The sequence below is a fragment of the Bradyrhizobium sp. 186 genome (genome assembly GCF_023101685.1).
Lineage (GTDB): Bacteria > Pseudomonadota > Alphaproteobacteria > Rhizobiales > Xanthobacteraceae > Bradyrhizobium.
This window is the reverse complement of record NZ_CP082164.1, coordinates 8,299,058-8,529,743: the sequence shown is the minus strand read 5'-3', so window position 1 is coordinate 8,529,743 and position 230,686 is coordinate 8,299,058. Positions and strand designations below refer to the sequence as shown.

Genomic DNA, 230,686 nt, shown 5'->3' with positions numbered 1-230,686 from the left:
GCACGCATGTGCCGCGGCCACGAGCCGCATCGAAAACACTCCAGATCCTTGTTGACTCGCAAAGGGCTCACCGCGCACCACCGGACAGATGCGCGTCAAGCGCGGCCATCCGGGATCAGCCTGCCAGAGCGCTGCACCCAGCGACGCTAGATCGCCCTTGTCGCTATTGGCTTGGGCTGCGCCGTTCTCGCTAAGGCTGGCCAGAGATCTGAGGGCGAGCTGCCCATGCTGCCTCATGGCTGATGTTCGGGCCAGATCGATGCATCCAAGCAGCTCCCGCGCGCCAGTGGCTCGCTGATGCAATAGAACACGTTGCACTGCGCCCTAGTCCGATAGCGCGACCAAGACGGGCCTCGATCTGGGCGCAAGAGGTGATCACGTGCTGGCGCTTGCACGTCATCCGCCAATTGCATTGAAAATAGCGAATACGTCATGACGCGCCTTTTCCTCAATCATCCTTGATAGCCGGCGGTTAGCTATGTGGATTTGGAGAATATTGGTAAAATCTATTGTTTTGATGGGAGGTATCCATGCTGCGGATGGGCCAAGAGGGATCCATCAACATTGAGTGCGTGAGCCGATCCTCTTGATTCAATTGATCAGGCGCATGCCGAAGAATGGCTCAGCATGCGACCGTCCATTCGGTGAAGGTCCTAGTCAGGCATCGAAGCCATCTCGGGAACGCGAATCACGACGCTTGAGCTGGATCAACTCAAGCGCTGCTTCCCCCGAGCAGAGTCGAGCCTACGCCGCTGCCTAATGACGACACCTGGCCGGTCCTTTCGATGATCAAGTTACAGAGCTGAGGGGGACTCGCACATTGGCTCGACGCAGCGGACCGCTAAAGACGGCCAGAGAAGCCTGGTTCGGGATGCTCGAGAAAAACAGAGCCTGCAGCATTTCGGCAGGTGCCCACCCAAGCCTGCGGGCCGCCAGGACAGATTAGATTGATCAACTAGCGAGGTGCTGTCGCTCCATTCCCATCAGCTTCATAGTTGCTCAGGAGCTCAATCGAAGCCCCTCGGCTAACATCAACCCTGCACAGCCAAGTGTCCGGGCAAGCGATCAATCGCTGGAGCGGGGCATGGATCAATGCATCTTGGGATGAGCGCTGCAGGTACCGACTTCGTTAAAAAGGATCCTGAGGGCGGCGCGGTTCGCTGGTCATGAACATTTTCATTGCAAAGTCGAGCGACCTGTATGCTCGATCGCGGACCGCCTGCGGCAAATCAGGAGTTGCGTCAATCGCAGCGCGCGCGTCGCTCATAATCTTATCTTTTGCGGAAAGAAGCTTTGCATCTAACATTACATGAAGCGTCTCTCGAACTTCAGGTGAGATCGCGCTATCGCCATCGATCAATTCTCGAAGTTTCCAAAACATACGCTCGACTGCTACCATCGACCCGAGGACTGACATCAGTCTTGGTGACATCATTGGCCACCTCCTTCTCCAGCCAGAATCTGGCGACCATCCCAGCAAAATCAGACCTGTCCCCGTTTGACACCGGCGCGCGAGGCGGCCCTGAACAGGCGAATGACTGGGATACATGTCCGCTGCTACGCCTCATCGGGCGTTTGAGACGGACGTTCAAGATATGCTCAGGGGAACTCGCAAAGTGTGCGATTTGCGAGCAAGGCATTTATCTTTCCTGTGCTCCAGGCCGTAACCCGGTAGCGTGCGGTGGCTCACGTGCAAAACTGACATGGAGGGTGTGCGCCGCTTTCCATTTGCCACAATACATGCAGCGGCATAGGAATTGGACTTCTGCCACGCGTCCGTGCTCTTCCGCTTTCTCGCTCGGATCGCTCTGTTGACGAGGCCGAATCGACTGAGTGATCCCGGTCACGCAAAGGTGGTCCATCCGATATCCCGGTGCTCCGGGCGCCAACCGTTTTGTGATTGCGTGGGTGGATCGACATCGAGTCTCCCGATCTGGCGATGGTGTGTTGGTCGTGCGCCACGTCGACCTCGATCGATCTCTTGATTCTCCATTGGCCGTCCGGTCGAGCTCAGAAAAGCTAGCAACTTAAACGCGCAGATCATTTCCATGTGCTGGATTTCGTATCTCGGATTGGTTCATTTCGTCTGTCTTACTGTCCTCGCCACTGCACGGCTATGCTGTGCAAACCGTGCATTTCACCCACCAGCGGCCACCGCGCTTCTCCGCGCGCAACTTGCCGCGGCGGATCCGAGAGAGCACGCCTTCGGGGCTTATGTGGTTCATCGCTGCGAATCGCTGAACAGTGAGGTAGTCCTCATGCAGAGGTGGAGGGGTGCTAATTCCGTGCGCAGCCAGCAGAATGCGCAGCGAAGCCAACTCCGCCAGCACGATCTCGAGCTTACGCGCGATCTCCTCCGTCTGGTCGGAGCGCTGCCGGGACCGCGTCACGACAGGCCCGCCCGTGCGATAAACCACATCTTGGATTCGTGTGGAATGCGATCGACGAACTGGCGCGCCAAAGCGGGATGAGCGTGAGCCAACTCACCTGTCCAAGCAAACCACTGCTCGGGCAATGTCAACGCACGCAAAATGGGAGACAGGGCATTTATTGCCGTTGAGACTACTGTTTGGTGATGTAGTCGAAAGGGTCTCATGCGCGTAAGAGCCATTTGAACCATAAGAGCGGCCTGACAAATGCATCCGGCTGCGGTGCTCATGGGCCTCGGTGTTGCCATTTATTGCCTGGTCAAGGGTGAACTTATTGGAATCGCTGTTGGCTCACCGTCAGTGCTCTGCCGCTATGAGCTCGGAGTGAATCGCAGTTGCTGTGTTGAGGCAGGCATCCAGTGACAGAGATCCAAAGGCGAGCTGACAAAGGAGATAGTTGGCGCCTGCCTCTTCCACGTGATCGAGAAGAGTTTGGCGCACCGAAGCGCGCGTTCCGACAACGCACAGTTCACTCTCAATTGCGGCATCCAAGGTTAGGGGCAAGTTGGATGGAGGCGGGATGTCATTGAGCTCGTACAGGAACTTAAAGCTCTTGAGCCATGTTTCGTAGGCTGGCGCGGCGAGGGAGCGCGCGGCTGCTTCAGAGCTGGCAATTACGACCATGCGGAGTAATGCGAGAAATGGTGCTGAACCGTTGGCGTCATGCTTGGCGTTTCGATGAGCGCGATAGCGATCTGTTACCTTGCGAACGGCAGGAGAGGGCCCCATGCACGCCAGATTAGCGCCATTCGCCGCCGCCCAATGCGCGGACTCTGGCCGATTTGTAGCAATCCATGTCGGGGGACAAGGACGCTGGTGAGGTGAAAGCGTCAAAGGAACGTCGCTCAGCGCAAAATGTTTCCCTTGGTACGAGAGGGGGCCGCCATTCATCGCGTTAACGAAGATTTGGGAAGCTTCCTCGTAACGGCTTGAGGCAACATCGGCTCCAACCCCAAAATAACTCAGTTCGATCGGTAGGGAGCCGCGACCAAGACCGACCTCGACCCTGCCGCTGCTCAGGTGATCCAACATGCAGATCTCCTCGAATGCCCGCAACGGGTGGTAGAGGTTGAGCAGCATGACCAATGGACCAACGCGAAGTCGCCGTGTGCGTTGTATGACGCTTGACAGAAACAAGTTCGGCGATGGACCGCGTCCATGCGGGGTGCAATGATGCTCCGCCAGATGATAGGCATAGAAACCGAGCCGGTCGTAGGCCTCCGCCAGCGCGAGGCGGTCCGCGTATTGCCGGGCGATATCGGGGCCGTCCTCGTCAAGATGATCAAAGATGCCGCAGGTGAGGTTTGAGGGAAGAACGTTTCTCACTCAGTTATCTCCTATAGAGAGGACCGGAGTCCGCCGGGTTTTGGGGGGCAAGAGGCTCTCGCTGGCACTGCGGTGCATATGCTGCGAAGCCGTTCTTAACAGCTCGTAATGCGCCGACCGGACAAAAACTGACTCCGGCTGCGTCGCGAAGCTGCATCATGTGTGGGTCCGGATCGATTGCGAACGGGGATCTGTGACCTGAGTGGAAGGGGTCACTAGCCACGGCATCCCACTTTTTTGAGAATGCTGCCGACAGCCGCAAGAAACGCATCCATCTGGCGCTTTGTACCGATGCTAACCCGAATGCACTCTTGCAGGCCGGCATCCGGAAAGAAGGCAACAAGGACGCTCTGGTCTTGCAACGCCGCCTGCCACCATCTGCCACCCTGGCCTACCGGCACACGGGCGAGGAGGAAGTTCGCGTGGGAAGGCGTTACGGAGAACCCAAATTCCGAGAGGGCGGCCGCTACGCGCTGACGCTCAAGCCTGACGTGGCGATGGTTCTCCTCGTAGGCGTCGCGATGCGCAAGGACGCTCATGCCCACGGCATGAGCGACCACATTCATGTTGAAAACATTCTGGATGTTGCGAAGCCGCCCAATCAGCTCGGGATGGCCGAAACCGAAGCCGACGCGAATGCCAGCGGCGGCATAACTCTTGGAAAACGTGCGCAGGACCAGAAGATTCGAATGGCGCTCAACGAGGCGTAGGCCGTCCTCAGGTGCGAAATCGACATAAGCTTCGTCCAATACGATCAATCGGTCAGATCGTATAACGAGGCGCTCGATCTCAGCGAGCGGAACAAAGGTTCCGGTCGGATTGTTCGGATTGGCCAGCAGAATGAACTTGGCATGTTTAGCCGGACCGAAAAGCAGCTCGTCCATCGGCAAGCAGTCGGGTTCAGACCAGGGAATTTCAATGAACCGGGCCCCTTGCAACATGGCAAGCTTGCGATTGAATGAGAAGCCGGGCGACATCATTGCGATGCCGTCGCCCGGGGCAAGAAAGGCTCTGTAAATGAGACTGAGGAGTTCAGACGATCCATTGCCAGCCATCACGCGATCAGTGGCAATCCCATAGGCCGCTGCGGCCGCTTGTCTCAAGCTGACATTGTCGTCTTCTGGATAGCGGTATTGCACCTCAAGAGCTGCAATTGCGCTTCGCATCACGATGGCTGGCAAAGGAAATGGGTTCTCATTCGTGTTCAGTTTCACGCAAGTATTGTCCGGGGTGGGCCGCCCGGACGGCAGAGCATCCAATTCGCGAGCCACCGGCGAGAGCGAGGAAAGCATAGTTTGCAGTTTTGCATCCAATTGGTGTTCTCCCTTTTGTCGACGAGAGCAGTTGACGGCCTTCATCGAGCCTACGTGATGCGCGCGCTGTGTTCGGAGCCGGGAAGCGCAAGGCGTGCATGAATGTGAGGGGTGGGGTGCCATAGGCGGGCTCAGATCTAAGCGCCGCACCGGATCAGAGCCCGTCTCAAAGTCCGGCAGCGATCAGCACGGATCAGGCGGCGCACGGCGTTATCCCAGCGAATACCTGTTTCACGAGGGGAGGGAACGCCACGTCCACTCGGCCGAACAGCGCTGCTAACGCTTGGCTTGAACTCGCGTAATCCGCAGACAGACGGCGCACGACTGACATCTTGCCACAAGCTACGTTCCTTCTAAAGAGGTCCTGGCAGCTCACTCCCGAGAGCGAGGTGCGCATCAGTTTCACTAGCTGGAAGAAGCCACCGATGTTCGTCGGCCTTACGAATGTGGAAGTGATGCTCACTCGAGTGGCACCAGGCGAATGGGAACGTACTCTTCGGGCGGCCGTTCGGGCGTGCACGACAGCTGTGATAGTATTGCCGCGAGCGCGAGAAATGCTGCGACTGCGGCGACTGCGACGCACGTGAGCAGCGCGTAATCGCTAGGTCGAGGATGGTTCATCATTCGAACGCTCCGTGCGGTGTTGGTGCGGGCGGTCAGGTCTGCGCGACCGCTTCGACGGTATTGTCGCGCCAGCGGTAAACGATGAACCCAGGAGCGGCATTGTCTCCCTTGGAGTCGAATCGAACCGTGGCAATGGCCGTTTCGATTGAGCCCGAGGTAGGGCCACAGCGACCCGCGTGGCATGGAAGGTGCCCGCCCGTTTGACCAAGCCTGCCCATGCTTGAACTGCGGCATAAGCGTAGAGCGTACAACCTGCGGCAGATAGGCTCGAACCCTTGAGCTTGGCGACAGCGGCTGCCCCTGCAGCATTCGTCGTCGAGTCCGGCATAAAGGTAAAGAGCGTGCCGTTTGCGGAGTCGCCGGCAATGGCCAAAGACGATCATCCACCGACTTGTTCTCGCCCAGCGCTCTCACCGGGAATTTCCGAAAGTGATGCCGATCATTGGAGTCTCCGTCGGCCTAGCCGGCGCTCTGTCCGTCGCCCCGCCGCTGCGTCGATGCTTTTAGAAGGTACAATTTGACGCTACGTACGAATCAAGTACTTCGAAGCGTGCTCGTCGAGGTTGATTGCCAAGATCCACAGAGCGAAGGACCCCAAAGAGTGCCGACAACGCAGATTCGGAGGCGAATTGCTACGGGCCAACGATCCTCAGTCAGACAAGGATCAGCATCAGCTCATTGGGTTTAGAGACATTCCAGTAACCGAGTCGCGGGCAACCGGGTGCGTCAACTCTTTCCCAGCTGGTCCTCCAGCGCGGCGAGGGCGAGATCCAGGTATCGCATGAGGCTCGCATCCCAGCCGGCGAGATTGTGTGGTTCGGTCAATCGCGTCAGCACCTTAAGTATCATCGAGACAGTCGAGTCAACTCCTGCGATCTCAGTCAGCAGCGAACGGGCCTGACGCGCGACCGCATTTGCCCGCTCACTGCTTGGAGGCTCGCCCCGATCCATGCAGCTTCGTAGCTCGTCTCGAATCTTCCGCCACCGATCTTCGCGGCTAGCGTTAGAGGCGCACGTGCAGATGGCCGAGGGGGTACGCTCCTCAATCCGCGACATTGCATCTAACGTGGCCGGCAGCTCGTCGACACTAACTTCTGTCTCACCTTGCGTCGTCATATTGCGCAATCGATCCCGTAATAATGTCGCCCGCGCGACTTGAACTTCAATTCGCTCCAGATGGTTGCGCAATAGGTCCGTGAGAGACGTCCGTCCCTCGATGGCTTTGCGGATCTCAGGAAGCGAGAAGCCGAGCTCACGTAGCGCCCGAATCTGAGAGACGCGTTGTAGGCTTTCACGATCGTACATGCGGTGACCGCCATCGGTACGTTCCGCGACCGTCAACAACCCGGTATGTTCGTAGTGATGCAGAGTGCGTACCGTTACGCCGGTCGCCTCTGCAAGTTCTCCAATGCGCCATCGGCGCCGTCGTGGTGTGGCGTTTGTCATGGTCCTCAATTTGCAAGCCTACAACCTGACGTCACGTGAGAATCAAGTTATTTCAATGATCTAGATGATGGTCTCTTGCTGCGAACCCCCAGGAGGACTGAGCGCCTGCTGTTGATCAAGCGGCCGAGACAAGTGCAAGCATCAAGTTCGCCAGCGACGCCAATTCGTCCCTCGCTGCGCGTTGCATCACAAGTCTGGCGATCGCCACGCGATTCTCGTTGGTTCGCATGCATGTCGGTAAAGACGCGATTGCTCGATCAAAAAGGTTTCCCAAGCTCGCGAGATCCTCCGGATCGTAGACTCCGCTCGGCTTCTCCAAGAGTAAGCTCCTTTGATTGTCGCACCCGCGCCGCACGTGACGAAGCCGTTTGGCTGTGGTGGGGCAAAAAGGAGACGGAGCGGCGACGTGCGCGAAAGAATGTGACAGGTGCGTTCGTGTGGTGCCGTTGTGCAACACGGCGTTTGCTTCCCCTTTTGTCCAACACTGCCCTAACCGAAACTGTGCAATTTCTGCTGGATGCTGCCGCCGCAGTGGCCATCTGCTGTCTGATCGCCACGCGAAGCGAAAGCAGGTACATGCAGCCCCGCTTGATCTTGAGACACAGCTTCACGAACGGCGGCCCAGACACAGTACTGATCTGATCAGATGAGCCTCTTTCGGTCGCAATCCTTGCTGTGATGTCTATCGTCGAGCCGGGCGTTGATTGGTCAATCATCGCAGATTAGTCCTACCACCACATCGTGGCGTGGCCGCCCGCTCGGCGCCTAACAGCGTTTTCGACACGCTGCTAGTCCTGTTGAGATGGCTTTGTGGGCGCGAAGGCGTTGTTCGCGCATGGCAACATCGGGTTTTGGAATGCCACAAGATGATGGCTGCTCTTCAACGGCGCAAGTCTGCGACGCAAAGCGTCGGTAGAATGAGAGAAGGCGGGCCGCAAAACCATTCCCGGCATGTATCTCAACGCAAGCGCACCTCGCGCGGCTGGCGAAACGTTACTCGCGATTGAGGACCGAGCCTCGAAGGATCGCTCCAGTATCCGTTGGACGTGGAGGCGCTCAAAACGGGTCAACGGGCCCCCGGCGCCGCGCGGCCACGCCCGGGAAAACAACGACGTGCCATAGCTCCCAGCAATAACTCGCATATCCAGACGTGAGCCGGATCAGTGTTGCGCAGCGCAGTCCAGCTGTCGCGGGTAATGGCTTGCTCGTCCAGAAGCTCACTCACTTTCATCCTCGAACAGTGTCGCTTTGGTGTGCGAGCGCTGGACATAGATGCTTTGGGTAAGATAGGCAAATCATGTTACCGCACCGAAGTAGCTCTTCGGGGTCAGCGGTAAGGGGTCGTAACTCGGGACTGACGACGGCGGCATCCCGTGCGCCCCCGCCACGACACTTTTGAAAATAACACGACTGTCGCGAGATCCGAAAGGATGTCCCACGATCCGATGTGGCTGGATTGACCATGTCGCCCGAAATGATCAAAAGCTGGAGGTGGAGCAGGGCTTGGCGAATGGGAGCGGCGAGCCCTTCCGTGCGCCGGACATTGGCACAGTTGCCGTCCTCTCATCATAAACACTCATCACCTAAGCGCGCGCGCAGCGGGACAATGCCGCAAGCTCATGGCGGGTGGATCCAGGTTGATCCTGCGGTCAGCGAGTTTGCGGTTGCGCTCCGTCATGCGGGATCGAGTACAATAAGAGTAAGACAAGCGCCGTTGAGATGACGTGTCCCAACCTCCATGCCAGCCTTGCGCAGACCTTTCACTTGCAGGTTCCGCTCTCCCGAGTTACGTCAGCTCGCGTTGCGCTTTCCGGGCGCGACGTGGACAGCGTTGGCGTTCGGCAGAACAAGTTGGTTCGACGCGAACGAGCCGGCATCGACCTGTGGGTCGGCCCGCCAAGAGACGTCTAGCTACTGGCTTCGGCATTACTGCAATCGCCGGGACAGTAGACGGCAAGGAGAATGCCCACCGGCAGGCGAAGAGCGGTGCGGGTGCGCTACCAGTGTCCACGTTTGCAGCCTCGATCGCAGGTCTTGGTCTACAACCTGACGCGGTGTACGATTCAAGGGATTTTAGTGCCGAGGCCGGATATCGTTCACCTGACTGGCCGGATCATTTCGCGTGCTCTGAGCTCAGCTCATGTAGAACAGTGCGATGCAGCCCGTCGGATCAGCGGAAAGTCATTGCGGAGCGCCGCCGAACGAGCTGTATGACGCGCAAGATCGTCACGCCAGCGCGAGATCAATAGCGCCGCCGACGCGATCAAACTACGCTCAAGCGCGCCAATGTCGACAGGCCGAACACCAGCGAGGACCGGAGCTTCGAGCCTGGCGTAGATCTGGTCAACGAAGAGTAGGTCGCAAACGGCCGAACAATCCTAGAACGGGCCGTGACATTGGTTGGTATCGGACGGAGAGACCATCATGGATGCCTGTTGCAAGAACATGTTGCGCATCCAAATGCTTGCAGGATCAGTATTATGAATGGCCGGCCATTGGACGGCCTCGGTGAATGTGAGAAGTCGCAGCGGAGGTTCGATGACCCGCAGGGGCGTCGTGTTTGCGAAATGGCTGACCAGTCTTGAGGGCATGCTCGCTATACGGTTGGTGCCCAATAACATAGGCGGAATCATACCAAAACCCTGCACAGCGACCTCGGTGCGTATCTTGAAACCATGCTCGAGCAAGAGCCATTCGTGGAAGGAGGGCCTCAGGGAGCGCCCGAACTGGGCTTCCACGTGCCCGATCGACGTGTACATCTCGAACGTAAGTCGCGGCGCCAGCTGCTTGTTCATGGGGCAGCCCACGCAAACGAAAGTGTCCTCGAACAGCGCCGCCTTGGGATGCGCACTCGACATGAACATCTCCGGATACATGAGAAAATCGACTTCACCGCGCCGGAGAAGTTCATCGGGTTCCTCTACGGGCGGCAACAACTCGAAATTGATTGTCGGAGCTTCCCGCGCGACGCGGTCCACGATTCGTCGAAGAAACACGACAGTCATGAAGTCGGACAGGATGATCCTGAATCGCCGATTCGATTGAGACGGAGTGAAGCCGTCCGGAGAAATGATGGAAAGCTGAATGTGAGCGAGAGCCTCGCGAATCGGGACTGCGAGCGCTTGAGCCCGCGGCGTTGGGACAAGCTTCCGGCCCCTCATCGTGAATAGCTCATCGCGAAAGTAAGTGCGAAGCCGCGCGACGGCAGCACTCATGGCAGGTTGACTGAGGTTGATGCTTCTTGCCGCCGCAGTGAGATTGCCTTGCGTCACCAGGGCGTCGAACGCGACGAGGAGATTCAGATCGAGGCCCTTGAAACGCATAATCTTGAGTGATCCACGGTATGAATGTGTTCTATCGATACAATCGATTTTACCATTTGTACCGAATGAGGATAGCAAAGGATAGTTTAGCGAGATGTCAGATCTATCAGAATGGTTACAAATCGTAGCGCGTCTCAGCCCAGCGCCAAGGATCGATCAAGACATCTGGACCGTGCGGTCGCAGTTTCGCGCGTGTTGCGCAAGTCATATCTCGGCGAGCTAGCACGGCGGGGATCCGCAAATGTGCGTGGGCGTATAGGACGAGCAAACCATCGTATGGCTTCGCCAACCCATTCTATACCGGCCGTGTACCGCCGTAGAATTGAGCGAACGCTCAACCTGGCCGTAGATTTCCCTCCAGTTGGACCCCTTCGGTTGCGGGTACCAAATGTGTTTTGGTCGCATCCGATTGCGTCCTTGCTGCGGAGAAATCGTGCGGAACATGCAAGCGAAGGCGTCCTTGGCGAATCTGATGCGAGTTGCGCACACGCTCGACGTCGTATCCATTGTGAATGCACATCGGTCAGTGCGTGAAGCTCTGACAGATATGGTGTTTTCCGCGGGTTACGTACCCGAACCCTTCGAGAGCGCAGACGAGTTCTTGAAATCGGGCCGCCGTTTGATCACGTCGTGCTTGATCGCGGACATGCAATCGAGCGTGATGAGTGGCTTTGAGCTTTTCCATCATCTGGCTGCATCCGGAGGCGCGATTCCCACCGTTCTGCTCACAGACAACTCCGAAGACGATATGAGTCGAGTCCTGCAAGCTGGACTCCAGTTCTTGAGCAAGCCTTTCGAGCGTAGCGAACTGCTGGCCTGCGTCAGGAGCCAGATAATGAATAGGAATTACTCTCTATGAAAATGATCGCGCCCGGATCCACACGAGGTGTTTCGGCGCGCCCTCCAGTTCGTTGGAGGCTGTGCTGGGAGAATGAGCTTCAACTTGCTGACCATATTGAATTGTCCGACTTCTTCCGGAAGACCTATGGTCCGACCGGGGCATTCAATGCAAAGCCCTTTGAAGGTCATCGAAGCTGGGCCGGCGCAAGGCCTGAGATTCGGGCAATCGGCTACGATGATCGTGGCGTCGCGATTCACATCGGCGCACTGCGCCGCTTCATAAAAGTGGGTGAGGTCGATCTGCTTGTGGCTGAACTCGGATTGTACGGGGTACGCCCGGATCTCGAGGGGCTCGGCATCAGCCACTCCATCCGCGTGATGTATCCCGTGTTGCGAGATCTTGGGGTGCCGTTCGGCTTTGGCACGGTCCGATCCGCCCTGCAGAAACATATTACCAGGCTGCTCGGGCGACAGGGATTGGCGACTGTTCTGCCAGGGCTCCGTGTCCGGTCCGCTCGCCCGGATATCTATCTCACTGTGCCTCCGACGCGCGTGGAGGACGTGGTCGTCCTCGTTCTGCCGATTGCGAGACCAATGAGCGAATGGCCGGACGGTGAGATGATTGAACGGAACGGGCCAGAACTGTGACGTCCGCAGACGACGAGACTGAAGCGCGGAGCGACTACGCCGACGCCGGCGGAGAGCACTCCGTCTATCTGACATTTGATGATGGTCCCAATCCGCATTGCACGCCGGCTATCCTGGATGTGCTGGCGCAGCATCGGGCCCCCGCCACCTTCTGCGTGATCGGTGCATATGCAGCGGGTCAGCCGGAGCTGATCCAGCGCATCATTGCAGAAGGGCACGAAATCGCAAACCACACAATGACGCACCCGGATTTATCCAAATGCATGCCGGATGAGGTGGAATACGAGATCCTCACAACGAACAAGGTCATCGGAATGGCCTGCCCGCGAGCCTCTGTGCGGCACATGCGTGCGCCGTATGGGATATGGACCAAGGAGGCCCTCGCCGCGTCGGCGAAGGCCGAACTGGCAGCCCTGCACTGGTCAGTCGACCCGCAAGACTGGTCTCGTCCTGGCGGCGAGGCGATTGTTGCCGCGGTGCTGGCCTCGGTCCGGCCGGGGGCAATCGTGCTCCTGCACGACGGGTGCCCTCCCGACGAGTTGGAACGCTGCCCTCACTCTGGTCGGCGCGACCAGACTGTGACGGCGCTCACCCAGCTCATTCCAGCACTGCATGACCGTGGATTTGCAATCCGGTCGCTTCCTCAAACTCACTGAATAGATCAATCCCATGAGCCTGCTTGCCACCGTCAGCACCGTTGCTGTTGCCTCCTACGCGTTGCTCTCCAGCGTCCATAAGAGCGCGCAGGCGCTTTATGCGCGGCGAACCGACGCCTCACTGCCGCCGTACGACCCGGTCGACACCGGTGCTCTGCCCAGCGTGGATGTCATCGTGCCCTGCTTCAACGAGGACCCGCGCACGCTGGCGGCCTGCCTGAAGTCTCTCGCAAGCCAGGACTACCCAGGGCGATTGCAGGTCTATGTGGTCGATGACGGCTCTGCAAATGTCGGTGCAGTGGCCCCGGTCCATGGGAGCTACGCACATGACCCGAGGTTCAACGTCATTCTGCTGCCAAGCAACGTTGGAAAGCGTAAGGCGCAGATCACAGCGATACGCCGGTCGTTCGGCGATCTCGTGCTCAACGTCGATTCCGACACGGAAATCGCCAGCGACGTGGTCAGCAAGCTCGTACGCAAGATGCAGGATCCAGCCGTCGGCGCGGCCATGGGGCAATTGACGGCCAGCAACCGGAACGACAGCTGGCTGACCCGATTGATCGACATGGAGTACTGGTTGGCTTGCAACGAGGAGCGCGCGGCGCAGACGCGCTTTGGCGCCGTCATGTGCTGCTGCGGGCCGTGTGCCATGTACCGCCGCTCCGCGCTGCTGTTGCTGCTGGACCAGTACGAGACGCAGTTCTTCCGGGGAAAGCCGAGCGACTTCGGTGAGGACCGCCATCTGACGATCCTCATGCTCAAGGCAGGGTTTCGAACCGAATACGTTCCGGACGCCATCGCCGCCACGGTGGTCCCGGACAGGCTCTTGCCGTATCTGCGGCAACAGCTCCGCTGGGCGCGCAGCACTTACCGCGACACGCTGCTGGGTTTGCACCTGTTGCCCGGCCTGGACCGGTACCTTACGCTCGACGTGCTCGGACAGAACCTCGGGCCGCTGCTGCTCGCCATCTCATCGATTGCCGCGCTCGCTCAGCTCGCGCTCACCGGCACCGTGCCCTGGTGGACCGGTCTGACCATCGTCGCGATGACCATGATTCGATGCAGCGTGGCGGCCCTTCGTGCCGGCGAGCTTCGATTTATCGGCTTCTCGCTGCACACCCCGATCAACATCTTCCTCCTGCTCCCGATGAAAGCCTATGCGCTCTGTACCTTGAGCAACAGCGACTGGCTCTCGCGCAAAGTAGCGAAATCATCAGACGTCGATGAATCGAAGGCCTCGATCGAAGACGCGACAACTGGACCAAGCCTTAACCCGGCATCGGAAACGCCTGGCTCAATTCTCGGGGCAGGTCTTTCGCGCGCTCCCTCGCAGCTGATCGCGTCTGATGGCATTGCGGCCGCGACTGACTGACAGCTTTGTAGGGGATTTAGTGGTGAGCGTGGACAAGACATATCAATCGTTGCAACGGGAGCTGACTAACGATGACCCGTGGCGGCTTGACGACAATCCGTTCGAACGTGAGCGTCACACCCAATTGCTGCGGCTATCGCTGTCGAACGGCGCCGTCTCAACCGGCCTCGAGATCGGGTGCGCGGCCGGTGCATTCACAGAGAAGCTTGCTCCTCACTGCAAACGGCTCACGGTCATCGATGTTATGCCGCGAGCGATCGGTCGAGCGGTCCAGCGGACCAAGAGGTGGTCGCATATCAGCTGGGCGGCGACCGATATTCTGCAGTTCTCGACCGAAGAGCTGTTCGATCTGATCGTGGTCGCCGAAGTTCTCTACTATCTCGAAGACATGACACGGATGCGTACCGCAATCGACAAAATGGTGAAGATGCTTGCTCCACGTGGGCATCTGGTCTTCGGATCTGCACGTGATGCCACCTGCAGGCGATGGGGGCATGTCGCTGGCGCCGAGACAGTCATCACGATTTTGACTGAAGCGCTTATTGAGGTCGAACGCGTGCAGTGCCAGGGGCAGTCGGCTGACGAAGACTGCTTGTTGGTCCGCTTTCGCAATCCGGAGCGATCTTCGATCCGTCCTAACGGCCGAGCTTGAAAGGAGCCAATATGCGTATCTGCGGTATCAAATTGACGCATGACGGGGCAGTCGCTCTGATCGAGGACGGCCGGGTGGTGTTTTGTGTCGAACAGGAGAAGCTGAACAACAATCCGCGTTATCAAACCATCGACAACCTGGATGCCGTTGTTAGCGCCTTGGCGGAGCACGGGCTGGATCCGAGCGATGTTGATCAGTTCGTCATTGATGGCTGGGATGGAGAGTTCGAGTCGCAGTTTGAAGTCCTTAGTGGGACGACGACCATCAAGCTCAAGGGCGCGCCGTATGTCGAACGGCAAGGCGATAGCCCCCTGACGTCCCGCGATCGGATCGGCCTCATGCTTGATGGGAAGCTATATCCCTATCAAAGCTATCCCCATGTCACCGGGCACGTAGCATCCGCATACTGCGCCAGCTCGTTTGCCAAATCCGCACAATCTGCTTTCTGCTTGGTGTGGGACGGCTGCATGTTTCCACGCCTCTACTATGTCGAGCCCCACGGCATCCGGTTCATCGAGTGCCTGTTTCCGATGATAGGTCACGCCTATGCGACGGCAGGACATCACTTTGGACCTTACAGGCGCGCAGACCGGACCAGCTGGGATCTCGGTATTGCCGGCAAGCTGATGGCCTATATCGCGCTGGGATCGCCCGACGAGGACTGTATTAAGACGTTTCATGAACTTTATGAGGCGCACTTTGCCACGGATGCTGAGGGCGCTTGTCCTGAGCTTGAAGAGATCAACAGCTCACAATCGCCACTTGAAGCTCTGCACGACTTCTTCGATGCGTGCGCAATGCGATTGAAGGAAAAGCAAGCCGAAGACGTCCTTGCGTCATTTCACGTCTTTCTAGACCGTCTGCTGGTTCGCACCATTGCTGATGTGGTGGAGCGGCATTCGGATCTTGCGGGGGCGCGTAACCTCTGCATAGCCGGTGGCTGTGGCCTGAATATTAAGTGGAATAGTGCATTTCGTGCGACCGGCCTGTTCGATGTCGTGTGGGTGCCGCCCTTTCCGAACGACAGCGGCTCAGCCATTGGTGCTGCTTGCTCTGCACTGGCGGCACAGCAAGGCTTTAGAGCTCTGGAATGGTCGGTCTACAGTGGACCGGCCGTTCGTCCTGGCGAAGTCCCGCCCGAATGGGAGGGCGCGCCCTGCACTATGGGCGAACTTGCGGCAATCCTCGCTTGCGACAAGCCCGTGGTCTTCCTTGCCGGGCGTGCCGAGCTCGGACCACGAGCCTTGGGTGGCAGAAGCATTCTCGCGGCTGCGAGCTGGGAAGGAATGAAAGATCATCTCAACGACATCAAACTTCGTGAGCATTTCAGGCCGGTAGCGCCGATATGCCTGGAGGATCGTGCGGCGGAGATTTTTAACCCTGGAATACCCGATCCGTACATGCTGTTCGATCACCAGACGCGACCGGAATGGCGGGACAAAATTCCCGCCGTCGTGCATCTCGATGGATCTGCTCGTCTACAGACCGTTTCCAGAACCTCTCAGCATAAAGTGGCCGAGCTTCTCGTCGAGTACGAGAAGCTCACAGCCATTCCGCTGCTTTGCAATACCAGCGCCAATCTGCATGGACGCGGCTTTTTCCCGGATGCTGCCGCCGCGTGCCAGTGGGGACGCGTCGATCACGTATGGTGTGACGGCCTGCTTTGGACAAAAAAGCGCGCGAGCGAGGAAGCGGCGCGAACAACGTCCGTCGCGATGGCGTAAGCAAATGTCAACCGCGGCAGTCGACCTTTTCCAGGTGAGCAAGTTCTACGACGACAGGGTCGTCGTGGACGCTCTTTCGTTTACGGTCTCGCCGGGAGAGTGCTTCGGTCTGCTGGGACCAAACGGCGCGGGTAAAAGCACGCTCGCGCGTTTGATCCTGGGTGTTGCATCGCCCGACGCAGGTAAGATATGCGTGCTCGGCGAGTCAGTGCCGGCACGGGCGCGCTTGGCGCGGCGGGGGATCGGGGTTGTCCCACAGTTCGATAACCTTGATCTTCAGCTCACGGTGCGCGAAAACTTGCTCGTTTTCGGGCGCTACTTCGCCATGAGCGCGGCTGAGGTGAAAGCGGTCACGCCGTCACTGCTCGAATTCGCGCGCCTGGAGAACAAGGCGGACGCCCGCGTTGCCGAACTGTCCGGAGGCATGAAGCGACGCCTGACGTTGGCACGGGCCCTCATTAACGACCCGCAGCTTTTGGTGCTTGATGAGCCGACGACCGGCCTCGATCCGCACGGCCGTCACCTGATCTGGGAACGCTTGCGCTCGCTATTAGCGCGCGGCAAAACGATCCTTCTCACCACCCACTTCATGGAAGAGGCGGAGCGACTGTGCGACCGCCTGTGCGTGCTTGAGCACGGCCGTAAGATCGCCGAAGGTCAGCCTCACGCGCTGATCGAGCAGCAGATCGGCTGCCAAGTGATCGAGATTTACGGCGGTAATCCGCATGAACTGCTGCCGCTGGTCAGACCCCAAGTGCAGCGCGCTGAGGTGAGCGGGGAGACGCTGTTCTGCTATGTCACGGATCCAGAGCAGGTGCGCCTCCGACTTGCCAACCGCACGGATCTGCGCTTTCTGCAGCGTCCTCCAAATCTGGAGGATGTGTTCTTGCGGCTAACCGGGCGAGAGATGAAGGACTGAACGATGTGGCAACGTTTTGCGCCGGCGCTCCCCGCTAATCCATGGAACTGGATCGCGGTATGGCGCCGCAATTTTCTGGTCTGGCGGAAAGTCGCTCTGGCATCGATTCTTGGGAATCTGGCCGAGCCGATGAGCTCTCTGTTCGGTCTCGGTTTTGGCCTTGGAATGATCATAGGTGGTGTTGAGGGGACCTCATACATCTCGTTTCTGGCGGCTGGCATGGTCGCCACAAGCGCGATGGTCTCCGCAACCTTCGAAACGATCTATGCGGCTTACGCTCGCATGCAGACAAATTGCACGTGGGAGGCAGTGCTCTGTACGCCCCTTACGCTCGGCGACATTGTTCTCGGTGAAGTGGCATGGGCAGCGAGCAAGGCCTTGCTCGCTGGGACGGCGATCACGATTGTCGCCGTCGCGCTGGGTTACGCAGAGTGGTCATCCATCCCCTATGCGTTACCAGCCATCGCCCTTACTGGCGTTACTTTCGCGAGCCTCGCAATGGTCGTTTCAGCACTTGCACCGAGCCACGACTATTTCATCTTCTACCAGTCGCTCATTCTCACGCCCATGATGTATTTGAGCGGGACGATCTTCCCAATGAGCCAGTTGCCCGGTTCATTTCAACGCATCGCGGCCTTATTGCCGCTGACTCATTCGGTCGATCTCATTCGTCCAGCAATGCTCGGTCGGCCGGTCGACAGCGTCGGATTGCATGTGGGCGCACTTTGCATCTACGCAGCATTTCCCTTCCTCGTCTCGGCCGTGTTGCTTCGGCAGCGCCTGATGCGGTGAGAGGAACAAGACCTAAAGCGAAGCATCGCGTGTGCGAGATGAGATATCGGGCGTAACGAACTTCCGATCGCGTGCGACGCTTATGTGAGCCTCGTCACGCTAGCGATGCCTGATCGGCCCCGCGGCGACGTGCGGCCTACTCCCAAAGCAAGCGATACGAAATAGGCCAACAGGCCTCTCAGGATTAACGGAGAACAAGATGCTGTGTCTAGGATTGAGCGGCGGCCTCGACAGGGTCTATGAAAACCCCCTTGGACTACCGAACACGTTTCTGCACGACGGCGCCGCGGTACTTGTCAAGGACGGGCGCGTGATCGCTGCCGTGGAAGAGGAGCGCCTCAACCGGATCAAACATTCAAACAAGCTCCCGAGCAGTGCGATTGAATACTGTCTTGCAGCCGCGGGTGTGGAGCTTCGCGACGTCGATCGTATTGCGTTCTACGCTACTGAAGCCTATTGCAATGCGATGCTCGAACGGTTGTTCATCTCACAACCGGAAATCTCAATTCCGCTAGATGCGAATCTGCTGTTACGGCACCTTCTAGCGACGGAGTTCGGTACCCAAGTTGATCCTTCGCGGGTGTCATTCGTAGGCCACCATCAGGCCCATGCCGTGAGCGCTCTGGCGATGTCGGGTTTTGAAGAAAGCCTGGTCCTCGCGATCGACGGTTGTGGCGACTTCCTGTCGGGTCTCTTGGCTGTCGGGTCGGGCACCGAAATGACCGAGCTTATGACGTTTCCAGAGAATAACTCTCTCGGACTGTTCTATCTGGAGACGATCCGATATCTCGGCTACGGCCTGTTCGACGAGTATAAGGTTATGGGACTGGCTCCTTACGGAGATCCCGCACGCTATCGCGAGCTCTTTTCCCAATTCTATGAGCTCTCCGCAAACGGTGGCTACCGCGTTCACCTCGAACGTATCGGCCCGGCATTGCTGCGCAATATCGAGGTCCGGCGAAAGGGAATGCCGTTCACGCAACAGCATCGAGATGTGAGCGCATCGTTGCAGGAGGCGCTGGAGCGGATCGTGTTTCACATTCTGCGGCATTACCGTGAGTCGACCGGAATGAAACGGTTGTGCCTGGCTGGCGGGGTGGCCCACAACTGCACGCTGAACGGAAAACTCTTGTATTCAGGCCTGTTCGAAGACATCTTCGTGCAGCCGGCTGCGCATGACGCCGGATGCGCATTGGGCGCGGCACTGATGGTGTCGAGCGAGGCCGGGCAGCCTGCGCCCCGCGAGCGACTACAGGCGGTTTATTGGGGGCCAGATATCGGCAGCGACGACAGCATCGAACAGGAACTGAAGGGATGGGCCGGACACCTCGAGATTGAGCGGACCGCTGACGTCGCAACCAGAGCAGCCGAGTGGATCGCTGATGGCGCCGTGATCGGGTGGGTACAGGGCCGATCGGAGTTCGGCCCTCGTGCGCTCGGCAACCGTAGTATTCTTGCGGACCCGAGGCCCGCGGCGAACAAGGACCGGATCAATGCGATGGTCAAGAAGCGCGAGAGTTATCGACCATTTGCGCCATCGGTTCTGGAGGAGGATGCGGGCGCGTTCTTTGAGTTGCCGGATGGTCGCGCAGAATATCCCTTCATGAATTTCGTCGTTCGCGTGCGTGAATCCAAGCGTGCTTTGCTGGGCGCGATCACGCATATCGATGGTACGGCTCGGCTGCAAACGGTTTCCCGCACGAACAATGCCGCCTATTGGGAACTCATCAATGCGTTCAAGAGCCGGACAGGCGTCCCGATTCTGCTTAATACATCGTTCAACAACAATGCCGAACCGATCGTAGATTCCGTTGCCGATGCGATTACGGCGTTTTTGTCGACCGAGCTGGATGGCCTTGTGGTCGGTTCATTCCTCGTCAAAAAGCGGGCAACAACGCTCGAAAGCTGGACTGCACTCGCTGTATCACTGCCGCCCCATGTATCTCTTTACCGAGTTCGCGCTCATGCGGGCCGAGAACGCCAGGAGACAGTCTGCGAGATCCGCATGGGTCACTCCAGCCAGGACAGCGTGCGCGTCTCGCATGACCTGTTCGACATGCTGATGCAAATTGAGAAGGAAGCTGTTCTTGCCGATCTTCTCGCCAGGGTCACCTCTGACAGGACTAGGCGAGAAGCTCTCGTGAACGAACTGCGCGGGCTCTGGGATCTGCGCCGTATTCGGCTGCATCCGTCACAGACTGCGCGATCGTAAAAGGTGAGTAATGCGGAAGAGGGCTCTTTGGACGCCTCTTGCATGACCTGCCAATCGCGGTGCCGTGGAGGAGGGCTTGCGGGTTGATCGCCTTGCGTCCAGGTGACCAGCCGTCCATTGGCGTGGATCGGAATCGCAGATGAGTAGGTGCGCCACACAAAACTGATCTTACGCAACGAGAAGGGTTTGATAACTTGACCAAGGAACGCTTTGTTATTTCTCGGAGGCGTACCGGCTTTGGTGATTGCCTCTGGTCGCTGGCGTCAGCTTGGTCGTACGCGCAGCGGACCGGGCGGACGCTCGTCGTTGACTGGCGCGGTTCCTGCTACATCGACCAACCGTTCAGCAACGCCTTTCCGGTGTTCTTCGAGCCGGTTGAGGACATCGCTGGAGTGCCGGTGATTTGCGATGACCGAGTCAACCAGCTCTCGTTTCCCGGACCGTTCTTCCCGCGGTGGTGGAATAGGCCATCGATCGACTGCATCAATCGTCCGGATGAGCAGATCTTCCGTGAACGTGACGAACTGACCGAGCTGTTCCAGGCAAGAGAAGATAACGAAGCCAACACCATTGTCTGTGACGCTTGCCTGATGTGGCGTTGTGGCGAGGAAGCCGAACGACTGATCTTTCGGAACATCAAGCTCAGGCCTGAGATTCAAGCGCGGATCGACGCCTTGTATGAGGAACACTTTAGCGGCCATAGCATCATTGGCGTTCATGTTCGGCACGGCAATGGCGAAGATATCATGGAGCATGCGCCGTACTGGGCCGATTCGGAGCTCGCCCTTCGTCAGGTCTGCATGGCAATCCGTAAAGCCAAGGCTTTGCCATATCCAAAGCCTGTAAAGGTCTTCCTGTGCACGGACAGTGCACAGGTTCTCGATCGCCTATCGGGTCTGTTTCCCGATGTCTTCGCCGTACCAAAACGTTTCCAGGCCGATCGGGCAGGGCCGTTGCATAGTGCGGAAATGGGAATTGAAGGTGGAGCTTCCGCTCTCATCGACATGTATCTTCTTGCGCGATGCGCTACCGTGATCCGCTTTCCCCCCACCAGCGCCTTCACGCGCTATGCCCGTCTGCTCGTGCCACGGATCATTGAATTCGACCAGCGCAATCCGGAGCAATTGACCATGATCGATAACCCATACGAGCATTTCGCGGCTTCATGAAGCGCCAGAATCTGAGCCTGAGCAATGGCGGGCTAGATCATCAGCTTGATACTGCTGGCTTCGACACCATCGAGTTTCGCAACGTCTCGCAGGAACGGTGGATGGCGACTTCCGTCCGCAAGCGACGGCTGAGCGGCGCACTACCACGGATGCGGTGCTGGTGGGAGGGCGAACGCCTGCGAAGCGTAGGCCAATGCCGGCGGGCGCCGGCGGCCTTGCCCCGCAATGCTTCGGGCCCTCATGTGTAAGTCGAGTCGCGCGGAAAGGTTATGGTTCCGTCATCCTCCGGCCAAATCCGCCATCGCTGGCCAGACGGTGAAAAGCACGGCAATGGCGGTCCGGGTCGCCGAGGAAATCTGACGTAACAGACAGTCACGTCAGAATGTCCCAGCAGCAAGGAGGCGCGTCCGGTAGATGGATCGCCTTTGGGCAACCCTTTTTGCGGTCAGCTCGTTTTCTGGACGACGGCCTTGTTCATGCTCCGCTCGCAGAGTCCTTTCGGACGGAGATGTGATGAACCGCGCGGCCGGCGGCCCATCGATATTACTCAAGAGCCGCATGTGCGGCCGCGCATACCACGGCTGAGAGCAACTTGGACGAACTGGCCATTAAATCCTGATCTCCGCCAAAGGCAGCTAACCTATCTCGTCTAGCGCGCATGACCCACAGACCACTCGTGGAGGGCGACGCGGTCAACTCGCCATGGAAACACCAGCCTCTCGGCTCGAAGGCGTAGCGCACGCAGTGGGCAGCACCCGGGAGCTCGACGACAGCCATTGCTGCGGCGTTGCTGGTGTCGAAAAGCAAACAGGCCAGATGTTCGGAACCTGCCATTTGCGTCGTAAAAGCGCGCCACCTGTGCCCTGCATCGCTCTGGCCCGGATCCTGCACCAGGTGCACAGGCGAGGGGAGCGGAAGGGAGTCGCGTGTGAATCTAGGTCTACCAGATGACAATGCGGTCGCAGCTCAATCGTCGGAAACGGACCCTCGCGGTCCAATTCACGCCGATGGAGCGGGCCGTCCGCTGCGTGAGCGGAAGACGCTGGTATTGACCGGGGCATCGCGCGGTATCGGTCGCGCCACCGGAAGATTGTTTTCGGAAGCCGGTTGGCGCATCATTTCTTGCGCGCGCCAACCATTCGACGCGGTGCGCTGCCCATGGGACTCAGAGGGGGATAGCTATATCGAAGTCGACCTGAGCGATCATCGGACGCTGCCGCGCGTGATTGCCCAGATAAAGGAGCGCCTTGCCGGCGCACCGCTGCAGGGACTGATAAACAATGCCGGAAACTCACCAAAAACGCCAAACGGTACCCGGCTGACGTCGCTGGCGACCTCAGTCGATACCTGGATGAGCGTGTTCCACCTCAATCTGGTGGCGCCGATCCTGCTCGCTCAAGGTCTGTTCGATGAGCTAAAAGCGGCTTCAGGCTCGATCGTCAATGTGACTTCGATCGCCGGCGCGCGGGTGCATCCATTTGCAGGCACGGCATATGCGACGTCGAAAGCTGCGCTCGCTTGTCTCACGCGCGAAATGGCGCACGATTACGCCTCACATGGCATTCGCGTCAATGCGATCGCGCCCGGCGAAATCAAGACGGACATTTTGTCGCCTGACACGGAAGCGCATCTTGTGCCAAAGATCCCACTTCGCCGGGTGGGTACACCCGAAGAGGTCGCCAAGGTCATTTTCTTCCTATGTTCAGATGCGGCAAGTTATGTCACTGGCGCCGAAGTGCCGATCAATGGCGGGCAACACTTGTGAGTGAATCCGTCTCTGGCGAACCCGGCTAATCGGAGCTTCATCGATGGAAGCCATGTTGGCCGGGGCGAATCCGCGCAGCGAGTTGGAAAGAATAAAGCGGCAAATCTAGTCACTGTAAGTACTGCCGACGTGCCATGAAGAGGCGTCATCTCTCGCCCCGCCCTGAGAACTGGATGTCAGATCGAGGCAGGCATGCAACACGAGTCCAACAAGTCCGATCGAGGTGATGGGGAGGATCAAGAAAGGAACGGAGAAGTCATTATGCTGGACAGCGTTTCCCTGCGCGAAAAACCAAACTCAACCTCCGACGCGGATCCTTCCGCTTGTATTCTGCGGTCGCAAGAGAAATCGCTAAGCACGATCTTCGAAATAGCGCACACGCTCACCGGCCTATGCCGGCTCGAAGCCAAGCTGGCGAGCGTCATCGAGCGTCTGCCATCGCTCGTGCAGATGCGGCGCGGCATCGTATGTCTGTTCGATCATGACGGGGTGCCCGAGATCATCGTAGACGACGGCCCGAGTGAAGGGCGCGACGCGCGTTGCGGGGTGCGCTTGCCGCAAGGAGCAATTGATCAAATTGTGGCGACGGGGCGGCCGCTCATCGTCGAGAACGTAGCGCTGCATTCGATCTTCAATTCTTCGGACGTCGAGATGCTAGATGCCGCCGGTAATACGCGTGTTGCGTTCATCGGCATTCCCATAGACATTGACGAGAAAGTTGTCGGTACGCTGAGCATCGACCGCATCGCAGACAACGGGACGCATGCGCAGCTCGAGGACGACATCCGCCTGCTGACGATGGTCGCAAGCCTTCTGGGACAGACGGCGAAGCTGCATTGCGTTTTTGCGCGCGATCGCGGGCGGCTTATGGACGAGGAGTTCCGGCCGCAGAAGCAGCTGTCCGAGCTCAAGCCTCATGGGCGGGAGCGTAAGAAGGTCCAAGTCGAGGGTATTATCGGCGACAGCCCGGCGCTGCGCGCGTTGCTTGAGAAGATCGAGCTGATCGCTAAATCGAATAGCACCGTTCTGTTGCGCGGCGAATCGGGTACCGGCAAAGAGCTGGTCGCGAAGGCTATTCACGAGCGTTCAGCGCGCGCCAAACGCCCCTTTATCAAGCTGAATTGCGCAGCCCTCACCGAGACGGTGCTGGAATCTGAATTGTTCGGTCACGAGAAGGGGGCGTTTACGGGCGCATTCAATGCGCGCAAGGGTCGCTTCGAGCTCGCCGACAAGGGAACGTTGTTTCTGGACGAGATTGGAGAGATCTCGGCGTCGTTCCAGGCGAAGCTCCTGCGCGTGCTTCAGGAGCAGGAGTTCGAGCGGGTCGGCGGCAATCAGACGATCAAAGTCGACGTCCGCGTGATTGCAGCCACGAATAAGAATCTTGAAGAGGCGGTGGCAAAGAAGGAGTTTCGTGCCGATCTCTATTATCGCATCAGCGTGGTTCCTCTGCTACTGCCGCCGCTGCGCGAAAGACGCACTGATATTCCGCTTCTCGCCGCTCGATTCTTGAAGAACTTCAACAATGAGAACGGCCGTGCTCTGGTCTTCGATTCAAGTGCGATTGACGTTCTTATGAATTGCGGATTTCCCGGTAATGTCCGCGAGCTGGAGAACTGTGTGCAGCGGACCGCGACCCTGGCGCACGGATCGTCGATCGTAAGAGACGATTTTGCCTGCTGCCACGGGCAATGCCTGTCGGCCGCGCTATGGAAGTGCGGGCCGGAGCAAGTGGCGCGACAGCTGAGCCCGATAATCTCACTCCCCGCGAGGCTGAGCATGCCGCCAACACAAGCTGTGGCACACGTTCAGCCGGTCGGTAGCGAACTGACGCCGCTAGAGCCACCCGGCCGACCTGTCATAGGTGCCGCCAAGGTCACAGATCGCGAGCGCGTAATCGCGGCGATGGAAAGGTCCGGGTGGGTACAGGCCAAGGCGGCACGCCTGCTTGGACTGACGCCGCGCCAGATTGGCTATGCCTTGAGAAGGCACGGTATCGAGATCAAGCGCTTCTGAATAAAAAGTCGGGCTCGCGTCTCTCTCGCTCGCCCGGGCGCGGTAGGAGAGCGTGCGCAAGAGGCGGTACTCTGGTCCATGAAGCGGATACGAAACCGATGTGCTCTGCTTGGGGGTGGCCATGCCGGGAAGCGTAAGCCCTCTTCGCGTCCTGGTCATCGTCTGCTTGCAATGTATTCGCCCTATGAGAAATGATTAGGTGTCGAACTAGCGCAAGATCGCGGCCGCGCCGTTTATGGCGCGACTCAGATCAGACAGAGATCACGTCCGCTTTGCGCAGCCCGTCGCAGTCCCGACAACGGTCTCACCGTCAGTCGCCAGCCATTGCATTCGTCCCTCATCGGCGAAATGCCTGGGGTGGTATGACAGTTGCTATTCGTGGGGAGCCTGCTCAACATCTTAGGAGAAGCATATGCACAGCATCGTCTGCATCAAACAGGTCCCCGACTCCGCACAAATCCGCGTGCATCCTGTCACGAATACGATCATGCGTCAGGGCGTGCCGACAATCATCAACCCATATGATCTGTTCGCACTGGAAGCTGCGCTCGAGCTACGAGACAAGTTCGGCGGCGAAATCACTGTTCTGACAATGGGGCCGCCGTCGGCCGAAGAATCTCTCCGAAAGGCGCTGACATTTGGTGCCGATCGTGCTGTCCTGCTCACTGATCGTAGTTTCGCGGGCTCCGATACGCTGGCGACGAGTTACGCGCTGGCGTGCGCGATTCGCAATATCGGGAAGGAATATGGCCCACCAGACGTCATATTCACTGGCAAGCAGACTATCGACGGCGATACGGCGCAGGTGGGACCTGGCATTGCGAAGAGGCTCGGGGTCCAGCAGCTTACTTATGTTTCCACAATCAAAGCGTTGGACTTCAAAGTACGCACGATCGATGCGGAACGGCGCTGCGAAGGAGGAGTCCAGGTGCTGCGTTCCAAGCTTCCTTGTCTCGTCAGCATGTTAGAGGCAAGCAATCAAATTCGCCGCGGTGCAATGATCGATGCCTTGCGTGCGGCCCGTGCCTCAATCGTAAAATGGAGCGCTCAAACTGCCGGCGTGGATGACATGGCCAAATGCGGTCTGAGGGGGTCGCCGACCGTCGTCAAGCGTGTCTTCGCGCCCTCCGCACGAGCGGAGAAGGCGACGTGGGTGGAAGCGGCCGAGCAGCCGGCGCAAGCGTTGATCGACGCCATGTTCAAACGCAACCCTACGCTCGAGACGGAGCTCGCACAGCTTGCGCGCGGTACCTCATCCGCGCAAACTAGCAGTGCGTGAAGTCGCGGCTGATCGAGCGGAGCCAGCGATGGCCTGGGTCGTGGTCATGCATTGGCCCGTCGCTCGGTGCACCAGGCACGATTCAAGCTTTTCGACCGCTCGCTAAGGTTTGGCGAGCTGCGATACACCGGTCCACTGGGGAATTCATGCAGCCTCAAGACGTGCCCGTTAAGTTTGCTTGGCAGCGCACGTGGAGCTCGCGCGAGGGATGTATCTCCCTCGCGCGAGCTCTGCCGTGTTTCAAGTAAGCGCAAAGTGCGAGCATTATCATCGCGCCGCTCGACCACAGAACGAATCGAGCGTGGCGGTAGTGCTCAGCCATTCCCGGTCAACATCAGCGACGGCTCGTCCCGATACTGCTCGATATTGCATAGGAAGAGCCGCGACCCGCAGAGTGGCACGCGGACCACCGTGAGATCACCGCAAGGACCGCCACGCACCCCGTTCAGTTCAGTCTTGGACGTGAAGGTCCCCGTGGGCGCGCTGCTAATGCGTGGTAAATTGCGCGCTTACGGCCCGGTTAGACCGCTCGGGTCGCGACAGCTTCGCAACTCTCTTGGTGTTTCCTGGATAAATCGTGAGTGCGGCGATAATGCCGAGCAAAGCTGCAAACATCAACCAGAAACCCGGTGAAGCCTTGTCGTCGGTTCGATCAATCAGCCAAGTCGATGCGAGCGGCGTAAAGGTGCCAAAGAGAGCTGCGGCGAGTGCGAAGGCCAAAGAAAAGCAGGTTGTGCGAACGTGCTTCGGCACGATTTCGACCAGAGCGCCCAACATGGCGCCGCTATAGGTGCCAAAGTAGAACGAGAACATCATCTCCACTACCAGCATCTTGCCAAAGCTTGGGTCGGTCACAAGCCAAGACAACGCCGGATATACAGTCACCAAGGCAAGGCCGGCAATGGTCAGCAAGACCGGCTTCCGACCGATTCTGTCAGAAATCGCGCCGCCAATTGGGTTCCAGATGAAGTTCGTCACGGCGACCAAAAGCGTCACCAAGAGCGTGTTCTGCGAGGACAGCTGCAATACGTGCTTGCCGAACGTAGGCGTGTACACTGTGACGAAATAGAAGGTCGTGGTCGTCAGCATCGCGATCATCATGCCGAGAATGACAATGCGCCAGTTCGCAACTGTGGAGGCAAAGACTTCGCGGGCCGTTGGGTGGGTCTTCATGACCAGAAACTCCGGAGTTTCCTCCAGCGTCCGGCGCAGGAAGAAGATAAGCGGAACGATCAAGCAGCCAAGGAAGAATGGGATCCGCCAGCCCCAGGCGGCAACCATTTCGGCCGGAAGTGCTTCGCTCAAAAAATATCCGATAAGAGCCGCGACAAAGATCGCAACCTGCTGGCTCGAGGACTGAAACGATGTGTAAAAGCCGCGGTTGCCCGGAGTGGCAATCTCGGAGAGGTAGACGGAAACGCCGCCAACCTCAACGCCGGCAGAAAAGCCTTGCAACAGCCGTCCGAACAGCACGATGGCGGGTGCGGCAATGCCGATTGTTGCATAGCCGGGACAAAAGGCGATGATGACGGTGCCAATAGCCATGATCGAAAGCGTGATGATCAGGCCTTGCCGACGGCCAATCTGGTCAATATAGGCTCCAAGCACAATCGCGCCAACAGGTCGCATCAAGGCCCCCAGCCAGAACACACCGAAGGTGTTAAGCAGTGAAGCGGTTTCGCTTCCTGATGGAAAGAACGCGTTTCCGATGGCACTGGCGTAGAACCCGAACAAGAAGAAGTCGAACTGCTCGAGGAAGTTGCCGCTCGTCGCACGTAAGATGGCGCCAATGCGCGATTTGGCATTTGACGCATGCGCGATGGACGCTGGTGACATGGCGAGTTTCCTCTCGGTTTGAAATGGCCGGTTCCGGAGAAAATCTCACGCCAGCCGAGTGCAGTTTCATGGCCGCGAATCTGCCATCAGGGCGCTATCGACCAACCCGTAAGCGCCTGACGTTTCCGGCATATTTTCGGCAATTGCCGCAAACTCGCACAGTTTTTCGGGCGTTATTCCGCTCGCGCCGCTGGAGTGACTGTCAAGCTACTGAAACCTCGGGCAATTCTCGGTGACAAGGTTGTTGTCTGTGGCGTGGCCGAATTTCTCATTGAGCGCACCGACATGCAATGAAAAGGAAGGGCGAGATGCATGGCATACGAGCGGCAGGGAAGAGCTCCGTGAGATTGTCGTGCTAGAACAGCTCGCGAGCCTGCGATTGGGGCCGAGGTGCGTTAGCATCTCACACGATGTCCAGCGATTTGGCCTCGATATTGCTCAAGTTAACCTGAGGTTTGACGGAAAAGATTTGGTAAGCGTGCTGGCGATCGAGCCCGTCCGATAGCGCCGATCGCCATGCTCGGCAAGTGCCACGTTGTCCTTCGAAGCGAGGCGCGCCTCGTACTTCAGGGGCGCTGCGGTCCGAATGCGGTCCAAAACCCGCGCTGAGGGGGAGGAACATAGCGGGCCTCCTCAGCGATAACGGGCATTCGTTTGGATCAATCGAACAGGTTCATCTGGCTTCCACGCCGTATGAAAAACCTGGATGTTCGTCACGAATTATGACCAGGTCCAAGCAATCGGAATGCCGTGATAAGCCATACGCGACTCCTTGCTTGCCGGAGGCAACGCCATGCCAGCCTCGCAACCTGATTGGCCGTAGATTTTGCACATGAGTTTCAGCCTCCGTAAGGGCTATGAACCGGCACAAACCATGCGGTGGCATCGGGCCAGGAGCCGGGCGGCACATCGTAATTCGATCTGACCGAGGCTTGTGCGCATTCGGAATCTGACCACGACAATTCCAGGTCGCGTCACCTTGCCTTATTCGACGGTTACCGATTTCGCGAGATTTCGGGGTTGGTCGACGTCCGTGCCCATCAGGATGGCCGTGTGGTAGGCCAGAAGCTGCACCGGAATCGCATAGACAATCGACGTAAATGTCGTGCCCATCTCCGGCAGCACAATCGTCGCGAGTGAATCCATGGATACCTCTGCGGCTCCCCGAGCGTCCGTTATCAAGATAATCTTGCCGCCGCGTGCGGCGACCTCCTGCATGTTCGAGATGGTCTTTTCGAACACCCGGTCGCAGGGAGCAATGACGATTACGGGAACGCTCTCGTCGATCAAGGCGATCGGGCCGTGCTTGAGCTCTCCGGCCGCATAGCCCTCGGCGTGAATATAGGAGATCTCCTTCAGCTTCAGTGCCCCCTCCAGGGCCAGTGGAAACGACGTGCCGCGACCAAGATATAGCACGTCACGCGATTTGGCGATGTCGCGTGCGAGTTTCTCGATCTGCAGCTCGCTGGCAAGCGCCGCTGTAACTAGCCGCGGAATTTCGATCAGCGCTCGCACGAGATCGACCTCGTCGCTCTCCGGCAATTCACCGCGCGCCTTGCCAGCAGCGACCGCAAGCGCCGCCAGGACGACCAGCTGGCATGTGAACGCCTTGGTCGAGGCAACGCCGATTTCAGGTCCGGCGAGTGTCTGCAACACTGTCCGGCTTTCGCGCGCAATGGTCGAACTCAGTACGTTCACGATCGAGAGGGTATGCAGGCCTTGCGATTTGGCATAGCGGAGCGCGGCCAGCGTATCGGCCGTCTCGCCGGACTGCGAGATGAAGATAGCAAGATCTCCCTTGCGCATCGGCGCCTCACGATAGCGAAATTCGGAGGCGACATCGAGCTCGACCGGAATACGAGCCAGCCGCTCGAACCAGTATTTGGCGATATGGCCGGCGTAACCTGCCGTACCGCAAGCCGTGATCGAGATATGTCCGATCTCGTTGAAGTCGAACGGAAGCTCCTGCGGCAGTGCCACGCTCTCGGTGGCGATATCGACGTAATGCGCCAGCGTCTGCCCGATCACCTCTGGCTGTTCGTGGATTTCCTTCGCCATGAAGTGGCGGTAGTTTGCTTTCTCGACGAGAACCGACGACGCGCCAGATTTCATCACCTCCCGGCGGACAATTGTGCCTTGTGCGTCGTAGACCACGCTGAAGTTGCGGTTGAGCACAGCCCAATCGCCGTCCTCAAGGTAGGTGATCAAGCCGGTAAGGGGCGCGAGCGCGATAGCATCCGATCCGAGATACATTTCGCCTTCGCCATGCCCGATCGCGAGCGGTGAGCCCTTGCGCGCACCGATCATGAGGTCGTGTTGACCCTTGAACAGGATTGCAAGCGCAAACGCGCCGACTAGCCGCGGCAGCGACGCTTTTACTGCCTCCTGCGGCGAGCAGCCATCTTTCAGATAAAAGTCGATGAGATGCGTCACCACCTCGGTGTCTGTTTCAGAGGCGAAACAGGCGCCATGCTGTTTTAGCTCCGCTCGCAGCTCGCGGAAATTCTCGATTATGCCGTTATGGACGACTGCAACATTGTCCGTTGCATGCGGATGAGCATTGTGCTCCGTCGGCTTGCCATGAGTAGCCCAGCGCGTGTGCCCAATCCCGACATGGCCTGAGAGCGGATGGCAGCGAACGCGTGTCTCAAGGTTCCTCAGCTTGCCCTCGGCGCGTCGAAGCTCGATATGGTTTCCTTTGAGCGTTCCAATGCCCGCTGAGTCATAGCCGCGATATTCCAGTCGCTTCAGTGAATCGATGAGACGATCCGCGACCGGACCGCGCCCCAAGATGCCGACAATTCCGCACATTTAATCAGTTTACCTCAAGTTCAAAACAGAGCGTCCCGCAAGGCGCGCCTGACCAATTCGCTCGCTATAGTTATCGGCCAGTCTAGCCGTGCCTGCCCTCCATCGGGCACGCGGCACCCGGAGGTGCGCGAGCTCCAAGCAACACGTGGAGTCCTGTCGAATTCGTTGGAAGATCCTAAAGCAACTTTCTGGCAATCGCACAATGAGCGCCCTCAGCAGTTAGCAGCTGCATGAGTCTCTCGTTTTGTCCGATGTACCCGATACCGCCAAGAAGGCCTGGTAGGTCTGCCGCATTCCATCTACAAGCCATGTCCTCGCGCGCCAGCCGAGGCTTGCGAGATGGCTGACGTCGAGCAGCTTGCGCGGCGTGCCGTCGGGGCGCGAGGTGTCGAAGGCGATCTCGCCGCTGTAGCCGACGACCTCGGCGACGACTCGGGCGAACTCGGCGATGGTGATGTCCTCGCCTGTGCCGATATTGATCAGCTCCGGTCCCGAATAGCTCTTCATCAGGTGCACGCAGGCATCCGCCATGTCGTCAACATAAAGGAACTCGCGCCGTGGCGTGCCGGTGCCCCACACGGCGACACTCCTTGCGCCCGCGACCTTCGCCTCGTGGAAGCGGCGATCAGCGCGGCAACGACATGGCTCAGTTCGGGATGATAATTGTCGCCGCGGCCATAGAGATTGGTCGGCATCACGCTGATGAAGTCGCTGCCATACTGGCTGCGATAGGCTTCCGCCATCTTGATGCCGGCGATCTTGGCGATCGCATAGGGCTCGTTGGTCGGCTCGAGCGGGCCTGATAGCACCGAATCCTCGCGCAGCGGCTGTGCGGCCAGCTTCGGATAGATGCAGGACGAGCCCAAAAACATCAGCTTTTCGGCACCGTTTTGATGCCGCGGCCTGGATCACGTTCACGGCAATCGCGATGTTGTCGTAGATGAACTCGGCGCGCAGCGTGTTGTTGGCAACGATGCCGCCGACTTTTGCGGCGGCGAGGAAGATCACTTGCGGCCGCGTTTTCGCGAACCAGTCGAACACGGCTGCCTGGTTGCAGAGATCGATCTCGCGCCGGTCGACCGTGACGAGCTGCACGTCTTCCCGCGCGAGCCGGCGCACCAGCGCGCTGCCGACCATGCCGCGATGACCTGCGACGTAGACGCTTTTGCCCTTCAGCTCAAACGGTGCGTTTGCCATGGGCCGCCTCCCGTTTTGCTTCCGCCAGATCGCTTGCCATCATCTCCTCGACGAGCTGGGCAAAGCTGCGCTTCGGCTTCCAGCCGAGCAGCTGTTGCGCCTTGCTGGCGTCGCCGACGAGGAGATCGACTTCAGTCGGACGGAAATAGGTCGGGTCGATCTTCACCACCGTCTTGCCGCTCTTGGCATCGATGCCGGTCTCGGCGACGCCGGCGCCGCGCCATTCGATGCGGCGGCCAATCTGCGCAAAGGACAGCTCGACCATCTCGCGCACCGAGCGCATCTCACCGGTCGCCAGCACGAAATCGTCGGGCTTGTCGGCCTGGAGGATCATGTGCATGCCCTCGACATAATCCCTGGCATGGCCCCAGTCGCGCTTGGCCGAGAGATTGCCGAGATAGAGCGTCTGTTCGAGCCCGACCTCGATACGCGCAACGCCGCGCGTGACCTTGCGGGTGACGAAGGTCTCGCCGCGGATCGGGCTCTCATGGTTGAACAGGATGCCGTTACTGGCGAACATGCCGTAGGCTTCGCGGTAGTTCACCGTGATCCAGTAGCCGTAGAGCTTCGCCACGCCGTAGGGTGAACGCGGATAGAACGGCGTGGTCTCCTTCTGCGGGATCTCCTGGACGAGGCCGTAGAGCTCGGAGGTCGAGGCCTGGTAGAACCGGGTCTCCTTCTCCATGCCGAGGATGCGGATCGCCTCGAGCAGCCGCAGTACGCCGATCCCATCGGCATTGGCGGTGTATTCCGGGCTCTCGAAACTGACGGCGACGTGGCTCTGGGCTGCGAGATTGTAGATCTCGGTCGGCCGGATCTGCTGCACCAGGCGGATCAGATTGGTCGAATCCGTCATGTCGCCGTAATGCATCAGGAACGGCACGTCGCCGACATGCGGGTCCTGGTAGAGATGGTCCACGCGTGCGGTGTTGAACGAGGACGAGCGCCGCTTGATGCCGTGCACGACATAGCCGAGCGCCAGCAGGTGCTCGGCGAGGTAGGCGCCGTCCTGGCCCGTCACGCCGGTGATCAGAGCGACCCGCCGCTTGCTCTCTTGGTTTGACAAATCGTTGCTCTGCGCAGGCTAATGTCGGTCCCCGATCGACGACGTCAATCGCGTCTGGCCTCTTCGAATGCGGAAGCGTCACGCTCTCGAACTGCCGAGTTCTGGACTCTGTATAGGCATTGCATCAATCGCTCAACTGTACGGAGGTAACCTTCCACATCGAAAGGGTTTTGAAGGACTATACGAAAGTTTGTAGTCCGGAAGATTTCGTTCAGCCTTCGTCAGGCGTTTCTCTATTGGGTGGGTGCGACTAATGAAATTGCGGCGCAGATGGGAGGTAAGCAGACCCGTTTGGCCGAGAAGCGTTCCACAGTCCCTGCGTGGTCAACTCGCGCGTTGAGCCAGCGAGTTTCCCTCATTTCGTGTCCTTGCCTAAGAGTTTTCCAGTCTTGCTGTTCATCCAGTGCAACCGCGAGCAAGCCGGGCAAACAAAGCATTGAAATTCGTTCTCTGTCGCGCAGTACTTATCATCCCTGGACAATCATGTTGGTGATCTGGCAAGCAAAAGTGAAGGCGCGCATATTGACTCTGTGCTGTTTGAGTTCACAGAAAAACGCTGCATGAATGAGGCCGGTGCTATATGGGACCTCAAGGGGATTATCGCGACGATCAGTGTCGCCATGTGCTCCGGACGACGAATTCAGTAGCGAAAAGCATCTGGCGGTTCATTGCTCGCGAGTGGCCACGGAATCAACAACAATGGTGCGTCTAGAGCATTTTCCACTTAATGCGAAGCATATCCGGAATTGCGGAAGTAGTTGGCGCATTCGCCTGGCGGAAAAATGTTGAGCAGAATGGCAATTCTGTTCCAGAGGCGCTCCACAGATCGTTCTGCGGCCTTTCGTAGCGCGGCTTTGAGTTTGGCAAAAAGCTGTTCGATCGGATTGAAGTCCGGCGAATAGGGCGGCAGATAGAGCAGGCTTGCGCCGGCGGCCTCGATCGCTTTGCGTATCGCGGGCAGCTTGTGGGAGCTTAGATTGTCCATCACGACAATGTCGCCTGGTTTGAGGGTCGGCACCAGGATTTGCTCGACATAGGCGAGGAAAGCATCGCCGTTCATTGGGCCGTCGATGACGCACGGGGCGGTGAGCGCGTTTGTGCGCAGCCCCGCGACAAAGGTCGTGGTTTTCCAGTGGCCATGTGGGACTTTACTGACCAGCCGCTCGCCGCGCGGCGCCCGACCGCGCAGTCGCACCATGTTGGTTGAGGTGCCGGTTTCGTCGATGAAGACCAGGCGATCGGGATCAAGCTTGGGTTGATTTTCAGCCCATGCCGTCCGCGCTGCGGCGACGTCAGGCCGATCCTGCTCCGCCGCGCGCAGGCGTTTTTTTGAAGCTGATTCCGTGGCGGTCGAAGAACCGCCAGACCGAACCAAGCCCAGCCTTATGTTGATGCTCCGCCAGTAGACGGCGCTGGATCTCCTCCAGTGTCAGGTCGGGTTCCTGCTTCACCAACCCAAGTAACCACTCCTCGTGCTTCCTCAGCGGAGAACGGCTCTGGCCCTTGTTGGTTTTGGCTTCAAAGCTTCCGGTCTCCCGCCAGCGTTTGGCCCAGCGGATCGCCGTCGAATCTCCAATAACAAATTGGCGGGCAGCAGCCCGCGCCGCCGCACCGCCCTCAACTACCTGGATCACTCGAACTCGCAGATCGTTCGAATATCCCATCGCAGCCTCCTCAGCTTGGGAAGGCTATCGAATCTTATTCGCAGCCCGAGGGGAATCCCCTCGATTCACAGAATGTGGAAAACGCTCTAGCGCGCGGACGATATGGCTCAGAAGGTCAGTGCTCGGTTCGGCGACCATTCCGCCGGGGGTTTTTCCGCGCTCGCAAGCATGTCTTTGGACCGGCGGTACTATGACCAGGCAAAGCCCGCACGTGCGTGAACAAGCCGCCTGGAGCACATGCCGGTACCATTGAAACTGGCGGTTTGCTGGTCCCGAGCGCCCCTTCTCTTATCGATGCCCGCGGCAAAGTCCCGATTCTTGAGCAAGCTTTCTGGGGACCAGCCTGAGCTGACGGATCAACTGTGTTCTACCTCAATTATCACATTTGATTTGCAGCGCCTCGGCAGAAAGAAGTCGGATGAGCTTCTCGTGGAGCGGTCGACCCGGGCCTTTAAACCACGTGCCCCCCGCTCGAATGCGCCGCAAGCAGCGTAAGCTTTAGAGGCGCGTCCTCGAAATGGATCGCCGGCTTATCGGGTTCGAACGCGGCGTTGCGCTCAATCAAGGTGCCGAGATCAATCTTCAGTCGCTCGCGGGTCTAAACTTCCACATCATTTCTGTTCCAACGCGCTCACATGAGCTTCTCAATACTCGTTCGTCAGGTCTTGATGGGCCTCATTGCATGGATAGGCGTTCGGCCCTGGGGCAATCGTCAGGCCTGAACGTCGAGCAGATCCAGCTCGCGGATCTATCGGCAGCTCTCTTGCCGCCGCGTTGACCGCTGCCCATGCCTAGCAATTGCGCGCGCTCGTCTCGGATTACTGTTGGTCATCTAGTCTGCTTTCCGTCAACGACGCTGCGTCCGTCCGACCATGGCATGACGTGCATTCGGGAATGGTGATAAGCGCACCATGATGACAGCTTTTGGCAAGGTCCGGTCACAACGGGTTCGCCGCACATATACGCGGTTCCAGGATCGCCATTCTTAAAGCCAACAATGGCCCGGCATTGGCCCTCACAGTGATCGACGAGCAAGACCCTGTTGGATCCATCGGGTCCTCTCACATGACCGCTCCGGGATACCGCATCAATCTCGCGGCGGCTGGTTTTGCCCGCAAACGTATTTCGAAGCCTCCAAAGTTGGATTGGTCCTTCTTACATGCGGGCGATCTTGTCTTCATACGGCTCGGCGATCTGCGTGGACAGGACAGAAACAGCGTTCTTCGCAGTGAGCGCGATCCTCAGCCGCTTTGGCAGAAGACCTCTCATCGCAAGCGATCGTCCTGCTCCGCTTTAGCACAGGAATTCTGAAGCGACCGAACATTGGTGCTCCCTAGCTGGGCACTCTACAATCTGACGCAACGTACGGTTCAATCCCCCCTGCGGGCTTATCGCGTGAATATGTCGAACTCGTATTCGTTCGCCAGGAGCCAGCCGCAAGGCGAGGAGGGCGGGAGGCGCTTCACCAAGGCAGTTGGCTTTCGGTATTCGTCGTCTGCGGAACGCGCAGCTCGAGTGCGCGCATAGCTACGCCCAGCTGTGAGGCTGCTCGTCGCTGGCCACGAGTGACCAAGCGAATCCCTCAAGTTTACTTGAAATGTGTGGATAGGAGCTGCCTCGGCGCCTGAATCAATCGTCCATGGCTAGAATGCTCTCTCGAATCTGCGCGAATTGGCTTTGGCTATCCAGCCGAGCTCTCCCGCTGTCACCATCATAATGGGGCTGCTTCCCGGGACTTGTCGGTGCCGCGGCGGCTGAGCAGAATAGGAAACGAGATCAATCGGCAGCGCGTTAGTCTGGTCAATGAGCCAAACTCCCGTCAAGGCACCCAACAGTGACTTCGCCGTTCTAGATAACTTTGAACTATGGACCTCGAAAGGCGCCGTCAGGTGCAGGCCACACCGGGTTGATCATCGCGGGTTCGATACTTGTGGGAAGATTTGCCGGGCTTCATACGTTGGAAGCCCGCGCCTAAGCGGTACTCAGTCCTGGTCCCGTTGAGAGCATCGCACTTGGGTCCAGATTGGCGCGTTTGCTACAATCGTTGTTGGTATCAAAGAGTTGCTATGGCGACTGCAATTCCAGATCGGCCGGGGGAAAGACGGCGGTTTTGCAGGCAATCAAATGGCTGTTGGAACGAGCGGCGCAGTTGGTCATGCTCTCTGATGGGCGGGCGGGGCCTCGTAGCGGCGCCGATCGACGTTCCTCCCATTCATCTTGAGGCGCGAGCGATTGTTAGGCCGGCATTCTCCAGCGCATCCAAAATCCTGTCAGCAACCGCCCGCGGATCGCGCTCGTCCTCTATGCTAACGTTACAGGCCAAGGTAGCTGCGATGATCGCGTGCGCTGTTTTGCGCTGGAGGCAATCGTACTCGGCATACTCACCGCAAGTATTGCAGTTGATCACTGGTCGGCCGCTCCAGGGATCGTGCATTGCAACCTCGCACCAGTTATCTGTGTGACATTTCGGGCAGAGCATAGATCGAGATTTCCTTGTGGTCTGACCTCGCGCGCTCCATGGCCTTCAGTTGAACGACTGCTTGGTAGCCAAAGCTGCAGAAGTCATTGCTACTCCGGAGGCCGTGTTGCCGGTCTTTGGATACGAAAAACATGATGGAGGCGGCGACGGAGGCAATCCGGGCACCCGAAGGGGGCTCCGGCATGAGCGACCACGCATCTCTGGCGAGAATGCTGGCAACCGTGTATGCCTACAGCTACCTGTTTCGGCGTGAGCAAGCTATTGCAGGTTCGCCGCGGCCGCATCACGGCTACGTAAGATGAGTATGGCCTCCAACTTCCATTCCACTCTGAGCTGCGAGGCCCCGATCTCCGGACGGCGACCTCTGCGTGAGCAATCTATCAAATCGGGCAATCGCCACGCGACGATGCTGCTCCGATCTTAGCATCCGGTTCTCCTGCAGCCTGGCTTCATCGCGACACGTTGCAATGATTCGCCGAGGCGGCCTCACTGCGGCGTCCGGGACAGCGCGGGCGTTCTGCAATCTGGGCGCCAAATGACACACTCAAAATTGTGTCGCCCGGAAGCTGTTGTACGGCCAAGCACGCTCGCCAGCTGTAAGAAGACCCTACAATCTGACGCTACGTACGATTCAAGCCCAAATGTCGAGAGTCGCGCATTTCGCGCGCCTCGCCGCGCTTGCTGCGAGCGGCTTGTCGCATCTCAGACATTAACAGAGCGGTCGGCAGATAACGGGGCAAATGAGGTGCTTTTGCGAAAGCCAGCCTACGGGATCTTACGTAGGGCATGTGTCGCATTTTCTTGATCTAAAAATTGCATCGTCTTCCGCATGACGCAAAAAAAGCTGTTCTCAGACGCCAAACATTGGCGAGGCCGTGCTGAAGCGACGCGAAGAAAAGCGGAGTCGCTCGAGGACGACACATCCAGATGCAGGCTCCTCAAGGTCGCTGAGGAATATGATAAACTGGCTCGCCTCGCGGAGGGGCGGCAAAGAAATGAGATTGACGGGCAGTTCTGATCGCCACCGGAGCGGACGGTTGCACCGATCGTCACGCGTTGTGACCGCGGCGCGGGTGTGTCTCCGTTGGAGCTCACAGCCCGCTAGGGCTGAACTGCGAAACTGTGTCATGCGGTAAGCCCAATGAGCGAGGCTGCTGAACGAGTGCGGTCCGCGCGTCCGAGCCTCTGACCATGAATCCATTTTGAGTCACAGTGGCCGGCCACATAGATGACGCATTGACGGTGTCTCAGGCGGCAAGCCGGCTAACCGCTAGACATGAGAAGGAATGAGATGAAGGCCCATCGTCAGATCGTCGAATTAAAAGCCTCTCGCTCGATGAACTGGCGAGGCATTGGCGTCGCTTTGCATCATGTGCTGAAGCCAGCGACGTTTGTTTGGGTGACAAAGTAGCCGGTTCGCCGGATCATGCCACGCGAATTGGCTTCCGCCGCCATTTTGGCTGTGAGGCGTTTCAGTCGAATTCTGGCATCTTGCACCAAGCACGGTTAGCTCAACGTCATACGTTGCGGACCTGTTTAGGCGAAGAGGCGAGCAGAAGCTCCTGCTGGGCACGGCTTGCCAAGACAAGCCATCGTAGATGTCTGCACAGATTGTCTGCATGAGGCCAAGTTCGCAACGAAGGCGCGAATGACGAGAAAATTGAAGAGATCAGATGTCGAAAGACAAACCCAAGAGAACTCCCCGGTGAACGATGCGGACAGAACCGATATTCTTCATCCAAGTGAGTTCGGTGCAGATGATCAGCAGTAGTTGGGGCTGCCCATGCCGGGGTACCAGCCGTTCGATGTACGAGTCGGACAACACGAGTGGTTCCGGATGCAACTCTATCGGCCAAAAGAAGGAGGACGCATGAGGAAGCAAACTGTAGAAAGACTCGAAGCGGGGCGCGTCCGCGAGGGCCGATACGCCACCGCACCGGGGTCTGGTCCTTCCGGTCTCTTCTTCGTGCAAGGGCCTTGTGGCTGCCAACTCAAGATCATCGGCCTCGTCCGTCCGGGATGGGAGCATGTCTCTGTGTCGACGCCACGGCGATCTCCAAACTGGGAGGAGATGTGCCTCGCCAAAGATATGTTTTGGGATGAAGAGGAATGCGTGATGCAGCTTCATCCTCCTCATTCGCAGTATGTGAACAATAGTCGCTATTGCCTGCATCTCTGGAGGCCGACCCGTCAGGTCATTCCGACGCCTCCGGCAGCCTTCGTGGGCATCGTCGGGCTCGGGCCATCTGAAGCGGCAATTCTGTTTGCACAGATGAGTGCGACGTCTTAGCGGATCTCGCCGCGTATATGCCAAGTCGGGCGGCGGCGACGTAATCGAGAGTCCAGTGGAGTTGCTCACCACAATCAGGGGCGACGAGCGCAGCGGCGAGCGAGCCTAGGTGGCCACAGGCCCGCCAAGGGCGCGCGGGCCACCACTCTGCGCCCCAGAGCCCAACCCGCTGCGCTTCTGAAGGCGGCGGGAGGCAACACTCGCAGAGTCGGCTGGTCCGGACTACCGTTTATTTTGCGGAATGTGACGCGCATAACCACACCATCGAGGAATCGGCCAGGTGAGCAGATCCGTCGATCCGTTATACACGGCCCGCGGCCAAATACATTTGTATCAGGAGAGGCTCCAACGGGGCGCAACTACCGTACGCATCGGCTAGTTGCCTGAGTGAGGCGCGTCGAGGAGCGTTGTTGCGCTTGCCTCGATCCTGCGAGGAAATCCTGCATGAGGGGCGGCTATTAGCCTGATATGAGCGCCATGCCCGCGCAACTCGGCGATATTTCTCGTCAATACCGGGCAAGAGTGTTGCTTTGCGGAGCTACGCACGACGGTGTCGTCTGTATGATCGAGCGAAAATCTTGGGGGGGCTGTGGAAGTCGAAGGCAATAGCGGCCGCAACGGCGCGTCGGTCCGCCGCGACTGGGAACGTGCCGAGGCGGAAGGGGTTTACGCGCAGCCGTTTGCCGAGCTCCTATTTCAGGCCCAGACCGTTCATCGCGGCAATTTCGACCCAAACCACGTCGAAACCGCAAGCCTGCTCAGCATCAAGACCGGCGGCTGTCCTGAAGACTGCGCCTACTGTGCACAGAGCGTGCATTACGACACTGGCCTGAAGCCGACCCGCTTGATGGATCGCGCTGATGTGGTCGCCGCCGCGCAGCGCGCCAAGGCGGCCGGGGCGAGTCGCTTCTGCATGGCCGCGGCGTGGCGCAGTCCAAAGGACCGCGACCTCGGTCAGGTCTGCGACATGATTGCCGCCGTTAAACGTGTTGGCATGGAGACGTGCGTAACGCTCGGCATGCTCACGCCAAAGCAAGCCGCACGGCTCGCCGACGCCGGCCTCGACTTCTACAATCATAACGTGGACACTTCGCCGGAGTTCTACCGCAGCATCATCACTACCCGGACCTTGCAAGATCGGATCGACACTCTTACACGCGTGCGCGAGGTGGGGGTCAAAGTCTGCTGCGGCGGCATTATTGGCATGGGTGAGCACGTCGATGACCGTCTCGGCATGCTGGTACTGCTCGCCAATCTTCCCAACCATCCGGAAAGTGTACCGATCAACCTGTGGAACGAGGTGAATGGCGTGCCGGTGAAGGTCACGGCGGAGCGTCCCGATCCGATTGCACTGGTGCGCCTGGTGGCGACCGCGCGGATCATGATGCCCAAGAGCGTCGTACGGTTGGCCGCCGGGCGCCAGTACATGACTGATGAACTCCAAGCCCTATGCTTCTTGGCGGGTGCGAATTCCATCTTTGTCGGCGATGTGTTGCTGACTACCAAAAACCCGCGACTTGACCGTGATGCAAGTTTGCTAGCCCGGCTCGGCATTACGTCTGGACTCGCTTAAGCCATCAGAACAATAGGCGTGCTGCGCGCAAGCCATCAGCGTAGGTAAGAAATGCAGATTGTCTTGATGAAGGGAAAGATTCATTGCGCCTCGGTAACTGAATCCGACCTTCACTATGAAGGCTCGATCTCGATTGATCGCGCACTGCTGGACGCGGCCGGTATCCTGATCAACGAACGCGTCGAACTCTACAACCTCGAGACGGGGGCACGCTTTGCAACGTTTGTGACAGAAGCGCCACAAGGGTCCGGCACGGTAGACGTGAACGGTGCGGCGGCGCGACTGGCGATGCCCGGAGATAAGATAAGTATCGTTGCATACGCCTCACTTGACGAGGCGGATGCAAGAATCTTCAGGCCGCGCATTGTGCTGGTTGATCGAGAAAATCGCATCGTGCCGGTTTGAATCCAACAAGCTAACCGCCGTAAGACCCTGTCCTTGGCGGCCAGTTGGGAGTTTTGCGGCGCCCATCCTTGCTCAGCGAGTGAAGAATGAATTCCATCATTGCGGGTAAAGTTGCCAGCTATGCGGCAGGCTTAGATGCGCTTAAAGACGACGACCGCCTGCGGAGTCTCAGGCCGCGCACCGGGATTGACTTTTCATCCAACGATTATCTGGCCCTGGCGAGCGCGCCGCGCATGAAAAAAGCCATCGTCACCGCGCTCGAAGCCGGTACTCCGATCGGAGCCGGCGGATCACGGCTTCTGCGCGGCAACTGCGAGGAGCACGAATGCCTCGAAGCAGCAGCGGCGCGGTTCTTCGGCGCGCAGACCGCGCTCTTCTTCGGCGGTGGTTATGTCGCAAATTTTGCGGTGCTGACAACGTTGCCGCAACGGGACGACCTGCTCGTCCTTGATTCCCTGGTTCACGCCAGCATTCACGAAGGAGCACGAGCTGGCCGAGCCGCGTTTCGAATCAGCGCCCATAACGACCCGCAGGTTATCGAAAGCGCAATTTGCGACTGGCGTGCCGCGGGCGGAGCGGGGCAGGTCTGGATCGTAGTCGAGAGCCTCTACAGCATGGACGGCGATTTCGCACCGCTTGAAGACCTGCTCGCGATCGCGGACCGGCACGATGCGTTCTTGGTTGTGGACGAAGCTCATTCCACCGGCGTTTACGGCGAGCAGGGGCGAGGGCTCACAGCGCCCTATGAAGGACGCGAAAATCTCCTGGTTATTCATACCTGCGGCAAGGCGCTGGGAGCTGCCGGCGCGCTTGTCACCGCCTCTGGCGTGCTGCGCGACTTCATAATCAATCGCTGTCGCCCGTTTATCTTCGCGACCGCCCCTTCGCCGTTAATGGCGGTGGCCGTACGGGAGGCTCTGTTGATCCTGCAGGAGGAGCCGGAGCGCCAACAGCGGCTGGCGAAGCTTGTCGCGTTCACGCATCGGGAGATGGTTGCGCGAGGCGAGAGAAGTCCTTCGAACTCGCAGATCCTGCCCTATATCGTTGGCGAGAATGCCCGCGCCATGAGGCTAGCGTCCGCGCTACAGGCTCGCGGATTTGACATCCGAGGAATCAGACCGCCAACGGTGCCGGCCGGCACGGCCCGTTTACGAATTTCACTGACGCTCAACGTGGGAGAGGATGAGGTGCGTGCGATGCTCGATGCCCTCGCTGAGGAGACGAGGGGCGGATCTCGATGAGTCAGCGGATCGTGGTGACCGGCACAGATACAGGAATCGGCAAAACTGTCTTTTCGGCAGGCCTTGCCCATCTTCTCAGCGCGAATTATTGGAAACCAATTCAGGCCGGTGTTGAAGGAGAGACCGATAGCCAGCAGGTCGTACGACTGAGCGGTCTTCCGGCCGATCGGATCGTTCCGGAGCGTTACCGCCTTAAAACGCCCGCTTCCCCGCATCATGCCGCCGAAATAGACGGAATTCGCATCGACCCCGATTCGCTCGTCCTGCCGCATACCGGGGAGCGACCGCTCGTCATCGAAGGCGCTGGCGGGCTGATGGTGCCGCTGAATTCTAGTGCACTCTACATCGACATCTTCGAGCGGTGGCGACTTCCCGTCGTGCTTTGCGCGCGCACGCTACTCGGGACCATCAATCACTCCCTGCTCTCAATAGAGGCCTTGCGAAAGCGCCAGATCGACATTCTTGGGATCGCATTCATCGGGGAAAGAAATTCTGAGACTGAGAGCGCAATTTGTGACATCGCGCGGGTGCGTTGGTTAGGACGGCTGCCCTGGATTTCTCCTTTGACGCCAGAGAGCCTACAGGCTGTCTTCAAAGGCTCGTTTATTCCCGGCGATTTCACGCCATGAAGCCAAACAAGACGTGGCCAATTTGGCATCCATTCACGCAGCATGCTCTTCACAACGAGATGACCAAGGTTGTGCGTGGCGATGGTGCTTATCTCTACACTGCGGATGATCATCGAATCATAGATGCAATCTCATCCTGGTGGGTCGTCACTCACGGCCATTGCCATCCGCAGATCGTGAGCGCGATTCAGGAACAGGCCGGCAAGCTGAACCAAATCATTTTCGCCGGCTACACGCATGATCCGGCCGAGGAGGTCGCTCGGCTCCTTTTGAAACTCACACCCCGAGGCTTGGACCACGTGTTCTACTCGGACAGTGGCTCAGCCAGCGTGGAAGTCGCCTTGAAGATGGCACTCGGTTATTGGCACAATATAGGCGAACAGCGAACACGCATCGTTGTCATGCAGCACTCCTATCACGGGGACACGTTCGGCGCGATGTCAGTTGGTGCCCGCGGTGTCTTCAACGCGGCGTACGGACCTCTCCTGTTCGACGTGACCTCAATCCCGTTCCCTGCGTGCGGTCGTGAGCGGGCGACGCTCGATGCGCTTGAGTCAGCATGTCGGAACGAAAATCCCGCAGCCTTTATTGTCGAACCTCTGGTGTTAGGGGCAGGCGGAATGCTGATGTACCCAGCTTGGGTGCTAAGAGAGATGAAGCGGATCTGCGAGGCGTCGGACGTTCTGTTCATTGCCGATGAGGTCATGACGGGCTGGGGCCGCACCGGAACAATCTTCGCCTGTGAGCAGGCCAATGTTGTGCCAGATATAGCGTGCTATTCGAAGGGTCTCACGGGAGGGGCGCTGCCGCTCGCGGTGACACTCTGCCGGGCAGAGATTTTCGATGCCCATTATTCAAAAGACCGTACGCGCACATTCTTTCACTCGAGTTCGTATACGGCAAATCCGGTGGCCTGTGCCGCCGCCAAAGCTAACCTGGATCTGTGGAAAGACCAGGAATGTCACCGGCGCATCGCTGCGGTCGCAACCATGCAAGAGCAGGCAATTGAAGGATTCCGCGCCGATCCGCGCTTTGCAAACGTTCGCCGTAGCGGCACCATCACAGCACTCGATCTGAAGACGAGAGATACCGGCTATCTCGCAGGCGTCGGCCCGAGGCTTCACGCCTTCTTTAAAGACCGCAATCTCTTGCTGCGTCCACTCGGTAATACGATTTATGTGATGCCGCCATATTGTGTTACAGCAGGAGACCTGGACGAAATATATGCCGGCATCTGTGACGCTGCCGATGCGCTGGCTTGAAGACGCGCGCGGCAGCGCAAGATCAAGGATTCTGAGCTGTCGTCGGCTTCCCGAACGACTTGAGAGAGCCTTGCCATAGACGCCTACGAAATGGATGATTGTTACCTCGCATCTGCAATGTGGGTGCTGCCGGCCGGGCACCGGTCCACAGTGTCATTGCGCGTCCGGTTTGAGTCCGATCGCGTCATCGCCATTGGTTGCGTGTTCACTGTGTGGATGCCTGCGCGAATTTGGTACAAAGTCATGAAGTTATGCGTCCATTGGTGACGGCCTGTTGCGGAAGTTCCGCCGTTATTTCGATTAGAAGAGATTGCCTGGACGGCAGGTCTTATCAAGCGTCTACGGACGCGAAGATGCTGGACACGTCATCCGCATTCCGGAGTTTGCGGCAGCCGTGCGAGCGCTGGTACATCTTTCCTATCTCCCTCGCCTGGATCGCGGTCGTTTGCGGAGCCTGCAGTCCGCCGAAGCCGCGGCTCTAAGCGCCATAGCCCATCCTTGTCAGCAGCGAGAGGTAATAGACATTCCGCCTTAAGGAGCCGACAGCGGCTTTGACACGTAGATCGGAGCCTCAGAAGCACATCCACTGTCGCCGCTCGCGTGCGTCGTCTCCAGGCCGCCGTTTTGACGCGCAGAATGTTTGGATGGCCAGTCCCAGAACCACCGCGCAGAGGACATCTTGAAAGATCTTGTTTGCTGACCGCGCAATCATTGGAAACTTCGTGCTTTCCAAGTTCTCGGTGACGCGCCTTTTCGGCCTCCCGATTGACAGATGCCTTTTGCTCTTCCAAGGGGAAGGCCATTTCCAGAGACATACGGGGGCCGGATCAGATCGAACATGAGCCACATTTCGCAGCTGTCAGTTGAACGCGTCACGATTCCAGTTCTGCAACGATGCAAGGAGGAAAGGCGCACCATTGTCATGACCACGGCTTATGATGCGGTAACGGCACGTATCGCCGATCCTGTCGTCGACGTCATTCTTGTCGGCGATAGCGTCGGCAACGTATGCCTTGGGTTTGATGACACTTTACCCGTCAGCATGGCGATGATGAATCACCACCTGGAGGCGGTCGCGCGAACAAGGCCTCGCGCCCTGCTTGTAGCTGACATGCCGTTTCTCAGCTTTCATGTCAGTCCCGAGGACACGATACGCAACGCTGGAGGCTTCCTGCAGCGTGGCGCAGACGCCGTCAAACTTGAGGGAGGGGGTAAGCGTGTCGAGATGATTCGAGCCTTGGTGAATTGCGAAATTCCCGTGATGGGTCATCTTGGTCTCACGCCACAAAGCGTCAACGCGATGGGTGGCTTCAAGCTACAAGGTCGAACCGCGGACGATGCCCTACGTCTGCTTGACGATGCGCACCAGCTACAGCAGGCCGGATGCTTTGCTCTTGTCCTCGAGGGCATCCCGGCCGAGCTCGCTGCGCGGGCGACTGAATCTCTGAGCATACCAACGATTGGCATCGGAGCGGGTCCAAGTTGCTCAGGTCAAGTTCTAGTGTTCCACGACGTGTTGGGGCTCGCAGGAAGTCATCATCCCAAATTCGTGCGTGTCTATGTAGAGGGCCGTCAGCTGCTGCAGGAGGGCCTCTCGCGCTGGGCAGCTGATGTCCGTAGCGCAGCATTCCCTGCGCCGCAGGAGTCATATCGCCTTCCGGACGGCTTGCGCGACTTGATCGTAAACTGGACGCCTTCCAAGTCAAGGTAGTGCATGGGCAACTGCGGGCCGAGACGGAGATTCGAAAGACTGGGACGTCTCGGATTCAGTACGGCACTCGAAGAAACATTTCGCCGAGTGTGATTGGATTACGTTCGATCGCCAGATCTGGGTCGAAACCCGGCGGCTAGACGACTGGTACAGCGAAGCTCATCTCACGACAGTCGATTGGATGGACGCAATGGGCTGAGTTCGCCGGTGCCATACAAACCCTGAGCAATACACGCTTCGATGGGGTTGCTCTTATGCCGATCACCGGCTCGACCGGCGGCACGCCGTCGCCGCCGGATCTGGGTTCGAACGCTATTCCGGCCACGTCACAAGTCGATGCTATCGCAATACCCTGCCGTACTCAAACAATCAAATGCATACAGCTAGTTCATTGCAGGTTTGGCTTGCGGGAGACCTGAGCGTGGCGGCATTCCAAGGACGAGCTGAGACAGATATGGAACGCCGCGAACAATCGAGCGCACCGTTAGCGCGATCGCAATAATCGAGGCACCGAGCATACCCGCGATGATCAACCGGGTCGTGAGATCCCAAAGTTCTCCGAACTGTACGAAATCCATGAGACGGAACACGGTACCCTGGACCAGGTAGAGCAGCAGCGTGGTCTGGCCCAACTCCACAGCGATAAAGCGGGCCATCCGATTTGAGTGGCCAACGCTCCAGCATTGCAGCAGGATTTCGATAGCGATTGCTGAGGCAGCTGCAGAGCCAACAAACATCAGAAGCACGTCTTTAGCCGACCGAAAATCGTGAATTACTCCAAGATTATTGTAGACATAGGTGTCCTTGCCCCAAGCTAGAAAGCATACGCAAGTCACTATCGAGAGAAATAAAATCAGGAGCGGCTTGTGATGTCGCGATGTACTCGTCCATCGTTCTCTCGATTGAGCAAGCAAGAAGCCGAAGCAGAAGAATGGGTAAGTGAATCTGATCAGGGGTGATATGGAGAATGTCAGAGGCGCGAGTGCGACCAGTATGGCTAAGCCAGATATGACCCACGATCGCTGGTTGAGCCTGGTAGAAATCTTGATGAGAAGGTAGGAAACAAACGTGGCCCAGATGAACCAGTATGTGCCAGCGAAATCGTCTACAAATTCCAAAAGTCCGCTCGTTAGGCTGGTCGCGCGCCACAATGCCGCCAGCTTAACTGTCTCCATGAACGTCCACCAAAACAGCATCGGCAGCAAGAGCTGCTTCGCACGGTCGCTGGCGGCTCGAGTGAACGACTTTTGCAGCAGCGATCGAGAAGAAAGATATCCGCTTATCGCCATAAAGAGTGGCATGTGAAACATATAGATCGATTTGTAGTACGGCGAATACCAAAACCCGTCGTCTCGGTAGATGACATACTGGATCAGGTGCCCAACGATCACCAAAACAATGAGCGCACCTTTCGCGAAGTCTAAGCTTAGATCTCGATCGTTTGCCTCTGTCGTGCGCGAGCTCGGGGCAATCGTTCCAGTCACGCGTAGCAATGTATCAAACATCTAGATATCTGTTGTTGATGAGCCGGCGGCCCGTTGTCGGCTTCTTCTGCCTCATTTTTGATCCAAACGAAAGGTGATGGCGGGACTTTTTGGAAGGGGAATAAGCTCAGCTTGTTAGGCCTTGAAGAACGAGCTGTGGGCCGAGCGTCTCTGAATGCCTCGCGGAACTTCGCGGCAGAGCAGATATCTAATTTGAGGTATTGGTGTAGCAGTACGGGCGCGGCATACTATTTGCAGACGCGGTTCTGGGAGGAAGACTGTCGCGCTCAGTCTCCCACTCAGCCCGACGCATCTCAGACCCGGCAGATGCGTCGGGCTTCTTCCGTTGGCCCAGCATAGTTGACATTTGGTCCGTCACCTTCGCTTGCCGCCGAGGCGCTCACGCCAATAGGGGCTTCTGATAGCTGAACTCGGGCACGCCAACATTGGGGTTGCGGCAGTGTGCTACGCGCGCACACGGATAGCGGTGCTCTGCAGTTCTGGGCAAAAGCCGAGGATCGACCCTTTCTGATTGAGATGCTCGCTCGGTTTGGTGTAACTGACGCCGTGAACCGCGCCGGGGATGTTCCGATCGCGGTTGAACCGGGCCGACGCTGCCGGAATGAATGCTACGCGGCCCTCGTGACGTGGGCAACGGGCTTGATCGTCCTGCGATCGTGGTGAGCTTGAAGGGCCGCACGCAGAACCGATAATTGCTTATGCGCCTTCAATCGTCGGACGCGCTTGTTGACCTCGAGCCAGCCGTGACCCATCGCAAGGCCATTCCGGCATCCCGCCAGCGTTTGACGTTGCGCGTGACACGGCGAATGGTGCCCATCATGTTCTCGGTGATGTTGGTACAGGCGAGCGATGGACGAAGCTCCTTCGGCAACTTCAACCGGACGACAGTCAGGATTTCGTCGAGGCCTGCGAGGATGCTCACCGCTACGCCGAGCCATTGCCGGTCGACTCGACGCGCGAGATTGCGGATCAATTTTTCAGCCTTTTCGGCGTCATCGAGCTCCCAGGTTGGCGCAGCACCCGATGGGTGGCCGCATGATGCTCTTTCGGCAGGCGTTCCATGATGTTGCGCGCCTTGTAGATCTGGCAGCGCTGGATCGCGGCGGCCGAACCGAAGGTGCGGCGGATCACCTTCGACAACGCTCAACAGTCTTGGCACCGTCGGATCGAGCCCGCGCGAGACCAGATTGTCCAGCAGGGCCTGAACCGTTGCGGCATTCTCGGTCGCCCCTTCCACCAGCGGCAGCGGATGCTTGTTGACTTCGCCGTCGACCCCGATCGCGGCGACCAGCACGAGATCGTCGCCGAGATGCAGCCCGTCGATTTGGACCACCAGAAGGTCGAGCGCCGACAGATCGGCCGCCATGAAGTCGGCCAGCCGCCCCGCCGATAGCGCGACGAACCTCCGCGAGGCCGCCGATTTCGAAACCCCCATCCGGCCGATGCCTGCACGTCACCCTCGGGCAGCCGGATAGCGCGGGCGAACCGGCGCGTCGATACGTTGATCAGCATCAAGTCCATCGCCCAGCGAGCGAGCCAGTGCTCCTGCGCCGCCATTTTCCCAGCTCGGAATCGTGACCTCGCGGCCGTCCACGCCCCGAACCCGTTCGCAGGCCGCCGTCACATCCGCCTCCGTCATCGTGCCGAGCGCCTCGATCCCTGCCGCAAGGCAGAACCGATCGAAGCTCGCCCGCACTTTCGCAAACGCTTCGTCCACAGCCCGGTCGCCGGCCAACCAGCCGGTGTGATATCTCTCGTCATGGCGTTGCTCTCCTTTGTGGAATCAGCACGCCGAGCCTACCGGCTCAAGGGCAACGCCGACCTCTTCAGAAATTCAACAGAACCCGGGACATCCCCACCGCGCGTTCCTTGACGGCTTTCGTCGCAAAACCGGCCGCCGGAGTGATTGCTGCTGCACCTATGCTGTAAACGGCTCGGGCTGGATCGCTGCTGCACAATCTACGGTCCTAACAAAGTCCGCACCCGTGCGGCTGGGGCACGTGGCCACCAAGAAGCCATACTACACCATTCGACTCCATTCCGCGGCAAGGAGCTCACCTTCGGCAGACCTCAGACTGGAAACTTAGATAAGCCAGCTCGACCAGAGTCGCTCGCGAATGCGAGGTTCTATGGTCAAAGGTGCTGTTCGCACTCACGTATTGTGGACCGAGGAGGGCAGCAGGCGTTCTCCGCGCATAAGCCGACTCGGCGGATCTCAGATAGCGTTGGCCTTCAGACGTCCCCTTCATGATCATGGCTTCAAAACTCCTGACCATTTCGGCGGCAAGCAAGGACTCACGCCAGTGACTTGTGCGGCGATGCTGTCGCTAGCAACAGTTTCTCTCGTGTGCCTACAAGTTTAGCTTGCTCGGGCTGAATTCAACGTTTCGGTCAATGACTCCTCAAATATGTCTAGGCCTTGTCCCAACGTTTCTTGGTCGATCGTAAGTGCAGGCAAGAACTTCACAACCTGATCGATCGGTCCGCATCGCTCGATAATCAGTCCCTTCTCAAACGCTCTATGTGACGTCGCCTCTGCGATTTCGGTCGTTTTGCAATCGAATCCGCATACCATGCCCCGTCCACGAACAGCAAACTTGTTTCCGTGCTGGTGCCCGATGGCATCGAGTCGACGCCGCATAAATGCGCCCAAGCGTCGGACCTGTTGCGAGAACGTCTGGTTGCGCCAATACAGATTCAAAGCCGCTTTGCCAGAAACGAGTGCAAGGTTGTTTCCTCGAAACGTCCCCGTGTGCTCGCCTGGTTCCCATGCGTCAATCGCTTCTTTGATCAAGAGCATCGATAGTGGCAAACCGTACCCACTCAGCGATTTTGACATTACAACAATGTCTGGCGACAACGCAGCGAACTCGAAACTGAAGAACTCGCCTGTACGGCCACAGCCCATTTGGATATCGTCAACTATGAAAATAGCTCCGACCTCTTTTGCCAAAGCCTGAATTGACTGCAACCATTCCTTACCGGCGACGTTAATGCCTCCCTCTCCTTGCACGGTTTCGACGAGAATGGCGGCTGGAACATCAGTGCCACTGCTCTCGTCCATTAATACCTTTCGCACGTAATCCGCCGGACTGTGAGCGGAGCCAAGATACCCATCATAGGGCATGAACGTTGTGCCGGATAAGGGAATGCTGCTGGCTTTGCGGTAAAACCGGTTACCGCTCGCGGCTATGGCTCCCAAGCTTTGGCCGTGATATCCATTCGTGAAGGAAATGACGTTGTGACGTCCTGTGATCTTACGCGAGAGCTTTAGAGCTGCTTCAACAGCGTTAGCTCCCGTAGGCCCCGTAAATTGAAAGCGGTAGGAAAGATTCCGTTCACGAAGGATGACAGAGCTAAAGGTCTCCATGAATTCGACCTTTGCTGGAGTGGCCATGTCCAAGCCGTGGACGACCCCGTCCGACTCCAGATACTCGCTGATTGCCGCTTTGATCTCCTGATTGTTGTGGCCATAGTTTAGCGCTCCAGCGCCGGACAGAAAGTCAATGACCTTTCGGCCACCCTCTGCGAACATAATCGAGCCGCGCGCCCTGCTGAAGACAGCAGGAAAGGAACGTGAGTACGAGCGCACGTTGGACTCTAGCATTTCGACTGTCTTCATTTTGCGCGCCCCGTGTGCTCCAACCATGTGGTCGTCTCCTCGACAAGAAAATCTGCCCGACGAACAAGCGCGCGGCCAACATCGTACAGGATTGGCAGACCATGAGCGCACGGTTCCGGCGCACTCTCGGCGTCCTTTGGGCTATGCGTAGCGCGTCTGAAAATCACCTCCAACGGCTTACCTGAGAACCAGGCGCAACAAAGCTACTATGTCTAGTAGTTTCGTCCCCATCCAGCGACGGCCCCCGGCTAAGTCGTCTTTCGCGGGCAGGTTTGCTTAGCCGCGCGCGATCGAACAATTTGCGCATACTGCGCGGTTAGCTTGGAAACGGGGAAGTATGTGGGCCGAAAAAGTTCATCGCGACCAGAGGGGCCGATGCGCTCCCCGCGACGGCGGAGTCCGTCAGCCGGAAGCGTGTGTTGCTTCCCCACGCTCACTCGCGGCGAGTAGAAGTGACACGGCCGCCGCGGATCTGGCCCGGCACGCGGGCTTATCGCGCGTCCAGAGCCGCCGCTTTGGGCCATGCGTTTGGGCCGTGACCGGCGCCGGAAAGTGGTCGGCGTGGATGCGTTCGGCAGCAAAGGCGTGGCTTGAGATCGCTTCGACCAGTGGCATTTGTGTTGCCCTTGCAACGGATGCGTAGGTTTCGGGTGCTTCGGCCCGCCGAAGGTTGGCGAGTTTGGCATACACCACTCGATCCTTCGAAAGCCCAACATCCAAAATGCAGTCGTTGCGGTTTCTGTGAATTCCGAAGCGATCGTCCGTACAGACTGCGGGATTTTGGCCGCGATCGTCGCGTCCTTCTCCCACAAACTCCGGTGCCCGACCTATCTGGAGCGGTCGCACAAGTTTCAGGTGAATTCTTTGTTCTAACGAGATCCTGCCGGCAAGCCGCTGCCGTGGCACTTTCGCGCTAAGCTCAGCAAGGATCTTAGCAGTGAAGGTAGGGCGCTCCTTCGTTAAAGCGATGAGGGCCTCGCCTCGTCTGATTGCGCGATCATACCAAAGGCGCCTTGTCAGGAGCCCGACGTTGCAAGTGCTTCAACCAGATGCCGAAAGTGCAACAACAACGACAGGAATGCGGCAAGAAAGGCGATGGTCGCCACTGGCACGCGGTAAGCACGGGCAATCGCGCATTGATCGACATCGTAAGCGCCGCGCGGGTGCGGCTTGGTCCAGACTGCTTCCCCATCTTTCACGCGTTCGTTCCACCCCGATGCTCGCGAAGCGCTACATCGAGGCAGGCGCTCAACTCCAGGTCGGCAAAGGGTTTGGCAAAAAAACCGGTTACGCCCGCGCTCAACGCGCGGGCTCGCGTGCGATCATCTGCGAAGGCAGTCATCAAGATGAATGGTGCAGCGTGGCCCTGGGCTCGCATCTGTTCCAAAAGTTCAAAGCCGCTCATCATGGGCATCTGCACGTCTGCAATGACACAGGACGTGTCGTTCAATTGAGACGACCGCAAGAATTCCTCAGCCGATGCAAACGTATGAACGATGTGGCCCTGCGATTTCAAAAGGTTGTTCAGTGCGGCACGAATCGAAGGATCGTCGTCAACAACGGAAACAGTTGAATACCTAGACAAGACGACCTGTTCTTAGTTGGGCGAAGGCGCTGGCCGAAGCATGACGGCCAGCAGAAGGGTGCGCGTGTACGACGAAATTGTAAAATCATACTTAGGTTTGTACCCTGAAACGGTCGGTCCCAATTCCCAGCCTCTCAGCCATCCTGATCAAATCGGCTAGCGATCGAGCTCCCATCTTCTTCATCACGTGGCCGCGATAGATTTTGACTGTAATCTCGGCGAGCCCGAGTTCCGCGGCTACCTGTTTGTTCAATAGGCCGGCGGCGACCAGTTTCAACACATCCTGCTCTCGTGGACTTAGGGCCTCAAACAAGGACTGCAGCCTGCTGACCACCTTGTCTACACCTCGTCTCTTCCGATCCTGTTCGATAGCTGCGACTACGCCATCGAGTAGTTCCTGATCGCGAAACGGCTTGCTGAGAAAATCGATTGCTCCACTCTTCATGGCTTTGACGGTCATCGGAATATCGCCATGAGCGGTGATAAAAATGATGGGAATGTGAATCTTCAGTTTGGCTAACTCATTCTGGAGCTCAAGGCCGCTCAATCCCGGCAGCCTGATGTCAAGCACAAGGCAGCTAGGAACATCAGGGAGCTCGCTCTGGAGCATTTCCCGGGCCGATCCGTAAGCAACGACATCTAGACCGATCGAACGAAATAGGTTGACCAGCGATTCGCGCATTGAGAGGTCATCGTCGACGACGCAGACGCTCGGCCTCACCTCAGGCCCGACGACGTTTGGGGCTTCCTTACGGGGTTCAGAGCGCTTGGTCACGATAAGAGCCTCACTTGTACGATTTACAGTAGACTTATTGCCTCACTACGACCTTTGATTGATCGCATAGGCTTTCGAGGACTTTTCGCGCAGTGCAAATCTTTGAAATTTTCCAGGTATGTGACTGGTCAGCCATTCGCGCCAGCGTGACGCATTACAGGAAAGTCTAGCAAAAACCGCCCGACTGGTCGAGAACTGCCTTTCGCGTCTGTCCGCCGTCGCGTTGGATCGGCCCCGCGGCATCGATCAAATCGATCAGTAGCCGATCGAGAAGCACCGAATCCAGAACTTGAGGCGCTCGCTTTAGCGGCGGCGCGTGTCGCCTGGCCTTCGCGAGTGAGGCTGCAGCGGACGGCTCATTATGCGGCTGAAGGATCAGAATGCCCGTCGCTTTGGTAGTTGAATGCGGGGGCGCGAGCTGAGCGAATTGGCGCGATTGTGCCTGTGCATGCGCCGATCCCGCCGGCGTTGAGATCGGCAAGCGGCGTAGACTATCGCACCCGTACTAAGGAAAATAGACATTAAAACGAGTAGCAGCGGCATCAGCCCACGAACTCTTCTTTTTGCGTCGTCAGAGCGCCTGTGAGTTGCTCTTTGCGAGGTTGGGGAAAGCACCTTGCACCGACTTCGTACAACCTGACGCAAGGTGCGATTCAAGTCCTTTCCGTCATGTTTGTAGGAAAGATGCTCGAATTCGAGCTGCTGCAGGGGCGCTCACGTGCGTTCGTGTCGTTGCTTCCTTCACGAGGCTCGCACCCCAACATGAGGCGGCGTAATCTGAATGGAGAGGCGTGACACACTCCATTTCGGTGTCCAGCTGCGAACCAGTTCGCCAAAAGGCAGTTGTATTTGCTCTCCTGCATCAGCCAAACAACCGCTGATCCAGCGAAAGAATCACTCTCCTACCAGAATTGGCGGACGTCATAGGTCCGTGCCGGGCACCTTGAAGGTTCGCACTTTGACCTACATAGGAACGACAAAATGCGCCCCGAGCGGTCAACCTGAAGCTGTGGTCAGACCTGCCGTAGCTCATCGATTTGCTCAGGGCCTACGGCCCTGGCAGGGTCATTACGGGCGGCCCGACGCACTCCGTCGAGAAGAAAGTGCGTCGGGTTCGCCCACATCGCCAGTACATCCGTGGTGATGCTGCCTCCAATGAAGCAACCAGCGTGGCAAAACTGAGGCTCGCTCAGCAAGGCAGAGTAGGTCGTGACTCCCTGCTACTTCGTGCCGGCCAGGAAGGGCTTGAATCGTTCGTAGCGTCAGGTTGTACGATGCCGGCGTGGATCTATCGAATTGGCAAAGAAGGCGTTCCGCTGTACTTCATTTTAATTGCAATTCTCTTCACCGGTTTTGGGGTAGCCTACGCCTTGCTTGAACAGCGGTTCAAGCAGCGAGAACTCTCTCGGATCTATCGGCTTCGCACGGCCGGCAATCGCCCTCCTGCGAACCGCAGCGAGCGGCATTCCGATCAGCGAGGGCCTATACGGCGCTCGGTGAGCATCAGGGGTGCCTTTTGTCGCGGGTCAGTTGCTCCATCAATGGGAGCAGGAATGAAGAGAATAGTTATGGGCGCGGTTTCGCTCACAATGGCTTGCAGATCTGCTCTTGATGCTGTGGTTCAGAGTCGATGACTGCATGGCGCCTTCCAAACAATGGAGCCAGGAGTGAACGTCGATCTCGAAGACAGCAACGCTCGTGTCGGCGGGATTTCTAGCCTGAGCGCCCTTGCGGCGTTTATGTTCAGCGACTCGAGCGAGCATCTTGCTTCTCCTCGGGTCTTAGAAGCACCCTTCCGGGCCGATTGTGGAGCAAACTTCTTTGGCGGCCGTGCTGTTAAGCGTGGGCGAATTCTCGGGACCGGCTTCTGTGAGAAAGGGTCGTTCGACATGCCAGATATCAGCGAGGCGATCGCCGAGCTCACTGATCGTCTGATCGCATTCAGAGCGGTTCGCACGATAGTCAACCAGGGAAGCGACATTTCCGCCGGTCAGCGTAAAGAGGCATCGTGCCCTGCCGTCCGGTATTCCTCGGCCGGCATCGACCTCAGATCTAGGGACCGCCCGGAGATCGACAGCTTGGTGCAGGCCTCGAGGGGAACAGGCTGAGCTGATACTGCGCCAGTGCGGTTTCAGCTCGAAAAAGCAATATCGGCCGGCGCTTATGTCCACGGGGGTAGCCATCGAAGCGGCGGAAAGGTCCAGCTGTTCGATTTGCTGCAATGGACCGAGCGCTCCGAGCCTTAGTACATCCGATTTCGAGGGGCTCATGCTTACCAAGAAGCTGCTTCAGCTCTTTGGCTCAAGTCGCTCGATCAGGCGTTGTGGTTTATTGATCATTCAATGTCCAAACGCGCCTCCGCATCATTGGATTCGTCTCGTTCGAGCTAAGTCTCTGCTGCGATCGTAAATCAGGCTCGTGACTAGCGTCTGAGAGGCGTTGTCGAAGGGCCGGCCTTCCTCAAGTGCAAAATTTTGTACGGCGAGGTCCTTCAATATCGTGTCGGATACACGGATACACAGGCTCTGTGCTTCCTTAGCTCGGTACGGCGATCTCAGTGTCGCCGCGCTGCTCGCTTCACGGGGACAGCATAATCAACATTTCACAGATAATACCGGCCAGGCGGCCGGCGCGCAGGATTGGGCTGGATCGACACGATCGGGCTGTCCCTTCCAACCAAGCCGCGCGACGCGCGCCACAAATAGCGCCGTAGCTAGCGCGGCTTGGTTGGAAGGCAAGTCGCACCTTGGCGTGCCGCGGTCCACTCTTTGGCGGCCTTGATCGGTACTCGCGCCGTTTTGCGAATTCCCTTCACAAGCTCGCCCCATATGTGTCAGGTTTTGGCTCAGTCCTTATTGACCGGGCGGGCAAATGCCGCGGGACCCCCTCAGCCGAACTTTGTTCGGCTCGAATCTCGACAGTGACATCAAGCCCCTGTGGGAGGATGGTGATCGCGCGTTCTGCCGTGCGTGGCGCCGGCAAATCCACGGCAGCAGGGCTGTCGTGCTTGTCGTGCGGCCCATCGCGGAACACCCAGCGACGCTCGACCGCCTCGCCCATGAGTATGAGCTGAGGGAGGAGCTAGACGAGGCATGGGCGGTGCGGCCGTTGGAACTCATCCGGGAAGCTGGTCGGACTATGCTGATCCTGGAGGATCCATGCGGCGAGCCACTGCTAAATTTACTCGGGCTCCGTATGGAGCCCAAGCGCTTCCTGCGCCTCGCTGTTGGCATCGCGAGGGCCGCGGGCAAGCTTCACCGGCACGGCTTGGTCCACAAGGACCTGAAACCCGCTCACATTCTGGTCAATTGTCCTGACGAACAGGCGCGACTCACTGGGTTTGGTCTGGCTTCCCGTCTTTCCCGCGAGCGCGTGCCGCCTGAGCCTGCCGAGTTCATCGCCGGCTCGCTGCCCTACATGGCGCCCGAACAGACCGGACGAATGAATCGCTCGGTCGATTGTCGCAGTGATCTCTATTCACTTGGCGTGACATTCTATCAGATGCTGACCGGCGCGCTGCCGTTCACGGGCTCAGATCCCTTGGAGTGGATCCATTGTCATATTGCAAGAAAAGCAATACCGCCCGTCGAGAAATCGCAAAACCTCCCGGAGCCGATATCTCAGATTGTGATGAAACTCCTCGCGAAAACCGCCGAGGAACGCTACCAGACTGCCGCTGGCCTTGAGCACGATCTGCAACACTGTCTCGCAGCATGGGCCAACCACGGTCGCATCGACCCATTTGAGCTCGGCACAGACGACACACCTGATCGGTTGCTCATCCCCGAGAAGCTCTATGGCAGAGCCCTTCAGATCGAGGCTTTGCTTGCCTCTTTCGATCGCGCGGTGAAGAGCGGCGCGCCGAGGTTGGTGCTCGTCGCCGGTTACTCCGGTGTCGGTAAGTCTTCGCTCGTCCAGGAGCTACACAAAGCACTGGTGCCCTCGCGCGGGCAGTTGGTGTCAGGCAAATTCGACCAACTGAAACGCGACGTTCCCTATGTGACGCTAGTGCAGACGTTTCAGAGTCTTGTCCGTCCTCTTCTCAGCAAAAGTGAGGGCGAACTCGCCACCTGGCGGCAAGCGCTCCGGGAGGCGCTCGGCGCGAATGGACGACTGATGGTCGAATTGATCCCCGATCTGAGCCTGATCATTGGCGAGCAGCCCGCGGTTGCTGAGCTTCCAGCCCGGCAAGCGCAAATTCGTTTCCAGCTGGTGCTTCGCCGCTTTATTGGCGTGTTCGCCCGGCGAACCCATCCTTTGGTGCTCTTCCTCGACGATTTGCAGTGGCATGATGCCGCAACGCTCGACTTGATCGAGGATCTCCTGACCCAGTCGGATCTGCACCTGCTGCTCATTGGAGCTTACCGCAGCAACGAACTTGATGCAGGCCATCCACTCAAACGCAAGCTCGACTCCATCAGGAGAGCCGACGTAAATTTCGAGGAGATCACGCTCTCGCCGCTCACTGCAGACGATGTCGCGCAGTTAGTCGCGGATACCCTTCGCTGCGGACCAAAACGCGCTGCCCCGCTTGCAAAGTTGGTGCATCAGAAGACGATGGGTAATCCGTTCTTCGCCATTCAATTCCTTTCTGAACTGGCCGAAGAGCAGCTGTTGACGTTCGATCACGAGTCGGCGCGCTGGCGATGGGATCTCGAGCGTATTCACGCAAAAGCGTACACCGAGAACGTCGTAGATCTGATGCTCGGCAAGCTCATCCGCCTGCCCGAGGAAACGCAGGACGCGCTGCAACAGCTGGCCTGTTTCGGCAACATCGCCGGGACGGCGGAGCTTGCGATCGTGCTCGAAATTTCGCAGGAGCAGGTGCATGCGACCCTGTGGCCGGCGATCCGGCAGGAACTGATCGCGCGCCACGGAACAGCCTACCGCTTCCTCCACGATCGCCTTCAAGAGGCGGCCTACTTGCTGGTGCCGGAATCCTCGCGCGCTCCTGCCCATCTGCGGATCGGTCGGATGCTGGCGGCACACGTCCCTGCGCACAAACGCGAAGTGGCTATCTTCGACATCGTCAGCCAACTCAATCGAGGTGTCGCGCTAATTGCCTCCGGTCAGGAGCGTGAGCAGCTCGCAGAGCTGAATTTGGTCGCAGGGCAGCGTGCCAGGGCGTCGGCGGCCTACGCCTCGGCACTCACATATTTCACCGTCGGTGCTGCGCTGCTCGCGGAGCACTCTTGGCGAAGGCGCCACGAACTCGCGTTTGCACTGGAGACAAGCCGGGCTGAATGCGAATTCTTGGTAGGCCAGCTGGACATTGCAGAGAGCCTCCTGTCCGTACTGTCGAAGCGCGCTTTGAACGCGCCCCAGCGAGCAACGGTCGCATGTTTGCGGGTCGATCTTTACTTGACGCTCGGTCAGCACGGGCGGGCAGTGCTCACAGGGCTCGAATATCTTCACGACGTCGGGATCGAGTGGTCGCAGCATCCGACGGACCAGGAAACATTGGCCGAATATCAGCGGATGTGGTCACAGCTGCCCGACGCAATCGAGGATCTTGCTAGTTTGCCTGCAATGACAGATCAGACCACGCTTGCCACGCTTGCCGTCTTGACGCGCATTCTTCCGCCCGCAGGTTTCACGGACGCCAATTTATCCGCTTTGGTCATCTGCAGAGCTGTCACCATCAGCCTCGAATACGGCAACACTGATGCTTCTTGCGCCCATTACGCATGGCTAGGCCGAATCTTGGCCGGGCGCTTCGGTGACTACCAAGCAGCTGACAAATTTGGTCGTCTTGCTTGCGACCTGGTTGATCGCGGTGAGTTCTCCCGCTTTCGGGCTCCCGTCTATTTGGCCTTCGGGTGCAACGTGATCCCGTGGACGAAGCCCCTAAGAGGTGGCCGAGTTTTGATTCGGCGAGCGCTCGCAGCTGCGGTCAGCAGCGGCGATGTCATCTATGAGGCGTACAGCTTGCTTCATCTAACCTCAAATATGATGATGGCCGGAGATCCCCTGAAAGAGGTACAGAACGAGATAGAGAAAAGCTTTGCTACGATACGGAATAGAAAGGTTCAGTTTGCTGCTGATACCGTAGCCGCTCAGCTCGCAATCATTAGAAGCATGCGCGGCCTCACGCGCTCATTCGGTTGCTTGGATGACCAACAATTTGACGAGCTAGAGGTCGAGCGATCGTTGGCACGGAGTCCGGAGCTGTCACCTAGCGAAACCGTCTACTGGATCCGCAAACTTCAGGCACGATTTCTAGCCGGCGATTATGCTGCGGCTGTTGATGCTCGCTCCAAGGCGGAGCCCAAATTATGGACCATGCCGACAGAGCCCTTGATCGCGGAGTTTCACTTCTATGGTGCGCTGTCTCACTCATGTTATTGCGACAAGCCAGGCGAAAGCGAACAACAGCAACATCGGGATATCATTGATGCCCATTACAGACAGCTGCAGATATGGGCGACGAATTGCCCCGAAAATTTCGAGAATCGGGCTGCCTTGGTCGGCGCTGAAATTGCAAGGCTCGAATACCGCGATGCAGACGCAATGCGACTGTATGAACACTCAATCCAGACCGCAGCACGTAACGGTTTCGCCCACCACGAGGGAATCGCTTGCGAGCTTGCAGCGCGCTTTTATGCTGCGCGCGGTTTTGACAGAATCTCCCGGGTTTACCTGCAGGACGCGCGGCGCGGCTACCTTCGTTGGGGAGCTGATGGCAAAGTGCGTCAGCTCGACGAGCTGAATCCCCATCTCAGCCATGAGGAGACCACTCCAGCCGTGAATGGCATGAGGATCGGAGCTCCGGTTGAGCATCTTGATCTCGCGACGGTGACAAAAGTGTCGCAGGCGATTTCCGGCGAGATTGTTCTTCAAAAACTAATCGACACGCTTATGCGGACTGCCATTGAGCAGGCCGGCGCCGAACGAGGTTTGTTGATTCTGCTGCATGGAGGCGAGCCACGGATCGAGGCGGAAGCCGCAACGGTAGCGGATGCGCTGCTTGTAAAGGTGAATGAACAGCCCGTAACTCCGATGGCGCTTCCCGAGTCCGTGCTGCATTTCGTCCTACGTGTCCGCGAAAACGTCATTCTCGAAGATGCTGCCGCCGAGCCTTCATTTGCGGAAGATCCGTATATCCGCGAGCGCAAAGCGCGTTCTATTCTTTGCCTGCCACTGATCACGCAGGGCAAGCTGATCGGCGTACTTTATCTGGAGAATAATCTCGCCGCGCGCATATTCTCGCCTGCCCGCAACTCCGTGCTGAAAATGCTTGCCTCGCAAGCTGCAACAGCGCTGGAAAACAGCCGGTTGTACAGCGAAGTGCAGCAACGGGAGTCGAAAATCCGGCGCTTACTCGACGCTAACATCATCGGAATATTTATCATTCGCGAAGGAGGCGAGATCATCGAGGCAAATCAAACCTTCCTCACGATGGTTGGATACGACCGAGAGGATCTCGTCGCGGGGCGAGTGAACGGTCTCGACCTGACACCGCCAGAATGGCACGAGCGCACACTGAATGCTGGAACAGAAGCAAGAAGGACCGGAGCTGTCCAGCAGTTCGAGAAAGAGTATGTCCGCAAGGATGGCAGCCGCGTGCCGGTGCTAATTGGCCTCGCCGTATTCGATGCGCGAGACGACCAAGGTGTTGGCTTCGTCCTCGACCTGACAGAGCGAAAGAGAGCGGAAGCGGAAGCCCGTGAAAGCGAACGACGGTATCGCGAGACTCTGATGGGGCTGGCACACGCCAATCGGATCACGACAATGGGACAGCTGGCCGCCTCAATCGCCCATGAGGTCAACCAGCCGATTGCCGCGATCAGCAGTAATGCGGGGGCGGGGCTAAATTGGCTCGGTGCTCAACCGCCAAATCTGGAAGAAGTTCGGCAGACCTTCGGTTTGATTGTGCGTGACAGTATGCGTGCAGGGAACGTGATCCGTCGGATCCGCGCTCTTATGAATAAGGCTCCTATGCAAACGGAGCTTCTCGCAATTGACGAATTGATCTTAGAGGTGCTGGCCCTAGTTCGCGCGGAACTTGCGAAAAATGATGTATGGGTGCAAACGCGACGGACTGAGGCGTTGCCGCTTGTCCGGGCAGATCGCGTCCAGGTCCGGCAGGTGATTCTCAATTTGATCACGAACGCCATCGAGGCGATGAGGGAGATCAACGAAGGTGACCGCGAGTTACTGATCAGTGCGCGGACAGATGACTCGAATAACGTAGTGGTCACTTTTCGGGATACGGGTCCAGGCCTCGATCCGAACAGCGCTGACCGCGTGTTCGAGGCGTTTTACACCACCAAGTCCGAAGGCATGGGCATGGGGCTGGCCATTTGCCATTCTATTATTGAGGCGCACGGAGGCCGGATGTGGGCGGGCGCCAATGATCCTCGCGGGGCCGTCTTTCAGTTCAGCATGCCGGTTGCGCCGGAGGGCGTGGATCGGTCGGAACAGGTCTCTTCAACGTCTTAGGCTCGAGTTCGATATCGAGCAGGGCGCTCCGGGAGCCCCGATCATCGTGACAGAAGCGAGCGGCGGGACCTTGAGGATTTGAGACATTCGCGTTTCTTACTGCCCATCGGGGAGTGTTGGAGCGAGCGCAGATTGTCGCGAATTGTCAGAAGATCTGCAATCTGACCCTAACGTCGGATTCAAGACGCTTTGAGGGCTTCCTGCAAGTCTCTTGAGACTTGCAGGGCGTCAAGCGGAATCAGACGAAAGCTGCACACGCAGTGTTCGAGAGAATGACGGCAATCGCCCTCCAAAGCATCTTTGTTTGAGTCGGGAGGGCGACATGATTTACTTTAATGCATGCAACCGTCGCCTGTGGCTGTGCAGAAGTTTCAGTGTGGCTGATCAGTTAGCGCCAATCGCAAGATTCCGTGCTAAACTGGTTTAGGAACCGGTTGCTTCGATAACCGTGGAGCCGGCGCAGCCCCCTTGAATCCGATCTCAATGCAGAGCATCCTGTCATGCGCCCCGAAGCGGGCCCCGGATTGCAACCGGTGTACCGCTCTTCTTCTCCGGAATTGGCCTTGGGGCCTCGCGCCACTGCTGCCGCTCGCAATAGGTGACGCGCAAGCGATGGCGTCGTGTATGGTTTTCTGTGCTCTGTGAAAAGCACCTGACGCGAGCAGGAACCGACCGCCGCCGGCGCATCGCTGTGCAGAAGGAGAGCAGTCGAGGATATGGAGAAATGCAGGTGGTACCGCGTCGTTCACAATACGTCGTTCGGGTTCGTCATCCTTTCGCAATGAGGTGAGCCACACGACGGTCTTCGTCACGGTCGCTCTTCGATAATCCCTCGATGACGCCGGCGCGATCCGCCGCGTTGCGGTTCTGGCTCATCTTCCGCGTGCCATCGAACCGTGTAATTTGCAATCGCAGACCGACAATCCCCTTAAGCTCCGTTTTGATGAAATCGGCAGGGGCGTCAGACACCGCCCAGCGGTCTTTGCCCGAGCGCTCATGCACATCGGTCAGTCGCGTGACCACCTTTCGCAGCCGATCGGCATCATCGAAGAATTCGACGGGCCCGTAGGCATGCACAGCGACATAGTTCCACGTCGGTACGGCCTCGCCTCTCTCGTGCTTGGTCACGTACCAGGAGGGGCTGACATAGGCCTCCGCTCCAGCGAAAATGGCCATCGCCTCGCCAGTCGGTGTCAGCTTCCACTGCGGATTCGCACGCGCCACGTGGGCGTAAATCGTGCCCATGGAGCCTTCGCTCTCGTCGAGTACTACGGGCAGCATCGTTCCAACAAGCCCTTCCTGAGTAGCGGTGATCAGTGTCGCCGAGCGTGCCTCGCGCATCGTCCGATGAACGTCGGTGATATCGATAACTTGGAAGGAGGGCGGCGTGTACATCGGCAAAGCTCCCCGGCAGCCCAACGGAAAGCCGGGCGACTCATGATTCGGACTGGGGTACGCCTCATGCTGGATCACAAAAACAATCAGTCTTGGTGGGTAGTTTCATTCCTCCGCGCGCGCTAGGCCCCTGGGGGCGGTAAACCTATGATGCGTCGAAGGTGCAGATCGGAGGGTGCGTTTGCACGCTGGCCAGCCGTTGCCTTCCACGCGCCGCCTGCAGACGAATTCGGCTCTTCGTGGCGATGACTGCAGCACATGAGTAGCTTCACCTTAGGGCTATGAGTGGGACGACCAGAATTGCGGCTGAGCCGTTGCCGCATCAGCTCGCCGCGCCGCGAGTCGCAGGTTGGCGGTGACTGGCTGTGCTAGATCCGCCCCTGGCACTGGACGGACAAATCAAAAACAAGGAAATCGTAGCCATTCCGGCGGCGTGACATTGCCGGTCATGAAGCGTAGCGTAGGAGGCGTCCGTCCGTGTGATGTGTCTGGCACGCGACATACGGGGCCAATCTGGCCCATCTATATCGCAGAAGAAGAGGCCTAACATCCGACGTGCAATCCAGGAAGACGTGGATCCCAGCCGCGCCGCCTATCTGTTTCCCGCGGGATGCGAATTATCATGCACCACGCGTTCTGGTGCTGGTCGAAAATGCCGAAGAGCTCAAGCGCCTCCCGCCGGTCCAGCAAAACGTCAGGAGCGACGGCCCATCCTCCCAGGCCAGGCGTGTTGCACCCTACAGTATTCCTCTGACGGGGCTCTCGAAGCATCGACCGCTGCTTTCATCGGCCGTGATTGGCTCAATGGCTACCCAGATCCATCACAGCTGGTGCGGAGCCTGCGGCTGCACACTTCGGCTGTTGCGTAGCATGGTTCCGATATTCCGATCCTGCCTTATTGAGGACGATCTGATGGCGTTAACGCCGCATATTCCAGTTCAGCATTTGAGCTCGAGAATTCAAGGCCTCGTGCGGATTTTCCGGGTAAGAGACAGCACATGCCTATGAAGGACACGATGAAGCACATCAAGCGGTCGTTGCGCGTGCTCGGTGGACTTGCTGTCGTCGTCGGCGTCTCTTCCGTGCTCGGATCGAACAATGTGCGATCGGAAGCCCTCAAGGGCTTTGGCTCTGCAGCGACGGGCGGCCTTGGAGGCGAGGTAGTTCAGGTCAGATCAACCAAAGCTCTGAAGTATGAGTTGTGTCGTTCGTACAGCTTGAGATCCAGGTAGCTGGAACCATAGACTTTACCGGTACGGAAGGGCAAGGCGAGGGGCAGGGTTGCCAATACGGCCGTGCTTGTTCGGCACCTTACAAGAGTGAGTCCCTTCTCCTTATGGATGGCAACGATGCGCATTGCGATGGCAAGGAGAAGACATTGGTCGGCTTCGACAGGGCCGGCAAGCGCCCGCTGGAGATTGGCTCAAACAAGACGGTGATCGGCGTTGGCCCGAGCGCTACAATCAAAGGGAAGGGGCTGCGCCTAAATGGGGTCAGCAACGTCGTTATTCGCAACCTGACCATCAGTGATATCAATCAAGGCGTGATATTTGCCGGCGATGCTATTGCAATTGCACGAGCCGACCTGGTTTGGATCGATCACAACCGATTTCATAATATCGGGCGGCAGATGATTGCCGGCGGCTTTGGCCCTACGACGAATATTACGATTTCCTGGAACGACTTCGATGGCAGCGATACCTATTCCTCCTATTGTAACGGGGAGCACTATTGGAATCTCCTGTTTCTTGGTGTCCCGCAAACGATCACCATCGCAAATAACTATTTCCATGAGATCTCAGGGCGGGCGCCGCACATTGACGGTGCGCAGGCTATTATTCATCTCCTTAACAATTACTTCCACAACACGAATGCGCAACAGAGCGGCGGATTCTTCCATGCAGTGGATGCTGGACCATCTGTGCAAGCACTGATCGAGGGCAACTACTTTGACAACATTGAAACACCTATAAAGACTGGTAGTGGACATATCTTTGGCTTGTTGGGCAAACCCAGCCGGACCGTGCAGAACATCTGCCTCACCGTGCTCGGACGTCGGTGCATCGAGAACATCGCGATCCCAGTGCCGCGGATCAATGGTTTTTGCCTGGATGAAGCCGTAGTTCAATCGTTTGGAGCTCTTCCAAGGTCATCTATTCCTCTTCCATTTCCAGCCGATGATGTTTCGGCAGTGATCACGGCCAGGGCAGGTCCCGGACACCTTGAGAGCCGGTGATGGCCCGTTCGCAGAGGCGGCTCGAGACTGGCCGATTGCCGCAAACTGTTAAGCGGAGGGCGCATACTGGACGAGAACAGCACGCACAGCTGGCTGCCCGACGTTGCACGAGGACCGTATGGCCTTTCTCTTCGGGTGCCGAGCGGTACATTTCCTGTCGATTATGCGCCCTATGCCTTTCGCCGCCGACCCGGGTGGCGTTGGAAAGAGGGTGGGAGGTGGCATCGAGTTCCTGGCAAACTGTTCGACTCAAATCCGATCCGGTACCTGACGGACGTTCACAGCTCCGTTTTCCGACTGGCATGGTGCTTGCTCGAGAGTACCCGTAGCGCGAGGCTCGCCTTCGAAACCGAGTGACACGCGCCCTTGTCCGCTTGAAGAATCCGCAAAGCTTGGAAAAATTCGCAATGAAACAAACGGCTTCGACCGAGAGTGTCATTCCACTGACCGACGTCGTCAAGCGCGCAGCGCGCATCGGTGTTGAAATCAGAAATATCAAGCTCTCGGGTGATTTACCGAGCCAAACCATCGCTGGGATCAACAGCTTGCTGCTCGAACACAAGGTGATCTTCTTCCGCGATCAGGGGCATCTTGATGACGCGGAGCAGGAGCGCTTTGCTGCTTGTTTGGGAAGGCTGGTGCCGCATCCGACACTCGGTACGATCAATGGAACGACCTCGATCATCGAGCTTGATTCCGCACGCGGAGGTAGCCGGGCTGATGTATGGCACACCGATGGAACCTTTCTCGCGGCGTATCCTAAACTTGCGGTGCTGCGAGCCATTGTGGTCCCATCGTCCGGTGGCGATACGATTTGGTCGAACGCTGTGGCCGCCTATCTGGATCTGCCGCGGCCGCTCCAACGGCTTGCCGACGAACTCTGGACTGTTCATAGCAACGGCTTCGACTACGCCGGGACCTGCCGTGTTCGCGAAATCGACCAGAAGCATTTTGATGAGGTCTTTACCAAAACGATCTATGAGACGGAGCACCCGGTGGTCCGTGTACATCCCGAGACCAGCGAGCGCGCGCTGGTGCTCGGCGATCTGGTGCAAAGGTTTATTGATATCCCAAAACGCGACGGTCAGAAGCTGTTTGATCTATTCCAGTCTCATATCACGGCACCCGAAAACACCGTACGCTGGGGCTGGAAAGAAGGCGATGTCGCGATCTGGGATAACCGCGCAACGCAGCATTATGCGGTCAACGATTACGGTGACCAGCACCGCGTCGTTCATCGTGCCACAATCGATGGTGACGCGCCCGTCAGCGTCGACGGTCGATGCAGTGTAACGCGCCTCAAGACGACGAAGCACCCGTCCACGAAGGTTGCCTAGCAAGGCTCGGCAAATTCACCGCTAATGCACTGCTCTTATCGCATGTTCGCGCGAATAGATGTTTGCGAAGAGAAGTTAACCGAGCAGACCGCCACGCGCAATTGGATTGGAGGGGCTAACGCGCCGCAGACTCCGGAGGCGACCTCCTTGCTGAAGTAAGATGCTAAAGCTCGTCTCGACCCGGCGAAAATGAGTCATCATTCGAGTGGCGCAAGTCATCCGGCCGCGTCCGGTCGATTTGCCGCGGAAGGGGGGCACGTGTCCGCCGACCTTGCGCATCGCCTTTCGGCCAGCGCCACGACCGTCGGACAGATATAGCGATTGCCGTAGTTGGCTAGCTTTGGCATCTGTGTCGCGGTTCCGCTTACCGCACCTCTTCGGGGTGAACTAAGCTCCGAGGGCACGATTTCGGCTTGTCATGGCAGAGTACGAGCTCGGACGCGAGTCTGACGAGCAGCACGAGCGACCATCCAAAAGCAATGTCGCTGCCGCAAGCTCAGCACTCGATTGAACAAATGAGCGTCGGAGATCATTCCGCGGCCGGAGGGTATAGCTCTTGAGCAAGTACGACGTCGGCCTATCGCTCGTAGACCGAAGCAGCAAAGGCTCTAACCTACCATTCCCAACAGCATGCTACGTTGGATATCACGGCTCAATTTACGCGGTACCCGGCTTCGCGTCAGGAGCACAGCGGATACCAAAATCGCCGTGATGCGTGGCCCAAGCCGTTGAAAAGGGCGATTGTGATATCGACTACATGACCGTGAATTCACGCGCAGTCCTGAGAGCCTAGAAGAATACCGACGTAGATACCAATATATTCAGGGCGTGTCCTGTTTGCGGCGTGTAGGTAATGCTTGTCGGGTGATTGATGTACGTCAGTCCTACGGTTGTATATATCCCGGGCGCCACATGCGCCGTATACAGTCCCGAAATTGCTGTGCTGTCCCGGTGCGCCAGCTGCTCTTTCGCCAGTGCCGCGTCCACCGCGAAATGGCTCCAGATGGTGTTGTTGACAACAAGACTCATCTGATCAGTGGGCCGGCTGTCAAACAGGCCCTTCGCATACAGGCGAAGCTCGTAGTACTGACTAGCCCTATTTAGGTCAGGCGGAGCGTACATCGCAGAGAACCCGCCATAGATTCCGCGAGATGCCGAGCCGTGGACGGCAGATTGCCAGAATTGCCTATCCGCAGCTACATAGTAGACGCTGTTCGCCTTGGCTGTCGGTTGCGTCGGATGCTGTAGGTCCGTGTAGCTGCTGTTGTTAAAGCCCGCGCCAGCCCGCAGCCAAGTCTCGGGTACCCCGGGAGTAGGCTTGTTCCTATAGCAAACTTCATCAAGTAAAAGAATGCCCGCGTCGCGCGTGCTCCAGTTCAAGCCAGTGGGATTTTCGCTTACATGCGTATATTGACCGGCTGGACTGAGCGAGCGCTGGATTGAGAGCTTGTTATATAAGCGATCGTCAAAATTGTACTTCAGATTAAGAGCCGGCGTTGGCGCCCAATTGTTGCTCACGCCTGCTTGGAACAGCATCTTCGACGAGGGTCCAAAAACTTTTTCTCCGGCACCCGCAAACTCATGTTGGTTCCTGAGGTAACCCACTTTGAGTTCGATCTTCCTTTCGAAGAACGTTTGATAGTAGGACACTGCATTGATTCCCAGTCGGTCTGGCCCGGCGCTCTTCCATGTCCAATATTGATGCTCGGCTCCCACGACGATCTGACCGTCGGGAATTCCAAACCGAGCGAGGTCATAGGTCACGATCATAGAGTTGACCGTACTAAATGTCGGATTCTGGCCGACATATTGTTGATTGGCGATGGTGCTTCTGGCGGCATTACCGAGTTGATTGTTGACAAACGTGTTTAGGGTCCAGCCAGCGAATCCAATCCCGAGATCCGAAAGCTCGGATCTGACAGAAGCTGTATCCTGATCTATCGTGTCCGCAGGACCAGGCCCAGTGAACGCCGCACCTTTTTCGCGGAGCTTCTCGAATTTTGCGAATGGGTCAATCTGCTTTTGACTTCTGCTCTTGGCGGTGTCCTCCGCACTGTCGCGCGTTGTGGTAGACCTAGCTGCTTTTGGCAGCAAGTTCCCAGAAAGGCGCGCTGCTCCTTTGGGCCGGCCGCTTCGGAAGGTTACAGCCGGATTCGAGATTGTTTGGCTTCTTGCCTCGGCGAGCTCATCGGGACTGTGACTTCTAGGGCCAGAGATATCACCAGGTTCTGCCGCCGCCGAACTGCCGGCGAGACTAGCTATCACGGAAAGGAGAATACGCCCTCTTGGCTTCGCACTTGGTCGAGAGATGAAAGCAACTACGCCAGCCGAGTATACCCGCATGGATACTGGCGCTATTCCGCAACGATGCATAGTGATTTCCACGTCCATCGATTTGAATAAAGTGCAACTTCCACCTGACGGCCTAGAGCGGTTCTCGATCCTCGGGCTCAAGGCGATCTAGGTGACGCTTGAGGCCAGGTGGCATCTCTATGCCAACGAGACCCGCTCAGCCTTCCGCGCTATCACCACTGCTGGCGCAGCTTGGCCAACGTGGTGGGTACCCAGCGCGACACAACCCAGCCGCTCGATCGCTAATCGAGTGCAAGCATCTGCTGCACCGTATCGACACGGAGAGTGGCCTGCTCGATGTGAGCGTTCCCTAGCAAGAGAGATTGGCGGCCGACGCACGGAGCCGAGGGATTCTCACGACAAATCCGCTGCCACGAGGAAAGGCAATGTTCTTCAACAGAGAGCCGCGCCAGTAGCTGAGCTCGCATAACAACCCGCCGGACCCGAGAAACGCCGCCCGCAGCTCGCTCCATGGGATGAAGCACAGGCGGGCAGAAGGGGCTAACATCTTTTGACGCCCGTAAGCTCGCTGAGGCCGGCACAAGGCCTTGATTGGCTCTCATGGGAAGATGGAGAGCGCGATTGGAGGCGTTTTGGTAGCTGCGGGACGAGACAGAACATCCATCAGCTCCATTGGATTTACCGGATCTATATCGCATCGCGACTTCTTCCTTGATGTGGCCCGAGCGAGTTTCACCGGCACTGACTGACATGTGTCCGTCATCTCCATCAATTGCTAGGTTTGGTAGTTGACCGGGCGCGGGACGTCGGCCGTCGTTGTGCGAATCGTAGGTACGTGCCGCTCGGCGCGAGACCGTCCCGGCGTCAGGGACGAACTCCGGTATGGCAGCATCGAGGGGGGCAATTCGGGAAGGTCGCTTCGATCCCGGTTGCGCGAGGCTCTTACAGGAAACGATTGTTTCGATCCCGCGGGATCCGGTTCTAACTGTGGTGCTCGATTATCGTTGGCGCCGTGTCGCGCCGGCGCTGGTCCTTTTGTGCTCTTTGGTCTAGCTCATCGCGTCGACCAGTTGCTTCTCTGGATTGCGCGCGGCGGTCCGTAGCGATCCCGGTCGAGCGGCGACCATGCACATCAATAGTATCCGTCGTGTCATCACCACGAAGCGCTCCGCCTTGCTGGGAGTTCGTGTCCAGCGTAGACCGCAGGCTGATTGCGGTATCCCGGGCTGCCAGCGCTTGAGCCAGGTCGAAATATCTTCGTACATCTGGACGAGCTCGATCAGGTTTTCGATACCGAAGTCGCTGAACGCCTAGATCTCATCTTCTCCGACGCGGTAGACCCAGATGAAGCCGTCCTCGATCGCCATTTTGTTGGCGACGTCCCGCAGCCAGTCGTCGTCCTGGTCGAGGTCCGCGGCCACACGGGCAATGGTGGCGATGTGATGAACTTTGTCGGTCACGCCGCTTGAGCGGACAGCGTTGCAGTCGGGGGCGTCCAATTCCCGGCAGCAACTCGCCCAGCTGTCTTCGCGGCTAGGGCCGGGGCGGCTCTCGTCGCGCAGCTGCGCACGGCGTCCCTTACGAATTTGGCGCTGTACGTGAGTGCACCAGGTGAGCGAAACTCGTTACCCGGGCTTCTGGGCGCGTAACGGAAGGTAATGCTTTCATACGATCACCGCTCCTTGGCTGGTCTTAACAGAGCGGCGTGCCAAGATAAGCATCGAATGCGGCCGCCACAGCGCGAGTTAGAAAACGATGCTCCTGCCTCACGCGGATGAATCCCTTTTCCACCTCCACGATCCCATCCTCGGCGAGCATTGCCAAGCGTTCGGGTGAACCGAGGAAAGGGACCGGGTCAAATCCATGAGTAATGCAAATTGCCGGCACGTCGACCTCGAAATCGCACATCAGCCGCTCGATGATTGCGGCCCGGACGCGGTCTTCGAGGCTGAGACAGTAGCCCTTTGATGTCGCCAGACGGCCGGCTTTGATTTGGTCGCTGTAAGAACCCGCTGCAACTTCGTTCTGGACGTAACCGTCGCCAAGGCGGCCGATGGCCGACGGGCCGAAGCCGATTACTTTATGGCGGGTGTCGGCCGAGTAACCCAGTGAGTTCCGCCGCAGGCGACCGGCTTTCTGCGCCAGCGCGAGCTCATCGTCCGGCAAGGCGAAATGGTCGAGTCCGATTTGGCGGTAGCCCGCAGCAATCAGTGTATTGGCCATCGCCGCGGCCTGTTCTGCACGGGCAGGGCTGTCTGGCAGCGCTGCCTCGTCGATCAGGCGCTGATTCTTCTTAAAGGAAGGAACGTGCGCATAGCCGAATACCGCAAGCCGGTCTGGTCGCATGGCCACCGCCGTAGTCGCGGTCTGAACGCAGGACTGCACCGTCTGATTTGGCAGACCGTAGATGAGGTCGAAGTTGATGCGGATTATTCCATGCTGCCGCAGCGTTTCGACAGCGCGCTCTGTTTGTGCCTCACTCTGGACCCGGTTAATGGCCTTTTGAACAATTGGATCGAAGCTCTGGACGCCGAGGCTCGCGCGGTTCACGCCGGCAGCCGCTAACCCTTCGGATGTGGCGAGCGTGAACGTGCGCGGGTCGATCTCAACAGCGATGGCGGCCGTTTTCGAAACTGCAAAGCGGCGGCGCAGAAGTTCCATCAGTGCTCCGAATTGCGCGGGCTCGATGAGGGTCGGCGTTCCACCGCCGAAGTGCACGTCGCTCACAGGCAGCCGTTGCGGCACCTGCGCCGCGACCAACTCGATCTCCCTGCGAAGAACCGCCAAATATTCTAGGATGGGTGAATCCCGGCGAGTGATGCTTCGAGCGAAGCCGCAATACCAGCAAATCGATCGACAGAACGGAACGTGGAAATAGAGCGACACGGACTCATTAACCGGCAGGTGCTGCAGCCATTTCTCAGAGGCTTCGGCGCCGACCACCGTGGAGAACTGGGTTACAGTTGGATAGATGGTGTACCAAGGAAGGCGAGCATCGCAATACTTTTCCAGGACCGAGGTCTGCAATGATTGTTATCCTATGTTTACGAAGTTTGTGGTCGCAAGCGAAGTCTTTTGCATTTCTTTTTGCCGACAGTAATCCGGAATGTCGCTAGACAATTGGAAGCTTGCGTGACGGCCGATCTGCTGACGAAACACGGTGTGGGATAGCAAGCCGTTCCTCTCGAAGACAGAGAACAACTGCTACAGGCGAGATACTCGAATCAACGCGGCCACGACGGGGCCCCAGATTCAACTCCGCTTCGCTAATCTCCGACGTTCGCCAACGAGACATCCACCAGGGCCGTTGACGCTGCTAGAGCTCGAACTGCTCCACGACCTGACTCGTGCGAGGTTCATCGATCAAAATTGATACGTCCCCTCGCAATCTCCATCAACTGACAAGGTTTGGTAGTTGACTTCTGCCTGGCGTATTCCCCAGCGACCCAGGGATCCTGCGCCGGCTCTGGGACGTCCCGGTACGTAGTCGAACTTCACCAATTGCGAGGATCGTCGGTAGGCCTCGTTCATGGTCCCCGGGAGCGACAAACCCCTTCATGCGCCCATTGCTCGGCGGAAAGGTCGCTAGGAGCGAAACGTTGCTTATCGGTGACTCTCACGCTAGCAGTCTGAAGGTAGGGTCAGGGAGACGTGGTCGAGTTCGCGATTTGGGCGACAGTGTTCCCTTCATGCAATGGCATCGACACAGTTGGTCTTCTTCGCATCAACTGCGGAGATCAAGGTACGATCCAAGAAATTGAAGCTGGCTCGCATTCGGGCAGGGGCGAATAAATGCTTATGGGAATGATCGTCGTAAACGGTGCCAAAACGCCTCGTCGTCGATCAACGACAACAGTGCTTGGTGCGCGCGCTATGATGTAGGAGCGGCCCGCGTGCAACGAGTCTCGCGTCGCGCTAAGCCGCATAGGAGCTAACGCCAAACCATCGGAATAGTCGCGGACAGTGTATTGTCGATCGTCGCGCGGCACCACGGCTGTTGGCGTGAGTGTGTTCTCGAGTTGGTATGGAAAAACTAATGAGCCGGGTAGGCGAGCGAGAAGTGATCGATGCAATTGAACAGCCGGCCGCTTCAGACTTGCCACCGTTTTTGCACAGATCGTCAAGGCACCTATGGTAGGTGGTGGTCGTCTTCGTGTGTCTGTGCACTGCAGGAGTCTATTTTTTGACCGACGTCAGACGATATCTCGAGAGCTCGGCGGCCCGTGAAGTCGCTCCAAGGCTGAGCTTGTCACCCGACGCCAGGGCGGTCCTATCGGAAATTCTATCGGGACAACAGAAGGCGAGCGATGAGATAGCGGAGCTCAATCACAGCATCACTGCATAGCAGGCCGAGTTAAAACGAATTTCCGATCAAATTGCAGCGCTGACCTCACGAATCGACTCGTTGCCGAATCTGTTACTCACCGCCTCACCTCCTTCCGTTCCCTCTCCGCCGTCAACTCAAGCCGATCCGAAGCCGGCGAGGAAACTCGCGCCTCCGTCTAAACCACAAGGGCCGATCTCCGTCGGAGGGGCGGCCACTGGTCTCATCCCCGGGCACGGACGAACCTCGATCATTTCCCGCGTGCTCAGTCCCAGTCCAGCTCTCCACACGTCGGTAGCAGATATTGGAGTTCACCCGAGCTCGTGTACTTCGTCGGGCACGGCGTGTGCAGAATCTTACAAACACCGGCGCAAACCAGAACGCCGGGCGCTTCTCCGAAAACGCATAGCCGAAAACGAGGTGCAAGAACCAGAACGCTTTCTTCTTCAGTGCATCCAGCCTCTTGAGATTGGATGACTTGACCTACGATCGAGCCCTCCGCCGCGAACGTTCTACTCGACGCCACTGTTCGTCGGATAGCCACAAAGCGCGCAAACCAACAAGCAAATCGTCCGGATGGACCAACTACGGCGCATAGCCCGGGAGATCGCGGCGCGCCTGATAGTTCTACGCGGTATTCCTGACTGCCGCAGCTAGCATCGCGTAAAGCTGCCGCTTGCTCATTTCCTGAGGCTGGCTATCTAGCGCCTTTTGCGACAGCTTCTTTCCGACGCAATCGCGACCGGCCGCCATCACCGTCGGCCCTCGCTTCGGGGCGGGTCTAATCTTCGGTTTTGCTGTTGGTGGCTTGTGACCTCGAGTCAGGCCCAACCGAGCTAGCCTGCCGCAAACTGCGTTGCGACTGCACTCGAGATGACGCGCGATCTGCGCGGCACTCTGTCCCGCGGCCCAGAGCTTTTCCAGCTGTGCCAATTCTCTTCTATTCCAGCGCATGGAAGATACTTTAGTGCCAGTTGTGACGTCAGGTTAGTTTACTCCTCGTCCGGCTCGCGCACGACCGCCGGTTCGGTCTCCTGTTCATTCATTCTACGAAAGCCCGCATCGCGAGTGAAGGAAAAACGAGTCTCCCTGGCGCACCGCGCTCTCTTCTTAGTCCCTACCGTGATTAGGGTCCCATCTGCTCGCGCAATATAAGTAGTCGAGTGGCAACCGGGCGTGCCGCTGGGTGCCATCGCGGCGAGTGCTTGCGTCCTGATGTTGACTACCACAAAAGCGAGTTCGCGCGCCTCCCAATCTTGATAGGGGAGCTTCGCTCGCCTTTCCACTATTCTACATCGACCGGGGCCGAACCAAATTCCCAAGTAACTTCGGCCGTAAGACAATTTCAGAGTTCTGACGATTGTGCGAGCTCTCGCGAAGCCGAGCCATGGACATGCGTCATACATTGTTACTGTAGGGCCCAGCTCGTTGTGTTTCGACCGAGCTTCCATGCGAGCGCAAATAGCGCATGAGCCGAGCTTTCAAAATTGCACGCCAATGTCCGCGAGACAATCATGACAGCCTTATCGGCAGAGAACGCTTGCGAGGAGGCTGACATCCCGCTGAGCCGCCTTGATGTAAGCGAGCCCAAGCGCTTTGAAGATGATACCGTTTGGCCTTTTTTCGAGCGGCTGCGAAGGGAAGATCCCGTCCATTATTGCGAAGACAGCCCGTACGGTCCATATTGGTCGATCACAAAATACCGCGACATCGTAGCCGTGGATTCAAATCACACAATATTCTCGTCAGAGCGAAGCGTCACAATTGTGGACCCGCCGCAGAAGTATTGGACCCCCAGTTTTATTAAGATGAGTCCTCCTGTCCATGCTCAGCAGCGTAAGACTGTCAGTCCGATCGCGGCATCGGAGAACCTGGCGAAGCTTGAGGGCCTGATCCGCTCGCGGGTTCAGAAGATCTTGGACGGTTTGCCGCGCAATGATACCTTCAACTGGGTCGATAGAGTCTCGATCGAGTTGACGACCCAAATGCTGGCCACGCTGTTCGACTTTCCATTTCAAGATCGACGGCTGCTGACCTACTGGTCGGACGTAGCCGCCTTGAGCCCACAAATGGGCAACCAGATCGACAGCTGGGAAAAGCGAAAGGCGGTGCTGTCCGAGTGCTTGGACTATTTCACACGGCTTTGGAGCGAACGGGCAAAATCCGAGCCGCGCGCTGACCTAATCTCTATGATGGCGCATTCACCGGCGACCCGAAACATGGAGCCGTGTGAGTTCCTGGGCAACCTCATTCTGCTGATTGTTGGAGGTAACGATACTACGCGCAACTCAATTACCGGTGGCGTCTTGTTCATGAGTCAAAATCCGTCCGAACTGCGAAAAGTCCGCGATGATGCTTCGCTAGTGCCCGGGGCGGTATCCGAGATTATACGATACCAAACGCCTATCGCGCATATGCGCCGGACCGCTGTGGACGATTTCACGATAGGGCACAAGCAAATCAGGCGAGGCGATAAAGTTGTGATGTGGTACATCTCTGGCAACCGAGACGACGAGGTTATTGCTAGCCCCAAGCTTCATCATCGATCGAGAAAATGTACGGCAACATCTCTCTTTTGGCTTTGGGAGTCATCGTTGCGTGGGTAGGCATCTTGCAGAGCTGCAGCTGAAAATCCTGTGGCAGGAGATGCTGAAGCGATCTCTGGAGGTAAAGGTGGTCGGCGAACCGGAGCGAGTTCAATCCAATTTTGTGCACGGTTATTCCGCATTGCCGGTGCAGATTCCAGGTTAGTCTCGGTTGCGAGCGACATTCAACACTGGTCATATCGTGCAGAACCGGTTAGGACCTCGTGGAGACTAGTTGTCTCGGTAAGTTCACCGGGGTTGCGTTACGGGCTTCTGGGTGTTTTGAAGATTGCCGGCAGGGCCACAGCGTCCTATCCCGCCGAAGACCTTGGCCGGGCGGTTGCGATACTCATCGCGCCGCCCGCTGGTACCACCGCCGACGGCCCTCGCTTTCTGTGTCCTGGTTGTGCTCCGCCGAGCGGCCCTCTCGCCTCGTTCTGGGCGAAACGCTCGCTCGCGTTCACCTTTGGAGGGATGGTGAGCGGATCGGCTCTCTCCGCGAAGCCCCAAGTGGCGGAGCCGATCCGTAATGGCTTTGTTTCCATGGGCGATCGCCTGCCGGAACTTTCCGCCCCGGTCGCTTGGCTTCAAAAAGCGCGTAAAGCGCCAGCCCTGGCGTCCCACCCGACAGTTCTGTCATGCGATATCCCCTCGACATGCGCGATCCGACGGTCCCGGCAAGGCCATTTTGGCGGTAGGCTGATCGCGCTTAAGCGGCGCGAGCGGCGCTCTGAGGCTGTTCGATTGCCCAGATCGACGACCGGGTGCTGATGGAGGCTTGCCGTGAGGCCGCGTCGTGGAACCGACTCTTGAGGATCGCCGTCAACGTCTCGGCCGCGCAATTCCGCAGGGAGAACCTCGATGCGCAAGTCCGCAAGGCGCTGCGAAGCGGGCTGTCGCTGGCCCGCCTCGAGCTCGAGATCACCGAAGGCGTGCTGATCGAGGATGTCTCGCGCGCGAAGAAGACGATGCAATCGCTCAAGAGCCTCGGCATCCTGATCGCGCTGGACGACTTCGGGACCCGGTATTCCTCGTTGTCCTACATCGAGGCCTTCCCTCTCGACCGGATCAAGATCTATCGGGCATTCGTTGCCTCGCTTGGTCAGAACGAGCGATCGTTGGCCATCGTTCGCGCTGTCATCGGGCTCGCTCAGGGTCTTGGCGTGCCGGTGCTTGCTGAAGGGATCGAAACGAAGGTCCAAATGTCGCTCCTTGTCCAGGAGGCTGCGATGAGATGCAAGGCTACTTGATCGGACGCCCGCAGCGTCTTGCGGCGGAAAGTCGGTCCAAGCCGAGGGTCCTATCTCTCGTCCAGTCGGCCTCATAGGGGAGATTGCGGCGGGCTCGACAAAGCTGTCTTCAGCATTCGGCATTGAAGGAGCCGGACTGAGATCCAGACCAGCGTCACTGTTGCGAGAGCTGCCAGCAGGCCAGTACCGCGAAAATCAGGATGATCTACAGGACGTCAACATCCAGCGCCGCATTCGCCTGCGCGCACGGTAACGTCAGGCCGGCTGCTAGGCCACAACCTGATGGGAGAGGTCGAACCGGTTTGGTCGTTTTGGGCTTCAACTCCGCCGCAGCAGTTGGCACACGTTTTGGCAACTCTGATCCTCTTGGCCGGAAACGCAGCCCGCGGCTTGATTGCGGCAAGAAAGGCCCGCCGAAATGCGTTCGGCGGGCCAAGTCGGGGAGGAGAAACGCGGCCGGGTGAAAGCGATCAGGCATCGAGATTGTGCAGGCGCTGGCGGTTGCGCAGTACGATCTGGCGGGCGCCGGAGAAGCCGAGTATGCGCTTTGCGTGAAGCTGCGAGAGCGCGCGCGACACGGTCTCGAGCGTGAGGCCGAGATAGTCGCCGATATCGCGCCGACACATCGGCAGTGCCATCATGCCGGCGACGGCGAGGCGGCGATCCATTTCGAGCAGGAAGGTTGCAACACGCTCCATCGCCGTCTTGCGCCCCAGCAGCAACATGTGATCTTCGGCGTGACGCAGCTCGCCCGCCGTCATGGCCCAGAGCTTGCGCGCGACCTGTACGTCGGTGCTGGCGGACCTTTCGAGGCTGGCTCGCTCCACGAGGCGCACGCTGGTGGCGATAATCGCTTCGGCCGCAAGGCGATGCGTCTGGCCGGGTTCGAGGCCGAACACGTCACCGGGAAGATGGAACGCGCCGATCTGACGGCGGCCGTCGGAGAGCAGCTTGTAGCTGCGCACCGCGCCGGAGACGACCTGATAGACATATTCGGCGGGCTCGTCCTCGCCGTAGATCTCCTCGTCCTTGCGATAGGAGAACTCGGTGGCAACGAGGCCGGCATGTCCGGCGATCGCGCCGAACTGTTCGGAAACGGAACGCGCGGGAGCGATCTTACCGCCGATTTGGGTCTTAATCGCTTGGGTCTTGAGCGTCTGGGTCAGCATCAGCGCCATCTCCGTTGTGATGGTGCATTGGTACGCGGGATCGCGCGATCCGGAAATTTCGAGCGATATCTTAAGGAGGTTTACCTACGGAGAATCACGTAGGTCAGTGGCCGCGCCTGTCCTGGATGGCGTGACGGATGCATTTCGCCAGGTTTTCATCGAGGAGCGGCTTCAAAATCACGTCCTTGATCCCTGCCGCCGCTGCCTTTACCGAGATATTTCCGTCGGGATAGCCGGTGATCAGGATCACGGGCCTGTCGGCGTCGGATTGGCGCAGCCGCCAGGCCAACTCGATGCCATTGATGTCAGGCATCTTGTAGTCGATCACGTAGCAGTCCGCGCCGGGTGGGGTCGTCGCATTGAGCAGCGCCGTGGCGCTCCTGAAGGTCCGCACGGCAAAGCCGTCGGTTTCCAGCAGGAAGCGCAGGGATCCCAGCACAGCGGCGTCATCGTCGACCACGTAGACGGTGGGCTTTGCCGATGCGCCTGGGGGCCGCTGATGGGGCGAGCCGATCTCGATCATGCCTGCGTGGCTACCACAGGCCCGCACAAGTGCCTTGACCTGCCTCAATCCTTCAGCATGCCGGCGCGCATCGCCAGCCGCACGAGTTCCGACAGGCTGCTCGCCTGCGTCTTGGTCATCACATTGGCCCGGTAGACCTCGATGGTGCGCGGGCTGATGTTGTATTCGCGGGCGATCAGCTTGTTGGAGAGGCCCGCGATCAGCCCCTCCATGACCTGGCGCTCCCTGGGACTCAAGGAGGCGACGCGCGCGGCGACGTCCTGCGAGATGGCCTCGTTCTTGGCGACCGGTTCATCCCGGCGTATCGCGGCTTCGATCATGGTGACGAGGCGGTCGTCCTCGAACGGCTTCTCAAGAAAGTCGACCGCACCAAGCTTCATCGCTTCGACTGCGAGCGGCACGTCGCCATGGCCGGTCATGATCAGGATCGGGAACGGGCTTTGCTGTGCCTTCATCCGCTTCAATAGCTCGATCCCGTCGAGGCCCGGCATGCGCACGTCGGAGACGACGCAGCCGAAGGCGAGGCCAGGCAGGGCGCCGAGGAACTCTTGCGCATTGCCGAATAGGGTGACGCCGAAGCCGCAGGAATCCAGCAGGAAGTTCAGCGAGTCCCGCATCGCCTCGTCGTCGTCGATGACGTAGACATGTCCCTTGGTTGTCATGAATCAGTTCTCGTCGGCTGCCGGGAGGGTGAACCGGAATGTTGCGCCACCCGATGCGTTGCTCTCGGCCCACATGCGGCCGCCGTGAGCCTCGATGATGGAGCGGCTGATGGACAGTCCCACGCCCATGCCGGTCTCCTTGGTGGTGAAGAAGGTCTGAAACAGGTTTGAAATGACATCACCCTGGAAGCCGGATCCGGTGTCGGACACCTCCACTTCGATCACATCATCGGCGATGCGGCTGTTGGCGACCACGAGCTCGCGCCGCGGCGACTGCGCCATCGCTTCCAGCGCATTGCGGAACAGATTGACCAGGACTTGCTGGGTCTGCACCCGGTCGGCGAGCACGAGATCGGCGTCCGGATCGAGATTGAAGCGGAGCTGCACGTTCTGCTCGCGGGCGCCGGCAAGCCCAAGCGCGCCCGCTTCCTCGATCAACTTGGACAGGCTCTCGACCCGCTTCTCGGACTCGCCGCGAGACACGAAGTCGCGTAAGCGCCGGATGATCTGGCCGGCGCGCAAGGCCTGCTCCGCGGCGCGATCCATCGCACTTTCGATCTTCGGCGTGTTGGGGTCGGTGCAGCCGGCGAGCAGCCGTCGCGAGCCCTTCATGTAATTGCTGATCGCCGCCAGCGGCTGGTTGAGCTCGTGGGCGAGCGCAGAGGCCATCTCGCCCATCGCGGTCAGCCGCGAGACGTGAACCAGCTCGGACTGCAGCTCCTGGAGCCGCGCCTGGGTCTGTTGATGCTCGGTGAGGTCGCGGATGAATCCGGTGAAATAAGGCTCGGCGCCCGACTGCATCTCCCCGATCGCCAGATGCATCGGAAAGGTGGTTCCGTCGCGGCGCTTGCCTGTCACGATACGCCCGATGCCGATGATATGCGGATCTCCGGTGGTGCGGTAGCGCGCGATGTAGTTGTCATGGCGCGAGCGGTCCGGCTCCGGCATCAGGATGCTGACGTTCTGGCCGATGGCCTCATGCTCGGGCCAGCCGAACAGGCGCTCGGCCGCCGTGCTGAAGAGCTGGATGATGCCGTGGCCGTCGATGACGATCATTGCATCGGGAATGGTCTGGAGGATCGAGCGGAGGTGAGTCTCGCGGGTGCGCAGTTCCTCCTCGACCCGTTTCTCCTCGTTGACGTCGAGAAAGATGCCGCTGAGATGGCGGGCGGCACCGGCGTCGTCCCGGATGAGACCTGCCCGGGCGCGAATCCAGCGCCCCAGGCCTGAGGCATTGGCAACTCTAAAGGATACGTCGAAGCCGCCGCCGTGGTCGACGACATGCTCGATCGCGCTCTCCATGCGCGCGCGGTCCGCGGGACCGAGGCGCGAGAGAAGGAGCTCATAGCTCGCCGGTTGATTCCGTTCGGTGCCGAGCAGCATTCTGGCGGTTTCCGACCACTCCAGCTCGCGCGTCCTGAGATCGAGATCCCAGCTGCCGACGCCAAAGCCTTCGATCCGGACGCCGAAATGCTCGCCGCGAGCGTCGTCTGGCGGATGCGTTACGCGGCTCGGCGACAAGCTATTGCTCCCATTCTCCCGCGGCGGGGTCCCGTGGCGGCAATTTCGCCCAAGGCCGGACCGGAGGCAAGTTCGGATGTCTGATTGGCGGATTTCTCCCAACTGGGCGCCGAAAATTGATCTACCTCATCCTGCCTTGCGTCGGCGCGGCTAGATTTCCACAGCAACGTCCTGCCCGGAGGCTCCCGATGACATATGCGACCGTGATGGTCAGCCTGGCGCTCGATCAGCCCAACGAGGCGCGTCTTCAGGTCGCGGGCGAACTCGCCGAGCGGTTCGAGGCGACCATTGTCGGCGTTGCCGCGGCGCAGTTCGCTCCGCCGCTCTATTTCGCAGATGGCGCCGAGGCCCTAGGGCTGGTCGATCGGGAGCAGGCTTCCGTCAGGAACGCCTTGCCGAGCTGGAGGCGCAATTCCGCGCTGCGACGAGGAATCGTGGCGGACATGCGGAGTGGCGCAGCGCGATGGAATTTCCGAGCCGATTCGTCCTGGCGCAGGCGCGCTGCGCCGACCTCATCGTCAGCGGCGGGCACAGCCCGGCCTTCTCCGATGCCTTCGCGCTCGCAAGCCCCAAGGATCTGGTGATGCAGGCCGGCCGGCCGCTTTTGGTTGTGCCAGACGGGATCAACTGGCTCGATCTGCGCAGCGTGCTCGTGGCCTGGAAGGATACGCCGGAGGCGCGGCGGGCGGTGGCCGACGCGCTGCCGATGCTGCGCAAGGCCGGGGAGGTCACCGTCGTCGAAATTCCGGAGGACGATGACGACCGTTCGACCATGATGGCGGGTGTCACCGATGTTGCCGCATGGCTCGCCCGACACGGCATCACCGCGACCGCGCGCGTCTCGGACGGCGCACGGAACGAAACCGCTGTCGCACAATTAGAGACGGTCGCCGGCGACGTCGGAGCCGGCCTGATCGTTGCGGGCGCTTACGGTCATTCGCGGTTTCGCGAGCTGATCCTGGGTGGCGTCACGCAGTATCTGGTCACTCAATCCGTCCGCTGCGTGCTGTTGTCGCACTGACCGGCCGGTCGGAAGCGAATCGAGGAGGACCGCCGTGTACAAGTTTCTTGAAGAAGTCGTCGACGGCTACATGACGCGCACCGTCCGGACGGTGAAGCGCGATCTCGACCTGCTCGAACTCAGCGAGATGTTCGAGCGCGACGATTTCAACTCCTATCCAGTCGAGGATGACGGGCAGGTGGTCGGCATCGTCACCAAATTCGACATCCTGAAGTGCTTCGCCTTTACGCCGAGCCAGATGCTGCCGCGCTATCCCGACCTGATCAGCCGCAAGATCGGCGACGTCATGACACCCGAGTTCATCTATGTCAGTCCCGACACAAGACTGACCCGCGTGCTCCAGATCATGGTCGAGCATCGCATCAGGAGCATCATCGTACTCGACGGCGCACAGAAGCTAGTCGGCATCATCGCCCGCGAGGACGTTATCGCGGCGCTCAAGGTCACCGCGCGCGACTGACGAGTCTGCCTTGATTCCCGCGATTTCAAGCTCCGTGATTTCAACGGAGGCAATGCTTCGCCGTGTGCGCCGTGCTGTGCGCAAGCAGTTGATACTAATCCCTGATCCGCATCGGTCTCACGTCAACGGAAATCCACTTCTGTTGATTTCAATCAAGTCCCCGCGAGGGTGAATGTGGTTTCTGGCGCTGAGTTCTTTCGAGAGAGAATCCGCATGAGCCAGCCCTCCATCTCCAAATCCATGACTATCGGTGAAAGCGGCCTGGCTGTCGTGTTCGCAGTCACCGCCTTCTTCTGCTTGATCGCCTCGGCCAAGGCGCTCGACGCGCCCTTCGCCCTCCACGCCGCGCTCAGCGCGGCGGCGAGCCTGGCGGCGGTGTTCTGCATCATCAACCGCTACTACGACCGCCCGGCGGCGCTGCCGCCGGCGGAGATCAACGGCCGTCCCAACTACAACATGGGCCCGATCAAGTTCTCCTCCTTCATGGCGATGTTCTGGGGCATCGCCGGCTTCCTCGTCGGCCTGATCATCGCCTCGCAACTGGCCTGGCCGGCGCTGAACTTCGATCTGCCCTGGACCAGCTTCGGCCGTCTGCGTCCGCTGCACACCTCGGCGGTGATCTTCGCCTTTGGCGGCAACGTGCTGATCGCCACGTCCTTCTACGTCGTACAGAAGAGCTGCCGCGTACGCCTTGCCGGCGATCTCGCGCCCTGGTTCGTGGTCGTCGGCTACAATTTCTTCATCCTGATCGCCGGCACCGGCTATCTGCTCGGCGTCACCCAGTCGAAGGAATATGCCGAGCCGGAATGGTACGCCGATCTCTGGCTGACGATTGTGTGGGTAGCCTATCTGCTCGTCTTCCTTGCCACCATCATCAAGCGCAAGGAACCGCACATCTTCGTCGCAAACTGGTTCTATCTCGCCTTCATCGTGACGATCGCGGTCCTGCATCTCGGCAACAATCCGGCCCTCCCGGTCTCGGTGTTCGGCTCAAAATCCTACGTCGCCTGGGGCGGCATCCAGGACGCCATGTTCCAGTGGTGGTACGGCCATAACGCGGTCGGCTTCTTCCTGACCGCCGGTTTCCTCGCCATCATGTACTACTTCATCCCGAAGCGCGCCGAGCGGCCGATCTATTCCTACCGTCTCTCGATCATCCACTTCTGGGCGCTGATCTTCCTCTATATCTGGGCCGGTCCGCATCACCTGCACTACACGGCGCTGCCGGATTGGACGCAGACGCTCGGCATGACCTTCTCGATCATGCTGTGGATGCCCTCCTGGGGCGGCATGATCAACGGCCTGATGACGCTGTCGGGCGCCTGGGACAAGCTGCGCACCGACCCCGTGCTGCGCATGCTCGTCGTCTCCGTCGCCTTCTACGGCATGTCGACCTTCGAAGGCCCGATGATGTCGATCAAGGTCGTCAACTCGCTCAGCCATTACACCGACTGGACCATCGGTCACGTGCATTCCGGCGCGCTCGGCTGGGTCGGCTTCGTCTCCTTCGGCGCGCTCTACTGCCTGGTGCCGTGGGTCTGGAATCGCAAGGGGCTCTACAGCCTGAAGCTCGTCAACTGGCACTTCTGGATCGCAACCCTCGGCATCGTTCTCTACATCTCGGCGATGTGGGTGTCCGGCATCCTCCAGGGCCTGATGTGGCGCGCCTACACCTCGCTCGGCTTCCTTGAATATTCCTTCATCGAGACCGTCGAGGCGATGCATCCCTTCTACATCATCCGCGCCGCCGGCGGCGGGCTGTTCCTGATCGGCGCGCTGATCATGGCTTACAATCTCTGGATGACGGTTTGCGAAGCGGAAGAAGAGATGCCCGTCGCTCTTCAGCCGGCGGAATGAGGAGTTTTCCATGTCGTTCTGGACACGCCATCAAGTCTTCGAAAAGAACTCGATCATCCTGATCATCGGCATCCTGCTGGTGATCGCGATCGGCGGTCTGGTCGAGATCACCCCGCTGTTCTACCTCAAGAGCACGATCGAGGCGGTTGACGGGGTGCGGCCCTATACGCCGCTGGAGGTCGCCGGGCGCAACGTCTATGTCCGCGAGGGCTGCTATCTCTGCCATTCGCAGATGATCCGCCCGTTGCGCGACGAGGTCGAGCGCTACGGCCACTTCTCGCTCGCCGCCGAGAGCATGTTCGATCACCCGTTCCAGTGGGGCTCGAAGCGCACCGGTCCGGACCTTGCCCGCGTCGGCGCCAAATATTCCGACGACTGGCACGTCACCCATCTGACCAATCCGCGCGCGATCGTGCCGCAGTCGGTGATGCCGGGCTATCCGTTCCTGGCTGAGACCGAGGTCGATCCGGACACGATCGCCGATCACATGCGCACGCTGAGGACCGTCGGCGTGCCCTACACGGATGACCAGATCGCCAACGCCGGCGCCGACATGAAGGCTCAGGCCGATCCGGACAACGCCGGCAGCGATGCCTTCGGCAAGCGCTACGCCAAGGCCGTGGTGCGCAATTTCGACGGCAGGACCGGAACGCCGACCGAGATGGACGCGCTGATCGCGTACTTGCAGATGCTCGGCACGCTGGTCGACTTCAAGCTCTACAACGAGAAAGCCAATCTTCGCTGAGAAGGCATGAACGATGAAAGCCATCCTGACACTCGACAATCTTGCGTCCGGTCTTGTGACCACGCTCTGGACGCCGGTCTTCGTCGCGATCTTCCTCGCGATCATCGCCTACGCATTTTGGCCCCGCAACAAGGCCGCGTTCGACGAAGCAGCACACCTGCCGTTGCGGGAGGAGTGAGAGACCATGACCGATCATCATAGCGACATCGATCCTGTCTCCGGCAGGTCCACGACCGGACACGAGTGGGACGGCATCAAGGAGCTCAACACGCCGCTGCCGCGCTGGTGGGTGATCACCTTCTACCTCACCATCGTCTGGGCGATCAGTTACTGGATTGTCTATCCGGCCTGGCCGCTGATCTCCAGCAATACCACAGGACTGTTCGGTTACTCGACACGGGCCGACGTCGCGGTCGAGCTCGCCAACCTCGAGAAGATCCGCGGAGCCAAGATGGTGGCGCTGGGCGCGGCCTCGCTCGCCGACATCGAGAAGGATCCGGCGCTGCTGGCGCTCGCCCGCGCCAAGGGCAAGACCGTGTTCGGCGACAATTGCGCACCGTGTCACGGCAGTGGCGGCGCCGGCGCGAAAGGCTATCCGAACCTGAACGACGACGACTGGCTGTGGGGCGGCACGCTCGGCCAGATCATGCAGACCATCCAGTTCGGCGCGCGTTCCGGTCACGCCAAGGCGCATGAGGGCCAAATGCTCGCCTTCGGCAAGGACGGCGTGCTGAAGGGCGACGAGATCGTCACGGTCGCCAATTACGTCCGGTCGCTATCGGGCTTGTCGACCCGCAAGGGCTACGACGCGGCGAAGGGCGAAAAGATCTTCGCCGAGAATTGCGTCGCCTGCCATGGCGACGGCGGAAAGGGCAACCCCGAGATGGGCGCGGCGAATCTCACCGACAAGATCTGGCTCTATGGCTCGGACGAGGCGAGCCTGATCGAAACGATCAGCCTGGGCCGCGCCGGCGTCATGCCGGCCTGGGAGGGGCGGCTCGATCCGGCCACCATCAAGGCCATGGCGGTCTATGTCCACTCGCTGGGCGGTGGAAAATAGCCCATTGACGGAAGACGGGGGCGAACAAAACGCCCCCGTTTGCGCTGGATCAATGGACGCCGCAGCGTCGGGTCTAGGTTTAATCGCACCTGTCAAAAAGTACCAGGCGATGAACAAGATCGTGAACCCGAACGAACTCACATCGGACGACGATTACGGGCCGCTCTACGCTGCCCGGAAGAAGGTCTATCCCCAGAGCGTCTCCGGCACCTTCCGCCGGATCAAATGGGGCCTGATGGCGTTCTGCCTCGGCTTCTACTACTTGCTGCCCTTCGTGCGCTGGAACCGCGGTCTCGGCGCCCCCAGCCAGGCGGTGCTGATCGATCTGCCCAACAGCCGCTTCTACTTCTTCTTCATCGAGCTGTGGCCGCAGGAGGTCTACTACTTCACCGGCCTGTTGATCGTCGCCGCGGTGGCGCTGTTCCTGATGAACTCGGTCGGCGGCCGCATCTGGTGCGGCTATCTCTGTCCGCAGACGGTCTGGACCGACCTGTTCTACGCCGTCGAGCGCCTGATCGAAGGCGATCGGCGCGAGCGGATGAAGAAGGACAAATCGTCCGATCCGATGAGACTCGAGCGCATCTCCGAGATCGTGCTCAAGCATGCGATCTGGCTCCTGATCGCCTGGTGGACCGGCGGCGCCTGGGTGCTCTATTTCAACGACGCGCCGACGCTGGTGAAGCAGCTCGTCACCTTCCAGGCGCCGATGATCGCCTACGCCTGGATCGGCATCCTCACCGCGACGACCAATGTGCTCGCCGGATTCATGCGCGAGCAGGTCTGCGTCTATATGTGTCCCTGGCCGCGGATCCAGGCGGCGCTCACCGACGAATGGGCGCTCAACGTCACCTACCGCTACGACCGCGGCGAGAAGCGCACCTCGGTCAAGAAGGCGATCGAGCTGCGCGCCATCGGTGAGCACGCCGGCGACTGCGTCGACTGCTATCAATGCGTCGCGGTCTGCCCGACCGGCATCGATATCCGCAACGGGCCGCAGCTCGAATGCATCCAGTGCGGCCTCTGCATCGACGCCTGCGACAACGTGATGACCAAGATCGGCCGTCCGAAGCGGCTGATCGGCTACGACAACGACATCAATATCCATCGCCGCCAGGAAGGCAAGGCGCCGGTCTACCGCATCGTCCGGCCCCGCACGGTCGCCTACAGCGCGATCATCGCGGCCGTCGGCGGCATCATGATCTACACCCTCGCGACCCGCAGCCTGCTCGACGTCAACGTGCTGCACGACCGCAATCCGGTCGCGGTCAGGCTCAGCGACGGCTCGATCCGCAACGCCTACACGGTGCGGCTGCTGAACAAGAGCGGCTATGACCGCGTCATCGCAATCGACGCGAACGGTCCGGCCAACGCGACCATTCACGTCATCGGCGTTGATTCCGTGACGCCGGACCGGCCGATGATCGTGATCCCCCGCGACTCCACCAGCGAATTGCGGCTGCTCGTCACCGCGCCGGCGGAGAGCAAGCCGGAGAAGTCGATTCCCGTCCGCTTCCACGTCACCGATATCGGGCTCGGCGAGGCCGCGTCCGCCACCGACAATTTCGTCTCGCCGTAAGTCCAGGAGACACCCATGGCATCCAAGCCGCTGACCGGGACCAAGGTGTTCCTGATGCTGGTCGCCTTCTTCGGCGTCGTGATCGGCGTCAACGTCACCATGATGAAGCTTGCGATCGCGACGCTTCCCGGCACCGATGTCGACAGCCCCTATGCCGCGGGCCTCGCCTATGACCGCGAGATTTCGGCGGCGCAGGACCAGGCCGCGCGCAAATGGCAGGTCAACGCTCATATCGAGCGGCGCGCCGATGGCAATGCCGTGCTCCAGGTCGAAGCGCGCGACGCTGCCGGGCAGCCGGTGAGCGGGTTGAAGTTCGGCGGCCGCCTGGAGCGGCCGACCGACAAGCGCGCTGATCTCGCGGTCGAGCTCTCGGAGGCCGGCATCGGCATCTATCGCGGCAATGCCGCCTCCGTCGCGCCCGGGCAATGGGACATGGTGATCGAGGGCGAATTGCGTGGCGCGCGCGTCTTCCTGTCCCGCAACCGCGTGATTCTGAACTGAAGGATTTCGCCATGCAGATCACGCGGGACTTTTCGCACTACGTCCGGACCGCGGGCGAAGGCGTCCAGCACATCGATCTCGCCGTCGAGGGCGTTCACTGCGCCGGATGCATGGCCAGGATCGAGCGCGGACTGTCGGCGATTCCCGACGTCACGCTGGCGCGGGTGAATCTCACCGACCGGCGCGTCGCGCTGGAATGGAAGCAGGGCACGCTCGACCCAAGCCGTCTCATCGATCGGCTGGAAGAGCTCGGCTACAAGGCCTACCCTTACGAGACCGAGAGCGCGGAGGCGACTGAAGTTGCCGAATCGCGCTTCCTGCTGCGCTGTCTCGGCGTCGCCGCGTTCGCCACCATGAACGTGATGATGCTGTCGATCCCGGTGTGGTCCGGCAATGTCTCGGACATGTTGCCGGAGCAGCGCGACTTCTTCCACTGGCTGTCGGCGCTGATCGCGCTGCCGGCGGCAGCCTATGCCGGCCAGCCGTTCTTCCGTTCGGCCTGGCGCGCGCTGTCGAACAAGACCACCAACATGGACGTGCCGATCTCGATCGGCGTGTGCCTCGCGCTCGGCATGTCCGTGGTCGAGACCATCCACCACGCCGAGCACGCCTATTTCGACGCGGCGATCATGCTGCTCACGTTTCTTTTGGTCGGCCGCTTCCTCGACCAGAACATGCGGCGGCGGACCCGCGCGGTCGCGGGCAATCTCGCCGCGCTGAAGGCGGAGACCGCGGCGAAGTTCGTCGGCCCCGATGAAATTTCGCAGGTGCCGGTGGCGGCGATTCATCCCGGCGATATCGTGCTGTTGCGGCCCGGCGAGCGCTGCGCGGTCGACGGCACCGTGATCGAGGGGCGCTCCGAGATCGACCAGAGCCTGATCACCGGCGAGACGCTCTATGTCACCGCCGAGCAGGGCACGCCGGTCTATGCGGGATCGATGAACATCTCGGGCACGTTGCGGGTGCGGGTCTCGGCGGCCTCAGAGGCGACGCTGCTCGCGGAGATCACGCGGCTGCTCGACAATGCGCTCCAGGCCCGCTCGCGCTACATGCGGCTCGCCGACCGCGCCTCGCGGCTCTACGCGCCGGTGGTGCATGCAACTGCGCTGATCACCATCCTCGGCTGGATCATCGCAGGCGCGGGCTGGCATGATGCGATCGTGACAGGCGTTGCCGTCTTGATCATCACCTGTCCCTGCGCGCTCGGCCTTGCAATTCCCACGGTGCAGACTGTCGCTTCCGGCGCCATGTTCAAATCCGGCGTGCTGCTCAATTCCGGCGACGCCATCGAGCGGCTGGCCGAAGCCGATCATGTCATCTTCGACAAGACCGGCACGCTCACCCTGCCGGATCTAGAGGTGACGAATGCGGCCGACATCCCCGCGGACATGTTCGACCTCGCCGGTCGACTTGCACTGTCGAGCCATCATCCGGTGGCCGCCGCGGTCGCGCAGGCCGCCGTCGCCAAATCGCCGATCGTGGGTGCAATCGAGGAGGCCGGGCAGGGCGTGCGGGCAACGGTCGACGGCGTCGAGATTCGTCTCGGCCGTCCGTCGTTCTGCGGCGCCGATGCCTTGGTCGGCGACGGTGCCGATCTAGATCCCGAAGCCTCCAGCGTGGCTTTCTGCAAGGGGGCCGAAAAATTCATCCTTTCGGTGCGTCAGGGCCTCCGCCCGGATGCGCAAGCCGTGATCGCGGCGCTGAAGGCGCGCAACATCGGCGTCGAAATTCTATCCGGTGATCGCGAGCCGGCGGTGAGGACGGCGGCCCATGCTCTCGGCGTTCCCGAGTGGCGCGCCGGCGTCACGCCCGCCGACAAGATCGCGCGGATCGAGGAATTGAAGCGGCGCGGCGCCAAGGTGCTGATGGTCGGCGACGGCATGAACGATGCGCCGTCGCTAGCGGCCGCTCATGTCTCGATGTCGCCGATCTCGGCCGCGCATCTCAGCCAGGCGACCGCCGATCTCATCTTCCTCGGCCGGCCGCTGGCGCCGGTCGTCGCGGCCATCGATTCCGCGCGCAAGGCGCTGCGCCTGATGCGGCAAAACCTCTGGCTCGCGATCGCTTATAATGTCCTGGCGGTGCCGATCGCGATCAGCGGCGTCGTGACGCCCCTGATCGCAGCAGCCGCGATGAGCGGCTCGTCGATCCTGGTCATGCTGAATTCGCTGCGGGGGCGTAGCGCGTCGCGGGAGATTGCGTGATGGAAATCCTGGTGATCCTAGTCCCGCTGGCGCTGGCACTCGGAGGTGCAGGCCTCGTCGCCTTCCTCTGGTCGCTTCGGAGCGGTCAGTATGACGACTTCGACGGCGCAGCGTGGCGGGCGATTGCCGACGACGAGCCGCCGCAAGAGGCGCCGGCTAAGCGGTAAAGCGGTAGCCTTCCGCACGAGGTGCGGCGGACTTCCAGTGAATGGAAGAGCATCCCTGTCGTCGTTGATAGAGGGTTGACCAGGTTTGTTATGACGGCAGGTTGTGTCACTGCATGGGGGGCGTTGTTCCCAATCGAAGGCGGCGCAACTGAACGGACCGGCGGCATGGCGGGAGTCCGACCTCCATGTCCGGCAAATGCTGGCGATTGCGCAGCACGATCTGGCGCGCTCCGGAGAAGCCGAGAAGGCCTTGGGCGTGAAGCTCTGACAGGGCTCGCGAGACCGTCTCCAGGATGAGGCCGAGATAGTCGCCGATGTCACGGCGGCACTCGGACGGCCATCAGGCCGGCGGCCGCGGTGCGGGGTGTCCGTCTCGAGCAGGAAGGTCGCGACCCTCGATGGCGTTCTTGCGGCCGAGCAGCAGCATGTGGTCCTCCGCGTGCTTCAGCTCGCCGGCCGTCAGGGTCCAGAGCTTGCGCGCGACCTGAATGTCTGTATTGGCCGCCTTGTCCGGGCTCGCCCGGTTTACCAGGCGCACCGTGGTCTCGAGGATCGCTTCGGCCGCGATGCGGTGGGCCCTCGCCGAAGATCTCCTCGTCCTTGCCGCTTGCGAATTCGCTGGCCACGAGCGCCGGCTGGCCGACCAGCCGCCGAACGCAGCGGACGGCGAGGGCGCGGAGTGCGTCGTGGAAGGCTGGGTGGTGTAGAGTGCGGGCGGAAGCATCGGCGATCTCCTTGCTGATGGCCGGAGGATGCGAGAGACCGCGACACGGTGAAATTCGGTGTCATCTCTTAGCGGGACTTACGCGCGGTAGATCTACGGGCGAGATGCCGCTCGTTCAGGACCGGTGGCCGTCCAGGCTGCTGCCGAGCGCTTGCATCGTTGGAGCGTTGAGGCAGTAGTCTTCGTAATCTCTGGTAGCCACCCTGATCTCGACATCGTTGTTGCACTCAACCTTCCGGTCGCATTGGGTGCAGACCCGCTCGTCGCGCAGCACTGCCGGCTTCGATCGCGAGACATCCTCGTGGTCGATGCCGAGAACCTTCAGTAACCGGGGCAATTCGTCAGCCGCAAGCGTCCTTGACCACGCATCGAGGTCTGCAGGCGTGACGCGCAGATCGGGCGCGATTTCGTGCCGCAGTAGAGTTGATGCAACTCACGGATTTCACGGCGCGCCTCAGCCAGTTACCGAAAACATCCAGGAGGCCTTCAAGGATGGGATAAGTCTTCTCTGTTGTCTTCATGCCCAATGCGCTCCCAATTCTGGTGTGATGCTTTCTTATTGAAGCCGGCCGGGGCCGCCGTTGCGCCAGCGCAATGTCCTTTGCGCGGACGTAGCTGGTCCGCCGCAATTGCAGTATTTCTCCCCCTGGCGTCCGGCCGTAGAGCGCATCCAATCCAAAATCTCGGCCAGCGCCGTTGCCAGACCTTACCTCGATCCCCTACCCGGAGGCCCATCCTTCCTCTTGATCGGCGACGTACGCAAGCTCCTGCCGCAACGGCCCGCTCGCCCGGCCGCATCTCGAGGAAGCGAAAGCCGGCAGCCCGAGCACGAAAGACCTGGAGGCCTTGTCGAACGCTTCGTCGTAGGAATCGATCCCACGACCGTATGCATGAGTTCGTTCAGCACGTAGGCGCGAACGAGACTCCTCAACATAGTGAGGGCGTTCTCGGCGGCTTCGCCGAACAGCCCGTAATTCGGCTAGGACGCCGATTATCAGCGTATGCAGGTTTTCACGAGCGTCGCGCCACTCGGAACAATCACGGCCGCGCTCCGGAAAGGCGCGGCGGATAGAGCCGGCCTCTCGAGCGCGTAGGAGCGTATCGCGTGAGCGACCAAGTTCAGCGCGTCTTCGACGATTTTTTACGCGAGCCTTCTGCGGCCGGCAGAAATTCCCGGTAGCCCTTGACGGCAAGGAAGCGGCGCATCTCCGCGAACGTTTCGCGCGGTCGCCTGTGCAGATCTCGATTTCCTGGGCAAGATCTTTCGCCAGCTCCCGGTCCCAGGTGCTCGAGAGCATTTCTTTCACGGAATGGTCGCGAGAGTTTTATGGCAGTCATCGTCCTCAACCTCCGAATTGTTATGCGTCGTGAACAGCATCACCGCGATGCCGACCACAGCACGGTCGCGGATATCGTCGCGACGATGGACAGGAACGCTCATTGCCCTGAGAGCGCCCGTTAGGCCCTCCTAGACCAATGGATAAACGCCACTGCAAAAAGGATCCTCCAATTCAAAGTAGACCAGCATTCGGGAGGTTCGTACTCCAACTGGTGGATCCAGTCCGGCCCTGAACCGCCGGGCAGAGCTCGCCATACACATAACATTCGACTAGGCGTCGGGCCGCGATTATGCGAGTCTTGCAGCATTTCGAGGCGTGTCGGAACCGGAGGGACCCGATGTGCAGATCGTATAACTGCGTGTCTCTTTCGGCGTGGTTGGAATTGGGACGGGTAAAGTCCTGGGACACTCAAAGTGGCATGCGCCAGTGAAAGTACGCTCCACGACTGGACCGTGGGTGAGCGTGTAGTCGTTTGCGAAGCGGCTGGACCGCGTCTGAGCGGCAAGCAAGGAGTCGTTCTCGGGTTCGGTGCTACGCGCAGCAGGCTTCGCGTGTTGCTCGACGGTTCCAGAGGGCCGATCACGTTGCACATCACCTTCGTGGACCCGGTCGTGCAGCAGGATCGCGCTTGAGAATGGTGCTGCCTACAAGGGGAAAGTCCGCGCGGCGCAGCACAATCGCAGCGCGGAAGCGGAAATGCGCGCCATTCTGGAGGCCGCCGTGCGTCCCGAGGGCCGGCTGCGGCTCGGCACCGCCCTTTCGGAGATGAGCCGGAAGATCGGCCTCACCAATGCCGATGTCGAGGCACTTGAACATGGCCGCGAGGCGCGTCCCGCTGAGCCGATGCGCTTCGAATGGTCCTGCTCGATACCAATGTGGTCTCCGAGGCGATGAAGCCCGAACCGCATCCATCGGTCCGTGACTGGCTCGACGCCCAGGCGGCCGAGACGCTGTTTTTCTCCAGCGTCACCATCGCCGAACTGTTGTTCGGCATCCGCGCGCTGCCGCGCGAGTCGGGAGAAAGAAAGCCCTTGGTCAGCACCTCGACCTTGCAGCCGAGAACGGCCTCCCACCGTCCGTTCTGAGGCTGACGGAGGAATGGCGTGCTGCTGCTGCTGCTGGACATCGGCATGCTGATGCCGCCGAGGATGATGATCGGGATCACGCCGATCGCGATCGGTGCTGGTCAGCTTGATCGCTGATCATCATCATGCTGGTCATCCCGATCATGATCGCGCGCGCTCCGAGGTTATCCCACGGGCGCCGGTCACGTCGGCATCTCGCCGTGCGATGGCTCGCAACGTGCGCGCGCGATTTGGTGACACTGGGCTTTTTGCCGGGCCCTAGTCCGGCGCGATCCTCAACCGAGGTCCGCCAGTGCTTGGACTTCTCCCGGAAGGCTCTGCCGGGGCGGAGGCGGTTCACGACGACAACAGTCTGCCAGGAATGCGGCGAAGGGACCGACATCACCTTGTACGCTCGCGCTCTCGAGTGCCCGCATGTATTCGTCGCATCTGCCGACAGGAATGATTGTCCAAGGCAGTCCTCCCGATGCCATCATGACATTCATGAGGAAGCGGCCCGTTCGGCCGTTGCCGTCTGGAAGAGGGTGTATGAATGTGAATATGAAGTGTCCGAGCACGGCTCTCACGCGCGGATCCTTCTCCTCCTTCAGGCAATCAAGAAAAGCCTCCATGGCGTCAGGTACCGATTCCCAAGCGACCGGTGTGTGTCCCGAGTTCCTGATGAAAACGAAGTGAGTTCGATAACCGGCGAGGTTTTCGGGCTTGATGATGCCGGCTTGAACTGAGGGCTGAAAGAGGGCCCGGTACCAGTCGAGGTGCTCCCGATCGGCGATCTCGGCGGCGTCCTCGCCGTTGAGCACGCGGGCCACCGCGCCACGGACCAGCTGGAACGCACCCCAGTAGCCCTTCGCGGCCATTGCATCCCTTTGTTTGCGATCTCCATCGCTGACGTTGGGATCCCATTTCCCGGTCTTGACCTTCTCGATCAGTTCCTCCGTGACCGAGTAGCCTTCGATAGAAAGCGAGTGGTACGCGTCCGAGGCGTACCGTTCGTCGATCGCGGCCAGATAACCGTCATGATCGTTGATACGCCGCGGCTCAAGCTTGAAATTTGCTAACACCTTTTCGCGCATCTCCGCCCACATGAGACGGATTCGCGTCATGATTGGTGGCGTGGCCCGGCTTGGAAGCTGCATCGGTACCGGCGCCTTGAATGGATCGGCATCTTCCCTGACATCGTGCCCGCCCGCCGTCATCGCGGTGACGATATCGTCGGCGGCCCGCGTGTTACCCAGCAGTCGGTACGCCCCGGCGATGCGCCCCGCCACGGCCGCATGTCCACCTTCCAGGAGGACTTTTAGGATTGCGCTGGCATTCCTCTGCGAACCGAGCAGGGCGATGACGTCGTTCTTCTGCGTCTGCCAGAAAGCTGGCGCGGCAGCGCAGATCGCCTGCGGCGCCGGAAAGGTCTGGATCCCGGCGGTCTCGACCGGGGTCACCGGCAGTTTGGTCGCCTTGTACAGATAGAGGGAGGTGCCATGGAGGAGGGGCTGGGTTTGGTTATTGGCGGTCGGTGCCGCGATCACGACCTGCTTCGGAACGTTAAGATTTTCTGCAAGTAGCGGGATTGAACTTTCTGCCGAGAGGACCCAGTCACTCTTGAAGCGCTCGTTGCAGTAGGCGCGGCAAAACTCCCAGAACGACGAGTACCAGGACGTGCTGTCGCCCGACCGCTCCTCGGGTCGCGTCATCAGCACCCATCCTTTGATGATCTCCTTCAGGAACCCGGCCTCCACCAGCCGTTCGCGGTGGGTGCGCGAAAGTTCGTCGCTCCGGAAGATTCGTCGCTTTCCGCCGTTGCTGAGGGTCTTCAGCTCAGTGAGGGACTGGGCGAGTTTTTCGTGGAGGGAGGGCATATTCCCAGCTCGCGATGTTTCGATAGTTTGATGTCGTGCGAATACAATAATTGAATGCTGTTCTACATCAATAGTATTATGCTGAGCGTTCTCAATAAATCTACGTTGCGTAATTACAATAATTTATTGCAACGGCGCATTTAGACCGAGAAGCCGAGCTGGACCTAGCTAGCGCGCCTTCCGGTGGAAGGCCGACGATAGGCGCTTGTCCGGCTGAGAATGTGGCCGCCGATCGGCAAGGAACCCGGTTATGCCTACGCTTGCCGAGGGCCTCCGAGATATGCCCTGAGGATCGAGCTCTCCCACAGCTTTCATCGACGAGTCGGTTGCCGAAAATCCGACCAAATTCTTGGTGCCTGGAGAACCCAATTATCACTACCTAAATACCTCAAAGTAATATAATTTGGCCCGCAGTTGGCGCGAACCGGCCGGAAAAGGGTTTAAGAGAGGATGAGGGGGCCCAAATTGGCCTAAAACGGCATGAAAACGGGTTAAAACCCCCGATTTTCCCGATCAGTTGACAAAGTTACTGATTTGGCAAAAATCATGAAGCTTAGTGATAACAATAGGTTATGCAGAAATTCTCGCCCGTTTGGGCCCCAGTTGGCGGAAAACCGAACGTGACCAAGCGCAACCGAACGATATCAACCTCGAACGCGGTGGCTTCGCCGGCCGGCATTCCCGCTTCAAAATCGAAATGAGGCGCTAGGAAGACAGGCTTCCACTCGGTAAACGAGTCCTTGAAATCGACGGGCACGGCCAAACCGACAGGGAGAGGCCGTCGGGGAAGATCGGGGATGAAGGAGCCTTCTAAGGGGGACACGGACCGACCCAACCGTCAGTCTGCACGCTGCCTGAAAGGCGGCCGGCTTCAAGTCCAGCCGGGAGGCCGCGGTCAGGTTTGGGTGGCATCAAGGCACCTATCGCGCCCACGAGATCGCGGCTCGCTATTTCGATGCTGAAACTGGCCGCATCTACGCAGATGCATTCGGTGTGGCGCGATCATGGCTGATGGACGGCCGCGGACGTGGTCCGTTGATCGACCCAGTTCGCGCGGCTAGGTTTGAAATCCGCAAATCCGCCGCAACGCAGCCGTCCTAGGATGCTGCGGGTCGCTTAAGGGTCGCGCGGCGGCTCACGACGGCGATAATCTTGGATTCATCGGCGGCGATGAGGCCAGCACAAGGATCCCCTTGCGTGCCTTCGACGATGAGAAGGTCGGCCGCCTTGTCGCGTTCGATGGATCCGACATAGGGATCCCAGCCGATCATCGAGGCAGGAACGCGGGTAACCGCATCGATGAGCTCTTGATCGGTGAAAAGGCCGCCTTCATGATCGCACCAACTTTGCGATCTTGAGCTCGCCTAGCAGGTTCTTTGTCCCACTCGGCGCCCAGTCGCAACCGATTGCCACGGGCAATCCGGCCTGGCGGGCCAAGGCGACCTTGGTGGTTGCTCCGTAAAGCAGAAAATTGCTGAGCGGGGACCAGACCACGCCGGCTCCTCGATTGGTTGCGAGCGTCTGGAATTGAGGACCGTCGAGCGCGACACAGTTAATCGTGACGAGTGGCGGACCAATCAACCAGGAGCCGTCGGCCTTCTTCAGGTTGTCGAAATAGTCTCTCGTCCCAATGTCGGTGCCTTCACAGAGATGGATGATGTAGGGCGTACCGGCAGAAAGAGCCGGGCCGACGTTTTTCTCTGCGTCCGCTGGCGATGTAAAATCGTTGATGTAGCGAAGCCACCCGACCCCACGCCGAGCTCTTGGGCGGCGTTTCGGCAAGCCAAGAGACTGGGTGTCGCGGTTCGCCTCGGTTCAAAGCATGCCAGAATTTTCTTCGAGCGCGGCTTGAGAGCTCGTCGATCCGCGCTCTCTATGAACTCTACCAGGCTTGGCGCACCCATCCGGAAGCGATTGAAAGGCATTGCGCCGCGCGCGAGAGCTTTACCGATGCGCAGGCGCGTGAGCTGGTTCGAAAGGTTCGCGCCGATTCCGACCGGACCGATGCTCAGACTGAACCCCCTGCCGGATCCGTGCCGTCGGAAAGGAGTGACCTTGCGACGAGATCATCGCTGTGTGGTGCGGCAGCCAAGCCTGCAGCGCTTCGTCACGATATTCTCAACCTTCCGTAATCTCTTCGTCCCAGCCAGCTCAAGACGCTCCTCAGATAAGGTGACAGCGCCCGACCGCAGGCCCAGGCGGCCTGACCTGCGGCCTTCGCCGGCCGGTGTAGGCCGCAGCCCGATTCATTAACGCTTGAGCCAGGTCGGATTTTCTTTATCTGTCCGGGAGAACGCCTTCGTCAGCTAATCGTCAGCCAGGCGGTCTATCTAGGCCTGCCGCGCCTCACCAGGTTGAACCCAATGCAAACGCAGGAGTGCGAATCATCATGTATGGTCGAATTGGTGCCTCGTTCGATGTCCACTTCAGTGGCGAAGCTGACGAAGCGAATCAGTCGGGAGCCACCGGGCAAACGGATGCAGGAAGCCAAAGATTCGCGAACATGTTTGCCCGGATGCATTTAGCCGGAGTGGTTCTACCGGCAGTTCATCTTCGCGTAAGTGGACGAAGAACGGTGCCGGTGAAAGGCAGTGTGCAATCAAACCTCCACTCTGTCTCTGCAAAACTGAGGACAGCGAGTGCGGCGGCTGGCGTGTACTTTGGCTAGGATGTAGGCCACGCCGTCGTGGGTCCGGGCTGACCATGACGGTTGACGAAAACATGCCGCAGGTTCCTCAGACCTCATGCCATGCGCCATCTGGGCGATTGCACTTATGGGCCAAAGCCTTGATACATCATGGCTGAGCGACATCAGCCCGCAACATCATAAGCAGCGATTCTCGCCTTTATCAGAGATGGAATATGACGGGCATTGGCCGATCTGGCAGATCGCGCATTGGGGATGCTGGAGCCGGATCGAGCAGTTCACGCTCGCACTCAAGTCTAGCCCCTGGGGAAGGCAGTCAATCGTTCGATTCCGTCGTGGAGCGGATGCGCTCTGGGCCCCAAGATAGAGGGACGCCCTCCGCTAGCATGGCGCGCGGTGCCGACGATGCCCTTGGCGACAGGTCTTCCGGTCCCTCCGTTGGCCCAGATCGAATCCTAGGCGCCGCGCCACGTGCAGCCGCTGCGCCACGTGCAGTCACTGCGCGGCGGCGCGGCTTTCCCTCAGTGTCGGAGGGTGGAGACACGACGCCGGTCGCCAGCCAGCCGCCAACTTCGGGTGTGGCAGTCTCCATTTCCTCATCAGAGGAAGAAATCAACGCAACAAAGCGACACATGGATCGCCTGGTTGAGGAACTTGACGCTTGCCGTAATGCGGCCATGCAAGCCCAGAACTCGGAGGAGGCGCAAGAGCTGACCGATCGGTTCGTCAAAGCAGGCTCAGCAGTTCTGGACTACTACGCGAGCCTGCGCCCGGCCGTGGCGCGGAGCATTCTGTCCGACGCTGAGGCCCGTCGATACCGCTATGCCGTGCTCGATGCGGCCCACCAATGCAACGCACTGGCCTCACCGACTATCCCCGCCTTGCAAGAGCGCAGAAAGAATTCGGCAGCCCTGTTCCAGCGGATTTTGGAATCCAACGCTACCCCCGACCAGCTGAGCCGAGTGGCTTCCAGTATGGTGAAGGACCATGTGCCTGTCATCGAGTGGTGGGGAAAGAAGCTGTTGCGCTCGGAACGGATGGTGTCCGTCTGCGAGGCCACCGCCAACTTGCCAAGCACGACGCCCGAGATGCGGAAGCCCGAAGAGGCCGCACTACGCCTGAATACCGGCTTGGTACTTCATGCGGGGTACATGTGTCTGCAATCGCGGATTGCGCTCGCGCAACTTATGATTGAGTCTCAGGCGAGCACGTTTGAACCAGCCGTGAGGGACGCCCTCATGGGTGAGAACGGGGGGGTGCATCTGCTCGGGACCTTTGTCGAGGATGTTTTTCCGGCATTCCTCTCGACGGAGGAAGCCGTTCTGCACAAGGACGGAGCGGCACTCGACGCAGAGCACTGCACCGTTCTGGAAGGAGTCATGGAACGGCTTTCGGAATTTGCGTTGGCGTTGCACGACGACATCCTTGCCAAGCTAAGCGATAACCGAACAGGTGCCAGCCTCCCATTGGAACTGTTGGGCCAGATCGTGGACGACGCACGGATCACTGCGCACGAGGTCATGCACTTCCTGGCACTGCAGCTGAAAACGTCAGCCATCATTGCACCGCCGGCCGACGCTGGCGCTACGATACCGGCCGACACTGCCGGCAAGGCAGCGGTGGCCAAAGGCACCGCAGCGCGCAGGGAGGGGAAAGGCAACCGCAAGCCGGCTGCTGACGCCGCGAGTTCGGCCGGGCGGCCCGAGCCGCAAGTCGCCGCGGGCGACAGCGACACGGCGCCAGCGGACAAGGTTCTCGTGCGCTCGGATCTAGGTACGAAGAAGCTTGTGAGCGCCAAGGAGCCGCATGCAAGTGCGTCGTCGGCGGCGGCACACTCGGCGGTCTGGCAGTCCCCGGCGTCGACGGAGGCGTTGGCGCCACTGGTCAAGCGGTTGGACGAACTTTTGCAGTTCGATCTGGCTGGTCAGCAAAGGACCGTCTCGCAAGCGCGCCAGATGAAGCCCGAGGACGCCGATCACGTAGTGGGCATCGTGGTCGAGCGCCTGCAGACGCAGGCCGCCGAGATGCAGGCCTGTCTGGACGCGCTGGAAGAGCCTCGTCGACGCGGCCTGCTCACGCTTGCGCATGTGCACGAAGTGCACGAGAAAACAGTCCGGCTCAAGATGATGTTGTCCGAGGCGCAGGGACTGGCGAAGGCGGCGAACTCGGAATCAAGTCTTGCCCCTGGGGAAGGCAGCCAATCGTTCGATTCCGTCCTGGAGCGGATGCACTCTGGGCCTCAAGATAGAAGGACGTCCTTCGCTCGCATTGCGCGCGGTGCCGATGATGCCCTTGGCGACAGATCTTCCGGACCCTCCGTTGGCGCACATCGGATCTTGGGCGCTGCGCCACGTGAAGCCACTGCGCGACGGTGCGGTTTTCCCCCAGTGCCGGAGGGTGGAGCGCCAGGTCGAGAAGAAACCTCTTTAGGTTCTGATGACAAACCCTGGCTCGGCAATCAAGGATCCAGAAGCTCGCAACCAGACACGGTGCCACCCCATAGGCAAACGGAGTCCGACCCGGGTGCAGGACCGGGAAGGCGGCGTTTCGTCCATGTAGCCGAACAGAGCTTCAAGCGTGGATACTCGGAAAACCTACTTAATAACGCTTTACATGACATTTCTTTCGCTGGCGACATCACTAAATTCTCATGCGCTGTGGTGGAGTATGACAGGAAGCTGCAGGGTCGAGCGGACCACGCAACATTCCTGCAAAAGGCCGCTTCCGAGTTCAAACGCGAATTTGTCCCAAGATGGGAACAAGATATCCGCGCCCGGAATACATGGGGGTACGCCACCTCATGCAACACGATGAGCCGGGAGGCTGGAGGTCAGGCAGGCGTGGAAGCTTGCAGGGCCATGGCAGCTCAGGTGTCGAGCCTCGGCAATGCGCTAAACGACGTCGAAAGCAAAACGCTTTCCCTATTCGTATTGTCGTTCAGTCGATATCCCCGGGTGGCGGAATGTCGCAATGGAATGATCCGAATCGCCAGGTTTTTTCGTGAGCAACGCGGAGCGCTTTCGGAGCTCAACGCTCAAAGTCTCGCCCTGCTGGTCAACGGCTTCAGCAAGTGGCCGGAACAGGAGAACTCTCGTGAGGCCACAATAGCAGTTGCCGCTGAGATTCGCCGCCGCGCTCCCGGGCTCTCTGATTTTGGTCCGCAGAGCCTGGCCATCGTGGTGAACGGTTTGAGCAAGTGGCCGGAAGAGGCGGAGTGTCGCGGTGCTATAAGGGCAATCGCCAGCGAGGTCCGTCACCGCGCGGGCCGCCGCGATGTCTGGCTCTCTGACTTTGGTCCGCAGAACCTGGCTACCGTGGTGAACGGTTTGAGCAAGTGGCCGGAAGAGGCGGAGTGTCGCGGTGCGATGAGGGCAATCGCCGTCGAGGTCCGTCGCCGCGCGGGTCGCCGCGATGTCTGCCTCGCTGATTTTGATCCACAGGCGTTGGCGAACCTGGTGAACGGCTTCAGCAAGTGGCCGCAGGACTGCCGAGACGCTATAGTTCAAATCGCCGTCGAGGTGCGTTACCGCGCGGGCCGCCGCGATGTCGGGCTCTCTGATTTTGATCCACAGGCGTTGGCGAACTTGGTAAACGGCTTCAGCAAGTGGCCGCAGGACTGCCGAGACGCTATAGTTCAAATCGCCGACGAGGTCCATCACCGCGGCGACCGGCTCTCCAATTTTACTCCCCAGCACTTGTCGAACCTCGTGAACGGCTTCAGCAGGTGGCCCGAGGGGGCGAAGTGCAACGACGCTATACTTGCAATCGCCGACGAGGTTCGTCGCCGCGCTGGCCGAGCGGACCGGCTCTCCAGTTTTACTCCCCAGCACTTGTCGAGCTTGGTGAACGGCTTCAGCAGGTGGCCGGAAAGGACAGACTGCCGCAGCGCTATAGTTGAAATAGCCGACGAGGTCCGTCGCCGCGCCGACCGGCTGTCTGGGTTTGATCCGCAGGGTCTGGCGAACCTGGTGAACGGTTTCAGCAAGTGGCCTGACGAGACGGGCTGTGGCGACGCCACGCTGACGATCGCCGGTGAGGTCTGTCGCCGCGCCGACCGGCTTTCTGGGTTTGATCCGCAGGGTCTGGCGAACCTGGTGAACGGTTTCAGCAAGTGGCCTGACGAGACGGGCTGTGGCGACGCCACGCTGGCGATCGCCGGTGAGGTCTGTCGCCGCGCCGACCGGCTTTCTGGGTTTGATCCGCAGGGTCTGGCGAACCTGGTGAACGGTTTCAGCAAGTGGCCACAAGAGGAGAACTCACGTCACGCCATCGCTGTGATCGCCGGTGAGGTGCTTCGCCGCGCCGACCGGCTCTCCGATTTTACCTCTCAGCACCTAGCGAATCTGGTGAACGGCTTTAGCAAGTGCCCACAAGAGGAGAACTCACGTCAGGCCACCGTTGTAATCGCCGATGAGGTCCTTCGCGCCGACCGGCTGTCTGATTTCACTCCGCAGGGTCTAGCGAACCTGGTGAACGGTTTCAGCAAGTGGCTGCAAGAGCAGGACACTCGCCAAGCCACAGTCGCGATTGCCAACGAGGTCTCTCGCCGTGACAACCGGCTCTCTGAGTTTACTCCGCGGGAACTGGCGATCCTGGTGAACGGCTTTAGCAAGTGGCCGGAAGAGGCGGTGTGCCATGGGGCGATAATCGACATAGCGGGCAAACTCGGCTCGGGAGACCTCCGATTCGGAGCGTTCACCACAACTCAGCTCAGCATGATAGCCAATGCTCTGGGGCGAGGTGTCACGAGGGGAGAGGGCACTGGAGAGATCATAGAGACCGCTCTGCTGAAGAATCGGCTGCACGATCTGGCCCACTACCTTCACTATGCCAGTGATCGCCTGGAGCAGGCCCAGGTTCTGAACATCGCCATGATTTTCAAAGCGCTGGCTAAGGCTCAATTGTTTGACGATCTCGGTTTGCTCGCACGCACGGGGTTAGACCGGCTGACGGAACTGCATCGAGCCCCTGGTTTTGCCGCTGAGAACGACCTCGAAATCATGGGTACTCTCTGCATCGCTCTGCTGCCGCTGGCGCGCAGCCCGCACCTGCGCTGGCACCGGAGGCGGGCTTTAAACTTGCTGAACGACATTCAACCGATCGTCGAGCACAAGATCGAGGGGCATCTCAAAGCAAGCGATGCCGAGCGAGCCCGAGGGCCGTACTCGAGCCGTGGCCCCGCCTTGTCGATCTATCAAACGCTCAAGGCCCGTGCGGTTTTGGCGGCATTGTTCCGCCGGCCCTATGTCGAAGGCAAGAAGTCCGATTTGCGGGTGAGGCAGGAAGAGCTGCAGCGCAAGACTAAGGAGATTTTGGACAAAACGGGCGGCCTCGTCGAAGGCGATCTTTCCAACATGAGCTGGAACCTGATGGCGGAGATCGCGGCGGAGAGTCCGGTCGATGCGCTGGACACGTTCTTGGCGCAGAATGCGGCGACGGTCCAGGCCCAACATCCAGCGTCCGTGTTCGACGTCCATCAAGTGTTGCGAACTATGGCCCACGAGCCCAGACCTCCGCAGGGTGACGCGGGACTTATGCAGTTGTCAGTGGTGGACATGCAGGGCCGGCCAGTGGCCACGGAGCCCGAGACACGCTATTCGATTTTTCATCGCCTGACCTCGGGGGTTTTGCCCGTCGTCGCGGTCCAGCTGCCAGGAAAGCCGAGCGCGTTCATGCTGGCGCGTACGGTCACCGTCGAGGGTGTGCCATACCGCATGGACCTGTTCGGCGGAAGCAAGTTAAAGCCGCCCAAAAAGCCCGTGTCGCAGATCGCCGCCCGCCTTCCAGGTGGGGCGAGGGCAGAGTCTTCCGGGGGAAAGCTGCTGGCGATTCCGTATGCCGAAACGGCGCCGGGCACAGCGTTCGAGCAGCTGTCGCGTGCCTGGGCCCCTTTCAAAGAGGCATACTATTACACTCAACGCAGGGGTTTTGCCGCGCCGCCGGCAATCAAGGACCTAGGTCCTCGGGACTACGCGCTGGAGGGCGCCTTCAAACTGTCGCTGCTGCCGGACCGTCCTGCCGGCGAGGAGCATCCCTTCAAGCTGGCTGGGCCAGAAGGCCCGATCGCCTTGCGGCCGCATGATGGTTGCGGTTTCATCAAGGCCTCGCTGGCCAACCGTATGCCAGCTGTAAATCGCGCCCGCCGACAGGAAGGTCCTGATCGGGTGCCTGCCTTTGGTGAGGGAAGAAGAATGTCCGTTCCCGCATCGGCGCTGCAACACTATCCCCGAAGCGAGCCGGTGACCGATGAGGCGCGGGAGAAGGCCAAAACCTGGCTCGAGAGCAGACAAGGGCGAGAGTTGACGTCTGAAGAGTTGTTTCGCACCGTGACGGCCGGACACATCGACGGTCCCGGCGCGGTTGCCGTACCGTCCAGCGATGACTGTCTCCATGTGCCGACGCTCAAGAGCGAGACGTTGATGGGGGCGAGCGGCGTGCTGATCGGGCGCTCGCCCTACGACAAGCCCAATCTGCGCCCGTTTGCCGCCGAGCGAGTCAAGTCGGCCGTTAAGGGGGACCCGACCGCTGTGTTCCTCGAAAACTGCACAGCCATCCAATACAGCTTCAATGTCGCCCAGAAGTCGGGGAAGGAACTGGCGGGCGACGATCCGACTTTTTTTGCCAAAGGCATTCTGATGGTTGTGCCGGATAACATGTGGCCGGCCGACTACGCCGACCGTGGGCTGGTGATGTCTGCCGAGGACGTCAAATGCCATTCGAGCTGGACCTCGAGCAAGGACCGCGCCAAGGTGGACACGCCGCTCGAGTGCGTCGGCATCCTGCAGGCTACCGAGGTGTTCGCTCCGGGCTCGTTGGTTGCCGTCCCGATCGGTGAACAGAAAAAACTTGACGGGGACTTCGACGGGGACACCGTCGTCATCGTCGGCGACCGGCCGCAGCTTTATGAGCATGTGCGCCAGTTCGATCGCAAGGAGCAAGCTCTCGGACTTCCGTCGCTGAAGCCGCCAAAGTCGCATACCCCGGCGCTTGAGGGCGACAATTACCAGTTCGGTCGCGCCCGCCAGATCCTCGCCGCCACGCAGGATGTCCTGGAAACCTATAGCTGCCTGCAGCGAAACTTTCTGGCTCAATCCCATGAAGCACAACGCTGGTTTGCCGAGCGTGCTGTCTTTGGCACCTATGAGGGCGTTCACCACGAGCTCAGGCGAGAGATCCGTCAGCTGTTGGGCCAGGAAGAGGTGAGTAGCCAGGATATCCAGAACACGTTTGCGAGAGCGAGGAGCGAGATTGAGGTCGCCAAACATCTGGTTGCTCGCGAAATGGCCGAGTTGCTCGTCGACGACCTAGCGGCATGGGCAGTGAAGCCGAATGAGCAACCCCTGCCCGAAACAATCGAAAGCTCGAACGCCGCAAACCCGAGCCTCAGCGCAAGGCTCTGCAATCTTTTCCCGGATCTGGCGGAGACCTATCCGGCAACGCCTCAGCCACGAGACCGCATCCAGCTTTTACTCGACCACTATCCTCCCCGCATCGATCCCCGCCCGGATGGTTACAATGCGGACGACCTCGTAAAAAGCGCAAACAACTTGCTGAGCCTCGGCATCAAGGTCGGCACTGATGCCTATAAATCCGATACTGGCGCCAACCTCTTTTTCCAGAAGAGCAGTCACCTTCAGCGGCTCCTCTACGAGACGCCGGGCTTGAAGTCCGTGCCCTACGTCAAGGGCGTGGCGGCGACCCTCGCCCACGGAAGGTTTGATGTCGATGCGACCTTGGAGGATCTGAGGGACAACCCCACTCTGGCGGCTTCAATCATGGAGACCTCGATCAAACTCGCTGCGGAGCAGGGCATTTTGCGCAAACCCTCCGGCCTCCGGCCCGCCGCCGACGATGCTGACATGATCACGCTGACCCGCGAGGAGGCCTCAGAACGCGCCCAAAATGAGGCTGACCGAGCTATAGCCGAAGAGAGGAAAATCACCGCAGCGGCATGCGAGATTGCCGGAATCCTTGCGGAAGCCGGCATCGAAGTGAAGATGCCCCATCTGGAGCGCCGCTTGAAATCGCATGCCTCCATGACAGATCAGCTCACCGGCATGAGCATCCCGCCCGGCAGCGCCCCACAGCTCTTCAGCAACGCCGTACGCCACGTCTTAGAAATTCCTGACAAGGATTTTACACGTGCCTTCAAGAAAGCCATGCTGGCCTTTGAGGAGCGGGACTACACCGAACGCCAGACAACCAACTGGTTCAGAATGCGCAGTCCGACTTTCGTCGGCATTAAGACAGTCCTCACCACGGCGGAAGCTTATCGCTTCGAAGTGGAATTCCACACGCCAGGCAGCTATCAAGCCAAGCTTGCCAATCACGACACCTATAAAATTCTCGGCAGGCTGCGGCGGCAATCAAGCGAGGATGCTTTGGAGCAAGCTAAGGCCGAGAAACTGGTGCAGCGGACGAGAGAGGTCTGCACACAGATTGCGATCCCCGACGGCGCCCTGGGCATACACCACTGGGGAGCCGAAGGAGATCGTAAGGGCGGCGCCGCTGCGGCATTTGGATTGCGAGCTTTCGAACAATCAAGAATGCCCGAGATCGCCAGGTCAACGGAGGCAAGCGAGATTATCGCGGCCCTCGGCGTGCGGCCGATCGTGCTTGTCGGCATGCCGAGCGCCGGAAAATCCACCATTGGCCCGGCCATCGCCGAGCGACTGCGGCTGCCCTTCATCGATACCGACCAAAAGATCCAAAAAGAGGCCGGTAAAGAGATACCGCGGATTTTCGATACCCATGGCGAGGAGTGGTTCAGGGAGCTCGAAGCGAGGGTAATCGCGCGTGTGCTCAATGAAGGGCCCGCGGTGATCGCGACTGGTGGCGGCTCGATCATGCATGAGCCGACCCGGCGTCTCGTCGGGGAGAAAGCCGTCTCGATCTGGCTCAACACCGACTTCGACGTGATCCAACATCGCCTTAGGAAAGGTATCAACCGCCCGCTGCTGCAAGGCCCCGACCGGGATCAGACAATCAGCCGACTGATGCGCGAGCGCACGCCGCTTTATGCACAAGCCGATATCACGTTCGTGCCGCCCCGCAAACAAGACAAAAAGAATGCGGATCCCTGCGTGAAGGCGCTGCACGCCTATCTTCGCGGCGAGGCGGCCGCCACTCAGCCAGCCTCCAATACCAACGAGCTTGTTGGCTGACTCACTTGAGATTCCCAAAGCGGAAAAGGTCTAATTCGCTGCCCTGATAGGTGGTGGTTTGAGCGAGCTCCGGCTTATCCGCAGCAGGTTATGCCAACCAACCTCGCGCTCGGGTACCTCGAGCGCATCCTATGTGCTCGACGAGATCGTCCAACTGCCCGCAAGGCCAAGGCTGCCAAGCGCCTGCCGACCCCGGTTGCTGAAGAAGCGGGGCTGCGGGCCCAGGCGCATGACCACCGACAAATTGCGGGCGCGGCAAAGACCCAGATGCCGCAAGTCGAGCATCGCTGGCACAAGGGGCTGACGATCGCGTTGAGCATTCGCATGTGCCGCTGCGAAAACGGGAACGAATCGCGCAGGGCTTCCGATCCACCGGTTTGCAACGGTTCGTGTCGCACTTCCCAGCCTCGCGAATCGAAGCATATCGCGGCCGTCGCCACTGCGCGCAAGCCGAGAAGGCGGAAGCTGCATACACAGCAGCGACTTCCCGATGGCGGACTCGGCCCGGCAAGACGAAGGTTGTGGAAAAGGCGGCATTCTGAGCCGATAGGGCTATTCTACAACATCCGTCTGCATCGGCTTGCCTGGCGCGATGTAGTGCCATTCGATCCCGTGATCCTTTTCGACCATGCAAGGATGGCGTTCGAGGTGAACTCGGTGCGTGGTCGGAGACGATCATGCCTGGCTTGCCGCGCTGGGCGATCAGTTCCGTCAGCTCGCGAGCAACCCGATGGCCGGAGATCGAGGTGTCCGGGATCGCGGCATTCGCGCGTCACGTCGTCGACGATGTTGAGCACACGGAAGCGCCAGCCGCCGGCAAACTGGTCATGCACGAAATCCAACCAGCGCGCATTCGGCTTTGCCTCGACAGGATCGGCGCCCGCGTGCCGACGGCTCGTCGTCGCGCCCGACGCTTGCGAACCGTCAGACCTTCCTCGCGATAGAGACGGTAGATACGGTTGACCCGGATGCCTCGCCCTCGCGCCTGAGCAGGATGAACCAGCCGCCGATAGCCGAAGCGTCGGCGCTCGTTGGCGAGGTCACGCAACCTGCCGTGCAACTCCGTCTCTGGCGGTCGGCGAGACTGCTTTGCGATCGGCGCAGTCGAAGGAACAGGCCCGACGCTCCGATAGGCCCATGACGGCCTGCAGATGCGCGACGGCTTCGCGCCTGGCGGCGGGTCCTACTATTTTTTTGACAGAAGCTCGCGTAGTGCCGAGGCTTCGAGCATCTGGTCGGCGAGCAGCTTCTTCAGCTTGGCGTTCTCGTCTTCCAAGGCCTTCAGGCGCTTGGCGTCGGAGACGTCCATCCTGCCATACTTGGCCTTCCAGTTATACAATCGGTAACACTCGGCGCATTAATTCGTTAGGGCGGAGCGCCTGCACTGTTCTGCCGGCACGTGTTCCAGACGAACCGCCTGCTGAGGACGCATCCGACGGCTGAAACGCTGAGACCAGAGGCCCGCCGGTTCACGCTGGCGGGCCTCTGGCTAGAGGAAATCGCTCGCAATCCGAAGTCGGCTTGCAGAAGTCGGTTTGGAATAGGCTCTCCAAGCCACGCGCATATTTACGCGGCGGTTTTGGATAAGCATAGTAGGAGCAGCAAATGTCAGTCCTAAGAGCTATTGCCCCACTTCGCAATCGTCGCATTCGGGCGGCGTCGTAATCGCCGCGGGATTTCTGGCGGGTCCCGGCCTGCGCCAATAAAATGGGTGGCAAGCCAAGCGGAAGAAATACGGCGCGATGGCTCCCCGAAAAGCGGAACGCCGAAGCCGCCGACTTCGATGACAAAAAAGCCCCAGCTCAGTGAGACCCGTTGCTCCTCAAGGCTCGCCGATTCACGCTGCGCGTTTCGGTGCTTGGGTCTGTTTGAGCTAGCCGTCTCGGCAGGCAATGCCGAAGCTGTCGCAGGTTAGCGCGAACGCCGCTTTGGCCTTATCCTCAACAAAACAAAACCGCGTGCCTATCTCGAGGCGATCGCTCCACCAATCAGCACTGCTTTCTTTTGCGACGCGAGAGGCTTCGCCCCGTACAAATCCAATTGTCTTCCGGCAGCAAGAACGATCAGGCAATTTTCCTTTGGCATAATGGCCGTCCTCGTTAGGACGCCGCGATAGGGAACGAAGAAAGGGCCGCCTGTCGGCGACCCTGAAGTCTGCACAAGGCGGATAAAAACCAGATGATCAAATTTACCCCCTGTGCCGGCCCGAGGATAGAAGCAGCGGGTTTCAGGAATATTTCGTATAGGTGGTGATGAAAAATCCACTAGCCGCGGTTGTCCGCGCGACCACCATCCGATGTGCCGGTCTGCTTCCGCCGTCCGTTCCTTCACCCGTTAAAGCAGCGGGCAAGCCTCCCTGGCTTTCGAAAGGGAGGAGAAGGTTGAAGCGAAGGCTGAAACGCGGAGCCAGGGAGAAGGCGCGCGAGCGGCGCCAACAGGCAGTCGTGAAGGCGCAAGCAGCACTCGAGAAATCCGAGCGGGAGCATGATCAAGTGGCGAGCACCATCGAAGCCGAACGCGCGGTGGTCGAAAATCGCTCTCAAGCCGAAGAGGCTCGTTGAGAGAAGCAGAAGGAGAAGCTGGAGGGGCTGTACGCCGGGCTCGGGAATAGGAACGAGTCTTCAGGTCCGACGGGAAACCGGGGCCCCAAATCCGCGGAGGAACGATTCAACAAAGCGTGAGTTCGCTTTCAAACAAGAACGATAGGCGGTTACGGCCATGCCACGATCGGTTGAGGAGTTAAGGCGCGAGTCCGAGCGGAGCCGGGCGCAGCTTGCAGCGACCGTCGATCGGTTGAGGGCGCAGATCACCGACACCACAGAAGACCTCCGCTACAGGGTGTCGCCCCAAGCCATCAAGTCGGAAGTCTCCGAGTTCGTCGGCCGCAAAACCCAGGGCTGGCTCGACACGCTCAAGCAGCGAGCCATGGAAAATCCGATGCAGGCGATCGCGGCTGGGACTGCGGTTGCGGTGCCCGCCCTGCGGCTGGCACGGGGCTTCCCACTTCCCCTCTTAATGATCGGCGCAGGCCTCGCTCTAACTTCGAAGACCGTGCGGGCCCGCACAGCGGAGGCAGCGGCTCCGACGGTCGAAACGGTCAAGGAAGTGGCGGCTGATGCTGCCGAGCGTGTCCAGTTCCTTGGCGAGCAGACAGGGCGCAGGACCACCGACATGGCGGGCGAGGCTCAAGCCGGAGCGGCCGGAATGGCCGACGACCTGAAGGATCGGGCGGCGCGGACCACGGACAAAGTGAAGGCCGGCATAGATGCCGCCGCGGAAACCGCCAAAGACAAGATCGAGCAAATTGGCTCGACCGTTCGCGACAAGGCTACCGCGGCCCCGGAAACCGCCCGGCAGACGATCCGGGACAACGCCGCCCTGATCGCTGGCCTCGGAGTTGCGATCGGCGCAATCATCGCAGCGTCCCTTCCTGACACCAAGGCGGAAGCTGCCGCAGTCGGTAAGGCAAGCGATAGTGCCAAGCGCGCTGCCGGTAAGGCCGCCCAGTCCGGATTCGAGACAGCCAAGGATGCCGCGCTGTCGGCGGCCGATGCTGCCGCAAAGAGCGTGTCCCAGGCGGATCTCGGCAAACACGCCAGTCGCATGACCCAGGATATGTCCGAAACATTGAAGGAAGCGGCCGACGACATCGTAACGGCGGCGTTCAATCCTTCTCGAACCGAAGAGAAATCCTCATGAGCGAATTTGATACCCAAATCGGGCAAGCCGCTTCTCAGGGGCAGGACGAGACTTCCTCGCAAACGCTGAAGGACCAAGTCGCCGATGCAGGCGCCGATGTCAGGCAACGCGCGGGCGATGCGCTGCAGGTGTCAACGGACGCCGCGCGCGAAAAATTCAAGGAGGCAGCCGACGCTGCCTCGGACGTGGCCGAGGGAGCCGTGGATCGTTTCCAGGACAAGGCCGAGGAGCAGCAGCGCTCCGGAGCGGATTTCGTAAGCCGGCTCGCGGGAAATCTCCGGCAAGCCGCCCATGCATTTGACAACGATGCGCCCTTTGCCGCGCGTGGCATCAATTCCGCCGCCGGCTACGTCGAAGACGCCGCCGAGAAGATTCGCAACGGAACCTTCCGCGATCTCGTCGATGGGACCTCCGATTTTGCGAAGCGCCAGCCCGCCGCTTTCCTTGGACTGTCGCTCCTGGCCGGCTTCGCAGCCGTACGTTTCTTTCGAGCCTCTGGCAAACAGACCTCATCCTCACAAGACGAGGATGCGTCATGAACACCCAATCCGATCTTCGGACCATCTCAGCCCTCCTGGGTGATGTGCTTTCCCAGTTTGCAAAGCTATTCCAGAACGAGGTCGATCTCGCGAAGGCCGAGCTCGGCGAGAAGGTTCAGCAGGTTGGTTGGGCGGTCGGCTTCTTCGGAGCCGGAGCGGTCCTGGTTGTTCCTGCGCTCGTCATGGCCCTATTCGCGCTGTCGGCCGCCTTGGTTGCCGGTGGCTGGTCGCAACCGATCTCCTACCTTGTCTCAGCGGTGGTTGCCGCGGTGTTGGCGGGCGTCCTGTTTGCGGTCGGCATAAACCGCCTTGACGCCCGGAGGCTGGCGCCCCGCGAAACGATGCGCCAGCTCGAAAAGGACAAGGATACCGTGAAGGAAATGGTCCGATGAGCGCCACCGAAGTCAGTTTTATGCAAAACCTCAGGGAAGCGGTTCGCGAGAATCCGCTCGCTGCCGCCCTGATCGGCGGCGGTGCGCTGTGGCTGTTGCTCGGCAACGAGAGGCTGAAGAGCGCGGCAACTTCGGTCAGTGCGGCGACTGCACCGCTCGCCGACATCAGCGCCAATCTGCGGTCGAACGCACCCAAATTCACGAACAGTCCGCCAACCGCTCCTGAGATGGATCACGGATTGTCACAGCACGTCGGCGACACCCTGCGCGAGACCGCGAGCACCGCTTCCGACGCTGTATCGGGCGCTGCAGACACGATCAAGGACCGGTTCGGCGAAGGCGTCGCTTACGCGCGGGAGAATTTCAGCAAGGTGAGTGAGGCGCTGCCTCGGAAGGAGACCATTGCACAAGTACAATCGTCTTTTTCCGACCTGCTCGAGAGACAACCATTGGTGCTCGGCGCCATAGGTTTAGCCGTCGGTGCAGCCGTCGCTGGCGCATTCGCCAGGTCGGATATCGAAGGCGAATGGGTCGGCGAAGTCAGCGACAAAGTGAAAGAGGATCTCAACGCGCGCGCCGGAGCGGTCTCACAAAGCATCCGCGAGGCTTCCGACACGCTTAAAGCTGAGCTCGATGATATCGGATCCGAAGCCGTAGAGCGTCTGCGGGAAACCGGCAGCAACGCGATGGATGCAGCACGCGGAAAGGTGAACGCGTAGCAGCGTAGAACCATGCCGAGGGGCTCACCAAGGTGCGACAGCGCTCCTCGCAGAGCTGACCACCATTGAAGTCTGCGCCCTTGAAGGGAGCAAGCCATGAGCCGAGGAATGCCATCCCTGACCGCTCTGCTCGGATTGATCGCGATTGCGGGCTATCAGAATCGGGACAAACTGGTCGAAATGCTCGGCGGAATCGGATCCGGCAACCAGACCGGTGGACAGCCGCAAACCCGCCAGGGTGGCCTTCTCGGCAACCTAACGGGCATGATAGGCGGATCTGGCGTGGGCGGGCTTCTGAGCAGCGGGCTCGGAGAGCTCCTCGAACGATTCAAGCAGAACGGCCAAGCGGATGCCGCCCAATCTTGGATCAACGACGGGCCGAACAAGGACATCTCGCCGCCTCAGCTCAAGCAAGCGATTGGGACGGACATCTTGGCTGCGCTGGAGCAGCAGACCGGCCTTCCGCAGGAAGAGCTGCTGGCGAGGCTATCGCGTGAGCTTCCGGCGGCCGTGGACAAGTATACGCCCGGCGGCCGCCTGCCGGACCGGAATGCGTAACCTTTTAAGAATCGCGAGGAGCCCAAGGATGAGTGTGATATGGACGATAATTATCGGCTTTGTCGCGGGGGTCGTTGCCAAGTTCATCATGCCTGGCGACAACGAGCCGTCGGGATTTATCCTCACCACCGTCCTGGGCATCGTCGGGGCATTCGTTGCAACTTTTCTTGGGCAGTCGCTCGGATGGTACCGCCCTGGGGAGGGAGTCGGTCTCGTCGGCGCGATCGTCGGGGCTATCATCGTGTTGCTGATTTACGGGTTCGTCGCCGGAAGGCGTAGGACGATTTGAGCAACTCTGCCGCACGTTTCGGCATCCAAACGATTGTTCCGCATGCATGGGAAAGTGGACGCGTTGATTGTAGGTGCGGGCCCGGGCGGGCTCATGGCAGCAATCTACCTTGCGAGGTTCAAACGAAAGGTCGTGATCATCGACGCGAACGCCAGCCGCGCGGCCTTGATTCCCGAGAGCCATAACTTGCCTGCATTCACACACGGAATTTCGGGTGTCGAACTGCTCGCGCGCATGAAGGAGCAGGTGGCGGCGCTCGGCGTTCAACTGGTCGAGGGCACAGTAGACACCCTCTCGGGAGAGACGGGCAGCTTCGTTGCCTCTGTGCGTGGCACAAACATCTGGGCATCCAAAGTCGTGCTTGCGACCGGGATCGTCGATCGGCATCCCCCCATGAAGGACTGGGTGAGTGCCGTCGCGCAGAGCCTGCTCCGCTACTGTCCGATATGTGACGGCTTCGAGGCGTGTGGCAAGAGGATTGGAGTTGTCGGGCCGCTGGATCACGCCATCGGCAAGGCGCGGTTTCTTCGCGGTTTCACGGCGGATGTCGTGCTCATTCCAATCGACGACTTACAGGAGGGCTCGATGGTGGCGAAGACGGACGAGGCAGAGGTGCAAACCACCGCAGCCTTGGCGCGCCTTGAAAAGCGTGACCGCCAAATCGTTGCGCGGTTGGTCGACGGTTCTTCGGCTGAGTTCGACGCGATCTACGCCGCGATGGGGAGCGAGGTTCGTTCCGAGCTTTCGCTCGCGTTGGGAGCGGATCATACGGCTGAAGGTTTTTTGAAGGTAGATCAGAAGCAGCAAAGCACGATCAGCGGTCTCTACGGGGTCGGCGACGTCGTCAGCGACTTGCACCAGATATCCGTCGCCTTCGGGCACGCCGCTGTCGCGGCCTGCCACATCCACAATGAGCTGCCGCTGAACTATGCGTAGAGGTGCGCGCACCCCATCCGGTTGCCAGCCGTTCTGCAGCGAAACGGCGCCTACGTGCGGCGCCGTCTAGCCCGCAGCCGGCAAATACTATTCCGCCTGTTCGAGTGCGGTCGGCATTCTTGCCACCGACATCAGCGATCGGGAGACCTGGTTGAGTAGCTGATCCGAATTCTCTTCTTCAGCCAGCGACTTCGACAACAGTGCGACGACAGCGCTGTGACGAAGTTGTTGGGCGAGGTTCTTCGCCGTCGTGTAAGCCGAGATCTCATAATGCTCCACACGCTGCGCCGCTCCAATCAGCGCGAGGTCGGCGGCCGCGTCCTCCTTTTTTTCGCCTTCGGTGATGATCTGTTGGCCTTCCTCGACAAGCCCCATCATGCCCTTGCAAGGTTTCGCGCGCGCGGTCTTGCCGAGCAACTCGAAGCACTGATTGATGCGCTCCACCTGGTGTTCGGTCTCGACGAGATGCTGCTCAAACAGCTCACGCAACTGATCGAAGCGAGCTGCCTCGGCCATCTTCGGAAGTGCTTTTGTGAGTTGCTTTTCCGCGTGCAGGATGTCGCGGAGCTCATCCATCAACAGGTCCCCCAGGCCGGCCTGGTCGTCCGGGGGCGAGCTTTCCGTGACGATCGCGGACGATGCGCCGGGCTCGGCCTGAATGGCGGGCGATTCCGTAAAGACCCAACCATTGCCCTCATTCCATGGCCCGCGGGTGTCGATCTCGCCATGATCACCGGTTCCGGTGGAGTCATTGAAGAACTGGTCGACCAGTCCCGGCGTCGGCGCGATGCGGCCGATACTGAAGGCCGGCTTGCCCATGCTCTCGAGCGCCAGTGCGAACGCCTTCATGTGGGTAATTTCCCGGGTCATCAGGAACTGCAGAGCATCCTTGCTGCCGGCGTCGTCGCAGAAATTGATCAGCCGCTCATAAACGATCTTCGCCCGCGCCTCGGCGGCGATGTTGCTCCGAAGGTCGACGTCGAGCTCGCCAGTGATCTTAAGGTAATTGGCAGTCCAGGCATTGCCCTGGGAATTGAACAGGTTCACGCCGCCGCCGCCCGCAATTGCAACCAGCGGATCGGCTTCGGCCGCCTGGCGATCGAACTTCGTCGGCTGGAGGTGCATGCGGGCGAGGGTGCCCACGATTTCGAGATGGCTGAGTTCTTCGGTGCCGATGTCCATCAGCAGGTCTTTGCGATCCGGATCCTCGCAGTTCAGACCCTGGATCGAATATTGCATCGCGGCCGCGAGCTCACCGTTGGCCCCGCCGAATTGTTCAAGAAGCATGTTGCCGAAACGAGGGTCCGGCTCGTCGACGCGAACGGTGAACATCAGCTTCTTGACGTGGTGATACATAGAAGGCCTCGGGAGTGGAGAGGGGATATCAACCCCGAACGGTAGCCGGTGTGGTTTGTTCCTGTCAGCGAACGATTCCTCGCCGTGGGCGCTATCGCGAGTTGGAGATGGGCCGGTTGGGCGCGAATAAACAGCGCACCCCCGGCTTCGGTAGGAACATTGGGCGCCGTCTGCTGTTTCCGCCGATCTTGGCCAATGGCGGGAATGGAGAGGCAAGTGACCCAGACGGCTCGCGACATATTTGTGGTCGGCTTGAGAAACGCGCATTCGATGGAAATCCAGGCGCGCGAACTGATGGAACGACAATCCGAAAGGTTGGATGAGTATCCGGAGGTGAAGGCGAAGGTCGCCGCCCATCTTCAGGAGACCAACCAGCAATTGAAGCGGCTCGAGCAGTGCCTGGAGGCGTGCGGTGAGAGCACCTCAAGTGTCAAGGACACGGTCCAATCGGTCGCGGCGAATACCATGGCAATGGCGCATTCCATGGCGGGCGACGAGATTTTGAAGAACACCTTTGCGAACAACGCGTTCGAGCACTTCGAGATCGCCGCCTATAAGTCGCTATTGACGCTATGTCCGGCGGCCGGCATGGACTCGGCTCGCGCTCCGCTCGAAACCTCGCTGAAGGAGGAAGAACGCATGGCCGCCTGGATCGATGCCAATGTCGCAAAGGTCACGATGGAGTACGTGCGCCACGAACAGCAGGCCGCGTAAGCACGTCCCAACGTTTGGTCGGATCGCGCCGAGGGCAAGTCCGTCGGCGGCCCGGTCCAAGCAAGCGGCAGAACTACCAGCCGTGGGCGGGCGCAGCATCCGGCCGAGGACTAGCGTCCGCCTATCCTGCGGAAAGCTTGAAACACGTCAGCCGCTGCGTGCTTGTCCAACCGTATCGGCCATTCTGGGACCCCGCTTCCCCATCGGCTTCGGCGAGCCAGTCGTGGTGTCGCGCATGGTCTGATGTTCCATCTCGGCGTCTAGTTCGGCGCCGATCAGAATGACGATGGCGGAGATCCAGAGCCAGGTCACGAAGCCGATCACCGCGCCGAGCGAGCCGTAGGTTTCGTTGAACTTTCCGAAGCTGGCCGCGTACCAGGAGAACAGGCCGGAGGCGGCAATCCAGAGAAGCGCTGCGAGCGCGCTGCCCCAGGTGACCCAGCGCCAGCGCGGCGTCTGCCGGCTCGGTCTGTAGCGGTAGATGGCCGCCAAGGCCAGCGTGACCGCGACGAACATCGCCGGCCATCTGGCGATGCGCAGCATCAGGTCGGCGAAATTCGACAGCCCGATGAAGTTGAGCGCGACCGGAATGACCACGACGGCGCCCAGCGCCGCCAGCTGGCGCGGCACGCCGGCGTCAAGATGTTCCGCCGCTTCGCATTCGCGCCACACGCCAACAGAGATCCAAATTGCCTCGTACAGCGTGCGCGGATTACCCAGGCGGCGCAAGGCAGGTTTCCCCACTTCTTCTTCGGCCTCGTCGAGATCGGCACGGCCTGCATGCCGCAAAGCATGCCTCGATCGGCGACGAGCATTCCCTCCACCGCAGATGAGCGACCGCGTCGCGCGGCCGACGGAGCTGCGGCCTGCTTGAGAGCGGATGGACAGCGGCCGCACGGGAGACAAGGCGGATTGTCTGATCCCGCGGCAGCTCCTCTCCGAACTTGGACGAAGCCCCGAATTCGATCCCCAGTCGCTAGCTGAGCAACCACGCCTCGAAGCGGCAAGAGCCATTGACTCAGTGCTCGTCGCTGCGTGCTGGATTTCCTCACTAACCCCAAGTACGACGGCGGCAGCTCGTTTGCCCGAGAAGACTGCAACCTCCGCCGTGACAAGGTATTTGTTTGATGTAATCGCCTGCAGGGGCTCTCTGGGAATCGCTGTCCTTTGCTCCGATCGCAGCGCCTCAGTCCCGGGCGAGAGCGAGTAGAAGTCGTCGGGCCGTGTGATTACCCGCCAATCGCGAATGATGCCGTCGAACTCGATGCCGACCGCACGCGCTTCCGAGCAGATTTCTGCAAGAATTTGGTCGGGCCGTGTGGCGAGGCGCTTTTCCGGTTCAGACAATATGATGGAGACGCGCCCGGGACATGCCTGAACGTCGTCCGGGACTGCTCCGAGAAGGTGGTCATCGAGGTGCCGGGCGCGAACGTCATGCGGTCGACGGGCGCGCCTCCAGATCCATCTGAAGCGTTGCTGCCGGCATTGTCGGCAGTGTTAGCATCCGCTCGTTCCACTTCTGCGGCCCAAAAGCGTCATTGAGCAGCTTCTGCGCCGGCGCCAATGAGCTGCAAGTATGACATGCGCCGAGCGAATCTCCTCTGAACCAACCCGAACGCCGCATACACCGCCCTCTTGAAGAATCAAAGAGGTGACGGCCGCGCTCCGATCGACAACTCCGCCCCGCACGCGAATGCTTTCGGCGATCGGATTAGCCATGACCTCCGTCATTCCGCCCGAGAATGCAGCAAGACCGGAACTTGCGCGTGCACTGTTCGCCGCTGGGCACGTCGAGGTTATGGTCAGGGCTCTCCAAAAGAGGCTCAATCTTGACTAGCGCGAACCGGCTTCGGGAGCACAAAAGGCCCAACTGTCCTCGCTGGCGGGCTCCTCGCACGAGGGGGTGATGAGGATTGAGGAAACGTGTGATGTAGTTCACAAGCGGCAGGTATCACCCAGGATAGCGTGCGCGCCTCAACTGGAGGGAAGCGCCATGCAATTTAATTGGACAACCTCTCGAATGCTCGCTCTGACGGCCGTTGTTCTGGTGGCGGCTGGCACCACTATGGCAATCGGTACTCCTCGCGCACTCTTTGAGCCGACTTTGGGACAAGATTGGCAATGCAGCCGAACCATGCTGCTCGTGACCACTTGTTCACACAGCGCAAAACCAGGGTGAGCCGGCCGCTCCCCTGTGCCGTTCCTGATCGGAACGGTATCGCCGATGTGCGGAAGCGAACAGAACAGCCGTTTGACCTGTGAGTAAGCTCGCGCTCGCCTGGCCTTCTAAGGTTCAAGCGTCTCCAGCGGCCCCGGCCTCCACGACCCCAAAAGCCCCCATGGCCGGGGCCTTCTTTAAGGCTACCGATGGCCCCATGGCGCCGATGGACCCTTCGACATTCAAATGGAAAGTTCCGAACCTCGGCGCCGAGCCGGCCACAAACGCCTCAAACGAACCGCGGCTCGATGTCCGACAGCCGCATGTCGTCGGGCCAGCGATCGACCGGAAGCGCCACGCTATGGCTGCACCAGTCCTCTACGGCCGCCTTAAGAAAGCTCTGCAAGCCGAAGGAAGTTTGCGAACAGTACGTCCCCTTGTGGGGTGAGTATCGACTCCGGATGGAACTGCACGCCATATGTTGGTTGATCGCGATGGGCGAGGGCCATGAGTTCCCCATCATCCGAGAGTGCTGTCACCGTGAGGTGACGGGCAGATGACGGATCCAATTCGACGATAAGCGAATGGTAGCGGCCCACACAAAGTGGAGACGGTAGTTCTTTGAACAGCCCGCCGCCTTCATGTGTGACATACGAGGGCCGACCGTGCATAGGATGACGTGCGCGCGTTACGCGTGCGCCGAACACGGTCCCAATGCACTGGTGTCCGAGACAAATGCCGAGAATTGGCACCTGACCCGAAAGTTCACGAACGACGGCTGTCGATATTCCAGCCTCAATTGGAGTGCACGGACCGGGGGAGATGACAACCGCGCGGGGCCTGAGGTCAGCAAATTCGCTCACATCCATCGCGTCGTTCCGGACGACACGTGTTGCTGCACCAAGCTTGCGAAAATATCGCGCAATGTTGAAGACGAAAGAGTCGTAGTTGTCGATAATGACAATCAAGATGCACCGGAGTCTTCAGCAATGAATGCGCGAAAAATGCGCTCTGCTTTTGCAAGGCTCTCCTCATATTCGGCGGCCGGATCGGACATTGCCGTTATCCCGGCGCCTGCATGGAAGACGGCCTGGCCGTCGTCGATCGTTACGGTGCGAATGGCAATATTTACATCCATATGTCCATTGAATCCTATGTAGCCTATGGCCCCGCAATACACCTCTCGCGCCACACGCTCGATATCCAAGATAATTTCCATCGAGCGTACCTTGGGAGCTCCGGTAACTGAGCCGCCGGGAAAGCAGGCCCTAAGTAGGCCCACGGCATCCTCTCCGTGTGCTAGCTCACCCGTAACGACAGACACGAGATGGTGCAGCGAGGCATAAGACTCGAGATTGCATAAGGACGGGACGTGGACTGATTCGGGCGTGCAAACGCGCGAGAGATCATTGCGCAGGAGGTCGACGATCATGGTGTTCTCGGCGCGGTCTTTCTCCGAATCTACCAGCGTCTCAGCGCGACGCCGGTCTTCCTCGCAATCAGCAGAACGCGCCACCGTCCCCTTGATAGGTCGCGTTTCGACCTGTCGCCCGTCAAGCTTTAGGAAACGCTCGGGCGAGCTCGATGCAATAGTGAGCTTGCCAAACCGAAGAAGGGCGGCAAAGGGAGCCGGATTCATTTTCCGCAGCTGACAATAGAAGGCTATCGGATCGAACGAGTTTGCCAGGCGAGCGCTGAAGCGCTGCGCAATGTTGACCTGGAAGGCGTCACCCGACAGAATGAGATCAATCACGCGCTGTACCGCCGCGATGTATCCCTGGCGACTGAAGTTTGAATGCCATGAGCCGGCCTCGCCTGGTGTAAAATCAGGAGGAGGGGCTGAGACTGTAAGCAGCCCAACAAATTCTTCGGCTCTTTGGCGAGCTCTCTCACGCCGGCGAACTGGATCCTGCTCCGGCCACCCGGTAGAAAGGATCCAGCATCTATCATGGCGGTGATCGAAGCTAATCACGACGTCGTAAAGATGTAGGAGTGCCTGAGGCAAGCGATGCCCCCCGATGGTTGGCACCGGCAATCGCTCCAGCGTCCTGTTCAGCTCGTATCCAAAAAAGCCGGCGGCGCCCCCCTGGAATGCCGGGAGATCGGCGCGATGTATTTGCGGATAGTTGGCTAGCAGACCGCGAAGTGCCGCCCACGGATCGCCCACAATGGACTCTCCGTTGCAAATACCTCTCCCGTCCGCGATTATATAAGTGCTGAAGGGATCGCACGTCACATACGAGTACTGCCCGAGCACCGCGTGTCTCGATGCGCTATCCAGGAACGTGAGGTGCCTCCGATGCGAGAGGCGTCGCATGGCTGTGACGGGCTCAATCCACTGCAGTTCCAATACATGCATTAGTCTGTCGCTCAGCGATACATGGCCGATTGTAATCCCGTCCGGCGAAGGCGAGCCTCATGGGCACCCAAACCCCTACGTGCCTGCCAGGTTAATTACGCCCGCGGGTAGGGCCTGCCAAATGGCTCCGCATCTGTTGACATGCTGTAATCGGCCGCGAGACGTAGCTCTCGGAGCGGTCTTACCTGCCGGATCGACTCCTGGTAAAGCTCGTGCGCTTTATAGGCTTCGAGTTCGACTTCGTCGTCGAATTCACCGTAGACGATCACGTCAATTTCGTTGCCAAGCCGGTCACTCTTGCGGTTGCGAGCGACCTCAAGCCGGCGTGCGTGCGGGATTTTGGCGAGTACGGAAAGGCCGTCGACTATTTTGTCGACATGCGCCTTATCTTTTGCGGTGAAGAATACGATGTGTCGAATCATAGATGACCGTCGGTAATCGCGAACATTGCGGTTTGACTCGCCCAAAGCGACAGAAGCCTCATCGCAAAGTCTGCAAGCCTCGGGCAGCCGTTCAGATGCCACTGCACGGCAGGCGCCCTGCACGATCGCGGTGGCGGGTGTTTAGCTCGATGTTCTTCCTCCGCTATTGCGCAAGGGAGCCAGAACGACCATCCCAGAGATAAGGCCGGCAATTCTAGACAATCTCTGAGACGAAATTCTGCATCGAAGTAAGGAACCGCCTGATCATCAGTCGCTAGGACAACTTCAGTAGATGCTTCCGTCGACGGTCATTAGCTTCGCGCGGATCTCGTGCATGAAACGGTCTCACTTGCAGGATCGGCGCATAAGAACTGCAGCAAAATGCGCTCCTTCGTTGAATACAGGCTGGTCATAAAACAGAAGGGGGAAGGCCGCCGCCAGCCCCTGAAGCGTTGACATCGACGCGTGACTTCAAGGTTGAATCCGCTCTTCGGCTGATCACCGCAGAGAGATTGATCGTGAAACTACTTTCAATCGCGGAACGTGGCGATAGTCTTAGCCATACATGGTCGCCTGGGAGGAGCTTATCGTTTCGGCGCTGCTCGTCGCGAAGCAACGAAGAAAGGTAGTACCTGGTGCACATGCTTGCCTGGAGGCGCTTCCAGCGCGCAGCTGCATCGCGCCGGAAGGCTGCGCTCCCTTCCGGAAAGTCGCTGAAATGCTGCTCCGCCTTTGCCGAAGTTTTCGGAAAATGGCCGCCCCAGGTGCCGCGGTTCTGATCGAGCACTCCGAGCACTCTTAGACTGCCTTCACTTGAATCGCGTTGCTTGCGTGCGCGTGAGAGCCCAACGCGCTAGTACATCGGTGGATGCGATCGCCCAGGGAAGCGCGGCTGCCATTGCTTGATCAACATCAATAGATGCAATTCGATGGTCTATCCTTAAGCAAAAGCCTAGCGGAGGCAAGACATGCGCAATCTGCTGTTTGTCGCTGCTAGCACTTCCCATGCTAGTTGGCTTTGTCTCGCCTTCGAGTGTACGTCCTACGACCCGCTTGGCAGGACGCTCATTGTCTGCAAGGACGTATCTGGGGGTATCCTGGCAACTGCCAGTTCTCGTTCGGGGACGGACGCCTATTGCGGTATCGACCCGACATACGCATTAGCGCGGCGGGTAGAACGATCGCGCTGACAACCAGTACAAGACGCCACGAAAAGACGCACAAGGGGAATGCGGGGTGTTGTTACGAAATCGTGTCTTCGACGAATAGTAGTGGTCTGAACGTGTGCAGCAGAAGCTGCTGACCCCGCAATGGCGGCCGCCGCTTAGATTGCGACCGCACTACTGCGCCTTAACCCGCTTAGCCCCTTTTTGCATCGCATGACTTGGCTGGCCGTGTCGAACCGTCGACTCTTCGATGGCCTGACGCTTGGGTTGCCATGGCTGCTGCGAATTGAGCAGCAAGCGGACGGCAAGCGCACCGGCGCCAAGTGTGTAGCTCGGGTTATCCACACGCCATCGAATTAGCGGCGGCAGACGCGCGTCTGCATAGCTTTCACGATCTGCTGCGCTGGAAAGCACTCCCATGCTTGCATTTGACGAAGGCGGGGGCGGTCACTCCAAACTCGTTTGAAGGATTTCATCGCGGAATTACGCCCAAACGCAATTTTCGGCCGACAGGCAGGGGTTCATCGAACTAATCGATCGCGATATGCCGCTACAACAGAGGGTGAGCGCGAGGCCTGTTTCGGGAGCTGGAAAATGCCAAGTATCCTGGAGAATGGATTGGAGCAGGGCATGGTACGCAATTTCTATCAGCTCCGTATGGGGAAGTATGCCGGAGCGTTGATTCAGCGCAGCAGGTGTGAGCGGCAACAAATCCTCTGGCTGCAGTTGAACTTGATGAGGCTCGGAAACGAACTCGCTCGGGTCGAGTATTGCCTCCGGGGCAGAGCCAGCCAGTCCGACATGCAAGAGATGCGGTTAAGACAACGCCGCACGCAAATTGCGTCAGAATGATCGCATCGGCGCGCCCTGAGGCCCAGCGTGACGCAAGGCGCTTCCAAATGACAATTTGAATCTGGGGAGTTCTTGCTTGATGGTCGCGCGACCATTGGATTTTTTATGCACGCGCCTGCTACTTTGGAGGCGTATGTTTCCCTTTCATGGTTGACAGTTTTCACTCGTCCGCCATAGAAAAAGGGTGGTCCCCCGGGGATGCGCGCAATACTCAACGGCTTCTGTCGCAAGAATCAGATTACCGTTCGCCTAGCTTATTCGGTGACGCGGGAACCTCGGGAGGGCGGTGGCTTCAAAATCGTAGGCGACACAGGTGAGATCAAATCAGTATCGCTTCGAGCTGCGAAATCGACCTGAGGCCATCTGACGGAACGGATCGAAAATGAGCCACGCTTCGGAAGTGTCAGTTGAGCGGATCACGATTCCAATCCTGCAGCGGTGGAAGCAGGAGCGGCGGCTTGTCGCCATGACCACCGCCTACGATGCGGTTACGGCAGGCATCGCCGACCCCATCGTCGACATCATTCTTGTCGGCGACAGTGTTGGCAATGTCTGCCTCGGATTCGACAACACGTTGCCAGTCAGCATGGCGATGATGAATCATCATCTCGAAGCTGTTGCGCGCACAAGGCCCCATGCCCTGCTCGTGGCCGATATGCCGTTTCTTAGCTTCCACCTCAGTCCGGAGGAGACGATACGCAACGCCGGAGGGTTCCTGCAGCGAGGCGCAGATGCAGTGAAACTCGAGGGCGGGGCCAAGCGCGTGGAAATGGTGCGTGCCCTGGTCGATTGCGAAATTCCCGTCATAGGCCATCTCGGCCTCACCCCGCAGAGCGTCAATATCATGGGCGGATTCAAGGTGCAGGGCCGGAAAGCCGATGACGCTTTGCGGCTGCTTGATGACGCTCACCGTCTGCAGGAGGCCGGATGCTTCGCGTTGGTGCTTGAAGGCATTCCGGCCGAGCTAGCCCAGCGAGCGACCGAATCGCTGTCGATACCAACTATTGGAATCGGCGCGGGTCCCGGGTGCTCGGGCCAAGTGCTCGTATTCCATGACGTGCTGGGGCTGACCGAAGGTCATCGGCCCAAATTCGTTCGCGCCTATGCTGATGGTTTTCAGCTGTTGCAGGAGGCGCTGTCGCGCTGGGCTACCGATGTCCGCAGTGGAGCGTTCCCGGCGCCGCAAGAGTCCTATCGGCTTCCTGAAAGCCTGGGTAACATCATCGCAAACTGGGCTCCTCCCAACCCAACCTGATGTAAGGTGCTACGATGCAGACGATTACGACGGTCGCTGAGCTTCGTCGTGAGCTCGCGAAGGCTTGCAGCGCGGGCAAACGCGTCGGGCTCGTGCCGACAATGGGCTATTTGCACGATGGCCATCTGGCCCTGGTCAAGGCGAGCCGAGCGCAATGCGACGTCACCGTCGTTAGCATCTTCGTCAATCCGACTCAGTTCGGACCAAACGAGGATCTCAGCAGCTATCCTCGCGATTTCCTGCGCGATGAAAAATTGTGCCGCGATGCCGGTGTTGCGATTGTCTTCGCGCCGGGTGCACAGGAAGTCTACCCGGCTCAATTCGAGACCTTCGTCGAACCGGGCGAATTGGCGAAGCCACTATGCGGGGCTTTCAGGCGTGGGCATTTTCGCGGCGTCGCAACCGTCGTATGCAAGCTGTTCAACATCGTGCATCCGGACGTCGTGTTTTTCGGGCAAAAGGATTTTCAGCAATGCGCGGTCGTGCGTCGCATGGCAACTGATCTCAATCTTCCCATCGAGATCGTCACCGTGCCAACCGTTCGGGAACTGGACGGGCTCGCGATGAGCAGTCGCAATCGGTATCTCAGCGAGGAAGAACGTCGGCGAGCCGTTGCCATCAGTCGTGGGCTGTTCGCCGCGGCGGATGAGTTCCGCTCAGGAGTGCGCGAGGTGGACAAGCTGATTGCGGTCGCCGAGCGGCATCTTGAGACAGTTGATCGGCTGCAATACCTTGAACTTGTCGATCGTGATACGCTCAAGCGCGCCGCGAGTCCGCTGCGGCTTCCGGCGGCGCTCTGTGCCGCAGCCTACGTCGGTTCGACCCGGCTGATCGACAACGTACTGCTCGCGTTGCCAACTCTGTAGCGCAATTCAGAACCAAATCGATAAACTGTTTTCTTTTTATCCGTTTCGCCGGCGTCGTCGGTGTGACGCTGGGAGTTCCGACGCAGCCGCCCCTCGCGCTTCGCCGCGGCAAGATTTGTCGCCGGGTAGGGCGAAGTGGTCGAAACTAATGCGCACGTAGCCCGCGTCGACCAGGGCTTCCGCAATCAATTCCGACTGGAAATGACGCACGACTTCTGGGGCAGGGCGTATTCGCCGATCTTGCACTGATGCTTCTTGAAGGAGGGAATATGCGCGTAACCGAACACCGGACAAGCGATCCGGACGGAGTTCGATGCATTTGGCCACCGTGTCTAGCACTACAGTTGCAATTTTCGGGGTGGTTCTGACTCTATGGGCGACCATGATTCGGGATTTGATGATTGGTGGAGCGTCGGTCGAAGATACGCAACGCTGTGGGCTTCTTTGTTGCGACAGGCCAAGCAACGGATTCGTCCGCTGTTTACGCAGGAGCGGGTCGCGATCTCGGCGGGGCAGTTTCTCGATGGACGTTGGGGCAACGAGCCGCGTATCCCTCCCGCACACGGAGAAGCATCAATGCCGGTCCATGTGCACGGCCAATTCGATGAAGAAGTCGTCAATCGCGAGCCGTGGCGGGGGCGTTGACAAAGACCATGAGTCTAGCAGGCACATAAGCCTCTGCGTGCCTTCCATGATCAAAGTGTTTATGTCGGCGTCTACAGCGCGATGTCGGTTGCCACAAGCTTTGGCAGGCTACGCAAGCCTAGAGTAACCGGGTTGCAAGCCCATCGCCTCGCATTGAGACCGATTGCGATCGGCAGATGGAATTTCATCTCGTTGTCAGCTTTGCGACTGAGCCATATTGATTTGTCGCGGATATGACTACAGAAGGCGAGGCCGCGTTGGCGCGCTGAAGGGCGCCACGGAATCGTAATACGCGGTCTCGAGGCGCACTCAGGTGCTTCGTGCTCCTTCAGTGCGCGACCGCGCTCATCAATCAGCAAGTAACAAGCTTGTTGAGAACCCCCAACGCTCCATGCCTAGCCGGCACACTTGCCCGATCGTATCGAGTTCGGATCGAGACGTCACGTGCGTTTTCGCGGTGGCATCGTATTTGCAATCAAAGATGTCGTCGCGGATCGAACTAGAAGAGTGACGATCGACGCGATCCGATATCACGCGCTGAACCGTCCGGCATGGCGGATTGCGCCAACAAACGATGTCCTCTCGACCGCCGAACCTGCGCACTCTCTGTCGCTCGGGAGTCCGTCGCTGGTACAGCGCCCGCGGGTCGTCTATCAATAAGGTCCCTGTCATGGCGTCTGCTGGTCAACCATCCTCTCGGTTAGCAACGCGTCTTGCATTCTTCGTTCCCGGGTTTGGCTTCGGGGCCTGGGCCCCGCTCGTACCATTTGCGAAAGACCGGCTGGCGGCCGATGACGGCGTGCTTGGCCTACTACTGCTCTGCCTGGGTGCTGGATCCATCATCGCGATGCTTCTGACAAGTGTTTTGAGCGCCCGCTACGGCGTCAGGCTGATCATTCTTGTGGGTGGGCTTAGTCTCGCGATCATCCTGCCGTGCCTCACGACAGCTAGCAAGTTGGCGCTCGGCGTCGCGCTATTCGCCTTAGGCGCCTCGATAGGCTCGATTAGCGTAGCCGCGAACATTCATGCGATCGAGGTGGAGCGCACGGCGGAGTGCCCGCTGATGTCCAGCTTCCACGCTCAATTCAGCATCGGGGGACTTGTGGGGTCTGCAGCCATGACCGCTTTTCTCTCGCTGCAGATTGACGCATTTGTTTCAACTGTGGTCTGCTCGGGATTGATAGTGATCGCGATCATGCTGGCGTGGCCGCGATTGGTACCAACGGCGCAGGCGGACCAGGGACCGTCGTTCGTTCTGCCGCGTTCCATCGTGCTCCTTCTAGCCGCGATTGCGGCGATCGCCTTCCTTATCGAAGGCGCGATGCTCGATTGGGCTGCCTTGTTGGTCGTCGGCGCTGGTCTTGCTCCAAAGACGCAGGGCGGCTTAGCGTATGTACTGTTCTCCATAGCCATGACGGTGGGACGCCTTGCTGGCGACGCCGTCGTCGAACGCGCGGGGGACCGCGCGACACTTATGTTCGGAAGTCTACTGGCCATGGCAGGTTTCGGAGCTCTGCTGGCCGCACCGGTAGCCGTCATCGCCATGGCCGGCTTGCTGCTCATTGGTCTTGGCCTATCGAATGTCGCCCCGATTCTGTTCCGGCGCGCCGGCACGCAGGAGGCGATGCCCGTTGGTCCGGCGATTGCCGCGATCATGACGGTTGGTTATGCCGGAATTCTCATTGGACCGGCTGGTATCGGGTTACTGGCCAAGTACGTGGGACTGCCGGCCGCATTTGGGGTCCTAGCCGGGCTCATGTGCCTCGTCGTGCTCTTGGCGCCCATCGTGACGGCGAACACACGGTGAATGCGTTTGAAACGTGACAGAGCGGCACCTGGCGCGCAAGAGAAGCTTCGATCGTGGCTTGTCTCTGATCGAGCAGACGGCAATGAGTTGGCTAGCTGATATCTGCCTGGCGCCGATGACCGGCTACTTTTTGCTGGTCCCGAAGCGGTGCGTTTCTCCGGAAGTGCTTCAGGCCCGGCGGCTGGTGGTCCGCGCTCTTCCAGAGATCTGCCTTCATGCCTACGATGGGTTGCTTGATGCGCTTGCTGTTCGCCCAATCATTGCTTCATCCCAGGCTTCTATACCTGTGTGAATCCGCGCTTTCGGCTGTTCGCAAGCTCGAGTTTTCAACCCGATTGCGCAAAGCGGACGTTCGCCGAGCAGGCGTTGATACCTTACGGACTTGGAAATACCGGTATCTGGTATCTCGCGCAGGCGCAGCCCATGGACAGGTTTGTGCGGTGGCCTTAACCAATCGAATTCTGCAAGCCTAGTCGATTTGATATGCATTTTTTCTCGTGACTAGCCCGACGTTCGAAGCCGAGACAACGCCGCGGGTGCGGGCGGTGCTCGATAAGGTCTGCGAGAGTGAGAAGGACCACGAGATCGGCCTTAGTACGGATATCGCTTGGAAGAGTCTCGAAGTCGGCACCAGAAGAGAAAGCTCGATTGACGCGTACACGATGTGGAGATGTTGCAGTTCTCAGTCCGCACGCTTTCTCATGGGCATGGGGTCACTTCGTTCCCTTAGGATGGTGCCGCGCTTATCGCAAACCCTGCAGATGAACCGCTCCTTACAAGGCGGACGTGTGTCTGGCCATTCGTCGAGCCTAGACCGTGACGAGGTACTGCCGGACATTGGCGGCGACGATTGTCGGGTTTGAGATCAATTTCGACCACCGACGCTCCCGCATTTATCACGAAGCGCCTGCACCCTTTGGTTTTCAGAGTTGGTACGCGGCTTCGTCCGTTCGGGGCAACATTATGGCGCGAGAATCAGGATGAGAGCGCGTATTGCCTCATGAAGTGTTCCCGAAGACGCGATCGTTGCCTCATTTATTTTGCTCCCGAGAAGACGGACGGTCGGTACGGGAGAGGCCGGTCGTGGAGCTGGCCGGGGTTGCGCAACGACAGGCTTCCCCTGTACCGGAAGCGGGCGCTGTCACGGCACAACCGGTGCCTCGTCGAACCGCTCCGCATGATCTGCCGATCCAATCAGTAGCGCGCTTGCCTGCTCGCTGCGTCAGGATTTGATGCGGCGCTGCAGCTTTTGCAGCAGCTTATCCGGCCAAAGTGACGATGTTTACGTTGGCATAGGCCATGCGCTTGAACACGCTAGCGATGTCTTCCTGAACTTCAACCAGCTGCACGCGCTATTCAGTTGAAGCCGAAATCACCCACTTAGCCGGTTTCGCAGTGCCTGCCGATCGACGACCAGGTTGAGGAGGCTCAGATCTGCCTGCCGTCTTCCCGCGAGCCGTCTGACCAGCGCCCGGGTACCGTCGACCACAAAGACACCGCAATCATAGCCGTTCCTCTGCTCGCGTATGAGGGCATCTCGCAAATCGGCTCCCACCCGCTCTGCGAGCGTTGCTGCACGTCCGGCATTGTATGGCTCTAAGGAGTCGTAGTGATAGGCAACCGGCCTGTCGCGATCGCGGCGATCTACCAGCAGAAACGACCAATGGGAGCCGCGGTCAAGGAGGTCCGTAGCGCTCGCATCACTCACCGGCAAGAACAGGAAGTCGGCCGTATCGTTGCCATTCAGATCGTTGACAATGCGATGGAATGCGTTCAGGGCGTCGCCGTCCGTACCATGGCCCACCTGAAAGGCGATGAGAGGATCGACGAACCGGGTCCGGGCGGCGAGGTTTGGATTGCTTTGCCGCAACTCCTGCGACAGGAGCTCGTAGTCCCGCTGGATATGCGCGTCACCCAGCCATTCCCTGGCTCCGAGCACCCGTCCGCTGCGGTCGCCGGCAGAGGCACTCGCCGTCGAAGCGCCGATCCGGGCATCAGGAACTGAGGATGGGCCAGGGTGATGGATCAGTTGGGCGTCGCGGCGTCCTCGCGGCCCCAATGCGATGGAGTAGGTCTCGCCGTTGATAGAGACCGGCTGGGGAGCCATTCGCGAACTCGGCAAGAGCATTCTATTGTCCAGTACATCGAGCAGGAAGTCCGGCACCGGCTGTGAGCCATGCTGCCAATCCTCGCCGACGAGATATCCGATATCCTCGAGCTCTTGCGGCTTGCCTGATGGACCCATGAAGAACGGCGGTCTGCCGGCAGGGCTGAGCACGGGCCTTGACTGGGCATCGTCACGCATTTCCTGGGGTGTGGACGGCAGATCAGCGAAAGAAGTCAAATCGCGGTAGATGTCTGAGGACCGAGCTGGCGCGCCCTCCGGAGTTGGCCACTCGAAGTCGGACGGCACCCGTGGAGACCAGGTAAAGCTCGACCCGGCCGGGTCCTGCCAACCGGCCGGTCCAACCGGGCCTTGCGGCGCCGGCCACTCACTTGGATCGAAGTCGGACGGCACGCGCGGGGACCAGGTCGAGCTCGACCTAGCCGGTTCCTGCAAGCCGGCCTGCCCAAACGGACCTAGCAGCGGCGGCCACTCACTTTCGGACGGCGGAGTCGGCAAATCTCGCGCCCAGGTTGAGGTTGAGTTCGAGCTAGCCCTCTGCTGAGGGACGGTCACACCCAGCGCTCGGTTTGCCTCAACGAGTTGCAGATATTGCCTGAGCTTCTTGAGACTCAGGCCAAGTTTTCCTTTGGCTTCGGTGAAAGCCCGGTGGTCTGCGTCCAGCGAGCGTCGCTGCTCACTATTGCCGTTGATTCGGCTCGCGATGCTCTCCCTACCCTCTGTGCGGAGCCAATCACTGAACTTGCGTTGGGCCGAAGCAGTATTACGAATTGTTTTTCTTCTCTGTTCGGAAGCTGGGTCGAGGTTTCTCAGCTCTTCCTTGGCCAGCCTCTCGATCAGGCTGGCGTCATCGTCATAAGCACGAAGTCCTTGTTGGGGCTCGAGACCCAGGTATTGTCGAAGGAGATCGAGTGGGGCGGTCCGCTTTGTGGCTATGCTGAACGCCGCATAATCTGCGCTCAATGACGACTGCTGCTCAGCATTGCCCTTGATACGGTCCATGATGCTCGGCCTGCCCTCTCTTTGAAGCCAATCACTAAAGGAGCGTAGCCTGGAAACCATCGCCGAAGCGCCGCCTTTCTCCTTGCGAGTCGCGTCGGAGCCAAGCTTGGATAGAGCGTCCGTCAAAAAGTCATTGATGATGGAGACGTCCCCCGGATGAGCGGACAATGTTTCGCGCCCCATTAGGCGGGGCCCGGCACCGACAGCTTGGAGCCCGTCAGCCCCGATCCTGCGGAGATGAGACAATGCCGCGCTGAGGCGGTCACGATCATCGCCGCCAGCTACGAAGTACTGGTCGATGTCGTCGGCGAGCGACCTTGGCTCGTTGAATGCCCGAGGAGCCAGGGGCTCCTTGTTCTGCGCTCGGAGCCAACGAGCAAACGCGTTGAGCGCCTGCACATTTCCCTTGATCGTAGCAAGCGGGACCTTACCAGTCCCGCGGCCTCTGGTACCATCGGGAGCAACTCTGTAGTCTTTGACGTTTTCCACGAACTGGCGGATCATCCGCTCGTCTTGGGGGTGCATCGGTTGCTCTCGCGTACCCACCCCAGCTGGAGCGGATATGGGATTTCCAGCCTGGAAATTCTGGAGTGTCTCCAAGGCTCCACCCACATAGTTCCTGCTATTGGCGCTCGCCACCTTCTTAAATTCATCTTTATAGGCTGTCAGCAGATCAGCATTGCCAAGCAGGTCGTTCAGAGTGACGCCTTTGGGTTGGAGGAATTCGCTGAACATTCGAAGAGCCATCACATAATTCTCGATCGACTTCGTCTTACGGTTCGCGCTGCCCAATGCCGTCTTGAACTCTTCAATCAGCTCCAGGTCTGCTTCGGACGGGCGACTGCGCTTTGCAAAGTCGATGCGAAGCTCCGAGTAGACGTCATCAGACGCTGGGCCGCCGGACCACTTCTCACGGTGGTTTCCTCCAAAGACTTTGCTTAACCCTGATTTGACCCGAGAGAACAGTCCACGCGGCTTGTTGTCCTTCGTCCGCGCCGTAGGTTGTTCCTCCGAGGGCGCTGCGTAACGCATGCTGCTGAATGGCCTGTCCCGCAAGTCAGACGCGTAATTATTTGCAGCCGAGCCAAGATGAGCGTGCGGAACATCGACACTGTGACGCGTGCTGCTGAACGAATTGTCCCGCAGGTTGGACTTTGGCCGCATTCGCATCGAACCACCAACGTCCGTACGCTGCATGTTTTCATGCGGCCGTGCGGCTGGAGTGTCGGGGGAACTAACCCCGGAACTCTCCTCAGGAGAGCGGAGTTGCAGCTCGCCCAATTGCTGCTCGAAGCCAGCTTGATCCGCAGGGTCGACGTCGGCCTCTTGCCCCGCACGCTGCAACTCCTGCTGCTCGGCGTACCAGCGCATCCAATCGTCCGGATTGTTATAGATGGGTTCCACACGACTCTCCCTAGATGAGGTGACTCTTCATAGCTGCTCCGCAGCCACACTCCGGTGCACTGACCACAGAGACTCCGGATTCAAAAAGCCGGACGTCAAGATTCGCCAAATTGAACAAAAAGGGACCGTTAGCGCCGCTCCGAGCTCGTGCATTACTCACGCCTGCCCAGCCTTGGCTGCTGCAGAAAAGCGCCCCGGCTCCTGGGCAACAGGTGACCGCTCGCCAAACCTCAAAACAATCCAGGAGAAACGAAACCCAAATACTCGCACGATCCAAAAAGCCACGGTGTTGCCGCCCTCCTTCCGGGCAAGATCGCATGCGGCACATCGCGATCGAAATTGGGCCGCCCCATTGCTGTTGGAAGGCGTCCGGGTTTCGATACTTGCACTGCAAGCTCTGCTTCCTCATCAGTTCTTCAGTTCAACGGCCTCACATTCGCTACAACCAACCGAGCCTCTCCGAGTGATCATGAAGCTTCAGAGAAGGCGGCATGTATGATTCAGACTGTACAACCTGACGCTACGTAGACTTCAAGCCCCCATCGCTGTCGCGTCGAGCCTGGTTGGCTTTCATACCCGTTTCACGATGCGGCAAATCCTCGCAGCTTGGTGATCTACCCCCGCTTTCAAGCACCTTAATTGCGCGAGGCGCCGCGGCCGATGAATACCAAAGACGTGTTGGCAGCGGCGTAAGCGCGAAGCTTTGGCCATTCAGGCTTGGAAGTTCCAGGGCATGAGAGTATCGATCTGAGAGATCGGCCAGCGCCGCGCGATCCGTTCGAGAGTTTGCGTGAGCCAGGAGTGCGGGTCGACGTCGTTCATCTTCGTTGGTCTGCAGCAGCGTGGCGATGGTGGCCCAGGTCCGGCCACCATGGCTGCCCGGAAGAGCGCGTTTTTTCTCGTGATGGTTGGTGGCCGGATTGCGCGCTCGACGGTGTTGGAGTCGAGCTTGATGCGACCGTCGCTTAGGAAGCGCTCGAGAGCGGTGCGCCTGGATGTGGCACACGGATCGGCCTCAAGCGTGCAGGGCATCATGGCCGATCGTCCCGGTCGGAAGCCATACGAGGATGGCAAGAAGTTCGTTGAAATGTTCCTGAATGCTGTGCTGTGCCTGCCTCACGTAATTTACTCCCCAGTGGGATGGGACTGCGGGCGCGATAATGAGTGAGGCAACTGAGCATGGCGATTCGGAGAGAGCTGACGGCCGCTGTGGGGCAGCGCTACAGAGAGGCGAGCCGCGCGGAGAAGGCGCGAATTCTGGACCAGTTTGTGCTTGGGACGGGCTTGCATCGAAAGCATGCGATGCGCCTGCTCCGAGGCGAGATGAGGCAATCCTCGGTTCGGCGCACCGGTCGCCGGATTTACGAGGAAGCTGAACGAAATGCGCTGGTAGTTCTTTGTGAGGCGTCCGATCGGATCTGCGGCAAGAGGCTGAAAGCGCTGCTGCCGCTCCTGATCGAGTCGATGGAACGGAACGGTCACATGGGCCTGGCGCCTGAAATCCGTGCGAAGCTGCTGGCGGGGAGCGCGTCAACGATCGATGGGGCGCTGGGCAAGATCCGAGAGGAAGGTGGACGCCAGCGGCGCCGCCCGGTGGCGAGCACATTGCGACGGAATCCCGGTACGGACGTCCGCCGGCTGGAAGGATCCGGCGCCGGGCTTAGTCGAAGCCGATCTGGTCACTCACAGTGGGCCCTCGGCGCGCGCCAGTTTTATGCAGACGCTGGTGCTCACGGATATTGCGACCTGTTGGACGGAGTGTGCGCCGTTGCTGGTGCGCGAGCAAACGCTCCTGAGCACCGTGATGACAGAAGTTCGCCGACAGCTGCCGCTCTCGCTGCAGGGCATGTGAGCAGACGAACATCGAGTTCACGCGTTGCCGACCCTACCGCAAGAACGACCAGGCGTTTATCGAACAGAAGAACGGAGCCGTGGTCCGACGCATCGTCGGTTATCGGCGGTTTGAAGGACTTGAGGCGGCTGCGTTGCTCGCAGAACTCTATCGCTCAGTGCGCCTGTTCGTGAACTTCTTGCAGCCGTCGTTCAAGCTGATAGCGCGATGGCGCACGCGTCCGTAAATCTTATAGTGCACCGACGACGCCGCATCAGCGACTGGCAGCTGACCCACATACCTCCGATGCGGTTCTCGCCCGACTGCAGGAAATCTGCTTCAGCTTGGACCCCGTCGCGTTGCTGCGTAACATTCGGTCTGCGCAGCAACATCTGGCCGACCTTGCCGACGTGAAGTCGTCGGGCGATTCGATTACTGCGGCCCTTCTTCCTCGCCAGCTTGCGAACGGCTTGGAAAGAGGGCGCATCTCGACGGACGGACCGTCCGATCCTCAAAGCGAAGCGAGGTCGTCGTCCTCCTGATCCGCTCGTTCAGGCGACCCCACAGCTGCAGGAGTGGTTCAAGGCCGAGCCGTGGCGAAACGGCGCCGAGCTCCTGACAAGGCTACAGGCGGAATATCCGGGCGCGTATCCGGATAAGTTGCTGCGAACGCTTCAGCGCCGCCTCAAATCCTGGCGCAGCGAGCAGGCAAGCGCGCTGCTGTTTGGATCGGCAGATCATGCAGAGCGGTTCGACGAGGCACCCGTTGCACGGAGACAGCACCCGCTTCCGACACGGGGGAGGCCGGTCGTTGCGCAGGCCTCCCAGGTACCGACCGTCCGTCTTCTCGGGAGCAAAATAAATGAGGCAACGATCGCGTCTCCGGGAACATTCCTCCATGAGGCATACGGCAGTACCGCTTGATTGTCGCGCAGCGTCAATCAGCGCTTGCCAAGCCGGAGGCCAGCGTCAATTATCTCCTAACTCGGCCGCCTTGTCTCATGTTGATTGACGCGCCATAAAGTCCGGACATCGGGCCTGGAGCGTTGTTAACGCCGATGCTCCGCGCGGGCTTTCCATGTGGACACCAACGGGATCTCTCAGGCTTCCTGGTGACCCACCCCGCACCTTTCCCCTGATCCGAGACCCCGGCGAAGTCGATGAGCCTGGCCATCGCGGCTTTCCCGGTGCTGCCCCCAGACCCAACACGGCGAAGGCTTCAGCACGACCATTGATTTCGAGGCGTCCGGTCGAAAATCCGGGCCAGACCGTGGATCGCATGGCGGCCGAGCTGCAGATAGAGGCGTTCCGTTGAGCCGCACCGGGCCAGGCTTCGGCCTCGCCCGATTTTTCGATTCGCCATTCAGGGCCCATCCCTCAGAGGACCGGCCTCTCGCGGTCGCGGCGAGCATCGTGTCGATCACAGGCGAGCATGGCCGCGCGCCGCTTTACCCCGCCGGCAATCCATCCCCAACTCCGAACAATGTCGTCATCGAGCGACAGGACGCGCTTGCCGAAGCGCTCCGCTAGCTTTGGTTCCTCAGGAGGTTGTCCATCTGGTCTGAACCGAGGAGGCTGAGGTTGCGAAGCTTCAGTATTCCAAGGAGAGACCAGATGAACGTCCACAAGAATGCGCCTTTGACGCCCAAAGGTCGAGAGGCGAGGGTGCGAAGCGTGGTCGAGGGCGGAGCAAGGCCGACGCAGCCTACCGGTTCAATATACGAGGCCCAAAACGATCGCCAAGTGCCCCCGTCCCGCTGTTGGTGTTGCGGGGCCGGTGGCCGGCGCAGCGGCTTGGCCGCCCTTCATTTCGTTTCGGCCTAAGGATGCGCCGGCCCCCCTGAATTCCCCGGCGTCGGAACCCGTGACGGGCCGCGGCGGCCTCTCAAACGGAGGTTCAGAAAATGAGCAGGAAGAAAGAACGATGCCGTACTGACGTTGATGCGCGGATCGCAACAGCAGCGGCAGCGCAGGAAACTCTATTCCTTCCATGCGCTCCAGGTCGAGTACACCCGCAAAGGCAAGGCGGCAGCGCCTTACGAGTTCAGCGTCAAGGCCTCGATCGTCACCACCAACGACCGCGCGCCGGGCGGCCAGTTCGTGCTGCACGCTCGCGCACTGCCCGGCAATCGCTATGACGGAAACTCGCTCGGCACCATCATCGAGGCGACGGAAACGCTAACCGGCTGCGCGGTCGAGCGCGCCTATGTCGACAAGGGCTATCGCGGCCGCAACACCGATAGACCGCGCCGCGTCTTCATCTCCGGGCAGAAACGGGGCGTCTTCGGCGTCATCGAGCGCGAGCTCCGGCGCCGTTCAGCCATCGAGCCCATCATTGGCCACATGAAGAGCGACGGCCACCTCGGCCGCTGCCATCCCAAGGGGCGTGAGAGCGACGCCAGCAACGTCATCCTCACCGCCGTCGGCCACAACCTCCGCCGCGTGATCGCCTGGCTGAGGGATTTGCTGACATCAATCCTGATCATCCTCTGGCAAGCAGGTGTCCGGTCGCAGGCGCTCAAACCGCCTTCTTAGCGGCGACGATTCCACGATGCTTGGCGGCAGCGAGTCAGTCCGAGCCTGATGAGATTTCCGCCGATCAAGCTAGCTTGGCTCCGAAGCCGCCGCACACAAGCTTGTCGAGATCGCATCTGGCATTAAGCCGGTTCAGGACGGGCCACATCGCGCCGGTCAACACGTCCGTCCTTAAGGTCGGCGGCAGCGGCGCAGAGCTTAGCGCCAGGATCAGAGCGCATGGCTGCTGTGGCTCAATTCGCTCGACATCTCTCCTGATTTGGTGTCTTCGACCGAATTGGCCGAGACACCCTATCTCCCTCAGATTGGCGCATCAAACGGCGAAACCACCTCGGACCGGCCTGATGGTGAACATTGGTGCCTTGTTACAAAGCACCTCGCGGATCCAGTCGAATTGTCGGTTTCGCTCGGCTAAGGCTTGACCTTTGCCGCAGCTGTCGGTTTGCCTGCGCTCCTTGCTCCACCGCCTGCCCAAACATGAATGCCTGCGGATCTGGCATTACATAAAGTCACCATCCTCTTCGGAATCTGCTGCAACCTCAGTATCGCTATCGACCTTGGAGAGATAAAGCTGAGATTTAGTTGCGCGCTGCCATTCACCGAGGCTGTTTTTTGTCCACTGGGCGGACTGAGTGGGGTCAAGTACCATGTCGTCCTCGTCCACTTCAACGAAGCCCATTGTCTCTGCGCGGGCCTTCGCTTCTGCATTAGCAGGACGCCAGTTCACCAATGGTCGTTCGCCGTCTTGCCGAAGTTGATGTTCGAGCAGAATATCGCCGGCGTTCGCGACAAGCGGATGAGCAACCTGAAAATCCACAATTGAGGTGACTTCACTTCGTCCAGGGAACTGTTCTCGCCACTTATCGCTTTCGAACTCAGTCATGTTGAATCCGGCCTCCGTTCTTTGGAGGCCGACGCTCACATTTCCTAATTGGTAGCTGTAATATCGGGCGTCTTCTGAATCTCTTCTGATACCGTATTCCTTAGCGACCTCTGCTGTGCGCTTAGCTCTTGCGGATACAAATTCCGAGTACTCGTGTGGATTGTTGGCGATGCGGTTGATTGCGTCGCCATGAAAGGTCCTCACTTCTGTCCTGAAGGTAGCTCTGTCGATCTCGACCACAGGAGGTTTTCGAACGAGGGAATAACTCGGTTGCGAAGGTGAGCTGCCAGCAGACTCCTGCAATCGCGTTCTAGCGAACGCATCGGCGAAGCCCTGGCTTTCGGCACCCGCTTCCTCAGCGTTGGCTGCCCGATGATATCTTTCTTCGGCCGGAATATCGGGCCAATTGTTAACGCGACCGTACATGACGACTGCACCTGGATCATACGTCTTGCATTGCTTCAGGTCGTTAGACCTTACCCGCTTGATAGACAGCTTAGCTGTCCGTAAGCTGACGCCAGCGCATAAAGGGAAAATCCGACCACGCCTTTGGGCAGCTCGACCGCGTATCGTCGAGGCGTTGCGCGATGCAGGCTTCCACGTTATCCACCCAGCACGAGGCGAGGAGGTGCCGGACTGGTGCAAGCGGCACGTCGCAAGGGGAACATGATGCGGGGCACTCGGACCCGCCGAGGCGTCGAGCTCGCCGCGAGGAAAGCGACTTCCACCGCCGCCCGAGCGTCTCGTGCGCTGGATGGCTTGCTCGACCTGGTGGCACTCCCAGTCCGAGGCAGCGAACTGCACGCAGTGTCGACCGGATATTCGGGTGGGCGCGTGGCGCGCAACGCGATCGCGAGAGTGACTCCGGATGACGTCACCTACTACGTGGCACTGCCGTTCGACGAGCGCCTGAACGGCGGTTGGCGTAGGAAGGGGCGCGCCGTGCTCGAACTCATGGAAGCTCCGCCTTCCGAAGCCGAGTCGGGAAGACAGGCAGCCGGAGCTGAGCCATCGACTACCATGCCCGCGGCTCGTCTTCCGGTCTCGAGCCAGCTCTGCTGGATCATTGGCGGACGACGGTCTGGCCGCCGGCGAAGTGGTAGATTACCTGAGCGCAAACGCAGCTCTTGTGCTCGCCGAAGCGCTCTCGCGGAAGCCGCGCATGCTCGTGGCGATCGCCTTCGCGACCAAGATGGCTCGGACGATTTGGGCCATGGCCACCCGGAAGGTGGATTATCGGAACCCAGCGCAGGCAGTGACGGCATCATGACGAATGCAGCACGAAATAGCCTGACGTTGGTGAAGGGTGTGAGAAGGCGACGACCCTAATGGGCGGAACGATCGAACAGATCTGGATCAGGAAAACCAGTTAGAGCCGAAGAGCCGAGGTGCTCGGAGATGAGAATTGGACTTGATCCGCGGATCACCATACCGGCCAGCGGCTTCTGAGGACGCCGTAAAGGAAGGCCTGACAGAAGACCGCATCGTCCACACGCCGAACGGGTCAGAAACTTCTTGCATCACGGGCGGCAACGACAGAAGGCTCTACACGAAGTACCGTCAGCCCGCCAGTGGCCGCCGCCAAGGCGTCGTTTAGTCCGTCAACCGCGTATCGGACCCAGAACAACCCCGCCTACCATCGCAGAAGAAGGGTGGGCGCGGCCGTCGCCGGCCGGACCGGTTGGCCGATGTGTTTTGAGTCAGAAGTGGTGCCGATGCTCGAGGCAGCCCGATATCACCGATGCGCAGTGGCTGCAGCGGCTCCATTCGTTTGGGCTGTCGCGAGCCAGCTTTCGGCCCAAAGGACAGATTGCGGAGCTGCGATCCTACGTGCGCCAGCGCGAGCGTCTGATTGGGTACGCGGCCTCCCACATCAAGCATATGCACAAGGCCTTGACGGAGATAAATCTTCAACTCCACCAGGTCTCGCCGACATCACCGGCGCCACCGGCTGCGCCTCATCCGCGCGATCCTTGCCGGCGAGCGCGATCCTGAGGCGCTGGCGTGCGTGCGCCATTACAGTTGCCACGCTAGTGCGGAGACGATCGTGAAGGCGCTCACCGGAAGCTATCGCGCCGAGCGTCTGTTTGCGCTCGAGCAGGCACTTGCGCTTTAGGACGCCTACCACGAGAAAGCATCTGTCTGCGACGCCCCGGATCGAAGCCGTGTTGAAGGCGCGTCGGAATCGAACCGATCAGGCGAACGCTCTAGCTTACGAACGTCCGCGTGGCGCTGTTCCGTTGGTCGGAAAGGACATCACCACGCTCGACGGCCTCGGTCCTTACCTCTCGCTGAAGCTGATCGCTGAATGGGGCGACGACCTCTCCTCGTGGCGAAGTGCAAAGCATTTTACCTCCTGGCTGGGACTGGCGCCGAACAACAAGGTCTCCGGCGGCAGAATGCTCTCGTCCCGAACGCGCGGATCCGGCGGTAGGGCGGCGGCACTTCTGCGCCTTGCTGCCGTAACCGTGGGCCGTACAGACACCGCGCTCGGCGGCTTTTACAGGCGACTTTCATCGCGCGTGGGGTGCGCCTCGAGTGCAGCGCGCGTTCTTCCGCCGCCGCTTGCCGAGCGGCGGCTTCGCCCTGATGACGTGGCACATACCGAGTTTCTCGAGGCCGTACTGTCGAGCGGCGCAGAAGTTGCAAGCGTCCGTCCCTGAAAAGGTAGATACGAATCCGCACCTTACCCGCAACTGGCCTTTCAGGCCACCTTCTGAGACGACGGCGGCGTAGCGACCTGACTCGGAACGCCTGCGGCCTGCATGGGCTCGGTAAGGCGTGCCTTCAGGTCGTCCAAATGGTCCTCGGCATAGGACTGCACTTTCGAGATCGCCGTATCGAGGCCGAACTGCACGGTCTGTTCGAGCATCTCCTTTGCGAGGCCCTCGCGCAGCGCGAATTTGACCTCGGGCCCAGCGACAAAGCTAATGGCCTGCCCCGCAAGATTAAGGCCAGCCTCTTTCAGAGCCTGTTTCATATCACCTCCGCTAATGCCCGTATGCAGAAGGCTCAATGCTTGCGACTCGAGCTCGAGCACCATCGATATGCCATCGGCCAACTCGCCCAGTCCCGGAATGACGCCGAGCAGGCCTACTGCCGTGGCCTCCCAGTCGAGCACCTTCGAGCCCACCTTGGCTACGTCATCGACCGCATGCATGAGGACCCCGCCATTCTTCTTCGGAGACGCGACATCGGGTTGGTCGGATACCCCCATCACCATGTCTGTGACTGCATTTTGTTCAGCGGCGGTCTTGGGGACATGGGTCTTGATCTGCTGAACGGTATGGTTCGCAGGTGACATGTTGCTATAGAAGTGCCTGAAGTCGTTGTTGCTGATATTACCGGAGTCGACCGTATGCCCGCCGCCTAAATCGAAGAACTCCTGATGGGTCTTGTAGCCCGTAATCGAATTGTTTAGCAAACGGAACAAGAGCGGGTCCGAGAGCAGTTGCGATGCCGCTTCTCGTATCTTCGGGTCGAGAGTCTTGTCCTCGACCATACTCGCCAACTTGTGTCGTGTCAGGTCACCGTCCCCGAAGAAGGCGTTCTGATTCTTGTTGATCGTGTCGAGCGTGTTCAGCTCGCTTTGCGTGGAATTCATCGACGAGGAGGCGACTTGCAAGAAGTCTTCCTTGTGGATTTTATCAGTCGCACCACCGCACAACTGCTTCCAGGCGTCCGGGTGCTCGAGGAAGTGTTGAGCCGCCGCGATCAGCTGAGGCGGACACTTACCGATGTCGGCTTTGCCGTCGACGATCCGCTTGAAATCGTCCAGGCTCAAATTCTTGGGCAGGTAGTCAGAATACTTGTAAAGCTCGCGCAATGCATCATTCAAGGTCATGACCGATGCTTGTCCATTCGAGGTGCCGTCGGATGGAATATAGTTCTGCTCGTAGCTTTGCGCTTGCTGCTCCTGGAATGTAGCAACCTGCGAATGGCTGGCGGAAAACTCTGACAGATCCTTGGCCTTGATCTTGCCGCCGCAGCGGCCGTCCCCTTGGGAGCCAATCGCATAGAAGAGCTCTGGATCGCGTCGCAATCCTTCGATCGCCTCCTTCAGATCCGGGGGCGTCGACGGATCGCTGGCCTTGGCTGCCAGCGAGTCCCAGCTGAGTGGGCATTGGTCCTTGTGCCGGTTCAGCACTGCCACGATCTGCAACTCGGCATTGGTGAGCGTGCCGCCGTTCCACGTGATCCTAGAGCTTGGCACCGGAGTGCTCGGTACGTCAGGCGATGGAGCAGCCGTCGACGATGCGTCTGCACCAGGGGTGTCGACCGAAGAGGAATCGACCGAGGAGGAATCGACCGAGGAAGAAAAAACCGGATCCTTCATCACCGCCTCGATCGCCGCCTTCGCGTGCGCTGACAACTGGTCCAGCGAATCCTGCGGGATCTGTCGCTCTGATTGCAGCAGATCCGGTGGCGTGGAGGGAACGTCGGATTTCTCTTCCCGCGAGCAGATGGACACCATCGCCTCGAACATCGAAGGTTCGCCTTGCCGAATCTGGCCGGGGGTCTGCGCGGATGATCCCAAGGCCGACGAAGCCCCCGGAACAAGCCCGAACAGAGCTGGATCTGCACTGGCGGGCAGCGAAACGCTGTTGAGCTGCATTAGGTTCATTTCCATTCCATTGCGGTAAATACTTGGCATCGACGTCGTAAGATCGAGGCTTTCACGTTAAGGGGGCGAGCTTTCGAGAAGCTGACGACTTTTAGACGGAGCAGGACGAGCCAATGTCGGTCGTCTTAACATCCCGGAGAGGCGTCATCGTGCTCATGAAACTCATCTCCGGCTCAGAGCATGTGCAGGCACGACGCTGCTCTGACGCTTTCGCAAAGCAGGTGCCTGCGGTCGTCAGTCCCGAGTGACGATCGCTGTGGAGCCACGAAACAACATCACCACCGATTCCCGCGGTAGCATTTCCAACTGCGCGCGGTTTTGCCTCTGACTTGGCATCACACCATTGAGCGCCTGATCGAGGAATGTGATGAGGTGCGTTGGGCCGGCGCCGCGATCTGGCGCTCGTCGGCATAATGTAGAGATTGAAAGTGGGGCCGAGAAATTCGCGCGGTGGCAGTCGCGGCATGTACCTGCGAATGCGCGCTCTCAGCTTGGGTTGACGCTGACGATATTGAGGTTGTTCTCCTTCTCGTCAGCTTCTCGACAGCTAATCCCAGTAGCGTAAGCAATGTGAATCGCTCGGTGGTGATACCACCGTTTTGGCGGAACTGAAGTGAGAGGCACCAGATGGCCGGGGCAATCGAAGGCGTGATCCATACCAATTCTGACAGTGGCAGCTCGCAGTCGGTAGCTGATCGTCAGAAATTCGAATCGGCTTTCGGTTCGGTTCTTGCCAACGTCGCGATGCAGGCGATGGAGCGAAACATGTCAAATCTTCGCGAAGCTATAGCTGAAACAGAAGAGGATACCTGACGCCGGTTCTTCGACGTCAGTGGAGTGTTGCCATTGATGGCAGCAAAAAAACGGAAGGTGAAGCGATATGACCAAAGCAAGTTCTACTAGCTCTTCTACTGGTGGTGTCCACGACTCCCATGATAGCAAGGCAAATAGCAAGACTGATAGCAAGACTGATAGCAAGTCCTCGAGTTCCAGCGTCGGTAGCTCGGCGGCCGATGACGTTGGTGGGACGGGTACTTTCGAGAAACTGATCGACGAATTGAAGGCGGTTAACCAGCAGGCCATGGTGCAGGACATACGGTTGCGTGCACTGACGACCGAGCTCTCGAGTGAGAGGAAGGCGGCCAGCGAGCGCGTCAACGGATAACGGTGAAAGGCGGGGCGAATCGTCGCTCCGCCTTTCCCGTCATAGTGGTGCGGCCTAGGAATGAGTCGTGCGACCAATCGCCCTGCCGTGCTCCTCATAGTTCGGAGAATTGTCCGTGAATGAGGCCGCCTCCTTACATTTCGAGGTACTGTCGGGACCTTATGCCGGGCTAAGCGGGAAGGCTGCTGTCGGAACGAGCCTTATCGGTAGCGGCCTCGACGCGGATATGGTTTTCGTCGAACAAGGGCTTGAGCCGCATCACCTACGTATCACCCTCGTTGGCAATTCAATCGAGCTTGAGGCTCTTGCAGCCGTAAGCACCCCAGAGGGCGAAGGGGATATTGCCGCAGGTGAACGTGTTGTTCTTTTTCTTCCCGCCGTCATTCGTGCGGGCGCCATGTCTATTCGCTGGTCGATGCAGAATGCTGTTGAGGCTCGGTCGATCAGCCTCTCGCGCGTTTGGATCTCAGCTCTCGCCCTCGTGCTCCTCAGCTTTCTTGGCGTAGGCAGTCTCTCGACGATTTTCTTCAAAGCCAGCGGAAGTGCACCGACCGGCATTGCGCCGCCTGCCGCAGAGCTTGTACCCAAGCTGGGCATGAACCGGCCTGACGATCGGCGAGCTCAGGCTGCAGCCGAAGTCCTGAAACAGGAAATTGATAAGGCGGGCCTGCTCGATATCAGGGTTGGTTCGGGGCCGGGTTTTGTTAGCGCTGAGGGAAAAGTCACGCCTGCGACCGTTGCGAAATGGCAGGAGCTCCAGCAATGGTTCGATGGTCGTACATACGGTGCGGTCACACTGGTGAACGGAGTGATCGTCAAGGAGGAAAAGCAGCCATCCTCAATCGCGATCGAAGCTGTTTCGCGCGGACCCCAGCCCTATCTGCTTGTCGGTGGGCAGAAGTATTTCGTCGGCGCTCTCTTGGCCGACGGATGGGCGGTCACTCGAATCGAGGATGGGCGTGTGCTGCTAAGCCGCAATGGCCGCTTTGCTGCCATTGCGTATTAGGCTTTCCGGGCCCGAAGGAAGGATAAGGAGATCGTCATGTCAAAGCTGTCCCGCTACGATGTCGGGTCTGGCACTGCTTCGCAGAGACTCAGCGAGGACCATTATGCATCAGTCATAGGGCCGACCATCCAACCCAATAAAGGTGAGGCGGACGGTGCTCGTGCAAATGGCGAGAAGGAGCGGGCGTCGATCTGGGGCGAGCTGAACACGCCTTATATGCCGCTGGATGTAGCGATCGAAGCCGCATCGGAGACCAAAGATATTGATGCAGTCGGGTGTGCCAGTCTCAACGAGATGCGCACTCGCATTTATGAGATCGAGCAACCCGCTGGGGTGGCATCGCTCTACGGGCGCGATATCGCGCACGATCTGCTCTCCTTCGTCACGCCAAGGCTACGTCATCCGGACATGCTGCAGGCAGAGCGGTATAGCATTGTTCTGGAGCGTCTCGTCCACAAGCTGGCGGCCGCGCCTGCGGATTCGATGGCGCGGGACGGTATCGTCGTCCTACAGCAGGGACTGCACTGGCTAGCGCTGCTCCGCCAGAATCGGAATAGCTTGATCGAAGCCTAGCAATGTTCAACTCCGATGGAGCGCAACGGACGACCAACGTTTCCGAATCCGATAACGTCTCACTGAGTTCCGGGCAGGAGCGCGATTTGCTCTGTACATTTTCCTATCTTCACCTTGCATGTGGGCAGAGCGCAGAATGCGTGGCTCTCTTGCGACTCATCGTCGGCAACTACTCGCGAGATGTCGATCTATTACGGATTCTCGCCTATGCCCTCATCTCGGAAGGCCTCGGAGGTGAGGCGTTGCAGGTCCTAGATAGACTAGACACACTTGATGACGAACCCTCGGCGCGTATCTCTTTGACGCTGTTGCGTAGCCACGCCCTGCGGCGGGCCGGCCTCATAGACGAGGCGCTCGCCGCTTTCCAACGCTATGTCTCGTTGCGTGACACTGGCCTGATCAATCAACGATCGGAAGGTCCCCATGACCAGCGTCCTGCGTAAGATCTTTGCGCGCGCGTCGGCCAGCTCCGATTTGATGGTCGCGTTGATGCTGCTTCTGACGGTCGGCATGATGATCATGCCGATCCCGATAGTGGCGATCGATACGCTCGTCGGCTTCAATCTGGGCTTCGCCATATTGCTGCTAATGGTCGCTCTCTATATTAGCACTCCACTTGATTTCTCGTCCTTGCCAGGCGTCATTCTGATTTCCACGGTATTCCGTCTGGCGCTCACCGTCTCAACGACGCGGCTGATCTTGGCTGAGGGGGATGCGGGCAGCATCATTCGCACGTTCGGTGATTTCGTCATATCGGGAAATATCGTCGTCGGCATTGTCATATTCTTAGTCGTGACCATGGTGCAGTTCATCGTCGTCGCCAAGGGGGCTGAACGCGTGGCGGAGGTGGCAGCGCGGTTCACGCTCGATGCTCTGCCAGGCAAGCAGATGGGAATCGATGCTGAATTGCGCAATGGCCATATCGATCAGAACGAAGCCCGCAGCCGGCGCGCTACATTAGAGAAAGAAAGCCAGCTTTACGGGGCTATGGATGGCGCCATGAAATTCGTGAAGGGCGACGCCATCGCAGGATTGGTGGTTATCTGCGTCAACATGCTGGGCGGGATCACCATCGGCCTGCTCTCCAAGGGCATGTCTTTCCAGGCGGCGCTGCAGCAATATACCCTGCTGACCATAGGTGACGCGTTAATCTCACAAATTCCCTCGCTGCTGCTCTCGATTACAGCTGCGACGATCATCACTCGTGTAAATGGGGTTGTAAGGCTCAATCTTGGTACCGACATCGTTAACCAGCTCACAGCAAATTCGCACGCATTGCGGCTGTCTGCCTGCGTCCTGGTTGTAATGGGGGCTATTCCGGGTTTTCCGCTCCCTGTCTTTCTCGTCTTGGCTGCAGTCTTTGCGGCAGCGAGCTTTGCCGACGGTGGGGTCCAAAGCGGCAAGAAAAGCGCCGATGTCTCTCGCCCGGCTCCCACACAGTCTAACAAGGAAATCGTGCCTGCGGAGGCGCTACCCGTCGCGTTGTTCCTTGCGTCAAGTCTGACACGGGCGATCGACAAAGAAGAATTGCAACAGCACATTGCACGCGTTTCGGGACTGATCTCGTCTGATCTCGGCATCACAATTCCGCGCATCCCCATCGAGGTCGACGAGCGCTTGCCAGACTTGCAGTACAGGGTGGATGTCGAGGGCGTGCCCGTCGAGCAGGAGTTAATTGATCCAACGCAGCTCGCACTCCACGACGATCCGGCCAACATTGAATTGAGTGGCATCCCGTTTCGGCATGACCGGGAGACGGATCAAATCTGGATTGAACAGAGCAATGCAGCGGCTCTCAAAGCAGCCGGCATCGGGCACTACCGTCCCATTGAAATCCTGGCCTTGCGCGTCCATTCGGTGTTGACCCGCTATGCACAGTGCTTGGTGGGTATCCAGGAGACGCGCCAGTTGCTGGCCCGCATGGAGACGGAATATTCCGATCTGGTCAAGGAGGTGTTGCGTACGACGCCGATCCCTAAAGTAGCCGACGTCTTGCGGCGCCTCCTGGAGGAGGGTATTCCGATCCGGAACACACGGCTGGTCTTGGAAGCATTGGCCGAATGGAGCGGACGTGAACAAAACGTCGTCTTGCTCACGGAACATGTTCGCTCCGGTCTGAGACGGCAAATCTGCCACCGGTATGCCAACGCACACCGCGTCGTGCCGGTCTTTATCATCGAACGTCAAACCGAGGATATCGTGCGCAGCGCGGTTCGAGAGACTGCCAAAGGACCCTACCTGGTTTTGAGCGACGGGCAAAGCGAGGCGCTGCTCTCAAAAATGCGTCAGATCCATTCGAACGTAGTTCGGGGGCAGATCAAGCCCGTTATCCTTGCTTCGATGGATATACGACGCTTTGTCCGCGGCTTTCTCACCCGTAATGGGATCGATCTTGCTGTTCTATCCTATCAGGACCTTGCCTCGGACTTCACAATCCAGCCTGTTGGATCCATTACACTCGCAGCCGCAAAGGACGACGACGTTCCGTCCGAGGAACTCCGCAACACGCTCCTTGCAGCCGATTCACAGTCGCAGCAGTCAATCTAAGAAGGACCGCATGAATTCACTTCGTAAGGCAGTGCGGTGGCGCTTGGGTTCATTTTGTCTGCTTTCGTGCTCGGCGCTCTTCGCCACTCTGGGGCTCTGCAGTTGCGCTAGCTGGGATAGACCAGCTCTTCAAATGCAAGCGACGCCGGCGCCAAAGTTGCTCGGCGCCAAAGATATCGATCCAGCTATGCGCGAACGCATTGAGTGCGCGATCGGCCGGACTCCTGACCAGGAGCTTTGCGCGATGCGCTGAAGCAAAAAAGCGCGGAAGATCAATGCAGGATCGGTCTTGCGTGTCGATGCGAAAGCGCCTCGCATTGAGTGCTCGCCAACGTCTGCCTGGACCTGCGATTTATATGCGCTCAAGACCAAATGCGTTAACTCGACAACGTGGGACGCTTGGTGAGCCACAACCGCAATACAAGCAATCGCGACAGCGCAGCGTATTCCGATTTCGCGTAACCAAATCACGTTGTCCGCAACGATCGGTGCACGATATGGCGCAATGCAAGCACCCGCCCGCTGCGCTGGCGCTGCCGCCCTACAGAAGTGGCCCGGGCATAGCTAATAGTAGCGGACGTAGTAGTTCTGTTGTCTCGATTACCAACTAGGTGAGCAGGGCCTTTTTGGGAAACACGCCTCGTGCGCATTAAGTGCGGCAGGGAACTGCTGCCGGCATAAGAGAAATTTGATACAGTTTGATTTTGCGACGCGCCTCTCTTGCGCTAGTCCCGTTACGTGCGGCAAGCGTGGTGTTTGGGCTGGTGCGGACTCCCGGCAAAGCGGTGTCGAAACCCGCTCGTAAGATCCCTGTGTTCGTCTCCTGGCTTGCTCGTGGGCAGGAAGTCTCACGTCACGCTTTACCCGGCATAGCACCCAGCGTGAACTCGAAATTGATCGGCTGATTGGGCTTTTCCTGCATACGCCATGGCCGATACCAGGTGTGATGCAGGGATTTGCTGCATCGTTATGCCGCCGACTTGCGACTCGGCACCCGCTGGAGCTCGTCAGGATGTACAAAGAAAATTCCGAACGCCTATGCGATGAGCCAGTCAATCAGTCCTCGTCCACTCCGGATGGAATAGGCTGATTGCCTGGCGGCAGATTACGTAAACAATAGCGGCAGTCGGTTGGTGTTGCGAAGGTGATGAATTGCACCTGCGCCGCTGCCGGGTGCGCCCGCCGCGGCAATCGTTCGAAAAGATCGAGCGCCGCCGTGCGGTTAGATCCTGCCGGCCGAGCACTACATTTTCACAGATGGTCCCTCGGCGCGCGGGCGTCCGAAGCCGACCATGACGCGCCGACGGCTGAGTGAAAACAGGATTGACAGCTCCTTGCAACGGGATGGCCGCTTCACAGCTCAAGGTCCGCGAGCACCTGACGCGTCAGCGCGCCCTTGATCTCGCGGACGATCTCATCGCGGATCTGCGCTCCGAACTGCCGCTCGGCATCGCTGTTCCCGATTAGCTCATGACCGGCAAGCCGTTGCTGGAGGCGGCTGTCGAACTCCTCCCCCATCGCCTCGAGGAGTCGATGCTGCATCTGTGCATGGGGTTCGGGTGCGATCCGGCTCAGCACCGTCTCCCAGGGTTGCCACCGAGTTGCCAGATAGTCGGCCAACCCCGTCTCCTCCTCGTCGCGCACCCGCATCTCAGCCGTGCTGAGGTCGTACTCAGTGACCCAGGAGACGCCGAAGAAGCGCATGTCCGGGGCGATGTGCCGTAACTCAAGCCGCTCGCGCAGCTTGACCTGATAGGCCAGATAGACTTCGATCTCGTCGACAAAGCGGAGCGAGTTGACCTTCTCCCTGGCGATCTGCTCGAGCGCGTCCAGGCGGAACAGGACGCGGCCCTGCTGGACGAGATCGTCAAGCCGATTGTCATAGGCGCCATCCTCGACTTCAGCGTTTAAGCGTGCGGTCTGCATGCCGTTCCAGGTTAAAGTGATGCGATCCTCGCAGCTCTCGCTCGCTTCGAAAGCCAGCTGAAAGTACTGCTGGCGCAATTGCGGCCTGGTCGCCGCCTGCCGCAGATCCTCAATCACGGCCTGCCGGAACTGGGGATTGCCAGAATTTACGGTGTCCCGCAGCCTGTCGAGGAAGCGCGCGTATTCCGGCGCACCCGCCTCGTCGGCGAAGTTCTGCCAGGCGGCCAGAACCTCCGGCTCCCCCTCGACCCAGTCGGCCACAGCCTGCGCCAGCGGCCGCTCATGATTCACCGCCGGTTCCCGGCCCATTGAGAAGAAGACCCGAGGGCCGGTATAGCCTCGCGCATTCAGGGCCATCGCCAGATTCGTCTGCACCCGCTCGGGCAGCGGATTATCCTCCAGATAGACCATACACCCAGAATCTAGCTGCGTTAGCAGGGTCTCCGGCAGGCTGGCTAACCGGTTGTCTCGCACCTCGAGCACCTGGAGCTCGGCCGGGAGGGTCTCGGGCAAGCTGGTCAGCCTGTTGCCGCCGGCATGAAACCTCTGGAGCTCAGGCGGGAGCGTCTCGGGCAGGCTAGTCAGCCGGTTGTCACGGACGAAGAGCAACTGGAGCTCGGCGGGGAGGCTCTCGGGCAGGCGGGTCAGCCGGTTGCCGTCGGCTTCGAGCTCTTGGAGTTCGGGCGGTAGGGTATCGGGCAGGCTGGTCAGCCGGTTGCCGCCGACCTCAAGTAACTGAAGTCCAGTCGGAAGGGTCTCCGGCAGGCTGGTCAGCCGGTTACCGCGAACATCGAGCTGCTGGAGCTCGGCCGGCAGGGTTTCAGGCAGGCTGGTCAGCCGGTTGCTGGCGACGGCGAGTGTCTGAAGGCCATCCGGAAGTGTTACGGGCAGGCTGGTTAGCTCATTGCCGCCGATGGCGAGTAACTGAAGTGCCGCCGGCAAGGTGTCAGGCAGGCTTGTCATGCGATTGCCGCGGACGTCGAGCGTCCGGAGTTCGGCCGGTAGGTTGTCGGGCAGGTGCATCAACTCGTTTTCGCTGACGTCGAGCGTCCGGAGATCGGGCGGAAAGGCGGGGGGCAAGGTCGTCAGGCACAGGTATGGTAGCTCCAGCCGTGCATAGACGTCGCCGGCCTCTCCCCAGGCTTTGATTCGTCTTACCGCCTCTTGCCGGTCCTCGTCTTCTGTCTGCTCCTCCTCGCCAGCCCAACTGTTCAGGATTTCGTCAAGCTGCGATTGCTGGAGGACGGGGCCTTCAACGTTCGTCGGACCGCCAGCAGGGCCGGCGGGGGAGACCCGCCCGTCGCTCAAGGCTTGGACCCACTGCGCCCCTGCCGGGGCTAACCAGTGCCCTTCTTCTGAAGTATTGCCATCGCCGGGCCATGGCCGTGGGTCGAGGAACGATCCCCCGTGATTATGCTCCCAAGGAACAGTGGAGGTCGTTGGCCAATCATCATCGGCGTTCGCCCACGAATACTCCTGCTGGTCGACACTATGCGTCGGCAAGTGGACCGCTGAGTCCAGGCCGTGCCAGTAGTCGGTTGAAGTATTGCCATCGCCAGGCCATGCTCGTCGGTCGAGGAGCGATCCCCCGTGATTATGCTCCCAAGGAACGCTGGGGGGCGTTGGCCAATCATCATCGGCGTTCGCCCACGAATACTCCTGCTGGTCGACACTATGCGTCGGCAAGTGGACCGCTGAATCCCGGCCGTGCCAAGAGTCCGTCGGACTGAAACTGCCGGCTGGCAACTGGCCACCGCGACTTGCGGCCGCAAAAAGCACATGCTGATTGCTCCCCTGTTCAGATTCGGTGGGCGGATTCCACGTCGACCGCGAGGTGCCTTCCCCGTGGTCCAACCCGTCCGCATCCCTGTTCGACACATTATAAGGGTCGCCGCGACGATTTGCATTGCGGGGCGGGCGCTCGCGCAGGTGCAACTCGTTCAGGTGCTGCTGAAACCCCGCTTGGTCAACTGGGAGCTGTTGCAGCTCGTCGTAGTCCGTCCGGGCGAAATCCGGGGGCTCGAATTGGTCGAGATTGTGGAACGGATCCATCGGATTCTCCTTTGGCAGATCCAACAGCTAACGCCGGGCCCAGATCGACACCTTCTCCCTAGGAGGCTTAGCTTTCGAGAAGCTGACGGTGCGCAGCTACGCGAACCTCCTCCGAATGAGTGGACACCTTTAGTAGGCCCAGAGAGCCAGGACGCGTCGAATGGAAGTACGTCAACGTCGATTGTTTACCGAGGAGTACAAGCGGCAGGCGGCTGAGCTTCTGGTGTCGAGTGGCCGATCGATCAGAGCCGTTGGCAAGGAACTCGGTCTGCGCGGTTCGGTGCTGCGGCGCTGCGTTGAGAAGCTCCGGCAGGAGCCGGCATCGGCGACGCGGCGCCCCAGCACGCAGGCGGCGCCGATGTCGGCGGACCAGGCTCCCGAGATCGCCCGTTTGCGCGAGGAGAACGAGCGGATGCCCATCGAGCGGGACATTCTAAAAAGTCGATCGCGATCTTTGCCGGAACGCGGACACGAGCTTCCGCTTCATCAAGGACCATCGTGATACCTACCCGGCGGCTGATGTGCGCCGTGCTCGAGGTCTCGCCGGCCGGCTATTACGCCTGGCGCGAGCGTCCGGACAGAGCACGCACGACCATCAATGCTGCGCTCTTGACTGATATTCGACAGGTTCACCAGGACAGCGGCGCGCGGGGACGGCAACCCACGGGTCCATGCCGCGCTGCGGGCACGGGGACTTGGCGCCAGCCGTGGCCGGATCGAATGCCTAATGCATCGGCACCGCATCGGCGCCATCATGGCCCGGCCGCACCGCGTTGCCGACAGCCGTCATGGCCTGCCGATCGCGCCAAACCTCATCGATCGCAACTTTAGGGCCGCAGCAGCGAACCGGATCTGGCTCGCCGACATCACTTACGTTTCGACTGCAGATGGCTGCTGTACCTGGCGGCGATCATGGACCTCTGTCAACGGGCAGCGAACTTTCCGTGAGAATGTCCAGATTTCCCTGGGTGAACGGCGATTGTGGGTCGGGGATCAGCCGCTATCGGAATCGTCATTGTTCCTTCCAGACGGGCCGCCGCGGCGCTTGGGCTGCGGCGGGTTTGTGAGCGGGCGCGAGCGGACGTTTTCCGGGACGAGAGCGGCGTGCTGGCGGAGCCGATAGCTCGATCCCTCGATTTGGATAACAATTGCGTGGTGAAGCAGTCGACCAAGCAATGCTGTGGCCGGTTCGAAGTGAGGATCATCGCGCCCTTGTCATAGCGGGCGTTGACCAACTGGAAGAACAGATTGCCGCCGCCAGGCACGACCGGGAGGTAACCGATCTCGTCGACGACAAGGAGGGAGGCGCGGGCGAGGAACCGCAGGCGCTCGCGCAAAGTGGTGGTGACGATGTCCGCGAGCGTGGCGAACGCGACGCTCTTTCCCGCCTTCACGGCCTCGACCGCGAGTGCCGTCGCGAGATGGCTCTTTGCCGGTGTCGCAAGCAGATGAATTTCAATTCGGCAAGCGCCAGAATGCGATTGCGATCGAGCGAGGGCTGGAATGCGAAGTCGAAGCCAGCGAGCATTTTGACGGTGGTCAGGCGAGACATTCTCAGCGCGGTGCTGACACGGCGACTGTCGCGCACCGTCAGCTCCTCGATAAGCGTGATCGAGCGCCTCAATCCAGGTGACCTCACCCTCTTTCAATTCGCCGCACCGTGGTGTCCAGCATTCTGAGCGCACGTGGCATCTTGAGTGCGACTAGGCCTTTCTTGACGCTGTCGATCGCTGCCGGCTGCGTGTGGATGGTTATGGCCGGCCTTCCGATTGGGGGAGCCGTTTGCGACACCTTGGTAAAACCCCAGCGACCGCCTTGGCATGTGATCGCCGGCCCGATCGACGAGGGCTTTGGATACGCCAGGTCGCGACCTGGACCGGTTGACCGCCTCTCGATGCTCGGGTGCGACGCGAGTTCGCCGGCGGCCTTCTCCAGAACGGGATGGACGGCAACGATTTCGCCTTGATCGAGAATGGGATTAGAGCAATTGCTGCACCTCGACAATGCGCCGCGTATGGTCGGGTATGCTGTAATAGTTGCCGCCGATCCACACGAGCCCGTCGTGGCTGACACGGCGCGAGTTTGAGCAGCGTGTCAATCGGCATTGGACTGGGACCCCCGATCGGCATCCAAAAGGGGCTCTGACTCATATGTGGAACGGCCCGGGCTGCAAGATCTTTCTCTGGTTGAACAAGGGATGACGGTGCGGTCATATGTTCGGCCTGTAAACGCGGCGCCCGGCCGCTGGCCACGATGATATCCGCGGAAGCAATCGCCCAATCAATTTCTCGCGCTCGAAGCGCAGTGAGTCAGGCGGTCTGATCGCTACCGGGAATGTCGTCATTCGGGGTTCATCCAGATTTGCACCTTGCCTCCTCGGCAGCTTTCTTCTTCCGCCGGAGAGTTCTTAAGATTAGGTTTTCAGCATTGCAGGCGGCGCATGATAGATGCCGCCTCTGACCAGCAAGACGCAGATGGTGCGCGCAATCTTATTGGCGAACGTCACCGCTATGAGCTTGACGGCCGTCTTTGCAGCATGGTCCGAATCCAGAGCGGGACTTTCAAGCCTCGCTTGCCAAGCTTGATGATTGAGGTCGCACCAACGATCAAGAGCGTCCGTATGCCGATTTCCACGCTTTGATACCGCCCCGAGCCTTTCTTTCCCGCCGCTCGACTGTGCCCTCGGCGTTAACCCCGTCCAAGCTGCAAAATCTCGTGCAGCCGCAAAACCGCGAGCATCCAAGACCGATGTCCGAACGCCAGCGCCGCTACCAGTGCCTTCTCCGAGCGCTGATAGCGTTGAACAGCTCGGTCGAGAACCGCCCCTGGCGGTCCTGCGGCACCTTCAACTCGATCTTGCCCACCCGGGTGATCAGCGAGCGGGTGTAGTAGCCGGAGCGATAGCCCAGCCGCGTCTCGCCGCGCCCAGCGCCTCCGCCATCGCGGCTTCGAGAGCTTCCTGCACCGCACCCTGGATCAGCGGTTTCAGGATCCCTGTCCGACGCTAAAAGCTGTTTGACGGCAGAGCCATCCGTCCTAGTCTTCGTCACGGTCGTGGTGGTCCTTGCTCCGCTATGGCGGTGATCTTCGCAAGCACCGGATTTACCGCTTCAGCCGCTCAGCTTTTGCAGAACCTCCCGCACACTACCACCGGCCATCCCGATACTGGTGGACAAGGTGGCGCAGCGGCAATTCTAGTGTTCTGGAGCCGATTTACGACACGTACGTCTCGCCGTGCTTGTGCAGCGTCTGACCGGACGGTCGGTCCAGGCTCCTTGCACAACCCGCGTAACGGCTCATTGAGGAATCCGGCTAGCCGTATCATCTTCGGCCCGGCCCTTGCGCAGGCAAGGCACCCTCCTGGCGCGGCATGTCTGAAGAGTACGGGCCTTCAGTTCGCCCATCCCGAACGATCGTCGCGGAGGCCCCACGATATAACATCAGCACAGATTCACGGGACGGCATCTCGACGGAGCGAGGTCGCGCCTGCGCCTCCGCCACAAGACCATTGAGCGTCTGATCCACGAGTGCGATGAAGCGTGGTGGACCGGACGCAAGGACTAGGCCATTTCCCGGTGCCGGTCTCATGATGTAGCGTTCGTCGGAAATGGCGAGCGCATCGAGGGTTGCCTTGAGCGCGTCGCAGCTGATTGAAGTTAGGAGAAGCAGACGAGTTTGCGCTTCCTTTGCGGTAGACACGTAAAGCACGAGCCCATCGTAGTACCATTGAAGATTGTAGAGCTGAGTCAGATGGTCAAGGAACTCGCGCGGTGGCAGGTCCGGCATGTGCCCGCGAATCCGACCCTTCACCTCGGCGCTGATGGTGACTTTAATATTGAGGTTGTTGCCGAATTCCTGCAGCGCGGCAGAAAGCTCCTGATCCAGAACCGTATACCGATAAGGTGTCGAGGGCAGCGACAGGGGAGCGCCGCGCGCCATCTGTATTCCGCCGGAAACGAAAACGGCGACACACAGGACTCCGTTCAAAACGTGCGGGATTATGGATCGGATGAGCATTCATGGTTCTCTTTGACTTAAAGCAACAGGAGTACGTTTGGTACGTGAACGCGAAACGTGATCTTTAGATGACGATGTGCGGGCGAACTCGTCAGCTTGTCGTCAGCTGGCCTGTCTAGGACATTGAGCCGCTAATGGGCATGAACGGCTGGTCGTATCACATCTCGATGAGAGCGGGTCTTTCCATGATGATGTTGGGCGCTGCGCCGATTTCTCACAATCTAGAAGGCCTGTCCAAGGCCTGTTCGGCAACAGTGGTCGACGAGCAGGTCCAATTTCAGCAGAGTCTCTTGCAAGCGGCTTCGGTTCAAGACCTTGCGCCTCCAGTAACGGAAGCGGCGGCCGTTCCGCCGACATCCGAGGTGTCGCGTGCAACAACACAGGCGAGCCCGCTGGGCGATCGCATCCTCCAGAATCTTTCTGCGATGTATCCGGTCAATGCAGTTCCAAAAGGTGCGGAGACCGGGTCGGCGTCGGAGCCCCTTTTGCTGCAACCGGGCAAAGCGGAAGCAGGTGTGCCGGGCGCCCCCAGTGGCGCAGCTGACTTCGAGGCGATGTTGGCGAATCTGAAGGATGTTTCTGATAGCGTCATCCAGGTAACACTCATTTCAAATGGCATCGGTAGCCTCGGTTCATCTCTGAACAAGCTGATATCGGCGGGCTGAGTGGGGCGAATGATTGGTTTAATCGATCGCGAAAGCGGTCAGGCGCGCCCATTCCGCAAGCGGCTTCAACTTCTGGCTCTGCTGCCGCTCCTGCTTGCCCTGGTTGGTTGCAAAGCCGATCTCTACACGAAAGTGCAGGAGCGTGAGGCCAATGAGATGCTTGCTGTCCTCCTCAAGAACGGGGTCGATGCGCTCCGCGTTGCTGCTAAGGACGGGACTATCACGATCCAGGTCGAGCAGACTCAGATTGCTTCCGCAATCGACCTGCTGAATGGCGAAGGGTTGCCGCGCCACGCTTTCAAGAGTCTAGGCGAAGTGTTCAGCGCGGCGGGTCTGATTGCTTCGCCGATCGAGGAGCGCGCCCGTTACGTCTATGCGCTGAGCGAGGAATTATCTCGCACGATCAGTGATATCGATGGTGTCCTCTCGGCGCGCGTCCACGTTGTTCTGCCAAAGAACGACCTGTTGCGACGTGACACCACGCCATCTTCGGCGTCGGTTTTCATCCGGCATGACTCGAGGGCAAATCTCTCAATCTTGCTGCCGCAGATTAAAATGCTCGTCGCCAACAGCATCGAGGGCTTATCCTATGACAAGGTGGCTGTTGTTTTCGTCTCAGTCGAGCGGCCCGCACTAGAGCCGCGACCGGCGGCTGCGGCTGGTTTCGCCCAAGCATCTGGAGTCATTTCAACGCCATTGGTTGCGGTTGGCATGGGTCTCGGCGGGTCTGTATTCGGCGTGCTATCCTGCGTCTTGCTGAGCGCTCGTGGGCGTCAGCGCAGGCAATCATCTCAGAAAGTTAGCGCGGTTGGTGGGCGCTCGGGTGTCTCTGCTATCGAGATGATTCGCAAAGCGACTAAGCCTAATGCGGCGTAGTGTGGTATCCGACATGACGAGACCGAATCCGTCTGCCGAGCGGCATGATCCGCTGAAATTAGCCTCTGTAGGTATTCGTAAGCTTGCTGCCACGATTCATCCGACCCGCCTTGCCGCGCGTCTTGACGCGAACCTCTCGGCCGCGACGTTGGTGCGACTGCAGAAGAGTCCTAGGCTGCAGATAAGACTGCAAGCGTTGCTGCTTGAAGATGAAATGGGCTTGAACGGAAGTGACTTCGGGCCAGACCTTCTCCTCGGGCATGATCCGAGCAGGGCTGCCCTGCTCGCCGGCGGCATTTGGCATGCCCGTTCGCTGACAAGGCTGATTTCAAAGCACGATGTCGCCGTTCTGGTCGAGCGCGTCGGCACCGAGGTGCAGGCTTTCGGGATCCGACATGCAGCGCATGCGGTTTCGACCAGATTAATTGCTGATCCTCAACAACTCGCGCTAGGGATTGAAGACGATGGACATGCCTGCCTCGGCGCTTGGCTCGATGAAGCGTCAACGCTTGATTGCCGCCGCGTGCTTCTACGCCTAGCTGTCGGAACGGCCGCCGACAATCCTGCGACTGAACACCGCGATGCTGCGGGCCAATTGTTTTCGCCGGTGTTGGCCCAATTGGCGAGGGAGGTCCCAGCGGGATGACAGCCGACGAAACTGCGCCGCCCGTCGCTCCGCACATCCGCCCGCTTGGGCCACTCATAGCGGCGAGGGATCTCGAGATTTGGCAGAGCGCCCTCGAGGCACGCGCCGTGGCCGAGCGCAATCTGAAGCGGGTTCGCGGCTGGGCGCGCAGAGCTTATCAGAAGGAGCGTGCGCGCGGCCATGCCGAGGGGGTGAGGGCCGGCGCCGAGGAAATGGCACAGCTGGTCGCGCAGGCTGCCTCGGAAGTGGCACGACGAAAGGCCGTTTTGGAGCAGGAACTGTCAGCGCTCGTGATGGACATCGTAACTGATCTACTGGGCGATTTCGATCCCGGCGAGATGTTGGTGAGGACGGTTCGTCACACGATTTCGCACAGATATGGCGGGGCGAAACTGTCCCTTCATGCGTCCCCCATGGATGCTGATGCGCTTACGCGCGAATTTGCTGCCTGCGACGGACGGGAGGACCGGCCGGCGGTCCGAATTATTCCGGATCCGGCGCTGTCAGCGAACGAATGCGTGCTGTGGAGCGAATTTGGCAATATCCATCTCGGACTTGACGCGCAGCTCCGCGCACTGCGTTTGGGCTTTGGGTTAGATCATGAGGCAGGCGAATAGTGACGGCGCCGAGACCAGACCATAGCTGTCCTGATGGAGATGGGACTCTGCACGCGGCACTGGCTCGTCTGCGAACTACGGCAAGGCATGTGGACACGCGTGTCGTACGCGGGCGGATCACGCGGGCGATCGGCACGTTGATCCATGCAGTTTTGCCGGATGCTCGTATTGGAGAAGTTTGTGTGCTCAAGGATCCGCGCACCGGATGGTCGCTTGAGGCCGAGGTGATCGGTCTGTTGCAGGACGGCGTGTTGCTGACGCCGATCGGTGATCTGCAAGGCATGTCCGGCCGCGCAGAAGTCGTTGCCACTGGCCGAATGCACGAAGTGCCGGTCGGCCCCAATTTGCTTGGCCGGGTGATCGACAGCTTCGGCCGTCCCCTCGATGGCAAGGGCGCAGTCAAAGCCGTGGAGACGCGTCCGCTGCGCGGCAAAGCGCCAAATCCAATGACGAGGTGCATCATCGATCGCCCTCTACCACTCGGTGTTCGCGCCTTGGATGGTCTTCTGACATGCGGCGAGGGCCAGCGCATCGGCATTTATGGAGAGCCTGGTGGCGGCAAGTCGACGTTATTGTCGCAGATCGTAAAAGGCGCGGTCGCTGACGTGACCGTGGTTGCGCTGATAGGCGAGCGCGGACGCGAAGTGCGTGAATTCATCGAGCGGCATCTTGGGGAGACTGCCCTCCGCCGCACGGTCGTCGTCGTTGAGACCTCCGATCGCTCAGCGACGGAGCGGGCGCAATGTGCTTATACGGCAACCGCGCTCGCCGAATATTTTCGCGAACAAGGCCTGCGCGTCGTTCTGATGATGGATTCATTGACGCGATTTAGCCGCGCTATGCGCGAGATCGGGCTTGCTGCCGGTGAGCCACCGACCCGCCGGGGCTTTCCTCCCTCTGTCTTTGCAATGTTGCCAGGTTTGCTGGAGCGCGCTGGTATGAGTGAGCGTGGCTCAATCACGGCCTTCTATACCGTGCTTGTGGAAGGTGACGGCACGGGCGATCCAATCGCCGAGGAAACGCGTGGCATTCTCGATGGTCATATCGTTCTTTCACGCTCTCTCGCGGCGCGGGCGCATTTCCCCGCCATCGATGTACTGTCGAGCCGCAGCCGCGTCATGGATGCCGTCGTATCTGCACCGCATCGCAAGGCAGCATCCCTCTTCCGTGATCTTATCTCCCGTCATGCAGAGGCCGAATTTTTGATCAAGGTTGGCGAATACAAGCAAGGCAGCGATCCGCTGACGGACCGAGCTGTCGCTTCGATCGATGATCTGCGCGAGTTTTTACGCCAGGGTGAAAACGATGCGTCCACTTTTGAGGAAACCGTCACATGGATGTGCCGTCTGACCGCATGAGTTGCATACACGTTTCGTGCTTGCGGCAAGTGAAGGATATGCGCGAGCGTAGTGCTCGTAGTGAGTTGTCCAATATGGAAGCCAAGCGTCATATCGCGACCTCGGCCGCGGAGCACGCATGGCAGGAACTTGCAATTGCTGAAAAGCATCATACAGAGGCGCAGGCGGAGGTTTACCAACAGTTGATGTCGGTCGGTACCTTGTCCGTCGTTGAACTCGATCATTGCCAGCTCACCCTTGAGAGGCTCGCGATTGAGATCACCTCGAAACGCCGCACACTTGAGGAGGCGCGTATCGCTCAAAAGCAGGCCGAGACAGCGGCATCCGAGAGGCGTGCGCACTGGGCGAAGCGTTCCGCAGCGACTCATAAATGGCGACAAATCGAGACCGACGTCCGGCGTGCGGCCGATACCCATTCGGAAGTAACAGCCGAGCTAGAGGCTGATGATGAAGTCTTGCTTCGCCATGGGAGGGGTTTGTCCACGCCGGCGGCGGGCGGTGCAATTTGATGACCGCTAGTCCAGTTGGGAAGCAAATGCGCTGCCCTGTACAGCCGCCTCCTGCAACTCGCGCGGACGCATACGCGAAGTACGAGCCGACCCAGCGTCTAACGCAGAGTCTCGTCTCGTGGCTCAACAGAAACGTGCGGCCCTCCGCCTCTTTGCGGAGTAACCTTTGCGACAAGCCGCTATCGGTGCGACTGGAACGACTTGTGTGGCAGGAGGAACCTCCGGCTCTGTCGATGCTCGATTGCGTTTGGGGCCTCGGCGATGATGCGCTCGTGTTGTCGATACCGCATGCGCTTGCCGAGGCCTTGATCTCGACAGTACAGAGTGGCCTAGCTTTACTTTCCGAGCCAAGTCGTTCGCTGGTTCTCGAACTTGCACTTGAACCGTTGCTCGCGCGCCTGGAGACTGAGACAGAGCAGCAACTGCGACTCCTTCATGTTGGAAAGGCCGAGAAGAACGGGCCTTATATCGAACTCGACATCATCTACGGTCCGGTCAGGGGCAAAGGTCGCCTATTTCTTTTCTCGCCTCTTGATGGACCGATACCGCCGGCGTTCCGCGCCTTAGGCGGGCTGCTCGGCCAATTGCCGCGACATTTGTGTGAGGTCTCCGCACAGTTACCCGTTACGGTTGCAGGAGAGATCGGCTCCCTCCGGGCGTCAGCCTCGCTTCTTCGCAAAACGCGTAAGGGCGACGCTTTGTTGCCGGATGTAACGCCATTCGCCCGCGGTCAGATCATCCTCACTGCGGGCCGGTTATGGACCGCGGCAGATGTCACTGGCAACCGCCTGATCCTGCACGGACCGTTTCGCTTGCGGCCGCGCCCTCTGGAGTATGCGCATATGACGACACTACCCGGTTCACAGCAGCCGCCTTCGGAAGCCGATCTTGACGATATTGAGATTTCGCTTGTCTTTGAATGCGGCCGCTGGCCCATCACGCTGGGAGCCTTGAGAAGCATCAGCAAAGGATATGTATTCGAACTTGGCCGGCCGGTCGACGGCCCGGTCGATATCCTCGCAAACGGCGTACGTATCGGGAGTGGCGACATAGTACGTATTGGGGACGAGCTCGGCGTTAGACTGCGTGGCGGGTTAGCGGGTAATGACTAACATTGAACCAGCAATACTGCCGCTTCTTGCGGTCACGGCCGCGCTCGGCTTGTTGGTCTTCGCTGTCGTCACGACCACGGCGTTCGTAAAGGTATCTGTCGTTCTCTTCCTCGTTCGCAATGCGCTTGGGACCCAGTCGATTCCACCGAACATCGTTCTATACGGCGCAGCATTGATGCTCACCGCCTTCACGAGCGCCCCCGTCTTTGAGCAGAGCTACAATCGAGTCGCCGATTTGCAGCTCCGCTATCAAACGCTCGAGGATTGGGTAGCCGCTGCGAAAGTTGGGCAGGAGCCGCTGCGAGGCTATCTCAAGAACTTCACCAATGAAGAACAGCGAGACTTCTTCCTGTCCTCGACCGAACGTGTCTGGCCGGAAGAGATGCGCGGCAGAGCCACAGCCGATGATTTTGTCATTCTCGTCCCATCTTTTCTAATCTCAGAACTCAAGCGTGCCTTCGAAATCGGGTTTTTACTATACCTTCCGTTTATCACTATCGATCTGATCGTAACGACCATTCTGATGGCCATGGGCATGTCAATGGTGTCTCCGACAGTGATCTCAGTTCCTTTCAAGCTGTTTCTATTCGTGGCAATTGACGGCTGGTCGCGGCTTATGCACGGGCTAGTGCTGAGCTATACAACACCTGGAGGGTGAGCATGGATGAGGCCACTATTCTCCCTTATATGAGCCGATCACTGGTGCTTTTCATGACCTGGGTTCTGCCTCCGCTCATTGCAGCGGCGGTCGCCGAAACCGTCATCGGCATCATCCAGGCGGCAACGCAGATCCAGGATCAGACATTGCCACTGACTGTGAAGCTTTTGGTCATTGTTGGGATTATAGCTTTGTTTTCTCCGGTGCTGAGCGCCCCGCTCATCGAACAAGCCAAGCAGATCTTCACTGATTTTCCCGCGCTCACGACGGGCTACTAGCAGCCGCCGTCATGTATGATCTGTCAACCACCGACACGCAAAGTCTGATCCAGGCGACCATCGAACTCGTCGTTGCTGCCGGCCTTGGTGCGGCCCGCCCCGTGGGCATTATGCTGGTGCTTCCGGTATTTACGCGTCCGCAGATCGGCGGCCTGATCCGCGGTTGCCTGGCCGTTGCGCTCGAACTACCATACTTGGCGCACATCGCCGATGGCCTGAAGGAGCTAGATCCGGACACCCGTCTGCTCAAGATCCCGCTACTCGGTCTTAAGGAGACGTGTGTCGGCCTGCTGATCGGCGCCCTGCTCAGTATTCCCCTCTGGAGTCTTCAGGCCGTCGGCGAGTTCATCGACGCGCAACGGGGCATCAGCAGCGTGGTCACTCCCGCCGATCCCGCGACACGCAGTCAGGCTTCGGCGACGGGACTGCTTATCGGTACCACCGCGATCACGATCTTCGTCGTATCGGGGGGCCTGCAAACCATGATCAGCGGGCTTTACGGCAGCTATCTGGTTTGGCCGGCTTATCAGCTTGGACCCACGCTGAGCATGCAAGGGACACTGGAGTTGTGGGGCGTGCTCGACAGCATCATACGTACCGCCGTCCTGGTCTCTGGACCGGTGGTAGCTTTCCTCTTGCTGGCCGACATATCAGCGCTCCTGCTCGGGCGCTTTGCGCCGCAATTCAACCCGCGGGACCTATCTTTGACGATCAAGAATATAGGCTTTGCGATCGTCATGGTCACTTATACGATCTATCTCATCGAATACATGCAGTCGGAAATCATGCAGTCGAGCCGAGAGCTGGAGAGGCTTGAAAGGAATCTGAAGTGAGCGACACGAGCGAAGAGAAAACGCTCGCCCCCACTGAAAAGAAGCTAAGCGATTCGCGCAAGAAAGGCATGGTTCCGCATAGCACGGATCTAGTCAGGGCCGTCAGCGCTTGCGCCGGTCTCGGCTATCTCTGGTTAGAAGCGAGTTCCATCTACGACAAATGTCGTGAAGCGCTCATGCTGACTGACAAGCTGCTTGATAAGCCGTTCAATATTGCGGTCGATCTTGCGCTCGGCGTCTTGCCCGAACTTGCACTGAGAATTGTTGGCCCGCTTCTTGGGAGTATGGTCACCTGCGCAATTCTGACGACGGTCCTGGCCAATGGTGGATTAGTGTTCTCCTCGGAGCCGATGACGCCGAAATTCGAGAACATTGATCCCATCAGCGGACTGAAGCGCATCGCTTCTTTGCGTTCCCTCATCGAGCTTGGCAAGACCTTGTTCAAGGTCTTCTGCCTCGGCGCGATCTTTCTCCTCGTCGTTGTCGGCGCGTGGAAGACACTGGTCTATCTGCCGGTTTGCGGCACGGGCTGCTTCGAGTTCGTGTTCATTCAAGTGAAACTGTTGATCGGGATTGCAAGTGGTGCATTTCTGATCGGCGGATTGGTCGATCTCCTCGTCCAGCGCTGGTTGTTTTTGCGCGGCATGCGCATGACTAAGAGCGATATGAAGCGCGAGGACAAGGAGCAGCAAGGCAGTCCGGAGGTGAAACGCGAACACCGACGCCTTCGGCGGGAGCAGGCGAGCGAGTCTCCACTCGGCGTGCGTCGCGCGACATTGATCTTGACTGGGCGCGAGCTGCTGGTCGGGGTACGCTACATCCGTGGCGAAACGGGCGTCCCGGTCCTGGTTTGCCGCGGCGATGGGGAGGCGGCTTCACGGCTCATTGATGAAGCGAGGCGCCTTCGTCTCAGTATCGTCGATGATCACGTCCTGGTCCGTGAGCTAATCTGCAACACTAGCCTTGGCAATTCCATTCCTGTCCAGTATTTCGAGGCTGTCGCAAAAGCACTCTTTGCCGCCGGCCAAGTCTAGTTCGTGTTGTGAATGAGGTCGCATCGAATGACTGATGTTCTCGCTATCGAGACGGCTGCACGGTCTGGGTGCCGGCAGACGTGGGATCTGATAGCAGCTTGTTGTTAGCTATACCCAAGTTGCTGTTATTGCCGGTCGCGAAGGCTTTGTATGTGGCAACGGGAATGGCCGCACGATTGCCATCACTCGGCACAACGGCCTGATTGTCAATCAAGTCGCGCGGATCGTTGACCATGCCGGCCAAGTTGCTGCGGATCGAGCAGCCAAGCGTCGGATCGAAAGAATTGTCGTTCACTGAAGGGCCGACGATCGCAATCGACGGACAAACGGGAGGGTGCGCCTCGTACGTAATCGCCTCGATTCGGGCGGCAGAGCCATCACGCCTATCGATGAATGGACCGTACAGGCGGATGTTGTGAGCGTCGACGCCCACTGCGCGGGCCTCAGCTGCTATCTGCGCCCCGAGCCGACGTGAGCCGACGATATCAAGATGGAGCGCGTCATACCGACCGCGACTGGTACTCGCTATGAAATAACGCAGACGCTGCCGTTCGGGCCCTCCGAGGGTCTGTAACAGTAAGACGTTCTTCTCCTGTTCAACTAGGATCGCTTGCGCGGTCGGCTCGAGGTAAGTCGGCGCGGTGCTTGCGCAGCCACCTAGACTGGCCGTCAGACCGATGAGGGGGCGCACGAATCGTAATCTCATTGGTCGATCCTCATTCGATGATGTGGCCGGTGCCCCTTGTCGCGCCTGGTTCGCTTATCGGGGGAGCACTGCGAACAGGCGAGCGCGTTGCCAATGTGTTCGTCAGACTGCGCGCGAGGTCTGAGGGCGGAGCGATGCGGTCGGTGGGCGCACTCATCTGCTTCGAGTTCGATCTTGGCCGCACGACGTAAGGCGTGACGATGATCACGAGTTCCGTCTCCTCCTGTTGAAATGACGATGAGCGAAATAGCGCACCAAGAATCGGAACGTCGCCGAGCCAAGGGAAAGTCGTGATCTCAGTGCTGAAGTTGCGCCGGATAAGCCCACCAATTGCAAAGCTCTGGCCGCTGGCGAGCTCGACGACCGTGTTGGCACGCCGGGTGGAGAGAGCCGGCACGGAGATGCCGTTGATGTTGACAGCACCTTGTGACGATAGTTCGCTGACTTCAGGCTTCACGCGGATATTGATCTGATTGTTACTGAGAACGGTCGGCACAAACTCCAGGCTGACGCCGAAGTGACGGAACTCGACAGAGACCTGCCGATTGTCCTGCAACACCGGAATGGGAAATTCGCCGCCGGCGAGGAAGCTGGCGGATTCGCCGGACATTGCGGTGAGGTTCGGTTCAGCAAGTACGGAAGCGAGGCGCTCGTGAGCCAGTGCATCGAGCATAGCGCTGACGTTCACATGGCCAGTGTTGACTCCCATCTTCGCCGTACCGCCGCCCTGCGCCGCGCCGTATCCACCACCACTGCCACTGACCAAGCCGAGAGTGAAAGGGCCAGCTTGACCGGAAGCGGAGAGGTTGACGCCGAGCTCCTTCATGGCGCTCCGGGAGACCTCCGCCACCCGCACGCTCAGATTCACCTGCAATGACCCAGCCACCTGAATCTTGTTGACGACGAGCGCACCAGACCCAAGAAACTGCTCGGTCACTTTCATCGCTATATCGACGATCTCCGCATTGGGCGCCGTACCGCTAAGGATGGCCCCGCGCGGGGTGTAGCTTACCTGGATGGGATAGTCGCCGACCTGGGCTTTCAGCGTGGCGCGCAGATCCTCGATCGGCTGCGTGACGACAACACGCATCTCCGCGAGAGCCTCCCCGCCCTCGTTCAGTGCGAACAAGGTGGTCCGCCCGGATTTTTTGCCGAAAACGAAGATGGTCTTGTTCGAAGGTGCCTGATAGTCCGCGACCGTAGGATCTGCGACAAAGATGCTCGCAGCTGGCGCTGGCAGATGAATCGTCTTACCGAACGAAGAGGAAAGGGTCAGCGTTCCGCTAATGCCGTCAGGAGCCGTACGCTGCGGCCCGCCTACATCATCCCGCTTGATCTGAGCTACGGCAGCAGCCGGGAATAGCAGGACGACCACGCACAAAAGCTGCGAAAGACAAGGAAGAAAGGTGGACGAAAGGCCGTTGGCGGCGATCGATCCTCGAGTGACGCCAGCATGCTTGTCAAGAATGATGCTCAAGATGGTCTTTTCTTTCAAGTTCAATTAACTACGCGGTCGATGCCGCGCCTTTCAATTCGAGGACGTAGCCGATCCCGCGCGCGGTTTTGATCCGTAGCGTCGCACCGGACTGACTCAAATGACCGCGCAAACGATAGATTCCGACCTCAAGCGCATTGGTTGAGACCTCGTCGTCAAATGCATAGAGGCTATCCTCCAATGACGCGCGAGCCACGGTGCGGCCGGCGCGGCTGAGCAGATGTTCGAGAATGCACACCTCGCGGCGCGCAATCTTCAGCGGTCGACCATTAACCGACGCCTGCCGACCGATCGGATCGAATCGTAGATTGCCAAAGGTAACGATGGGGGCCGTCATTTGCGTTGATCGGCGCAGAGTAGCGCGCATCCGTGCGATGAGTTCATCAGTAGATACGGGCTTGGGCAGGAAGTCGTCCGCACCGCCATTAAATAGCGCTATCCGCCTACCGAGCTCGTTGAAGTTACTCATCATCACGGCAGGCATCGAATGTCCGTCACGTCTCAACTGCTTCAGCCAATCCAAGCCGTCTCCATCCGGTAGAACCAACTCGAGCAAGAGAATGTCATAGCTGGCGCAACAAAAAGCGGCGGCCGCCTCGTCCAGGGTGCACGCTACATCAACGGCAAAACCGCAATGGGAGAGCGCCTCTTGTACAACGCGCGCTGGGTCCGTCTCATGATCAACGAGTAGCGTTCGCATTCCACCTCCTATCACGTCACGCCAAGACACCCACCACGTCTCGTTCAAGCATGACCGCCCCGAGCGGAATTGAACAGTCCGGCCTCCGCGTAAGCGTTGGAAGCCGGAATAGACGAAGAGCAGCGGTATTGGCGAATCGCATACCGGATCGGGATTCCATTGTAAGCTCGACTGACATTGTTCACTGTCTCACGTGGCCCGCATGCATCTTGGTGACGTCGAATGTGCTCTTGCCACCGGGACATAGGCGGCAATCAATCAAATGCATCGATAGGCTGGCAGCACCCCGCTCATCGCCGGAACAATCCCGGCAGTTGTCGCCGACATCGTGAGGTCGAGATGATTGCCGAGAACACATTGATTGGTGAAATCGATGGTTTGGATCGAATGCATTCGCATGGCGGATCAGTGACAATGCCGTTCCATGGTCTGGATCTAAATCTCCTCATCCCGATCGATGCTTCCGATGGCGAGCGCAGCCGCACGGCCGCAGGTTTGATGGGGAGCAGCGATGATAAGCGATTTGCATCGCGACGCCCTCAATTTGCAAAGCCTCACACGCCGGCAGACGTTCCGTGCTGGAGCAACGAACTTCCTCATTCGGCCTGGAAGGTGAGCCTCCATCGTGCTCCGATCACCGGAGCGACTGTGATGGCCAAGCGCGGCTACGCTCAGCTGGAAAACGGCATAACCGAGGCCGTGCTGCCGCGCCTTCCTTCTTTGAACTTTTATAAAGCCACCGAGACGCTGTGGAATGAACTGCTCAACGGCCGCACAAATCCAAAGACGGGGGGTGACATGAAGTTGACCGCACCGGGCAAAACCGTACCTACAACCCGATCGCGGCGTCCATGATCACGTACTCCTCGCAGCTTTGCCGACAGCAAACCTACCATGTTGCGTGATGCACGGCGCTTTCCCTACCTGGCAGCACATGAAGTGTGAAATCAATTCTTTGGATGGATTGCATTCACAGCCTGGATAGTAACAACACGTCTGAGGTCTGTGTCTCAGTCTCCTAGTCGCACCTGATGCTCTGATGACCGAACGCAGTCTGTCGGTGGCAGCTCTGGTGGGGCGAGCGATGATTTTGGTGATTTGCATGGCGGCGTCTTCCTGCAAGGCTCACATTGGCGCCGACTCTTCTGGACTAGCAAACCAGGTGATGGTCACTCGCCCAGCAATGTCGGTTCTGCTCCATCCGGACGTGGGAAAAAAATGTTGTTGTGATCGACATTCTACGTCTGATCAGAACGGTGCATCATCTCGGAATCGGTGGGCGACTTGCTTCGGAATTCGCATGGTGCATGACCGCGCGTCTGCAAGTTGTTCCGTCTGAGCCGAAGCGCCCCGATCCTAGAGAGCTTGACGGCCAATGAGTCTTCCGCAGAGTGCTTGGCAGTCGCATCGGAGTGCGGACAGATGCTTTGGTCAGGTTGTGGTCAGCTAGGTTGTATATCCTCCTCGGCAAAGCTTGCGCGGCACGAGCTCAATCGCGTGCATTTTGCCGATGCGGGAGCGATCTGATGTATGGCAGAATCGGTGGCTCATCCAGCCAGTTCACAAGCGCTAACCAGGCTGATGAATCGGGAGAGGCGGGAGATAGCCCCCGTTTTGCGGAAGCGGTTGCCGGCATGGAGCGAGGTGGGTCGTCGTCGGCGGGCGCGACGCCATACTCCCTGCGTTCCAATCCGCCCATTATCAAGATCGTCGACCGAGAATCTTTCATGCGCAAAGTGAAGAAATTCTTGTCCAGTGACATCATGCACATCGCCAGTAACCCGCAAGAGTACTCCGATTTTGTTTCGGAGAAAGCCGAGCGGGCTGCAACTGTCGCTGGAGGCTATTCCAGTACTTACGATGATCCGGATAAGCCCGCGCGATTTTTCAGCTATCAGTTGGGTGACGAAACTGTAGGGCTTCTAAGAGCCGGAGGCTCGGTCCGGATCAAAGGAGACCATTTTCGCCAACAGTTCGGGCGTAACGATATCACGTCCGTGGTAGATCTACGCGTTACTCATCCGCTCGTCGAGAACGCGGGCGATATCCTGCTGGAGCATCAACTGCGAATGGACGGCGATCATCCGTTGGTCTTATCACGTCCTGGCGTAGGAGGTATGGAACCCCGTCTAGCGGAAATGGGTTTTGTTCACGTGGGTCGCAATAACTGGGTGCTTGATCCTCAACAGCATCCCGAAGTGTGGACGAAGAACGAGAACGACCGGTGGCAGCGAGTAGACAGGCCTACAAAGTATCTTTCCAAAGTCGAGGATAGCGATAGTCAAGAGAGCTGCGAGACGGATTCGTCTGACGATGATCCCTCGTATTACCTGGAGCGCGCTGTTCGAAGATTGGCTCTGGGACAAGACGATTCGGAATGATGAGAGCGGGCTGGGACCGACTGGCTATTGCACGGGCCGGTTCAGAAGTGAACTTGAAGGAAGCGCTCGCGCCGGATCGTGCTCCTCGCGCGTGACAGATGCCCGGTTTCGAACGTCAAGTTTGACTTCCTCGGCTACTGCTTCCGGCCGCGACGGGCAAAGAACTCACAAAACGCCTCGGTGTTTGCAGTTTTCTGCCTGGGGTCAGCGCTTCGGCGCTGAAGTTTATGCGGGCGACAATCCGGGATTTGAACCTCCGAAGACGGACCATGTGTCAATGGCTGATATCGCTCGGCAGCTCAATCCACTCCTGCGGGAGTGGATTGCGTATTACGTTCGATTCACGCGGGCGCCTCTGGGGCAAACCTTCGATACGTCAATCAGACAATCGAGGCTTGGATGATGCGGAAGTTCAAACGCTTTATGGGTCGCAAGGCCAAGACCGGCCGCGTTCTCGAACGACTATCTCGCGAACGTCCCGGGTTGTTCGCACACTGGAAGATCGGCATACGCGGCTCGTTCGCCTGATGGGAGCCCAGTGAGGCGAGAGTCTCACGCTGGGATCCATGAGAGGCCGGCGGTGAGATTCCGCCGGCCTACTCGCCAAAGCCGTCTGCCCGGATCTGTGAGGGCAAAGCCAAATGGCCGAGCTACTCGACCACGATCCACGGCGATCCGGGTTTCCTGTGCAACCCGGAAAAACGCCCTTCGTCAGCTACTCGTCAGCCAGCCTGTCTATCCAGACAGGCTGCGCATTCTCGACTTGATTGGAGATGGAATATGACGGGCATTGGCCGATCTGGCAGATCACGCATTGGGGATGCTGGAGCCGGATCGAGCAGTTCACGCTCGCACTCAAGTCTAGCCGCTGGGGAAGGCAGTCAATCGTTCGATTCCGTCGTGGAGCGGATGCGCTCTGGGCCCCAAGATAGAGGGACGCCCTCCGCTAGCATGGCGCGCGGTGCCGACGATGCCCTTGGCGACAGGTCTTCCGGTCCCTCCGTTGGCCCAGATCGAATCCTAGGCGCCGCGCCACGTGCAGCCGCTGCGCCACGTGCAGTCACTGCGCGGCGGCGCGGCTTTCCCTCAGTGTCGGAGGGTGGAGACACGGCGCCGGTCGCCAGCCAGCCGCCAACTTCGGGTGTGGCAGTCCCCATTTCCTCGTCAGAGGAAGAAATCAACGCAACAAAGCGACGCATGGACCGCCTGGTTGAGGAATTTGACGCTTGCCGTAATGCGGCCATGCAAGCCCAGAACTCGGAGGAGGCGCAAGAGCTGACCGATCGGTTCGTCAAAGCAGGCTCAGCAGTTCTGGACTACTACGCGAGCCTGCGCCCGGCCGTGGCGCGGAGCACTCTGTCCGACGCTGAGGCCCGTCAATACCGCTATGCCGTGCTCGATGCGGCCCACCAATGCAACGCACTGGCCTCATCGACTATCGTCCCCTTGGAAGAGCGCAGAAAGCGTACGGCAGCCCTGCTCAAGCGGACGCTCCAATCCAACGCTACCCCCGACCAACTGAGCCGAGTGGCTTCCAGTGTGGCGAAGGAGCATGTGGCTTGCATGGAGTGGTGGGGAAAGAAGGTGTTGCGCTCGGAACGGATGGTGTCCGTCTGCGAGGCCACCGCCAACTTGCCAAGCACGACGCCCGAGATGCGGAAGCCTGAAGAGGCAGCACTACGCCTGAATACCGGCTCGGTACTTTATGCGGGGTGCATGTATCTGCACTCGCGGATTGCGCTCGCGCAGCTTCTGATTGAGTCTCAGGCGAGCACGTTTGAACCACCCGTGAGGGACGCCCTCATGGGTGAGAACGGGCGGGTGCGTCTGCTCGGGACCTTTGTCGAGGATGTTTTTCCGGCATTCCTCTCGACGGCCGGAGCCGTTCTGCACAACAACGGAGCGGCACTCGACGCAGAGCACTGCACCGTTCTGGAAGGAGTCATGGAACGGCTTTCGGAATTTGCCCCAGGGGTGCAAGGCATCGTTGCCAGGCTAAGGGATACCGGAACTGATGCCGACCTTCCATTGGAACAGTTGGACCAGATCGTGGAAGGTGCATGGGTCACCGCGCACCAAGTCACGCGACTTTTGGCAGCGCAGCCAAAGAGGCAAGTGGAGCCGCCTGCCCAGACTGCGATATCGGAAAAGACCGACTTAGCGGCTGAGAGCCACGCGGCGCGCAGGAAGGGGAAAGGCAAGCGCGCACCGGCCGCAGGCGAGGGGAGTTCAACTCCCGGGCTGCGCGAGCCGCAGCTCGCCAGGCCCGACGCTGCCACGGTTATCGTACTCTCGGATCTGGGTACGAAGAAACTCGCGAGTGCAGAGGAGGCACGCGCGAGGGCGTCATCATCGGCGACCGAGCACCTGGCGATGTGGCAGGCTCCGCCCTCCAGGAACGCACTGACGGGATTACTCAAGCGATTGGACGAGCTGCTGCAGTTCGATCTGCCGGCTCAGCAAAGCGCCGTCTCGCAAGCGCGCCAGATGAAGCCCGAGGACGCCGACCACGTCGTGGATCTCGTCCTTAAGCGCCTGCAGACGCAGGCCGTCGAGATTGAGGCCTGTGTAGCCGCGCTGGAGGAGCCCCTCCGCCATGGCCTCCTCACGCCTGCGCAAATGACCGAAGTGCACAAAAAAGTAGTCCGGCTTAAGGCGATGTTGTCCGAGGTTCGTGGACAGGAAAACTCATTGAACGCGCGAAAGGCGGCGATCACGATCGATTGCATGAAGACCTATGCGTTTCCGTCGCAGAAGTACCTTGAACAGTTGCGGGCGGCCGAAGAACTTGCGTCTGTGTATCCACCCCGCGCCTTGAAGAGCGAGCCAGCGACGCTGTTCGAGATCAAGCTGCAGCCCAAGGCGCTGCGCAGTGGTAGGATGCCAAATCCGATGTGGGTGCACATCCATACCAAGCTGCCGGTACATGCCTGGCAGTTGGCCACGCTGGGCGGCGCCGACTTCGCCGCTTGCCACGTGAAGTCCAATGAACAGCGCGGCTACAATCGGCAATGGCAGAGCGCTCGAGCCGCCACGGGGCACGAGAACGTCGTGATCCACCGCGGCAAGCTCACGCCTGCGTTCTGTAAGTCGTTGTTGAGCATCGTCCCATGCTACTCCCTTCCCGAGGCGGAGCACGCGTCGATGCAGTTCGCGCGCCTCAGGATGTAGTTACCTGAGTGTCTCGCGCCAGAGCGTCGCTGTGGTGACACCATCAAGCAGACCGTTATCACCGAGAGGAAATCCTCGATGAACTCGAAGCCGGCGCGGGCTCCTCGAACAGATCGACAACGGGGTCCGACTGAAATTCGATCGGGAGCGTCGAGACCCCGACTTCCTTTCGCTTGAAAAACAGCATTGCTGCGCTTTGTCGCCGAGCTTGCGATGGCCGGGTCCGAATAGCCTAGGACCCGGCTATGCTTCAGATCGTGAATGAAGCAGTTTTGCGCATTTGTGTTCGAGATCCCGTCGCCGATCGCTTCGGTAAGTGTCTGCGGCGCCGTGCTTAGCGCCCCACAATGATTGGGCTTCCCGGCCTGGAGCACCAGAATGCGGTGTAAAGGGCCAAACGCGTGCGGGCCAGCCGCACCGGGCTCTCGTGCTGGGGTGGACGGCCCTTTCCGCTACTCCGGGGGCAAGATGAGGAGGCGTCGCTGACCTCAAAGAAAGAAGACGCCCGCGAAAACAATTGTTCGCATCGGTTTGGATACGTGAAGAGTGTAGTGTTTCAGCTGCATGGCGTTGACAGGACGGAGCAGCCGAGGGTTGAGGGTGCGGAAGGCACGGTCAAGTTAACGAATTGGAGCGGCCGAGCGGGCAGACGAGCGGCATGCCAACCGCCCGGGGTTCTTCTCGCCGTCATGGTTTCCCACCGGAAGTGATCTGCTATGCCGTTTGGATGTATTTCCCGTTTCCTTAAGCTTGCGCATGGTCGAGGAAATGCTGGCGGCGCGCGGCATTGTCGTGACCTATTAAACCGTGCGCCAGTGGGGAACCAAATTCGGCAAGGCGTTCTCCTTTTGGATCCGCCAGCGCGCTCCGCGCGCGGCGACAAATGGCATCTGAACGAAATCGCTATCTCGACGCGGCCGAACAACATTGGCTCTGGCGCGCTGTCGACCAGAATGGCCTCGTTCTCGAGGTCTTAATCCAGCGCCGAAGAGACACGCGCGCTGCGCAGCGGCTTGTCAAGAAGCCCTTGAAATTCGGCGGCACGCCGCCGCGCGTCATGATCACGTACAAACCCCGTTCGTACGGCGCTGCAAGGGCGAAGATGGGCTTTCACACCGACCGACCATCGCCACCACAAAGCTCTCAACCACCGCGCTGAGAATTCTCACCCGCCGACCCGGCGACGCGAGCGGATCATAAAGCGGCTTAAATCGTCCCGTCAGACTCAGCGGTTTCTGTCAGTTCACGATCAGGTCGCAAACCTTTTCCACGTCCCCTATTCCGGAGCCGTCACTGCCGACTTCCGTCGTGCTTCGCGCGAGCCAGCCTTTGCGATTTCCTGCGAGATCTCCGCGACAGGCGCTATCGCCGATTCTCAAACCTCTGAGAAGTGCCTTCTTCGGCTCAGTGCCAGATCGCGCATTCTTGCTCAATCGAAAAAGGAACCAGCTCACCTTCCGGGAGCGGGCTTCTCCTGCCCATGCGTATCGCGCCCCGTCTGTTAATGAGCGCTACAACTAGTCATCTGGAACTCAAGTTCGGTGCATTATAAAATAGCGCTCGAAACCTTAGGGGGAGAGCGCTTGTGGCGAATCCAGGTGTGAGAGGTCGACCAATCGAGCCGTTGGTGCTGAGTGCGCAGGAGCGGGCGTACTTGGAGAGGCAAGTCCGTCGTCACCGTGTAGCGCGGTCGCTATCTGAGCGATGCCGCGCGATCCTGCGATGCGCGGATGGATTGCCAAGCAAGTCTGTGGCTGCCGAACTCGGCCTCCACGAACACACCGTTGGCAAGTGGCGTCGCCGGTTTCTGAAGGATCGCTGTGATGGCGTGCTCGATGAGGCCCGTCCTAGCCGCCCTCGAACCATCAACGACGATCAGGTTGCTGCCGTGATTGAGCGGACGTTGCGTACGACGCCGGCCGATGCGACGCACTGGTCGATCCGCTCGATGGCTGCGGAAACCGGCTTTTCCCACACCACGATCCGCCGAATGTGGGCGGCGTTCGGCTTGCAGCCGTACCGTAGCCAGACATTCAAGCTATCGAGCGATCCGCTGTTCGTCGACAAGGTACGCGACATCGTCGGCCTTTACCTGTCCCCGCCGAACCGAGCCCTTGTCCTCAGCATCGATGAGAAAAGCCAGATCCAGGCACTCGATCGCGAGCAGCCGGTCTTGCCGATGATGCCCGGCATACCGGAGCGTCGTACGCACAGCTATGTGCGGCATGGTACGACCACGCTATTTGCCGCGCTCGATGTCGCCTCGGGGTTCGTTATCGGCAAATGCTACAAGCGCCACCGGGCAGTCGAGTTCTTGAAGTTTTTAAAAGAGATCGATGCTCAAGTTCCTGAAGGCCTCGATGTCCATATCGTCATGGACAACTACGCCACCCACAAGACACCCAGGATCAAAGCGTGGCTCGCCCGTCGGCCGCATTATCACGTCCACTTCACGCCGACTTCCGCGTCATGGATCAATCAGGTCGAACGCTGGTTCGCTGAGCTCACCCGAAAGCAGATCCAGCGAGGTGTTCACACTTCCGTCAGGCAGCTCGAGGCCGACATCCGTACCTTCATCGACCTGCACAACAAAAATCCCAAGCCCTTCAAATGGACCAAGTCTGCTGACCAGATTCTAGCTTCCGTCAAACGCTTCTGCCACAAAGCCCAGCAAACCTTATGTGGCGAACTTTAGATTCACGTGACTAGCGTAGTTCGGATTGGTTTCCGCCCGGTTACTACTCGCAGTCAAGCGAGCGAGGTACCGCGGCGGCGGGCTTTCTTGCTAGCTCCACTCGTTTTCGGGCAGCGAGCCGGGCGGCGGCTTGACTTGTTCGAGACCGGCTTCAATAAGCGCAAGTTCCTCTTGGATCGCTTTGAGCGCGTTCTGAGGATTGATGCCCGACACGGCTTGCAGTTGGGCGAGCACCTTGCGGCGATGCGCTAGCAAATCTGCCAATGCACGTCGGTCCCGCACCTTCACGTAGCCGGTGACGATCATTTCCATGGCTGTTGACACTGCGTTGCCTCCTCTCGGCGCTTGAGTTATCGCGGCCGGCTAAGCTCCAACAGACCGGCTTCTGTCATACGATATTCGACACCTTCGCCCGTTGAGCGTCGCTCCTGCCACCCGTTTCGTAAAAGAGCGAGCGCTGTTCCGGGGCTGTCGTGAAGCTTTGGGGAAGACACCCAATCGCGGTCGCGAAGACGATCGAGAAATTCCCGGTGATACTGATTAAAGCGACCTGCGCTTTTCTTGCCGGCGAAGGTCCTGCAACGTTGTCTCAAGCTAGCGTCTTGTTCCCATGATCTTCATAGTCTCGCATCGCACTATTGACGATGGGTTACGGCCGGGAAACGGCGGCAACCTTTTCTAAATGGTTTAGAGGCATTCTTTCGCGGCATGGAGAACGAGGATGCATCGGCTTGGTTCGTGCCGGCTCTCAGGCGAAGCTACGCTCGTCTAGCAGCATGGATGACGCGCGGTAATCGCGAGCCTGAGCCCAGCCGTTTGTCGGCCTCGCCACGAGTGGAGCGGCCAGCTCGCATTCCAGACCCGCCGCGGCGGGCATCGCCGCCGCGCCTTTGAGGACTTGGAGGCCCGACGAATGGCGAATAGTCGTACCTCGACGCGTCCGTGGTTGCCGGACGAAGAGGCGGAATTGCTCTCGCTCTTTGGCGCAGGTGCCACAGCTGAGGAGGCCGGCGAACGGCTACGCCGCACCCGCCAAGCGGTTTACGCTCGCTTGCAGCGCTTTCAAAAACAGCGGGGGCGAGCGAGTAGGATGAGCGGGAAGTTCTTTGCTCAGTTACCAGAGTGATCGAGCGACTGCGATCGATCTCTAAGAGTCTGTCCGGGATCATGCTGTTTTTTGGCAGAGCTTTCGCAGCATGAGGCGGATTGAGGCGAGGCGCAAGAACGCCAATGCCTTTCGGTTGAGGCACTCCCAATCCTTGGCCAAATGGCGGCAGCGGTTGAGCCAGGCGATGGTGCGTTCGACGATCCATCGCTTGGGCAAGATCGCAAAACTCTTTGCTGTATCGGAGCGCTTGACGATCTCGACGTCGATTTGCCGGAGGATTTTGCGAACGGCGGACTGAAAGATCGGCCCCTGATAGCCGTCGTCAGCATAGAGCTTCAGCAGGAATGGATGCAGGCCAAACAGCGTGGCCATCACCAGCACCCCACCGTCACGATCCTGGATGTCCGCCGAATGCACGAGGGCGTGGAGCAGCAAGCCTTGAGTATCGACTAGGATGTGGCGCTTCTTGCCCTTGATCTTCTTGCCCGCATCGTAGCCATGCGGGTCGATCCACGCCCCCCTTTTTCCGCGCTCTTGACGCTTTGACTGTCGATGATGGCGGCGCTCGGGCTGGGTTCTCGGTTAGCCAATTCTCGACATTGTACATAGAGCGCGTGATGGATGCGATCGAGCGTGCCGTTCCAAGCCCACAAGTCAAAATAGTCGTGCACCGTGCTGCGTGGCGGCAGGTCCTTCGGGATCGCTCGCCATTGGCAACCGGTGCTCAGCACATACATCAGGCCATTGATCACCTCGCGCACATCGACCGTGCGCTTGTTGCCGCCTCGCTTGGCTGGCGCAATCAGCGGCTCCACCAACGCCCATTCCTCATCAGTCAAATCGCTTGGATAGCGTAGCCGGCTTCGGTCGTAACGACCGCGGTTCTCCTTCGTCCACATGGGCGCCCCTTCGAATCGGACCGCCACCCTTGAATCACAAATGATTCCGATGATTCAAGATGTTCCCGGACAGACACTAACATTACAGTTGCTTTGTTTGCGGGCTTCTGAATCCATGGGCAACCATGATTCGAATGTCGTGGACGCGGGCCGCGTCGGTTGAGGAGACGCTTGCGTTGTGGGCGGCGTCGCTTCGAGAGGTCAAGCAGCGGATACGTCCGTTGTTCACGCAAGAGCGTGTGGCGACGAATGCAGGCCTGTTCCTGGAAGGTCTGCTCGGAGATGAGCAGCGCAAGACCGGTTGGATGCGCGCGGAGGCGGCTGGCGATCCCGGCCCATGGCGGCAGCAGGCGATCCTGGGTCGCGGGGATTGGGACGCTGATGCCCTGCGCGACATCGTCCGCGACTATGTCATCGAGCACTTGGCGGATGACGATGCGGTGCTGGTGATCGACGAGACCGGCTTTCTCAAGCAGGGTAAGGCCTCGTGCGGAGTGGCGCGGCAATACACTGGTTCGGCAGGGAAGATCACGAACTGCCAGATCGGCGTCTTCGCTACCTACGTTTCGCGTCATGGTCATGCGTTCATCGATCGCGCGTTGTATCTTCCGAAGGAATGGACTGACGATCCAGATCGTCTGGAAGCCGCATACGTGCCTGCCGATGTCGGCTTTGCGACCAAACCAAAGCTTGCGACGAGAATGATCGCACGTGCGATAGCCGCGTCTGTACCATTCAAGTGGGTTGCCGGTGACACGGTCTACGGTGTTGGCGATATCGAACAGCAGCTACGGCGGGCAGGCAAAGGCTATGTGCTCGGGGTCAGCAGCTCTCATGTCTTCCGATCCTGGGGCAAGCGACAGCCGGTCGCCGGCAAGGCCGAAGACATCGCCCGGACGCGGCGCCCGTCCGACTGGAAGCGCTTGTCGGCGGGAGCCGGAACCAAAGGACCGAGGCTGCATGACTGGTGTTATCTCGAACTGGCCGATCTCGAGGTCGAGCAGTTCAACAGCGCAAATGATGGTTTATGGACGCGCGGTCTGCTGATCCGTCGCCATATCGCCGATGGCGATCTCGCCTTCTTCACCACCTGGTGCCCAGCGGGAACATCAATTGAAACGCTGGTCGCGGTCGAAGGCCATCGATGGGCGATCGAGGACAGCTTTGAAACCGCGAAAAACGAGTTCGGGCTCGATCACAACGAGAGCAGGTCCTGGCATGGCTGGCATCGCCACGTGTCCCTGGTGATGCTCGCCTTCGCCATGATGGCGGCGATCCGCCATCGCGCCAATCCGCCACCGCCCAAAAAAACCAAACGCCGCCCCCCGGCAAAAGCCAAAGCACACCCACGCCGCCGCTGATCCGTTGGTCAATCCAGGAAATCCGCCGCATTGCCATCAGGCTTGCTCGAAAGCGGATCCAACCCGCGCATGTCATCGCATGGTCATTCTGGCGCAGAGCTCACCAGGCTGCCGCTCAGCGCGCGCATCTCAAAGCAAAACGGCAACTGTAATGCTAAGGCCGCAAGATCACGTCCGCCGCGGATATATAGGGTAGGAAGCCGATCTAATCGCATCGTCGGTTCGCCCGCGCTGAAGCAACTCCTCAACCGGTACATCGAAGGTTGAATTGCATCCGCTTCTAAGGGCGCCAAGCGGTAGGCGATCGCATTGGGGTCGACCGATGACCAGCCCGACTGATGACGAATTGCGCGCCGCTGTCTCCGCCGCCATTGAGCAGCGGAAGAGTTCGCGCCAGCTTCCCCGCCTGTGGCCGAACGATTGTGAGACGTTGAACAAGTTGATCATCACCGGACTTCAAACCGTGCTGTTCCAGCGTGCTAAGACCTTCGACAAGCGCTAGACCGTACAGCTCGATCAAACCCTGCGGAATTCGACGACGCGGTCTTTGATCGAAGCATGCGCACGAAAGCCCGCGACCATCCAAGCCCTCGCTTGAGTGTGCCCGGCCTTCATGGAGCTTTCGTTGCTCCACCACGCTGTGAACTTGTGAGCCGATGCCGGGAGCTTACGTCCCAAAATCTCTTCGATCTCGACGAACGTGAGCCGAACGCTATGCGCGGCCTCGGTCAACAATCGTTGATGCAGCGGAGTGTAGATCGATTTTCGGGCCGTCATCGTCTGGCTGGGGCCGCCGATATGTCGCACCATCGTAGAGCGGTAAACGCCGCGCTGCACCCGTTTATTAGCGGTCGCCATCATCCGCCGCGGCGAGCCGGCAGCGATTGACTGACCGGCCTTATGCGGGTCCTGGCGCCGAGAAGCCTGTGTTGAATGGCCTTTCGTTCATGCGGCCGTGTAAAGGGCCGATAGCTCCCGCTCATAGATAGTACCTACCGGCGTCATGCCGCTCCCGAACGCCCTGTGGCGTGCGCGGCGGTCCCCCCTGGAATATCGCCGTGCGGGCCTAGCTTGGTTCCTGTGTCCACAACAAAGTCCGCCTGCGGAACATTCCTATCCCAACAACGCGGGGGTATGGGGAGACGAGCAGTGCAAGGCGCAGTGGTGGTGATCTTGATCGTGGAGGACGATCAACTAGTCCGAGACTTGGTGGCAGAGGCATTGTCCGAAGGTGGCTTTGAAGTCGAGGCCACGACCACGGGAGAAGAGGCGGTAACCCGTCTGAAGGGCGACACAAACAAGTATCGAGCCCTCATCACGGACATAAATCTGCTCGGCATGCTCAACGGATGGGAAGTTGGGCACCGCGCCAGAGAGCTAAATCCCGACATCCCGGTCATTTACATGACCGGCGCCGCGGCCGATCAATGGTCCGCCAACGGCGTGCCGAACAGCATCCTATTAAACAAGCCATTTGCGCCTGCGCAGATCGTGGCCGCCGTCGCTCAGCTTCTGAACGCTAGTGCGCCGCCTACGTAAGGACGCCTCAGCTGGCGGCCTGTTGCATTTCTGTACGCAATCCCCCATGTCGCCCGCAGGCGCCATGCATCAACACCGGCTCAACCTCGACGCCGGAACAAAATCCGACTTCGCGAATTTGCGGAGGTAGGCCTTAGCTTGTTGGCAGTTCCTCGCGCAACAACAGCAGCTTCACATAGGTGCCGCTCTCGTGGAGGTCGAGCCAACCCTTCTCGATCGCGTATTTGATGCCGGCGCCGAATTCGGGACCGCTGCCCTTACAGCCCTCTTTAGACACGAAGGGATAATTGATCTTTTCGATGTGAATGCGACCGTTGATCGGCTCGACGCTCTTCGCGAGTTCGACGAGCTTTCGCGCCGCAGCTTCAGGCGTTGCATAGGGGCGTTCGTTATTCGGTTTCATGGGGAAGTCCGGCGGTGAGTGGCGCGAACGTGGGCTTCGACAGTGCAGGTGCTAACTACCTCGCCACGGAAGCAGCGCGCAACCCCTTGGCCGCTCTCTGGTCAGGGCAGCGCCAGATCGTGCATCCGGCCGAGGCCCGCTGGCGGTTTGGTCTCGCCTTCACATGAACAATGGCCGGCGGGATCACTCCCGCCGGCCATCACTTGCGCTACCTTGGGCTGGGGGTTAATCGGCAGCGCTGACCGGAAGGCTGCCGAATTCCAATTAACAACTCGCTACCCAATTCGGGCGAGCTCTGGATATTTCGCGGGCAAGAACGCGGCGGCCTGCGTCGCCGCTCGGTGAGGTTTTTGAGGGGCGGAAAGTGCATACTTTCAACTTGTCTGCCGTCGCCATCGGTCTTACCACCGTTGTCTAGGGCGCGACGACGTCGAACGAAGCCGCTAACGTCGTGAGCGGTAATCCAACGTCAACCGTTATGGCTGCACGATGTGCCATCGCGGATGGGTGACGAGTACCGCGGATACGCATGGGCAAACGAGAACCCGTCAGTCCTACGTGGCTGGTGGGTTTTTCTTTTGGGTGCGCAGCCGAAGTCCTGCTGCTCGGCAGAGTGATCGCTCACCGCCTGAGAAGGACTAAAGGCAGAGAGAAACAGTGCAGGAACGTCGCAGACAAGAGCACATCGAGACAAATGAGGTCGCCTACATCTTCGGCGACGGATTGAGGACCTGTTGCCGCGTCTTCGACATCACCGATCACGGAGCATCAATCGAGCTGCCCGCATCAGCTGGGCATAGTATGAAAGACCGGTTCAAACTCATGATTGAGAAGGATCGCGTCTACAGAAATTGCCGCCCGATCTGGCGTTCAGGCAGCCGTATCGGTGTTGAATTTACGGCCTGAAGTGTAGTCACAACGGGCGAGAGTTACATGGCCATTTCTGCGGGCGATCCACGGCTCTCAACCGATCTAGAAGGTTGGCGTCAGGCGATTACCGGTGGACGCTTGCGAAAGCTTCGCCTTGAGACGATCGCGGCGGCCTTCCAAGATTTGGGTGAGACAGAGCTGAGACTTCGTGAGGACTTACCGAAACACGTTTCCGGTGCGATCATCGGAATGCTTCGCAAGCGGGTCGATATAAAGAAGCCGAACGGTGGCGAAGACATCATCGTTCAAGTTCACGAAGTCATCTTTGTCGCGTTGCTGAACCCGGGTACCGCCGATGGCAAACAGCTTCGAAAGGGCTTCGGCAGGATCGTCAACTTTCGCCTTAAGGATGCCCTCGCCCAGTCCCACAGTGATCAAATCGTTCCCGCGCCAAAGCCCAGCAAGTCGTTTAAATCGCAGGTGAAGTACGCCGGACGCGCAGAAGCCAAACCGGTAAAGAAAACAGCCGAAGAAATTGCTGCGGAGGGCGACGAGGTCGCGAACGCCCTGAAGCAGGAAACAACTGACGCACCAGACGATAAGCCCGATGAAGAAAAGCCGTCCGAAGCAGATCATGTGGACGATCGTCCACCGCCTTACGCCATGGATGACGCTGAGGACGACGCCATCGGACCGGCAAGAGAAATTACGATCCGACTCTCATGGCCGTTGGCCGAGATGTACGTGCAGGGCGTGTCGACGCGGCAGGTGAAACAGGTCACCGAGGAACTGGTGGGCCCTTCTCGGCCTCGGCGATCAGCGCCATCAACAAGCGCCTCGATGCCTCGCTGAAAGCGTTCTGCGAACGCAAGCTGAGGGAACCCTCCCTATCTGATCCTGGACGCGCGCTACGAGCGGGTGCGCGAGGACGGGATCATTGCCAGTCAAGCGGTGCTGATCGCGATTGGTGTCGACTGGGAAGGCCGGCGCCAGATGCTTGCTGTCGAGCTCGCCAACCGGGAGAGCCGATCGAGCTGAAAAGAGTTTTTGGAAGCGTAGAAAACGCGCGGCCTGCACGTCCTCGAGTTCGTCGTCTCCGATGATCAAGCCGGGCTGAAGAAGGCGATTCCCGAACTCCTCGCCGGCGTGTTGTGGCAACGCTGCTATGTGCATTTCCTCAGGAATGCGCTCGATTATGTGCCGCGGAAAGTCGACGACGATTCCCTGCTCGAGCTGCGCTGGATGTACGACCGGCGTGATCTTGGCAAGGTGCGGCGCGATCTGGCGTGGCAAATGGGCCGGCAAATACCCCAAGCTTGGTGGAGGAGAACATCAAACGGTCGCACGGCAGCCGAGCCGCTCCGTAGACCTCGCACCATCATTGCTCGCTTCAGACCCCCTTCGTCCACCCCGGCGGGGTTTGCTTTGCCCCATGCCATTGGCCAAGGGGTGGAAAGCATAAATTTTTCGCTGGGAAGTAGACTCGGCCGTAACGCGAGCGACTTTGCTTAAGCAAGAATCAACGTGCCCTTGTTGTGCCCCAGCTTTTTTGGGGCACAACCTTGGAGAACTGCATCGCTAAATGGCTGATTCAAGGGGCTTAATGGTGGGCGCACAAGGGATCGAACCTTGGACCTCTCCCGTGTGAAGGGAACGCTCTCCCGCTGAGCTATGCGCCCGGGACCATCATGCAAGCGGCCGGACTTTTTCGGCCGGCCGGCATATCGGAGCCCGCGATTTAGAAGTGCGGGCCGAAGGTGTCAAGTTTCCAGGCGCTCTGAGGCCTGAAAACCTTCCGTAGACCACGCAATTCGCAAAGGAAACCGCGCTTTCGCCCGCTCACACGCCCTGCTGGCGGGCGCGGGAGGCATGGGCCTGGAGGGCGCGGATGCGCTCAGCCAGCGTTCCGCCGCCTTCGGGCAGGCTCGCCGTGACCGCGCCATTTGTCGTGGCGCCATTGGCCGGGCGCGGCGCCGGCTTCGGAGGCTGGCCCGCCTCGGCCGCAAGCAGCGCCTCGATCGGCGAGTTCGGGCCTTCGAGTTGCATCGCGAGTTTTGCCACTTCGGCGGCGATGTCGTTGATGCGTTCGCGCAGCAGCGCGTTTTCCATGCGCTCGGTCGCCCAGGAGCTCTCCGCCTGCTGCTGGATCGCATTGATGTCGCGCTGGAGTTTGGCGCGCTCGTCGCGTGCGGTCTTGAGCTGCTCCTCCAGCGCGGTCTTTTCCGCGCGGAGCGCTTCGACTGCGGCCGACGACTTGCCGCCGCTCAGCGCGGCGATCTCGACGCGCAATTCCTTGATGATGCGTTCATTGCTCTCACTGGCCTGGCGGAGCTGGTTGTTCTCGTAGTCGCGCTCGGCGAGCAGCTTGCCCTGCGTGGCGAGGCGCCCTTCGAGGTCGGCGACGCGGCCAGACAGCATCTCGGCCTCCTTGACCTGGACGATGAGCTGGCGATCGAGCTCGGTGACGCGCTGGCTCAAATTCTCGACACGGCCGCGCGCATCCAAAAGCTCGCGCGAGACGGTCTCCGATTCCGAGCGCTCCTGCGTCAATCTCGCTTGCGTGGCGGCAAACTCCTTCTCGGCATCGCCGACGCGATACTTCAATTCCTCGATCTGCGCGCGCATCGCGACGAGCTCGACCTGGCGGCTCTCCGCCATCATCGAACGGTCGGACAGCTCGGAATTGATCTTGGCGAGCTCGCCCTGCTTGTTGGCGAGCGCGTGCTCGGCGGAACGCAGGCCTTCGGTCTTGGCGTTGAACTCCTCTTCGGTGGCGCGGAGCTGCTCCTTCACCGCCTTCTCGCGCGCCTCGAGTGCGAAGATCGTGGCGTTCTTCTCGCCGAGCTCGATCTTCATGCGGTTGATGGCGTCGCTCTTCTTGCCGAGCTCGGCGAGCTGGCTCGTGGTCTTGTTCTTGAGCTGGTCGACGCTCATCTCGAGCCGTCGCGCCGACATGGCGAATCCGGCGCGGAGCTGGTCCTTGTCGGCCTGGATCTCCGCCATCGACAGAGGGGTGGCGGCCTCGAGCCGTCGCGTGGTCAGGCGTACCGCGCGGTTATGCACCAGCGGCACGATCGCGAGCCCGCACAGCATCGAGAGCAGGAAACCGATCGCCAGGTACATGATCGGTTCGACCATCGGCCAGAACTCCCAAAAACAACGAAAAATTTACCAATGACAATGCATGGCGGGCCGGCAAAAAGCCAGCCCCGCCCTGTTGTTAACGTGAATCCGGAACTGGACCGGAGGAGGGAGCCTTAGAACGGGTTCCAGGTCGCGCGCGGGGTATATTTCAGGTAGCCGATATTGGCTCCCAGCCGCAGGCCGAGCCCCGAGCGGATCGGCACCAGCACGATGTTGTTGGCGGTGAGCGCCGTCATGCCGAAGCCGCCGATGATGTAGGCCGAGCCGTCGAGGCCCGCGAAGCGCTGGTAGATCGCGTTGGTGGCGGGCAGGTTATAGACCAGCGTCATGGTGCGCGCGCCGTCGCCGCCCCAGTCGAACCCCAGCGAGGGACCCTGCCAGAAGACGCGCAGGTCCCCGGCGTTCTTGGTGTAGAGCGTGCCTTCGCCATAGCGCAGGCCGGCAACGAAGGCGCCGGACCCTTCCTCACCCAGGATATAGCCGTTCGGCAGACCCCATTGGCTGACTGCCTTCTCGATGATCGAGGCGAGCCCGCGCGAGACGTTGCCGAAGAAGCGGTGGCCGGCGTTCACGAGCTCGTCCGGCCCATAGGTGCTGGGCGTCGGGGTCCGCTGCGGCGGCGGCAGATTGGGCGGCGGCGCCTGCTGGGCGGAGGCCGGCACGATCCAGCCGACCAGCGCGGCAAGCGCGACCGCAGCGAGACGTGATGCGAAAGTCATAAAAGAACCCCTGGTATCGAATCCGGTCGCTTCCTTAACCTGACGCCAACAGGCACGGCTCTAGGTTGCGCCGAATGTCCCCTCGACTCGGATGTTATCCGCAGCAACTATGACGGCACAACGGCAGGAAGATAGCCCTTTGCGCCCCGGAATTGCCTTGATCGGCCGTCTGGTCTGCCTGCTGGCGGGCATTTGGATCGCGTTCTCCGGGGTGTCGGCACAGGCGGCCACCACCGAGCGGATTGTCGTCAACCGTTTCAGCGGCGTGGCCATCGAGGGCTTCGACCCCGTGGCCTATTTCGTCGACGGCGGCGCCGAGCCGGGCACCGCCGAGTTCGAAACGAATCTCTGGGGCGCGGTCTGGCGCTTCCGGAACGAGGGCAACCGGGCGTCTTTCCTGGCTCATCCCGAGATCTACGGGCCGCAGTTCGGCGGCTATGATCCGGCTGACATCGCCCGCGGCGTGACCATCGCCGGCAATCCGCGCTTCTTCGTGATCTCGGCGCAGCGGCTTTATCTGTTCAGCCGGGAAGCCAATCGTGACGCCTTCGCTGCCGATCCGGAGCGTTTCCTCTATGAGGTGGGCAAGCGCTGGCCGGCGCTCCAGGAAAAGCTCAGTCAGTGAGTCCCTACCGCCTGCGGGTCGCCCCAGGCGATGAACTCCGGGATGATGAAGCCGGTGTCGCGCCGTTCGCCGAACCGGAGCTCGCCACCCTGGCCGTCGGTCACCCTGCCGCCGGCGGCGGTCACGACGGCGCAGCCGGCGCCGACGTCCCATTCACACGTTGGCCCGAACCGGGGATAGATGTCGGCGCTGCCCTCCGCGATCCGGCCGAATTTCACGGCCGAGCCGACCATTCTGCGCACGGCATTGGGCCGGCTCTCGATGAACGCCTCGCTCTTCGGATCGCCATGCGAGCGGCTCACCGCCGCGATCCAGGGCTCGCCCGGTTTCGGCAGCTTGCGGGTATGGATCGGTTTGGCAGCCCCCATGGTAGCGCCGTCAAATGTCACGCACTCGGCGCCCTGGCCAACGATGCCGCGCCACAGCAGCCCGAGCGCGGGTGCGCTGACAATGCCGAGCAGCGGCACGCCGCAGGTCACGATCGCGAGGTTGACGGTGAACTCGTCGCGGCCGGCGACAAACTCCTTGGTGCCGTCGAGGGGATCGATCAGGAAGAAGCTGTCGCGAAACGGCGGGCAGGCGAGCTCGGTCCGCTCCTCGGAGAGCGAAGGCACGTCGCCCGCAAGCTGCACCAGGCCCTCCGCGATGATGCGGTCGGCGGCAAGATCGGCCTCGGTGACCGGCGAGCCGTCCTGCTTGCCGTCGACCCGCATCGCCGCGCGGTTGACCGCGAGGATGACTTCGCCCGCCTTCACCACCAGCGCCGTGAGCGGCTCCATCAAAGTGGATGCGGCTGTGCCGTCGATGATCCTCACCTGCATGCCTCATTCATCGGCAAGTCTCGCCTCTCTCGGTTGATTCGCCGTTAGCTCGCCTTGGGCTTATGGCCGCTTCGAACCTATCGCAAGCTAGCTGCGACCGGCTTGCGAATGTTAGAACCGCCGCCATTCGTCAAGCATGCGTGATTCGCCGCGTCCGCGCCTTGCAATTCCAGGAACCCTTTATGTCTGACGCTTCGTCACCCGGTACCGCCACCGCTCCCGACATGCTCGAACTCGCGGCGCTCCTGTGCTCGCGGGTTTGCCATGATCTCATCAGCCCTGTCGGCGCCATCGTCAACGGGCTCGAAGTGCTCGACGACGATCCCAAGCCCGAGGACCGCGAGTTCGCGCTCGACCTGATTCGCAAGAGCGCCAAGACCGCTTCCGCCCGCCTCCAGTTCTGCCGTCTCGCCTTCGGCGCGGCCGGCTCCTCCGGTGCGCAGATCGACGTCGGTGATGCCCAGACCATGGCGCGCGGCCACATCGAGGATGGCAAATGCAGGATCACGTGGAATTTGCCGCGGCTGCTGCTGCCTAAGAACCGCGTCAAGCTGTTGCTCAATATGCTGGTCGTCGCCCAGCACACGATCCCGCGCGGTGGCATGCTGACGATCGATCCGATCGGCGAGGGCGAGACCATGAGCTTCCGAATCACTGCGACAGGCCACAATGCGCGCCTGCCGCAAAATATTGCCGAGCTCCTGAGCGGCGAGCGTGGTCCCGCAGCGGATGCGCACGCGATCCAGCCCTATTATACGCGGCTGCTGGCGCAGGCTTGCGGACTCACCGTGACGCTCAGGCCTGAAGGCGAAGCCATCATCGTTACCGCTTCGTAAACGCGCGGTCGATTCTCAGGCAGTTAATCGAATCTTTACGAGGCGCTTCGGCTTGTCCGGAGCGCCTTATCTCTTTGTTGGTTCCGTTCTTTTCCACATACTCAACCAATATTAAACGCTTTGCGGTGAAGCTGGCCCCATTCTGAAATGGCACATCACAATTGTGCGTGCCCTCCCTGTATGAAGGCCTGTTTTCATGGATGATCTGTTGCGGGAGTTTTTGACGGAGACCAGCGAGAGCCTGGACACCGTCGACAATCAGCTGGTGAAGTTCGAGCAGGAGCCGAACAACGCCAAGATCCTGGATAACATCTTCCGCCTGGTCCACACCATCAAGGGCACTTGCGGCTTCCTCGGGTTGCCGCGTCTGGAAGCGCTGGCGCATGCCGGCGAGACCTTGATGAGCAAATTCCGTGACGGCATGCCGGTGACGGGGCAGGCGGTGACGGTGATCCTGTCCTCGATCGACCGCATCAAGGAAATTCTGGCCGGTCTCGAAGCCACCGAAGCCGAGCCGGAGGGCACCGACCGCGACCTCATCGACAAGCTGGAAGCGATGGTCGAGCAGGGCATGGCCGCCATGGCGGCCGGAGCGGCGGCTCCTGTCGCCGACGCGCCGCCGCTGGTGCCGGACGCCCCGGCTGCCGAGGCCGCGCCCGCAAAGGACATGAGCCAGGGCGCGCTGATCGACCAGACCCTGGAGCGCCCGCTGCGTCCGGGCGAAGTGTCGCTGGACGAGCTCGAGCGCGCCTTCCGCGAGACCGCGATCGAAGCGCCCGCGCCCGTTGCCAAGGTTGACGTTGCCCCCGAGCCGGCGCCGGCCCCCGCTGCCGCCAAGGAACCAGCCAAGGCAACCGCCAAGCCAACGGCCAAGGAAGCCGCCAAGCCCGGCAAGGACAAGGCCGCACCGAAGAAGTCGATGGCGGACGAGGTTGCCGGCGAGGGCGACCGCATCGCCAACCAGTCGATCCGCGTCAACGTGGATACGCTGGAGCATTTGATGACCATGGTCTCCGAGCTGGTCCTGACCCGCAACCAGCTGCTCGAGATCTCCCGCCGCAACGAGGACACCGAGTTCAAGGTGCCGTTGCAGCGGCTCTCCAACGTCACCGCCGAGCTGCAGGAGGGCGTCATGAAGACGCGCATGCAGCCGATCGGCAACGCCTGGCAGAAACTGCCGCGCATCGTCCGCGACCTCTCGAGCGAACTCGGCAAGCAGATCGATCTGGAGATGCACGGCGCCGACACCGAGCTCGACCGCCAGGTGCTCGACCTGATCAAGGACCCGCTCACCCACATGGTGCGCAACTCCGCCGATCATGGCCTGGAGACCCCGGCCGAGCGCACCGCGAGCGGCAAGGGCGAGCAGGGCACCATCCGGCTGTCCGCCTATCACGAGGGCGGCCACATCATCATCTGCATCGCCGACAACGGCCGCGGCCTCAACACCGACAGGATCAAGGCCAAGGCGATCTCCTCGGGCCTCGTCACCGAGGCCGAGCTGGAGAAGATGTCGGAAGCCCAGATCCACAAGTTCATCTTCGCGCCGGGCTTCTCGACCGCGGCCGCCATCACCTCGGTCTCCGGCCGCGGCGTCGGCATGGACGTGGTGCGCACCAATATCGACCAGATCGGCGGCACCATCGACATCAAGAGCGTCGCCGGTGAAGGCTCGTCCGTCACCATCAAGATCCCGCTGACGCTCGCCATCGTCTCGGCGCTGATCGTGGAGGCCGCCGGCGACCGCTTCGCGATCCCGCAGCTCGCGGTCGTCGAGCTGGTGCGGGCCCGGGCCAACTCCGAGCACCGCATCGAGCGCATCAAGGACACGGCCGTCCTCAGGTTGCGCAACAAGCTGTTGCCGCTGATCCACCTCAAGAAGCTGCTCAAGATCGACGACGGCGCCGCCTCCGATCCCGAGAACGGCTTTATCGTGGTGACCCAGGTCGGCAGCCAGACCTTTGGCATCGTGGTCGACGGCGTGTTCCACACCGAAGAAATCGTGGTCAAGCCGATGTCGACGAAGCTGCGCCACATCGACATGTTCTCCGGCAACACCATTTTGGGCGATGGCGCCGTCATCATGATCATCGACCCCAACGGCATTGCCAAAGCCCTGGGCGCCTCCGGCTCCTCGGCCCATGACATGGCCGACGAGGCCGCCGGCCATCATTCCTCCTCGGCCGAGCAGACCACCTCGCTGCTGGTGTTCCGCGCCGGCTCCAGCCAGCCCAAGGCGGTCCCGCTCGGGCTCGTCACCCGCCTGGAAGAGCTGCCGGCCGACAAGATCGAGTTCTCCAACGGCCGCTACATGGTGCAGTACCGCGAGCAGCTGATGCCGCTGGTCGCCATGGAGAGCGTCACCATCGCGTCGCAGGGCGCCCAGCCGATCCTGGTGTTCTCCGATGACGGCCGCTCCATGGGCCTGGTCGTCGACGAGATCATCGACATCGTCGAGGAACGGCTCAACATCGAGGTCGGCGGCTCCTCCAGCGGCATCCTGGGCTCGGCCGTGATCAAGGGCCAGGCCACCGAGGTGATCGACGTCGGCCACTTCCTGCCGATGGCGTTTGCCGACTGGTTCACCCGCAAGGAGATGAAGCCGTCGATGCACTCGCAGTCGGTGCTCTTGGTCGACGACAGCGCCTTCTTCCGCAACATGCTGGCCCCGGTGCTCAAGGCCGCCGGCTACCGCGTCCGCACCGCGCCGACCGCGCAGGAGGGCCTGGCCGCGCTGCGCGCGCAAACCTTCGACGTGGTCCTGACCGACATCGAGATGCCCGACATGAACGGGTTCGAGTTCGCCGAAGTGATCCGCTCCGACAACAATCTGGGTTCGATGCCGATCATCGGCCTCTCCGCGCTGGTGTCGCCGGCGGCGATCGAGCGCGGCCGGCAGGCCGGCTTCCACGACTATGTCGCCAAGTTCGACCGTCCCGGCCTGATCGCGGCGCTGAAGGAACAGACCGCGGGCGCCGCCGGCGCCTCCGAGCTGAGCCGGGCGGCGGCGTAAGGACGGCAAGGAGATACATCAATGAGCAACAAGACCCAGTCCGGCGAAGGCGCCATGGTCGAATACGTCACCGCGATGATCGGCGGCCAGCTGTTCGGCCTGCCGATCTCCCGGGTCCAGGACGTGTTCATGCCCGAGCGCGTCACCCGCGTGCCGTTGGCCTCGCGCGAGATCGCGGGCGTGCTGAACCTGCGCGGCCGCATCGTCACCGTGGTCGACATGCGCGCCCGGCTCGGCCTGCCCAAGCCCGAGGACGGCAAGCTGCCGATGGCGGTCGGTGTCGACCTGCGCGGTGAATCCTACGGCCTGCTGATCGACCAGATCGGCGAGGTGCTGCGGCTTGCCGAGGACAACAAGGAAGAAAACCCCGTCAACCTCGATCCCCGCATGGCCAAGCTCGCCGGCGGCGTCCACCGCCTCGACGGCCAGCTCATGGTCGTCCTCGACGTCGATCGCGTCCTCGAACTCGCGCCCGAGATGATGGCGGCCTGATACGGCGGCATAGCTGCCGACGGACTTGCAATTGGAAGTGCCCCGCAAAGGGGACAGGAAGCGGAGGTTCACATGCGAACTTGTCTCGTCGTTGATGATTCCAGCGTCATCCGCAAGGTTGCGCGCCGGATCCTGGAAGGCCTCGACTTCCAGATTCTCGAAGCCGAGGACGGTGAGAAGGCGTTGGAGGCCTGCAAGCGCGGTCTGCCCGACGCGGTGCTGCTCGACTGGAACATGCCGGTCATGGACGGCTATGAGTTCCTCGGCCATCTCAGACGCATGCCGGGAGGCGACCAGCCCAAGGTCGTGTTCTGCACCACCGAGAATGACGTTGCGCATATCGCGCGTGCGCTGCACGCCGGCGCCAACGAATACATCATGAAGCCGTTCGACAAGGACATCGTGACGGCGAAATTCCAGGAAGTCGGACTTATCTGAGCGACCGTCCGGAGGCTGAACGGACCCTTCGGCGTTTGTTTTCAACTGTACCGTTTCAGTCTGAGTTGGTGAGTAATGAGTGTTGCGTTCGCAGGTAATTCGACCACGAGCCCGTCGCGCGAAGCGGGACCTCTGCGGGTGATGATCGTCGACGACTCCGTCGTCATTCGCGGTCTGATCTCGCGGTGGGTCGGCGCCGAGCACGACATGGAGGTCGCAGCCTCGCTGCGCACCGGGCTCGAGGCGGTCAACCAGATCGAACGCATCAACCCCGACGTGGCCGTGCTCGACATCGAAATGCCGGAGCTCGACGGCATCTCGGCGCTGCCGCAACTGCTGGCGAAGAAGCGCGATCTCGTCATCATCATGGCCTCGACCCTGACCCGCCGCAACGCGGAGATCAGCTTCAAGGCGCTGTCGCTCGGCGCGGCCGACTACATTCCGAAGCCGGAGTCCACGCGCGAAGCGTCCGCCGCGGACATCTTCCATCACGACCTCATTCAGAAGATCCGCCATCTCGGCGCGCGGCTGCGCCGGAAGCCTGCGGTCGCGAGCCCGCCGCTGGCACCCGCGAGCCCGGCTCCGGCCGCGCGCGGACCCGTTGCGCGGCCTGCCGCGCCCGCACCGACCCCCGCCGTGCATGCTCCGTCGTCGCTGTCGCTGGTGACGCGTCCGTTCTCGGCGCAGGCGCCAAAGGTGCTGCTGATCGGCTCCTCGACCGGCGGTCCGCAGGCGCTGATGGCGCTGGTCACCGAGCTCGGCCCGGTGATCGACCGCTTCCCGGTTTTGATCACCCAGCACATGCCGCCGACCTTCACCACCATTCTTGCCGAGCATCTGGCGCGCTCGAGCCGCAAGCCGGCGAGTGAGGCGGTCGACGGCGAGCCGGTGAAGCCAGGCCGCATCTATCTCGCGCCGGGCGGTAAGCACATGCGCGTCGTGCGTAGCGGTGCGGACGCCGCGATCGCGCTCGACGACGGCCCCGCCGTCAATTTCTGCAAGCCCGCGGTCGATCCGCTCTTCACCTCCGCCATCGACATCTGGCATGGCAGCATCCTCTCCGTCATCCTGACGGGCATGGGCTCGGACGGCATGCGCGGCGGTAAGGACATCGTCGCCGCCGGCGGCAGCGTCATCGCGCAGGACGAAGCCTCCAGCGTGGTCTGGGGCATGCCGGGCGCCGCTGCCAATGCCGGCATCTGCGCGGCGATCCTGCCGCTCAATCAGATCGGCGCCAAGGTCAACCGCCTGTTCGCGGGAGACCGCTCGTGACGCCGGTTGACTACGAATACCTGCGCAAGTTCCTGAAAGAGCGCTCCGGTCTCGATCTCTCCGCCGAAAAGCAGTATCTGGTCGAGAGCCGGTTGCTGCCGCTTGCCCGCAAGGCGAGCCTTCCCGGCATTCCGGATCTCGTCCTCAAGATCAGGAACGGTGACGGCCGGCTTGCGACCGACGTGGTCGAGGCGATGACCACCAACGAAACCTTCTTCTACCGCGACAAGATCCCGTTCGATCATCTGCGCGACACCATCCTGCCCGGACTGATCCAGGCGCGCGCGGCGCGCAAGTCGCTTCGCATCTGGTCGGCGGCATCCTCGACGGGGCAGGAGCCCTATTCGATCGCGATGTGTCTGAAGGAGAAGGGCGCCGCGCTTGCGGGCTGGTGCATCGAGATCGTCGCCACCGATCTGTCGCAGGAGGTGCTGGAGAAATCCAAGGCCGGCGTCTACAGCCAGTTCGAGGTGCAGCGCGGCCTGCCGATCGGGCTCCTGGTCAAATACTTCACGCAGTTGGGCGATGTCTGGCAGCTCAATGCCGACATTCGCTCGATGGTGCAGTTCCGTCAGCTCAATCTGTTGCAGGACTTTTCCCATCTCGGCACGTTCGACGTGATCTTCTGCCGCAACGTGCTGATCTATTTCGACCAGGACACCAAGGCCGTGATCTTCGAGCGCATGGCGAAGGGTTTGGAATCCGACGGCACGTTGCTGCTCGGCGCGGCCGAATCTGTCGTCGGCATCACCGATGCCTTCCGTCCCGTCACCGACCGCCGCGGGCTTTATCAGCTCAACCCGGCGCGTTCCGGCCGCCCCATGGGCGGGTTGATGCCGCAGCCGCTGAAGGTCGCCGCGGCGAGGTGATCTACAAAATCGCGTGCGGCAGGAAGCGCGAGCCGTTGCCGGTAATCGGGCTCTCGTCCTCGCGAATTGATAGCCCGCACGGCTCGTGGTTCACCAGCCAGCTTCCGATCACCGGATAGAAGCCTGAAAAGTTCGGCAGCGGCGCGAGCGCCTGGCGCACAAAGCCTTCGGCACCGTAGGGGCCCGCGTGCGCGTCGAGCGGCACGTCGCCGAAGACCAGCGTAACATTGGCGCCCTCGCGCGACAGCAATGGCTTGCGCACATAGGAGCTGCCGAGCTCGGCGACGCGCGAATCGTCCTCGAAGAAGGCCGGCAGCAGATTGGGATGGTTCGGAAACAACTCCCATAACAGCGGCAGGATGCCCTTGTTGGAGAGCACCGCCTTCCACGGCGGCTCGATCCAGCGCGTCGGTGCGCCGGTTAGCTTGGCACCGAAGGCGTCGTGGAACATCCATTCCCAGGGGTAGAGCTTGAAGGCGAGCGCGATGGCGCGGTCGTCGAGATCGACGAAGCCGCCGGCCACATCGCGCCAGCCGATCTGCTCGATGTCGAGCAGCGTGGTCGATAGTCCGGCCTGGCGCGCGGTGTCATCGAGATAGGTCAGCGTACCGGCGTCCTCGTCATTGCCGGTGGTGCCTGTGAGATGCAGATGGCGTCCCGCGCCGATCGTCTTCCACGCTTCGATCAGCCGCTCGTGGATGCAGTTGAACTGGTCGGCCCGCGCCGGGATGATGCGACGTTCGATGGCCTGCTCCAGCCAGGTCCATTGAAACACCGCAGCCTCGAAGATCGAGGTCGGCGTATCCGCGTTGTATTCGAGCAGCTTCGCCGGTCCTTTTCCGTCGAACTTCAGGTCGAGCCGACCATAGAGGCTGCGGTCGTCGCGCGCCCAGCTCGCCGCGATCAGATCCCAGAACGCCTCAGGGATATTCAATCGCCGCAGACGGTGCTCGTCGCCGATCACCCGGCCGGCGAGCTCCAGGCACATCGCGTCGATCTCGCCGGTCGGCGTCTCGATCCCGCGCTCGATCTCGTCGAGCGTGAAGGCGTAGTAGGCGCGCTCGTCCCAATAGCGCTTGCCGTCGATAGTGTGGAAATTGAAGCCGCATAGTTCGGCGGTCTGCCGCCAGTCGTTGCGTTCGGGACAGACGATGCGCTGCATGTCTCAGCCGCCGCCCGAGAAGCCGTGCCCGAAGGAGCCGAAGCCGCCGCGCGTCACGCCGCCCGAGCCAGAATCGGACGATGTCCCCGACGACGAATGGGTCGCGGAGTCGCTGCTGAAGAAGCTCGATCGTGACGACCATCGCGAGCCGCCGCTGCCACCCGACGAGCTGCGGCTGCTGCTGCACGCGGTGCTCGTCTGCGCCGGCGCCGTTCCGGGGGGAGGGGGCTCGCAATTCTGCCGCGGCATCAGCGTGTAGGCGGTGGTGCCGACCGCGATCGTGCCCATCACCAGCAGCGCGACGTGGCTGGAGCGCTTCACCGGCTCCCGCGGTGCCGGCGGCGGTGGGGCCGGCCGGCGCTTGCCGAACTCTTTGCCGGGGGGCTTTGCTGCCATGTCAGTAGATCATGCAGGCGGCGTTCAAGAGGCCCGCGGCGAGCGAGGACAGCCCGAGCCAGATCGCCGGTGCAAGCTCGCCCGCGGCGATCCGCGCGGAGAGGTTCGGCACCGGGACCTTCACGAGATAGAACACGACGACCTGGACGATCAGCGCGACGAGGGCCCAGATCAGGCAGTCCAGCACGTTGGCCGAATGCGCGATCGCACTGACCAGCGGCGCCACGAAGCCGAGCAGGCTGAGGCCGAGCGCAATCGCCGCGGCCGGGTCGTCGTCGCGGATGAGCTGGAACTCGTTGTGCGGGGTGATGCGGGTATAGACGAACAGATACGCCACGATCGCGATCAGCCCGGTGCAGAAATAGACCAGGAAAGCGGGAAGGCCGGCGAGTGATTGCAGGATCATCGTTCCCCCATCGTGCAGCGACCATTCGTCGGCGGGAGGAGGATAGCGGTTCAACGCCAGGAGGGCGACGACGTCCTGTTCGCGCCCCAAAAAACAAAACCCCGCCATTTGCGGCGGGGTCCAGGCTGGGAGGAGCAAGCCCCGAAGGGCTCGCGGCAGAAACGTGATCAGGCGGGAATGCGCTCTTCCTGCTCGTGCGGCTCGCGCAGCACGTAGCCGCGACCCCACACGGTTTCGATGAAGTTGCGGCCTTCGGAAGCGTTGGCGAGCTTCTTGCGGAGCTTGCAGATGAAGACGTCGATGATCTTCAGCTCGGGCTCGTCCATGCCGCCATAGAGGTGGTTGAGGAACATTTCCTTGGTGAGCGTCGTGCCCTTGCGGAGCGAGAGCAGCTCCAGCATCTGGTATTCCTTGCCGGTCAGATGCACGCGCTGGCCGCCGACTTCGACCGTCTTGGTGTCGAGGTTGACGACGAGGTCGCCGGTCTGGATGACCGACTGGGCATGGCCCTTGGAGCGGCGCACGATCGCGTGGATGCGGGCAACCAGCTCGTCCTTGTGGAAGGGCTTGGTCATGTAGTCGTCGGCACCGACGCCGAGACCCTTGACCTTGTCCTCGATGCCGGCGAGGCCGGAGAGGATCAGAATCGGTGTCTTGATCTTGGAGACCCGGAGCTGCTTGAGCACGTCGTAGCCGGACATGTCGGGCAGGTTGAGGTCGAGAAGAATAATGTCGTAATCGTATAATTTACCGAGATCGACGCCTTCTTCCCCCAAATCGGTCGTGTAGACATTGAAGCTCTCAGACTTCAGCATCAGCTCGATCGACTGCGCGACGGCGCTGTCATCTTCAATCAGCAAAACGCGCATGCCAGTTCCCCATAGTCGCCGCTCCTGGGCGTCAGGTCGGCCGCATTCGCGGCACTCAACAAAACGCCTTTGAACAACTGATTCGGATCCTGACGACAGATGGTTAACAAACTCTGATTCTGGAACGCAAGTCCCCCCAGTGCAATTTTTCCCGAATCGCCCTAAGGTATTGCGCGTGAAGCAGCTTTCGTTACCCGATTCCGTTCAAGTTCCACTTTAAGAGACGGGTCTAACCGACTCCCGCGACTCAGCCTTCTTCTGAAGGGGAGTCACGTTCAGTCACAAAGACAGTGACGCAATGATTAACGATGCGGGTAAACACGAAGTTAAGCGGCGTTCAGAAATATGGCGAAACTTAAGGTTTTCGCCATGAAGCTCCAATTCATGAAGGCCCCACCCTTATGAAGGCCCTCTTATGAAGGCTCTTGCCGAACAGATCGGCGACATCGACGGCGTCAACATCTATGGCCGCGTGGTCGGCGTTCGCGGGCTGATGGTCGAGGTGGCCGGCCCGATTCACGCCATGTCGGTCGGGGCGCGGCTCGTGATCGAGACCGGCGCCAACCGTTCCATCCCCTGCGAGGTGATCGGCTTCTCCGGCAACAATGCCGTCGTGATGCCGTTCGCCGGCCTCGACGGCGTGCGCCGCGGCTGCAAGGCGGTCATCGCCAATGCCGCCAACCAGGTGCGGCCGTCGGCGGCCTGGCTCGGACGCGTCGTCAACGCGTTGGGCGAGCCGATCGACGGCAAGGGGCCGCTGCCGCAAGGCGCCTCGCCGATGCCGTTCCGCAACGCGCCGCCGCCGGCGCATTCGCGCAAGCGCGTCGGCGCCCCGCTCGATCTCGGCGTGCGCGCCATGAACACGTTCCTCACCTGCTGCCGCGGCCAGCGCATGGGCATCTTCGCAGGCTCCGGCGTCGGCAAGTCGGTGCTGCTCTCGATGCTCGCGCGCAACGTCGATGCCGATATCAGCGTCATCGGGCTGATCGGCGAACGCGGCCGCGAGGTGCAGGAATTCTTGCAGGACGACCTCGGCGAAGAGGGTTTGGCGCGCTCCGTCGTGGTGGTCGCAACCTCCGACGAGCCGGCCCTGATGCGGCGGCAGGCCGCGTATCTGACGCTTGCGGTCGCCGAATATTTCCGCGACGAAGACCAGGACGTCCTCTGCCTGATGGACTCGGTGACGCGCTTTGCAATGGCCCAGCGCGAGATCGGCCTCTCCGCCGGCGAGCCGCCCACCGCCAAGGGCTACACGCCCACCGTCTTCACCGAGCTGCCGAAGCTTCTGGAGCGTGCGGGCCCCGGCCTCGGCATCGGCGCCATCACCGCGATCTTCACGGTGCTGGTCGACGGCGACGATCATAACGAGCCGATCGCGGACGCCGTTCGCGGCATCCTCGATGGCCACATCGTGATGCAGCGCTCGATCGCCGAGCGCGGCCGCTACCCCGCCATCAACATCCTCAAATCCGTCTCCCGCACCATGCCGAAATCGGCGGATCCGCAGTTCTGGCCGACCATCCAGCGGGCGCGCCAGGTGATGGCGACCTATGCCGACATGGAGGAGTTGATCCGGTTGGGGGCCTACCGGGCCGGCTCCAGCCCGGAGGTCGACGAGGCGATCCGCCTGCACGAGCCGCTGGAGGCCTTCCTGCGCCAGCGCAAGGACGAAAGCGCCTCGCTTGCCGACGGCTACCGCCAGTTGGCGCAAATCCTCGGTAATTTGGAAACGGAACGCTAACTTTGTCCGGTCATCATCCGATCCACAGAGTAGCCAAGCCGGTCTGGGCCCAAATCGGCCCTTTTGGGGAGACCGGTGTTGTCCCACGCGCAGCTAGGGGACTTCTGGGGAGTACGAGTCGATGAAGTCACGTGATACCCTCATCCGCCTGAAGAAATTTCAGGTCGACGAGAAGCGCCGCAGGGTCGCCCAGATCGAGTCCATGATTGCCGACTTCCAGCGGATGTCGGTCGATCTCGAACGGGAGATCCAGACCGAGCAGGACCGCGCTGGGATCAACGATCCCTCGCATTTCGCCTATCCAACCTATGCCAAGGCCGCGATCCAGCGCCGCGAGAATCTGACCCGCTCGGCCGACGAGCTGAAGGGCCAGCTCGAGGAAGCCAAGGCCGCGCTTGGCGAGGCCTTCGAGGAGCTCAAGAAGGTCGAGCTCCTGGACGAGCGCGACCAGGCCCGCGAACGGGCCGAGGAAAGCGCCCGTGAACAGGCCGATCTCGACAGCATCGGCCTGATGCGCGCCCGCATGGGCGCCATCGCCTGAGGCGCAGCTAGCGAACAAATCGCCAAGAACTTGCCGAAGAATTTGCGAGCCCGGACCCGCAAGGTCCGGGCTTTCGTCTTTGCTGTCCACAGTGTGGCGCCCCGCCCCTTGGTGGTGGGCTTTGCCGCGCGCTATGGTAGCAGAGTGCCAGGGTCCGCGCGGGATGCGACGGGGCCGCGCGTTGGGGGGCTGAATGCTGACGCCAGCAGAGCTGGTCGGGCTGATAGAGGCGGTGGCGAAGGGCGATCAGTCCGCGTTCGAGCGGCTCTACGTCGCCACGCGGGCGAAACTCTATGGCGTCGTGCTCCGTATCTTGCGCCGACAGGATGTCGCAGAGGAGGTCATTCAGGAGGCCTACGTCAAGATATGGAACAGCGCCGGCCTGTTCAATCCGGCGCTGTCGTCGCCGATCACGTGGATGGCATCCATCGCACGCAACCGCGCCATCGACATCGTGCGCAAGAAGACGGAAGTCTCCATCGAGGAAGAGCCCCAGGCGATGGAAGTCGCCGCCGACAGTCCCGATCCGCTGGCGCGCCGGGAAATGTCCGAGGAGTTGAAGCGGCTGCTGGAATGCATCGGGCGGCTCGAGCCGGACCGTCAGAGGCTCGTGCTTCTCGCCTATTACAACGGCTGGAGTCGCGAGCAACTGGCCGAGAAATTCGCCGCGCCCGTCAACACGGTGAAGACGTGGCTACGGCGCAGCATGTTGGATATCCGGGAATGCCTCGGACTATGAAGGTGGTTTTGGACTGCAGCTGATGGCCTACACGGACGACCATATCGCGCTCGCCGCGGAATATGCGCTCGGCACACTTGATGCCGATGAGCGCGGGCAGGTCGCGACCATGATGGCGGTGGACGCGGAGTTCGCCGCAATCGTGCGGGCCTGGGAATTCCGGCTCGGCGTCCTTAACCAGATGGTCGGCACGATCGAGCCGCGGCCGATCGTGTGGGAGAACATCAAGTCCGAGCTCGCGCGAAGGGCCTTTGCCCAGGAGTCGCCGGCGCTGCCGGAAGCCTCACCGTCGCCACCTCCGCCTGTGCCGGAGTCATTCTCGCCGGAGCCTCCGTCGCAGGAATCTTCATCATCAGAAGATTCATCGTCAGAAGAGGTGTCGCAACCGGAGCCGCATCGGCCCCAACCGGATGCCATTCCGGATGTCGTGCCGATATTCATTCCGCAGGTCCACGCGCCGGATCTTCAGGTCGCGCGCGCGCCGCAGGCGCCGGTCGTCGACAACAGCAACGTGATCCGCCTCGAGGGCCGCGTGAAGCGCTGGCGCACTATTGCCTCCGCCGTCGGCGCGCTTGCGGCCGTGCTGCTGGTGACGCTGTCGCTTCAGATCTTCCAGCCCGGCGCCCTGCCGGGCGTGCTGCGTCCGGTGCCGCGCATCCAGACGGTCGAGGTGAAGACGCCACCCGCGCCGCTCACCACGTCCGCGCAATATGTCGCGCTGTTGCAGGGCCAGGGCGGTGGCCCCGCCTTCATCCTCACCATCGACGGAGCGACGCGGAATTTCACGGTGCGCAAGGTCGGCGCGACACCAGAGCCCGGCAAGAGCTTCGAGCTCTGGCTGATCTCCGACAAGCTGCCGCGCCCGCGCTCGCTCGGCGTGATCAACGGTGGAGATTTCACCGCGCGCCCGCTGCTCGCCTCCTACGATGCCGACGTCGTCAACGGCGCGACCTATGCTGTCACCGTCGAGCAGTCCGGCGGCTCGCCCAACGGCCAGCCGACCTCGGCGCCGGTGTTTTCCGGCAAGCTGATCGAGACGGTGCCGCCGTCACAGCCTCAGGCGCCTGCGAAGAAGTAAGCCGAAAACTCCATCGTCGTCCTGGCGAAGGCCAGTACGACCTTGAGGAGACATTGCCGGCTCCCGCTGTCGCCACGGTCCATCCCGCCGTCGCATTTCGACAAGCCCGGCCGAATCCGGCCCCGATTTGAACCTTCCCCCAATTCGCGGCGTCAAATGCCCGGACTTTGAAGTCGGCGCCGCTCGTTGCGGTGCTGAAGAGGGGCGAGAAATCAGATGGATGCAGCGAAGACGCCGGGCATCTTCATTCACCAATATGCGGGGCTGCCGCACGGCCCGGCCTTTGAACATTGGCGCGACAGGGCCTGCGGTCCCTGCGGTCTCGATATCGGTCCGAGCCACGGCGACAGCATCGATTGCAGGCTACAGATCAGCGTGGTCGGCAATATCGTGCTCGCCGTTCCCGAAGGCGCCTCCGCGCAATATTCACGCACTCAGAGCAGCCTCGCCGACGGCAGCGACGATCTCGTTCTGATCACTGCCCATGCGGGCCTCGTCCGCGTCGGGCAGAACGGTCATACCGTCGAGCTTGCGCCCGCGCAGATGGTGCTCGTCGATATGGGTGTCACCGGCACGGTCGGCCACACCGACGAAGACCGCTTCACCACCATCCGCATGCCGCGCCGCGCGCTGCTCGACATCAATCCGCGCGCCGAGGAAAAGCTCTCGCAGGCGCTCTCCGACGGTGCGGTTGCCGAGACCATCTTCCGCTATCACGCGCTCGCCGCCAATCACGCGCCGCATCTCGACGCCGTCGGCCAGCGCCTGACCTCGCAGCACATGGTCGATCTCGTCGGTCTTCTGCTCGGCACCGATGCCGAGCATGCAAGCCTGGCGCGCGGCCGCGGACACGCGGCGGCGCGTCTCGATCTCATGCGCGCCGACGTGATGGCGGCGCTCGGCCGCAACGATCTCTGCTTGTCCGAGATCGCCACGCGCTCGGGCTTGAGCCCGCGGCAGGCGCAGCGCCTGTTCGAGCAAGCCGGCACCACCTTCACCGAATTCGTGCTGGAGCAGCGTCTGCTGCTCGCGCGTAAGCTGCTCGGCGATCCCCGCGCCAGGGCGCGCAAGATCAGCGACATCGCGCATTCATCGGGCTTCTCCGATCTGTCCTATTTCAACCGCGCCTTCCGCAAGCGCTTTGGCGCGACGCCGTCGGAGCTGCGCGAGGCATGATCCGGCTTGCGCGCACTTGCGCACTGGGGCGGACGATCCAGTATTCGAGAGATCTGGATGCAAACGGAGAAGCCGCAGCGCAGTGGATTGCTCGCCTTATGCTCGCGCTGCACCCACAGTGCAAACAGGATTCCAGACATGAGAAAGCGCCCGTGGGGGGCGGGCGCTTTCTGTAGTCGACTTGGGGTTGGGGTCGTCTACATATCCACGTGGCGACTTTGGGGGGCTGGTAAAGAGCCGCGTGAATTCACAAAACTCGTCAAATCTCCTTAGCGAACGAGCGAAGCGTTCGAGCTGGTGACAACGACCGGCTTGCCGGCCTTGATGACGCGGGCAGTCTGGGTCAGGTCTTCATCCGAGCCGGAACGTGCCGTGATGCCGAAGCCTGCCACCGCGATCCCTGCGACGAGGGCCACGACCACAATCTTCAGATGGGTCGAGCGGTCTGCGCTGTAGATCGAGTGGTTCATGGAAGGCTCCTGCCGCCATTCTACCCGAAATAGTCGCCGGCCGCTTCAGGCAGGTTCATGCTTCCGGTGCCCAACAACCTAGTATTGGGCGGATTCGTTCCCAAGGGGAGATCACAAGAGCGTGAAAGGGTGTGAAAAGCCGCGATCAAAGCAGCCGCTGGTCGTGTGATTTTATAATTATTTCAATGCTATAATGGATATGTAGGCGCCCTATCGGCTTTTAGTCGACAGAGCGCCAGAAACTGAAAAACCATTTGCCTGTGGCCAAAAAACACACGGCTTCTTAAGGCAAATCAGATGCTTCCGACCGTTTTCAACCGCGCCCTCGGGTGAATTTCAGCCTGCGACAGCACCGTGGTCTGGGCGCGGAACCGCTCAACCAGCGAGCGCACGAAGGGACGAATTGCGGCAGACGTGACCAGCACAGGCGCCTCGCCCTCGCGGGCAGCGCGCTCGAAAGCCTCGCGCACGGCGTTCATGAACTCCGACAGTTTCGATGGCTGCATGGCGAGACTGCGCTCCTCGCCCTGGCCGACGATGGATTCGGCAAAGGCCTGCTCCCACCGCGCCGACAGCGCGATCAGCGGCAGATAGCCGTTGTAGGAGGTGTTTTGCGCGCAGATCTGCCGCGCCAGCCGGGCACGGACGTGCTCGACCATGGTCGCCGGATTGCGCGAGAAGGCCAGCGAGTCCGCGATGCCTTCGAGAATGGTGGAGAGGTCGCGGATCGAGATGCGCTCGGCGAGCAAAAGCTGCAGCACGCGCTGGATGCCGGAGACCGTGACCTGCCCCGGCACGATGTCCTTGACCAGCTCGCCCTGCTCCTTCGGCAGCTCCTTGAGCAGCTTCTGCACTTCGCCATAGGACAACAGGTCCGACATGTTGGCCTTGAGCAGCTCGGTGAGGTGGGTCGAGAGCACCGTCGCGGCGTCGACGACGGTGTAGCCCTTGAGCGAGGCCTCTTCCTTGAGGCTGGCGTCGACCCAGGTCGCGGGCAGGCCGAAGGTCGGCTCGGTGGTGTGGATGCCGGGCACCTGCACCTGGCTGCCGCCGGGGTCCATGACCATGAACTGGTTCGGCCAGATCTTGCCGGTGCCGGCGTCGACCTCCTTGATCTTGATGATGTAGGTGTTGGCTTCGAGCTGGACGTTGTCGAGAATGCGCACCGAGGGCATCACGAAGCCCATCTCGATCGCGAGCGAGCGGCGCAGCGCCTTGATCTGCTCGGTGAGGCGGTCGGTGCCGTCGGGGCCGTTGACCAGCGGCAAGAGCGCATAGCCGAGCTCGATCTTGAGGTCGTCGATCTTGAGCGCAGCCGAGATCGGCTCATCGGTTGCGGCGGCTCCCGGCGCGCCGGGCGTACCGACAGCGGGCGCGGCCTTGGCCGCTTCCTCGGCCTTGACGGCGATTTTCTTGCGGTTATGGGCCTGCCAGGCGAGCGCGCCGGCGCCGGCGCCGAGTGCGAGGAAGGGAATGGCCGGAATGCCCGGCAGCACAGCCAGCACCAGCATGACCGCCGAGGACATCGCGAGCGCCTGCGGATAGCCGGAGAACTGCTTCATCAGCGCCTTGTCGGCCGCACCCGACACGCCCGCCTTGGAGACAAGCAGGCCGGCCGCGGTCGAGACGATCAGCGCCGGCACCTGGGTGACGAGGCCGTCACCGACGGTCAGCAGCGTGTAGCTGCGACCGGCATCGGCAAAGGACAGGCCCTGCTGCGCCACGCCGATGATCATGCCGCCAATGACGTTGATGAAGACGATCAGGAGGCCGGCGATGGCGTCGCCGCGGACGAACTTGGAAGCGCCGTCCATGGCGCCGAAGAAACCGCTCTCGTCCTCCAGCGCCTTGCGCCGCTCCTTGGCGACCTTCTCGTCGATCAGGCCGGCGGAGAGATCGGCGTCGATCGCCATCTGCTTGCCCGGCATGGCGTCGAGGTGGAAGCGCGCGGCGACTTCGGCGATACGGCCCGAACCCTTGGTGATGACGACGAAATTGACGATGACCAGGATGGCAAAGACGATGATGCCGATGACGAAATTGCCGCCCATCACGAAGCTGCCGAAGGCTTCGATGACATGGCCGGCGGCGTCCGTGCCCTCGTGCCCGTGCGACAGGATCAGGCGGGTCGAGGCCATGTTGAGCGATAGCCGCAGCATGGTCGAGATCAGCAGGATAGTCGGGAAAGCGGAGAATTCCAGCGGCGCCTGGATGAACAGCGACGTCATCAGGATTAGGATCGAGAGCGTGATCGAGATCGCCAGGAACAGGTCCAGCACGATCGCCGGCAGCGGCAGGATCAGCACCACCAGGATGGTGAGGATGCCGAGCGCGAGCGCGATGTCGCCGCGCTTGAGAATGTTGACGATCTCGGTGAGGGAGGGGAGGCCGGGCTTCGCCCCGCCTACGCCTTGTCCCGCGGTGACGTCGACCATGGTAGCTGCCTCCCCGCGCGACTTCCGTCCGCGCGCCCCAAACGTCTGCGCGGCGGCCGATGGGCCGCCGTTCCGAAAGTGAGGCACCGCACTGGCGTCCACGGGAGCTCCCGTTCTACGCGGCTGACGACACTCGACTCCACTGGGCAATTTTTGCCCGGTGTATGGTTAGCAAAGGGTTAACGGGAGTGGGGAGAAGGGCCGAAACGGGTGTTTCAGCCCGTCATTCCGGGGCGCGCGTAGCGCGAGCCCGGAATCCATCGTGCTGCAAACGATGTGGAGAAATGGATTCCGGGCTCGCGCCAAGAGGCGCGCCCCGGAATGACGATGGTGGGATGCCGGCGGCCCTACTTCGCCTTCTCGATCTTCGTCAGGGTGTACCCGGCCGCCGTCTCCTCGGCCTCGAAGGTCACCTTGTCGCCGACCTTCACCTGTGTGAGCACCGCGGGGTCCTTGACCCGGTAGACCATGGTCATGGGCTCATCCATGCCGAGGTTCTTGGCGGGCCCGTGCTTGAGCGTGATTTTTCCCGCGCCCTCGTCGATCTTCTTGACCTCGCCGCCGATTGAAGCGCTCTGGGCCGTGACCGTACTGAGGGTCAGGCTGGCGCCCAGCGTGAGTGCGGCGGCGATGCCAACGATCTTGTTCATGGCTCTCTCCATTGGTTCATTTCACCGTGACGTGGCCGACCATGCCGTAGTCGCGATGGTCCGGGATCAGGCAGGAAAATTCGAACGTGCCGGCCTTGGTGAACTTCCAGAGGATCTCGGCCGTCTTGCTCGGAGCGAGCCGCACCCCGTTGGGATCGTCGTGCTCCATGTGCGGATGCTTCTTCATCACCTCCGCATGCGCGAGATTTTCTTTCGTGGTGGCAAGCAGGAATTCATGGTCCTCCTTGCCGACATTGCGCAGTACGAAACGGATCTGCTCGCCGCGCTTGACCGCAATTCTCGAGGGCTCGTAGTCCATCTCGCTCATCGTGATCTCGATGGTGCGCGCGGGCTTTTTGGGATCGCCGGGCTCGCCGGCCGAGAAGGACGCGTGGCCGTGATTTTCGTGCGCGAGGGTGGGCGCGATCGAGAGCGCGGCTAGCGCGAGGACGAACTTGGTGGTCTGCTTCATCGTGGTCTCCAGTTGGGGGTGGATCGAAACGCTCAATTACATTTTCATTTTCTGCATCGGCATGCCGGGCTGCCGCGCGGGCTCCGCCGCCGGTGATGCGACCTCATAGGCCACGGTGCCTTGCGGGAATTGGTACGGCCCGGGATCGCGATAATCGCCGCGCGCCATCCCCTCGCGGATCTTCATCACCGTGAACATGCCGCCCATCTCGATCGGTCCGAACTGGCCGGTGCCGGTCATCATCGGCAGCGTATTGTCGGGTGCCGGCATCTCCATGTTGCCCATCGCCATGCCGGTCGACCCCATCGCCATGGAATCGGGTGCGAGCTTGCCGACGGCCTTCGCGAGATCCTTGCGCGACACGCCGATCAGGTTGCGCATGTCATGGCCCATCGCATTCATGGTGTGATGCGACTTGTGGCAGTGGAACGCCCAGTCGCCGGGATTGTCGGCGAGCACGTCGAACACGCGCACCGCGCCGACCGGCACGTCCGTGGTCGTCTCCGGATATTGCGCGCTCTCCGGAATCCAGCCGCCGTCGGTGCAGGTCACCGCAAAGCTGTGGCCGTGCAGATGGATCGGATGGTTGGTCATGCTGAGATTGCCGATGCGCACGCGCACCTTGTCGCCGAGCCGCACAGGGAGCGGTTCGATGCCGGGAAACACCCGCGCATTCCAGGTCCACATGTTGAAGTCGGTCATTTCGTTGACCCTCGGCAGGTAGGTGCCGGGATCGACGCGGTAGGTGCTCATCACGAAGACGAAGTCGCGGTCGACGGGACGAAAATTTTGATCGCGCGGATGCACGACGACCATGCCCATCATGCCCATCGCCATCTGCACCATCTCGCCGGAATGCGGGTGGTACATGAAGGTCCCGCTCTTCCTCATCTCGAACTCGTAGACGAAGGTTTTGCCGGGCTGGATGTGGGGCTGGGTCAGCCCGCCGACGCCGTCCATGCCGCTTGGAATGATCATGCCGTGCCAGTGCACGGTGGTATATTCGGGCAGTCTGTTGGTGACGAAGATGCGGACCTTGTCGCCTTCGACCGCTTCAATCGTCGGGCCCGGCGACTGGCCGTTATAGCCCCACAGATTCACCTTCATGCCTTCGGCGAATTCGCGCACCACGGGCTCGGCGACGAGGTGGAATTCCTTCCAGTCGCCATTCATGCGGAACGGCAGCGTCCAACCGTTGAGCGTGACGACGGGGCGGTAATCCGGGCCGCTGGCCGGATGCAACGGCGGCTGCATCACCGCCTTGTCCATGTGCGCAGCTTCCGGAATCGACGCGGCTTGCACGCGACCTTGAATCGCGCTTGCGCTCACGAGCGCGGCGGTGCCCAAAAACCCTCGACGGGAAAACATGTTGGCCTCCATCTCAGTGGCCGCCGTCGGCAGGCGTTGCCGTGGCGGTGGTGGTAGTCGGATTGTCGCTGCCCGCGGGTGCGCCGCCGCCATTGACGGCGGTCTGCAAGTCGGACTGGGCGAGGAAGTAGCTTTGCTTCGCATCGATCGCCCCACGCAGCGACGCCAGGCGCTGCCGCGCTTCGGTGAGCAGCGCGAAAATGTCGACCTGCATGCTGGAGAAGCGCAGCTGCATCTCCTCGGTGATGATCTTGCGCAGGGGCAGGATCTCGCGCTGGTAATGGCTCGCGATATCGTAAGTGGACCGGTACGTGCGGTACGCGTCACGCGCTTCCGAGCGGATATTGACGGCACGCTCGGTCAGGCGATTGAAGGCGAGATTGTAGATCTCCGTCGCCTGCCGCACCCGCACCTCGCCGCCGTCGAAGATCGGGATCTGGAACTGCAGGTCGAACCCGCGTTCGCGGAACGGCGCGCCTTCCGGATCCTGGGTGCGGCGGGAGATGCCGGCGAGATCGAGCAGCGTGACGAAGCGCGTTGCCTCGGTGAGGTTCAGCGACTTCGCCAACGCCGTCAGCTCCAGCCGCGCGATCTGCAAATCGACGCGATGGGCCACTGCGTCGGCCTCGATCGACCGCAGCGCCAGTGGCCGGCGAGGCAGCGGCGGCAACTGGTTGGGCAGGCGGAAGTCGAGGCCGTCGTCCCACAGTCCCATCAGGCGCGCGAGCTTTTCGCGCGCGCTTGTTGCCGTTTGGCGCGCGGTGGCGAGATCGGCGGTGGTCTCGGCGTAAAACACCTGCTCGCGGGCCTGGTCGAGCTTGTTGATCGAGCCGGTTTCGCCGAGCTTGACCGCGAGCTGCGCGGTCGATTCCGCCGTCGACTTCGCGTCCGTCAGCAGCACCACCATCTCGTTCGCGGCGACGCTGCGGACATAGGCGCGGCGCACATCGGCGGCGAGCCGCAGCGTCGCAAGCGCCGCGCGCAATTGCGCCTGGCGAAAACGGTCGCGCGCGATCTCGGAGCGGAACGGCAGCGTCGCAAGTGCCAGGATGTCGCCGACGACCTGACGCTCGATTTCACTGGCGCCATTGCCGCTGATGCGCGAGACCGAGAACACGGGATTGGGCGGCAGGCTCTGCTCGACGAGATCGGTCTCGGCGAGTGCCAGCTCATTATAGGTGGCTTGCAGCCCCTTGTTGTTGAGCAGCGCGATCTGCGCGGCCGCCTCAGCGTTCAGCGTGCGCGACAGCAGCCGGCGGATTGTTGCGTTGACCGTCGCCCCGCCTTCGGCTGAGCGGACAAAGGCGACGTCCTTGTTGATGGCCTGGCTCGTCAGCTCCGCGACCGCGGTCATGCCGCTGTCGGGCGAGAAGGCAGCGCAGCCGGAGAGGCCAAACGCAGCGACGACGAGCAGGCCGCGCGCAAGATGGTGTGCCATGCCGCGCTCCTACTGGTCTTGCTTGGGCTGCGGTGCGACGCCGTCATTGCGCTCGCGCCATGGTGCCGGTGTCGCTGGCCGCAGGCTGGTGTAGGGGGCGATCGTCGGGCGATAACCGACACGCGCGACCCTGGCCGCCGGATCGGCGGGATCGGCGCTGGCGAGCGGCGCTGTTGCCGGCATGCAGCCGGACAGCGCCAGTCCAACCGCGGCCAGCAGCGGCCAATTGAATCGAAAGTGTCGTCCACGCGCCGGGAATGCGGCGGTGGCACTCGCGCCGAGAAGCGTAAGCATGAATCATCCCCGATCTGTCTGAGGACCACGGGCGTGTGCGCGCAGACGCGCGACGCCTCAAGTCGTGATGTTCAGGTCAGACGATGGGAGGGCGGTAGAGCAGGGGCGGCGCCTCGCTGTGCACGCGAACGGCGATCTCCGGGGCGCAAGTGGAGATCGGCTGGACCGGTTTTGCGATGCTCGGCAGATCGGCGGGCAGCGCCGTCAGGCACATCATCGCGCAGCACGGGCCCGGCTTGCCCTTGCCGTCGTGATGATGTTCCGCGGGTGCATCCTGCGTAGCGGCTTGGTGATGACCATGGGACTTGGCATGATCATGCGCCGCGTTGTCGGCGTGCATATGGCTTGTCTGATGATGCGCCGGCACAAGGTCGGCCAGCACGGCGTCATCGGTCAGGCACGGCGCCGCCGTGCCCCAGGCAAGCGCCGCGGCCGGTGTGACGACGCAGAACAGATAGGCGAGGGCAACGAGCCATCCCGCCTTCATCCGTACCGATCGCGTCAACCGAAGAAACATGCGTCCGAAACACCTGTCGCGCGCCATGATGCACACGCAGATTGCAAACTAATGGCAAAGCGCGATTTCGCAAGCACTTCTTACCGCAGTGCACCGCGCATGCCCAATATCGCGGCACGATGCTTGACCGTTAGACGATCACCGAACATGGTCCGCCCGTGCACGCACCAAATCCAGGACAAAGACCGGCTTCTTTCACCCCCGACTCCCGTCAGGCCTGGGTGCGGCTCGTGATCGCGCTTGTGATCGGCTCGATCGGCGCCGTCGGCATGTGGGCGGTGGTGGTCGTGATTCCCGTCGTGCAGGCCGAGTTCGGCGCCACCCGCGGCGCGGTGTCGCTGGCCTTTACGCTCATGATGTTCGGCTTCGGGCTCGGTGGCGTCATCGCCGGCAAGATCACCGACCGTTTCGGCATCGTGCCGGCGATGGCGATCAGCATCGCCTTCCTCGGTGTCGCCAATGTGCTGGCGGGGCTGTCGACCATGCTCTGGCAGTTCGTGGCGGCCTACTTCCTCATTGGCCTCGGCACCTCGGCGACCTTCGCGCCGCTGATGGCAGAGGCCTCGCACTGGTTCGAGCGCTATCGCGGACTGGCCGTGACCATCGTCGCGAGCGGCAATTACGTCGCCGGCACGATCTGGCCGCCGATCGTGAGCTTTGGCATGCAGACCGTCGGCTGGCGGATGACCCATATCGGGATCGGCATCGTCTGCGCGAGCCTGATGACGATACTCGTGCTGGTCCTGCGTACGCAGATCGGCGACGACAAGGTCCGCAATCACGCCAACGCGGCGCCGCCGCGGGTCGATCTCAAGCTTTCGACCAACACACTGACGGTGCTGCTCTCGATCGCCTCTGTCGCCTGCTGCGTGGCGATGGCGATGCCGCAGGTCCACATCGTGGCCTATTGCGGCGATCTAGGCTTTGGTGTGGCGCGCGGCGCGGAGATGCTGTCCTTGATGATGGCCTGCGGCATCGTCAGCCGGATCGGCTCGGGATATCTCGCCGACAAGATCGGCGGCATCCCCACGCTGCTGATCGGATCGGTGGCCCAGGGCTTCGCGCTGGTGTTCTACCTGTTCTTCGACAGCCTCAGTTCGCTCTATTTGATCTCCGCGATGTTCGGCCTGTTCCAGGGCGGCATCGTGCCGAGCTACGCCATCATCGTGCGCGAGGCGATGCCGGCAAGCGAGGCGGCAACGCGTGTCGGCATCGTGATCTTCGCCTCCGTGTTCGGCATGTCCTTTGGCGGCTGGGTCTCCGGCGTCATCTTCGATGCCACCGGCTCCTACGCCGTAGCCTTCGCCAACGGCGTGGCTTGGGATGCGCTCAATATCGGTATCGTCGTGTTGTTGCTGATCCGCTCGCGCATGAATTCGGTCAGGACCGGGCCGGGGTTTGCAACCTAAACCGCCTGTCCCATCTTCAACAGCGAGCAGCCGGTGATCTTGTAGCTGCCATCCGGCTGCTGCTCGAGCGTGTAGAGCGCTTCCCAGGCTTCGCCATTGGCATCGATGATGTGGACGCGCTGGCCAATCCAGCCACCCTCGACCTTGGTCTCGCCGAACTCAAAGCTCTTGTGCCGGTAGACCGGCGCGTAGCCGTTTTGCACCATGGACATGAAGATGTCGGGCGCGGGGAAGATTTCCCTGATCGCCGGCGCGGCGTAGGTATAGGCGGCTGCCGCATCGTCGCGGCCAAACGCCTGCTCCTGGGAGCGGATGACGCCTTGCGCCGCCGTGACGTCGTCAGCGGCGGGCGCGAGTGCGCCGCCCAGCAACATCCAGATCAGGACAAGGAGAGCACGCATGGCAAGGCTCCGCCTGGCTCATTCCGGCCTTGCGAGATTATCGCCATGCGGTCGCTCTGGCAAATCGCCTAATGCGACAGCAGGTCAAGAAACGGCGTATCGACCGCGCTGACATAGAAGATGACGACCTTGGTCTCGGCATCGGTCCGGTTGTAGCCGGTCATAGCCACGTTGGGCGGCTCTACCAGCGCTTCGCCCGCCTTGACCGTCAGCGGCGGTTTGCCGTCGAGCTCTAGCGTAAAGGCGCCTTCGAGCACGTAGACGGTCACCGGAAAACGGTGGGTGTGATAGACGGTCTTGTCGCCCCGCTTGAACGACGCGGTCATCACCCGCACCGACTGCTTTTCGTCCTTCGGCAGCCCCTCAACCATTTGCTGAAGCACGAGATTTGGCTTGGTGATGTCGTGCGCGCCATGATCTTGCGCTGCTGCTGCGGCCGAAAGACCCAGGACGAGGGCAGCGCTGAGGACGTGTTGAGCGCGCATCTGAAGTCTCCATCGCATGAAATCGTGTTGCGCCCCAAGCTAGGGGACGCCGCTGACGCTCGGGAGCCGCAACATTGCGGGAGGGGGCCGCAGAAGTGCATAGTCCCTGCATGTTCGATTGGAACGACCTCAAATATTTCCTGGCGGTCGCGCATCACGGCAGCACGATTGCCGCGGGCAAGGCGCTCGGTATCAGCCAGTCGACCGTACACCGACGGCTCGAGAAGCTGGAGCGCGGGTTGGGCCGTGCGCTGGTGATGCGGCTGCCCTCAGGCTACCAGCTCACCGAGTTCGGCCACGCGATGCTGCCCTATGCCGAGCGCATCGAAGCCACCGTCGCCGACTTCATGCGGCGTACGACCGAGGTCGAGCAGGATCTGAAGGGCGCGATCCGCGTCACTTGTCCGGAGCCGATCGTCGCCCGGCTCATTCAGTCCGGCCTGATCGATAGCTTTCACGCGATGCATGCTTCGCTCCGCGTCGAATTCGTGATGAGCGACCGCTACCTCGATCTGTCGAAAGGGGAGGTCGATGTTGCCTTCCGGTCCGGCGACACCGACGACGAGCTGGTCGGACGCAAGATCGCCGAGTCGATCTGGGCCGTCTACGCCAGCCGCGGCTATCTCGAACGGCACGGCAGGCCGGAGCGCGTCGAGGATCTCTCGCATCATCTGCTGGTGGGGCTCGATGAATCCCTTGCCAATCACCGGGCCGTCAAATGGCTCAAAGAGGTCGCGCCGGATGCGAAGATGGCCGCCCGGATCAACAGCGTGCTCGGCCTGGTTTCAGCCGTGAGGTCCGGTGTCGGGATCGGGCCGCTTCCTATCGCGCTCGGCGAGGCCGAATCCGATCTCGTTCGCGTGCTCGGTCCGATCGCCGAATTGACCCGGAGCTGGCGTATCCTCACGCATCCCGATCTCAGGCGGGTGCCGCGGATCGCCGCGTTTTTCGACTTCATCGTCCTCCAGCGAGAGGCGCTGAAGCCGATCCTGACTGGATGAAGCTATAGCTTCCGCTTCGCGACCGGCCTTGTCGGCTTGGCGGCGCGCTTTGGGCGCGATTTGGCTTTGGGCTGCACGCGCAGCCCGTCGACGAACACGTCGAGCATCCGCAACACCGAGGATTGCCAGCCGGGCTGGTCGTGCATGTAGCACATGCCGACCAGGGCCCTGAGCAGGTCTTCCGGGCTGATATCGGCGCGCATCTCGCCGGCCGCGACGGCGCGATCGAGCAGCGAGCCGATCGCCTTGGTCAGCCGGTCCATCGAGAAGGCGGCGAGTTCCGACGAGCTCTGGAACGTCAGCGCCAGCGCGGCCGACATGCCCTTTTTCGTGGCAACGAATTCGACAGCGGAGCCCAGCCAGCGCCGCAGCGCATCGACCGGATCCTTTGCGCTCTTTAATTGCTCGGCGAGCTCGCTGAGCTGCTCGACCTCGCGCCGGTACACCGCCTCGAACAGGTCCTCGCGCGTCGGGAAATGCCGGTAGAGCGTGCCGATGCCGACGCCGGCGCGCTTGGCGACGGCCTCGAGGCTCGCCTCCGGACCTCCCGCGTTGAATACGGCCTTGGCCGCCTCGAGCACGCGTTCGCGATTGCGCACGGCATCGGCGCGAGGCTTCCGGACCTGGTCGGCGTGATCGTCCATGCCGACAATGTAGATCACGAATTGGTTAGATTGAACCCTTGCAGGGCTGCATCGCTTTGTCTGCGCACGGGCTTTTGACGAATTCCAGATTTTTTCCACCAGCCCTTGTTAAGCGGAGGGTACCTCCGTATCTTCCTTGAGACGTTGGCCCGGAGCATATCCGGGTGGCGCAGAATCGACGGCGGCCACGGCGGTGGCGCGCCGCGCGATCATCCATGTCCATATCTGATCGGAGCCTTGTATGAACCACTCCATCAGCCTCACCGTGAACGGTGCGCGGCGCGAATTCGTCCTCGACGATCCGCGCATCACGTTGCTCGATCTCTTGCGTGAGCGCCTCCATCTGACCGGAACCAAGAAGGGATGCGACCGCGGACAATGCGGCGCGTGCACCATTCTCGTCGACGGCAAGCGCATCAATTCCTGCCTCGCGCTCGCGATCAGCCATGACGGCGCCGACATCCTCACCGTCGAAGGTGTCGCGCGGGGCGACCAGCTTCACCCCGTGCAGGCTGCCTTTATCGCCCATGACGGCTTTCAGTGCGGCTTCTGCACGCCCGGCCAGATCATGAGCGCGATCGGCATGATGAGCGAAGGCCAGGCCGGCGACGATCCCGAACGTATCCGCGAATGCATGAGCGGCAATCTCTGCCGCTGCGGCGCCTATGCCGGCATCGTCGATGCCGTGCTCGAGGCGCAGGCCGGTGCAGACGAAGCCAACCAGAGGCGCTCCGCATGAAGCAGTTCGATTATGTCAGGCCCGCCACGGTCGCCGAGGCTGTTGCCGCCGCTGCCCAGCCGGGCGCTACCTATCTCGCTGCCGGCACCAATCTGCTCGATCTGATGAAGGGCGGCGTCAGCCGTCCGGATCGCCTGGTCGACGTCACGCATCTCGAAGGGCTCGACCGGATCGAGCACCTCGCCGACGGGGCGTTGCGCATCGGCGCGCTCGTGAGCAACGCCGATCTGGCGCATGATGTCGGATTCGCAAGCTCCTATCCCGCCGTGGCGGAAGCGCTGCTCTCCGGCGCGTCCGCGCAACTTCGCAACGCCGCGACCGTTGGCGGCAACCTTTTGCAACGGACGCGTTGCGCGTACTTCTATGATACGGCCAGTCACTGCAACAAGCGCGAAGCTGGCAGCGGCTGCGACGCCCGCGATGGTGAGAACCGGACCCATGCCGTGCTCGGCTGGAGCGAAAGCTGCATTGCCACGCATCCCTCCGACTTCTGCGTGCCTCTGGTCGCGCTGGATGCGGTCGTCGAAATCGAGGGCAAAGGTGGCCGACGCGAAGTCGCGCTCAATGAGCTGCATCGACTGCCAGGCAATACACCCGAACGCGACTCCGCACTCGAGCCCGGTGACCTCATCGTCGCGCTACGCCTGCCGCCTGCGGCACGCGGCTTTGCCGCGCACGCGCGCTACCTCAAGGTTCGCGAACGCACGTCTTATGCCTTTGCCGTCGTCTCAGCTGCGGCCGCTTTGCAGATCGAGAACGGCAAGATCAAGCAGGCGCGGCTTGCGCTCGGCGGCGTCGCCTCAAAGCCTTGGCGCCCCCGCGCCGCGGAAGATGTGCTCAAGGGCGTCGCGGCTACAGCGGACGCCTTCCAGGAAGCCGCCTGGCGCGCGCTCACGGACGCAAAGCCGTCCGGCGATAACGCCTTCAAGATCGAGCTCGCGCGCCGCATCATCGTGCGCGCGCTGACACTTGCCGCCGCCGGTACGCCCGCGCGCATGCCGGCGTTGCCGGCCTCTCCCTTTGCCTCGACTTCCGGAGCCATCCATGCCTGAGCTTAATCTCACCAGCGCTCCCGCCCATTTGCGGCACGGCTCGAACATCGGCCAGCCGCTGACCCGCCGCGACGGCGTTCTCAAGGTCAGGGGACAGGCGACCTACGCCGCCGATAACCATCCGCCCGGCATGCTGTTTGCGGTGATGGCTGTGGCCAGCATCGCGCGCGGTCGCGTGGCTTCGCTCGATGTCGCCGCGGCCAAGCGCCATCCCGGCGTCGTCGATGTCATGACCACGAGCCACAAGCCGCCGCTCGCAATCGATCCCGAGATCAAGACCAATCCATTCGTATTCCGGATGGAGGTGTTGCAGAGCGACGAGGTCCGCTACGCCAACCAGCCCATCGCCGTCGTTATCGCCGAAACGCTGGAGGCGGCGACGGAAGGCGCGGTGCTGCTGGCGCCACGCTATGAGACGCTGCCCGCGCGTGTCGGGCTCGATGCCGGCGAGAGTTTCGTGCCGCCCGTCGTCGGCGTCGGCAATCCGACGGAAAATCACCGCGGCGATATCGAGGCCGGCCTTGCCTCGGCCGAGAAGCGGATCGAGGCGACCTATGAGACGCCGCCACAATATCACAATGCGATGGAGCCGCACGCGATTGTCGCGGTGTGGGACGGCGACAATCTCTCGGTCGACATGCCGACCCAGGGCCTGATGTTGTCGCTTGCGCGCATCGCCGAATTGTTCGGCATTGCGCCGGATAAGATCCATATCCGCAGCCCGTTCCTCGGCGGCGGCTTCGGCTCCAAGGGACTGATGGCCGGCCCGCAAGTGCTCGGCGTCATGGCCGCAAAGCTCGTCGGCAAGCCGGTCAAGCTCGTGCTGCGCCGTGAGCAGATGTATGGCCCGGTCGGCCATCGCGCACCGACGCGCCAGCGGCTGCGCATCGGCACCGACGGTGAAGGGTGCCTGACCGCGCTCGATCACCATGCGAGAACCGTGTCGAGCACGTTCGACGACTTCTACGAGCCCGCGGCCGATGCCTCGCACACGCTCTATGCCGCACCTGCGATCCGCACCTCGCACGATGCGGTGCGCGTCAACACCGGCACGCCGCTGTTCATGCGCGCGCCGGGCGAGGCGACGGGCTCGATTGCGCTTGAGAGCGCGATCGACGAGATGGCCTGGGCCTGCGGCATCGACCCGCTCGCCTTCCGCCTGAAGAACTACGCCGAGGTCGAGCCGATCACGGGAAAACCGTTTTCCTCGAAGGCGCTGCGCGCCTGCTATGAGCAGGGTTCGGCGCGCTTCGGCTGGGCGAAGCGGCCGTTGCCGCCGCGGCAGACGCGCGACGATGCCGGGCTTCTGGTCGGCTGGGGCATGGGCACTGCGACCTTCCCGGCGCTGATGTTCCAGGCCGAAGCGCGGGCGGCGATCCGCCGCGACGGCTCCGGCGTCATGGAGATCGGCGCGCATGACATGGGGCAGGGCGCCTGGACGGCGCTGGCGCAGATCGCGGCCGACGGCCTCGGGCTCGCTATCGACCGCGTCGCGTTCAAGGCCGGCACATCCGATCTGCCCGATGCCGGCATCGCCGGCGGCTCGGCGCACACCGCGACCGCCGGTGCGGCGATCCACAGCGCCGGCGCGGCCGTCATCGCCAAGCTCGCCGATCTCGCCACAGGTGACGAGCGCTCGCCACTGTTCGGCGCCGGCAATGCCGGCGTCACCGCACGCGACGGAAAGCTGTTCCGGCGCGACGATGAGAGCCGCGGCGAGAGCTACGCCGAGATTCTCGCGCGCGCGGGCCTCGCCGAGGTCGAAGCCCGCGGCACGGGCGCGCCGAACCCTGCGGCGATGGAAGAATACGCGATGCATGCCCACGGCGCGGTGTTCGCGGAGGTGAAGGTCGATCCCGAGCTCGGCCAGATCCGCGTCACGCGTATGGTCGGCGCCTTCGCGGCCGGGCGCATCGTCAATCCGCATCTGGTCAAGAGCCAGCTGTTCGGCGGCATGATCTGGGGCGTGTCCTTCGCGCTACACGAGGAGGCCATCACCGACCGGCGCAGCGGCCGGATCATGAATGCCAATCTCGGCGAGTACCACATCCCGGTGAATGCCGACGTGCCGCCGCTCGACGTGATCACGGTCGAGGAGCACGATCCGCATCTGAATGCGCTCGGCATCAAGGGCGTCGGCGAGATCGGCATTACCGGCAGCGCCGGCGCGGTGGCCAACGCCGTCTGGCACGCAACCGGCGTACGCGTCCGCCGCTTTCCGATCCGGATCGAGGAGTTGTTGACACAGCTTTGAGGCAGCGGGCGGGACGACGCTCTGTCGTCCCGCCAAAGCGATGAGTATGTCGCAGGGCTCGGGGCCGCTGATCGGGGCCGGGATGTCCAGACCAGAAATAACTAGGAGCTGAGCGCATCAATCCATGGCGGGTTTTTGGTAAGCGGTATCGACTCCCCCAGCCTTGAAAAGCCATCTTCGGATTGTTCAGCCCTCTCGACCGACATGGCGATCTGATCGCCAAGGGCCATGTCGGCGTCGTCCAGACGTTTGCTTCCTGTTGTCGCGCTACGCCACGTATCCCAGACCGACACGTGCCGGTTTGCGAGGGCCAGGAGATCGCGATGGAGATTTACATTCATGAACCAAAGGCCTCGGGCATCGCCGTGTCCGAAATCATCCGGATCGGCGCCGCCGCTCCTCACCAGTTTCCAGGCCTGAGCCGCCGTCAGATAGGCATCATTCGGCAGGTCAGTCAGGTCGAATGCGATGCCGAGGTCCCTTTGCTGCATCTCATCGATCTGTGCGTCAACACGACGCCAACGCTGCCCTGTCGTTGACCAGTACTCGCAAACCCAGTGATCCTGAAAGGGCGTTGAGCTGAAGTAAGTCGCAAACCCGCACCTGACGCGCGCAGGAATCGCGCGATGTCTCAGAATGCTGCACAGTAACAGCGAGTAGTCACGGCATGTACCGAATGTTCGTTTGTGCGGAGGGCGAAGGGCCTCGAGCGGCCCGTCGAAGGACCTCTGGATGAGTTGCAATCGGGCGGAAATCGATTGCGTCTCGCGAGGGCGAGACATGCCGGCCGGAATTCCGTACTGGTCTGCGCATGACACATGTACGATGAGCCGCGATACGATATCGCGCAGCAAAGACACATCGACAGGCAGGCGCTCGTAGAGGCTTCCGAACGGGCCCGGTTGGGTCATGCTATCGTGCGTGGTGAAGTGCTCTCTGATCTTCGACATTACGCTTGGAGCTAGCCCCATCGATTTGGTGCGATCCTAAGCATTTTCGAGGAGCGCGTCCATCATAGGTTGTCAGGCCGCTTTGTTTCTATTGTGTGCGGTGCCTCAAAACGTCGGCGGCGTGCAGGCCGAGATCACCTCGCACGGCTTGCCGCCGACGCAGCGGAAGCGATGCGGCCGGCGGCTTTCGAAATAATAGGCGTCGCCAGGATTGAGGATGCGTCGCTCGTCGTCGACGGTGACCTCGAGCTTGCCGGAGATGACGACGCCGCCTTCCTCGCCGTCGTGGACCAGGGGGACGCGTCCGGTGTCGCTGCCGGGCTCGTACCGCTCCTTCAGGATCTGAAGGCTGCGTCCGAACAGATTGTCGCCGACCTGGCGGTAGGAGATCGGCTTCTTGCCGACCTCGGTCAGCTCTTCGGCGCGGTAGAAGATCTTGCGCCGCGTCTCCGGCTCCAGCGCGAAGAACTCGGCGAGGCCCATCGGGATGCCGTCGAGGATGCGCTTGAGCGCGCCGACGCTGGGGTTCATCTGGTTGGATTCGATCAGCGAGATCGTCGAATTGGTGACGCCGGCGCGCTTGGCGAGCTCCCGCTGCGACAGCTTCTGGCGCGTCCGGATGAATCGCAGCCGTCCACCGATGTCGACGCTCATGCCCAAGTCCCTGTTGCAGGTGTTGCGGATCGCGCAATTATGGACCGGCAGCCCCAATCAAATCAATGGCTTGCCGGTACACAGAAAAGGACTTGTTGCCCTTCTGAAGCCGTGGCTCTGCTGTCAGGTCAGCAAAGGAGCGTGGCCCGTGACCCTTCATCAGATTCCGAACACCATCAAGACCGATTCGTTCTGGATGCCGTTCACGGCCAACCGGCAGTTCAAGAAGGCGCCGCGGCTGTTTTCCTCGGCCGAGGGCATGCACTACACCACGGTCGACGGTCGCAAGGTGATCGACGGCTCCGCCGGCCTGTGGTGCGTCAACGCCGGCCACGGCCGCAAGCAGATCGCCGCCGCGGTCGAGCGGCAGCTGATGACGCTGGACTTCGCCCCGTCATTCCAGATGGGCCATCCGCTGGCGTTCGACTTCGCCGAGCGGCTCGCCGAGATCGCGCCGAAGGGGCTCGATCGCATCTTCTTCACCAATTCCGGCTCCGAGTCGGTCGACACCGCGCTCAAGATCGCGCTGGCCTATCAGCGCTCGATCGGACAAGCGTCCCGCACCCGCCTGATCGGCCGCGAGCGCGGCTATCACGGCGTCGGCTTCGGCGGCACTTCGGTCGGCGGCATGGTCGCCAACCGCCGCGCGTTCGCGACCCTCCTGCCGGGCGTCGACCACATCCGCCACACCCATGATCTCAGCCGCAACGCCTTCGCCAAGGATCAGCCGGAGCATGGCGCCGAGCTCGCCGACGATCTCGAACGCCTCGTCGCTCTGCATGGCGCCGAGACGATCGCTGCCGTCATCGTCGAGCCGGTGCCGGGCTCGACCGCGGTGCTGCCGCCGCCGAAGAACTATCTCCAGCGGCTGCGTCAGATCTGCGACAAGCACGGCATCCTCCTGATCTTCGACGAGGTCATCACCGGCTTCGGCCGTCTCGGCACGCCGTTCGCCGCCGACTTCTTCGGCGTCACGCCGGACCTGATGACGACCGCCAAGGGCATCACCAACGGCACCGTTCCCTGCGGCGCGGTGTTCGCGAGCCGCAAGGTGCATGATGGCCTGATGGTCGGCCCGGAGAACCAGATGGAGCTGTTTCACGGCTACACCTATTCGGCGCATCCGGTGGCTTGCGCCGCCGGCATCGCGACGCTCGATATCTACAAGGACGAAGGCCTGCTCACGCGCGGTGCGTCGATCGCCGATTACTGGCGCGATGCGCTGCATTCGCTGAAGGGCCTGCCCAACGTCGTCGATATCCGCAATTGCGGCCTGATGGGCGCGGTCGAGCTCTCGCCGCGCGACGGCGCGGTCGGTGCGCGTGGCTATGACGTCATGGTCGACTGCTTCAATCGCGGGCTGTACTTCCGTATGAGCGGCGACTCCTTCGCGCTGTCGCCGCCCCTCATCGTCGAGAAGAGCCACATCGACGAGATGATGTCGATCCTCGGCGACGCCATCAAACGGGTGGCCTGATAATTGCTCTCGCCGTTGCGGAGTTCTTCTTGCAGCGGCGAGCGTGATGCCGCGGGAGTTTGACGAAGCGTGAAAGTTCTGATCCTCGGCAGCGGTGTCATCGGTGTCACCTCTGCCTACTACCTCGCGCGTGCCGGTCATGAGGTGACGGTCGTCGACCGTCAGCCGCAGCCAGCGCTGGAGACCTCTTTCGCCAATGCCGGCGAGGTCTCGCCCGGCTATTCATCGCCCTGGGCCGGCCCCGGCGTGCCTGTGAAGGCAATCAAGTGGCTTCTGATGAAGCACGGCCCGCTGGTGATCCGGCCGAAGCTCGATCCCGTGATGTGGGTCTGGCTGCTGAAAATGCTGCGCAACTGCACGAGCGAGCGCTACGCGGTCAACAAGAGTCGGATGATCCCGATCGCGGAGTACAGCCGCGACTGCCTGCGCGATCTGCGCCGCGACATCGGCATCCAGTATGACGAGCGCTCGCAGGGCACGCTCCAACTATTCCGCTACCAGGCGCAGCTCGACGGCACGGGTGAGGACATCGCCGTGCTCAAGCAATATGGCGTGCCTTACGAGGTGCTGAGCCGCGAGGGCTGCATCGCGGTCGAACCCGCGCTCGCAGGCGTCAAGGAGAAGTTCGCCGGCGGAATGCGGCTGCCGCAGGACGAGACCGGCGACTGCCACATGTTCACGCAGGCACTAGCCAAGCACGCCGAAGCGCTCGGCGTGCCCTTCATGTTCAACACCGGCATCGACCGCATCGTGACGGACGGCACGCGTGTCACCGGTGTAGCGACCAGCGCCGGCATGTTGCAGGCCGATGCTTATGTTCTCGCGCTCGGAAGCTGGTCGTCGCGCCTCGTTGCGCCGCTCGGCATTTCGCTGCCGGTCTATCCGGTGAAGGGCTATTCGATCACGGTGCCGATCAAGGACGCCTCCGGCGCGCCGGAATCGACCGTGATGGACGAGAGCTACAAGGTTGCGATCACCCGATTGGGCGATCGCATCCGCGTCGGCGGCACCGCCGAAATCTCCGGCTATTCGAGCCAGCTCTACGACGCGCGCCGCGCCACGCTCGATCACTCGCTGACCGATCTGTTTCCGCGCGGCGGCGATCTCTCCAAGGCGACGTTCTGGAGCGGCCTGCGCCCGATGACGCCGGACGGCCCGCCCGTGATCGGCCCGACGCAGTACGCCAATCTCCATCTCAACACCGGCCACGGCACGCTCGGCTGGACCATGTCCTGCGGCTCCGGCCGCGCGCTCGCGGACATGCTGTCCGGCAAGAAGCCGGACATCGACGTCAGTGCGCTGACGGTGGATCGGTACAATCACCGGTTTGGGTGAACGTCCTTCCACACCGCAAAACCTATCACCGTCATCCTGAGGCGCGAGCTGCGCGGCGCAATAGCGCCGTGCGGTGAGCCTCGAAGGGCGACGGCCCGGCTGCATCGAGGCCGTCGATCCTTCGAGGCTCCCCACGTGGCGCGTTGCGCCCCATGGCCCGCGCCTCAGGATGACGGAATGGAGATGGGCTTGCGCAGCGAGGAAAAGGGAAGAAGACTTACCCCGCCCCCGTCACGCAATTCACCCACAGCACCACTGCCTTCGCATCCTGCGCCGGATTTGAAAACCGGTGCGGCCGGCGGCTCGCGAAGCGAAAGCTGTCGCCCGTCTTCAGCGACCACGTCTCGCTGTCCACCGTCAGCATCATCTCGCCTTCGAGCACGAGGCCGGCTTCCTCGCCGTCATGGGTGTAGAGCTCGTCGCCGGTCGAGCCGCCGGGCTCGAGATGCACCAGGAACAAATTGAGCCGGTTGTCGGCGCTCGCCGGACTCAGCAGTTGCTTCGAGACACCGGTGCGCCAGAGTTTTAGCTCGGGCCGCTGCAATCCGCGGGTCACCACTTGATCGGATACGCCGTCACCACCCGGGCCGGCGCCGAACAGCGCGGCGATGCCGACGCCGAGCACGTCGGCGAGCGTTGCCAGCACGCGCAGCGACGGCGACGACAGGCCGCGTTCGATCTGGCTGAGAAAGCCGATCGAAAGCTCCGTGCGCGCTGCGACCGTTTCGAGCGAGAACTGCCTGACCCGCCTGAGATCGCGGATGCGGCGGCCGACCGCGACATCCATCGCAGGCTCGACGGATTTCGCCTTGGCCTTTTTCACCGCTTTTGCGGCGGCCGGTCTGCGCATTCTTTTGCCACCGCTCACGTCAAACCGCTTCCTTCATGTGCATGAAAACTGCTTGCATCGCCCGTGAAAGTGTGACCAAATTTTCATATTGGTGAAAATAGGCCGAAACGGCTTGGCCCGCAATGTCTGCGATCACGTGCGAGCGCCGCCATCGGCCGGACCCGAAGGGGGATGCGATGCCGTCGAAGCGTTTTGTTCAGGCCGCGGTCGCGGCGCTCGCTCTATTCGCCGTGGTGCCTGCCTCGGCGCAGCAGGTGCTGAAGGTCGGCTCGACGCCGACCGGTATTCCCTTCACCTTCCTCGACACCAAGACCAACACCATCCAGGGCATCATGGTCGATCTCATCACCGAGATCGGCAAGGACGCCGGTCTCAACCTGCAGATCGAGCCGATGCAGTTCTCGGCGCTGATCCCGTCGCTGACCTCGAGCAAGATCGACATCATTGCGGCCGCGATGTTCATCACGCCGCCGCGGAAAGAAGTCGTCGACTTCTCCGATCCGATCTACACCTATGGCGAAGGCCTCGTGGTGCCGAAGGGCGACACCAAAGCCTATGCCTCGCAGGAAGACTTGAAGGGCGAGACGGTCGGCGCCCAGGTCGGCACCGCCTTCGTCGACGCGCTGAAGAAGTCCGGCCTGTTCGCCGACGTCAAGGCCTACGACACCATCCCCGACATCCTGCGCGACGTGAACACGGGCCGTCTCAAGGCCGGCTACGCCGACTATCCGATCGTCGCCTACAATCTCAAGCAGGGCGGTTTCCCTGAGGTGCGCCTGGTCGATGGCTACAAGCCCGTCACCGTGGGCTCGGTCGGCATCGGCGTGCGTAAGGGCGAGAGCGCGTTGCTCGGCAAGATCAACGCCTCGCTTGCCAAGCTGAAGGCCAACGGCACCATCGACAAGATCCTCGATAAATGGGGCCTGAAGGCGCAAGGCTAGTCGATGAAAACGGCTAGTCGATGAAAGGCTTCTGGCACGACGCCGTCGAGTTTTTCCCGATCCTGATGAGCGGCGTCGCGCTGACGATCGTCGTCACCATCGGCTCCCTGCTGCTCTCGACGGTGCTCGGCCTCGTCTGGGCGATGATGCGGGTCTCCGGCATCGGCGCCCTGTCGGCGATCAGCGCCAGCCTGATCAACGTGATCCGCGGCATCCCGATCATCGTGCTTCTGTTCTATCTCTACTTCGTGATGCCCGATCTTGGCGTCACGCTGTCGGCCTTGCAGGCCGCCATCCTCGGGCTCGGCATTGCGTACTCGGCCTATCAGGCCGAAAACTTCCGCGCCGGCATCGAGGCGATCGACAAGGGACAGATCGAGGCGGCGCAGTCGATCGGCATGGGCTGGTGGCTGACCATGCGCCGCGTGGTGCTGCCGCAGGCGGTGCGCATTGTGCTGCCGCCCTACGGCAACGTCATGATCATGATGCTGAAAGACTCTTCGCAGGCATCGACCATCACGGTCGCCGAGCTCGCGCTCCAGGGCAAGCTGATCGCCTCCTCGACCTTCAAGAACACCAACGTGTTCACGCTGGTGGCGCTGATGTATCTCACCATGAGCATTCCGCTGATCCTGCTAGTCCGTCACTTCGAGAAGCGGGCGGGCAAGAAATGATCGAGCTTATCGACGTCCACAAGAGCTTTAGCGAGAACGAGGTACTCAAGGGCATCACGGCCTCCGTGCAGAAGGGCGAGGTGGTCTGCATCATCGGCCCCTCAGGCTCCGGCAAATCCACGATCCTGCGCTGTATCAACGGCCTCGAAACCTACGACCGCGGCGAGATCAGCGTCGAGGGATTGAAGGTCGACCGCGATGCGCCCTCGATCGTGAAAATCCGCACCCAGGTCTCGATGGTGTTCCAGCGCTTCAACCTGTTCCCGCATCGCACCGCGCTTGAGAACGTCGTCGAAGGCCCGCTCTACGTGAAGAAGCAATCACGCGCGCAGGCGCTCGAGCGCGGCCGTGCGCTGCTCGCGCAGGTCGGGCTTGCCGAGAAGGCCGACGCCCATCCGCCGCAGCTCTCCGGTGGCCAGCAGCAGCGCGTCGCGATCGCGCGCGCGTTGGCGATGCAGCCCAAGGCTATCCTGTTCGACGAGCCGACCTCGGCGCTCGATCCCGAACTCGTCGGCGATGTCCTCGGCGTGATGCGTAAGCTCGCCGACGATGGCATGACCATGGTCGTCGTCACCCACGAAATTGGCTTTGCCCGCGACGTCGCCGATCGCGTGCTGTTCATCGACGGCGGCGTCATCGTCGAGCAGGGGCCGGCCAAGGCCGTCCTCAATCAACCTGAGCATCCGCGCACGCAGGATTTTTTGCGCCGCGTGCTGCATCCGCTCTAATCGGTCTTTACCATGAACGCGCCTGTCCGCCTTCCCCTGCCGCCCTCGCTCTATGCCGACACCGCCGTCGCGCCGACCGCGACGCCGCCGCTCGATGTGGACAAGAGCGTCTCTGTGGCCATCATCGGCGGCGGCTTCACCGGCCTCTCGACCGCGCTGCATCTGGCCGAGCAGGGCGTCGAGGCCCTGGTGCTGGAGGCGCAAGAACCTGGCTGGGGTGCCTCGGGCAACAATGGCGGCCAGACCAATCCCGGGCTGAAGCACGATCCCGACCAGATCGAGGCCGATTTCGGCACTGATCTTGGCCGCCGCATGATCGAATTTTCCTACGGCACGACGAACTTCACCCACGATTTGATCCGCCGCTACCAGATTCCCTGCGAGGCGCGGCATAACGGTACGCTGCGGGCCGCCTATAATGAGGCGAGCGCGGCTGCGATCGACAAGACCGCACAGCAATGTATCCACCGCGGCATGCCGGTGACGCTGCTGAACCGCGAGCAACTGCGCGAGCTGACCGGCACAGACCGCTATCTCTGCGCCATGCTGGATGCGCGCGGCGGCGACCTGCATCCCCTCAGCTACGCCCGCGGTCTCACGCGCGCCGCGATCTCCGCGGGCGCGACGGTTCATGGCGAAACGCCGGCGCTGGCGCTGCGCCGCGACGGCAGCCGGTGGCGCATCGAGACGCCGCGCGCAGTGGTGCATGCGGAGAAGGTGCTGCTTGCGACCAACGGCTTCACCGACGATCTCTGGCCGGCGCTCCGCCGCACCATCGTGCCGGTGTTTTCCTCGATCGCCGCCACGGCGCCGCTCTCCGACGAGGTCGCCCGCTCGATCATGCCGACGCGCCCGGTCCTCTACGAGAGCGGCCATATCACGGTCTATTACCGCATCGACCAGCGCAACCGCCTCTTGATGGGCGGCCGCGGCCCGATGCACTGGATCAGCTCGCCGTCCGACGTCGCCTATCTCATCCGCTACGCCGAGCGGCTCTGGCCGCAGCTGAAGGGCGTCGCCTGGACCCATGGCTGGAACAGCCGGCTTGCGATCACCAAGGATCACTATCCGCATGTGCACGAACCCGCGGAAAACGTCCTGATTTCGCTCGGCTGCAACGGCCGCGGCGTCGCGCTGTCGACCGCGATGGGCGCACAGCTCGCGCGCCGCCTGACCGGCGGTGCCAAGGCCGAGCTCGACATGCCCATCACCGGCATCAAGCCGATCCCGATGCACGCGTTCTGGCCGGTAGGGGTGACCAGCGCGGTGATCGCGGGCCGGGTGCGGGACCGGCTCGGGATCTAAAAGCATTGCGCCGCCCCTTTTGAGGGACGGCGCCAGGTGATACCGAGATTTTTAGCAGCGGCCTTGCTTCCACAGGCCGGGCGGGCAGCCCATGCCGCGCCAGCCGACCTTGCGCCCGTGGTGCCATCCCGGCGGCGTGCCATGGTGATGATGGCCCATCGCGTGGCCATGACCGTGTCCATGACCGCCGTGGCCACCTTTGGCAATAGCTGGGCTGGTTAGCGTGAAGCCGGCCGCAATGATCAGCGACGCGGCGAGCGCAAGTTTCTTCATCATGTCCTCCACCAGGGCGAGCGCACTTGTCCGGTCAATGAACGGACTGTGCCCAGGTAAGTTCCCTGCAAATGTGGAGGAGTCGTGACGCTCAGCCCTCCGCCACCGCATCGGCCCAGGGCTGGAAAATCTCGACCGCGCCGGAGTTGACGTCGCCCTCGCGCATCACCACACTCGGGCAGGCGAACTTCATCGGCAGCGCCTGCACCTGCGTCTCCTCATAATCGAAGCGCGCCGCGAGCGCCTTGCGCGCGTCCGCGGGCAGGCGGGCGTCGCCAATCACGATCGCACCTTCGCTGGCATCGATGCGCGGCTGGTGGATGGCGGTGTCGAGGTCCATATCGAAATCCATCGCAAAGGACACCAGCTGCATCACCGCCGGCAGGATGCGGCGGCCGCCGGAGGCGCCGACTGCGAGGCGCTTGCCGTCCTTCGTCTCGGCGATGACCGGCGTGTAGTTGGTGAGACAACGCTTGCCAGGGGCCAGCGCGTTGGTCGTGCCCGGCGTCGGATCGAACCACATGATGCCGTTGTTCATGGCGATGCCGGTGTGCGGCGTTACGTATTTCGAGCCGAAGGATGAGAGCAGCGTCTGCGTCACCGCGGCTATGTTGCCGTGGCGGTCGACGACGGAGAAATGTGTGGTGCAGGCGGGCGCCAGGTATTCAGCACCGAGCGAGCGCTTGCCGTCGGCATCGCCCATGTCATTGAGCCGCTCGCGATAGGCCGATTGCAGGGCAGCGGCATATTCGGCATAGGCGGCCGCATCGGGCGTGCCTGCCGGCTTCAGATTTTGCTGCAACAGGCGCAGTGCATGCGCCAGCGTCGGTCCAGCCGTGAGCTCGGGCGTCGCAAGCACCTTGCCGCCGCGATAGGGGATCGCCAGCGGCTCACGCAGATGGGCGCGGAACGCGGCGAGATCCTCCACCGACAGCGAGCCGCCATCGGCCTTGATGTCGGACGCGACGCTTTTGGCGAGATCGCCCTGGTAAAAGTCGCGCGGTCCGGCTTCGGCGAGCCGCGACAGCGTTGCCTTCAACGTGTCCTGCGGCAGCCGCGTATCCGACTTGATGCCCCATGGTGCGTTCGGCGGCAGGCTGTCCTTCAGGAACGCTGCCGCGCTCGCGGGATAGCGCCGTAGATCGGCCGCCGAACTCGCGATCGTCAGCGTGGTCCACCAATCGACCAGCAGGCCTTCGCCGGCGAGTGCGGCTGCCGGCGCGACCAGGTCTTTCCACGGCAGCTTGGCATGGCGGCGATGCGCCTCTTCCATGCCGGCGACGACGCCGGGCACGGCGATCGAGCCGGGGCCGTGGATGTTGCGGTCGTCCTTCACCCGCGGCCAGGGAAAAAGATCGGAGGCCGCCCCTTCGCCGCTAAGCGGATAGTCGGCGACGCGCAGGCTCTGCGGTGCGCACATGCCGTAGTCGATCACCTCGAAGCGGTTCTCGCTGGCGCGATAGAGCACCATCGCGCCGCCGCCACCGATACCGCTGTTCCAGGGCTCCAGCACGTTCAGCGCAAAGGTGGTGGCGACGATCGCGTCCACGCAGTCGCCACCCGCCGCCAGCACCTGCGCGCCGACCTCGGCTGCCCGGCGCGACTGTGCGGCGACGATGCCGCCCTTGGCTTTGACGGCAGGTTTACGAATGGTTTGGGCGCGGCTGAACTGGTGAGGCATGATGTCGTCTTGATGTTTGTGGTGGCTTCGTTGCGCTGACTTTGACGCTCCGCATTGGCGAAGCGTGCCGACCATGGCACATTGCGGCTAACGAGAACATCCAGAGGGAGGAGCAACATGGCTGGTGTGAAACAGGCGCGGGATGGGGCAGTCGGGATTTTGACCCTCGACGAACCGGCAAGCCTGAACGCGATGACGCCGGACCTGCTCGGTGCGCTCGCCGACGCTGTCGCCGAGATGACGCAAGACGACGGGGTGCGCGCCCTGGTCCTGACCGGCGCGGGACGCGGCTTCTGCTCGGGCCAGAACCTGAAGGCGTCGGAAGCACTCGGCGAGGACCTCGCGGCCGGCGTCATGCGCTTCTACTGGCCGGCGTTCAAGGCGCTGCGGGAGTGTCGCGTGCCGGTTGTCGTCGCCGTCAACGGCGTCGCGGCCGGCGGCGGCTTCAGCCTCGCGATGGCCGGCGACATCATCGTCGCGGCGCGCTCGGCGACTTTTATCCAGGTGTTCAGTCGCATTGCGCTGGTGCCCGATCTCGGCTCGACCTGGCTGTTGCCGCGGCTGATCGGCCGGCAGCGCGCGCTTGAGTTGATGCTGTTGAACGAGCCGCTGACGGCCGAGCGCGCCCAGGAGATCGGCCTGGTACGGCAGGTTGTGGACGACGCGAAGCTGATGGAGGAAGCGTTGACCCTGGCGCGCCGTCTGGCCGACGGCCCGACGCGCGCTTTGGTCGCGACGCGCGCGCTGATCGAGGAAAGCGAGCATGCGAGCTACGAGGCGCAGTTCCGCCGCGAGATCGAGCTTCAGGCTTCTATCCGCAAGAACGCCGATGCGATCGAAGGCCGCACCGCCTTCGTCGAAAAGCGCAAGGCGAAATTCACCGGCAAGTAGGGGAGGAGAAGCAGGTAGCGCTCAGAGCGCGCGATCCAGCCGGCTGGCCTGATACTTGGCGCGCCATTTCGGGCCAGGCCCGCGCATGTAGTGGAGTTCGGGACGGTAGGGATTGCCTGCGATCCTCACCAGCCTCTGCCATTTGGCGGCGACGAAGTTCAGGGGCTGGCGGAGCAGGCTCAGTGAAGCAACCAGCATGGCATCACCTCAATGCGGCTTGCCGAGCATGGCGGTGAAGGGGAGGTCGAAGATCTCCTCGCCGTCAGAGCCGCTGACGTGGAGAATCCAATCGCGCCAGTCCTCGT

The 230,686-nt window shown here is 60.5% G+C and carries 174 protein-coding genes, 1 tRNA gene and 21 pseudogenes (2 of these 196 cut by a window edge); 112 read left to right on the top strand and 84 right to left on the bottom strand.

Annotation, left to right across the window (positions count from 1 at the left end):
* From IVB18_RS40765 to IVB18_RS40735, 7 genes and pseudogenes are all read right to left on the bottom strand, one after another.
* Positions 1-14: pseudogene (locus tag IVB18_RS40765) on the bottom strand (chitooligosaccharide deacetylase NodB) (its annotated part extends 304 nt beyond the left edge of the window); the annotation flags it as partial.
* A 1,115-nt stretch (positions 15-1,129) separates the two neighbouring features.
* On the bottom strand, positions 1,130-1,435 hold the full coding sequence (locus IVB18_RS40760) for a hypothetical protein (protein WP_247985829.1): 306 nt from the start codon (positions 1,433-1,435) through the stop codon (positions 1,130-1,132).
* Between the two features lie 679 nt (positions 1,436-2,114).
* Entirely contained in the window at positions 2,115-2,390 is a 276-nt protein-coding gene (locus IVB18_RS40755) for a hypothetical protein (RefSeq protein WP_247438996.1), read from the bottom strand.
* A 336-nt stretch (positions 2,391-2,726) separates the two neighbouring features.
* Positions 2,727-3,755, bottom strand: a complete 1,029-nt coding sequence (locus tag IVB18_RS40750; protein ID WP_247985828.1) for an LLM class flavin-dependent oxidoreductase — start codon at positions 3,753-3,755, stop codon at positions 2,727-2,729.
* Between the two features lie 215 nt (positions 3,756-3,970).
* Positions 3,971-5,113: a histidinol-phosphate transaminase gene (gene hisC, locus IVB18_RS40745; RefSeq protein WP_247985827.1), complete on the bottom strand. Its 1,143-nt coding sequence runs from the start codon at positions 5,111-5,113 to the stop codon at positions 3,971-3,973.
* A gap of 1,305 nt (positions 5,114-6,418) precedes the next feature.
* Positions 6,419-7,138 (bottom strand): MerR family transcriptional regulator, encoded by a 720-nt coding sequence (locus IVB18_RS40740; RefSeq protein WP_247985826.1) that lies wholly within the window; start codon positions 7,136-7,138, stop codon positions 6,419-6,421.
* 2,378 nt (positions 7,139-9,516) lie between these two features.
* On the bottom strand, positions 9,517-10,461 hold the full coding sequence (locus IVB18_RS40735; protein WP_247985825.1) for a LysR family transcriptional regulator: 945 nt from the start codon (positions 10,459-10,461) through the stop codon (positions 9,517-9,519).
* Between the two features lie 460 nt (positions 10,462-10,921).
* On the opposite strand from IVB18_RS40735, the gene IVB18_RS40730 reads away from it, so the two are divergent.
* From IVB18_RS40730 to IVB18_RS40670, 13 genes are all read left to right on the top strand, one after another.
* Complete coding sequence (locus IVB18_RS40730) at positions 10,922-11,320, top strand: response regulator (protein WP_247985824.1); 399 nt, start codon at positions 10,922-10,924, stop codon at positions 11,318-11,320.
* On the top strand, positions 11,317-11,949 hold the full coding sequence (locus IVB18_RS40725) for a NodA family N-acyltransferase (RefSeq protein WP_247971178.1): 633 nt from the start codon (positions 11,317-11,319) through the stop codon (positions 11,947-11,949). The genes IVB18_RS40730 and IVB18_RS40725 overlap by 4 nt, the downstream gene beginning before the upstream one ends.
* Positions 11,946-12,605, top strand: coding sequence for a chitooligosaccharide deacetylase NodB (gene nodB / locus IVB18_RS40720; protein ID WP_247985823.1), 660 nt, complete (start codon positions 11,946-11,948; stop codon positions 12,603-12,605). Before IVB18_RS40725 ends, nodB begins: the two co-directional genes overlap by 4 nt.
* Before the next feature lie 13 nt (positions 12,606-12,618).
* Positions 12,619-13,977, top strand: a complete 1,359-nt coding sequence (gene nodC, locus IVB18_RS40715) for a chitooligosaccharide synthase NodC (RefSeq protein ID WP_247985822.1) — start codon at positions 12,619-12,621, stop codon at positions 13,975-13,977.
* A 22-nt stretch (positions 13,978-13,999) separates the two neighbouring features.
* On the top strand, positions 14,000-14,629 hold the full coding sequence (gene nodS, locus IVB18_RS40710; RefSeq protein ID WP_247985821.1) for a nodulation methyltransferase NodS: 630 nt from the start codon (positions 14,000-14,002) through the stop codon (positions 14,627-14,629).
* An 11-nt stretch (positions 14,630-14,640) separates the two neighbouring features.
* The gene (gene nodU, locus IVB18_RS40705) at positions 14,641-16,353 is read left to right on the top strand and encodes a nodulation protein NodU (protein ID WP_247985820.1); all 1,713 of its coding nucleotides are present in this window, start codon (positions 14,641-14,643) and stop codon (positions 16,351-16,353) included.
* Between the two features lie 4 nt (positions 16,354-16,357).
* A complete protein-coding gene (gene nodI / locus IVB18_RS40700; protein ID WP_247985819.1) occupies positions 16,358-17,272 on the top strand; it encodes a nodulation factor ABC transporter ATP-binding protein NodI in 915 nt (304 codons plus the stop codon).
* 3 nt (positions 17,273-17,275) lie between these two features.
* Positions 17,276-18,064 (top strand): ABC transporter permease, encoded by a 789-nt coding sequence (locus tag IVB18_RS40695; RefSeq protein WP_247311328.1) that lies wholly within the window; start codon positions 17,276-17,278, stop codon positions 18,062-18,064.
* Positions 18,065-18,263: 199 nt separating this feature from the next.
* Positions 18,264-20,276 (top strand): carbamoyltransferase, encoded by a 2,013-nt coding sequence (locus IVB18_RS40690; RefSeq protein WP_247985818.1) that lies wholly within the window; start codon positions 18,264-18,266, stop codon positions 20,274-20,276.
* A gap of 194 nt (positions 20,277-20,470) precedes the next feature.
* Positions 20,471-21,445, top strand: coding sequence for a nodulation protein NodZ (locus IVB18_RS40685; RefSeq protein WP_247985817.1), 975 nt, complete (start codon positions 20,471-20,473; stop codon positions 21,443-21,445).
* A gap of 928 nt (positions 21,446-22,373) precedes the next feature.
* Positions 22,374-23,210 (top strand): SDR family oxidoreductase, encoded by an 837-nt coding sequence (locus IVB18_RS40680; RefSeq protein ID WP_247985816.1) that lies wholly within the window; start codon positions 22,374-22,376, stop codon positions 23,208-23,210.
* Positions 23,211-23,471: 261 nt separating this feature from the next.
* Positions 23,472-25,226, top strand: coding sequence for a nif-specific transcriptional activator NifA (gene nifA, locus IVB18_RS40675; RefSeq protein ID WP_247985815.1), 1,755 nt, complete (start codon positions 23,472-23,474; stop codon positions 25,224-25,226).
* A gap of 412 nt (positions 25,227-25,638) precedes the next feature.
* Positions 25,639-26,505 (top strand): electron transfer flavoprotein subunit beta/FixA family protein, encoded by an 867-nt coding sequence (locus tag IVB18_RS40670; RefSeq protein ID WP_247985814.1) that lies wholly within the window; start codon positions 25,639-25,641, stop codon positions 26,503-26,505.
* A gap of 486 nt (positions 26,506-26,991) precedes the next feature.
* Here the strand turns inward: IVB18_RS40670 and IVB18_RS40665 are convergent, their stop codons facing one another.
* The 5 genes and pseudogenes from IVB18_RS40665 to IVB18_RS40645 all read right to left on the bottom strand — a co-directional run bounded on the left by IVB18_RS40665 (position 26,992) and on the right by IVB18_RS40645 (position 35,079).
* Positions 26,992-28,341 carry an MFS transporter gene (locus tag IVB18_RS40665; RefSeq protein WP_247520334.1) on the bottom strand — a complete coding sequence of 450 codons (1,350 nt, stop codon included), beginning with the start codon at positions 28,339-28,341 and terminating at the stop codon, positions 26,992-26,994.
* A gap of 984 nt (positions 28,342-29,325) precedes the next feature.
* Positions 29,326-31,152: a glutamine--fructose-6-phosphate transaminase (isomerizing) gene (glmS, locus tag IVB18_RS40660; protein WP_247985813.1), complete on the bottom strand. Its 1,827-nt coding sequence runs from the start codon at positions 31,150-31,152 to the stop codon at positions 29,326-29,328.
* Positions 31,153-31,371: 219 nt separating this feature from the next.
* Positions 31,372-32,349 (bottom strand): annotated as a pseudogene (locus tag IVB18_RS40655) (GDP-L-fucose synthase).
* Positions 32,330-33,415 carry a GDP-mannose 4,6-dehydratase gene (gmd, locus tag IVB18_RS40650; protein ID WP_247985812.1) on the bottom strand — a complete coding sequence of 362 codons (1,086 nt, stop codon included), beginning with the start codon at positions 33,413-33,415 and terminating at the stop codon, positions 32,330-32,332. Before gmd ends, IVB18_RS40655 begins: the two are co-directional and overlap by 20 nt.
* A 724-nt stretch (positions 33,416-34,139) precedes the next feature.
* Positions 34,140-35,079 (bottom strand): IS630 family transposase gene (locus tag IVB18_RS40645; RefSeq protein WP_247985811.1). Its coding sequence is split into 2 segments (ribosomal slippage): positions 34,140-34,731 and positions 34,730-35,079, totalling 942 coding nucleotides; the frame shifts between segments, so codons are not numbered across the junction.
* Between the two features lie 1,065 nt (positions 35,080-36,144).
* On the opposite strand from IVB18_RS40645, the gene IVB18_RS40640 reads away from it, so the two are divergent.
* The 8 genes from IVB18_RS40640 to panB (IVB18_RS40605) all read left to right on the top strand — a co-directional run bounded on the left by IVB18_RS40640 (position 36,145) and on the right by panB (IVB18_RS40605) (position 46,669).
* A complete protein-coding gene (locus IVB18_RS40640; protein ID WP_247985810.1) occupies positions 36,145-36,390 on the top strand; it encodes a hypothetical protein in 246 nt (81 codons plus the stop codon).
* A 3,038-nt stretch (positions 36,391-39,428) separates the two neighbouring features.
* Positions 39,429-39,848, top strand: a complete 420-nt coding sequence (locus tag IVB18_RS40635; RefSeq protein ID WP_247985809.1) for a hypothetical protein — start codon at positions 39,429-39,431, stop codon at positions 39,846-39,848.
* A gap of 589 nt (positions 39,849-40,437) precedes the next feature.
* A complete protein-coding gene (gene bioB, locus IVB18_RS40630; protein WP_247985808.1) occupies positions 40,438-41,421 on the top strand; it encodes a biotin synthase BioB in 984 nt (327 codons plus the stop codon).
* A 51-nt stretch (positions 41,422-41,472) separates the two neighbouring features.
* Positions 41,473-41,826 carry an aspartate 1-decarboxylase gene (panD, locus tag IVB18_RS40625; RefSeq protein ID WP_247985807.1) on the top strand — a complete coding sequence of 118 codons (354 nt, stop codon included), beginning with the start codon at positions 41,473-41,475 and terminating at the stop codon, positions 41,824-41,826.
* A gap of 86 nt (positions 41,827-41,912) precedes the next feature.
* A complete protein-coding gene (locus tag IVB18_RS40620; RefSeq protein ID WP_247985806.1) occupies positions 41,913-43,067 on the top strand; it encodes an 8-amino-7-oxononanoate synthase in 1,155 nt (384 codons plus the stop codon).
* Complete coding sequence (bioD, locus tag IVB18_RS40615; RefSeq protein ID WP_247985805.1) at positions 43,064-43,696, top strand: dethiobiotin synthase; 633 nt, start codon at positions 43,064-43,066, stop codon at positions 43,694-43,696. Before IVB18_RS40620 ends, bioD begins: the two co-directional genes overlap by 4 nt.
* The gene (locus IVB18_RS40610) at positions 43,693-44,958 is read left to right on the top strand and encodes an adenosylmethionine--8-amino-7-oxononanoate transaminase (protein ID WP_247985804.1); all 1,266 of its coding nucleotides are present in this window, start codon (positions 43,693-43,695) and stop codon (positions 44,956-44,958) included. Before bioD ends, IVB18_RS40610 begins: the two co-directional genes overlap by 4 nt.
* 838 nt (positions 44,959-45,796) lie before the next feature.
* Complete coding sequence (gene panB / locus IVB18_RS40605; RefSeq protein WP_247985803.1) at positions 45,797-46,669, top strand: 3-methyl-2-oxobutanoate hydroxymethyltransferase; 873 nt, start codon at positions 45,797-45,799, stop codon at positions 46,667-46,669.
* A gap of 383 nt (positions 46,670-47,052) precedes the next feature.
* On the opposite strand, the gene nolL is transcribed toward panB (IVB18_RS40605), so the two are convergent.
* The 6 genes and pseudogenes from nolL to IVB18_RS40575 form a co-directional block, all read right to left on the bottom strand.
* Entirely contained in the window at positions 47,053-48,174 is a 1,122-nt protein-coding gene (gene nolL / locus IVB18_RS40600) for a nodulation factor fucose acetyltransferase NolL (protein WP_247985802.1), read from the bottom strand.
* A 608-nt stretch (positions 48,175-48,782) separates the two neighbouring features.
* Positions 48,783-49,935, bottom strand: a pseudogene (locus tag IVB18_RS40595) (transposase).
* A 598-nt stretch (positions 49,936-50,533) separates the two neighbouring features.
* The gene (gene ectB / locus IVB18_RS40590) at positions 50,534-51,796 is read right to left on the bottom strand and encodes a diaminobutyrate--2-oxoglutarate transaminase (RefSeq protein WP_247985801.1); all 1,263 of its coding nucleotides are present in this window, start codon (positions 51,794-51,796) and stop codon (positions 50,534-50,536) included.
* Positions 51,797-52,812: 1,016 nt separating this feature from the next.
* Entirely contained in the window at positions 52,813-52,995 is a 183-nt protein-coding gene (locus IVB18_RS40585; RefSeq protein WP_247985800.1) for a hypothetical protein, read from the bottom strand.
* Positions 52,992-53,381 carry a response regulator gene (locus IVB18_RS40580; RefSeq protein ID WP_247985799.1) on the bottom strand — a complete coding sequence of 130 codons (390 nt, stop codon included), beginning with the start codon at positions 53,379-53,381 and terminating at the stop codon, positions 52,992-52,994. The genes IVB18_RS40585 and IVB18_RS40580 overlap by 4 nt, the downstream gene beginning before the upstream one ends.
* Before the next feature lie 91 nt (positions 53,382-53,472).
* Positions 53,473-54,102, bottom strand: a complete 630-nt coding sequence (locus IVB18_RS40575; protein WP_247991853.1) for a response regulator transcription factor — start codon at positions 54,100-54,102, stop codon at positions 53,473-53,475.
* 1,721 nt (positions 54,103-55,823) lie between these two features.
* Between IVB18_RS40575 and IVB18_RS40570 the strand changes: the two genes are divergently transcribed.
* Together IVB18_RS40570 and IVB18_RS40565 are read left to right on the top strand one after the other, a co-directional pair.
* Positions 55,824-56,264, top strand: a complete 441-nt coding sequence (locus IVB18_RS40570; protein ID WP_247985798.1) for a hypothetical protein — start codon at positions 55,824-55,826, stop codon at positions 56,262-56,264.
* 763 nt (positions 56,265-57,027) lie between these two features.
* The gene (locus tag IVB18_RS40565) at positions 57,028-62,598 is read left to right on the top strand and encodes a trifunctional serine/threonine-protein kinase/ATP-binding protein/sensor histidine kinase (protein ID WP_247985797.1); all 5,571 of its coding nucleotides are present in this window, start codon (positions 57,028-57,030) and stop codon (positions 62,596-62,598) included.
* 768 nt (positions 62,599-63,366) lie between these two features.
* On the opposite strand, the gene IVB18_RS40560 is transcribed toward IVB18_RS40565, so the two are convergent.
* Positions 63,367-63,993, bottom strand: a complete 627-nt coding sequence (locus tag IVB18_RS40560; protein ID WP_247985796.1) for an FMN-binding negative transcriptional regulator — start codon at positions 63,991-63,993, stop codon at positions 63,367-63,369.
* A gap of 1,201 nt (positions 63,994-65,194) precedes the next feature.
* On the opposite strand from IVB18_RS40560, the gene IVB18_RS40555 reads away from it, so the two are divergent.
* Entirely contained in the window at positions 65,195-66,229 is a 1,035-nt protein-coding gene (locus IVB18_RS40555) for a right-handed parallel beta-helix repeat-containing protein (RefSeq protein ID WP_247985795.1), read from the top strand.
* Positions 66,230-66,636: 407 nt separating this feature from the next.
* Positions 66,637-67,566 carry a TauD/TfdA family dioxygenase gene (locus IVB18_RS40550; RefSeq protein WP_247985794.1) on the top strand — a complete coding sequence of 310 codons (930 nt, stop codon included), beginning with the start codon at positions 66,637-66,639 and terminating at the stop codon, positions 67,564-67,566.
* A gap of 789 nt (positions 67,567-68,355) precedes the next feature.
* Here the strand turns inward: IVB18_RS40550 and IVB18_RS40545 are convergent.
* From IVB18_RS40545 to IVB18_RS40525, 5 genes are all read right to left on the bottom strand, one after another.
* Positions 68,356-69,660: a carbohydrate porin gene (locus IVB18_RS40545; protein WP_247985793.1), complete on the bottom strand. Its 1,305-nt coding sequence runs from the start codon at positions 69,658-69,660 to the stop codon at positions 68,356-68,358.
* Positions 69,661-70,928: 1,268 nt separating this feature from the next.
* Positions 70,929-71,144, bottom strand: coding sequence for a hypothetical protein (locus IVB18_RS40540; protein WP_247985792.1), 216 nt, complete (start codon positions 71,142-71,144; stop codon positions 70,929-70,931).
* A 45-nt stretch (positions 71,145-71,189) separates the two neighbouring features.
* Positions 71,190-71,339 carry a hypothetical protein gene (locus IVB18_RS40535; protein ID WP_247985791.1) on the bottom strand — a complete coding sequence of 50 codons (150 nt, stop codon included), beginning with the start codon at positions 71,337-71,339 and terminating at the stop codon, positions 71,190-71,192.
* Between the two features lie 232 nt (positions 71,340-71,571).
* Positions 71,572-72,906: an oxygen-independent coproporphyrinogen III oxidase gene (gene hemN / locus IVB18_RS40530; protein WP_247985790.1), complete on the bottom strand. Its 1,335-nt coding sequence runs from the start codon at positions 72,904-72,906 to the stop codon at positions 71,572-71,574.
* Positions 72,907-74,830: 1,924 nt separating this feature from the next.
* Positions 74,831-75,157, bottom strand: a complete 327-nt coding sequence (locus IVB18_RS40525) for a GcrA family cell cycle regulator (protein WP_247985789.1) — start codon at positions 75,155-75,157, stop codon at positions 74,831-74,833.
* 560 nt (positions 75,158-75,717) lie between these two features.
* Here IVB18_RS40525 and IVB18_RS40520 point away from each other — a divergent pair.
* Together IVB18_RS40520 and IVB18_RS40515 are read left to right on the top strand one after the other, a co-directional pair.
* A pseudogene (locus tag IVB18_RS40520) lies at positions 75,718-76,954 on the top strand (cytochrome P450).
* Between the two features lie 604 nt (positions 76,955-77,558).
* Complete coding sequence (locus IVB18_RS40515) at positions 77,559-78,038, top strand: EAL domain-containing protein (RefSeq protein ID WP_247991852.1); 480 nt, start codon at positions 77,559-77,561, stop codon at positions 78,036-78,038.
* 470 nt (positions 78,039-78,508) lie between these two features.
* On the opposite strand, the gene IVB18_RS40510 is transcribed toward IVB18_RS40515, so the two are convergent.
* The 4 genes from IVB18_RS40510 to fixL form a co-directional block, all read right to left on the bottom strand.
* Positions 78,509-79,207, bottom strand: coding sequence for a helix-turn-helix domain-containing protein (locus tag IVB18_RS40510; protein WP_247985788.1), 699 nt, complete (start codon positions 79,205-79,207; stop codon positions 78,509-78,511).
* 103 nt (positions 79,208-79,310) lie between these two features.
* Complete coding sequence (locus IVB18_RS40505) at positions 79,311-79,730, bottom strand: response regulator (protein ID WP_247803818.1); 420 nt, start codon at positions 79,728-79,730, stop codon at positions 79,311-79,313.
* Positions 79,731-79,774: 44 nt separating this feature from the next.
* Entirely contained in the window at positions 79,775-80,392 is a 618-nt protein-coding gene (gene fixJ / locus IVB18_RS40500; RefSeq protein WP_247985787.1) for a response regulator FixJ, read from the bottom strand.
* 3 nt (positions 80,393-80,395) lie between these two features.
* Positions 80,396-81,913, bottom strand: coding sequence for a sensor protein FixL (gene fixL, locus IVB18_RS40495; RefSeq protein WP_247985786.1), 1,518 nt, complete (start codon positions 81,911-81,913; stop codon positions 80,396-80,398).
* Positions 81,914-82,101: 188 nt separating this feature from the next.
* Here fixL and IVB18_RS40490 point away from each other — a divergent pair.
* The 10 genes and pseudogenes from IVB18_RS40490 to ccoS all read left to right on the top strand — a co-directional run bounded on the left by IVB18_RS40490 (position 82,102) and on the right by ccoS (position 91,504).
* A pseudogene (locus IVB18_RS40490) lies at positions 82,102-82,934 on the top strand (universal stress protein).
* A gap of 34 nt (positions 82,935-82,968) precedes the next feature.
* Positions 82,969-83,394: a CBS domain-containing protein gene (locus tag IVB18_RS40485; protein WP_247985785.1), complete on the top strand. Its 426-nt coding sequence runs from the start codon at positions 82,969-82,971 to the stop codon at positions 83,392-83,394.
* Positions 83,395-83,607: 213 nt separating this feature from the next.
* Positions 83,608-85,251: a cytochrome-c oxidase, cbb3-type subunit I gene (ccoN, locus tag IVB18_RS40480; protein ID WP_247985784.1), complete on the top strand. Its 1,644-nt coding sequence runs from the start codon at positions 83,608-83,610 to the stop codon at positions 85,249-85,251.
* Between the two features lie 10 nt (positions 85,252-85,261).
* Positions 85,262-85,996 carry a cytochrome-c oxidase, cbb3-type subunit II gene (gene ccoO / locus IVB18_RS40475; protein WP_247985783.1) on the top strand — a complete coding sequence of 245 codons (735 nt, stop codon included), beginning with the start codon at positions 85,262-85,264 and terminating at the stop codon, positions 85,994-85,996.
* A gap of 13 nt (positions 85,997-86,009) precedes the next feature.
* Entirely contained in the window at positions 86,010-86,174 is a 165-nt protein-coding gene (locus tag IVB18_RS40470) for a cbb3-type cytochrome c oxidase subunit 3 (protein WP_247985782.1), read from the top strand.
* Positions 86,175-86,180: 6 nt separating this feature from the next.
* A complete protein-coding gene (gene ccoP, locus IVB18_RS40465) occupies positions 86,181-87,056 on the top strand; it encodes a cytochrome-c oxidase, cbb3-type subunit III (RefSeq protein WP_247985781.1) in 876 nt (291 codons plus the stop codon).
* 109 nt (positions 87,057-87,165) lie between these two features.
* Positions 87,166-88,632, top strand: coding sequence for a cytochrome c oxidase accessory protein CcoG (ccoG, locus tag IVB18_RS40460; protein ID WP_247985780.1), 1,467 nt, complete (start codon positions 87,166-87,168; stop codon positions 88,630-88,632).
* A 15-nt stretch (positions 88,633-88,647) separates the two neighbouring features.
* The gene (locus tag IVB18_RS40455) at positions 88,648-89,133 is read left to right on the top strand and encodes a FixH family protein (RefSeq protein WP_247985779.1); all 486 of its coding nucleotides are present in this window, start codon (positions 88,648-88,650) and stop codon (positions 89,131-89,133) included.
* A gap of 11 nt (positions 89,134-89,144) precedes the next feature.
* Entirely contained in the window at positions 89,145-91,337 is a 2,193-nt protein-coding gene (locus IVB18_RS40450) for a cation-translocating P-type ATPase (protein ID WP_247985778.1), read from the top strand.
* Complete coding sequence (ccoS, locus tag IVB18_RS40445) at positions 91,337-91,504, top strand: cbb3-type cytochrome oxidase assembly protein CcoS (protein ID WP_247458958.1); 168 nt, start codon at positions 91,337-91,339, stop codon at positions 91,502-91,504. The genes IVB18_RS40450 and ccoS overlap by 1 nt, the downstream gene beginning before the upstream one ends.
* Before the next feature lie 181 nt (positions 91,505-91,685).
* Here the strand turns inward: ccoS and IVB18_RS40440 are convergent.
* Positions 91,686-92,081, bottom strand: a pseudogene (locus tag IVB18_RS40440) (helix-turn-helix domain-containing protein); the annotation flags it as partial.
* 1,450 nt (positions 92,082-93,531) lie between these two features.
* On the bottom strand, positions 93,532-93,669 hold the full coding sequence (locus IVB18_RS40430) for a hypothetical protein (protein ID WP_247985777.1): 138 nt from the start codon (positions 93,667-93,669) through the stop codon (positions 93,532-93,534).
* Between the two features lie 520 nt (positions 93,670-94,189).
* Here IVB18_RS40430 and IVB18_RS40425 point away from each other — a divergent pair.
* A complete protein-coding gene (locus IVB18_RS40425) occupies positions 94,190-94,462 on the top strand; it encodes a plasmid stabilization protein (protein WP_247991851.1) in 273 nt (90 codons plus the stop codon).
* Entirely contained in the window at positions 94,423-94,653 is a 231-nt protein-coding gene (locus tag IVB18_RS40420) for a PIN domain-containing protein (protein WP_346732583.1), read from the top strand. Before IVB18_RS40425 ends, IVB18_RS40420 begins: the two co-directional genes overlap by 40 nt.
* 275 nt (positions 94,654-94,928) lie before the next feature.
* Here IVB18_RS40420 and IVB18_RS40415 read toward each other — a convergent pair whose 3' ends face one another.
* The 3 genes and pseudogenes from IVB18_RS40415 to IVB18_RS40405 form a co-directional block, all read right to left on the bottom strand.
* Positions 94,929-96,509 carry a Fic family protein gene (locus IVB18_RS40415; protein ID WP_247985776.1) on the bottom strand — a complete coding sequence of 527 codons (1,581 nt, stop codon included), beginning with the start codon at positions 96,507-96,509 and terminating at the stop codon, positions 94,929-94,931.
* A gap of 1,097 nt (positions 96,510-97,606) precedes the next feature.
* Positions 97,607-97,822: pseudogene (locus tag IVB18_RS40410) on the bottom strand (amidohydrolase family protein); the annotation flags it as partial.
* A 16-nt stretch (positions 97,823-97,838) separates the two neighbouring features.
* Positions 97,839-98,291 carry a hypothetical protein gene (locus IVB18_RS40405; RefSeq protein ID WP_247985775.1) on the bottom strand — a complete coding sequence of 151 codons (453 nt, stop codon included), beginning with the start codon at positions 98,289-98,291 and terminating at the stop codon, positions 97,839-97,841.
* Between the two features lie 1,497 nt (positions 98,292-99,788).
* On the opposite strand from IVB18_RS40405, the gene IVB18_RS40400 reads away from it, so the two are divergent.
* Together IVB18_RS40400 and IVB18_RS40395 are read left to right on the top strand one after the other, a co-directional pair.
* Positions 99,789-108,320 (top strand): shikimate kinase, encoded by an 8,532-nt coding sequence (locus IVB18_RS40400; RefSeq protein WP_247985774.1) that lies wholly within the window; start codon positions 99,789-99,791, stop codon positions 108,318-108,320.
* Positions 108,321-108,513: 193 nt separating this feature from the next.
* A pseudogene (locus IVB18_RS40395) lies at positions 108,514-108,721 on the top strand (IS6 family transposase); the annotation flags it as partial.
* A 169-nt stretch (positions 108,722-108,890) separates the two neighbouring features.
* Here the strand turns inward: IVB18_RS40395 and IVB18_RS40390 are convergent.
* A pseudogene (locus tag IVB18_RS40390) lies at positions 108,891-109,656 on the bottom strand (DDE-type integrase/transposase/recombinase); the annotation flags it as partial.
* Between the two features lie 1,382 nt (positions 109,657-111,038).
* Between IVB18_RS40390 and IVB18_RS40385 the strand changes: the two are divergent.
* From IVB18_RS40385 to IVB18_RS40355, 7 genes are all read left to right on the top strand, one after another.
* A complete protein-coding gene (locus tag IVB18_RS40385) occupies positions 111,039-112,019 on the top strand; it encodes a DUF3618 domain-containing protein (protein ID WP_247985773.1) in 981 nt (326 codons plus the stop codon).
* Positions 112,016-112,558, top strand: coding sequence for a hypothetical protein (locus IVB18_RS40380; protein WP_247985772.1), 543 nt, complete (start codon positions 112,016-112,018; stop codon positions 112,556-112,558). Before IVB18_RS40385 ends, IVB18_RS40380 begins: the two co-directional genes overlap by 4 nt.
* Positions 112,555-112,950, top strand: coding sequence for a phage holin family protein (locus tag IVB18_RS40375; protein ID WP_247985771.1), 396 nt, complete (start codon positions 112,555-112,557; stop codon positions 112,948-112,950). Before IVB18_RS40380 ends, IVB18_RS40375 begins: the two co-directional genes overlap by 4 nt.
* On the top strand, positions 112,947-113,669 hold the full coding sequence (locus IVB18_RS40370; RefSeq protein ID WP_247985770.1) for a hypothetical protein: 723 nt from the start codon (positions 112,947-112,949) through the stop codon (positions 113,667-113,669). Before IVB18_RS40375 ends, IVB18_RS40370 begins: the two co-directional genes overlap by 4 nt.
* A 96-nt stretch (positions 113,670-113,765) precedes the next feature.
* On the top strand, positions 113,766-114,227 hold the full coding sequence (locus tag IVB18_RS40365) for a YidB family protein (protein ID WP_247985769.1): 462 nt from the start codon (positions 113,766-113,768) through the stop codon (positions 114,225-114,227).
* 28 nt (positions 114,228-114,255) lie between these two features.
* Positions 114,256-114,516: a GlsB/YeaQ/YmgE family stress response membrane protein gene (locus IVB18_RS40360; protein ID WP_247985768.1), complete on the top strand. Its 261-nt coding sequence runs from the start codon at positions 114,256-114,258 to the stop codon at positions 114,514-114,516.
* A gap of 42 nt (positions 114,517-114,558) precedes the next feature.
* Entirely contained in the window at positions 114,559-115,452 is an 894-nt protein-coding gene (locus IVB18_RS40355; protein WP_256476617.1) for an NAD(P)/FAD-dependent oxidoreductase, read from the top strand.
* A gap of 87 nt (positions 115,453-115,539) precedes the next feature.
* Here the strand turns inward: IVB18_RS40355 and IVB18_RS40350 are convergent, their stop codons facing one another.
* The gene (locus IVB18_RS40350) at positions 115,540-116,808 is read right to left on the bottom strand and encodes a DUF892 family protein (protein ID WP_247991849.1); all 1,269 of its coding nucleotides are present in this window, start codon (positions 116,806-116,808) and stop codon (positions 115,540-115,542) included.
* Between the two features lie 216 nt (positions 116,809-117,024).
* Between IVB18_RS40350 and IVB18_RS40345 the strand changes: the two genes are divergently transcribed.
* Entirely contained in the window at positions 117,025-117,522 is a 498-nt protein-coding gene (locus tag IVB18_RS40345; protein ID WP_247985766.1) for a ferritin-like domain-containing protein, read from the top strand.
* A gap of 147 nt (positions 117,523-117,669) precedes the next feature.
* Here the strand turns inward: IVB18_RS40345 and IVB18_RS40340 are convergent, their stop codons facing one another.
* The 5 genes from IVB18_RS40340 to IVB18_RS40320 all read right to left on the bottom strand — a co-directional run bounded on the left by IVB18_RS40340 (position 117,670) and on the right by IVB18_RS40320 (position 123,248).
* Positions 117,670-118,311, bottom strand: a complete 642-nt coding sequence (locus IVB18_RS40340) for a YihY/virulence factor BrkB family protein (RefSeq protein ID WP_346732582.1) — start codon at positions 118,309-118,311, stop codon at positions 117,670-117,672.
* 1,758 nt (positions 118,312-120,069) lie between these two features.
* Positions 120,070-120,648 carry an aminodeoxychorismate/anthranilate synthase component II gene (locus IVB18_RS40335; RefSeq protein ID WP_247985765.1) on the bottom strand — a complete coding sequence of 193 codons (579 nt, stop codon included), beginning with the start codon at positions 120,646-120,648 and terminating at the stop codon, positions 120,070-120,072.
* A complete protein-coding gene (gene pabB, locus IVB18_RS40330) occupies positions 120,645-122,039 on the bottom strand; it encodes an aminodeoxychorismate synthase component I (RefSeq protein WP_247985764.1) in 1,395 nt (464 codons plus the stop codon). Before pabB ends, IVB18_RS40335 begins: the two co-directional genes overlap by 4 nt.
* A 95-nt stretch (positions 122,040-122,134) precedes the next feature.
* Positions 122,135-122,461, bottom strand: a complete 327-nt coding sequence (locus IVB18_RS40325) for a Dabb family protein (protein WP_247302589.1) — start codon at positions 122,459-122,461, stop codon at positions 122,135-122,137.
* Positions 122,462-122,870: 409 nt separating this feature from the next.
* Positions 122,871-123,248: a hypothetical protein gene (locus IVB18_RS40320; protein WP_247985763.1), complete on the bottom strand. Its 378-nt coding sequence runs from the start codon at positions 123,246-123,248 to the stop codon at positions 122,871-122,873.
* Positions 123,249-124,861: 1,613 nt separating this feature from the next.
* Between IVB18_RS40320 and panB (IVB18_RS40310) the strand changes: the two genes are divergently transcribed.
* Both panB (IVB18_RS40310) and panC read left to right on the top strand, forming a co-directional pair.
* Positions 124,862-125,734: a 3-methyl-2-oxobutanoate hydroxymethyltransferase gene (panB, locus tag IVB18_RS40310; protein WP_247985762.1), complete on the top strand. Its 873-nt coding sequence runs from the start codon at positions 124,862-124,864 to the stop codon at positions 125,732-125,734.
* A 14-nt stretch (positions 125,735-125,748) separates the two neighbouring features.
* Positions 125,749-126,600 carry a pantoate--beta-alanine ligase gene (panC, locus tag IVB18_RS40305; RefSeq protein WP_247985761.1) on the top strand — a complete coding sequence of 284 codons (852 nt, stop codon included), beginning with the start codon at positions 125,749-125,751 and terminating at the stop codon, positions 126,598-126,600.
* A 44-nt stretch (positions 126,601-126,644) separates the two neighbouring features.
* On the opposite strand, the pseudogene IVB18_RS40300 reads toward panC, so the two are convergent.
* Positions 126,645-126,936 (bottom strand): annotated as a pseudogene (locus IVB18_RS40300) (coproporphyrinogen III oxidase); the annotation flags it as partial.
* Positions 126,937-126,982: 46 nt separating this feature from the next.
* On the opposite strand from IVB18_RS40300, the pseudogene IVB18_RS40295 reads away from it, so the two are divergent.
* The 3 genes and pseudogenes from IVB18_RS40295 to IVB18_RS40285 form a co-directional block, all read left to right on the top strand.
* Positions 126,983-127,149, top strand: a pseudogene (locus IVB18_RS40295) (IS701 family transposase); the annotation flags it as partial.
* A 766-nt stretch (positions 127,150-127,915) separates the two neighbouring features.
* Complete coding sequence (locus IVB18_RS40290; RefSeq protein WP_247439011.1) at positions 127,916-129,052, top strand: MFS transporter; 1,137 nt, start codon at positions 127,916-127,918, stop codon at positions 129,050-129,052.
* A gap of 58 nt (positions 129,053-129,110) precedes the next feature.
* Positions 129,111-129,344, top strand: a complete 234-nt coding sequence (locus IVB18_RS40285) for a hypothetical protein (RefSeq protein ID WP_247985760.1) — start codon at positions 129,111-129,113, stop codon at positions 129,342-129,344.
* A 1,080-nt stretch (positions 129,345-130,424) separates the two neighbouring features.
* Here IVB18_RS40285 and IVB18_RS40280 read toward each other — a convergent pair.
* Complete coding sequence (locus tag IVB18_RS40280) at positions 130,425-133,583, bottom strand: Ulp1 family isopeptidase (protein ID WP_247985759.1); 3,159 nt, start codon at positions 133,581-133,583, stop codon at positions 130,425-130,427.
* Positions 133,584-134,294: 711 nt separating this feature from the next.
* A pseudogene (locus IVB18_RS40275) lies at positions 134,295-134,585 on the bottom strand (transposase domain-containing protein); the annotation flags it as partial.
* Between the two features lie 162 nt (positions 134,586-134,747).
* Here IVB18_RS40275 and IVB18_RS40270 point away from each other — a divergent pair.
* Both IVB18_RS40270 and IVB18_RS40265 read left to right on the top strand, forming a co-directional pair.
* Positions 134,748-136,140 (top strand): annotated as a pseudogene (locus tag IVB18_RS40270) (ISNCY family transposase); the annotation flags it as partial.
* Positions 136,141-137,361: 1,221 nt separating this feature from the next.
* Positions 137,362-137,949 (top strand): annotated as a pseudogene (locus IVB18_RS40265) (transposase); the annotation flags it as partial.
* Positions 137,950-138,448: 499 nt separating this feature from the next.
* Here IVB18_RS40265 and IVB18_RS40260 read toward each other — a convergent pair.
* Positions 138,449-139,258: an effector protein NopP gene (locus IVB18_RS40260; protein ID WP_247384375.1), complete on the bottom strand. Its 810-nt coding sequence runs from the start codon at positions 139,256-139,258 to the stop codon at positions 138,449-138,451.
* A gap of 1,057 nt (positions 139,259-140,315) precedes the next feature.
* Between IVB18_RS40260 and IVB18_RS40255 the strand changes: the two are divergent.
* Positions 140,316-140,562, top strand: a pseudogene (locus tag IVB18_RS40255) (hypothetical protein); the annotation flags it as partial.
* A gap of 510 nt (positions 140,563-141,072) precedes the next feature.
* On the top strand, positions 141,073-141,495 hold the full coding sequence (locus IVB18_RS40250) for an IS110 family transposase (RefSeq protein ID WP_247985758.1): 423 nt from the start codon (positions 141,073-141,075) through the stop codon (positions 141,493-141,495).
* Positions 141,496-141,536: 41 nt separating this feature from the next.
* Here the strand turns inward: IVB18_RS40250 and IVB18_RS40245 are convergent, their stop codons facing one another.
* Positions 141,537-143,447, bottom strand: a complete 1,911-nt coding sequence (locus tag IVB18_RS40245; RefSeq protein ID WP_247985757.1) for an HrpF/NolX family T3SS translocon protein — start codon at positions 143,445-143,447, stop codon at positions 141,537-141,539.
* Between the two features lie 636 nt (positions 143,448-144,083).
* Here IVB18_RS40245 and IVB18_RS40240 point away from each other — a divergent pair.
* The 6 genes from IVB18_RS40240 (at position 144,084) to sctV (ending at position 148,747) form a co-directional block, all read left to right on the top strand.
* Entirely contained in the window at positions 144,084-144,269 is a 186-nt protein-coding gene (locus IVB18_RS40240) for a hypothetical protein (protein ID WP_247363765.1), read from the top strand.
* Between the two features lie 67 nt (positions 144,270-144,336).
* Positions 144,337-144,621, top strand: a complete 285-nt coding sequence (locus tag IVB18_RS40235; protein WP_247985756.1) for a hypothetical protein — start codon at positions 144,337-144,339, stop codon at positions 144,619-144,621.
* A 115-nt stretch (positions 144,622-144,736) separates the two neighbouring features.
* Entirely contained in the window at positions 144,737-145,627 is an 891-nt protein-coding gene (locus IVB18_RS40230; protein WP_247985755.1) for an FHA domain-containing protein, read from the top strand.
* 36 nt (positions 145,628-145,663) lie between these two features.
* A complete protein-coding gene (locus IVB18_RS40225) occupies positions 145,664-146,200 on the top strand; it encodes a hypothetical protein (protein WP_247985754.1) in 537 nt (178 codons plus the stop codon).
* A gap of 2 nt (positions 146,201-146,202) precedes the next feature.
* Positions 146,203-146,643: a histidine kinase gene (locus IVB18_RS40220; RefSeq protein WP_247985753.1), complete on the top strand. Its 441-nt coding sequence runs from the start codon at positions 146,203-146,205 to the stop codon at positions 146,641-146,643.
* Entirely contained in the window at positions 146,624-148,747 is a 2,124-nt protein-coding gene (gene sctV / locus IVB18_RS40215; RefSeq protein WP_247985752.1) for a type III secretion system export apparatus subunit SctV, read from the top strand. Before IVB18_RS40220 ends, sctV begins: the two co-directional genes overlap by 20 nt.
* Positions 148,748-150,100: 1,353 nt before the next feature.
* Here the strand turns inward: sctV and IVB18_RS40210 are convergent.
* Positions 150,101-152,725: an NEL-type E3 ubiquitin ligase domain-containing protein gene (locus IVB18_RS40210; RefSeq protein WP_247985751.1), complete on the bottom strand. Its 2,625-nt coding sequence runs from the start codon at positions 152,723-152,725 to the stop codon at positions 150,101-150,103.
* A 181-nt stretch (positions 152,726-152,906) separates the two neighbouring features.
* On the opposite strand from IVB18_RS40210, the gene IVB18_RS40205 reads away from it, so the two are divergent.
* A complete protein-coding gene (locus tag IVB18_RS40205) occupies positions 152,907-153,227 on the top strand; it encodes a transposase (protein WP_247985750.1) in 321 nt (106 codons plus the stop codon).
* A 491-nt stretch (positions 153,228-153,718) separates the two neighbouring features.
* Here the strand turns inward: IVB18_RS40205 and IVB18_RS51855 are convergent.
* A pseudogene (locus tag IVB18_RS51855) lies at positions 153,719-154,119 on the bottom strand (ATP-binding protein).
* A complete protein-coding gene (locus tag IVB18_RS51850; RefSeq protein ID WP_276581226.1) occupies positions 154,116-154,277 on the bottom strand; it encodes a hypothetical protein in 162 nt (53 codons plus the stop codon). Before IVB18_RS51850 ends, IVB18_RS51855 begins: the two are co-directional and overlap by 4 nt.
* A gap of 888 nt (positions 154,278-155,165) precedes the next feature.
* Between IVB18_RS51850 and IVB18_RS52045 the strand changes: the two genes are divergently transcribed.
* Positions 155,166-155,366, top strand: a complete 201-nt coding sequence (locus tag IVB18_RS52045) for a hypothetical protein (RefSeq protein ID WP_346732693.1) — start codon at positions 155,166-155,168, stop codon at positions 155,364-155,366.
* Positions 155,367-155,405: 39 nt separating this feature from the next.
* Here IVB18_RS52045 and IVB18_RS52040 read toward each other — a convergent pair.
* The 3 genes and pseudogenes from IVB18_RS52040 to IVB18_RS40185 all read right to left on the bottom strand — a co-directional run.
* A pseudogene (locus tag IVB18_RS52040) lies at positions 155,406-155,468 on the bottom strand (hypothetical protein); the annotation flags it as partial.
* 14 nt (positions 155,469-155,482) lie between these two features.
* Positions 155,483-155,775, bottom strand: a pseudogene (locus tag IVB18_RS40190) (transposase); the annotation flags it as partial.
* A gap of 271 nt (positions 155,776-156,046) precedes the next feature.
* Positions 156,047-156,742, bottom strand: coding sequence for a nodulation protein NolW (locus IVB18_RS40185; RefSeq protein ID WP_247985749.1), 696 nt, complete (start codon positions 156,740-156,742; stop codon positions 156,047-156,049).
* A 134-nt stretch (positions 156,743-156,876) separates the two neighbouring features.
* Here IVB18_RS40185 and IVB18_RS40180 point away from each other — a divergent pair, with 134 nt between their 5' ends.
* The 11 genes from IVB18_RS40180 (at position 156,877) to IVB18_RS40130 (ending at position 165,328) form a co-directional block, all read left to right on the top strand.
* A complete protein-coding gene (locus IVB18_RS40180; RefSeq protein ID WP_247985748.1) occupies positions 156,877-157,407 on the top strand; it encodes a nodulation protein NolB in 531 nt (176 codons plus the stop codon).
* Between the two features lie 9 nt (positions 157,408-157,416).
* On the top strand, positions 157,417-158,283 hold the full coding sequence (gene sctJ, locus IVB18_RS40175; RefSeq protein ID WP_247985747.1) for a type III secretion inner membrane ring lipoprotein SctJ: 867 nt from the start codon (positions 157,417-157,419) through the stop codon (positions 158,281-158,283).
* A gap of 13 nt (positions 158,284-158,296) precedes the next feature.
* Complete coding sequence (locus IVB18_RS40170) at positions 158,297-158,929, top strand: nodulation protein NolU (protein WP_247985746.1); 633 nt, start codon at positions 158,297-158,299, stop codon at positions 158,927-158,929.
* Positions 158,926-159,546: a type III secretion system stator protein SctL gene (gene sctL / locus IVB18_RS40165; RefSeq protein ID WP_247985745.1), complete on the top strand. Its 621-nt coding sequence runs from the start codon at positions 158,926-158,928 to the stop codon at positions 159,544-159,546. The genes IVB18_RS40170 and sctL overlap by 4 nt, the downstream gene beginning before the upstream one ends.
* Before the next feature lie 89 nt (positions 159,547-159,635).
* Entirely contained in the window at positions 159,636-160,904 is a 1,269-nt protein-coding gene (sctN, locus tag IVB18_RS40160; protein ID WP_276578594.1) for a type III secretion system ATPase SctN, read from the top strand.
* Positions 160,880-161,413: a hypothetical protein gene (locus tag IVB18_RS40155; RefSeq protein WP_247985744.1), complete on the top strand. Its 534-nt coding sequence runs from the start codon at positions 160,880-160,882 to the stop codon at positions 161,411-161,413. The genes sctN and IVB18_RS40155 overlap by 25 nt, the downstream gene beginning before the upstream one ends.
* Positions 161,414-161,616: 203 nt before the next feature.
* On the top strand, positions 161,617-162,525 hold the full coding sequence (gene sctQ, locus IVB18_RS40150) for a type III secretion system cytoplasmic ring protein SctQ (RefSeq protein ID WP_346658718.1): 909 nt from the start codon (positions 161,617-161,619) through the stop codon (positions 162,523-162,525).
* Positions 162,518-163,183 (top strand): type III secretion system export apparatus subunit SctR, encoded by a 666-nt coding sequence (gene sctR / locus IVB18_RS40145; protein ID WP_247384404.1) that lies wholly within the window; start codon positions 162,518-162,520, stop codon positions 163,181-163,183. Before sctQ ends, sctR begins: the two co-directional genes overlap by 8 nt.
* A 2-nt stretch (positions 163,184-163,185) precedes the next feature.
* Positions 163,186-163,461, top strand: coding sequence for an EscS/YscS/HrcS family type III secretion system export apparatus protein (locus IVB18_RS40140; RefSeq protein ID WP_247985742.1), 276 nt, complete (start codon positions 163,186-163,188; stop codon positions 163,459-163,461).
* A gap of 11 nt (positions 163,462-163,472) precedes the next feature.
* Positions 163,473-164,294 (top strand): type III secretion system export apparatus subunit SctT, encoded by an 822-nt coding sequence (gene sctT / locus IVB18_RS40135; protein ID WP_247985741.1) that lies wholly within the window; start codon positions 163,473-163,475, stop codon positions 164,292-164,294.
* Positions 164,291-165,328 carry an EscU/YscU/HrcU family type III secretion system export apparatus switch protein gene (locus IVB18_RS40130; RefSeq protein WP_247426090.1) on the top strand — a complete coding sequence of 346 codons (1,038 nt, stop codon included), beginning with the start codon at positions 164,291-164,293 and terminating at the stop codon, positions 165,326-165,328. Before sctT ends, IVB18_RS40130 begins: the two co-directional genes overlap by 4 nt.
* A gap of 43 nt (positions 165,329-165,371) precedes the next feature.
* Here the strand turns inward: IVB18_RS40130 and IVB18_RS40125 are convergent, their stop codons facing one another.
* From IVB18_RS40125 to IVB18_RS40115, 3 genes are all read right to left on the bottom strand, one after another.
* Positions 165,372-166,034: a CpaD family pilus assembly lipoprotein gene (locus tag IVB18_RS40125; protein ID WP_247985740.1), complete on the bottom strand. Its 663-nt coding sequence runs from the start codon at positions 166,032-166,034 to the stop codon at positions 165,372-165,374.
* Positions 166,035-166,044: 10 nt separating this feature from the next.
* A complete protein-coding gene (locus IVB18_RS40120; RefSeq protein WP_247991848.1) occupies positions 166,045-167,466 on the bottom strand; it encodes a type II and III secretion system protein family protein in 1,422 nt (473 codons plus the stop codon).
* A gap of 73 nt (positions 167,467-167,539) precedes the next feature.
* Positions 167,540-168,229 (bottom strand): response regulator transcription factor, encoded by a 690-nt coding sequence (locus IVB18_RS40115; RefSeq protein WP_247985739.1) that lies wholly within the window; start codon positions 168,227-168,229, stop codon positions 167,540-167,542.
* A gap of 339 nt (positions 168,230-168,568) precedes the next feature.
* Here IVB18_RS40115 and IVB18_RS40110 point away from each other — a divergent pair, with 339 nt between their 5' ends.
* The 6 genes and pseudogenes from IVB18_RS40110 to IVB18_RS40085 all read left to right on the top strand — a co-directional run bounded on the left by IVB18_RS40110 (position 168,569) and on the right by IVB18_RS40085 (position 176,476).
* Positions 168,569-169,084, top strand: coding sequence for a hypothetical protein (locus IVB18_RS40110; protein ID WP_247985738.1), 516 nt, complete (start codon positions 168,569-168,571; stop codon positions 169,082-169,084).
* Between the two features lie 779 nt (positions 169,085-169,863).
* Positions 169,864-170,610 carry a host specificity protein gene (locus tag IVB18_RS40105; RefSeq protein WP_346732684.1) on the top strand — a complete coding sequence of 249 codons (747 nt, stop codon included), beginning with the start codon at positions 169,864-169,866 and terminating at the stop codon, positions 170,608-170,610.
* Positions 170,543-171,013 (top strand): group II intron maturase-specific domain-containing protein, encoded by a 471-nt coding sequence (locus IVB18_RS52035; RefSeq protein ID WP_346732581.1) that lies wholly within the window; start codon positions 170,543-170,545, stop codon positions 171,011-171,013. The genes IVB18_RS40105 and IVB18_RS52035 overlap by 68 nt, the downstream gene beginning before the upstream one ends.
* Positions 171,014-171,807: 794 nt before the next feature.
* Complete coding sequence (locus IVB18_RS40095) at positions 171,808-173,781, top strand: hypothetical protein (protein WP_346732580.1); 1,974 nt, start codon at positions 171,808-171,810, stop codon at positions 173,779-173,781.
* A 658-nt stretch (positions 173,782-174,439) separates the two neighbouring features.
* Positions 174,440-175,197, top strand: a pseudogene (locus IVB18_RS40090) (IS6 family transposase); the annotation flags it as partial.
* A gap of 169 nt (positions 175,198-175,366) precedes the next feature.
* Positions 175,367-176,476, top strand: coding sequence for an IS630 family transposase (locus tag IVB18_RS40085; protein WP_247985735.1), 1,110 nt, complete (start codon positions 175,367-175,369; stop codon positions 176,474-176,476).
* Between the two features lie 90 nt (positions 176,477-176,566).
* Here the strand turns inward: IVB18_RS40085 and IVB18_RS40080 are convergent, their stop codons facing one another.
* Together IVB18_RS40080 and IVB18_RS40075 are read right to left on the bottom strand one after the other, a co-directional pair.
* Complete coding sequence (locus IVB18_RS40080) at positions 176,567-176,800, bottom strand: hypothetical protein (RefSeq protein ID WP_247985734.1); 234 nt, start codon at positions 176,798-176,800, stop codon at positions 176,567-176,569.
* Positions 176,801-177,641: 841 nt separating this feature from the next.
* A pseudogene (locus IVB18_RS40075) lies at positions 177,642-178,483 on the bottom strand (IS5 family transposase).
* Positions 178,484-178,608: 125 nt separating this feature from the next.
* Between IVB18_RS40075 and IVB18_RS40070 the strand changes: the two are divergent.
* Complete coding sequence (locus IVB18_RS40070) at positions 178,609-179,844, top strand: IS701 family transposase (protein ID WP_247983811.1); 1,236 nt, start codon at positions 178,609-178,611, stop codon at positions 179,842-179,844.
* 322 nt (positions 179,845-180,166) lie between these two features.
* A complete protein-coding gene (locus IVB18_RS40065; RefSeq protein ID WP_247985733.1) occupies positions 180,167-180,346 on the top strand; it encodes a hypothetical protein in 180 nt (59 codons plus the stop codon).
* Between the two features lie 14 nt (positions 180,347-180,360).
* Here the strand turns inward: IVB18_RS40065 and IVB18_RS40060 are convergent, their stop codons facing one another.
* Entirely contained in the window at positions 180,361-180,702 is a 342-nt protein-coding gene (locus IVB18_RS40060) for a hypothetical protein (protein WP_247985732.1), read from the bottom strand.
* 291 nt (positions 180,703-180,993) lie between these two features.
* Here IVB18_RS40060 and IVB18_RS40055 point away from each other — a divergent pair, with 291 nt between their 5' ends.
* A complete protein-coding gene (locus tag IVB18_RS40055) occupies positions 180,994-181,383 on the top strand; it encodes a response regulator (RefSeq protein WP_247985731.1) in 390 nt (129 codons plus the stop codon).
* A gap of 133 nt (positions 181,384-181,516) precedes the next feature.
* On the opposite strand, the gene IVB18_RS40050 is transcribed toward IVB18_RS40055, so the two are convergent.
* A complete protein-coding gene (locus IVB18_RS40050) occupies positions 181,517-181,786 on the bottom strand; it encodes a hypothetical protein (RefSeq protein WP_247985730.1) in 270 nt (89 codons plus the stop codon).
* Between the two features lie 657 nt (positions 181,787-182,443).
* Between IVB18_RS40050 and IVB18_RS40045 the strand changes: the two genes are divergently transcribed.
* Together IVB18_RS40045 and IVB18_RS40040 are read left to right on the top strand one after the other, a co-directional pair.
* Complete coding sequence (locus tag IVB18_RS40045; RefSeq protein ID WP_247985729.1) at positions 182,444-182,692, top strand: PilZ domain-containing protein; 249 nt, start codon at positions 182,444-182,446, stop codon at positions 182,690-182,692.
* Positions 182,693-183,385: 693 nt separating this feature from the next.
* Positions 183,386-183,974: pseudogene (locus IVB18_RS40040) on the top strand (transposase); the annotation flags it as partial.
* Positions 183,975-184,260: 286 nt separating this feature from the next.
* Here the strand turns inward: IVB18_RS40040 and IVB18_RS40035 are convergent.
* The 3 genes from IVB18_RS40035 to IVB18_RS40025 all read right to left on the bottom strand — a co-directional run bounded on the left by IVB18_RS40035 (position 184,261) and on the right by IVB18_RS40025 (position 186,519).
* Positions 184,261-184,335 (bottom strand) — tRNA-Val (locus tag IVB18_RS40035).
* Between the two features lie 160 nt (positions 184,336-184,495).
* Positions 184,496-185,794, bottom strand: a complete 1,299-nt coding sequence (locus tag IVB18_RS40030; protein WP_247985728.1) for a hypothetical protein — start codon at positions 185,792-185,794, stop codon at positions 184,496-184,498.
* Positions 185,795-185,913: 119 nt separating this feature from the next.
* Entirely contained in the window at positions 185,914-186,519 is a 606-nt protein-coding gene (locus IVB18_RS40025) for a DUF1134 domain-containing protein (RefSeq protein WP_247985727.1), read from the bottom strand.
* 139 nt (positions 186,520-186,658) lie between these two features.
* Between IVB18_RS40025 and IVB18_RS40020 the strand changes: the two genes are divergently transcribed.
* Entirely contained in the window at positions 186,659-187,144 is a 486-nt protein-coding gene (locus IVB18_RS40020) for a YHS domain-containing (seleno)protein (protein ID WP_247985726.1), read from the top strand.
* Here IVB18_RS40020 and IVB18_RS40015 read toward each other — a convergent pair.
* Positions 187,138-187,965, bottom strand: a complete 828-nt coding sequence (locus IVB18_RS40015; protein ID WP_247985725.1) for a 3'(2'),5'-bisphosphate nucleotidase CysQ — start codon at positions 187,963-187,965, stop codon at positions 187,138-187,140. The two genes, IVB18_RS40020 and IVB18_RS40015, sit on opposite strands and share 7 nt — an antisense overlap.
* Positions 187,966-188,147: 182 nt before the next feature.
* Here IVB18_RS40015 and IVB18_RS40010 point away from each other — a divergent pair, with 182 nt between their 5' ends.
* The 6 genes from IVB18_RS40010 (at position 188,148) to IVB18_RS39985 (ending at position 194,885) form a co-directional block, all read left to right on the top strand.
* On the top strand, positions 188,148-188,801 hold the full coding sequence (locus IVB18_RS40010) for a histidine phosphotransferase family protein (RefSeq protein WP_247985724.1): 654 nt from the start codon (positions 188,148-188,150) through the stop codon (positions 188,799-188,801).
* Between the two features lie 196 nt (positions 188,802-188,997).
* Positions 188,998-191,814 (top strand): hybrid sensor histidine kinase/response regulator, encoded by a 2,817-nt coding sequence (locus IVB18_RS40005; RefSeq protein WP_247985723.1) that lies wholly within the window; start codon positions 188,998-189,000, stop codon positions 191,812-191,814.
* A 21-nt stretch (positions 191,815-191,835) separates the two neighbouring features.
* Positions 191,836-192,306, top strand: coding sequence for a chemotaxis protein CheW (locus IVB18_RS40000; protein WP_247985722.1), 471 nt, complete (start codon positions 191,836-191,838; stop codon positions 192,304-192,306).
* A gap of 72 nt (positions 192,307-192,378) precedes the next feature.
* On the top strand, positions 192,379-192,744 hold the full coding sequence (locus IVB18_RS39995) for a response regulator (RefSeq protein WP_007600538.1): 366 nt from the start codon (positions 192,379-192,381) through the stop codon (positions 192,742-192,744).
* 75 nt (positions 192,745-192,819) lie between these two features.
* Positions 192,820-194,016: a chemotaxis response regulator protein-glutamate methylesterase gene (locus IVB18_RS39990; RefSeq protein WP_247985721.1), complete on the top strand. Its 1,197-nt coding sequence runs from the start codon at positions 192,820-192,822 to the stop codon at positions 194,014-194,016.
* Positions 194,013-194,885, top strand: a complete 873-nt coding sequence (locus IVB18_RS39985) for a protein-glutamate O-methyltransferase CheR (protein WP_247985720.1) — start codon at positions 194,013-194,015, stop codon at positions 194,883-194,885. Before IVB18_RS39990 ends, IVB18_RS39985 begins: the two co-directional genes overlap by 4 nt.
* A gap of 1 nt (position 194,886) precedes the next feature.
* Here IVB18_RS39985 and IVB18_RS39980 read toward each other — a convergent pair whose 3' ends face one another.
* From IVB18_RS39980 to IVB18_RS39965, 4 genes are all read right to left on the bottom strand, one after another.
* Positions 194,887-196,047: a glutathionylspermidine synthase family protein gene (locus tag IVB18_RS39980; RefSeq protein ID WP_247985719.1), complete on the bottom strand. Its 1,161-nt coding sequence runs from the start codon at positions 196,045-196,047 to the stop codon at positions 194,887-194,889.
* Positions 196,048-196,050: 3 nt separating this feature from the next.
* Positions 196,051-196,443: a hypothetical protein gene (locus IVB18_RS39975; RefSeq protein WP_247985718.1), complete on the bottom strand. Its 393-nt coding sequence runs from the start codon at positions 196,441-196,443 to the stop codon at positions 196,051-196,053.
* Between the two features lies 1 nt (position 196,444).
* The gene (locus IVB18_RS39970) at positions 196,445-196,849 is read right to left on the bottom strand and encodes a DUF350 domain-containing protein (RefSeq protein ID WP_247991846.1); all 405 of its coding nucleotides are present in this window, start codon (positions 196,847-196,849) and stop codon (positions 196,445-196,447) included.
* 167 nt (positions 196,850-197,016) lie between these two features.
* The gene (locus IVB18_RS39965; protein WP_015688285.1) at positions 197,017-197,718 is read right to left on the bottom strand and encodes a response regulator transcription factor; all 702 of its coding nucleotides are present in this window, start codon (positions 197,716-197,718) and stop codon (positions 197,017-197,019) included.
* Positions 197,719-198,133: 415 nt separating this feature from the next.
* Here IVB18_RS39965 and fliI point away from each other — a divergent pair, with 415 nt between their 5' ends.
* The 5 genes from fliI to IVB18_RS39940 all read left to right on the top strand — a co-directional run bounded on the left by fliI (position 198,134) and on the right by IVB18_RS39940 (position 202,993).
* Positions 198,134-199,459 (top strand): flagellar protein export ATPase FliI, encoded by a 1,326-nt coding sequence (gene fliI, locus IVB18_RS39960; RefSeq protein WP_247985717.1) that lies wholly within the window; start codon positions 198,134-198,136, stop codon positions 199,457-199,459.
* 121 nt (positions 199,460-199,580) lie between these two features.
* Complete coding sequence (gene fliJ, locus IVB18_RS39955) at positions 199,581-200,000, top strand: flagellar export protein FliJ (RefSeq protein WP_148737232.1); 420 nt, start codon at positions 199,581-199,583, stop codon at positions 199,998-200,000.
* 193 nt (positions 200,001-200,193) lie between these two features.
* Positions 200,194-200,739, top strand: a complete 546-nt coding sequence (locus IVB18_RS39950) for a sigma-70 family RNA polymerase sigma factor (RefSeq protein ID WP_247985716.1) — start codon at positions 200,194-200,196, stop codon at positions 200,737-200,739.
* 22 nt (positions 200,740-200,761) lie between these two features.
* Positions 200,762-201,817 (top strand): anti-sigma factor, encoded by a 1,056-nt coding sequence (locus IVB18_RS39945; protein ID WP_247985715.1) that lies wholly within the window; start codon positions 200,762-200,764, stop codon positions 201,815-201,817.
* 216 nt (positions 201,818-202,033) lie between these two features.
* The gene (locus IVB18_RS39940; RefSeq protein WP_247985714.1) at positions 202,034-202,993 is read left to right on the top strand and encodes an AraC family transcriptional regulator; all 960 of its coding nucleotides are present in this window, start codon (positions 202,034-202,036) and stop codon (positions 202,991-202,993) included.
* 269 nt (positions 202,994-203,262) lie between these two features.
* Here IVB18_RS39940 and IVB18_RS39935 read toward each other — a convergent pair whose 3' ends face one another.
* The 8 genes from IVB18_RS39935 to IVB18_RS39900 all read right to left on the bottom strand — a co-directional run bounded on the left by IVB18_RS39935 (position 203,263) and on the right by IVB18_RS39900 (position 210,607).
* Positions 203,263-203,463: a hypothetical protein gene (locus IVB18_RS39935; RefSeq protein WP_247985713.1), complete on the bottom strand. Its 201-nt coding sequence runs from the start codon at positions 203,461-203,463 to the stop codon at positions 203,263-203,265.
* Positions 203,464-203,756: 293 nt separating this feature from the next.
* Entirely contained in the window at positions 203,757-205,898 is a 2,142-nt protein-coding gene (gene flhA / locus IVB18_RS39930) for a flagellar biosynthesis protein FlhA (protein ID WP_247985712.1), read from the bottom strand.
* A 347-nt stretch (positions 205,899-206,245) separates the two neighbouring features.
* A complete protein-coding gene (locus tag IVB18_RS39925; RefSeq protein ID WP_247985711.1) occupies positions 206,246-206,548 on the bottom strand; it encodes a copper-binding protein in 303 nt (100 codons plus the stop codon).
* Positions 206,549-206,564: 16 nt separating this feature from the next.
* Entirely contained in the window at positions 206,565-207,020 is a 456-nt protein-coding gene (locus IVB18_RS39920; protein WP_247985710.1) for a cupredoxin family protein, read from the bottom strand.
* A 36-nt stretch (positions 207,021-207,056) separates the two neighbouring features.
* A complete protein-coding gene (locus IVB18_RS39915; RefSeq protein WP_247985709.1) occupies positions 207,057-208,388 on the bottom strand; it encodes a copper oxidase in 1,332 nt (443 codons plus the stop codon).
* Between the two features lie 13 nt (positions 208,389-208,401).
* Complete coding sequence (locus tag IVB18_RS39910; protein WP_247985708.1) at positions 208,402-209,826, bottom strand: TolC family protein; 1,425 nt, start codon at positions 209,824-209,826, stop codon at positions 208,402-208,404.
* A 9-nt stretch (positions 209,827-209,835) separates the two neighbouring features.
* Entirely contained in the window at positions 209,836-210,120 is a 285-nt protein-coding gene (locus tag IVB18_RS39905) for a hypothetical protein (protein ID WP_247985707.1), read from the bottom strand.
* A 76-nt stretch (positions 210,121-210,196) separates the two neighbouring features.
* Positions 210,197-210,607 carry a hypothetical protein gene (locus IVB18_RS39900; protein WP_247985706.1) on the bottom strand — a complete coding sequence of 137 codons (411 nt, stop codon included), beginning with the start codon at positions 210,605-210,607 and terminating at the stop codon, positions 210,197-210,199.
* A 251-nt stretch (positions 210,608-210,858) separates the two neighbouring features.
* Between IVB18_RS39900 and IVB18_RS39895 the strand changes: the two genes are divergently transcribed.
* Positions 210,859-212,046: an MFS transporter gene (locus IVB18_RS39895; RefSeq protein ID WP_247985705.1), complete on the top strand. Its 1,188-nt coding sequence runs from the start codon at positions 210,859-210,861 to the stop codon at positions 212,044-212,046.
* On the opposite strand, the gene IVB18_RS39890 is transcribed toward IVB18_RS39895, so the two are convergent.
* Both IVB18_RS39890 and IVB18_RS39885 read right to left on the bottom strand, forming a co-directional pair.
* Positions 212,043-212,447 (bottom strand): DUF4864 domain-containing protein, encoded by a 405-nt coding sequence (locus IVB18_RS39890; protein WP_247985704.1) that lies wholly within the window; start codon positions 212,445-212,447, stop codon positions 212,043-212,045. The two genes, IVB18_RS39895 and IVB18_RS39890, sit on opposite strands and share 4 nt — an antisense overlap.
* 68 nt (positions 212,448-212,515) lie before the next feature.
* Positions 212,516-212,932 (bottom strand): cupin domain-containing protein, encoded by a 417-nt coding sequence (locus IVB18_RS39885; RefSeq protein WP_247985703.1) that lies wholly within the window; start codon positions 212,930-212,932, stop codon positions 212,516-212,518.
* A 110-nt stretch (positions 212,933-213,042) separates the two neighbouring features.
* Here IVB18_RS39885 and IVB18_RS39880 point away from each other — a divergent pair, with 110 nt between their 5' ends.
* On the top strand, positions 213,043-213,933 hold the full coding sequence (locus IVB18_RS39880; protein WP_247985702.1) for a LysR family transcriptional regulator: 891 nt from the start codon (positions 213,043-213,045) through the stop codon (positions 213,931-213,933).
* 2 nt (positions 213,934-213,935) lie between these two features.
* Here the strand turns inward: IVB18_RS39880 and IVB18_RS39875 are convergent, their stop codons facing one another.
* Positions 213,936-214,577, bottom strand: coding sequence for a TetR/AcrR family transcriptional regulator (locus IVB18_RS39875; protein WP_247991845.1), 642 nt, complete (start codon positions 214,575-214,577; stop codon positions 213,936-213,938).
* A gap of 241 nt (positions 214,578-214,818) precedes the next feature.
* On the opposite strand from IVB18_RS39875, the gene IVB18_RS39870 reads away from it, so the two are divergent.
* Genes IVB18_RS39870 through IVB18_RS39860 form a run of 3 tightly spaced genes read left to right on the top strand, consistent with a single transcriptional unit; the run spans position 214,819 to position 218,622 of the window.
* Positions 214,819-215,316 (top strand): 2Fe-2S iron-sulfur cluster-binding protein, encoded by a 498-nt coding sequence (locus IVB18_RS39870; RefSeq protein ID WP_247985701.1) that lies wholly within the window; start codon positions 214,819-214,821, stop codon positions 215,314-215,316.
* Positions 215,313-216,368 carry a xanthine dehydrogenase family protein subunit M gene (locus IVB18_RS39865; RefSeq protein WP_247985700.1) on the top strand — a complete coding sequence of 352 codons (1,056 nt, stop codon included), beginning with the start codon at positions 215,313-215,315 and terminating at the stop codon, positions 216,366-216,368. Before IVB18_RS39870 ends, IVB18_RS39865 begins: the two co-directional genes overlap by 4 nt.
* The gene (locus tag IVB18_RS39860; protein ID WP_247985699.1) at positions 216,361-218,622 is read left to right on the top strand and encodes a xanthine dehydrogenase family protein molybdopterin-binding subunit; all 2,262 of its coding nucleotides are present in this window, start codon (positions 216,361-216,363) and stop codon (positions 218,620-218,622) included. Before IVB18_RS39865 ends, IVB18_RS39860 begins: the two co-directional genes overlap by 8 nt.
* Positions 218,623-218,723: 101 nt before the next feature.
* On the opposite strand, the gene IVB18_RS39855 is transcribed toward IVB18_RS39860, so the two are convergent.
* Positions 218,724-219,572, bottom strand: a complete 849-nt coding sequence (locus IVB18_RS39855; RefSeq protein WP_247985698.1) for a transglutaminase-like domain-containing protein — start codon at positions 219,570-219,572, stop codon at positions 218,724-218,726.
* Positions 219,573-219,677: 105 nt separating this feature from the next.
* Positions 219,678-220,226, bottom strand: coding sequence for a cupin domain-containing protein (locus IVB18_RS39850; protein ID WP_247985697.1), 549 nt, complete (start codon positions 220,224-220,226; stop codon positions 219,678-219,680).
* 148 nt (positions 220,227-220,374) lie between these two features.
* Here IVB18_RS39850 and IVB18_RS39845 point away from each other — a divergent pair, with 148 nt between their 5' ends.
* Positions 220,375-221,703, top strand: coding sequence for an aspartate aminotransferase family protein (locus IVB18_RS39845; RefSeq protein ID WP_247985696.1), 1,329 nt, complete (start codon positions 220,375-220,377; stop codon positions 221,701-221,703).
* Between the two features lie 69 nt (positions 221,704-221,772).
* Complete coding sequence (locus IVB18_RS39840) at positions 221,773-223,038, top strand: D-amino acid dehydrogenase (RefSeq protein WP_247985695.1); 1,266 nt, start codon at positions 221,773-221,775, stop codon at positions 223,036-223,038.
* 217 nt (positions 223,039-223,255) lie between these two features.
* On the opposite strand, the gene IVB18_RS39835 is transcribed toward IVB18_RS39840, so the two are convergent.
* A complete protein-coding gene (locus IVB18_RS39835; protein WP_247985694.1) occupies positions 223,256-223,888 on the bottom strand; it encodes an XRE family transcriptional regulator in 633 nt (210 codons plus the stop codon).
* Between the two features lie 176 nt (positions 223,889-224,064).
* Here IVB18_RS39835 and IVB18_RS39830 point away from each other — a divergent pair, with 176 nt between their 5' ends.
* Genes IVB18_RS39830 through IVB18_RS39815 form a run of 4 tightly spaced genes read left to right on the top strand, consistent with a single transcriptional unit; the run spans position 224,065 to position 227,536 of the window.
* Positions 224,065-224,829, top strand: coding sequence for an ABC transporter substrate-binding protein (locus IVB18_RS39830; protein ID WP_247985693.1), 765 nt, complete (start codon positions 224,065-224,067; stop codon positions 224,827-224,829).
* Between the two features lie 20 nt (positions 224,830-224,849).
* On the top strand, positions 224,850-225,503 hold the full coding sequence (locus IVB18_RS39825; RefSeq protein WP_247985692.1) for an amino acid ABC transporter permease: 654 nt from the start codon (positions 224,850-224,852) through the stop codon (positions 225,501-225,503).
* Positions 225,500-226,231 (top strand): amino acid ABC transporter ATP-binding protein, encoded by a 732-nt coding sequence (locus tag IVB18_RS39820; RefSeq protein WP_247985691.1) that lies wholly within the window; start codon positions 225,500-225,502, stop codon positions 226,229-226,231. The genes IVB18_RS39825 and IVB18_RS39820 overlap by 4 nt, the downstream gene beginning before the upstream one ends.
* Positions 226,232-226,243: 12 nt before the next feature.
* Complete coding sequence (locus tag IVB18_RS39815; protein WP_247985690.1) at positions 226,244-227,536, top strand: FAD-binding oxidoreductase; 1,293 nt, start codon at positions 226,244-226,246, stop codon at positions 227,534-227,536.
* Positions 227,537-227,587: 51 nt separating this feature from the next.
* Here the strand turns inward: IVB18_RS39815 and IVB18_RS39810 are convergent, their stop codons facing one another.
* Together IVB18_RS39810 and IVB18_RS39805 are read right to left on the bottom strand one after the other, a co-directional pair.
* Complete coding sequence (locus IVB18_RS39810; RefSeq protein WP_247985689.1) at positions 227,588-227,809, bottom strand: hypothetical protein; 222 nt, start codon at positions 227,807-227,809, stop codon at positions 227,588-227,590.
* Between the two features lie 91 nt (positions 227,810-227,900).
* Positions 227,901-229,490 (bottom strand): gamma-glutamyltransferase, encoded by a 1,590-nt coding sequence (locus tag IVB18_RS39805; protein WP_247985688.1) that lies wholly within the window; start codon positions 229,488-229,490, stop codon positions 227,901-227,903.
* A gap of 117 nt (positions 229,491-229,607) precedes the next feature.
* Between IVB18_RS39805 and IVB18_RS39800 the strand changes: the two genes are divergently transcribed.
* Positions 229,608-230,381 carry an enoyl-CoA hydratase-related protein gene (locus IVB18_RS39800; protein ID WP_247985687.1) on the top strand — a complete coding sequence of 258 codons (774 nt, stop codon included), beginning with the start codon at positions 229,608-229,610 and terminating at the stop codon, positions 230,379-230,381.
* 21 nt (positions 230,382-230,402) lie between these two features.
* On the opposite strand, the gene IVB18_RS39795 is transcribed toward IVB18_RS39800, so the two are convergent.
* Both IVB18_RS39795 and IVB18_RS39790 read right to left on the bottom strand, forming a co-directional pair.
* A complete protein-coding gene (locus tag IVB18_RS39795) occupies positions 230,403-230,579 on the bottom strand; it encodes a hypothetical protein (protein WP_247985686.1) in 177 nt (58 codons plus the stop codon).
* 9 nt (positions 230,580-230,588) lie between these two features.
* Positions 230,589-230,686: the final stretch of a hypothetical protein gene (locus IVB18_RS39790; RefSeq protein ID WP_247985685.1), read on the bottom strand. The gene runs 136 nt beyond the window's last position; 98 of the gene's 234 nt are visible here — the last part of the coding sequence; its start codon lies beyond the right edge, outside the window; the stop codon is at positions 230,589-230,591.

Bases quoted from the DNA above. Each gene is read 5' to 3' on its own strand.
- IVB18_RS40365 (WP_247985769.1), top strand. From the start codon at position 113,766: ATGAGCCGAGGAATGCCATCCCTGACCGCTCTGCTCGGATTGATCGCG.
- IVB18_RS40560 (WP_247985796.1), bottom strand. From the start codon at position 63,993: ATGTACACGCCGCCCTCCTTCCAAGTTATCGATATCACCGACGTTCAT.
- IVB18_RS39940 (WP_247985714.1), top strand. From the start codon at position 202,034: ATGGATGCAGCGAAGACGCCGGGCATCTTCATTCACCAATATGCGGGG.
- IVB18_RS40220 (WP_247985753.1), top strand. From the start codon at position 146,203: ATGTTCAACTCCGATGGAGCGCAACGGACGACCAACGTTTCCGAATCC.
- hisC (WP_247985827.1), bottom strand. From the start codon at position 5,113: ATGAAGGCCGTCAACTGCTCTCGTCGACAAAAGGGAGAACACCAATTG.
- sctJ (WP_247985747.1), top strand. From the start codon at position 157,417: ATGATTGGTTTAATCGATCGCGAAAGCGGTCAGGCGCGCCCATTCCGC.
- fixJ (WP_247985787.1), bottom strand. From the start codon at position 80,392: ATGACAACCAAGGGACATGTCTACGTCATCGACGACGACGAGGCGATG.
- IVB18_RS39995 (WP_007600538.1), top strand. From the start codon at position 192,379: ATGCGAACTTGTCTCGTCGTTGATGATTCCAGCGTCATCCGCAAGGTT.
- IVB18_RS40635 (WP_247985809.1), top strand. From the start codon at position 39,429: ATGAGGAAGCAAACTGTAGAAAGACTCGAAGCGGGGCGCGTCCGCGAG.
- IVB18_RS40725 (WP_247971178.1), top strand. From the start codon at position 11,317: ATGAAAATGATCGCGCCCGGATCCACACGAGGTGTTTCGGCGCGCCCT.
- IVB18_RS40695 (WP_247311328.1), top strand. From the start codon at position 17,276: ATGTGGCAACGTTTTGCGCCGGCGCTCCCCGCTAATCCATGGAACTGG.
- panB (WP_247985803.1), top strand. From the start codon at position 45,797: ATGAGCCACATTTCGCAGCTGTCAGTTGAACGCGTCACGATTCCAGTT.
- IVB18_RS39815 (WP_247985690.1), top strand. From the start codon at position 226,244: ATGAACGCGCCTGTCCGCCTTCCCCTGCCGCCCTCGCTCTATGCCGAC.
- IVB18_RS40760 (WP_247985829.1), bottom strand. From the start codon at position 1,435: ATGATGTCACCAAGACTGATGTCAGTCCTCGGGTCGATGGTAGCAGTC.
- glmS (WP_247985813.1), bottom strand. From the start codon at position 31,152: ATGTGCGGAATTGTCGGCATCTTGGGGCGCGGTCCGGTCGCGGATCGT.
- IVB18_RS40380 (WP_247985772.1), top strand. From the start codon at position 112,016: ATGAGCGAATTTGATACCCAAATCGGGCAAGCCGCTTCTCAGGGGCAG.
- nodU (WP_247985820.1), top strand. From the start codon at position 14,641: ATGCGTATCTGCGGTATCAAATTGACGCATGACGGGGCAGTCGCTCTG.
- IVB18_RS39855 (WP_247985698.1), bottom strand. From the start codon at position 219,572: ATGTCGAAGATCAGAGAGCACTTCACCACGCACGATAGCATGACCCAA.
- ectB (WP_247985801.1), bottom strand. From the start codon at position 51,796: ATGAAGACAGTCGAAATGCTAGAGTCCAACGTGCGCTCGTACTCACGT.
- IVB18_RS40185 (WP_247985749.1), bottom strand. From the start codon at position 156,742: ATGCTCATCCGATCCATAATCCCGCACGTTTTGAACGGAGTCCTGTGT.
- IVB18_RS40430 (WP_247985777.1), bottom strand. From the start codon at position 93,669: ATGAGCGTTCCTGTCCATCGTCGCGACGATATCCGCGACCGTGCTGTG.
- IVB18_RS40245 (WP_247985757.1), bottom strand. From the start codon at position 143,447: ATGCAGCTCAACAGCGTTTCGCTGCCCGCCAGTGCAGATCCAGCTCTG.
- IVB18_RS39935 (WP_247985713.1), bottom strand. From the start codon at position 203,463: ATGAACCACTCGATCTACAGCGCAGACCGCTCGACCCATCTGAAGATT.
- IVB18_RS40105 (WP_346732684.1), top strand. From the start codon at position 169,864: ATGGAGCGAGGTGGGTCGTCGTCGGCGGGCGCGACGCCATACTCCCTG.
- IVB18_RS39950 (WP_247985716.1), top strand. From the start codon at position 200,194: ATGCTGACGCCAGCAGAGCTGGTCGGGCTGATAGAGGCGGTGGCGAAG.
- IVB18_RS40375 (WP_247985771.1), top strand. From the start codon at position 112,555: ATGAACACCCAATCCGATCTTCGGACCATCTCAGCCCTCCTGGGTGAT.
- ccoP (WP_247985781.1), top strand. From the start codon at position 86,181: ATGACCGATCATCATAGCGACATCGATCCTGTCTCCGGCAGGTCCACG.
- IVB18_RS39875 (WP_247991845.1), bottom strand. From the start codon at position 214,577: ATGGACGATCACGCCGACCAGGTCCGGAAGCCTCGCGCCGATGCCGTG.
- IVB18_RS39970 (WP_247991846.1), bottom strand. From the start codon at position 196,849: ATGATCCTGCAATCACTCGCCGGCCTTCCCGCTTTCCTGGTCTATTTC.
- IVB18_RS40010 (WP_247985724.1), top strand. From the start codon at position 188,148: ATGTCTGACGCTTCGTCACCCGGTACCGCCACCGCTCCCGACATGCTC.
- sctV (WP_247985752.1), top strand. From the start codon at position 146,624: ATGACCAGCGTCCTGCGTAAGATCTTTGCGCGCGCGTCGGCCAGCTCC.
- IVB18_RS39865 (WP_247985700.1), top strand. From the start codon at position 215,313: ATGAAGCAGTTCGATTATGTCAGGCCCGCCACGGTCGCCGAGGCTGTT.
- IVB18_RS51850 (WP_276581226.1), bottom strand. From the start codon at position 154,277: ATGTCTCGCCTGACCACCGTCAAAATGCTCGCTGGCTTCGACTTCGCA.
- IVB18_RS39820 (WP_247985691.1), top strand. From the start codon at position 225,500: ATGATCGAGCTTATCGACGTCCACAAGAGCTTTAGCGAGAACGAGGTA.
- pabB (WP_247985764.1), bottom strand. From the start codon at position 122,039: ATGCATGTATTGGAACTGCAGTGGATTGAGCCCGTCACAGCCATGCGA.
- IVB18_RS40125 (WP_247985740.1), bottom strand. From the start codon at position 166,034: ATGAGATTACGATTCGTGCGCCCCCTCATCGGTCTGACGGCCAGTCTA.
- IVB18_RS40690 (WP_247985818.1), top strand. From the start codon at position 18,264: ATGCTGTGTCTAGGATTGAGCGGCGGCCTCGACAGGGTCTATGAAAAC.
- fliJ (WP_148737232.1), top strand. From the start codon at position 199,581: ATGAAGTCACGTGATACCCTCATCCGCCTGAAGAAATTTCAGGTCGAC.
- nodC (WP_247985822.1), top strand. From the start codon at position 12,619: ATGAGCCTGCTTGCCACCGTCAGCACCGTTGCTGTTGCCTCCTACGCG.
- IVB18_RS40355 (WP_256476617.1), top strand. From the start codon at position 114,559: ATGCATGGGAAAGTGGACGCGTTGATTGTAGGTGCGGGCCCGGGCGGG.
- IVB18_RS39880 (WP_247985702.1), top strand. From the start codon at position 213,043: ATGTTCGATTGGAACGACCTCAAATATTTCCTGGCGGTCGCGCATCAC.
- IVB18_RS40470 (WP_247985782.1), top strand. From the start codon at position 86,010: ATGAAAGCCATCCTGACACTCGACAATCTTGCGTCCGGTCTTGTGACC.
- IVB18_RS40370 (WP_247985770.1), top strand. From the start codon at position 112,947: ATGAGCGCCACCGAAGTCAGTTTTATGCAAAACCTCAGGGAAGCGGTT.
- IVB18_RS40565 (WP_247985797.1), top strand. From the start codon at position 57,028: ATGCCGCGGGACCCCCTCAGCCGAACTTTGTTCGGCTCGAATCTCGAC.
- IVB18_RS40000 (WP_247985722.1), top strand. From the start codon at position 191,836: ATGAGCAACAAGACCCAGTCCGGCGAAGGCGCCATGGTCGAATACGTC.
- IVB18_RS40095 (WP_346732580.1), top strand. From the start codon at position 171,808: ATGGACCGCCTGGTTGAGGAATTTGACGCTTGCCGTAATGCGGCCATG.
- IVB18_RS40025 (WP_247985727.1), bottom strand. From the start codon at position 186,519: ATGACTTTCGCATCACGTCTCGCTGCGGTCGCGCTTGCCGCGCTGGTC.
- IVB18_RS40170 (WP_247985746.1), top strand. From the start codon at position 158,297: ATGACGAGACCGAATCCGTCTGCCGAGCGGCATGATCCGCTGAAATTA.
- IVB18_RS40110 (WP_247985738.1), top strand. From the start codon at position 168,569: ATGATTGCCGAGAACACATTGATTGGTGAAATCGATGGTTTGGATCGA.
- IVB18_RS40030 (WP_247985728.1), bottom strand. From the start codon at position 185,794: ATGGTCGAACCGATCATGTACCTGGCGATCGGTTTCCTGCTCTCGATG.
- IVB18_RS40505 (WP_247803818.1), bottom strand. From the start codon at position 79,730: ATGATCGAGATCGGCTCGCCCCATCAGCGGCCCCCAGGCGCATCGGCA.
- IVB18_RS40620 (WP_247985806.1), top strand. From the start codon at position 41,913: ATGAATTCCATCATTGCGGGTAAAGTTGCCAGCTATGCGGCAGGCTTA.
- IVB18_RS40640 (WP_247985810.1), top strand. From the start codon at position 36,145: ATGACCGCTCCGGGATACCGCATCAATCTCGCGGCGGCTGGTTTTGCC.
- IVB18_RS39795 (WP_247985686.1), bottom strand. From the start codon at position 230,579: ATGCTGGTTGCTTCACTGAGCCTGCTCCGCCAGCCCCTGAACTTCGTC.
- IVB18_RS40670 (WP_247985814.1), top strand. From the start codon at position 25,639: ATGCACAGCATCGTCTGCATCAAACAGGTCCCCGACTCCGCACAAATC.
- ccoG (WP_247985780.1), top strand. From the start codon at position 87,166: ATGAACAAGATCGTGAACCCGAACGAACTCACATCGGACGACGATTAC.
- IVB18_RS39920 (WP_247985710.1), bottom strand. From the start codon at position 207,020: ATGAAGCAGACCACCAAGTTCGTCCTCGCGCTAGCCGCGCTCTCGATC.
- IVB18_RS40455 (WP_247985779.1), top strand. From the start codon at position 88,648: ATGGCATCCAAGCCGCTGACCGGGACCAAGGTGTTCCTGATGCTGGTC.
- bioD (WP_247985805.1), top strand. From the start codon at position 43,064: ATGAGTCAGCGGATCGTGGTGACCGGCACAGATACAGGAATCGGCAAA.
- IVB18_RS40360 (WP_247985768.1), top strand. From the start codon at position 114,256: ATGAGTGTGATATGGACGATAATTATCGGCTTTGTCGCGGGGGTCGTT.
- nolL (WP_247985802.1), bottom strand. From the start codon at position 48,174: ATGTTTGATACATTGCTACGCGTGACTGGAACGATTGCCCCGAGCTCG.
- IVB18_RS39890 (WP_247985704.1), bottom strand. From the start codon at position 212,447: ATGCGTGCTCTCCTTGTCCTGATCTGGATGTTGCTGGGCGGCGCACTC.
- IVB18_RS39975 (WP_247985718.1), bottom strand. From the start codon at position 196,443: ATGGCAGCAAAGCCCCCCGGCAAAGAGTTCGGCAAGCGCCGGCCGGCC.
- IVB18_RS39965 (WP_015688285.1), bottom strand. From the start codon at position 197,718: ATGCGCGTTTTGCTGATTGAAGATGACAGCGCCGTCGCGCAGTCGATC.
- IVB18_RS40510 (WP_247985788.1), bottom strand. From the start codon at position 79,207: ATGCTGACCCAGACGCTCAAGACCCAAGCGATTAAGACCCAAATCGGC.
- IVB18_RS40050 (WP_247985730.1), bottom strand. From the start codon at position 181,786: ATGAAACCGAATAACGAACGCCCCTATGCAACGCCTGAAGCTGCGGCG.
- IVB18_RS40735 (WP_247985825.1), bottom strand. From the start codon at position 10,461: ATGCGTTTCAAGGGCCTCGATCTGAATCTCCTCGTCGCGTTCGACGCC.
- IVB18_RS40065 (WP_247985733.1), top strand. From the start codon at position 180,167: ATGACCAGCCCGACTGATGACGAATTGCGCGCCGCTGTCTCCGCCGCC.
- IVB18_RS40235 (WP_247985756.1), top strand. From the start codon at position 144,337: ATGACCAAAGCAAGTTCTACTAGCTCTTCTACTGGTGGTGTCCACGAC.
- IVB18_RS40210 (WP_247985751.1), bottom strand. From the start codon at position 152,725: ATGGATCCGTTCCACAATCTCGACCAATTCGAGCCCCCGGATTTCGCC.
- IVB18_RS39945 (WP_247985715.1), top strand. From the start codon at position 200,762: ATGGCCTACACGGACGACCATATCGCGCTCGCCGCGGAATATGCGCTC.
- IVB18_RS40260 (WP_247384375.1), bottom strand. From the start codon at position 139,258: ATGTACGGTCGCGTTAACAATTGGCCCGATATTCCGGCCGAAGAAAGA.
- IVB18_RS40400 (WP_247985774.1), top strand. From the start codon at position 99,789: ATGGATCGCCTGGTTGAGGAACTTGACGCTTGCCGTAATGCGGCCATG.
- IVB18_RS39805 (WP_247985688.1), bottom strand. From the start codon at position 229,490: ATGCCTCACCAGTTCAGCCGCGCCCAAACCATTCGTAAACCTGCCGTC.
- IVB18_RS40350 (WP_247991849.1), bottom strand. From the start codon at position 116,808: ATGTATCACCACGTCAAGAAGCTGATGTTCACCGTTCGCGTCGACGAG.
- IVB18_RS39810 (WP_247985689.1), bottom strand. From the start codon at position 227,809: ATGAAGAAACTTGCGCTCGCCGCGTCGCTGATCATTGCGGCCGGCTTC.
- IVB18_RS39870 (WP_247985701.1), top strand. From the start codon at position 214,819: ATGAACCACTCCATCAGCCTCACCGTGAACGGTGCGCGGCGCGAATTC.
- fliI (WP_247985717.1), top strand. From the start codon at position 198,134: ATGAAGGCTCTTGCCGAACAGATCGGCGACATCGACGGCGTCAACATC.
- IVB18_RS40665 (WP_247520334.1), bottom strand. From the start codon at position 28,341: ATGTCACCAGCGTCCATCGCGCATGCGTCAAATGCCAAATCGCGCATT.
- IVB18_RS40060 (WP_247985732.1), bottom strand. From the start codon at position 180,702: ATGGCGACCGCTAATAAACGGGTGCAGCGCGGCGTTTACCGCTCTACG.
- IVB18_RS40325 (WP_247302589.1), bottom strand. From the start codon at position 122,461: ATGATTCGACACATCGTATTCTTCACCGCAAAAGATAAGGCGCATGTC.
- IVB18_RS40610 (WP_247985804.1), top strand. From the start codon at position 43,693: ATGAAGCCAAACAAGACGTGGCCAATTTGGCATCCATTCACGCAGCAT.
- IVB18_RS40415 (WP_247985776.1), bottom strand. From the start codon at position 96,509: ATGCCCTCCCTCCACGAAAAACTCGCCCAGTCCCTCACTGAGCTGAAG.
- flhA (WP_247985712.1), bottom strand. From the start codon at position 205,898: ATGGTCGACGTCACCGCGGGACAAGGCGTAGGCGGGGCGAAGCCCGGC.
- IVB18_RS39905 (WP_247985707.1), bottom strand. From the start codon at position 210,120: ATGCTTACGCTTCTCGGCGCGAGTGCCACCGCCGCATTCCCGGCGCGT.
- panD (WP_247985807.1), top strand. From the start codon at position 41,473: ATGCAGATTGTCTTGATGAAGGGAAAGATTCATTGCGCCTCGGTAACT.
- IVB18_RS40290 (WP_247439011.1), top strand. From the start codon at position 127,916: ATGGCGTCTGCTGGTCAACCATCCTCTCGGTTAGCAACGCGTCTTGCA.
- ccoO (WP_247985783.1), top strand. From the start codon at position 85,262: ATGTCGTTCTGGACACGCCATCAAGTCTTCGAAAAGAACTCGATCATC.
- IVB18_RS40225 (WP_247985754.1), top strand. From the start codon at position 145,664: ATGTCAAAGCTGTCCCGCTACGATGTCGGGTCTGGCACTGCTTCGCAG.
- IVB18_RS39910 (WP_247985708.1), bottom strand. From the start codon at position 209,826: ATGGCACACCATCTTGCGCGCGGCCTGCTCGTCGTCGCTGCGTTTGGC.
- ccoS (WP_247458958.1), top strand. From the start codon at position 91,337: ATGGAAATCCTGGTGATCCTAGTCCCGCTGGCGCTGGCACTCGGAGGT.
- sctT (WP_247985741.1), top strand. From the start codon at position 163,473: ATGTATGATCTGTCAACCACCGACACGCAAAGTCTGATCCAGGCGACC.
- ccoN (WP_247985784.1), top strand. From the start codon at position 83,608: ATGAGCCAGCCCTCCATCTCCAAATCCATGACTATCGGTGAAAGCGGC.
- IVB18_RS40540 (WP_247985792.1), bottom strand. From the start codon at position 71,144: ATGTACGAAGATATTTCGACCTGGCTCAAGCGCTGGCAGCCCGGGATA.
- IVB18_RS40155 (WP_247985744.1), top strand. From the start codon at position 160,880: ATGGATGTGCCGTCTGACCGCATGAGTTGCATACACGTTTCGTGCTTG.
- IVB18_RS40005 (WP_247985723.1), top strand. From the start codon at position 188,998: ATGGATGATCTGTTGCGGGAGTTTTTGACGGAGACCAGCGAGAGCCTG.
- IVB18_RS39860 (WP_247985699.1), top strand. From the start codon at position 216,361: ATGCCTGAGCTTAATCTCACCAGCGCTCCCGCCCATTTGCGGCACGGC.
- IVB18_RS40740 (WP_247985826.1), bottom strand. From the start codon at position 7,138: ATGACAAACGCCACACCACGACGGCGCCGATGGCGCATTGGAGAACTT.
- IVB18_RS39825 (WP_247985692.1), top strand. From the start codon at position 224,850: ATGAAAGGCTTCTGGCACGACGCCGTCGAGTTTTTCCCGATCCTGATG.
- IVB18_RS39900 (WP_247985706.1), bottom strand. From the start codon at position 210,607: ATGAAGGCGGGATGGCTCGTTGCCCTCGCCTATCTGTTCTGCGTCGTC.
- nifA (WP_247985815.1), top strand. From the start codon at position 23,472: ATGCTGGACAGCGTTTCCCTGCGCGAAAAACCAAACTCAACCTCCGAC.
- IVB18_RS39885 (WP_247985703.1), bottom strand. From the start codon at position 212,932: ATGCGCGCTCAACACGTCCTCAGCGCTGCCCTCGTCCTGGGTCTTTCG.
- IVB18_RS52035 (WP_346732581.1), top strand. From the start codon at position 170,543: ATGATCCCTCGTATTACCTGGAGCGCGCTGTTCGAAGATTGGCTCTGG.
- IVB18_RS39980 (WP_247985719.1), bottom strand. From the start codon at position 196,047: ATGCAGCGCATCGTCTGTCCCGAACGCAACGACTGGCGGCAGACCGCC.
- IVB18_RS40240 (WP_247363765.1), top strand. From the start codon at position 144,084: ATGGCCGGGGCAATCGAAGGCGTGATCCATACCAATTCTGACAGTGGC.
- sctR (WP_247384404.1), top strand. From the start codon at position 162,518: ATGACTAACATTGAACCAGCAATACTGCCGCTTCTTGCGGTCACGGCC.
- IVB18_RS39850 (WP_247985697.1), bottom strand. From the start codon at position 220,226: ATGAGCGTCGACATCGGTGGACGGCTGCGATTCATCCGGACGCGCCAG.
- IVB18_RS40115 (WP_247985739.1), bottom strand. From the start codon at position 168,229: ATGCGAACGCTACTCGTTGATCATGAGACGGACCCAGCGCGCGTTGTA.
- sctL (WP_247985745.1), top strand. From the start codon at position 158,926: ATGACAGCCGACGAAACTGCGCCGCCCGTCGCTCCGCACATCCGCCCG.
- IVB18_RS40525 (WP_247985789.1), bottom strand. From the start codon at position 75,157: ATGCGCTGGAATAGAAGAGAATTGGCACAGCTGGAAAAGCTCTGGGCC.
- IVB18_RS52045 (WP_346732693.1), top strand. From the start codon at position 155,166: ATGATAGATGCCGCCTCTGACCAGCAAGACGCAGATGGTGCGCGCAAT.
- IVB18_RS40180 (WP_247985748.1), top strand. From the start codon at position 156,877: ATGGGCATGAACGGCTGGTCGTATCACATCTCGATGAGAGCGGGTCTT.
- IVB18_RS40420 (WP_346732583.1), top strand. From the start codon at position 94,423: ATGGTCCTGCTCGATACCAATGTGGTCTCCGAGGCGATGAAGCCCGAA.
- IVB18_RS40515 (WP_247991852.1), top strand. From the start codon at position 77,559: ATGGAGGCTTGCCGTGAGGCCGCGTCGTGGAACCGACTCTTGAGGATC.
- IVB18_RS39800 (WP_247985687.1), top strand. From the start codon at position 229,608: ATGGCTGGTGTGAAACAGGCGCGGGATGGGGCAGTCGGGATTTTGACC.
- nodI (WP_247985819.1), top strand. From the start codon at position 16,358: ATGTCAACCGCGGCAGTCGACCTTTTCCAGGTGAGCAAGTTCTACGAC.
- IVB18_RS40140 (WP_247985742.1), top strand. From the start codon at position 163,186: ATGGATGAGGCCACTATTCTCCCTTATATGAGCCGATCACTGGTGCTT.
- IVB18_RS40070 (WP_247983811.1), top strand. From the start codon at position 178,609: ATGATTCGAATGTCGTGGACGCGGGCCGCGTCGGTTGAGGAGACGCTT.
- IVB18_RS40550 (WP_247985794.1), top strand. From the start codon at position 66,637: ATGAAACAAACGGCTTCGACCGAGAGTGTCATTCCACTGACCGACGTC.
- IVB18_RS40450 (WP_247985778.1), top strand. From the start codon at position 89,145: ATGCAGATCACGCGGGACTTTTCGCACTACGTCCGGACCGCGGGCGAA.
- IVB18_RS39835 (WP_247985694.1), bottom strand. From the start codon at position 223,888: ATGCGCAGACCGGCCGCCGCAAAAGCGGTGAAAAAGGCCAAGGCGAAA.
- IVB18_RS40385 (WP_247985773.1), top strand. From the start codon at position 111,039: ATGCCACGATCGGTTGAGGAGTTAAGGCGCGAGTCCGAGCGGAGCCGG.
- IVB18_RS39990 (WP_247985721.1), top strand. From the start codon at position 192,820: ATGAGTGTTGCGTTCGCAGGTAATTCGACCACGAGCCCGTCGCGCGAA.
- panC (WP_247985761.1), top strand. From the start codon at position 125,749: ATGCAGACGATTACGACGGTCGCTGAGCTTCGTCGTGAGCTCGCGAAG.
- panB (WP_247985762.1), top strand. From the start codon at position 124,862: ATGAGCCACGCTTCGGAAGTGTCAGTTGAGCGGATCACGATTCCAATC.
- IVB18_RS39925 (WP_247985711.1), bottom strand. From the start codon at position 206,548: ATGAACAAGATCGTTGGCATCGCCGCCGCACTCACGCTGGGCGCCAGC.
- IVB18_RS39915 (WP_247985709.1), bottom strand. From the start codon at position 208,388: ATGTTTTCCCGTCGAGGGTTTTTGGGCACCGCCGCGCTCGTGAGCGCA.
- IVB18_RS40015 (WP_247985725.1), bottom strand. From the start codon at position 187,965: ATGCAGGTGAGGATCATCGACGGCACAGCCGCATCCACTTTGATGGAG.
- IVB18_RS39830 (WP_247985693.1), top strand. From the start codon at position 224,065: ATGCCGTCGAAGCGTTTTGTTCAGGCCGCGGTCGCGGCGCTCGCTCTA.